The 230,686-nt window shown below is 71.1% G+C and carries 181 protein-coding genes, 7 tRNA genes and 6 pseudogenes (1 of these 194 running past the window's edge); 92 read left to right on the forward strand and 102 right to left on the reverse strand.

Annotated features, from left to right (window positions below):
• Nucleotides 1–100: 100 nt before the first annotated feature.
• The 9 genes from ACIO3P_RS04065 to ACIO3P_RS04105 form a co-directional block, all read right to left on the reverse strand.
• Nucleotides 101–173, reverse strand: a tRNA-Ala gene (locus ACIO3P_RS04065).
• Between the two features lie 150 nt (nucleotides 174–323).
• Nucleotides 324–557 carry a hypothetical protein gene (locus ACIO3P_RS04070; RefSeq protein WP_329827141.1) on the reverse strand — a complete coding sequence of 78 codons (234 nt, stop codon included), beginning with the start codon at nucleotides 555–557 and terminating at the stop codon, nucleotides 324–326.
• Nucleotides 558–829: 272 nt separating this feature from the next.
• Nucleotides 830–902, reverse strand: a tRNA-Ala gene (locus tag ACIO3P_RS04075).
• Between the two features lie 181 nt (nucleotides 903–1,083).
• Nucleotides 1,084–1,737: a histidine phosphatase family protein gene (locus ACIO3P_RS04080; RefSeq protein WP_329827434.1), complete on the reverse strand. Its 654-nt coding sequence runs from the start codon at nucleotides 1,735–1,737 to the stop codon at nucleotides 1,084–1,086.
• Nucleotides 1,734–2,186 carry a ribosome silencing factor gene (gene rsfS, locus ACIO3P_RS04085; protein ID WP_329827140.1) on the reverse strand — a complete coding sequence of 151 codons (453 nt, stop codon included), beginning with the start codon at nucleotides 2,184–2,186 and terminating at the stop codon, nucleotides 1,734–1,736. Before rsfS ends, ACIO3P_RS04080 begins: the two co-directional genes overlap by 4 nt.
• A 118-nt stretch (nucleotides 2,187–2,304) precedes the next feature.
• The gene (locus tag ACIO3P_RS04090) at nucleotides 2,305–4,128 is read right to left on the reverse strand and encodes an LCP family protein (RefSeq protein WP_401850720.1); all 1,824 of its coding nucleotides are present in this window, start codon (nucleotides 4,126–4,128) and stop codon (nucleotides 2,305–2,307) included.
• 19 nt (nucleotides 4,129–4,147) lie between these two features.
• Complete coding sequence (gene nadD / locus ACIO3P_RS04095; RefSeq protein ID WP_401788775.1) at nucleotides 4,148–4,819, reverse strand: nicotinate-nucleotide adenylyltransferase; 672 nt, start codon at nucleotides 4,817–4,819, stop codon at nucleotides 4,148–4,150.
• Between the two features lie 38 nt (nucleotides 4,820–4,857).
• Nucleotides 4,858–5,019 (reverse strand): hypothetical protein, encoded by a 162-nt coding sequence (locus ACIO3P_RS04100; RefSeq protein ID WP_329827138.1) that lies wholly within the window; start codon nucleotides 5,017–5,019, stop codon nucleotides 4,858–4,860.
• Between the two features lie 116 nt (nucleotides 5,020–5,135).
• Complete coding sequence (locus tag ACIO3P_RS04105) at nucleotides 5,136–5,288, reverse strand: hypothetical protein (RefSeq protein ID WP_401788780.1); 153 nt, start codon at nucleotides 5,286–5,288, stop codon at nucleotides 5,136–5,138.
• 158 nt (nucleotides 5,289–5,446) lie between these two features.
• On the opposite strand from ACIO3P_RS04105, the gene ACIO3P_RS04110 reads away from it, so the two are divergent.
• On the forward strand, nucleotides 5,447–6,583 hold the full coding sequence (locus ACIO3P_RS04110; RefSeq protein WP_401850722.1) for a M48 family metallopeptidase: 1,137 nt from the start codon (nucleotides 5,447–5,449) through the stop codon (nucleotides 6,581–6,583).
• A 16-nt stretch (nucleotides 6,584–6,599) separates the two neighbouring features.
• On the opposite strand, the gene ACIO3P_RS04115 is transcribed toward ACIO3P_RS04110, so the two are convergent.
• The 5 genes from ACIO3P_RS04115 to proB form a co-directional block, all read right to left on the reverse strand.
• Entirely contained in the window at nucleotides 6,600–7,712 is a 1,113-nt protein-coding gene (locus tag ACIO3P_RS04115; protein WP_329827135.1) for a hypothetical protein, read from the reverse strand.
• A gap of 188 nt (nucleotides 7,713–7,900) precedes the next feature.
• A complete protein-coding gene (locus ACIO3P_RS04120) occupies nucleotides 7,901–8,488 on the reverse strand; it encodes a hypothetical protein (RefSeq protein ID WP_329827134.1) in 588 nt (195 codons plus the stop codon).
• Between the two features lie 95 nt (nucleotides 8,489–8,583).
• The gene (locus ACIO3P_RS04125) at nucleotides 8,584–9,867 is read right to left on the reverse strand and encodes a glutamate-5-semialdehyde dehydrogenase (protein ID WP_401788792.1); all 1,284 of its coding nucleotides are present in this window, start codon (nucleotides 9,865–9,867) and stop codon (nucleotides 8,584–8,586) included.
• A gap of 125 nt (nucleotides 9,868–9,992) precedes the next feature.
• Nucleotides 9,993–10,547: a hypothetical protein gene (locus ACIO3P_RS04130; protein WP_329827132.1), complete on the reverse strand. Its 555-nt coding sequence runs from the start codon at nucleotides 10,545–10,547 to the stop codon at nucleotides 9,993–9,995.
• A gap of 144 nt (nucleotides 10,548–10,691) precedes the next feature.
• A complete protein-coding gene (gene proB / locus ACIO3P_RS04135; RefSeq protein ID WP_401850726.1) occupies nucleotides 10,692–11,840 on the reverse strand; it encodes a glutamate 5-kinase in 1,149 nt (382 codons plus the stop codon).
• Between the two features lie 447 nt (nucleotides 11,841–12,287).
• On the opposite strand from proB, the gene ACIO3P_RS04140 reads away from it, so the two are divergent.
• Both ACIO3P_RS04140 and rfbC read left to right on the forward strand, forming a co-directional pair.
• Complete coding sequence (locus tag ACIO3P_RS04140; protein WP_329827130.1) at nucleotides 12,288–14,330, forward strand: glycosyltransferase family 2 protein; 2,043 nt, start codon at nucleotides 12,288–12,290, stop codon at nucleotides 14,328–14,330.
• A 96-nt stretch (nucleotides 14,331–14,426) separates the two neighbouring features.
• Entirely contained in the window at nucleotides 14,427–15,026 is a 600-nt protein-coding gene (rfbC, locus tag ACIO3P_RS04145; RefSeq protein WP_329827129.1) for a dTDP-4-dehydrorhamnose 3,5-epimerase, read from the forward strand.
• Nucleotides 15,027–15,111: 85 nt separating this feature from the next.
• On the opposite strand, the gene ACIO3P_RS04150 is transcribed toward rfbC, so the two are convergent.
• The 24 genes from ACIO3P_RS04150 to ACIO3P_RS04265 all read right to left on the reverse strand — a co-directional run bounded on the left by ACIO3P_RS04150 (nucleotide 15,112) and on the right by ACIO3P_RS04265 (nucleotide 48,705).
• Nucleotides 15,112–15,906 carry a class I SAM-dependent methyltransferase gene (locus ACIO3P_RS04150; protein WP_329827128.1) on the reverse strand — a complete coding sequence of 265 codons (795 nt, stop codon included), beginning with the start codon at nucleotides 15,904–15,906 and terminating at the stop codon, nucleotides 15,112–15,114.
• Nucleotides 15,907–15,990: 84 nt separating this feature from the next.
• The gene (gene rfbD, locus ACIO3P_RS04155) at nucleotides 15,991–16,914 is read right to left on the reverse strand and encodes a dTDP-4-dehydrorhamnose reductase (protein WP_329827126.1); all 924 of its coding nucleotides are present in this window, start codon (nucleotides 16,912–16,914) and stop codon (nucleotides 15,991–15,993) included.
• Nucleotides 16,911–17,897 (reverse strand): dTDP-glucose 4,6-dehydratase, encoded by a 987-nt coding sequence (gene rfbB, locus ACIO3P_RS04160; RefSeq protein ID WP_329827125.1) that lies wholly within the window; start codon nucleotides 17,895–17,897, stop codon nucleotides 16,911–16,913. Before rfbB ends, rfbD begins: the two co-directional genes overlap by 4 nt.
• Nucleotides 17,894–18,961, reverse strand: coding sequence for a glucose-1-phosphate thymidylyltransferase (locus tag ACIO3P_RS04165; protein ID WP_329827124.1), 1,068 nt, complete (start codon nucleotides 18,959–18,961; stop codon nucleotides 17,894–17,896). Before ACIO3P_RS04165 ends, rfbB begins: the two co-directional genes overlap by 4 nt.
• Before the next feature lie 214 nt (nucleotides 18,962–19,175).
• A complete protein-coding gene (locus ACIO3P_RS04170) occupies nucleotides 19,176–20,405 on the reverse strand; it encodes a glycosyltransferase family 2 protein (protein WP_401850730.1) in 1,230 nt (409 codons plus the stop codon).
• Nucleotides 20,406–20,572: 167 nt separating this feature from the next.
• Nucleotides 20,573–22,684: a hypothetical protein gene (locus ACIO3P_RS04175; RefSeq protein ID WP_329827121.1), complete on the reverse strand. Its 2,112-nt coding sequence runs from the start codon at nucleotides 22,682–22,684 to the stop codon at nucleotides 20,573–20,575.
• Nucleotides 22,685–22,826: 142 nt separating this feature from the next.
• Nucleotides 22,827–24,332: a bifunctional cytidylyltransferase/SDR family oxidoreductase gene (locus ACIO3P_RS04180; protein ID WP_329827120.1), complete on the reverse strand. Its 1,506-nt coding sequence runs from the start codon at nucleotides 24,330–24,332 to the stop codon at nucleotides 22,827–22,829.
• A gap of 261 nt (nucleotides 24,333–24,593) precedes the next feature.
• On the reverse strand, nucleotides 24,594–26,030 hold the full coding sequence (gene obgE / locus ACIO3P_RS04185) for a GTPase ObgE (RefSeq protein WP_329827118.1): 1,437 nt from the start codon (nucleotides 26,028–26,030) through the stop codon (nucleotides 24,594–24,596).
• 156 nt (nucleotides 26,031–26,186) lie between these two features.
• Nucleotides 26,187–26,441, reverse strand: a complete 255-nt coding sequence (gene rpmA, locus ACIO3P_RS04190) for a 50S ribosomal protein L27 (protein ID WP_329827117.1) — start codon at nucleotides 26,439–26,441, stop codon at nucleotides 26,187–26,189.
• A 14-nt stretch (nucleotides 26,442–26,455) separates the two neighbouring features.
• The gene (gene rplU / locus ACIO3P_RS04195; protein WP_329827115.1) at nucleotides 26,456–26,776 is read right to left on the reverse strand and encodes a 50S ribosomal protein L21; all 321 of its coding nucleotides are present in this window, start codon (nucleotides 26,774–26,776) and stop codon (nucleotides 26,456–26,458) included.
• A gap of 233 nt (nucleotides 26,777–27,009) precedes the next feature.
• Nucleotides 27,010–31,200: a ribonuclease E/G gene (locus tag ACIO3P_RS04200; protein ID WP_401850734.1), complete on the reverse strand. Its 4,191-nt coding sequence runs from the start codon at nucleotides 31,198–31,200 to the stop codon at nucleotides 27,010–27,012.
• Nucleotides 31,201–31,433: 233 nt separating this feature from the next.
• Entirely contained in the window at nucleotides 31,434–32,216 is a 783-nt protein-coding gene (locus ACIO3P_RS04205) for a TIGR03936 family radical SAM-associated protein (protein ID WP_329827113.1), read from the reverse strand.
• Between the two features lie 262 nt (nucleotides 32,217–32,478).
• Nucleotides 32,479–33,012 (reverse strand): GNAT family N-acetyltransferase, encoded by a 534-nt coding sequence (locus tag ACIO3P_RS04210; RefSeq protein ID WP_329827112.1) that lies wholly within the window; start codon nucleotides 33,010–33,012, stop codon nucleotides 32,479–32,481.
• Nucleotides 33,013–33,136: 124 nt separating this feature from the next.
• On the reverse strand, nucleotides 33,137–35,062 hold the full coding sequence (locus tag ACIO3P_RS04215) for a TIGR03960 family B12-binding radical SAM protein (RefSeq protein WP_329827111.1): 1,926 nt from the start codon (nucleotides 35,060–35,062) through the stop codon (nucleotides 33,137–33,139).
• Between the two features lie 102 nt (nucleotides 35,063–35,164).
• Nucleotides 35,165–36,760, reverse strand: a complete 1,596-nt coding sequence (locus ACIO3P_RS04220) for a CHAD domain-containing protein (protein ID WP_401850737.1) — start codon at nucleotides 36,758–36,760, stop codon at nucleotides 35,165–35,167.
• A 63-nt stretch (nucleotides 36,761–36,823) separates the two neighbouring features.
• Nucleotides 36,824–38,023, reverse strand: coding sequence for a rod shape-determining protein RodA (rodA, locus tag ACIO3P_RS04225; protein WP_329827109.1), 1,200 nt, complete (start codon nucleotides 38,021–38,023; stop codon nucleotides 36,824–36,826).
• 3 nt (nucleotides 38,024–38,026) lie between these two features.
• The gene (mrdA, locus tag ACIO3P_RS04230) at nucleotides 38,027–40,201 is read right to left on the reverse strand and encodes a penicillin-binding protein 2 (protein WP_329827108.1); all 2,175 of its coding nucleotides are present in this window, start codon (nucleotides 40,199–40,201) and stop codon (nucleotides 38,027–38,029) included.
• Between the two features lie 124 nt (nucleotides 40,202–40,325).
• Entirely contained in the window at nucleotides 40,326–40,994 is a 669-nt protein-coding gene (mreD, locus tag ACIO3P_RS04235) for a rod shape-determining protein MreD (protein ID WP_329827107.1), read from the reverse strand.
• Between the two features lie 11 nt (nucleotides 40,995–41,005).
• The gene (gene mreC, locus ACIO3P_RS04240) at nucleotides 41,006–42,094 is read right to left on the reverse strand and encodes a rod shape-determining protein MreC (RefSeq protein WP_329827105.1); all 1,089 of its coding nucleotides are present in this window, start codon (nucleotides 42,092–42,094) and stop codon (nucleotides 41,006–41,008) included.
• A 104-nt stretch (nucleotides 42,095–42,198) separates the two neighbouring features.
• Nucleotides 42,199–43,218, reverse strand: coding sequence for a rod shape-determining protein (locus ACIO3P_RS04245; protein WP_329827104.1), 1,020 nt, complete (start codon nucleotides 43,216–43,218; stop codon nucleotides 42,199–42,201).
• Between the two features lie 248 nt (nucleotides 43,219–43,466).
• Nucleotides 43,467–43,880, reverse strand: coding sequence for a nucleoside-diphosphate kinase (ndk, locus tag ACIO3P_RS04250; protein ID WP_401788833.1), 414 nt, complete (start codon nucleotides 43,878–43,880; stop codon nucleotides 43,467–43,469).
• Between the two features lie 120 nt (nucleotides 43,881–44,000).
• Entirely contained in the window at nucleotides 44,001–44,354 is a 354-nt protein-coding gene (locus ACIO3P_RS04255; RefSeq protein WP_329827102.1) for a DUF4233 domain-containing protein, read from the reverse strand.
• Nucleotides 44,355–44,359: 5 nt separating this feature from the next.
• Nucleotides 44,360–45,892 carry a glutamate ligase domain-containing protein gene (locus ACIO3P_RS04260; RefSeq protein ID WP_329827100.1) on the reverse strand — a complete coding sequence of 511 codons (1,533 nt, stop codon included), beginning with the start codon at nucleotides 45,890–45,892 and terminating at the stop codon, nucleotides 44,360–44,362.
• 191 nt (nucleotides 45,893–46,083) lie between these two features.
• Nucleotides 46,084–48,705: a valine--tRNA ligase gene (locus ACIO3P_RS04265; RefSeq protein ID WP_329827099.1), complete on the reverse strand. Its 2,622-nt coding sequence runs from the start codon at nucleotides 48,703–48,705 to the stop codon at nucleotides 46,084–46,086.
• A gap of 133 nt (nucleotides 48,706–48,838) precedes the next feature.
• Here ACIO3P_RS04265 and ACIO3P_RS04270 point away from each other — a divergent pair, with 133 nt between their 5' ends.
• Both ACIO3P_RS04270 and ACIO3P_RS04275 read left to right on the forward strand, forming a co-directional pair.
• Nucleotides 48,839–49,831, forward strand: a complete 993-nt coding sequence (locus tag ACIO3P_RS04270) for a hypothetical protein (protein ID WP_329827097.1) — start codon at nucleotides 48,839–48,841, stop codon at nucleotides 49,829–49,831.
• Between the two features lie 390 nt (nucleotides 49,832–50,221).
• Entirely contained in the window at nucleotides 50,222–50,497 is a 276-nt protein-coding gene (locus ACIO3P_RS04275) for a winged helix-turn-helix domain-containing protein (RefSeq protein WP_401850743.1), read from the forward strand.
• A 929-nt stretch (nucleotides 50,498–51,426) separates the two neighbouring features.
• Here ACIO3P_RS04275 and ACIO3P_RS04280 read toward each other — a convergent pair.
• Nucleotides 51,427–51,746 (reverse strand): annotated as a pseudogene (locus ACIO3P_RS04280) (IS5/IS1182 family transposase); the annotation flags it as partial.
• 415 nt (nucleotides 51,747–52,161) lie between these two features.
• On the opposite strand from ACIO3P_RS04280, the pseudogene ACIO3P_RS04285 reads away from it, so the two are divergent.
• Nucleotides 52,162–52,755 (forward strand): annotated as a pseudogene (locus ACIO3P_RS04285) (ISAzo13 family transposase); the annotation flags it as partial.
• A 1,933-nt stretch (nucleotides 52,756–54,688) separates the two neighbouring features.
• Here ACIO3P_RS04285 and ACIO3P_RS04290 read toward each other — a convergent pair.
• The 7 genes from ACIO3P_RS04290 to ACIO3P_RS04320 all read right to left on the reverse strand — a co-directional run bounded on the left by ACIO3P_RS04290 (nucleotide 54,689) and on the right by ACIO3P_RS04320 (nucleotide 60,374).
• The gene (locus ACIO3P_RS04290; protein ID WP_329827096.1) at nucleotides 54,689–54,994 is read right to left on the reverse strand and encodes a helix-turn-helix transcriptional regulator; all 306 of its coding nucleotides are present in this window, start codon (nucleotides 54,992–54,994) and stop codon (nucleotides 54,689–54,691) included.
• Entirely contained in the window at nucleotides 54,991–55,377 is a 387-nt protein-coding gene (locus tag ACIO3P_RS04295) for a type II toxin-antitoxin system RelE/ParE family toxin (protein WP_329827094.1), read from the reverse strand. Before ACIO3P_RS04295 ends, ACIO3P_RS04290 begins: the two co-directional genes overlap by 4 nt.
• Before the next feature lie 97 nt (nucleotides 55,378–55,474).
• Nucleotides 55,475–56,767, reverse strand: a complete 1,293-nt coding sequence (gene clpX / locus ACIO3P_RS04300; protein WP_329827093.1) for an ATP-dependent Clp protease ATP-binding subunit ClpX — start codon at nucleotides 56,765–56,767, stop codon at nucleotides 55,475–55,477.
• Nucleotides 56,768–56,962: 195 nt separating this feature from the next.
• Complete coding sequence (locus ACIO3P_RS04305; RefSeq protein ID WP_329827091.1) at nucleotides 56,963–57,637, reverse strand: ATP-dependent Clp protease proteolytic subunit; 675 nt, start codon at nucleotides 57,635–57,637, stop codon at nucleotides 56,963–56,965.
• A 56-nt stretch (nucleotides 57,638–57,693) separates the two neighbouring features.
• Nucleotides 57,694–58,299 (reverse strand): ATP-dependent Clp protease proteolytic subunit, encoded by a 606-nt coding sequence (locus ACIO3P_RS04310; protein ID WP_329827430.1) that lies wholly within the window; start codon nucleotides 58,297–58,299, stop codon nucleotides 57,694–57,696.
• A gap of 396 nt (nucleotides 58,300–58,695) precedes the next feature.
• Nucleotides 58,696–60,117, reverse strand: a complete 1,422-nt coding sequence (gene tig / locus ACIO3P_RS04315) for a trigger factor (RefSeq protein ID WP_329827090.1) — start codon at nucleotides 60,115–60,117, stop codon at nucleotides 58,696–58,698.
• Nucleotides 60,118–60,297: 180 nt separating this feature from the next.
• A tRNA-Pro gene (locus ACIO3P_RS04320) sits at nucleotides 60,298–60,374 on the reverse strand.
• A 139-nt stretch (nucleotides 60,375–60,513) separates the two neighbouring features.
• Between ACIO3P_RS04320 and ACIO3P_RS04325 the strand changes: the two genes are divergently transcribed.
• A tRNA-Gly gene (locus ACIO3P_RS04325) sits at nucleotides 60,514–60,587 on the forward strand.
• 101 nt (nucleotides 60,588–60,688) lie between these two features.
• Here ACIO3P_RS04325 and ACIO3P_RS04330 read toward each other — a convergent pair.
• Nucleotides 60,689–60,883: a hypothetical protein gene (locus ACIO3P_RS04330; RefSeq protein ID WP_329827089.1), complete on the reverse strand. Its 195-nt coding sequence runs from the start codon at nucleotides 60,881–60,883 to the stop codon at nucleotides 60,689–60,691.
• Between the two features lie 342 nt (nucleotides 60,884–61,225).
• Between ACIO3P_RS04330 and ACIO3P_RS04335 the strand changes: the two genes are divergently transcribed.
• Nucleotides 61,226–62,488, forward strand: a complete 1,263-nt coding sequence (locus ACIO3P_RS04335) for a cation:proton antiporter (protein WP_329827088.1) — start codon at nucleotides 61,226–61,228, stop codon at nucleotides 62,486–62,488.
• A 69-nt stretch (nucleotides 62,489–62,557) separates the two neighbouring features.
• Here ACIO3P_RS04335 and ACIO3P_RS04340 read toward each other — a convergent pair whose 3' ends face one another.
• Nucleotides 62,558–63,745 (reverse strand): PP2C family protein-serine/threonine phosphatase, encoded by a 1,188-nt coding sequence (locus ACIO3P_RS04340; protein WP_401788847.1) that lies wholly within the window; start codon nucleotides 63,743–63,745, stop codon nucleotides 62,558–62,560.
• 106 nt (nucleotides 63,746–63,851) lie between these two features.
• Between ACIO3P_RS04340 and ACIO3P_RS04345 the strand changes: the two genes are divergently transcribed.
• A complete protein-coding gene (locus tag ACIO3P_RS04345; protein WP_329827085.1) occupies nucleotides 63,852–65,111 on the forward strand; it encodes a GNAT family N-acetyltransferase in 1,260 nt (419 codons plus the stop codon).
• A gap of 7 nt (nucleotides 65,112–65,118) precedes the next feature.
• Here ACIO3P_RS04345 and ACIO3P_RS04350 read toward each other — a convergent pair whose 3' ends face one another.
• Entirely contained in the window at nucleotides 65,119–65,997 is an 879-nt protein-coding gene (locus ACIO3P_RS04350; protein ID WP_401850747.1) for an Fpg/Nei family DNA glycosylase, read from the reverse strand.
• An 81-nt stretch (nucleotides 65,998–66,078) separates the two neighbouring features.
• The gene (locus ACIO3P_RS04355; RefSeq protein WP_401850750.1) at nucleotides 66,079–66,570 is read right to left on the reverse strand and encodes a ribose-5-phosphate isomerase; all 492 of its coding nucleotides are present in this window, start codon (nucleotides 66,568–66,570) and stop codon (nucleotides 66,079–66,081) included.
• A 198-nt stretch (nucleotides 66,571–66,768) separates the two neighbouring features.
• Here ACIO3P_RS04355 and ACIO3P_RS04360 point away from each other — a divergent pair, with 198 nt between their 5' ends.
• A complete protein-coding gene (locus ACIO3P_RS04360) occupies nucleotides 66,769–68,250 on the forward strand; it encodes an amino acid permease (RefSeq protein WP_329827082.1) in 1,482 nt (493 codons plus the stop codon).
• Between the two features lie 124 nt (nucleotides 68,251–68,374).
• Here ACIO3P_RS04360 and ACIO3P_RS04365 read toward each other — a convergent pair whose 3' ends face one another.
• Entirely contained in the window at nucleotides 68,375–68,959 is a 585-nt protein-coding gene (locus ACIO3P_RS04365) for a biotin transporter BioY (RefSeq protein ID WP_329827080.1), read from the reverse strand.
• Nucleotides 68,960–69,222: 263 nt separating this feature from the next.
• On the opposite strand from ACIO3P_RS04365, the gene ACIO3P_RS04370 reads away from it, so the two are divergent.
• The gene (locus tag ACIO3P_RS04370; RefSeq protein ID WP_401850753.1) at nucleotides 69,223–69,864 is read left to right on the forward strand and encodes a superoxide dismutase; all 642 of its coding nucleotides are present in this window, start codon (nucleotides 69,223–69,225) and stop codon (nucleotides 69,862–69,864) included.
• Between the two features lie 131 nt (nucleotides 69,865–69,995).
• Here the strand turns inward: ACIO3P_RS04370 and ACIO3P_RS04375 are convergent, their stop codons facing one another.
• Nucleotides 69,996–70,619, reverse strand: coding sequence for a DsbA family protein (locus tag ACIO3P_RS04375; protein WP_329827077.1), 624 nt, complete (start codon nucleotides 70,617–70,619; stop codon nucleotides 69,996–69,998).
• 170 nt (nucleotides 70,620–70,789) lie between these two features.
• Here ACIO3P_RS04375 and pepN (ACIO3P_RS04380) point away from each other — a divergent pair, with 170 nt between their 5' ends.
• Together pepN (ACIO3P_RS04380) and ACIO3P_RS04385 are read left to right on the forward strand one after the other, a co-directional pair.
• Nucleotides 70,790–73,369: an aminopeptidase N gene (gene pepN, locus ACIO3P_RS04380; protein WP_401850756.1), complete on the forward strand. Its 2,580-nt coding sequence runs from the start codon at nucleotides 70,790–70,792 to the stop codon at nucleotides 73,367–73,369.
• 173 nt (nucleotides 73,370–73,542) lie between these two features.
• Nucleotides 73,543–74,640: a hypothetical protein gene (locus ACIO3P_RS04385; protein ID WP_329827074.1), complete on the forward strand. Its 1,098-nt coding sequence runs from the start codon at nucleotides 73,543–73,545 to the stop codon at nucleotides 74,638–74,640.
• A gap of 94 nt (nucleotides 74,641–74,734) precedes the next feature.
• On the opposite strand, the gene ACIO3P_RS04390 is transcribed toward ACIO3P_RS04385, so the two are convergent.
• Entirely contained in the window at nucleotides 74,735–75,904 is a 1,170-nt protein-coding gene (locus ACIO3P_RS04390; protein ID WP_401850758.1) for a serine hydrolase domain-containing protein, read from the reverse strand.
• Nucleotides 75,905–75,992: 88 nt separating this feature from the next.
• Nucleotides 75,993–76,484, reverse strand: coding sequence for an NUDIX hydrolase (locus ACIO3P_RS04395; protein ID WP_329827072.1), 492 nt, complete (start codon nucleotides 76,482–76,484; stop codon nucleotides 75,993–75,995).
• A gap of 200 nt (nucleotides 76,485–76,684) precedes the next feature.
• Here ACIO3P_RS04395 and ACIO3P_RS04400 point away from each other — a divergent pair, with 200 nt between their 5' ends.
• Nucleotides 76,685–80,023, forward strand: coding sequence for a S8 family serine peptidase (locus ACIO3P_RS04400; RefSeq protein ID WP_401850761.1), 3,339 nt, complete (start codon nucleotides 76,685–76,687; stop codon nucleotides 80,021–80,023).
• A 202-nt stretch (nucleotides 80,024–80,225) separates the two neighbouring features.
• A complete protein-coding gene (locus ACIO3P_RS04405) occupies nucleotides 80,226–81,254 on the forward strand; it encodes an aspartate-semialdehyde dehydrogenase (RefSeq protein ID WP_329827070.1) in 1,029 nt (342 codons plus the stop codon).
• 55 nt (nucleotides 81,255–81,309) lie between these two features.
• On the opposite strand, the gene ACIO3P_RS04410 is transcribed toward ACIO3P_RS04405, so the two are convergent.
• Nucleotides 81,310–82,509, reverse strand: a complete 1,200-nt coding sequence (locus ACIO3P_RS04410; protein WP_401978119.1) for an MFS transporter — start codon at nucleotides 82,507–82,509, stop codon at nucleotides 81,310–81,312.
• A gap of 166 nt (nucleotides 82,510–82,675) precedes the next feature.
• Between ACIO3P_RS04410 and pepN (ACIO3P_RS04415) the strand changes: the two genes are divergently transcribed.
• From pepN (ACIO3P_RS04415) to ACIO3P_RS04425, 3 genes are all read left to right on the forward strand, one after another.
• Complete coding sequence (pepN, locus tag ACIO3P_RS04415; protein WP_329827068.1) at nucleotides 82,676–85,249, forward strand: aminopeptidase N; 2,574 nt, start codon at nucleotides 82,676–82,678, stop codon at nucleotides 85,247–85,249.
• 858 nt (nucleotides 85,250–86,107) lie between these two features.
• The gene (locus tag ACIO3P_RS04420; protein ID WP_401855273.1) at nucleotides 86,108–86,959 is read left to right on the forward strand and encodes a helix-turn-helix domain-containing protein; all 852 of its coding nucleotides are present in this window, start codon (nucleotides 86,108–86,110) and stop codon (nucleotides 86,957–86,959) included.
• Nucleotides 86,960–86,971: 12 nt separating this feature from the next.
• Nucleotides 86,972–87,220 carry a DUF397 domain-containing protein gene (locus ACIO3P_RS04425; RefSeq protein ID WP_401794088.1) on the forward strand — a complete coding sequence of 83 codons (249 nt, stop codon included), beginning with the start codon at nucleotides 86,972–86,974 and terminating at the stop codon, nucleotides 87,218–87,220.
• A gap of 36 nt (nucleotides 87,221–87,256) precedes the next feature.
• Here the strand turns inward: ACIO3P_RS04425 and ACIO3P_RS04430 are convergent, their stop codons facing one another.
• Both ACIO3P_RS04430 and ACIO3P_RS04435 read right to left on the reverse strand, forming a co-directional pair.
• Complete coding sequence (locus tag ACIO3P_RS04430; protein ID WP_401794091.1) at nucleotides 87,257–88,108, reverse strand: helix-turn-helix domain-containing protein; 852 nt, start codon at nucleotides 88,106–88,108, stop codon at nucleotides 87,257–87,259.
• Between the two features lie 3 nt (nucleotides 88,109–88,111).
• Nucleotides 88,112–88,873: a DUF6879 family protein gene (locus ACIO3P_RS04435; RefSeq protein ID WP_401794093.1), complete on the reverse strand. Its 762-nt coding sequence runs from the start codon at nucleotides 88,871–88,873 to the stop codon at nucleotides 88,112–88,114.
• A 372-nt stretch (nucleotides 88,874–89,245) separates the two neighbouring features.
• Here ACIO3P_RS04435 and ACIO3P_RS04440 point away from each other — a divergent pair, with 372 nt between their 5' ends.
• The 3 genes from ACIO3P_RS04440 (at nucleotide 89,246) to ACIO3P_RS04450 (ending at nucleotide 92,223) form a co-directional block, all read left to right on the forward strand.
• Entirely contained in the window at nucleotides 89,246–89,479 is a 234-nt protein-coding gene (locus ACIO3P_RS04440) for a hypothetical protein (RefSeq protein WP_401794096.1), read from the forward strand.
• 347 nt (nucleotides 89,480–89,826) lie between these two features.
• Nucleotides 89,827–90,531, forward strand: a complete 705-nt coding sequence (locus ACIO3P_RS04445) for a hypothetical protein (RefSeq protein WP_401854971.1) — start codon at nucleotides 89,827–89,829, stop codon at nucleotides 90,529–90,531.
• 105 nt (nucleotides 90,532–90,636) lie between these two features.
• On the forward strand, nucleotides 90,637–92,223 hold the full coding sequence (locus ACIO3P_RS04450; protein WP_401854973.1) for an RICIN domain-containing protein: 1,587 nt from the start codon (nucleotides 90,637–90,639) through the stop codon (nucleotides 92,221–92,223).
• Between the two features lie 72 nt (nucleotides 92,224–92,295).
• Here ACIO3P_RS04450 and ACIO3P_RS04455 read toward each other — a convergent pair whose 3' ends face one another.
• The 3 genes from ACIO3P_RS04455 to ACIO3P_RS04465 form a co-directional block, all read right to left on the reverse strand.
• A complete protein-coding gene (locus tag ACIO3P_RS04455; protein ID WP_329827065.1) occupies nucleotides 92,296–92,529 on the reverse strand; it encodes a hypothetical protein in 234 nt (77 codons plus the stop codon).
• 91 nt (nucleotides 92,530–92,620) lie between these two features.
• A complete protein-coding gene (gene malQ / locus ACIO3P_RS04460; protein WP_401854975.1) occupies nucleotides 92,621–94,828 on the reverse strand; it encodes a 4-alpha-glucanotransferase in 2,208 nt (735 codons plus the stop codon).
• Between the two features lie 21 nt (nucleotides 94,829–94,849).
• Nucleotides 94,850–95,083, reverse strand: a complete 234-nt coding sequence (locus tag ACIO3P_RS04465; RefSeq protein WP_329827063.1) for a hypothetical protein — start codon at nucleotides 95,081–95,083, stop codon at nucleotides 94,850–94,852.
• Between the two features lie 398 nt (nucleotides 95,084–95,481).
• Between ACIO3P_RS04465 and ACIO3P_RS04470 the strand changes: the two genes are divergently transcribed.
• Complete coding sequence (locus ACIO3P_RS04470; RefSeq protein WP_401854978.1) at nucleotides 95,482–98,514, forward strand: beta-N-acetylglucosaminidase domain-containing protein; 3,033 nt, start codon at nucleotides 95,482–95,484, stop codon at nucleotides 98,512–98,514.
• Between the two features lie 134 nt (nucleotides 98,515–98,648).
• Here the strand turns inward: ACIO3P_RS04470 and ACIO3P_RS04475 are convergent, their stop codons facing one another.
• Nucleotides 98,649–99,182, reverse strand: coding sequence for an HNH endonuclease (locus ACIO3P_RS04475; RefSeq protein ID WP_329827061.1), 534 nt, complete (start codon nucleotides 99,180–99,182; stop codon nucleotides 98,649–98,651).
• Between the two features lie 314 nt (nucleotides 99,183–99,496).
• On the opposite strand from ACIO3P_RS04475, the gene ACIO3P_RS04480 reads away from it, so the two are divergent.
• The 8 genes from ACIO3P_RS04480 (at nucleotide 99,497) to ACIO3P_RS04515 (ending at nucleotide 111,960) form a co-directional block, all read left to right on the forward strand.
• Nucleotides 99,497–100,561 (forward strand): mechanosensitive ion channel family protein, encoded by a 1,065-nt coding sequence (locus tag ACIO3P_RS04480; protein ID WP_329827060.1) that lies wholly within the window; start codon nucleotides 99,497–99,499, stop codon nucleotides 100,559–100,561.
• Nucleotides 100,562–100,886: 325 nt separating this feature from the next.
• Entirely contained in the window at nucleotides 100,887–102,293 is a 1,407-nt protein-coding gene (locus ACIO3P_RS04485) for a hypothetical protein (protein WP_401794115.1), read from the forward strand.
• A gap of 11 nt (nucleotides 102,294–102,304) precedes the next feature.
• On the forward strand, nucleotides 102,305–103,369 hold the full coding sequence (locus ACIO3P_RS04490; protein ID WP_401854981.1) for a glutamate ABC transporter substrate-binding protein: 1,065 nt from the start codon (nucleotides 102,305–102,307) through the stop codon (nucleotides 103,367–103,369).
• Nucleotides 103,370–103,438: 69 nt separating this feature from the next.
• Nucleotides 103,439–104,767 (forward strand): hypothetical protein, encoded by a 1,329-nt coding sequence (locus ACIO3P_RS04495; RefSeq protein ID WP_329827059.1) that lies wholly within the window; start codon nucleotides 103,439–103,441, stop codon nucleotides 104,765–104,767.
• Nucleotides 104,768–104,822: 55 nt separating this feature from the next.
• Nucleotides 104,823–107,645, forward strand: a complete 2,823-nt coding sequence (locus ACIO3P_RS04500) for a tetratricopeptide repeat protein (protein WP_401854983.1) — start codon at nucleotides 104,823–104,825, stop codon at nucleotides 107,643–107,645.
• 3 nt (nucleotides 107,646–107,648) lie between these two features.
• On the forward strand, nucleotides 107,649–109,058 hold the full coding sequence (locus ACIO3P_RS04505) for a protein phosphatase 2C domain-containing protein (protein WP_329827057.1): 1,410 nt from the start codon (nucleotides 107,649–107,651) through the stop codon (nucleotides 109,056–109,058).
• Nucleotides 109,059–109,220: 162 nt separating this feature from the next.
• Complete coding sequence (locus ACIO3P_RS04510; RefSeq protein ID WP_401854986.1) at nucleotides 109,221–110,579, forward strand: VWA domain-containing protein; 1,359 nt, start codon at nucleotides 109,221–109,223, stop codon at nucleotides 110,577–110,579.
• A 115-nt stretch (nucleotides 110,580–110,694) separates the two neighbouring features.
• On the forward strand, nucleotides 110,695–111,960 hold the full coding sequence (locus ACIO3P_RS04515) for an FHA domain-containing protein (RefSeq protein ID WP_401854988.1): 1,266 nt from the start codon (nucleotides 110,695–110,697) through the stop codon (nucleotides 111,958–111,960).
• On the opposite strand, the gene ACIO3P_RS04520 is transcribed toward ACIO3P_RS04515, so the two are convergent.
• Complete coding sequence (locus tag ACIO3P_RS04520) at nucleotides 111,941–112,987, reverse strand: methyltransferase domain-containing protein (protein ID WP_401854990.1); 1,047 nt, start codon at nucleotides 112,985–112,987, stop codon at nucleotides 111,941–111,943. The two genes, ACIO3P_RS04515 and ACIO3P_RS04520, sit on opposite strands and share 20 nt — an antisense overlap.
• Before the next feature lie 142 nt (nucleotides 112,988–113,129).
• On the opposite strand from ACIO3P_RS04520, the gene ACIO3P_RS04525 reads away from it, so the two are divergent.
• Nucleotides 113,130–113,534: a globin gene (locus tag ACIO3P_RS04525; protein ID WP_329827053.1), complete on the forward strand. Its 405-nt coding sequence runs from the start codon at nucleotides 113,130–113,132 to the stop codon at nucleotides 113,532–113,534.
• A 74-nt stretch (nucleotides 113,535–113,608) separates the two neighbouring features.
• On the opposite strand, the gene ACIO3P_RS04530 is transcribed toward ACIO3P_RS04525, so the two are convergent.
• From ACIO3P_RS04530 to ACIO3P_RS04560, 7 genes are all read right to left on the reverse strand, one after another.
• The gene (locus ACIO3P_RS04530) at nucleotides 113,609–114,385 is read right to left on the reverse strand and encodes a hypothetical protein (protein WP_401854993.1); all 777 of its coding nucleotides are present in this window, start codon (nucleotides 114,383–114,385) and stop codon (nucleotides 113,609–113,611) included.
• On the reverse strand, nucleotides 114,382–114,807 hold the full coding sequence (locus tag ACIO3P_RS04535; protein WP_329827051.1) for a thioesterase family protein: 426 nt from the start codon (nucleotides 114,805–114,807) through the stop codon (nucleotides 114,382–114,384). The genes ACIO3P_RS04530 and ACIO3P_RS04535 overlap by 4 nt, the downstream gene beginning before the upstream one ends.
• Nucleotide 114,808: 1 nt before the next feature.
• On the reverse strand, nucleotides 114,809–116,473 hold the full coding sequence (gene ettA / locus ACIO3P_RS04540; protein ID WP_329827050.1) for an energy-dependent translational throttle protein EttA: 1,665 nt from the start codon (nucleotides 116,471–116,473) through the stop codon (nucleotides 114,809–114,811).
• A gap of 221 nt (nucleotides 116,474–116,694) precedes the next feature.
• Entirely contained in the window at nucleotides 116,695–118,146 is a 1,452-nt protein-coding gene (locus tag ACIO3P_RS04545; RefSeq protein ID WP_329827049.1) for a thioester domain-containing protein, read from the reverse strand.
• A gap of 223 nt (nucleotides 118,147–118,369) precedes the next feature.
• Nucleotides 118,370–118,876: a single-stranded DNA-binding protein gene (locus ACIO3P_RS04550; protein ID WP_401854995.1), complete on the reverse strand. Its 507-nt coding sequence runs from the start codon at nucleotides 118,874–118,876 to the stop codon at nucleotides 118,370–118,372.
• Nucleotides 118,877–119,029: 153 nt separating this feature from the next.
• Nucleotides 119,030–120,931, reverse strand: a complete 1,902-nt coding sequence (locus tag ACIO3P_RS04555) for a GTPase (RefSeq protein ID WP_401854997.1) — start codon at nucleotides 120,929–120,931, stop codon at nucleotides 119,030–119,032.
• Complete coding sequence (locus ACIO3P_RS04560) at nucleotides 120,928–122,532, reverse strand: dynamin family protein (protein ID WP_401855275.1); 1,605 nt, start codon at nucleotides 122,530–122,532, stop codon at nucleotides 120,928–120,930. Before ACIO3P_RS04560 ends, ACIO3P_RS04555 begins: the two co-directional genes overlap by 4 nt.
• A gap of 314 nt (nucleotides 122,533–122,846) precedes the next feature.
• Between ACIO3P_RS04560 and ACIO3P_RS04565 the strand changes: the two genes are divergently transcribed.
• Both ACIO3P_RS04565 and ACIO3P_RS04570 read left to right on the forward strand, forming a co-directional pair.
• Nucleotides 122,847–122,919, forward strand: a tRNA-Arg gene (locus tag ACIO3P_RS04565).
• A 1,439-nt stretch (nucleotides 122,920–124,358) separates the two neighbouring features.
• Nucleotides 124,359–125,132, forward strand: coding sequence for an AfsR/SARP family transcriptional regulator (locus ACIO3P_RS04570; protein WP_329827046.1), 774 nt, complete (start codon nucleotides 124,359–124,361; stop codon nucleotides 125,130–125,132).
• Here the strand turns inward: ACIO3P_RS04570 and ACIO3P_RS04575 are convergent.
• Entirely contained in the window at nucleotides 125,116–126,123 is a 1,008-nt protein-coding gene (locus ACIO3P_RS04575; RefSeq protein WP_329827045.1) for a DUF2156 domain-containing protein, read from the reverse strand. The genes ACIO3P_RS04570 and ACIO3P_RS04575 overlap by 17 nt on opposite strands.
• Nucleotides 126,124–126,330: 207 nt before the next feature.
• Between ACIO3P_RS04575 and ACIO3P_RS04580 the strand changes: the two genes are divergently transcribed.
• The 7 genes from ACIO3P_RS04580 to ACIO3P_RS04610 all read left to right on the forward strand — a co-directional run bounded on the left by ACIO3P_RS04580 (nucleotide 126,331) and on the right by ACIO3P_RS04610 (nucleotide 133,191).
• Entirely contained in the window at nucleotides 126,331–128,046 is a 1,716-nt protein-coding gene (locus ACIO3P_RS04580) for an aldehyde dehydrogenase family protein (RefSeq protein WP_329827044.1), read from the forward strand.
• Between the two features lie 96 nt (nucleotides 128,047–128,142).
• Nucleotides 128,143–129,279, forward strand: a complete 1,137-nt coding sequence (locus ACIO3P_RS04585) for an acyl-CoA dehydrogenase family protein (RefSeq protein ID WP_329827043.1) — start codon at nucleotides 128,143–128,145, stop codon at nucleotides 129,277–129,279.
• Nucleotides 129,280–129,291: 12 nt separating this feature from the next.
• Nucleotides 129,292–130,620 carry an aminotransferase class III-fold pyridoxal phosphate-dependent enzyme gene (locus tag ACIO3P_RS04590; protein ID WP_329827042.1) on the forward strand — a complete coding sequence of 443 codons (1,329 nt, stop codon included), beginning with the start codon at nucleotides 129,292–129,294 and terminating at the stop codon, nucleotides 130,618–130,620.
• On the forward strand, nucleotides 130,613–131,128 hold the full coding sequence (locus tag ACIO3P_RS04595; RefSeq protein ID WP_329827041.1) for an SRPBCC family protein: 516 nt from the start codon (nucleotides 130,613–130,615) through the stop codon (nucleotides 131,126–131,128). The genes ACIO3P_RS04590 and ACIO3P_RS04595 overlap by 8 nt, the downstream gene beginning before the upstream one ends.
• Nucleotides 131,128–131,634: a hypothetical protein gene (locus tag ACIO3P_RS04600; RefSeq protein WP_329827040.1), complete on the forward strand. Its 507-nt coding sequence runs from the start codon at nucleotides 131,128–131,130 to the stop codon at nucleotides 131,632–131,634. The genes ACIO3P_RS04595 and ACIO3P_RS04600 overlap by 1 nt, the downstream gene beginning before the upstream one ends.
• A 67-nt stretch (nucleotides 131,635–131,701) precedes the next feature.
• Nucleotides 131,702–131,941 carry a phosphopantetheine-binding protein gene (locus ACIO3P_RS04605; RefSeq protein WP_329827039.1) on the forward strand — a complete coding sequence of 80 codons (240 nt, stop codon included), beginning with the start codon at nucleotides 131,702–131,704 and terminating at the stop codon, nucleotides 131,939–131,941.
• Nucleotides 131,941–133,191 (forward strand): beta-ketoacyl-[acyl-carrier-protein] synthase family protein, encoded by a 1,251-nt coding sequence (locus ACIO3P_RS04610; protein ID WP_401854999.1) that lies wholly within the window; start codon nucleotides 131,941–131,943, stop codon nucleotides 133,189–133,191. The genes ACIO3P_RS04605 and ACIO3P_RS04610 overlap by 1 nt, the downstream gene beginning before the upstream one ends.
• On the opposite strand, the gene ACIO3P_RS04615 is transcribed toward ACIO3P_RS04610, so the two are convergent.
• Complete coding sequence (locus ACIO3P_RS04615; RefSeq protein ID WP_401855001.1) at nucleotides 133,178–134,032, reverse strand: GDSL-type esterase/lipase family protein; 855 nt, start codon at nucleotides 134,030–134,032, stop codon at nucleotides 133,178–133,180. The two genes, ACIO3P_RS04610 and ACIO3P_RS04615, sit on opposite strands and share 14 nt — an antisense overlap.
• Before the next feature lie 103 nt (nucleotides 134,033–134,135).
• On the opposite strand from ACIO3P_RS04615, the gene ACIO3P_RS04620 reads away from it, so the two are divergent.
• The 9 genes from ACIO3P_RS04620 (at nucleotide 134,136) to ACIO3P_RS04660 (ending at nucleotide 143,101) form a co-directional block, all read left to right on the forward strand.
• Nucleotides 134,136–134,222, forward strand: a tRNA-OTHER gene (locus tag ACIO3P_RS04620).
• Between the two features lie 211 nt (nucleotides 134,223–134,433).
• Nucleotides 134,434–135,114 carry a methyltransferase domain-containing protein gene (locus ACIO3P_RS04625; protein ID WP_329827036.1) on the forward strand — a complete coding sequence of 227 codons (681 nt, stop codon included), beginning with the start codon at nucleotides 134,434–134,436 and terminating at the stop codon, nucleotides 135,112–135,114.
• A gap of 17 nt (nucleotides 135,115–135,131) precedes the next feature.
• Nucleotides 135,132–136,571: a cytochrome P450 gene (locus ACIO3P_RS04630; RefSeq protein WP_329827035.1), complete on the forward strand. Its 1,440-nt coding sequence runs from the start codon at nucleotides 135,132–135,134 to the stop codon at nucleotides 136,569–136,571.
• Nucleotides 136,572–136,619: 48 nt separating this feature from the next.
• Nucleotides 136,620–137,639 carry a hypothetical protein gene (locus ACIO3P_RS04635; RefSeq protein ID WP_329827034.1) on the forward strand — a complete coding sequence of 340 codons (1,020 nt, stop codon included), beginning with the start codon at nucleotides 136,620–136,622 and terminating at the stop codon, nucleotides 137,637–137,639.
• The gene (locus tag ACIO3P_RS04640) at nucleotides 137,636–140,074 is read left to right on the forward strand and encodes an MMPL family transporter (RefSeq protein ID WP_401855004.1); all 2,439 of its coding nucleotides are present in this window, start codon (nucleotides 137,636–137,638) and stop codon (nucleotides 140,072–140,074) included. The genes ACIO3P_RS04635 and ACIO3P_RS04640 overlap by 4 nt, the downstream gene beginning before the upstream one ends.
• A complete protein-coding gene (locus ACIO3P_RS04645) occupies nucleotides 140,071–140,595 on the forward strand; it encodes an SRPBCC family protein (protein WP_329827032.1) in 525 nt (174 codons plus the stop codon). Before ACIO3P_RS04640 ends, ACIO3P_RS04645 begins: the two co-directional genes overlap by 4 nt.
• Before the next feature lie 52 nt (nucleotides 140,596–140,647).
• Nucleotides 140,648–141,223, forward strand: coding sequence for a flavin reductase family protein (locus ACIO3P_RS04650; RefSeq protein ID WP_329827031.1), 576 nt, complete (start codon nucleotides 140,648–140,650; stop codon nucleotides 141,221–141,223).
• Nucleotides 141,220–142,659 carry an NAD(P)/FAD-dependent oxidoreductase gene (locus tag ACIO3P_RS04655; protein WP_401855007.1) on the forward strand — a complete coding sequence of 480 codons (1,440 nt, stop codon included), beginning with the start codon at nucleotides 141,220–141,222 and terminating at the stop codon, nucleotides 142,657–142,659. The genes ACIO3P_RS04650 and ACIO3P_RS04655 overlap by 4 nt, the downstream gene beginning before the upstream one ends.
• A gap of 34 nt (nucleotides 142,660–142,693) precedes the next feature.
• Nucleotides 142,694–143,101, forward strand: a complete 408-nt coding sequence (locus ACIO3P_RS04660; RefSeq protein WP_329827028.1) for a hypothetical protein — start codon at nucleotides 142,694–142,696, stop codon at nucleotides 143,099–143,101.
• 105 nt (nucleotides 143,102–143,206) lie between these two features.
• On the opposite strand, the gene ACIO3P_RS04665 is transcribed toward ACIO3P_RS04660, so the two are convergent.
• Nucleotides 143,207–143,293: transfer RNA gene (locus ACIO3P_RS04665), tRNA-OTHER, on the reverse strand.
• A gap of 193 nt (nucleotides 143,294–143,486) precedes the next feature.
• On the opposite strand from ACIO3P_RS04665, the gene ACIO3P_RS04670 reads away from it, so the two are divergent.
• On the forward strand, nucleotides 143,487–144,215 hold the full coding sequence (locus ACIO3P_RS04670) for a GDSL-type esterase/lipase family protein (protein ID WP_329827027.1): 729 nt from the start codon (nucleotides 143,487–143,489) through the stop codon (nucleotides 144,213–144,215).
• On the opposite strand, the gene ACIO3P_RS04675 is transcribed toward ACIO3P_RS04670, so the two are convergent.
• Entirely contained in the window at nucleotides 144,202–144,765 is a 564-nt protein-coding gene (locus ACIO3P_RS04675) for a flavoprotein (RefSeq protein WP_329827026.1), read from the reverse strand. The two genes, ACIO3P_RS04670 and ACIO3P_RS04675, sit on opposite strands and share 14 nt — an antisense overlap.
• A gap of 190 nt (nucleotides 144,766–144,955) precedes the next feature.
• On the opposite strand from ACIO3P_RS04675, the gene ACIO3P_RS04680 reads away from it, so the two are divergent.
• The 7 genes from ACIO3P_RS04680 (at nucleotide 144,956) to ACIO3P_RS04710 (ending at nucleotide 153,329) form a co-directional block, all read left to right on the forward strand.
• Nucleotides 144,956–145,456 carry a hypothetical protein gene (locus tag ACIO3P_RS04680; protein ID WP_329827024.1) on the forward strand — a complete coding sequence of 167 codons (501 nt, stop codon included), beginning with the start codon at nucleotides 144,956–144,958 and terminating at the stop codon, nucleotides 145,454–145,456.
• Nucleotides 145,457–145,681: 225 nt separating this feature from the next.
• The gene (locus tag ACIO3P_RS04685; protein WP_401855011.1) at nucleotides 145,682–147,622 is read left to right on the forward strand and encodes a WD40 repeat domain-containing protein; all 1,941 of its coding nucleotides are present in this window, start codon (nucleotides 145,682–145,684) and stop codon (nucleotides 147,620–147,622) included.
• An 88-nt stretch (nucleotides 147,623–147,710) separates the two neighbouring features.
• Nucleotides 147,711–149,756 carry a WD40 repeat domain-containing protein gene (locus tag ACIO3P_RS04690; protein WP_401855014.1) on the forward strand — a complete coding sequence of 682 codons (2,046 nt, stop codon included), beginning with the start codon at nucleotides 147,711–147,713 and terminating at the stop codon, nucleotides 149,754–149,756.
• Nucleotides 149,753–150,442 carry a GTP cyclohydrolase II RibA gene (gene ribA, locus ACIO3P_RS04695; RefSeq protein ID WP_329827019.1) on the forward strand — a complete coding sequence of 230 codons (690 nt, stop codon included), beginning with the start codon at nucleotides 149,753–149,755 and terminating at the stop codon, nucleotides 150,440–150,442. Before ACIO3P_RS04690 ends, ribA begins: the two co-directional genes overlap by 4 nt.
• The gene (locus ACIO3P_RS04700; protein ID WP_401855016.1) at nucleotides 150,439–151,527 is read left to right on the forward strand and encodes a formylglycine-generating enzyme family protein; all 1,089 of its coding nucleotides are present in this window, start codon (nucleotides 150,439–150,441) and stop codon (nucleotides 151,525–151,527) included. The genes ribA and ACIO3P_RS04700 overlap by 4 nt, the downstream gene beginning before the upstream one ends.
• A 72-nt stretch (nucleotides 151,528–151,599) precedes the next feature.
• Nucleotides 151,600–152,469, forward strand: coding sequence for a flavin reductase (locus ACIO3P_RS04705; RefSeq protein ID WP_329827017.1), 870 nt, complete (start codon nucleotides 151,600–151,602; stop codon nucleotides 152,467–152,469).
• Nucleotides 152,466–153,329: a carbon-nitrogen hydrolase family protein gene (locus tag ACIO3P_RS04710; protein ID WP_329827016.1), complete on the forward strand. Its 864-nt coding sequence runs from the start codon at nucleotides 152,466–152,468 to the stop codon at nucleotides 153,327–153,329. The genes ACIO3P_RS04705 and ACIO3P_RS04710 overlap by 4 nt, the downstream gene beginning before the upstream one ends.
• Nucleotides 153,330–153,386: 57 nt before the next feature.
• On the opposite strand, the gene ACIO3P_RS04715 is transcribed toward ACIO3P_RS04710, so the two are convergent.
• Complete coding sequence (locus ACIO3P_RS04715) at nucleotides 153,387–154,295, reverse strand: response regulator (protein WP_401855019.1); 909 nt, start codon at nucleotides 154,293–154,295, stop codon at nucleotides 153,387–153,389.
• Between the two features lie 153 nt (nucleotides 154,296–154,448).
• Nucleotides 154,449–155,429: a transposase gene (locus tag ACIO3P_RS04720; protein WP_401855021.1), complete on the reverse strand. Its 981-nt coding sequence runs from the start codon at nucleotides 155,427–155,429 to the stop codon at nucleotides 154,449–154,451.
• A gap of 127 nt (nucleotides 155,430–155,556) precedes the next feature.
• Between ACIO3P_RS04720 and ACIO3P_RS04725 the strand changes: the two genes are divergently transcribed.
• From ACIO3P_RS04725 to ACIO3P_RS04740, 4 genes are all read left to right on the forward strand, one after another.
• Nucleotides 155,557–157,026, forward strand: coding sequence for an ABC transporter substrate-binding protein (locus ACIO3P_RS04725; RefSeq protein WP_401855024.1), 1,470 nt, complete (start codon nucleotides 155,557–155,559; stop codon nucleotides 157,024–157,026).
• Nucleotides 157,027–157,083: 57 nt separating this feature from the next.
• A complete protein-coding gene (locus ACIO3P_RS04730; protein WP_401855027.1) occupies nucleotides 157,084–158,643 on the forward strand; it encodes a M14 family zinc carboxypeptidase in 1,560 nt (519 codons plus the stop codon).
• Nucleotides 158,640–159,392, forward strand: coding sequence for an ABC transporter permease (locus tag ACIO3P_RS04735; RefSeq protein WP_401855030.1), 753 nt, complete (start codon nucleotides 158,640–158,642; stop codon nucleotides 159,390–159,392). Before ACIO3P_RS04730 ends, ACIO3P_RS04735 begins: the two co-directional genes overlap by 4 nt.
• Before the next feature lie 129 nt (nucleotides 159,393–159,521).
• Nucleotides 159,522–161,027 (forward strand): amidohydrolase, encoded by a 1,506-nt coding sequence (locus tag ACIO3P_RS04740; protein WP_401855032.1) that lies wholly within the window; start codon nucleotides 159,522–159,524, stop codon nucleotides 161,025–161,027.
• Between the two features lie 64 nt (nucleotides 161,028–161,091).
• Here the strand turns inward: ACIO3P_RS04740 and ACIO3P_RS04745 are convergent, their stop codons facing one another.
• On the reverse strand, nucleotides 161,092–161,547 hold the full coding sequence (locus ACIO3P_RS04745; RefSeq protein ID WP_401855035.1) for a hypothetical protein: 456 nt from the start codon (nucleotides 161,545–161,547) through the stop codon (nucleotides 161,092–161,094).
• On the opposite strand from ACIO3P_RS04745, the gene ACIO3P_RS04750 reads away from it, so the two are divergent.
• From ACIO3P_RS04750 to ACIO3P_RS04760, 3 genes are all read left to right on the forward strand, one after another.
• Nucleotides 161,546–161,956, forward strand: coding sequence for a fasciclin domain-containing protein (locus ACIO3P_RS04750; protein WP_401855038.1), 411 nt, complete (start codon nucleotides 161,546–161,548; stop codon nucleotides 161,954–161,956). The genes ACIO3P_RS04745 and ACIO3P_RS04750 overlap by 2 nt on opposite strands.
• A gap of 87 nt (nucleotides 161,957–162,043) precedes the next feature.
• Nucleotides 162,044–162,484: a protein-tyrosine phosphatase family protein gene (locus ACIO3P_RS04755; RefSeq protein ID WP_329827006.1), complete on the forward strand. Its 441-nt coding sequence runs from the start codon at nucleotides 162,044–162,046 to the stop codon at nucleotides 162,482–162,484.
• 264 nt (nucleotides 162,485–162,748) lie between these two features.
• Nucleotides 162,749–163,420, forward strand: coding sequence for a DNA-binding response regulator (locus ACIO3P_RS04760; RefSeq protein WP_401855039.1), 672 nt, complete (start codon nucleotides 162,749–162,751; stop codon nucleotides 163,418–163,420).
• 45 nt (nucleotides 163,421–163,465) lie between these two features.
• Here the strand turns inward: ACIO3P_RS04760 and ACIO3P_RS04765 are convergent, their stop codons facing one another.
• The 7 genes from ACIO3P_RS04765 to iolD all read right to left on the reverse strand — a co-directional run bounded on the left by ACIO3P_RS04765 (nucleotide 163,466) and on the right by iolD (nucleotide 174,574).
• Nucleotides 163,466–164,323 carry an ABC transporter permease gene (locus ACIO3P_RS04765; RefSeq protein WP_329827004.1) on the reverse strand — a complete coding sequence of 286 codons (858 nt, stop codon included), beginning with the start codon at nucleotides 164,321–164,323 and terminating at the stop codon, nucleotides 163,466–163,468.
• Nucleotides 164,320–166,950, reverse strand: coding sequence for an alpha/beta fold hydrolase (locus ACIO3P_RS04770; RefSeq protein WP_329827003.1), 2,631 nt, complete (start codon nucleotides 166,948–166,950; stop codon nucleotides 164,320–164,322). Before ACIO3P_RS04770 ends, ACIO3P_RS04765 begins: the two co-directional genes overlap by 4 nt.
• 212 nt (nucleotides 166,951–167,162) lie before the next feature.
• Nucleotides 167,163–167,885: a dihydroxyacetone kinase subunit DhaL gene (gene dhaL / locus ACIO3P_RS04775; protein WP_329827002.1), complete on the reverse strand. Its 723-nt coding sequence runs from the start codon at nucleotides 167,883–167,885 to the stop codon at nucleotides 167,163–167,165.
• Between the two features lie 68 nt (nucleotides 167,886–167,953).
• Entirely contained in the window at nucleotides 167,954–168,991 is a 1,038-nt protein-coding gene (locus tag ACIO3P_RS04780) for a dihydroxyacetone kinase subunit DhaK (RefSeq protein WP_329827001.1), read from the reverse strand.
• A gap of 74 nt (nucleotides 168,992–169,065) precedes the next feature.
• On the reverse strand, nucleotides 169,066–170,907 hold the full coding sequence (gene asnB, locus ACIO3P_RS04785) for an asparagine synthase (glutamine-hydrolyzing) (protein WP_401855042.1): 1,842 nt from the start codon (nucleotides 170,905–170,907) through the stop codon (nucleotides 169,066–169,068).
• Between the two features lie 219 nt (nucleotides 170,908–171,126).
• Nucleotides 171,127–172,626 carry a CoA-acylating methylmalonate-semialdehyde dehydrogenase gene (gene mmsA / locus ACIO3P_RS04790; protein ID WP_401855045.1) on the reverse strand — a complete coding sequence of 500 codons (1,500 nt, stop codon included), beginning with the start codon at nucleotides 172,624–172,626 and terminating at the stop codon, nucleotides 171,127–171,129.
• A 13-nt stretch (nucleotides 172,627–172,639) separates the two neighbouring features.
• Complete coding sequence (gene iolD / locus ACIO3P_RS04795; RefSeq protein ID WP_401855048.1) at nucleotides 172,640–174,574, reverse strand: 3D-(3,5/4)-trihydroxycyclohexane-1,2-dione acylhydrolase (decyclizing); 1,935 nt, start codon at nucleotides 174,572–174,574, stop codon at nucleotides 172,640–172,642.
• A gap of 279 nt (nucleotides 174,575–174,853) precedes the next feature.
• Between iolD and ACIO3P_RS04800 the strand changes: the two genes are divergently transcribed.
• Nucleotides 174,854–175,765, forward strand: coding sequence for a sugar phosphate isomerase/epimerase family protein (locus ACIO3P_RS04800; protein WP_399293597.1), 912 nt, complete (start codon nucleotides 174,854–174,856; stop codon nucleotides 175,763–175,765).
• A 177-nt stretch (nucleotides 175,766–175,942) separates the two neighbouring features.
• Here ACIO3P_RS04800 and ACIO3P_RS04805 read toward each other — a convergent pair whose 3' ends face one another.
• Nucleotides 175,943–178,177, reverse strand: coding sequence for an MMPL family transporter (locus ACIO3P_RS04805; protein ID WP_401794218.1), 2,235 nt, complete (start codon nucleotides 178,175–178,177; stop codon nucleotides 175,943–175,945).
• 144 nt (nucleotides 178,178–178,321) lie between these two features.
• On the opposite strand from ACIO3P_RS04805, the gene ACIO3P_RS04810 reads away from it, so the two are divergent.
• Together ACIO3P_RS04810 and ACIO3P_RS04815 are read left to right on the forward strand one after the other, a co-directional pair.
• The gene (locus ACIO3P_RS04810) at nucleotides 178,322–179,002 is read left to right on the forward strand and encodes a TetR/AcrR family transcriptional regulator (RefSeq protein WP_329826995.1); all 681 of its coding nucleotides are present in this window, start codon (nucleotides 178,322–178,324) and stop codon (nucleotides 179,000–179,002) included.
• A gap of 98 nt (nucleotides 179,003–179,100) precedes the next feature.
• Entirely contained in the window at nucleotides 179,101–179,373 is a 273-nt protein-coding gene (locus ACIO3P_RS04815) for a heavy-metal-associated domain-containing protein (protein WP_401855278.1), read from the forward strand.
• Nucleotides 179,374–179,868: 495 nt separating this feature from the next.
• Here the strand turns inward: ACIO3P_RS04815 and ACIO3P_RS04820 are convergent, their stop codons facing one another.
• From ACIO3P_RS04820 to ACIO3P_RS04840, 5 genes are all read right to left on the reverse strand, one after another.
• Nucleotides 179,869–181,167: a citrate synthase gene (locus ACIO3P_RS04820; protein ID WP_329826993.1), complete on the reverse strand. Its 1,299-nt coding sequence runs from the start codon at nucleotides 181,165–181,167 to the stop codon at nucleotides 179,869–179,871.
• A 192-nt stretch (nucleotides 181,168–181,359) separates the two neighbouring features.
• Complete coding sequence (locus ACIO3P_RS04825) at nucleotides 181,360–183,570, reverse strand: ATP-dependent RecD-like DNA helicase (protein ID WP_401855050.1); 2,211 nt, start codon at nucleotides 183,568–183,570, stop codon at nucleotides 181,360–181,362.
• A 269-nt stretch (nucleotides 183,571–183,839) separates the two neighbouring features.
• A complete protein-coding gene (locus tag ACIO3P_RS04830) occupies nucleotides 183,840–184,697 on the reverse strand; it encodes a sugar phosphate isomerase/epimerase family protein (protein ID WP_401855280.1) in 858 nt (285 codons plus the stop codon).
• A gap of 20 nt (nucleotides 184,698–184,717) precedes the next feature.
• On the reverse strand, nucleotides 184,718–185,893 hold the full coding sequence (locus ACIO3P_RS04835; RefSeq protein ID WP_329826991.1) for a dihydrodipicolinate synthase family protein: 1,176 nt from the start codon (nucleotides 185,891–185,893) through the stop codon (nucleotides 184,718–184,720).
• Entirely contained in the window at nucleotides 185,890–187,041 is a 1,152-nt protein-coding gene (locus tag ACIO3P_RS04840) for a Gfo/Idh/MocA family oxidoreductase (protein ID WP_329826990.1), read from the reverse strand. Before ACIO3P_RS04840 ends, ACIO3P_RS04835 begins: the two co-directional genes overlap by 4 nt.
• Before the next feature lie 161 nt (nucleotides 187,042–187,202).
• Between ACIO3P_RS04840 and ACIO3P_RS04845 the strand changes: the two genes are divergently transcribed.
• The 3 genes from ACIO3P_RS04845 to ACIO3P_RS04855 all read left to right on the forward strand — a co-directional run bounded on the left by ACIO3P_RS04845 (nucleotide 187,203) and on the right by ACIO3P_RS04855 (nucleotide 190,275).
• Nucleotides 187,203–188,279, forward strand: coding sequence for a LacI family DNA-binding transcriptional regulator (locus tag ACIO3P_RS04845; protein WP_329826989.1), 1,077 nt, complete (start codon nucleotides 187,203–187,205; stop codon nucleotides 188,277–188,279).
• Nucleotides 188,280–188,494: 215 nt separating this feature from the next.
• The gene (locus tag ACIO3P_RS04850) at nucleotides 188,495–189,487 is read left to right on the forward strand and encodes a helix-turn-helix domain-containing GNAT family N-acetyltransferase (RefSeq protein WP_329826988.1); all 993 of its coding nucleotides are present in this window, start codon (nucleotides 188,495–188,497) and stop codon (nucleotides 189,485–189,487) included.
• Nucleotides 189,484–190,275: a sugar phosphate isomerase/epimerase family protein gene (locus ACIO3P_RS04855; protein WP_329826987.1), complete on the forward strand. Its 792-nt coding sequence runs from the start codon at nucleotides 189,484–189,486 to the stop codon at nucleotides 190,273–190,275. Before ACIO3P_RS04850 ends, ACIO3P_RS04855 begins: the two co-directional genes overlap by 4 nt.
• Before the next feature lie 30 nt (nucleotides 190,276–190,305).
• Here ACIO3P_RS04855 and ACIO3P_RS04860 read toward each other — a convergent pair whose 3' ends face one another.
• Nucleotides 190,306–191,352 (reverse strand): EamA family transporter, encoded by a 1,047-nt coding sequence (locus ACIO3P_RS04860; RefSeq protein WP_401855054.1) that lies wholly within the window; start codon nucleotides 191,350–191,352, stop codon nucleotides 190,306–190,308.
• Between the two features lie 175 nt (nucleotides 191,353–191,527).
• On the opposite strand from ACIO3P_RS04860, the gene ACIO3P_RS04865 reads away from it, so the two are divergent.
• Both ACIO3P_RS04865 and ACIO3P_RS04870 read left to right on the forward strand, forming a co-directional pair.
• On the forward strand, nucleotides 191,528–192,535 hold the full coding sequence (locus ACIO3P_RS04865; protein WP_401855057.1) for a LysR family transcriptional regulator: 1,008 nt from the start codon (nucleotides 191,528–191,530) through the stop codon (nucleotides 192,533–192,535).
• An 82-nt stretch (nucleotides 192,536–192,617) separates the two neighbouring features.
• Nucleotides 192,618–194,441 (forward strand): glycoside hydrolase family 3 protein, encoded by a 1,824-nt coding sequence (locus tag ACIO3P_RS04870; RefSeq protein ID WP_401855058.1) that lies wholly within the window; start codon nucleotides 192,618–192,620, stop codon nucleotides 194,439–194,441.
• Nucleotides 194,442–194,541: 100 nt separating this feature from the next.
• Here ACIO3P_RS04870 and ACIO3P_RS04875 read toward each other — a convergent pair whose 3' ends face one another.
• The 7 genes from ACIO3P_RS04875 to ACIO3P_RS04905 form a co-directional block, all read right to left on the reverse strand.
• On the reverse strand, nucleotides 194,542–196,002 hold the full coding sequence (locus tag ACIO3P_RS04875) for a S28 family serine protease (RefSeq protein WP_401855061.1): 1,461 nt from the start codon (nucleotides 196,000–196,002) through the stop codon (nucleotides 194,542–194,544).
• Nucleotides 196,003–196,135: 133 nt separating this feature from the next.
• On the reverse strand, nucleotides 196,136–196,537 hold the full coding sequence (locus tag ACIO3P_RS04880; RefSeq protein WP_401794246.1) for a hypothetical protein: 402 nt from the start codon (nucleotides 196,535–196,537) through the stop codon (nucleotides 196,136–196,138).
• Between the two features lie 98 nt (nucleotides 196,538–196,635).
• On the reverse strand, nucleotides 196,636–200,568 hold the full coding sequence (locus ACIO3P_RS04885) for an ABC transporter ATP-binding protein (protein WP_329827423.1): 3,933 nt from the start codon (nucleotides 200,566–200,568) through the stop codon (nucleotides 196,636–196,638).
• A gap of 209 nt (nucleotides 200,569–200,777) precedes the next feature.
• Nucleotides 200,778–201,806 carry a serine hydrolase gene (locus ACIO3P_RS04890; protein WP_401855063.1) on the reverse strand — a complete coding sequence of 343 codons (1,029 nt, stop codon included), beginning with the start codon at nucleotides 201,804–201,806 and terminating at the stop codon, nucleotides 200,778–200,780.
• A gap of 136 nt (nucleotides 201,807–201,942) precedes the next feature.
• A complete protein-coding gene (locus ACIO3P_RS04895) occupies nucleotides 201,943–203,625 on the reverse strand; it encodes a thiamine pyrophosphate-binding protein (RefSeq protein ID WP_401855282.1) in 1,683 nt (560 codons plus the stop codon).
• Complete coding sequence (gene speB, locus ACIO3P_RS04900; protein WP_401855066.1) at nucleotides 203,622–204,710, reverse strand: agmatinase; 1,089 nt, start codon at nucleotides 204,708–204,710, stop codon at nucleotides 203,622–203,624. Before speB ends, ACIO3P_RS04895 begins: the two co-directional genes overlap by 4 nt.
• A gap of 156 nt (nucleotides 204,711–204,866) precedes the next feature.
• Complete coding sequence (locus ACIO3P_RS04905; RefSeq protein ID WP_329826979.1) at nucleotides 204,867–206,345, reverse strand: sodium:solute symporter; 1,479 nt, start codon at nucleotides 206,343–206,345, stop codon at nucleotides 204,867–204,869.
• A gap of 176 nt (nucleotides 206,346–206,521) precedes the next feature.
• Here ACIO3P_RS04905 and ACIO3P_RS04910 point away from each other — a divergent pair, with 176 nt between their 5' ends.
• The 3 genes and pseudogenes from ACIO3P_RS04910 to ACIO3P_RS04920 form a co-directional block, all read left to right on the forward strand.
• Nucleotides 206,522–208,015 carry a PucR family transcriptional regulator gene (locus ACIO3P_RS04910; protein ID WP_401855069.1) on the forward strand — a complete coding sequence of 498 codons (1,494 nt, stop codon included), beginning with the start codon at nucleotides 206,522–206,524 and terminating at the stop codon, nucleotides 208,013–208,015.
• 270 nt (nucleotides 208,016–208,285) lie between these two features.
• Complete coding sequence (locus ACIO3P_RS04915) at nucleotides 208,286–209,893, forward strand: hypothetical protein (RefSeq protein WP_329826977.1); 1,608 nt, start codon at nucleotides 208,286–208,288, stop codon at nucleotides 209,891–209,893.
• A gap of 278 nt (nucleotides 209,894–210,171) precedes the next feature.
• Nucleotides 210,172–210,741, forward strand: a pseudogene (locus ACIO3P_RS04920) (SRPBCC family protein); the annotation flags it as partial.
• On the opposite strand, the pseudogene ACIO3P_RS04925 reads toward ACIO3P_RS04920, so the two are convergent.
• A pseudogene (locus ACIO3P_RS04925) lies at nucleotides 210,731–210,991 on the reverse strand (transposase); the annotation flags it as partial. The pseudogenes ACIO3P_RS04920 and ACIO3P_RS04925 overlap by 11 nt on opposite strands.
• A gap of 386 nt (nucleotides 210,992–211,377) precedes the next feature.
• Between ACIO3P_RS04925 and ACIO3P_RS04930 the strand changes: the two are divergent.
• The 4 genes from ACIO3P_RS04930 to ACIO3P_RS04945 all read left to right on the forward strand — a co-directional run bounded on the left by ACIO3P_RS04930 (nucleotide 211,378) and on the right by ACIO3P_RS04945 (nucleotide 214,471).
• Nucleotides 211,378–211,809 carry a hypothetical protein gene (locus ACIO3P_RS04930; RefSeq protein WP_401855071.1) on the forward strand — a complete coding sequence of 144 codons (432 nt, stop codon included), beginning with the start codon at nucleotides 211,378–211,380 and terminating at the stop codon, nucleotides 211,807–211,809.
• A 78-nt stretch (nucleotides 211,810–211,887) separates the two neighbouring features.
• Nucleotides 211,888–212,634 (forward strand): ABC transporter ATP-binding protein, encoded by a 747-nt coding sequence (locus ACIO3P_RS04935; protein WP_401855073.1) that lies wholly within the window; start codon nucleotides 211,888–211,890, stop codon nucleotides 212,632–212,634.
• Nucleotides 212,631–213,899, forward strand: coding sequence for a hypothetical protein (locus tag ACIO3P_RS04940; protein ID WP_401855075.1), 1,269 nt, complete (start codon nucleotides 212,631–212,633; stop codon nucleotides 213,897–213,899). The genes ACIO3P_RS04935 and ACIO3P_RS04940 overlap by 4 nt, the downstream gene beginning before the upstream one ends.
• Nucleotides 213,896–214,471 carry a hypothetical protein gene (locus tag ACIO3P_RS04945; protein WP_401855078.1) on the forward strand — a complete coding sequence of 192 codons (576 nt, stop codon included), beginning with the start codon at nucleotides 213,896–213,898 and terminating at the stop codon, nucleotides 214,469–214,471. Before ACIO3P_RS04940 ends, ACIO3P_RS04945 begins: the two co-directional genes overlap by 4 nt.
• On the opposite strand, the gene ACIO3P_RS04950 is transcribed toward ACIO3P_RS04945, so the two are convergent.
• Nucleotides 214,448–214,660 (reverse strand): DUF397 domain-containing protein, encoded by a 213-nt coding sequence (locus tag ACIO3P_RS04950; protein ID WP_401855285.1) that lies wholly within the window; start codon nucleotides 214,658–214,660, stop codon nucleotides 214,448–214,450. The genes ACIO3P_RS04945 and ACIO3P_RS04950 overlap by 24 nt on opposite strands.
• Before the next feature lie 86 nt (nucleotides 214,661–214,746).
• On the opposite strand from ACIO3P_RS04950, the gene ACIO3P_RS04955 reads away from it, so the two are divergent.
• From ACIO3P_RS04955 to ACIO3P_RS04965, 3 genes and pseudogenes are all read left to right on the forward strand, one after another.
• A protein-coding gene (locus ACIO3P_RS04955; RefSeq protein ID WP_401855286.1) for an IS5 family transposase occupies nucleotides 214,747–215,555 on the forward strand; the annotation gives its coding sequence in 2 pieces (ribosomal slippage) (nucleotides 214,747–215,086 and nucleotides 215,086–215,555; 810 coding nt in all).
• 8 nt (nucleotides 215,556–215,563) lie between these two features.
• Nucleotides 215,564–215,896, forward strand: a pseudogene (locus tag ACIO3P_RS04960) (Scr1 family TA system antitoxin-like transcriptional regulator); the annotation flags it as partial.
• The gene (locus ACIO3P_RS04965; RefSeq protein ID WP_401855080.1) at nucleotides 215,889–216,107 is read left to right on the forward strand and encodes a DUF397 domain-containing protein; all 219 of its coding nucleotides are present in this window, start codon (nucleotides 215,889–215,891) and stop codon (nucleotides 216,105–216,107) included. The pseudogene ACIO3P_RS04960 and the gene ACIO3P_RS04965, both read left to right, overlap by 8 nt.
• 38 nt (nucleotides 216,108–216,145) lie before the next feature.
• On the opposite strand, the gene ACIO3P_RS04970 is transcribed toward ACIO3P_RS04965, so the two are convergent.
• Nucleotides 216,146–216,712, reverse strand: coding sequence for a TetR/AcrR family transcriptional regulator (locus tag ACIO3P_RS04970; protein WP_401855082.1), 567 nt, complete (start codon nucleotides 216,710–216,712; stop codon nucleotides 216,146–216,148).
• Between the two features lie 118 nt (nucleotides 216,713–216,830).
• On the opposite strand from ACIO3P_RS04970, the gene ACIO3P_RS04975 reads away from it, so the two are divergent.
• From ACIO3P_RS04975 to tesB, 3 genes are all read left to right on the forward strand, one after another.
• On the forward strand, nucleotides 216,831–217,769 hold the full coding sequence (locus tag ACIO3P_RS04975) for an NmrA family NAD(P)-binding protein (protein ID WP_401855084.1): 939 nt from the start codon (nucleotides 216,831–216,833) through the stop codon (nucleotides 217,767–217,769).
• Between the two features lie 113 nt (nucleotides 217,770–217,882).
• Complete coding sequence (locus tag ACIO3P_RS04980) at nucleotides 217,883–219,040, forward strand: acyl-CoA dehydrogenase family protein (RefSeq protein ID WP_329826970.1); 1,158 nt, start codon at nucleotides 217,883–217,885, stop codon at nucleotides 219,038–219,040.
• A gap of 9 nt (nucleotides 219,041–219,049) precedes the next feature.
• Nucleotides 219,050–219,949 (forward strand): acyl-CoA thioesterase II, encoded by a 900-nt coding sequence (gene tesB / locus ACIO3P_RS04985; RefSeq protein WP_329826969.1) that lies wholly within the window; start codon nucleotides 219,050–219,052, stop codon nucleotides 219,947–219,949.
• Between the two features lie 33 nt (nucleotides 219,950–219,982).
• Here tesB and ACIO3P_RS04990 read toward each other — a convergent pair whose 3' ends face one another.
• Nucleotides 219,983–220,762, reverse strand: a complete 780-nt coding sequence (locus ACIO3P_RS04990) for a phosphatase (protein ID WP_401855086.1) — start codon at nucleotides 220,760–220,762, stop codon at nucleotides 219,983–219,985.
• Between the two features lie 173 nt (nucleotides 220,763–220,935).
• On the opposite strand from ACIO3P_RS04990, the gene ACIO3P_RS04995 reads away from it, so the two are divergent.
• Nucleotides 220,936–221,421, forward strand: coding sequence for a peroxiredoxin (locus ACIO3P_RS04995; RefSeq protein WP_329826967.1), 486 nt, complete (start codon nucleotides 220,936–220,938; stop codon nucleotides 221,419–221,421).
• Nucleotides 221,422–221,476: 55 nt separating this feature from the next.
• Here the strand turns inward: ACIO3P_RS04995 and ACIO3P_RS05000 are convergent.
• A pseudogene (locus tag ACIO3P_RS05000) lies at nucleotides 221,477–222,136 on the reverse strand (TetR/AcrR family transcriptional regulator); the annotation flags it as partial.
• Nucleotides 222,137–222,363: 227 nt separating this feature from the next.
• Between ACIO3P_RS05000 and ACIO3P_RS05005 the strand changes: the two are divergent.
• The 6 genes from ACIO3P_RS05005 to ACIO3P_RS05030 all read left to right on the forward strand — a co-directional run.
• The gene (locus tag ACIO3P_RS05005; protein ID WP_401855288.1) at nucleotides 222,364–223,980 is read left to right on the forward strand and encodes a carboxyl transferase domain-containing protein; all 1,617 of its coding nucleotides are present in this window, start codon (nucleotides 222,364–222,366) and stop codon (nucleotides 223,978–223,980) included.
• Between the two features lie 28 nt (nucleotides 223,981–224,008).
• Entirely contained in the window at nucleotides 224,009–226,117 is a 2,109-nt protein-coding gene (locus tag ACIO3P_RS05010; RefSeq protein ID WP_401855088.1) for a biotin carboxylase N-terminal domain-containing protein, read from the forward strand.
• The gene (locus ACIO3P_RS05015; protein WP_401855090.1) at nucleotides 226,114–227,127 is read left to right on the forward strand and encodes a hydroxymethylglutaryl-CoA lyase; all 1,014 of its coding nucleotides are present in this window, start codon (nucleotides 226,114–226,116) and stop codon (nucleotides 227,125–227,127) included. The genes ACIO3P_RS05010 and ACIO3P_RS05015 overlap by 4 nt, the downstream gene beginning before the upstream one ends.
• 4 nt (nucleotides 227,128–227,131) lie before the next feature.
• The gene (locus tag ACIO3P_RS05020; RefSeq protein ID WP_401794291.1) at nucleotides 227,132–228,292 is read left to right on the forward strand and encodes an acyl-CoA dehydrogenase family protein; all 1,161 of its coding nucleotides are present in this window, start codon (nucleotides 227,132–227,134) and stop codon (nucleotides 228,290–228,292) included.
• Between the two features lie 213 nt (nucleotides 228,293–228,505).
• Nucleotides 228,506–229,438 (forward strand): siderophore-interacting protein, encoded by a 933-nt coding sequence (locus tag ACIO3P_RS05025; RefSeq protein ID WP_401855092.1) that lies wholly within the window; start codon nucleotides 228,506–228,508, stop codon nucleotides 229,436–229,438.
• Nucleotides 229,439–229,628: 190 nt separating this feature from the next.
• A protein-coding gene (locus ACIO3P_RS05030) for an aspartate aminotransferase family protein (protein ID WP_329826961.1) crosses the window boundary here: on the forward strand, nucleotides 229,629–230,686 show its 5' portion. 385 nt of this gene lie beyond the right edge of the window; only the first 1,058 of its 1,443 coding nucleotides appear in the window; its start codon is at nucleotides 229,629–229,631; the stop codon falls past the right edge of the window.

Genomic DNA, 230,686 nt, shown 5'->3' on the forward strand with positions numbered 1-230,686 from the left:
CCGGCGGCACCCGGGGCCGGGGCCGGGGGGCCCCCCCGCCCCCCCCCGGGGGGGGGGCCGCCCCGCCCCCCCCGCTTCTCGTGATCTTCACTGCTTGCTGTGGAGCTAAGGAGAATTGAACTCCTGACCTCCTGCATGCCATGCAGGCGCTCTACCAACTGAGCTATAGCCCCTTGCGTTCCACCGCCCCGGGGTTTCCCCCTCGGCGGCATGGCCAACATTAACGGTCCCTGTGCCCCACCACCAAATCGATTCCGCGGGGGGCCGACCCGGCCCCGGCCGGAGGTCGGTCAGGCGCCGATCGGACCTCGGCCGGACGTCGGTCAGGCGGTCGCGAAGGAGTAGAACCGCTTGAGCGTGCAGTGCTCCTCCAGGAGACGGCCGTAGATCGGCTCGCCCTCCAACTCGCGGTACGTCTCGATGGGGTCGCCTTTTATGATCAGGGCCCGCGCGCACTCCTCGCACCAGTACTGGTACTCGGGGTTGAGCGGGTCCATGTCCCGAACGATCGGCGTACCGCTGCCGCACCAGTCGCACTTACGCCTGTGCGCGCCCATCAATCAGCTCCAGATGTGGCCACAGCAGGCCGTGCACACGTAGGAATGTCCGCGGTGGCCGTCGAGCGCGTGAGCCGGAGGGGACGAGTCGCCCGAGGGACAGCCGACACTGCTGGCGGACATCGCGCTCTCCCTCCCGGTCCGGTCCCTGGCCCCCATCCGGTCGTCCGATTCTGCCATGCCGAGGACTGCTGGTCAGCCTGAAACAGCGTCCGTACAGCAGAAATCCCGCCCCCCAGCAGGGGACGGGATCCGGTTCGTGACGGTGATTGTGGAGCTAAGGAGAATTGAACTCCTGACCTCCTGCATGCCATGCAGGCGCTCTACCAACTGAGCTATAGCCCCTCGTGTTCCCCGCGCCGCGCGCTGCGAACAAGAAGAACTTTAGCCTGCGACCTGCCGGAAAGCGAAATCCGGTGGCCGCCCCGGCGAACGGCCGGGCGTCAGCCGGCCGGACCCCGGACGCCCGGCCCCTGGACGCCCGGCCCCCGGGCGCGCGGCCGCCGGGCACTCGGACCCCGGACGCTCAGTCGTCGTCACCGAGGACCGGCTCCGGGAGGGTGCCCGCGTTGTGCTCCAGGAGCCGCCAGCCGCGCGCGCCCTCGCCGAGGACGGACCAGCAGCAGTTGGAGAGCCCGCCGAGCCCTTCCCAGTGGTGCGACTCCAGGCCCAGCAGCCGGCCGATGGTGGTACGGATCGTCCCGCCGTGGCTGACCACGACCAGCGTGCCCCCGTCGGGCAGCTTCTCGGCATGGCGGAGCACCACGGGCGCCGCGCGGTCCGCGACCTCGGTCTCCAGCTCGCCGCCGCCGCGCCGCACGGGCTCGCCGCGCTTCCAGGCCGCGTACTGGTCGCCGAACCGCCCCACGATCTCCTCGTGGGTCAGACCCTGCCAGGCGCCCGCGTACGTCTCGCGGAGCCCGGCGTCGTGCGCGACGTCGAGGCCGGTGACGGCGGTCAGCTCACGGGCCGTGGCAGCGGCCCGCCGCAGGTCGGAGGCGATGATCGCGGCCGGCTTGAGGGAGGCGAGCAGCCGGGCGGCCCTGCGGGCCTGTCCGACGCCCTCCTCGGTCAGCTCGATGTCCGTGGAGCCCTGGAAGCGGCGTTCCAGGTTCCAGGCCGTCTGGCCGTGGCGCCACAGGACGATACGGCGGCCGCGGCCGCCCTTCGCGCCGTTCAGCTCAGCTCACCGTCCGGGTCACCGGCGATCCCGGTGTGCTCGCCCGCCGTCTCCGCGTGCTCCTTGCCCTTGCCGCGCGTCTTGACGGCGTCCTCGGGCAGCTCCAGCTCGGGGCAGTCCTTCCAGAGCCGCTCCAGCGCGTAGAAGACGCGCTCCTCGCTGTGCTGGACGTGGATGACGATGTCGACGTAGTCGAGCAGGATCCAGCGGGCGTCACGGTCGCCCTCGCGGCGCACCGGCTTGGCGCCCAGCTCCTTCTGCAGGCGCTCCTCGATCTCGTCGACGATCGACTTCACCTGGCGGTCGTTGGGCGCCGAGGCGAGCAGGAAGGCATCGGTGATGGACAGCACATCGCTCACGTCGTACGCGATGATGTCGTGCGCGAGCCGGTCCGCGGCCGCCTGGGCGGCGGCGTTGACGAGCTCGATGGAACGATCAGTAGCGGTCACTGGCAGGCTTTCGTCGGGGGTCGTGGAGATGCCCAGGATCTCACGGACCACCGACAGCCGGCACAGCCGTTCTCCCGGGCGCGGACCGGCACCCGGGAGACACCTGACCGGACGACCCCTAGTCGACCTTGTAGTCCTGTCCGAGGACGACGGAGACATCGGCGTTCGCCGCCGCCTTGCCCTTCTCGACCGCGCTCGCCGGCAGCCCCAGCGTCTTGGCCGTCTCCTCCGCCTGTTCCTTCTTGGCCGCGTCACCGTAGGTGACACGCGAGGAGGTCACGGCGTCGGCCGTACCGGCGTCCACGAAGCTGTAGCCGCCGTTGACCAGCGCGATCCTGGCGGACTCCGCAGCGTCCTGGTTCCCGCTCGCGTTCTTCACGCCGACGCGTACGGCGTCGCCCTGCTCGGGCGCGGTCACCGAACCGCCCAGGATGTCCTTCACCACGCTCTCCGTCGACTCCTCGCTGAGCGTGCCATTCGTCTGGACGGGCAGGACCGTCGTCTTGTAGTCGCCCACCTTGGCGTGCTCGGCGAGCTTGGCCAGGGCCGCGCCCAGGTCCTTCTCGGTGAGCGACGGGTCCAGGATCTGCGCGAGGGTCTCGACGGTGACGGTGGCGGCCCCCGGGTCGTCCGAGATCTTCCGCAGGACGCCCTGGAGCACCTGGCCGAAGCGCGTGAGCTGCTTGGCCTCCTCCTCGCCGGGGGCGCGGTAGGTGGCGTAGCCGACGGCCGCCCGTCCGTTGAGGGTCTCCTTCTCGCCCTTCGGCACCAGCGGGTCGTCGCCCTTCTTGGCGGCGGGCACCTCGACGTCGGTGGTCACCTCGATACCGCCGACCAGTTCGACCAGGTTCTCCAGATAGGGCGTGTCGAGCCGCCAGGTGCCGGCGATCTTGGTGCCGAGAAGGGTGCCGATGCCCTCGCGGGTGCCGTCCGAGCCGTCCTCGTCGACGGACTTGCCGAGGGTGGTCGAGGCTCCCTCGTCGCCCGCGATGGCGAGGACGTTGGGGAGCAGGACGGTGGTGCCCTGGCCCGTCGTGGAGTTGTTGACCAGCAGCGCCGTGGAGGTGTCCTTCTGCTTGGTGCTGCGCAGGTGTACGACGATCACATCGCGCTTCTGTGTCCCCGAGGCGGTGGTCTGCGGCGCGTCCGACGAGGACATACCGGGCAGCTCGCCCGCGTACCAGAGGTAGCCGACGCCGCCGGTGACCGCCAGCGCGAGGGCGACGACGAGGGCCACCACACGGCTGCGTCCGCGGCGCTTGGCCTCCTCGCGCCGCTCGGAGCGGCTCTCGGTGAACTTGAGCCAGTCGATGACGTCCTCGGAGTCCTCGGTGGGCTCCTCTATGAACGCGAACTGCTCGGTCTTGTAGTCGCGTTCCTCACCGTCGGGACGCCGCTGCCCCGGTACGGCGGCCTGCCCCGGTACGGCGGGCTGCTCGGGCTCGGCACCGCGCGCGGGCTCGGCGGGTGCGGATGCGGGTGCCGGGGCGGGTGCGGGCTCCGGTGTCCGCGCGGCCGGCGGCCGGTCGACGGCGACCAGGGCCTCCGGCACGGCCTGCTGCTGTTGCCCCGGTGCCTGCTGGGGCTGCTGGGCCTGCTGCTGGGCCTGCTGCTGGCCGGTGTCGTACCCGTACGGGTCATAGCCGTACGCCTGTTGCTGCTGCGCCTGCTGCTGCGGCACCTGCTGCGCGTACGGGTCGTACTGCTGCGGGATCTGTTGCTGCTGCGCCTGCTGTTGCGCCTGCTGCTGGGCGTACGGGTCGTAGCCGTACCCCTGTTGCTGCTGTGTCTGCTGTTGCTGCGGCACGGGCTGCCCGTAGGCGTCGTACTGCTGCTGCGGGGACTGCTGGTACACCGGCTGCCCGTACTCGTCGTAACCGACGATCTGGGGCTGCGTGTAGTAGGGGCCGTACGGGTCGTACGGCTGCTGCTGGTCGTTCACCGGTGCCCCTCTCAGTGGCTCAGGCGCCGCGGTACAACTGCCGCTTGTCGATGTAGCGCACGACACCGTCCGGCACCAGGTACCAGACGGGATCGCCCTTCGCGACCCTCCCACGGCAGTCGGTCGACGAGATGGCCAACGCGGGAACCTCCACCAAGGAGACCCCGCCCTTGGGCAGTCCGTCGTCCGTCAGATCATGGCCCGGCCGGGTGACCCCGATGAAATGGGCGAGGGAGAACAGCTCCTCGTGGTCCCGCCAGCTCAGGATCTGCGAGAGGGCGTCGGCGCCCGTGATGAAGAAGAGGTCGGCGTCGTCGTTGAGGGACCGCAGATCCCGCAGCGTGTCGATCGTGTACGTGGCCCCGCCGCGGTCGATGTCGATCCGGCTGACCGAGAACTGCGGGTTGGAGGCGGTCGCGATGACCGTCATCAGATAGCGGTCCTCGGCCGGTGACACCGCGCGCTGGCTCTTCTGCCACGGTTCACCGGTCGGTACGAACACCACCTCGTCGAGATGGAACAGCGAGGCCACCTCGCTGGCCGCCACGAGGTGTCCGTGGTGAATCGGGTCGAAGGTGCCGCCCATGACGCCGAGTCGGCGCCTGCCGCCCTCGGATCCGGGGCCGGGCCCCTGCTCCGGTCCGCCCGGCCCTGCTGGTCCGCGACCGCTCGACGCTTGCTGGTCTCCCATACGCCCAGAGCCTACTGGCACTGGCGTACGGCCCGGTGTCAGCGGTCGCGGTTGAAGCGCGTGGTGATCCACAGCAGCAGAAGCAGCGCGAAGAGGGCGCCGCCGCCGACGAGAACCGGATTCAGGCTTTCGTGGTTGCCGCCCTTTTCGGCGCCCTCGGCGAGCATGACCAGGTGGGCGGCGGTGCCGGTGAGGCTCATCTTCTACGGGCCCTTTTCCTCGGGGGTCTGGATTCTCCGGAGAGCTGGACTCTCCTGAGGTCTGCGGAGACTTCGCCCACATCGTATGCGGGCCCCTCGGGCACGCTCACGCCGACTCAGTCGTTGTGGTCGTTGTCGCGGTATCCGCGCAGCAGGAACCAGGCGAGCAGGGCTGCTCCCACGAGCAGAACGACCAACACGATCCGCAGCGTGTTGCCCGCTCCCTGCTGATCGGGGACGGCGGCGAGCAGGGCGGCGGTTTCCGGCATGACGGTGGTGCTCCTCGGTCTCTTTCCGGCTGAGATCCGGGCACTGCCCCGGAACCCCGTCCACAGGCCCCCGCCACACGGTAGACCCAGCACCTAGGCTGGGGGCCGTCAGGGGGGACGAGCCTTGGATTCTGGACTCGTACGAACAGGGGATATCCATGACCGAAGACCGCAACGAGGCGACGGGCAGCGAGAATGTGCCGAGCCGGCAGCGTAAACGCTTCCCGGGAATCTCCTCCCGGGCGTACGAACACCCCGCGGACCGCTCGGCGCTGGTCGCCCTGCGCAAGCTCAGCGGTTTCGACACGGTGTTCAAGGCGCTCAGCGCGCTGCTGCCGGAGCGCAGCCTGAGGCTGCTCTTCCTCTCCGACTCGGTGCGGGTGGGCGACGCCCAGTTCGCCCATCTGCACACCATGCTGCGGGACGCCTGTTACATCCTGGACCTGGAGAAGGTCCCCGCGATGTACGTGACGCAGGACCCGCGGCCCAACGCGATGTGCATCGGTCTGGACGAGCCGATCATCGTGGTCACCACCGGGCTGGTGGAGCTGCTGGACGAGGAGGAGATGCGGGCGGTCGTGGGCCACGAGGTGGGCCATGCCCTCTCCGGACACGCCGTCTACCGCACGATACTGCTCTTCCTCACGAGCCTCGCCGTCAAGGTCGCCTGGATCCCGCTGGGCAATGTCGCGATCATGGCGATCGTGACGGCGCTGCGGGAGTGGTTCCGCAAGTCGGAGCTGTCGGCGGACCGGGCCGGGCTGCTGGTCGGCCAGGACACGCGGGCGTCGATGCGCGGTCTGATGAAGATCGCCGGTGGCAACCACCTGCACGAGATGAACGTGGACGCGTTCCTGGAGCAGGCCAAGGAGTACGAGGAGGGCGGCGACCTGCGGGACTCCGTCCTCAAGATCCTCAACGTGCTCCCGCGTACGCATCCCTTCACGACGGTGCGGGCCGCCGAGCTGAAGAAGTGGTCCGAGAGCCGGGACTACCAGCGGATCATGGACGGTCACTACCCGCGCCGCGAGGAGGACAAGGACACCTCGGTCACGGACTCGTTCCGGGACTCCGCCTCGCACTACGCGGACACGGTCCGCAACAGCAAGGACCCGCTGATGAAGCTGGTGGGCGACATCGCGGGCGGTGCGGGCGACCTGGGCGGCAAGCTGCGCGACCGGTTCACGGGCGGCGGCAACAGCGGCGGCAACGGCAACGGCGGCGCGTCCACGGACGGCGACGACGACGGCAGCGGCAGCGGCAGCGGCAGCGGCAAGGGGCCGGTCAAGGACTGACCCGGGACCACCTCCGTCAGGGTGACGGGCTCGGCTCCGCCGCGCGGGAGAGCGCGCCGCAGAGCGCCGGATGCGCCGGGCCCGTCGCGTACGGATCGGTCGCGGCCGGATCGTGCGGCCGGGCGCGCTCGCCCGCGAGCAGCGGGCGCAGCGTCCGCGGCGGCTCGGCCGAGCAGGACTGGGGCCCGGCCTGCACCTCACTGGTCACCACCTGCGCCTGATGCCTGGGCAGGTCCTCCACGCCGAAGCGGAAGCGCATCTCACGCCGGACGGTGAACAGCGAGGCGTCCCGTACGGGGTGGCCGACCGAGGCGGCGGGCCGCAGCGGGTAGACGAAGACATGGTCGGTGCTGACCTCCAGCGTCCCGGGGTCCGTCTCCTCGTACCGCAGCGTGCCGTGGACGCGTACCTGGTCGTCGGCGCGCGCCACCTTCGCCGGGTCGAAGCGGACCAGCCAGCCGATCGGGTCGTGGCGCCCGTCGTCGGCCGGGTCGGTGAAGCTGCGGTCGAACTGGGTGAGTTGCTCGGGGTCGAGGAGTACCCGTACGGGTCGCAGGGAGCGCCCCGCGAGGACGTCGGGGTCGAGCGAGGACGCCACGAGATAGTCCTTGACGATGCTCAGCGCGGCCATCACCTGGCCCTCCGCGAAGTCCCCGGCCGTCCGGGCGGCCGGCAGGGTGATCCCCGCCGCGCCGGAACGGAACTGCGCGGCGGGGCTGCGGGCGAGGAGGTCGGCGGGCGCGCCGCCCGGTACGGGCCCCTGGGGGGCGAGCGGGATCACGGAGGTGCGGGCCGGCTCGACGGCGCGGAGGGCGGGCGGGCGGTACGGGTTGCGCAGCCCCAGATAGATCGCGGTGCCGAAGGCCACCCCGAGGATCAGCAGGAGCAGCAGGAACTGGCGCGGGCCGTTCCTGAACCTCCGCCGGCGCCGGGGGGCGGGCGGCGGTCCCGGCGGCAGCCTGCGGACGGCGTGGGCGTGATCGCCCATGCGCTCCCGCGCGGAGTACTCCTGGAGCCGGGCCGCCCGGATGAACGACTCGTCGAAGACGACCGAGCGGTACTCGTCGTCCTCGCCTCCGGGGAGCCCCTCAGGATGCTCTCCCTCGGGTGGGTCTCCACGCCCTGCCATACCTTGAGGGTAGGTCTGCGGAGGCGAACGTAAACGCGGGGCCGACCGTCAAGTTCCGCATGACACCCGTTCGGCCGTTCGGGTAGTGACAGGCCCTCCCGCGAAGTCCGCGGCGCCCCGTCACAGCCTCGCGGCGCACCCGTCACGGCGTACGCGGCGTCCCTCTCACGGCGTGCGCGAGGTCCCTCTCACGGCGTGCGCGGCACCGCGGAGACCTCCGGCGCGCTCCGGGTCGCGGCGGCCGAGGGCCCGATCGCCCCCGGGTTGTCGATCCCGGTCCTGGCGGGCTGCGGCACCTGGTCGTCGCGGCTGCTGGAGGCGCCCCGGTAGACGGCCGTGAAGGCGAGGGCGACCATCCCGATGCCCATCAGCAGGGCGAGCAGCCAGGCGACGGGCCGGTGCCAGCGCGCGGTGCCCCGGTAGGGCCGCAGGGTGCCGCCGTAGCGGCCGTACGGGCCCGCGTACGCGTCGGGGTCGTCCGGGTCGTGCTCCCCGTAGCCGGGGTCGGGGCCGTACGCGCCGTCCCGGCCGTACAGCTCCTCGTACAGCTCGTCCCCGTCCGCTCCCCCGCCGGAGCGCGCGCGGGCCGCCTCGGCCTCGGCACGGGCCTGGGCGGCCGAGAGCAGCCGCTCGACGGCGGAGGGTTCATGGATGGTGGCGGCCTTGACGAAGTCCTCGTCGAACACCACGGAGGCGAAGTCCTGATCCGCGCCTCCGCGGTCGTCGTCGGGCTCCCAGCCGTCCGGGAACGGCCTGCCCCCCACGTCGTCCGGCACCTCTTCAGAGTAGACCTGGGACGTGGTTTTGGGCAGGCGGAGTCCGAACTATCCCGCTTCGTATTCGTCACACGCCGACCGCGCCGTTCCGGTACTCACCGGGTGTGTCCGTCCCCGGTCACGATGTACTTCGTGGAGGTCAGCTCCGGCAGCCCCATCGGCCCGCGCGCGTGCAGCTTCTGCGTGGAGATCCCGATCTCGGCGCCGAAGCCGAACTGGCCTCCGTCCGTGAACCGCGTGGACGCGTTCACGGCGACCGTCGTCGAATCGACCAACTGGGTGAACCTGCGGGCGGCGGCCTGCGAGGTGGTGACGATCGCCTCCGTGTGGCCCGAGGACCAGAGCCGGATGTGGCCGACGGCCGCGTCCAGCGAGTCCACCACCGCGGCGGCGATGTCGTACGAGAGGTACTCGGTCTCCCAGTCGTCCTCGGTGGCCGCCACGACCGTGGCCTTCGTCCCGGCCGCGTACGCCCGGACCCGCTCGTCGGCGTGGACGGTGACCCCCGCCTCGGCCAGCGCGTCCAGCGCGCGCGGCAGGAAGGCGGCGGCGACGTCCTGGTGGACGAGGAGGGTCTCGGCGGCGTTGCAGACGCTGGGGCGGCTCGCCTTGGAGTTGATGAGGATGGAGACGGCCATGTCGAGATCGGTGTCGGCGTCCACGTACACATGGCAGTTGCCGGTGCCGGTCTCGATGACGGGGACGGTGGAGCCCTCGACGACCGTACGGATCAGGGAGGCGCCGCCGCGCGGGATCAGCACGTCGACCAGGCCGCGCGCCCGCATCAGCTCCTGTACGGCGTCGCGGCCCTCGCCGGGCACGAGCTGTACGGCGTCGGCGGGCAGCCCGGCGCCGCCCACGGCGTCGCGCAGCACCCGTACGAGCGCGGTGTTGGAGGAGAGCGCCGAGGAGGAGCCCCGCAGCAGCACGGCGTTGCCCGACTTCAGGCAGAGCGCGGCGGCGTCCACGGTGACGTTGGGGCGCGCCTCGTAGATGATCCCGACGACGCCGAGCGGGACCCGTACCTGGCGCAGGTCGATGCCGTTGGGGAGGGTCGAGCCGCGGACGACCTCGCCGACCGGGTCGGGCAGCGCGGCCACGTCCCGTACGTCGGCGGCGATGGCCCGCATCCGCTCCGGGGTCAGCGTCAGCCGGTCGATGACCGACTCGGCGGTGCCGGCTTCCCTGGCGCGCGCGACGTCCTCGGCGTTGGCCGTGACGATCTCGTGCGTACGGACCTCCAGGGCGTCCGCGATCGCCAGCAGCGCGTCGTCCTTGGCCGCGCGCGGCAGTGGCGCGAGGTCGGCGGCGGCGGAGCGGGACCGGTAGGCGGCCCTGACGACCGGGGAGAGATTGTCGTACGGCGAGAGCGAGGTCATGCCCGCAGGGTAGTGCGCGCCCTGCGGGCGTTCCGCACGTATTCCGCACTGCGAGACGCCCCACGGGCCCCGGGCCACGGGACGGCCGGGTCTCGGGACGGCCGGACCTCAGAACGGCCCGGGTCTCAGAACGGATGGACGCCCACCGGTGCCGCCGGCGGCGGACCGTACCCCTCCGCGATGCGCTGGTGGTACGTCTCCCGGTCGATGACCTCCAGCCCGACGATCACCCATGGCGGGAGCTGGGCGCTCGACCGGTGCTCGCCCCAGAGCCGCAGCGCCACCGCGGCGGCGTCGTGCAGGTCCCTGGCCTCCTCCCAGTAGCGGATCTCCGCGTGGTCGGTGGCGTACCTGCTCGTCAGCAGGAAGGGATGGTCGTGCGCGAGCTGTTCCAGGCCGCGCCTGACCTCCGTCAGCGGGCTCTCGGGGCCCGAGACGCTGAGGGTGATGTGCCAGAGCTTGGAGACCTGGCGCGCGTCGGCCGTCGCCGCGGTGTCCCCCTGGCGCCGCTCCCCGGCTGCGCCGGAGCTGTCCGCCGTACCGTCGGCGCCGGCGGCGGTGTCATCGGTGGGATCCCCCACCTCGACGCTGATCAGGGCTCGTTGCCCGCCTGTGGCCCTCCGGGCGTGGGCGCTTCCCCCGGTCCCTCGGGGCACCGACCCCGGGCGCGCTCGTCTCACCAGCGGCCTCCTGTTTGCTGCGTCGTCGTGCTGTAACCCGCTCGAACCCCTGGGACAAAGTTGACCAGTCCCGGGCGGAAGATGGGGCGGTTTTGGTAAAGGTCCCAGTTCAAAGGCCGGAGTTTCAGCCGTTTCAGGGGCGGGTCAGGGATGCAGGATGACCAAATCGTCCCGGTGTACGACCTCGCGCTCGTAGGCGGGACCCAGCTCGCGGGCCAGCTCGCGGGTGGAGCGGCCGAGGAGCTGGGGGATCTCCTTGGCGTCGAAGTTGACCAGCCCGCGGGCGACCGCGCGGCCCTCGGTGTCCCGCAGCTCCACCGGGTCGCCCGCGCCGAACTCGCCCTCGACGGCGGCGATCCCGGCCGGCAGGAGCGAGGTGCGGCGCTCGACGACGGCCCGTACCGCACCGTCGTCCAGGGTGAGGGCGCCCCGCGGGGTGGAGGCGTGCGCGAGCCACAGGAGCCGGTCGGCTGAGCGGCGTCCCGTGCGGTGGAAGTACGTGCCGGTGTCGCGCCCCGCGAGCGCGTCGGCGGCGCGGCTGGCGGAGGTCAGGACGACGGGGATGCCGGCCGCTGCGGCGATCCTGGCGGCCTCGACCTTGGTGACCATGCCGCCGGTGCCGACCCCGGCCCGGCCCGTGCTGCCGATGGTGACGCCCGCCAGATCGGCGGGGCCGCGCACCTCGGCGATCCGGGAGGTGCCGGGCCTGCTGGGGTCACCGTCGTACAGACCGTCGACGTCGGAGAGCAGGACGAGCAGGTCGGCCCGTACGAGATGGGCGACGAGCGCGGCCAGCCGGTCGTTGTCGCCGAAGCGGATCTCGTCGGTGGCGACGGTGTCGTTCTCGTTGACGACGGGGAGCGCGCCCATGCCGAGGAGCTGGTCGAGGGTGCGGTACGCGTTGCGGTAGGAGGCCCGCCTGCTGGTGTCGTCCGTGGTGAGGAGCACCTGGCCGACGCGTACGCCGTAGCGGGCGAAGGAGGCGGTGTAGCGGGCGACGAGCAGCCCCTGGCCGACGCTGGCTGCGGCCTGCTGGCGGGCCAGGTCCCGGGGGCGGCGGTCGAGTCCGAGCGGGGCGAGCCCGGCGGCGATGGCGCCGCTGGAGACGAGCACGACCTCCCGGTCGCCGGTGGTGCGTACGGCGGCGAGCACGTCGGCCAGGGCGTCGACCCGGTCGGCGTCGAGCCCGCCCGCGGCGGTGGTGAGTGAGGAGGAGCCGACCTTGACGACGATTCTGCGGGCCCGCGCGACCGCGTCCTGCCGTGCCACCACTTGCTGCCGTGCCGCTGCCACGCGCTCTGCCTCTGCTCTCGCCACCGGGCTCCGGTCCCGCCACCGGTGTGTGTCCCCGCCGGTCAGCCTACGCGCGGGCCGTCCGGGGTGGCGGATCATTTCAGGGGCTGGGACACCCGGAGGTGGGGGCCGGGACACCCGGAGGTGCGCGGGCCGCGACGCCGGGAGGCGAGGGGCCACGGCCCGCGGACGAGCACGGGAGAGGCGGCGGCGATCCCGCCCGGTGACCGGGAAACACGGCGTCAATCCGCGCCGCCGGTGCAACCGGAGACACCTGACAGCAGTCTGTCAGGTGTAAGAACGGTCGGGAAACATCGTGAGCCCCCGCGGAGATAAGCTGGCAGCCCGGCGCCCGCACCCTCCGCCGCTGGCCGCGCCTCCCCCCCCACTCGCACACCACCCCGTGCACCGACAACACAGATGGGCCTTCAAGTAATGCCAGTAAAAGTGAGCGTCGTCATTCCGGTGTACAACCCGGGTAAGTACATCGATCCGTGCATCGATTCACTGCTGGCCCAGACGCTGCCGGCGGCGGACTTCGAGGTGCTCTTCGTCAACGACGGCTCGACGGACGACACCCCCGCGCGGCTCGACAAGCTGTCCGCCGAGCACCCGCACTTCCGGGTGATCCACATTCCGAACTCGGGGTGGCCGGGGAAGCCCAGAAACATCGGTGTGGCGGAGGCGAAGGGCGAGTACGTCCAGTTCGTCGACCAGGACGACCACATGGCCTCGGACGCGCTGCGACGGCTCTACGAGATGGGCCACCGCAACGGCTCGGACATCGTGATCGGCAAGGTCGCCTCGAACTTCCGCGGCGTCCCGCACGGCGTGTTCAAGTCGAACCGCGAGAAGTGCGACCTCACCAACGCGCCGCTGTACGACAGCCTCACCCCGCACAAGATGTTCCGTACGGAGTTCCTGCGCGAGAACAACATCGCGTACCCCGAGGGCAAGCGGCGCCTTGAGGACCAGCTCTACATGATGCAGACGTACTTCCCCGCCAAGGTCGTGTCGATCCTGGGGACCTACACCTGCTACTACTACTCGAAGCGGGACGACGGCCAGAACGCCGGCTCCGCCAAGCTCGTGCCGTCCGGCTACTACGGCAACCTCCGCGAGGTGCTCGACGTCGTCGTCGACAACACCGAGCCGGGCGAGTTCCGGGACCGGCTGCTGCGCCGCTTCTACCGGGTCGAGATGCTCGGCCGGCTGAGCGAGCCCTCGGTCCTCAAGTACGAGCCCGCGTACCTGGACGAGATGGTCGACGCGATCCAGCCGCTCGTCAAGGACTTCATCAACGACGGTGTGCACGACGGGCTCGGCGCGCTGGTCCGGCTCCGCTCCACCCTGCTGCGTTCCGACGACCGCCAGGGGCTGGTGAAGCTCGCCCGGTTCGCCAAGTCGGTGAAGGCCACGGCGCGCCTGGAGGAGTTCGACTGGCAGCCGGACGGCCGGGTCGCGCTCTCCGTGACCGGCCGCCTCGTGCACGGCGAGGACCAGCAGCCGCTGCGCCTGGTCCGCCGCGACAAGCGGTACTTCGTCCACCCGGAGATCACCGAGGGGCTGCTGCCCGAGGGCGAACTCCTGGACGTCACCGACGACATGGACACGTACAAGGGCGAGCTCTCCCTGCGCAACCGGGAGACCGCCGTCGAGTGGCCCTGCCCCGCCGACTTCACCTCGAAGATCGAGAAGGTCGCGCCGCCGGCCGGCGCCGCCGCGGACGCCGAGGAGACGTACGAGGTCGTGCTGCACGGCACCGGTACGGTCACCAGCGAGGCGGTCAAGGGGCGCGGCCGGGTCTCCAGGGGCTTCTGGGACATCTGGGTCCCGCTGCGCGGCCTCGGCATCGTCCGCAAGGCCCGGCTCGGCGCCGACCGCGCCCCCGGTGTGGACGCCAAGTGCCTCCCGGCGGTGCTCGGTTCGCCCGCGCGGCCGGTCATCCCGTACTTCACCGACCCGCACGGCAACCTCACGCTCGATGTCGCGGGCCGCGCCAAGAAGATGGCGACGTATCTCGCGGAGCGGCCCCCGCTGCGGATGCCCGGCTCCCACTCCGAGCTGCGCTTCGAGATCTTCACCGGTACGAAGTCCGCCTCCCTCGCCGTCGAGCTGGTGCTGACGTCCGCGGACGGTACGAAGCGCACGCACCCGGCGACGCTCCGCCCCGACCACGGCAGGGCCCATCTGGAGGTGCCCGGCAAGGTGGCCGGTCTGGCCGAGGGGCAGGCGCGTCTTTCGGTCAAGCTCGACGGCCCCAAGGGCCCCGAACTGGACATCTGCGAGGTGCCGGTGGCGGCGGGCGGCCGCATCCGGCTCGACCAGAGCGGTCTCGGTGAGGTCGACCCGCTCCTGGTGCGCGTGGTGGCGGTGAAGCGCCGCAGGGCGACGCTGCGGAAGGTGCTGCGCTCGGCCGGCGGCCCGATCGTCCGCAGGCTGCCCGCCGCGGCGCGCAAGAAGGTGCGCCGCCTCGCGGCCCGCATCTGACGGGCCTCCCCCTCCCCGCTCCGTACCCCCGACGGACTCCGGCCTCCGGAACTCCGACGCTCGGAACTCCGAACAGAACAGCAAGGACGTGATCACATGCGGCAGCTCTCCGTCGAAGGCGCCTGGGTGCATGAACCGAAGGTCTTCCCGGACAGCCGTGGCAGCTTCCACGAGTGGTTCAAGGCCCCCGACTTCGCCGAGGCGGCCGGCCACTCGCTGAACCTCGCGCAGGCCAACTGCTCGGTCTCCAGCCGGGGCACGCTGCGGGGCATCCACTTCGCCGATGTGCCGCCCAGCCAGGCCAAGTACGTGAAGTGCGTGCGCGGCGCGGTCCTCGACGTGATCGTGGACATCCGGGTGGGCTCCCCGACGTACCGCACGTGGGAGGCCGTCCGGCTGGACGACGTGGACCACCACTCGGTCTATCTCTCCGAGGGTCTGGGGCACGCCTTCATGGCGCTGACCGACGACGCCACGGTGGTCTACCTGTGCTCGGAGGGGTACGCCCCGGGCCGTGAGCACGGGCTGAACCCGCTGGACCCGGCGCTCGGCATCGAGTGGCCCGAGTCCATCACACCGCTGCTCTCCGACAAGGACGCGGCGGCCCCGACCCTCGCCGAGGCGGAGGCCCAGGGCCTGCTGCCGTCGTACGAGGAGTGCCGGGCGTACTACGCGGAGCTGGCCGCGCGCGCCTGACGGGGCGCCCTCTGAGGGGCGTACATGAAGGAAGGGCCGGAGCGATCGCTCCGGCCCTTCCTCATGCCATGTGGCGGTCAGCCGGTCAGCCGGTGACGGCCTCGATCTGCCGGCGCAGCGGCGTGAACGCCGAGCGCGGACGGCGCAGGTTACGGGCCCGGTTGAGCGCGGGCCAGAAGCCGGCCCCGAGCAGCGCCTCGGGGCGTACGGCGTTCTTGCGCACGAGGATCTCGTCCGGGACGTCCTGCGGGTCCGGGACGACGTACTCCTCGATGATCTTGTCGTACGCGTTCTTCAGCACCGTGGACTCGGGGTTGGCGCCGAAGATCGCCACCACCCCGGTCGGCTCGGTGTCGACGTCGACGACGAGCAGGTCGGGGCGGTAGCGCCGGAGCACCTGCGCCACCTTGTAGACGTCGCCCGCCCAGAACTTCGTGTGGCGGTCGCGCGCCGCCTCGTCGACGTCCCGGGGCAGCATGTCGTCCAGGACGATCACGCTGGACCAGCGGGAGTGCTTCTCGACGTTCATGAAGTCGCGCAGCGCGAACTCGAAGAGGTGCATGCCGTCGATGAACGACAGCTCCAGCTTCGGGTCCCCGCCGAGCAGGTTGACCGGGTCGCGGCGGGCCAGCGCGCGGAACGGGTTGCGGCCGTTGCGCAGGTGGATCAGCGGGTCCTTGCGGGCGAAGAAGTCGTCACTGGTCGCCCGGACCAGGTGGACGTCACAACTGATGTCCGTGACGACTCTGAAGGCCGGGTCCACGGCGACGGACGGAACCCGGGAGAGCGCCAGGCTTCGCCCGTCATTGACCCCGATCTCCAGATAGGTGCGGGGCTTGTACACACGGTGCATTTGGCGCAAGAAGCCGTGGCGATCCACGTAAGGGGCCCTTCACTGAGAATCAACAATCCATAGGTTTGATTCTCAGTGAACATAGTGGGCCTACAGTCTGCACGTAAACATCTACTGGCGAGTAACACCCGTTTGGCGCTCGGCCGCCAGCAGCGCGGGGAACGCCTCGGCGAGCGCGGCACGCCAGTCGCGGATGGGTTCGATTCCGGCTGGTTTCCACCGGTCGTGACCGAGGATGCTGTATGCGGGCCGGGGGGCCGGCCGGACGAACGCCTCGCTGGTCGTCGGGCGGACCCGCTCCGGGTCCGCGCCGAGCAGCCGGAAGATCTCCTGGGTGAATCCGAACCAGGTCGTCCCGCCGCCGCTGGTGCCGTGGTAGACGCCCGCGGGCGCCGTCCCGTCGAGCGCCGCCCCGCCGAGCGCGACCAGCCGGTCGGCGAGATCGCCGGTCCAGGTGGGCTGCCCCTGCTGGTCGTCCACCACGTCCAGGGTGTCCTTGACACCCTCCAGCTTGATCATCGTACGGACGAAGTTGGGGCCGCCCGCGCCGTACAGCCACGCGGTGCGGACCACGTAACCGCGCTCGGGAAGGGTGTCGAGAACCGCGCGCTCCCCCACCAGCTTCGTCCGCCCGTAGGCGCTGCGCGGCGCCGTGGGGGCGTCCTCCGGGTACGGCGTCCCCCCGTCACCGGCGAAGACGTAGTCCGTGGAGACCTGGAGCAGGACCGCGCCGGACTCGCGGCACGCCTCGGCGAGGACCCGGGGGCCCGTGCCGTTGACCGCGAGCGCGTCGTCCTCCTTGTACTCGGCGTCGTCCACGGCCGTCCAGGCCGCGCAGTTGACCACCACGGCCGGCGCGTGGGCCTCGAAGGCCGCGCGCACGGCCGCGGGGTCGGTGATGTCCAGCGCGCTACGGTCCAGGCCGGCCGCGGGCCGCCCGGCGGCGGCGAGCCGGGCCAGCAGGTCCTGGCCGAGCATGCCGCCGGCGCCGGTGACGAGCCAGGTGCCCGCAGGGTCGGGGGTGCCGGTGCTCACAGGGCCGCACGCTCCTTCAGCGGCTCCCACCAGGCGCGGTTCTCGCGGTACCACGCCACGGTCTCCGCGAGGCCCGTCGCGAAGTCCTTGCGGGGCTCGTACCCCAGCTCCTCGCGGATCTTGGTGCAGTCGACCGAGTAGCGGCGGTCGTGGCCCTTGCGGTCCGTGACGTACTCGACGCTGGTCTCCCAGTCCGCCCCGCACGCCTCCAGGAGCAGGCCGGTCAGCTCCTTGTTGGAGAGCTCCGTGCCGCCGCCGATGTTGTAGACCTCGCCCGCGCGGCCCTTCGTACGGACCAGCTCGATGCCCTGGACGTGGTCGTCGATGTGCAGCCAGTCGCGGATGTTGCCGCCGTCGCCGTACAGCGGCACCTTCTTGCCGTCCAGCAGGTTCGTGATGAACAGCGGGATGACCTTCTCGGGGAAGTGGTGGTGCCCGTAGTTGTTGGAGCAGCGGGTCACGCGCACGTCGAGGCCGTGGGTGCGGTGGTACGAGAGCGCGATCAGGTCGCTGGACGCCTTCGCCGAGGAGTAGGGCGAGTTGGGCTCCAGCGGGTGCGTCTCGGGCCAGGAGCCCTCGTCGATCGAGCCGTAGACCTCGTCCGTGGAGATGTGCACGAAGGTCTTGACGCCCGCGCGGTGGGCGGCGTCGATCAGCGTGTGGGTGCCCACGACGTTCGTACGGACGAACTCGGCGCCGCCGTCGATGGAACGGTCCACGTGCGACTCGGCGGCGAAGTGCACCACCTGGTCGTGCTCGGCCATCAGCTTGCCGACCAGCTCGGGGTCGCAGATGTCGCCCTGCACGAAGCGGAATCCGGGGTGCTCACGGACCGGGTCGAGATTGGCCGGATTTCCCGCGTAGGTGAGCTTGTCGAGAACCGTGATCTCGACGTCGCCGGGGCCCTGCGGGCCGAGCACCGTACGGACGTAGTGCGAGCCGATGAAACCGGCGCCGCCGGTCACGAGAATCCTGTGCGTCATGAGGAGATCTGCACCTTGCTGTGGTCACCGAGGACGAGTCGGTGGGCGGACGGGTTACGGGGCGCGGGGGTGATCTCGACGTCGCGGCCGATCAGCGACGCCTCCACGCGGCGGACGCCGGTGAGCGAGGAGCCGCGCAGCACGATGGAGTACTCGATCTCGCTGTCCTCGATCGTGCACCCCTCGGAGACCGAGGTGAAGGGACCGATGTACGCGTCGCTGATCACGGTGTCCGCGCCGATGATCACGGGGCCGAGGATACGGCTGCCGGTGACCCGCGCGCCCTTCTCGATCCTCACGCGCCCTATGATCTCGCTGCCCTCGTCGACCGTGCCCTCGCAGTGCGGCTCCACCGTCTCCAGCACCGAGCGGTTGACCTCCAGCATGTCGGTGACGTTGCCGGTGTCCTTCCAGTACCCGGAGATGGTCGTGGAGCGGACGTCGCGCTCCTGGTCGATCAGCCACTGGATGGCGTGGGTGATCTCCAGCTCGCCTCGCCAGGACGGCTCGATGGACCGTACGGCCTCGTGCACGGCCGGGGTGAAGAGGTAGACGCCGACGAGCGCGAGATCGCTCTTGGGCTTCTCCGGCTTCTCCTCCAGGGCCACCACGCGTCCCTCGCCGTCCAGTTCGGCGACGCCGAAGGAGGTCGGGTTGGGGACCCTCGTGAGCAGGATCTGCGCGGCGGGCCGCTCCTCGCGGAAGCCGTCCACCAGGCCGCTGATGCCGCCGACGATGAAGTTGTCGCCGAGGTACATCACGAAGTCGTCGTCGCCGAGGAAGTCACGGGCGATGAGGACGGCATGCGCCAGGCCGAGCGGCGCGTCCTGCTGGAGGTACGTCACCTCGATGCCGAACTGCGAGCCGTCACCGACGGCCGCGCGGATCTCGTCCGCGGTGTCGCCGACGATCACGCCGACCTCGGTGATACCCGCCTCCGCGATGGCCTCAAGGCCGTAGAAGAGCACCGGCTTGTTCGCCACAGGGACGAGCTGCTTCGCCGATGTGTGCGTAATGGGCCGCAGTCGGGTCCCTGCCCCACCGGACAGTACGAGAGCCTTCACTGTTCCTGTTTTCCCCTGCTGTGATTGCGATGCTGTCCGGGGGTCGCCCGACAGTCCGATTTTACCTACGCTTTCCGGCGCCGTCTGCTACCGGTCACCCCGGAAGGGTGAAGGGGCGCGGCGCGGGGGCGCGAAAGGGTGCGGGACGGAGCCCGTACACGCATGGGCGCGGCCCGGTACCACCGGCCGCGCCCCCGATTTCGCGCCAACTCTCCTAGGCCACGCGGTTCCTCATCGGCGCGAGGTTCCGCACCTGGGTACGCAGCCGTCGCGCCACCCTGCGCGCCAGCGATCTGCGCCGGCGGACCGCCTGGGGCGGCTCTATGGCGCGCAGGCCCGGCTTGCCCACCCAGTCCCGGGTCGTCACCTCGTACGAGGCGTCCTTCAGCCCCGTTCCGCGCTCCCCGAAGTGCGGGAGGGCGAGGTACGGCTTACGGGCGCGGCCCCGGTGGACCACCTCGGGCACCGTCTCCGCCTTGATGAACGCCAGGACGTCGGCGAGCAGATCGAGCCGCCCGAGCGCCACGCACTCCAGCCGCAGCCGCTCGGCGACCTTGATGTGGCGGGCCACGCCCGGGTTCCAGTACCGCTCCATCAGCGGGGCGACCAGTTCCAGTTTGTGGCGTCTGACCTCCTCGGAATCCTTGACGATCCCGTGCGCGAACTGCTGTATCAGCCCCACGGTGAAGGGTCTGACCATCAGCTTGTCGCGCTTGGGGCCCGCCGGTTCCAGTTCGGCGATGCGTGTCATCAGGGCCGTCACGGCGGCGAACCGGTGCGTGTAGTCACCGGACTTGGTCACGTGCTTGCCGTCGTCCCTGCCGACCAGGTAGTAGCAGGTGTAGTCGGAGATCACCGAGACGCCGTCGCCCCGGAGATATGCCTCGATGGTGAAGAGCGCGTCCTCGCCGGTACGGTACCCCTCGTCGAACCGCAGCCCCAGCCGCTCGATCAGCTCGCGGCGGAAGAGCTTCTGCGCGCTCAGTGTGTAGATGACCTGCGAGTTGTGGACGTCGACGCGGTCGGCGGTACGCCGCCACATCGAGCTGGGAGCGCCCCGGTTGACCCCCACCACCTTGCCCAGCACCACATCCGTACGAGCGCGGTCGGCCACGGCGACCATGCGCTCCAGCGCTTCCTCCCCCAGATAGTCGTCGGCGTCCAGGAAGAAGACGTAGCGCCCCCGGGCCAGGCCGAGGCCGACGTTGCGGGGGCCGCTGGGGCCGCCCGAGTTGGCCTGCCGTACCACCCTGGTCGGGATGGACGTGCGGGCCGCGAACTCTTCCAGGAATTCCCCCGTGCCGTCGGCCGAGCCGTCGTCGATGGCGACGAGCTCGATCCGGTGGGCGCCCAGGGTCTGGGCCTCCACCGATTCCAGGCAGCGGATCAGGTAGGGCATCGCTTCGTATGCCCCGACGATCACACTCACATCAGGAACTGACATTTCGTTCATCGGAATGCAAGACAGGTGGCACCGATTGTTGGTTGTCTTACCCGATCACCGGGCCCCTGTGATGCCCGTCACAGGGGCGGACCGGCCAGCGGACACGGAAAGGCCCGGCGGCGCGCTCCTCGAAAGCGCCCCGCCGGGCCTTCTGTCCGTCGCCCCGGTCAGCCCCGTACGGGCGAGTCCAGGTCGTTGTTCTCCGCGCTCGGCGCCGAGTCGTCCGGTGCCGCTGCCGCCTCGGGCTCCCCGAGCCGCTGCTCGACGCCCACGTTCCGCGCCAGGGACTTCGCGGACAGCGCCTGGGTCGCCGCCTCGAACTGCTCCATCGACGTCGGCTCGTCGGGGCCCAGCAGATACCGCTTCAGCTCCCGGCGCTCGGCCGCCAGCCGGTCGGACGCCGGGTCGGCGACCGCGGCGAGCAGGTCGTCCAGCTCGCGCGCGCTGTTGGAGAGGATGACCGCGGCCCGTACGGCGGTGTTCTGCCGCTTGAACTCCTCCACGCCCAGCTCCGCCGAGTCCGTGACCGCGTACGGCTTGCCGCTCGCGATGAAGTCGGACACCACGCTGGAGATGTCGGAGACCATGGCGTCCGACTCGTTGAAGCAGTCGTAGAGCGCGGGCTCGGAGCCGCTGATGACCCGGTGCTCCCACCAGCCGAAGGAACGCCAGTACGCGCCGTTCCACTCGCGGCGCAGCCGCGTCAGCTCCTCCTGCCTGACCGGGTCCGCCTGCGAGTCGCGCGACTGCTCCGCCTCGTCACGTCCCGTGTCCGCGGCGCCCATCAGCTCGCCGAGGCGCGCGGAGATCCGGGCCAGCTCCGCCTTGGCGGCGGTCCGGTCCGCGTTCAGCTCGGCGCTCTCCTTCGCCCAGCGGGCGTCGGTGGCCCGCTCGGCGGCGGCCTTCTCCACCAGCGCGATGATCCGCTCGTGCACGGCCTTCGCCTTGGCGCTGCGGGTCCCGGTGAAGGGGTGCGGCTTGTAGAGCACCCGGACCGGGCCGTCGGCCTTCAGGAGCCGCTTGACGATGTTCTCGCCGGCCAGCAGCAGCGAGGTGTTGCCGGGGTTGTCGTCCCAGCCCTCCCAGGTCGGCGCGTACAGCACCGTGGGGACGGGGTGGCGCTGCGCGCCGCTGTACGGCTCGATCGGGGCGAGCTGGGGCCGCCCCACCTCGACGATGTCCTCGTCACGCACCCCGACGTCGGCGAGCGCGTACCGGTCGCGTCCGGCCCGGCCCGCCGTCCACACCTCGTCGTACGCCTTGCTGTACGGGTTGACGCTGGCCAGCTTGTCGCTGTCGCCGTGGCCGATGAAGACGTGCTTCATGGTGGGCACGCGCAGCATGTGGATGTTCTTGCCGACGTTGGCCGCGTACAGCGCGACCCGGACGGTCGACAGGTCCAGGTTCATCAGGTGCACCCCGCCGGGGACGCAGAGCACCGGCACGTCCGTCGTCCCGAGCTGCTGGGCGATGGCCCGCTCCCGCAGGACGATCAGTGGACGGCCCTCCATCCGGTCCATCGTGTCCAGCCACATGTTGACCTGGTACGCGGACTCCTTGGAGCCGGAGAAGTACAGCATCACGGTCGGCCGGTACTCGGCCAGCCAGCCGTCCACCGCCGCGAGCACCTTCTCGGCCTTGGGTACGAGCCGGCTCGGCCGCAGGTAGGGCAGGAGCGCGAGGATGTAGCCGACGGCGAGGAGCAGGCTGAGGCCGAGGCCGGTGAAGCCGTAGATGTTGTCGCGGGTCTGGAGCGTGATGATCACGCCCACCATGGCGAAGATGTCGAGGTGGAGCATCTTCTCGGCGGAGCGGTTGAGCAGCCCGCGCGGCGGCGCGTCCGGGATCCGGATGGCGCCGGCGAGGTCGATGTTCCGGGTGACCACGGGCAGCCTGCGGCGCAGCCGGAGCAGGGTGACGATCGCGCCGTGCGGTGCCTGGAGCGCGTAGAACAGGAGCACCATGACGACGGTCACGTAGAAGATCCGGTCCTCACCGAGACCCGACCTGGCGACCAGCAGCACCAGCAGCATCTGCCGGATCAGGAACCGGATCGAGAGACCGGCGCGCACCTTGGCGAGCCGGTTGACCAGGTAGCTGCCGCGCTGGTGCAGGTAGGTGTCCGCGAGATAGGTCACGGCTGCGGCCGCCGCGAAGAACCAGAGGTTGGGGATTATCGCGGCGAGCATGACGCACGGGAAACTGATACCCAGAAGAAGTGCGGCTGCCAGCTCTGATCCGCTGCCCACGCGGGCCAGGCGGATAGCTGTCGAAATCACGGAAAACCTGCTCCAGACCGTGCCGGCTGTTGACCTTGCAAGGGAAGCGTGAAGACGCGACTTCGCGACTTCACGAACTGGGGCCTCCGTGGTTCGCGCATACGCGACCCACAGAGGCCCTGTCAAAGATTGTCAAGAAGTATTACACATCTCCCTGACGGTCCAGTACGGCGGCGAGAGCCTGCTCGAAGTCGGACGCCTCCGAGGCGCCGCGCGTCGGGTCCTGCTGGCGTACGTCGATCACGTGCCCGGTCAGCTCCGAGAGCAGCACGTCGAGGGAGGTCTTCGCGACCGCCTCGGAGGAGAGCAGCGAGCCCTCCGGCTCCTGGCCGAACGCCTTGGTGCGCATGGGGGTGGCGGTGCGCTCCGGGTTCACGCAGTTGACCCGGATCCCCTCGCCCGCCCACTCGTCGGAGAGCGCCTGGGTCAGATTGACCATGGCGGCCTTCGTGGACGAGTAGAGGCTGTACTCGGCGCGGCCCCGGGTGTAGCTGCTGGAGGTGTAGAGCATCAACTGGCCCTTGGTCTCCACCAGGTACTTGTACGAGGCGCGCGCGATCTGCACCGGCGCCAGGTAGTTGACGTTCAGCGCCTCCTGGATCGTGGTGTTGTCCGTCTCGGCCAGCTTGCCGATGCGCAGCACACCCGCGGTGTTGATCACGTAGTCGATCCGGCCGGTCTCGCCGTAGGCGCGGGAGAGCGCGTCGTCCACGTGCTCCGGGTTCTCCACGTGCGTACCGGTGGTGGAGCGGCCCAGCGCGTAGACCTTGGCGCCGTACGACTCGGCGAGCTGGGCGATGTCGGCGCCGATGCCGTACGAACCGCCGAAGACGACCAGCGTCTTGCCGGTGAGCAGCTCGCGGTAGGACTCCTCGGAGGGCTGCTCGGGCGCGCTCGCGGAGGCGAGCTGGAAGAGCTTGTCCGCGATGAAGACGTCGACCGGCTGGGTGACCTTCATGTTGTACTCGTCGCCCGCCACGACGTAGATCGGCACGTCCGGCAGGTACTTGAGCACGACGGAACAGTCGTCGGTGGCCTGGAAGTTGGGGTCGTCCGCCGCGACCTCGTACGCCTTGCGGACGGTGGAGAGCTTGAACGCCTGCGGGGTCTGGCCGCGGCGCAGCCGGGACCGGTCGGGGACGTCCGTGATGAACTCGCCGTCGCCGCCGTGCGTACGGGTCACGATGATGGTGTCGGCGGACGGGATGGCCACGTCCACCGCCTGGTAGCGCTCCAGCGCGTCCACGCAGTCCTTGATCACGCGCTGCGAGAGCAGCGGGCGCACCGCGTCGTGGAACAGCACGTTACGGTCCTCGCCCGGCGCCAGGCCCTCGCTCAGCGCGGCGATGGCGCGCTCGGTGGTCTCGTTGCGCGTCGTGCCGCCCTCGATGACCCGGGTGACCTTGGTCAGTCCGGCCTTCGCGACGATCTTCTCCACGTCGGGCACGTAACCGGGGGCCATCAGCACGATCACGTCGTCGATCGAGTCGCTCTGCTCGAAGATCCACAGGGTGTGCTCGATGACCGCCTTCCCCGCGATCTTCAGCAACTGCTTCGGGATCGACAGGCCCACACGCTGACCGGTACCGCCCGCCAGGACGACAGCGGTGGTGCGGGGCTTCGCGGGCGGCGCGGAAGTTGCAGACACAGGACAGACCTACCTTGCGGGCTCAGAGGATGTAGCGATGGTCCCACCCGTGGCAATCGTCGTGCAAGGTGGACCACAGCCGTGCGCCACCGGCCCGCAACCCCTGATTCACCTGGGAAGACCGGTGCGTCCGCGGTGCGTGGCCGGGAGGTGTACGTGAAGGAGACCACAAAAGATTCACGTCGGAGCACGGGGGGTCACAGATGAGAGGCGTACGGAGCGGCCGCGCGGCCCGGAGGGACCGCGCGGCCACCGGTCGGCTCAGAAGGGCTTGAAGTCCTCGTACGCCTGCTGCGCCTCGTCACGCTCGGCGTCCCGGTCCCGGCGCCGCTGCGCCGCCGGACGCGGCTCCTCAAGGCGGTGGTCCTCGCCGCGACGGCCCAGCATCTCCGCGCCGGCCATCATCGTGGGCTCCCAGTCGAAGACGACCGCGTCGTCCTCCGCGCCGATGGCGACCCCGTCGCCCGCCCGCGCGCCGGCCTTCATCAGCTCGGACTCGACGCCGAGCCGGCTCAGCCGGTCCGCGAGGTAGCCCACGGCCTCGTCGTTGCTGAAGTCGGTCTGGCGGACCCAGCGTTCGGGCTTGTCGCCGCGTACCCGGTAGATGCCGTCCTCCTCCAGGATGACGGTGAAACCGGCGTCGTCGACGGCCCTCGGGCGGATGACGATGCGGGTCGCCTCCTCCTTCGGCTTCTCGGCGCGCGCCGTGGCGATGATCTCCGCGAGCGCGAAGGAGAGCTCCTTGAGCCCCAGGTGCGCCACCGCCGACACCTCGAAGACGCGGTAGCCGCGCGCTTCGAGATCGGGCCTGATCATCTCGGCGAGGTCCTTGCCGTCCGGGATGTCGGTCTTGTTGAGGACGACGACGCGCGGCCGGTCGCCGAGACCGCCGTACTGGGCCAGCTCCTCCTCGATGACATCGAGGTCGGTGACCGGGTCGCGGTCCGACTCCAGCGTCGCCGTGTCCAGGACGTGGACGAGTACGGAGCAGCGCTCGACGTGGCGCAGGAACTCCAGGCCGAGGCCGCGGCCCTGGCTGGCGCCCGGGATCAGTCCGGGGACGTCCGCGATGGTGTAGACGGTGGAACCGGCCGTGACCACACCCAGGTTGGGGACGAGCGTGGTGAACGGGTAGTCCGCGATCTTCGGCTTGGCGGCGGAGAGCACGGAGATCAGCGAGGACTTGCCGGCGCTCGGGAAGCCGACGAGGGCGACGTCCGCGACCGTCTTCAGCTCCAGGACGATGTCGCCGCTCCGGCCGGGCTCGCCGAGCAGCGCGAAGCCGGGAGCCTTGCGGCGGGCCGAGGCCAGCGCCGCGTTGCCGAGGCCGCCGCGTCCGCCGTCGGCGGCGACGAAGGTGGTGCCCTCGCCGACCAGGTCGGCCAGGACGTTGCCCCGCTTGTCGAGGATGACGGTGCCGTCGGGCACCGGCAGGACCAGGTCCTGACCGTCCTTGCCGGAGCGGTTGCCGCCCTCGCCGGGCTTGCCGTTGGTGGCCTTGCGGTGCGGCGAGTGGTGGTAGTCGAGCAGCGTCGTCACCGACTGGTCGACGACGAGGATCACATCGCCGCCCCGGCCGCCGTTGCCGCCGTCGGGGCCGCCGAGGGGCTTGAACTTCTCACGGTGTACGGAGGCGCAGCCGTGGCCTCCGTTACCCGCGGCGACATGCAGCTCGACGCGGTCCACGAAGGTGGTCATGGGGATTGCCTCCAGTACATACGGAATTGTCTTACCTGTAACGCGCGAAAGGCGGACCCGCTTCCCGTCTCCGGGAAGTGAGGTCCGCCCTCGCGAAGAATCGTTCTACAGGCGCCCTGCCTGCCCACCGGTACCGGAAGGGGTACCGGAGGGTTACTAGGCGGCGGGAACGATGTTGACGACCTTGCGGCCACGGTGGGTACCGAACTCCACCGCGCCGGGGTTCAGCGCGAACAGCGTGTCGTCGCCGCCACGGCCGACGCCGGTGCCCGGGTGGAAGTGCGTGCCACGCTGGCGGACCAGGATCTCACCGGCGCTGACGACCTGACCGCCGAAGCGCTTCACGCCGAGCCGCTGAGCATTGGAATCGCGCCCGTTCCGAGTGGACGATGCGCCCTTCTTGTGTGCCATGTCTCCTCAGTCCCTTACTTCGCAGCCGCGGGGATGCCGGTGACCTTGATCGCCGTGTACTGCTGGCGGTGGCCCTGGCGACGGCGGTAACCCGTCTTGTTCTTGTAGCGAAGGATGTCGATCTTCGCGCCCTTGTGGTGGTCCACGATCTCGGCCTGAACCTTGATGCCGTCCAGCACCCACGGGTCGCTGGTGACCGCGTCACCGTCGACCACGAGCAGCGTCTTGAGTTCGACGGTGTCGCCGACCTTGCCGGTGGAAATCTTGTCAACCTCAACGATGTCGCCGACAGCAACCTTGTGCTGGCGGCCACCGCTGCGCACGATGGCGTACACGCGGAACTCACTCTCGCTCGGAACGGAACCTCTGAAGCCAGCCGCCCGCACGGGCCGGGGCCCGTGGCAGTCCTGACAGGACGAGCGGCCTCCCCCGGAGATCCGGGAGGTGGGGTGCTCAGAGGTGGGCGCGCATAGGAACACACCGAAGGTTTAGAGTACGGGGCCGCTGTACAGGGGGTCAAACCGGCCCCAGCGCCCCACCGCCCGTGGGCGGTGGGGCGACGAGGGGATCAGTCCTCGGTGGTGGCCGTGACGCCGGAGGGCGCCGTCTGCTCGGCCGCGGCGGTCTTCTTCGACGCCTTGACCGTGGACTTGGCGGCCTTGGTCGTCTTGGCCGTCTTCGCCGGCGCCTTCTTGGCCGCCGTCGTCGTCTTCTTCGCCACGGTCTTCTTGGCCGTCGTCTTCTTGGCGGCCGTCTTCTTCGCGGGGGCCTTCTTGGCGGCCGTCTTACGGACCGCCTTCTTGGCCGGTGCGGGCGCCTCGGACGCGTCGGACGCGTCGGACGCGTCGGCGGTGGTGTCGGCGCCGGTGGTGTCGGCGGGCGCCTCGGCCTTCGCCGGCGCCTCCACGACGACGACCGCCGCCTCCTCCGTACCCGACGGCGAACCGGCGGGGGCGGTGACCTTACGGGTCGCCCTGCGGCGCGCACGCGGCGGAGCCGCCACGGGCGCCTCCTCGGCGGCGGCCGGCTCCGCGGCCACGGGCTCGGCGACGGGCTCGGGCTCCGGGGTCACGGGCACGACCACCTCGGCCGGGGCCCCCGCCTCGGCCGCCTTCGGCGAACCGGCCGGGGCCGACGCCTTACGGGTGGCACGGCGGCGCGTACGGCCCTGGGGCGCCGCGTCCGCGACGGGTGCCTCGGGGGCCGCCACGGGCGCCTCGGCGACCGGAGCCGCCTCGGGTACCGCAGGAGCCTCGGGGGCCTCCGTACGGGCCTCCGGCTCCGCCGCCCTCGGCGAACCGGCCGGGGCCGACGCCTTGCGCGACGCACGGCGGCGCGAACGGCCCCGTACCGCCGCCTCGGCCTCCGCGACGCTGCTGAACAGTTCCTCGTCCGGCACGAAGTCGGGCTCGGAGAGCGCGACCGGGGCCGCCACCTCCGCCGCGAGCTCGGCCTCCGACTCGGTCTCGTGGTCGGCGTCGGACTCCGCCGCCGTACCCGCCACCTCGTGGTCGTGGTCGTGCTCGTGGTCCGCGCCGGCGCCACCGCGACCGCGCTTCTTGGAGCGCTTGCCGTTGCCGCCGCCACCGGACGCCACCGGCTGCTCCATGTGGACGATCACACCGCGGCCGTTGCAGTGGACACAGGTCTCGGAGAAGGACTCCAGCAGACCCTGGCCGACCCGCTTACGGGTCATCTGCACCAGGCCCAGCGAGGTGACCTCGGCGACCTGGTGCTTCGTACGGTCCCGGCCCAGGCACTCCAGCAGGCGCCGCAGCACCAGGTCCCGGTTGGACTCCAGCACCATGTCGATGAAGTCGATGACGACGATGCCGCCCAGGTCGCGCAGCCGGAGCTGGCGCACGATCTCCTCGGCCGCCTCCAGGTTGTTCCTGGTGACGGTCTCCTCAAGGTTGCCGCCCTGACCGGTGAACTTCCCGGTGTTGACGTCGACCACGATCATGGCCTCGGTCTTGTCGATGACCAGCGAACCGCCGCTCGGCAGCCAGACCTTGCGGTCCAGCGCCTTCATGAGCTGCTCGTCGATGCGGTACGTCGCGAAGACGTCCACCTCGCTGGTCCAGCGCGACAGCCGGTCGGAGAGGTCCGGCGCGACATGCGCGACGTAGCCGCTGATGGTCTGCCACGCGTCGGAGCCGCTGACGATGACCTTCGAGAAGTCCTCGTTGAAGATGTCGCGGACGACCCGGACGGTCATGTCCGGCTCGCCGTAGAGCAGCGTCGGCGCGTTGCCGCTCTTCGACTTCTTCTTGATGTCCTCCCACTGACCCTGCAACCGCTCGACGTCACGGCGCAGCTCGTCCTCGCTGGCGCCCTCGGCGGCCGTACGGACGATGACGCCCGCGTCCTCGGGGACGATCTTCTTGAGGATGGTCTTCAGCCGGGCGCGCTCGGTGTCGGGGAGCTTGCGGCTGATACCGGTCATCGAGCCCTCGGGCACGTACACGAGGTAGCGGCCGGGCAGCGAGACCTGGCTGGTCAGACGGGCGCCCTTGTGGCCGATCGGGTCCTTCGTCACCTGGACGAGCACCGACTGGCCGGACTTGAGCGCGGTCTCGATCCGGCGCGGGCCGTTGGCCATGCCCAGCGCCTCGAAGTTGACCTCACCGGCGTACAGGACGGCGTTGCGCCCCTTGCCGATGTCGACGAAGGCGGCCTCCATGGACGGCAGTACGTTCTGCACCTTGCCCAGGTAGACGTTGCCGACGTAGCTGGTCGCCTGCTCCTTGTTGACGTAGTGCTCGACCAGCACGTTGTCCTCAAGCACGCCGATCTGGGTGCGCTCGCCGTGCTGGCGCACGACCATCACGCGCTCGACGGCCTCACGGCGGGCGAGGAACTCCGCCTCCGTGATGATCGGCACCCGGCGGCGGCCCTGCTCGCGTCCCTCGCGGCGGCGCTGCTTCTTGGCCTCCAGACGGGTCGAGCCCTTGATGGACTGGACCTCGTCGGCGCCGGTGCCGGGCTCGCGCTCGGTGTCCTTGGCGCGGCGTTCGCGCGGCTCGCGGACCTTGACGACCGTACGCTCCGGGTCGTCACCGCCCCCGGGGCCCTGCTCGGTGTCGGAGCCGCCGTCGGCGCTGCGACGGCGCCTGCGGCGACGGCGCCGGCTGCTGGAGGAGCCGCCCGAGGACGCCTCCTGGTCGTCGTCCTGCTCGTCGTCGGAGGCGGCGGGGGCGTCCCGGTCGTCGTCGGCCTCGTCGGTGTGCTCGGCGGAGGAGGACTCCTCCTGCCGCTCGTCCGTGGTGTCGTCGGCGTCCGCGGACTCGCCCCGGCGGCGGCGCCTGCCACCCCGGCGGCGGCGCCGGGAGGGGCGGTCGCCGTACTCGTCGGAGTCGTCGGCGCCGTCGTCGGCGGAGCGCTCCGGCTCGTCGTCGCTCTCGTCGTGCTCGTTCGCGGGCTCCACGGCGGGCGCGCGCGGCGCCTCGACCACGGCCGGCGCGGCCTCGGCCGCCGGCTCGGCGGACTCGCCGCGGCGGCGGCGCCTGCTGCGGCGGCCGGAGGGCTCGGGCGCGGCGACGGGCTCGGGCGCCACGGCGGCCGGGGCCGTCACGGTCTCCTCGTCGTCCAGCTCGTCGGTGGCGTCGCTCCGGCCGCCCGCGGCCGCGGCGGCCGCGGCGGTCTCCGGCGTCTGGAACATCGGCTCGGTGAAGACGGGCGCCTGGAAGACGGCCACGGCGGGGCGCGCGGCGGCGCGGCGGCGCGGGGCGCGCTCGGGCTCGCGCTGCACGGGCTTCTGCGTGGCGGACTTCTGCGTGGCGGACTTCTGCGCGACGGACGTCTGCTGCGCCGCGGGCTTCTCGGCGACGGGCTCCGTGACGGGCTCGGCGGCGCGGCTCACGGCCTCGGCGGCCGGCTCGGGCGCGGTGGCCGGTGCGGTGGCCCTGCGGCGCGTACGGCCCCGGGTGGCGGCCTTCTCGGCGGCCTGGACCTCCGGCTCGTCGGCGGCGATCCGGTCGACGGTGTCCTGCGGCAGGCTCTCGCCGCCGGAGGCTCCGTCGCCGTTGCCGCTCGGGGCCTGGGTGGCCTCGGCCTCCGGCGCACCGGCGGGCGCGGTGGCCCTGCGGGTGGCGCGGCGGCGGGGCCGCGCGGCGGGCGCGGGCTCCTCGGCCGGGGTCTGGGCCACAGCGGCGACAGCGGCCTCGGCGGCGGGCGCGGGGGTCTCCTCGACGGTGGCCTCGACCGGCTCCGTGGCCGTCTCGGGCGCCGTGACCTTACGGGTGGCGCGGCGACGGGCACGCGGCGGCGCGACGGGCTCCTCCACGGGAGCCTCGTCCGGCACGGCGGCCTCGGCGACCGGCTCCGGCACGGCGGCCTCGGCGACCGGCTCTACGACCGGCTCGGGCGCGGTGGTCTTACGGGTGGCACGGCGGCGCGCACGCGGCGGCGCGGCAGGCTCCTCGGCGGGAGCCTCGTCCGCCACGACAGGCGCAGCGGCCTCCGCGACCGGCTCGGGCGCCGCCGTCTTACGGGTGGCGCGACGGCGCGCACGCGGCGGCGCGGCGGACTCCTCGGCGGGAGCGTCGGACGCCACGGACCCGGCTGCCCCCGCAGCCTCGGTGGCCTGCGGAACGGTCTCGCTGACGCTCGACGCGTCCTTGACCTCGGCCGCCGCGGTGGGCGGTCCCGCCGGGCGGGACGCTGCCCGGCGCCTGCGGCGCGGCGGCAGCGTATCGCTGGGCGAGTTGTTCTCTTCGTTGGTGTCCCCGGGGGTGCCGGGTTCGGTGGACTCAAGCATGCGGGCGGTTCTCCCGTCACGCTCCCGGGCGCCACGCCTGATTCCGGTCCGGCCGCGGCCCGCGCTGTGCGCGATTGCCGCCGTCCGGGGCGCGGGCGCCGCACGGGAGCTGTTATGTCTGGGTCGCCGGTTCCGTACGCGACGTCACGTACGGCCTGGCGAAAGTCTTCTGGTCAGTACGCCGCCCGACCCAGGTGGCTCCCGAGTCCCAGGGCTGCGCTACAACGACCGCCTTACGCGGAACCTGCACCTTCCGGCGCCGCCGCGGCGGCGAGTCCGGCGGCCTTGGGTGGGGCGGGCCGGGCTGCCTCGCGGTCGGGCGCGAGCGGGTCGGTCACCGTGCCGGACTCCTCGTCGAAGAGCCCCTGCGCCAGCCTGGTCACCGCTGCGGGGACCGGCGGCGCCAGGTCGGCCACAGCTCGGAGACCGGACAGGACGTCGTCGGGTCGCACGGCAGGTGTCACGTGCCGAACAACCAGCCGCAGTATCGCACAGGGGCCGTCCCCCGGCCTATCAGGCTGTGGACGAGCCACCTCCAGGCCGGCCACGGCGGCCCGTGCGTCGAAGGTCCGCAGACCGTTCTTCGCACGGCGTTCCACCTCGACGGTGTCGGCGGCGAGGAACGCGGAGACGGCGTGTCCCGCCTCCTCGTCGGTGATGCCGTCCAGCCGCAGCTCCCATACGGAAGCGGTCAGCCGGTCGGCGAGTCCCGAGGTACGGGCCTCGACCGCGTCGATGATGTCCAGACCCGTCGGCAGCGACTCGTCGAGCAGCTCTCGCAGCTTGTCGGGGTCGCGCGCCTCCACCAGGGCGATCTCCAGGAACTCGGCCTCGCTGCCCGTGCCGGTGGGTGCGGCATTGGCGTACGACACCTTCGGGTGCGGGGTGAACCCCGCCGAGTACGCCATGGGCACCTCGGCGCGGCGCAGCGCCCGCTCGAAGGCGCGCTGGAAGTCTCGGTGGCTGGTGAACCGGAGGCGGCCGCGCTTGGTGTAGCGCAGTCGGATGCGCTGCACCGCCGGTGCGGGCGGCGGGCCTTCGGGCTGTCGCTTGCCCAGTGGTTCTTCTCCTCGGTGCGGGCGGTACGCGGTGACGCGCCGCCCTTGGACGTATCTTCGGCGGGGATCACCCCGCGTTCCGGACCGGCCCCGCACTGTGCGGGGAGATCTCGGGTGCGGGCGCCACGCCGGGGACGATCGTTGTACTACCCAGAGTACGCGCCCGGTGCTCGGACGGTTCCACAGGCCAGGACACTCCGCCTACCCCGGCCCGGGCGCCTCAACCGGCCGTGGGGATCCAGAACCGGAGCTTTCCCCCGCGCTCGTCCTCCAGTTTCCCGCCGGCCGCCTCGATCACCTTGCGCGAGGCGGTGTTGTCGGTGTCGCACGTGACGAGGACGGAGTCGATGGCCAGGCCACGCGCGATCGGCAGCGCGGCGGCCAGCATGGCCGTCGCGTGGCCCCGGCGGCGGGCGGTGGGGCGTACGGCGTAGCCGATGTGGCCGCCGAGTTCCCGCAGGAACGGGTTGAGCCGGTGGCGGATGGCGAGGCGACCGAGAAAGGTGTCGCCGTCGGCGTACCAGAGGGTGGTGCAGGGCACCCAGCCCTGGATGCGCGGGGTCTCCTCCAGCGGTTCGGCGTTGAGCCGCTCGCAGTACGCGGCGAACACCTCGGGGCGGTGCCAGGTCGCCGCGTACTCCTCCATCTCGTGGAGGAGCAGGGAGCGTTCGACGGCGCCTTCCTCGACGAACTCCGCCATCGCGTCGAGGAAGGAGGCGTGCAGGCGGATGTCGGGGGCGATGAACTGCGGCATCGGTCCATTGTGCCGCCGTCACGCGGAACCCGGCCGGGGTTTGTCGCCCCGGCCGGGCCCGTGTCGGTCGTCGCGGTGGCCGGGCCGGTCCGTCCCGGCCCGGTACGTCACCTGGCGGTGCGGCTCACTTCACCACGGTCAGCGGCAGCAGCTTCTTGCCGGTCGGGCCGATCTGGATCTGCGTGTCCATCTGAGGGCAGACCCCGCAGTCGAAGCACGGCGTCCAGCGGCAGTCCTCGACCTCGGTCTCGTCGAGCGAGTCCTGCCAGTCCTCCCAGAGCCAGTCCTTGTCGAGACCGGAGTCGAGGTGGTCCCAGGGCAGGACCTCCTCGTACGTGCGCTCCCGTGTCGTGTACCAGTCGACGTCCACGCCGAAGTCCGGCAGCGTCTTCTCGGCGCACCGCATCCAGCGGTCGTACGAGAAGTGCTCGCGCCAGCCGTCGAACCGGCCGCCGTCCTCGTACACCGCGCGGATGACCGCGCCGACGCGGCGGTCGCCGCGGGAGAGCAGGCCCTCGACGATGCCGGGCTTGCCGTCGTGGTAGCGGAAGCCGATGGAGCGACCGTACTTCTTGTCGGCGCGGATCTTGTCGCGCAGCTTCACCAGCCGGGCGTCGGTCTCCTCGGCGCTGAGCTGCGGCGCCCACTGGAACGGGGTGTGCGGCTTGGGCACGAAGCCGCCGATGGAGACGGTGCAGCGGATGTCGTTCTGTCCGGAGACCCTGCGTCCCTCGGCGATGACCTTGACGGCCATGTCGCCGATCTGGAGGACGTCCTCGTCGGTCTCGGTGGGCAGTCCGCACATGAAGTACAGCTTCACCTGGCGCCAGCCGTTGCCGTACGCGGTGGAGACCGTACGGATCAGGTCCTCCTCCGAGACCATCTTGTTGATGACCTTGCGCAGCCGCTCGGAGCCGCCCTCGGGGGCGAAGGTCAGACCCGACCTGCGGCCGTTCCTGGTCAGCTCGTTGGCCAGGTCGACGTTGAACGCGTCGACGCGGGTGGAGGGCAGGGAGAGCCCGATCTTGTCTTCCTGGTAGCGGTCAGCGAGCCCCTTGGCGACGTCCGCGATCTCGCTGTGGTCGGCGGAGGAGAGGGAGAGCAGCCCGACCTCCTCGAAGCCGGTGGCCTTCAGCCCCTTCTCGACCATGTCGCCGATGCCGGTGATGGAGCGTTCGCGCACCGGCCGGGTGATCATCCCGGCCTGGCAGAAGCGGCAGCCGCGGGTGCAGCCGCGGAAGATCTCCACGGACATCCGCTCGTGCACGGTCTCCGCGAGCGGGACCAGCGGCTGCTTGGGGTACGGCCACTCGTCGAGGTCCATGACGGTGTGCTTGGAGACCCGCCACGGGACGCCGGACCGCTTGGGTACGACGCGGCCGATCCGGCCGTCCGGCAGGTACTCGACGTCGTAGAAGCCCGGCACGTACACGCCGCCGGTCCGCGCGAGCCGGAAGAGGAGTTCCTCGCGCCCGCCGGGGCGGTCCTCGGCCTTCCAGGCGCGGATGATCTCGGTGATCTCCAGGACCGCCTGCTCGCCGTCGCCGATGACCGCGCAGTCGATGAACTCCGCGATCGGCTCGGGGTTGAAGGCCGCGTGGCCGCCCGCGAGCACGATGGGGTGGTCGACGGTACGGTCCTTCGCGGCCAGCGGGATCCCCGCCAGGTCGAGGGCGGTGAGCATGTTGGTGTAGCCCAGCTCCGTGGAGAAGCTCAGTCCGAAGACGTCGAACGCGGAGACGGGGCGGTGCGCGTCGACGGTGAACTGCGGCACCTTGTGCTCGCGCATCAGCTCTTCGAGGTCCGGCCAGACGCTGTAGGTGCGCTCGGCGAGGACACCCTCGCGCTCGTTCAGTACCTCGTAGAGGATCATGACGCCCTGGTTGGGCAGTCCGACCTCGTACGCGTCCGGGTACATCAGCGCCCAGCGGACGTCGGTGTCGTCCCACTCCTTGACGGTGGAGTTGAGTTCACCCCCGACGTACTGGATCGGCTTCTGCACATGCGGGAGCAGAGCTTCGAGCTGTGGGAAGACCGATGTGACAGGCATCACGGGAATCTTTCGTGGACCGACAGGATGAACAGACCAGCGGGATGAACAGACAGTGGCCGACCACCCAGACTAACGCGGCCGAACGGGCCCTCCGCTCGCTCATCCGTGCGAGCGCACCCCGAGCCGGGCGCGCAGCGCCGGATCCGCCGCCTCCTCCCACACCCGCGGCAGTTCGTGCTCACGCCGCTCGGCCTGCGTCTCCTCCTGCCCGTACAGCAGCCCCCAGGTGAACGCGGATTCGCCGGCCGCATGCGCCCTGACCGCGAGATCCCGCAGCACCTCGCGGGCGACGACGCTGTCCTGGTGGTCGCCGAGGACCGTCTGGACGGCCTTGATCCGCCGCGCGAACCGCTTCGCGGGCTTCCCCAGGGCGGGGACGGCCGCCTCCGCCGCGTACCTGACCCGCTTGGCCGCCTTACGGGCCTCGTGCAGCGCCAGATCGCGTCCCGGGCCCGGCGGCATGGCGAGCGCGCCGTCGATCCGGTCCGCGAGGAGGTGGTACGCCCCCTCGATCCGCGCGGGCAGCACCTTCTCCGGCGCCTTCGCCGCGGCCGGCCGCAGGGGCGGGGCCGCGAGCAGCGCGTCGAGCGTGGCCAGCAGGGTCAGATGGCGCTCGCTGTCGAGTACGGCGACCGTCCTGGCCCGGGAGCCGGTCCGGCCGCCGGCGCTCCAGATCCGCAGCCGCGCGCGGACCGGCCCCAGCAGCAGGGTGCCGGGGACGGCGCCGACGCGGGCGGCCAGCCGCTCGCTCAGGACCTCGTGGTCGCGGTCGACGCCCAGCTCGGCGGCGAGCCACTTCAGCTCCTCGCCGACGGGGTCGGTGACCGTCCGGTCCAGGACCTTGCGGTGGGTACGGAACGTGGAGCGCAGCCGCCGGGTGGCGACACGGAGCTGGTGGACGGAGTCCGGCAGGTCCCGGCGTACGGCGGGGTCCTGGGTGACGATCGTGGCGACCTGGGCGCGCAGATAGGCCAGGACATGGTCCCCGGCGGTGACGGGCGCGGACGGCGACGCTCCCCCGGCCCGGCCGCCTGCCGATGTGCCGCCCGCCGGCCTGTCTCCCGTCGCCCGGCCGCCCGCCCCGAGTGCCCGGGCGAGCTTCGAGGCCGAGGCGGCCGGGCGCAGGCCCGCCTTGCGGAGCTTCTTCTCCACGGCGTCCAGGACCGCCGGGTCCGCGCCGTCCGCGAGCTCCACCTCGACCTCGGTCCACGCGGTGTCGGCGCGCTTGCGCCCGGTCCCGGGCAGGCGCCGCGCCCGTACGGTGTCGACGGCGACCTCGGCGAGCGGCGCGCCACGCGCGTCGAGCAGCAGGCTCACCTCACGCGAGGTCCGCAGCCGTACGACGGGGATCAGCTCGGCGTCGCGGACACGGGAGCGGACCAGTCCGGCCAGCTCGGGCGGGAGGGTGTCGGAGAGCGGCGCCCTGATCTCGTCGCGGATGCCGGTGGCGACGGGGAACTTCAGGTGCCAGCCCGCGTCCTCGCCGCCCGTCCTGCGGCGCAGGGTGAGCGTGTCGGCGTGCAGCCGCAGGGCGGGGGTGTCGTAGTAGACGGCGTCCAGCTCCTGGACGCCCCGCGCCCGGACGGCGGCGACGTTCCCGACCCCGGTGAGGTCCGGCAGTCCGGGCGTCTCGTCGGTGTCCGGGCGCTCGGGGAGTTCGTACTTCCGTTCGATCTCACGCTTGCTGTCCGCCATGTACCGAATTTAGCCGTAAGGGGTGCCTCGCGGCACCCCTACGACCTGGCCGATCCGCGCGGGTCAGGCCGTTATCGGCCGCTGGACCCGGATCGACTGGAGCAGCCCTACCGCTATCCAGACGGCGAACATGGAGGTTCCCCCGTACGACACGAAGGGCAGCGGCAGCCCGGCCACCGGCATGATGCCGAGCGTCATCCCGATGTTCTCGAACGACTGGAACGCGAACCAGGCGATGATCCCGGCGGCCACGATCGTGCCGTACAGCTCGGTCGTCTCGCGGGCGATCCGGCAGGCGCGCCAGAGGATCACCCCGAGCAGGACGAGGATCAGCCCGGCGCCGAGGAAGCCCAGCTCCTCACCGGCGACCGTGAAGACGAAGTCGGTCTGCTGCTCGGGCACGAACTGGCCGGTGGTCTGCGAGCCGTGGAAGAGCCCGGTGCCGGTCAGTCCGCCGGAGCCGATGGCGATGCGCGCCTGGTTGGTGTTGTAGCCGACGCCCGCCGGGTCGAGCTCCGGGTTGGCGAAGGCGGCGAAGCGGTTGATCTGGTACTCGTCCAGCACCCCGAGCGCGGCGACCGCGACGGCGCCGGCCACGCCCGCGCCGACCAGGCCGAGGATCCAGCGGTTGGAGGCGCCGGAGGCGAGCAGCACGCCGAGCACGATGACCGCCATGACCATCACCGAGCCGAGGTCCGGCATCATCATGACGATGACCATCGGCAGCACCGCGAGGCCGAGGGACTTCGCGACGGTGCGGTGGTCGGGATGGAGCTGGTCCCCCGCGTCCACCCGTGCCGCGAGCATCATCGCCATGCCCAGGATGATCGTGATCTTCACGAACTCGGAGGGCTGGAGGGTGAAGCCGCCGCCGATCACGATCCAGGAGTGGGCGCCGTTGATGGTCGCGCCCAGCGGGGTGAGGACCAGCACGACCAGCAGGACGGAGAACCCGTACAGCACGGGGACCGCGCCGCGCAGGGTGCGGTGCCCGAGCCAGATCGTGCCGATCATCAGGGCGAACCCGATGCCGGTGTTGAGGAGGTGACGGAAGAGGAAGTAGTAGGGGTCGCCCTGGTTGAGGTGGGTGCGGTTGCGGGTCGCCGACCAGACGAGCAGGGAGCCGAGGACCGACAGGGCGAGCGCGGAGAAGAGCAGCGGCCAGTCGAGCCGGCGCACCATCGAGTCACGGGCCGAGAGTCTGGCCCAGGTCCCGCGCTCCGGACCGTAGCCGGAGACGGAGAAGCCGCTTGTACCGGCCATGGCTCAGTCCCTCCGGCCCGGTGCGGCGGGCGGACCCGCCAGTACCTGCTCATCGGCCGGCGGTTCCTCCTCCGGCTCGTACGGCCTGACCTTCGGCGCGTCGATCGAGCCGTCCGGCTGGATCGTGGGCAGCGCGGTGCGCGGGGTGGGCATGAGCGCCTTCTTGAGGTTCTGGTCGCCCTTCGCGTTCAGCCCGTACATCGCCTCGTATATCTTGCGGACGGCCGGTCCGGAGGCCCCGGAGCCCGTACCACCCTGGGAGATCGTCATCACGATCGTGTAGTCCTTGGTGTACGAGGCGAACCACGAGGTCGTCTGCTTGCCGTAGACCTCGGCCGTACCCGTCTTGGCGTGCATCGGGATCTTGTCCTGCGGCCAGCCGCCGAACCGCCAGGCGGCGGAGCCGCGGGTGGCGACACCGGCGAGGGCCTCGTCGATCTCGTCGCGCGTCTGCTTGTTCATCGGCAGCTTGCCGTGCGACTTCGGCGCGATCTCCTCGACGTGCTTGCCGTCGGGGCTGATGACCGCCTTGCCGACGGTGGGGTTGTAGAGGGTGCCGCCGTTGGAGATGGCCGAGTAGATCGTGGCCATCTGGATCGGGGTGACGAGGGTGTCGCCCTGGCCGATCGAGTAGTTGACGGAGTCACCGGCGCGCATCAGGTTGCCTTCGAGGCAGCCTTCGTAGGCGAGCTGCTGGACGTAGGTGCCGCCCTTCTTGCCCTGCTTGCACCAGCCGGCCTTGTTGGCCTCCCAGAACTTCTGCTTCCACTGGCGGTCCGGGACGCGTCCGGTGACCTCGTTGGGGAGGTCGATGCCGGTCTCCTTGCCGAGGCCGAACTGGTGGGCGGTCTTGTAGAACCAGTCGTTGGCGCTCTTCTTCGGCTTGGTGCCGCCGTCCTTCTGCCACTCCTTGTGGGCGAGACCGTAGTACACGGTGTCGCAGGAGACCTCCAGCGCCTTGCCGATGGTGATCGAGCCGTACCCCTTGGACTCGAAGTTCTTGAACACCTGGCTGCCGACGTTGTACGAGCTGGGGCAGGGGTAGTTGCCGTCGAAGGGGTAGCCCGCGTTGACGGCGGCCGTCGACGAGATGACCTTGAAGATCGAGCCGGGGGCCGCCTGGCCCTGGATGGCGCGGTTCAGCAGCGGGAAGTTGGACTTCTTGCCGGTGAGCTTCGCGTAGTCCTTCGCGGAGATGCCGCCGACCCAGGAGTTGGGGTCGTACGTCGGCTGGGAGGCCATCGCGACGACGCGGCCGGTCTTCGCCTCCATGACGACGACGGCGCCGGAGTCCGCCTTGTAGTTCTCGTTGGTGTTGCGGTCCATCTCCTTGCGGGCGGCCTTCATCGCCTCGTTCAGCTCGTACTCGGCGACGGCCTGGACCCGGGCGTCTATCGAGGTGACGACATTGGCGCCGGGCTCGGCCTGGTCGCTCTGGGCCTGGCCGATGACCCGGCCGAGGTTGTCGACCTCGTACCGGGTGACGCCGGCCTTGCCGCGGAGCTGCTTGTCGTACGTGCGCTCCAGCCCTGAGCGGCCGACCTGGTCGGAGCGGAGGTACGGCGAGTCGGTGTCCTGCGCCTTGGTGATCTCTTCGTCGGTGACGGGCGAGAGGTAGCCGAGGACCTGGGCGGTGTTGGCGAGCCCCGGCGCGGCGTAGCGGCGTACGGCGGTGGGTTCCGCGGTGATGCCAGGGAAGTCCTCGGCGCGCTCGCGGATCTGGAGGGCCTGCTGGGTGGTGGCCTCGTCGGTGACGGGGATCGGCTGGTAGGGCGAACCGTTCCAGCAGGGCTGGGGGGTCTTCGCGTCGCAGAGCCGGACCTTGGAGATGACGTCCTGCGGCTTCATGCCGAGGACGTCGGCGAGGTTGGTCAGGACGGCCTTGCCGTTGTCGTCCATCTTCATCAGCTCGGTGCGGCTGGCGGAGACGACGAGACGGGTCTCGTTGTCGGCGAGCGGGACCCCGCGCGTGTCGAGGATCGAGCCGCGGACGGCGGGCTGGATGACCTGCTGGACGTGGTTGTTCTTGGCCTCGTCCGTGTACTCCTGGCCGTTGCGGACCTGGAGGTACCAGAGCCGGCCGCCGAGGGTGAGGAGGAGGGAGAAGACGAGGACCTGGATGACGACGAGCCGGATCTGGACCCGGGGTGTCCGTCCGGTCTCCGGGATGTTGCTCACTGCGACCCCCCACGGGCGCTACGGACGGTACGGGTGTCACGGGCGGTACGAGTGGTACGGGCGGTACCAGTGGTACGGGCGGGCGGTGCGGTCACCGGGGACGGGTTCGCGGCGGACGGTGCGGTCACAGGCGCTTGACCCCCTTGATCCGTCCGGCCCGCGCCGCGCGATTACGGGCCGCTCTGACCCGCAGTCCGCCGCGCTGGCCGCCGATCCGCAGCCCCGTACCGGAGCCGGCCCAGCCGGAGGCCATGTCGCCCGCGGAGCTGTCCCGGGACTCGGCGAGGGGGTCGTTGTCGGCGCGTCTGGCCAGGGCCATGACGAGCGGGACGACGAACGGGGCGAGCAGCAGGTCGTAGACCGCCGCGGTGAGGATCAGCCCGCCGAGGCCGACATGGCGGGCGGCGGTGTCGCCGACGAGGGCGCCGACGCCCGCGTACAGCAGGGTCGAGCAGATCGCCGCGGCGACGACCGCGGTCATCGGGGCGAGTGCCGAGCGGAGCTGGCCCTTCTCGGGCCGTACCAGCCCGGCCACGTAACCGATGACGCAGAGGACCAGGGCGTACCGTCCGGCGGCGTGGTCGGCGGGCGGCGCGAGGTCGGAGAGCAGCCCGGCGCCGAAGCCGATGAGGGCGCCGCCGACATGCCCGTACACGAAGGCCAGGGCGAGGACGACGAGGAGCATCAGGTCGGGTACGGCGCCGGGGAGCTGGAGCCGGGCGAGGACGGACACCTGGACGACGAGGGCGACCACGACCAGGGTGGTGGAGAGCAGAATCCGGTTGAAGCGCATGGGGTTCAGCCCTACTCCTGGTCGTCTGCCGCTTGGCCATTGCCGTTGCCCGCGTCGCCGGGATCGGCGTTCGCGGCGGCGTCGGGGTCGGCGTTCGGGTTCGCGTTCGGGTCCGTGCCGGTGACGGGGGCGGTGTTCCCGTTGACGTCGAGGTTGCCCTCGGCGTCGGCGTTCAGGTCGGCGTTGGCGTCCGGCGACGGGGTGACCGTCACGGTGACGGTGGGCGTCGGGACGGGCTTGGCCTTGGGCGGCAGCACCGTGTCCCTCGGGTCCTCGCGGGGCGCCTCGACGACGACCCCGACGATGTCCAGCTTGGTGAAGCCGACGAACGGCCGCACCGAGAGCGTACGGGTGAGGTCGCCGCCGGACGGGTCCACGCGGACGACCTCGCCGACCGGCACGCCGGGCACGAACGGCTTGTCCTTGCTCGACCCGAAGGTGACCAGCCGGTCGCCGTTGCGGATCTTCGCCTTGCCGTTGAGGAGCTGTACGGAGAGCGGCCGGTCGCCCTGGCCGGTGGCGAAGCCGAGTTCGTCGGAACCCTCCATCCGGGTGCCGACGGTGAAGCCGGGGTCGTTGGCGAGCAGCACGGTCGCGGTGTTCGGGCCGACGGTGGTGACCCGGCCGACCAGTCCGTCCCCGTTGAGTACGGTCATGTCGCGTGCGATGCCGTCGTCGCGGCCCATGTCGATGGTGACCGTCCAGGAGAAGCCCTGGGCCGCTCCTATGGCGATGACCTGGGCGCCCTTGATGCCGTACTGGCCGGCGCCGGCCCGCTGGAGCATCTTGTCCAGCTCGCGGACCTGGCTGCGGTTGCGGGCGTCGCTGCCGAGGCGCTGCTTGAGTTCGGCGTTCTCCCGCTCCAGGGCGGCGATGCGGGTGTGCCGCGAGCCGGAGTCCCGTACGGCCCCTATGGCGTTGCCGACCGGGTTCACCGCCGCCGCGACACCGTTCTCCACCGGGCCGAAGACCGTGGCGGCGGCCTGGCGCGCGCCGTCCACGGGGGAATCCTCACCGCCGCGGATGTCCACCGTGATCAGTGCGAACGCGATGGCGATCAGCAGCACCAAGAGCAGACGGCTCTCTCGTGTGTCCCTCACGTGCGGCGGCCGTGCCTTCCTCGTAGGAATGGGTGGTGCCTGTAATTCAACGATCCGCCGGACGGGAAGTCAGGCACCCGTTCGGCGGATCTTTGATGGTTCCGTCACCGACGAGGCTGTGCGTCCAGCACCTGCTGGAGTGCTTCGAACTCCTCGACGCACTTGCCGGATCCCAGCGCGACGGAGTCCAGCGGATCCTCCGCGATATGGATCGGCATGCCGGTCTCCCGGCGCAGCCGCTCGTCGAGACCGCGCAGCAGGGCGCCGCCGCCGGTGAGCACGATCCCGCGGTCCATCACGTCGCCGGACAGCTCGGGCGGGCACTTGTCGAGCGTCGTCTTCACGGCGTCGACGATCGCGTTGACCGGCTCCTCGATGGCCTTGCGGACCTCGGCGGCGGAGATGACGACGGTCTTCGGCAGGCCGGAGACCAGGTCACGGCCGCGGATCTCGGTGTGCTCGTCCTTGTCGAGGTCGTACGCGGAACCGATGGTGATCTTGATGCTTTCCGCGGTCCGCTCACCGAGGAGGAGCGAGTACTCCTTCTTGATGTGCTGGATGATCGCGTTGTCCAGCTCGTCGCCGGCCACGCGGATGGACTGTGCCGTCACGATGCCGCCGAGCGAGATGACGGCGACCTCGGTGGTGCCGCCACCGATGTCGACGACCATGTTGCCGGTGGCCTCGTGGACGGGGAGTCCCGAGCCGATGGCCGCGGCCATCGGCTCCTCGATGATGTGCACCTGGCGCGCGCCGGCCTGGGTGGACGCCTCGATCACGGCGCGGCGCTCGACCCCGGTGATGCCGGAGGGCACACAGACGACGACGCGCGGACGGGCGAGGTAGCGGCGCTTGTGGATCTTGAGGATGAAGTAGCGCAGCATGCGCTCGGTGATCTCGAAGTCGGCGATCACGCCGTCCTTCAGCGGCCGGACGGCAACGATGTTGCCCGGTGTCCGGCCGATCATTTTCTTGGCTTCTGAGCCGACCGCGAGAATGCCGCCTGTGTTGGTGTTGATGGCGACCACGGACGGCTCGTTGAGTACGATCCCGCGGCCCCTGACGTACACCAGCGTGTTGGCGGTCCCGAGGTCGACAGCCATGTCACGGCCGATGAACGACATGTGGTTCCCCATGAGGATGCGTCTGGCCTTCCCAAGCGTTGACGGCTTATCAGGATGGCGAGGTGGGTGCTGTGGCGTGGAGGCTTCCATCGTAGTGCCGTCGGAGCGACGGCGGCTCGCTGGCCCACCTCTGTAACGGTGACGAAGTGTCGGACCGATGCGTTCCCGGAAGTGGCCTGGATATACCCAAAGGCGACCGAATTCCTTCGGTCGCCCCAGGCGGTCAGCTCCGTTTGGCTGACATGTGGTCAGGAAAGTCCCGGGAAAAAGATCTTCAGTTCCCGAATGGCGGACTCCTCGGAGTCCGAGGCGTGGATCAGGTTCTCCCGGACGATGGTCCCGAAGTCCCCCCGGATGGACCCGGGCGCTGCGGCGATCGGGTCAGTGGGGCCGGCCAGCGCGCGGACGCCCTCGATGACCCGCTCGCCCTCGACGACGAGCGCGACGACGGGGCCCGACGCCATGAACGCGACCAGCGGCTCGTAGAAGGGCTTGCCCTGGTGCTCGCCGTAGTGCTGCTCCAGCGTGTCCTGGTCGAGCGTGCGCAGCTCCAGCGCGATCAGGGTCCAGTCCGCCTTGCGCTCGATCCGGCCGATGATCTCGCCGACGAGGTGACGGCGTACGGCGTCGGGCTTGAGCAGGACGAGCGTGCGCTGGCTCACGGTACGGGCTCCTTACTGTGGGGAATGCGGGATGCCGGAATCCGGGCCTCGGAGGCTTGGTCCGGGCCACGGAGGCTTGCTCCGGGACCACAGAGGCTACAGTGCACCCCGCATCACCGGTTACGCAGCGTCAGCCTCTGCCGATGCCTGTGCGGCCCAGCGCGCCTTCGCCTCGTCGATCACCCGGCCGTAGTGCACCGACGCCCACCACAGCGCCCCGAACAGCACCCCCAGCACGAACATCGCCGGGACCACGAAACCGCTCGCGACCAGGCCGACCTGGAGCGCCCAGCCGAGCTGGACCCCGCCGGGGCGGGTGATCATCCCGCACAGCAGCACGGAGAACAGCATGGCGACACCGCAGACCGTCCAGACCGTCCCCACCGACAGGTCGTCCGATTTCATGGCGACCAGACCGGCGAAACCGATCACGAAGAATTCACCGATCAAGGTCGACGCGCAGAGCGTTCGCACGGAATTCAGCCCCTCTTCAGCAGCAGCCGGGCCTCGCCGACCGTGATCACGGATCCGGTCACCAGCACCCCGGCACCGGCGAACTCGGACTCCTCCTCCGCGAGCGTGATCGCCGCCTCCAGCGCGTCGTCCAGCCGTGGCTCGACCTGGACGCGGTCGTCACCGAAGACCTCGACGGCGACGCCCGCCAGCTCGTCCACGTCCATCGCACGATGGCTGGAATTCCGCGTGACCACGATCTCCGTACAGATCGGCTCCAGCGCCTCCAGGACCCCGCGGACGTCCTTGCCCTCGCTCGACCCCACGACCCCGATCAGCCGGCTGAAGCCGAACGACTCCGTGACGCCCTCGGCCGCGGCGCGCGCGCCCGCCGGGTTGTGCGCCGCGTCCAGCACCACCGTCGGCGAGCGCCGTACGACTTCGAGCCGGCCCGGCGAGGACACCGAGGCGAACGCCTTGCGGACCGTGTCCATGTCGAGCCGCCGCGCGTGCTGGGCGCCGATCCCGAAGAACGCCTCCACCGCCGCCAGCGCCACCGCCGCGTTGTGCGCCTGGTGCGCCCCGTACAGCGGGAGGAAGACCTGCTCGTACTCCCCGCCGAGGCCGCGCAGCGTCAGCAACTGGCCGCCGACCGCGATCTCGCGGGCGACCACGCCGAACTCCATGCCCGAGCGGGCCACCGTCGCGTCGACGTCGACGGCCTTCTTCAGCATCACCTGGGCCGCGTCCACCGGCTGCTGCGCCAGGACGACCGTCGCGCCGTCCTTGATGATCCCGGCCTTCTCCGCGGCGATCTCGCCGGGTGTGGAACCGAGCCGGTCCGTGTGGTCCAGGTCGATGGGGGTGACGACGGCGACCGACGCGTCGATGACGTTGGTCGCGTCCCAGGTGCCGCCCATGCCGACCTCGACGACGCCGACGTCCACCGGGGCGTCCGCGAACGCCGCGTACGCCATGGCCGTCAGCACCTCGAAGAACGAGAGCCGGTACTCCTGCATGCCGTCGACCATCTCGACGTACGCCTTGATGTCCTCGTACGTCTCGATGAACCGCTCGGCGGAGATCGGGGCCCCGTCCAGACTGATCCGCTCGGTGATCGACTGGATGTGCGGGCTGGTGTAGCGGCCGGTGCGCAGGTCGAACGCGCCGAGCAGGGCCTCGATCATCCGGGCCGTGGACGTCTTGCCGTTGGTGCCGGTGATGTGGATCGTCGGGTAGGCGCGCTGGGGGTCGCCCAGCACGTTCAGCAGCGCCTCGATCCTGACGCGGGACGGGTCCAGCTTGGTCTCGCCCCAGCGTCCCGCGAGCTCCTGCTCGACGGCGCGCAGGGCCTTGTCCACCTCGGGATCCTCGGGGCGGGCCGGCACACCGTCGTCCTGCGCCGGCCCGGCCTGGGCGCGCAGCGTACGGCTGCCGGCCTCGATCACCGCGAGGTCGGGGTCTCGGTCGGTCGCGGCTGCGGTGATCTCGTCGAATTCATCGAACTCGTCGAAATCGCCGGGCTCGCCGGGCTGGTCGGAAGGACGGTGCTCGCTCACGGGACCAGTCTACGGAGGACCACCGACACCGGCTCCGGCGCGCCCCCCCCCGAGGGCGCGAATGCCTCCGTACCTCCGCCGTACCCCCTCCGTACGCCGTCCGTGCGCCGTCCGGAAAGCATCGATCCCCCCCGACCGGTGCCGGTCGGGGGGATCCATGGGCTGCTGCCGGGAACGTACGAGCGAGGGCGTCAGCCCTGCGGCAGTCCGGCCACCTGCGCGGTGAGGCGCTCGATGTCCGCCTCCGCCTTGGCGAGCCGGCCGCGGATCTTGTCGACCACGTTGTCCGGCGCCTTGGCGAGGAACGCCTCGTTGCCGAGCTTCGCGATCGCCTGCGCCTTCTCCTTCTCCGCCGCGCCGAGGTCCTTCGTCAGGCGCTTGCGCTCCGCCTCGACGTCGATCGTGCCGGACAGGTCCAGCGCGACGGTGGCCCCGGCGACCGGCAGGGTGGCGGTGGCGTGGAAGCCCTCGCCCTCCGGCTGGAGCCGCAGGAGCTGGCGGATGGCCGCCTCGTGCGCGGCGAGCGAGGTGCCCGACAGGTCGAGCCGGGCCGGGACCTTCTGGCCGGGCTGGAGGCCCTGGTCGGCACGGAACCTGCGGACCTCGGTGATCACCTGCTGGAGGTGCTCGATCTCACGCTCGGCCGCCGCGTCCCGGAACCCGCTGTCGGCCGGCCACTCGGCGACGACGACGGACTCCTTGCCGGTGAGCGTGGTCCACAGCGTCTCGGTGACGAAGGGGACGATCGGGTGCAGGAGACGCAGGGTGGTGTCCAGGACCTCGCCGAGGACGCGTCCGGAGACCTTCGCGGGCTCGCCGCCCTCGAAGAACGTCGTCTTGGACAGCTCGACGTACCAGTCGAAGACCTCGTCCCACGCGAAGTGGAAGAGGGAGTCGGAGAGCTTCGCGAACTGGTAGTCCTCGTAGTACGCGTCGACCTCGGCGACCACGGCGCCGAGCCGCGAGAGGATCCACCGGTCGGTGGCGGACATGTCGGCCGCGTCGGGCAGCGGGCCCTCGACGGTCGCGCCGTTCATCATCGCGAAGCGGGTCGCGTTCCAGACCTTGTTGGCGAAGTTGCGGGAGCCCTGGACCCAGTCCTCGCCGATCGGGACGTCGACGCCCGGGTTGGCGCCGCGCGCGAGCGTGAAACGGACCGCGTCGGAACCGTACTTGTCCATCCAGTCCAGCGGATTGACCGCGTTCCCGAAGGACTTCGACATCTTCTTGCCGAACTGGTCACGGACCATGCCGTGTAGCGCGATGGTGTGGAACGGCGGGGTGCCGTCCATCGCGTACAGGCCGAACATCATCATCCGGGCGACCCAGAAGAACAGGATGTCGTACCCGGTGATCAGGACCGAGTTCGGATAGAACTTCTCCAGGCTCTCGGTCTGTTCGGGCCAGCCCAGCGTGGAGAACGGCCACAGCCCGGACGAGAACCACGTGTCCAGGACGTCGGTGTCCTGCGTCCAGCCCTCGCCGGTCGGCGCCTCGTCGTCGGGACCGACACAGATCGTCTCGCCGTTCGGCCCGTACCAGACGGGGATGCGGTGGCCCCACCAGAGCTGGCGCGAGATGCACCAGTCGCGGAGGTTGTCGACCCACGCGAAGTAGCGCGGCTCCATCTCCTTCGGGTGGATCGCGACCTTCCCGTCGCGGACGGCGTCACCGGCGGCCTGCGCCAGCGGACCGACCTTGACCCACCACTGCATGGACAGCCGGGGCTCGACGGTCGTCTTGCAGCGCGAGCAGTGCCCGACGGAGTGGGTGTACGGGCGCTTCTCGGCGACGATCCGGCCCTCGGCCCGCAGCGCGGCGACGATGGCGCTGCGCGCCTCCATCCGGTCCAGGCCCTCGAAGGGGCCGGGGACGGTGATGACGGCGCGCTCGTCCATGACCGTGATGTTGGGCAGGTCGTGGCGGCGGCCGATCTCGAAGTCGTTCGGGTCGTGCGCCGGGGTCACCTTGACGGCGCCCGTGCCGAACTCCGGGTCGACGTGCTCGTCAGCGACGACCGGGATCGTACGGTCGGTGAGCGGCAGCCTGATCCGCCGGCCGACGAGGTGCGCGTACCGCGCGTCGTCCGGGTGGACGGCGACGGCCGTGTCCCCGAGCATCGTCTCGGCGCGGGTCGTCGCGACGACGACGGAGTCGTCCCCGTCCCCGTACTTGAGCGAGACCAGTTCGCCTTCGTCGTCCTGGTACTCGACCTCGATGTCGGAGATCGCGGTCAGACAGCGCGGGCACCAGTTGATGATGCGCTCGGCGCGGTAGATCAGCTCGTCGTCGTAGAGCTTCTTGAAGATGGTCTGGACGGCCTGGGAGAGCCCTTCGTCCATGGTGAAGCGCTCACGGGACCAGTCGACACCGTCGCCGAGGCGGCGCATCTGCCCGGAGATCTGCCCGCCGGACTCGGCCTTCCACTGCCAGACGCGCTCGACGAACGCCTCGCGCCCCAGGTCGTGCCGGGACTTGCCGTCCTTGGCCAGCTCGCGCTCGACGACGTTCTGCGTGGCGATGCCCGCGTGGTCCATGCCGGGCTGCCAGAGCGTCTCGTACCCCTGCATGCGCTTGCGGCGCGTGACGGCGTCGATGAGCGTGTGCTCGAAGGCGTGGCCCAGGTGCAGGCTGCCGGTGACGTTCGGCGGGGGGATGACGACGGTGAAGGGGGGCTTCTCGCTCTTCGCGTCCGCTTCGAAGTAACCGCGGTCCACCCAGCGCTCGTACAGCTTCCCCTCTACCTCGGCCGGCACGTACTGGGTCGGCAGTTCGGGGTTGCTGGCTGGCTGCTGCTGTGGATTCTCGGTCACGGGGCTCAGTTTAGAGGTGTCACAGCCCTGTGCAGAAACGAGATGTTGCGTAACAGTGCCACCCCCGATGCCCCGCCGCCGCGGATCCCCCGTCAGGATGTTCGGAAAACATAAGAATCGAGGGACAGCGCACATGAGCTACAACCAGCCGGGCCCGTACGGCGGGCAGCCGCAGCAGCCCGGACCGTACGGTCAGCCGGGCCCGTACGGCCAGCAGCCGCCGCAGGGACCGCCGCAGCCCGGCTACGGTTACCCGCCGGGCCCCCCGCAGGGCGTCCCGCCGCAGCAGCCCCCCGGGTACGGCTACCCGCAGCAGGGCCCCTACGGCCAGCAGCCCCAGCCGGGCCCGTACGGCCAGCAGCCCACCCCGCCCTACGGCCAGCAGCCCGCGTACGGCGGCGGCGCCTACCCGCCTCCGCCGGGTGCCCCGAAGAAGAAGACCGGACTGATCATCGGGGTGTCCGTGGTGGCGCTCGCGGTGATAGCCGGCGGGGTGTACTTCTTCACGTCGGGCGGCGGCGGGGGCGGCGGCTCGGTCGCGGACGACGGCAAGAAGTACGAGCTGACGACACCGGCGACGGTGCTGGGCGGCGAGTTCGAGAAATCCAAGGGCAGCGGATCGAGCGGTGGCAGCCTGGCCAACAGCGACGTCGCGGAAGCCGAAAAGTGGGGTGTCACGAACCCTAAGAATGTCACCGCCGACTATAAGGCTGGCGAAGGCGCCGCAGTGAAGCAGCTTCAATTCCACGGCGTCTACGGCGAGATCGACGACCCGGAGAAGGTCGTTGATGCTATGTGGGCCGAGTCGCAGAAAAAATCGAAGGAAAACAGCGATGGCAGCGGCGAGTCCGTCGAGCTCGCGGGTGATCCACAGGAGTTCACGCCCGCCGGTTTCGAGAACGGCGTCATGAAGTGCCAGGAGATCAAGTACAAATTGGGCTCAAGCTCCAGCACCGGACCCGGCGAATTCACCGTGCCAGTCTGCATCTGGGGTGACCACAGCACCGTGTCGTACGTGATCTCGACAGACGCAGCCGCCGTCCTCACCGGCAAGAGCATGTCCCTGGAGGACGCCGCCACGCAGGCTGCCAAGCTGCGTAACGATGTCCGCACAGAGATCAAGTAACCCCACGCAAGCCTCGTAGGAGTGCCTAGCAAAGTCAAACCGGTGGGGATTCCTTGTCTGTTGACAGCTACCGAGGTTGAACCTGTGGGGCTGACTGTTAATCGCCGCTGCGGTATTACCAGGGGTATGCAGTATCCACAAGAAGGCAGGCTGACTGCTGGGTCGCCAGCAGTTTCGCGAGAGGCTACAGCTCCAGGCGGCGGAGTAGTTCACCCAGGGGGAGGCGAGTACGGTGATCGCCATGGACCTGCGGGTGAGCATCCGGTCGGTGCAGCGACGGCGGCAGACGTAGAACGAGGCAGTCCGCGAGCTCTGCGATCATAAGGTCTGACGTCGCTGCTCAGGCTGAGCCAGAAGCAGTTCACGCTACTGGAGGCGGAGCTGGCCAGAGTGTCAAGCGTCCATCGCCGGAAAGACCGACGATGGACGCTTGACCGGGGCAAGTCGGTGATAGCTCAGCTCTTCCACCTGACTTATACGATCCACGTCATGCGGAAACTTCTGGTGCATAACGGCTGGACCTGCGAGGCACTTGCCCGTCGGGCCGTGGCACGGGACGACGACGCGGCGGCCGGGCGGATCAAGAAGGTGTGGCTCTGCACTGACGATTCGGGGTGGCCTGTGGGGCCTGGCCCCTCTCCGAGGACAAAGCCGGATCCTCCATGATGCCGCCGCAAGCGAAAACCTGGTCACGACGAGGCCGCGGCCCAGTCGTGCGGGTATGCGACCGGTCGCGGAGACGGATATCGATCGCGTCAGGGCGACGGCCAGCACGATGGACTCAAGAGTTTCTCCTGAAGCGACTACCGGGACCTGCCGATCGCCGCCCGCCAACAACTCGGCAGCCGAATCGTGCCCGTCTGGGACAACCATAATGCCGACGAGATCGCAGTCCTGAGCGAGTTCACCGAAGCCCGGAAGCGGCTGACCACTACCTGTCGCCCTAAGCCCCGACCTCAACCCTGCCGAAGAGATCTGAGTCGATCAATCTCTCACAACGGTGAAGAATCAGAGTTAGCCAAGACTAATCCCGACACCAAAGTGGGAAAAACCCATCCCAGGAATTTTCGATATCCTGGAACTTGGTTATCATCTGAAACTCCTGAGCGGCCGGTTGACGGTCTACCGCGATTCCCAATACGGCATCTGACGACCGCATATCGCAGTACAGAGCGTTTCCACCAACCACCCCATAGGAGTTCAGGAACGCGCCAGATCACAAGCCTGACTTGCGTGCCGAAAAGAAACCCCTATGGCAGTCAAAGTGGGGGAACAGAAAGTCCACGTAGTCCAATCTTCTCCCAAGTAACAGCCATTTGACACACCGGACCCGACCGTGTAGCCAACGTCACGCAGGTACTGCATACAGGAATACTGATCGGCTTGCGCCGGCGCAGCCGTGACGACAGGAATAACACCCGCCGCTGCCGTTACACATACTACCGCTGCCATTCGTCGAATTTTCGACATAACCCAAAACCCCCTCTTTGAAATCAACCAACGCCGCGACAAACGGCGACTGAACCAGCCAGAGTTGATCACCTAGCGCAATAGCATGTCAACAGTAAGTTAGATTCTTGGCTTGTTCTTGCCTCCCTGCACCTCTTCGAGATGCTGTCGAAGCTGGCGGACTGGCCGCCCTTGTTGCCGCGACGTGTGCGGTTGGTCCTTCGGTTCGGGGATGGTGTGCCCAATCTGGCTTCTTCGCAGGTAGCGGCGGGAGCTGTATGCCTTGTCGCTGCCTAGGTGGTCCGGCCGCGCGCAAGGGCGACGGCCCCTCGGCCGGGGAACGCGGACACGTTCGAGGACCTCGATCATCTGCGCGTCGCCCCACTGGTCGGGCGTGACGAGGAGCGCCATGGGTCGGCATCCGCCTTTCACCCGCCATGGTCAAGCTGCCCCGGGGCCGTCCGAGTCCTGACAGCCAAGTTCACGGTGATTCTGCCGTACCCCGACGAGCGGCAGCGTCGTCTGCTGAATAGGGGCGGAGGCCCGGCCGCTGGGCCACGGCGGAATCAGAGCGGTCGCCCGCGCCGCCGGTGTCGTGAGGCCACTATGTCTGTCAGAATGGGGGAACTCGGCTCCGGCCAGGTGTCGTTGAGACGCATCCGCTGGCCCGGTGGTGCCCGCAAACGCATCGTCGCCCTGAACCCACCGTTGGACGCTCTCCTCACTCTGGTCGAGCCCAACGCTAAGGTCCCCTGTCGTCGCTGCGCTGGACGACTAAAATCCACCCGCAAGCTCGCCGATCTTGACCCGGCAGAGCCACACCGAGACGCACAGTTCCACTACCGCAACGAGCGGGCCCGCAATCCGGGGACGGTGGGGCTCCGGTGATCAGGGTGACCACGAAAAGGAAACTGGTCGGCCCGTTCAAGAACAACGGCCATGAAGGGGAGCCGAGAGCCGAACCTGCGTGGGTTGGCACTCACGGCTTCCCGGACCGGGAGCTGCACAGGGCGGTGCCTTACAGCATCTACGACGACGTCGCGAACGCCGACTGGGTCAACGTGGGCACCGACCACGACAATGCCGCGTTCGCCATCGTGTCCGACCGCCGCTCGTGGAACGTATCCAGGCAGACCGCCTGTCCAACGGCCGGCCGAATACTGATCACCGCGAAGGCATACGGCTCCAACGAGTGTCGCACCCGCACCTGGAAGACCGAACTCGCCCACTTCGCCGCCAGGGCCGGACCGGATATCGCCGTCTGCCACCTGGCTCCTGGCTCCTGGCTCCTGGCTCCTGGCTCCTGGCTCCTGGCTCCTGGAACAGCAAACTTGAACCGAATCGAACACCGGCTGTTCTCCCACATCACCATGAACTGGCATAGAAGGGCCCTGGCCAGCCACAAAGCAATCGTCAAGACCATTGCCGCAACCACAACCAGACCCAGCCTGACCGTGCGCGCCGAACGACACTAATCTCTGCCCACCAGCATCCAGGTCAGTCGACTGGAACCACACTCTCCACTAGCCACGACGGCGACCAACAACACACTCAGACCAGCCCCTGGCGAACAGGCCGCATCACCTCATGCTGTGGGAGCACAGTCGGCGCATCGGCCACGCCAGCATGTCCGACATCGCATTGCAGGACCCTGAACTAACCGGTATGACCTGCCAACAGCTCAGCGAGCTCATCAACGCGCGGACTCCAGCGTTGGAGGTTCAACGCAAGCAATTGCCCCGCGCACGTCGCGGCCGCGAGCACGTGGTCCCTCGCAGCACAGGCGCCAATCCAAGCTCACCCCAGCCGATCGGGTCCTGTCCACCGTGCTCCACCTTCGCAATCTCGCCACCTTGGACCGCCTCAGCCAGCTCTTCGGCACCATCGCGATGACCAACAGTCGCGCGAAACAGTAGGTCGCCCGCTTCTGGAAGCACACGGCCCACCACATCAGCGTTTCATTATCGATTTATGATTAAGTTTGCCGCATTTATGCAACACGGCCCGCGCCGCGTACACCTAGAGATTGATCCGGAGCGTCTGGCCGAGCCCGCAGGAGCAAGAAGTCAGGGATCACTGCTACACCCTGAGCTCTTCTTCACTCGTGCCGTTTGAACCAGATACCTCTACTGAGTCATTCCCCCGAAAGACGTAGGGGCGCCCGAGCGTCATCTCTACCGAGCACCCCTACACTAGCCGAGTCCTGCCAGAGAATCAGATGACATCGAAACACGGCATTACAACCACATCGTCGCCCTCTAAAAATCACCGACAGCGACCACAGCAGCAACGACGGAGCGTTTCTTTGACAGACTTTTCAAAGCCGCTACTACGCCAATGCGCAGGCCCCATTCGCATGTGAACTTCTTACCCCGATTTCCTCAAGCCCGCTCACACAAAGAAGGTTGGGGAAGTTTGATCCTATCGGATTGATCCACGCTGCCCAATCACACGCCGCCTTCGCCTTCGGGCCCACGACATATCCAGCTCTCGCCAGGTAGTTTTCGCAGTCGATGTCCAGAGCAGGACCTACCGAAGAAACACTTACCGGCGAGGCGCTCGCCGGCGAAGCCAATACCAACGACCCAGCACCAAGCGCCGCAGCCAAACACGCAGCCGCAACCATACCCCGCACCTTAGACATTAAACCATTCCCCTTTCATTCCCGTGAGGCAATCCCTCTCTACGACGCCAATTAGACCAGACATTCATGCCCAACAACAGAGCGTTAACTCGTTTGAGCCACCACTGCCTCATTCGCGACTATCGCGAAGGATAAAATTTTTGATCAAGAAATTTGCATCAATGACTGGCAATCTCGGACAAAAAGCGCCGCCACAAACCACAAGTCCAGGTTGACCGCAGCATCGGCTGCCCACCCCGTCCTTACTCTCACGACCGATCCTTGCTCCCTCATCCACTACAGATCGGATTGCCCCGGGGCACTGTCATAAGGCGTACTCCCTCGACGTCATGGACCTGACCTGGGATCGTTCCGTCCTCACCTCCTGAGGACCATCACATCAACTCAGTCCTGGCCCCCTACGTGTTCCCCTTCATCGGGCGTGCGTTCGGGCCCGACAGCATCGCACCGACCGTAAGGGGGTACGCGTCGCGCCTGATCGTGCCGTTCAGCAAGGCGATCCGCCTGCCTCCACCTATTCGACTGCAACATCGACGGCACTGGCTTCAACGCACCGTTCGAGTACTAAAAGGGCTGACATCGCATGCGGCCGGCAGCCAAAGGGAATGGGGCCTGGTCCGATACCGATGTACCGGACCAAGCTTCTCCTCATGGTCGCATCGCTACGCAAACTCCATGTGGCGGCCGTCGCTCTTCACGATTCTCGGCTCGCACGAGACCAGCCGCCCCAAGGAGTGAGACATGCCGATCTGCCTGAACCGACCTCAGAGCCGTACCGAGACGTTCCCGACCGTGGCCAGTATGGTCAGCTCGCCGCCGATCGCCTGGAGATAGGCCGCCAGCGTCGATGTGTCCAGGCGCACGCCTCCACGCTCGATCTGACTGATTCGGCCCTGTGTCACACCCATCAGCCGAGCGACCTGGACCTGCGTCATGCCCTGGGTCTTGCGTAGGGCAGCGAGTTCATGGCCTCGCTCCGCATCGACCATCTCACGCTTGATCTCGTCGATCCGGGCGCGCTTCTCCGGCGAGATGTCACCGGTCAGGTCGGCCATATTGCCGAGCTTCATGTCGTGTTCTCCTCCTTCAGAGCTTCGAGATACGCGGCGTACTTGGTATCGGCCTCCTTGATCGCCTTTGGATACCAGGCCGCCCACTGGCGCCCGCCGGCCTTGTTGCCCGCGACCAGGAACACCGCGCGCCGTACAGGATCGAAGACGAACAGCATCCGGATGCTGACGGAATCGCCACTCCGTGGCCGGAGCTCGCGCATGTTGCGGTACCGGCTGCCCTCAACGGCCCCCACCGTCGGACGGCGCAGGGCCGGACCGCACTCCTGTAATCGCTCAAGGGCTGCGATCACGTGATCATGACTGCCGGGATCCTCCTTCGCCAGAACCTGGATCCACTCCAGTACGTCGGCGAAAAACCTCAACTCGTACGGACCATCCACTCAAGAAATATTAGCAGTGACTAATACTCCTCGCGAAAAGAGCGCCCGGCCAGTCGGGACTGGCCGGGCGCTCCTTCGTTCCGCCGCTGTACGACCGCTACGCGGACTTCTCGTGGCGCCCGTCGTTCTTCACGATCCTCGGCTCGCGCGGGACCAGTGTCGGGTTGACGTGGGAGTGGACCACGTCCTCCGTGATCACCACGCGGGCCACGTCCTTGCGGGACGGGACCTCGTACATCACCGACTGGAGGACCTCCTCCAGGATGGCGCGCAGCCCGCGCGCGCCGGTGCCGCGCAGGATCGCCTGGTCGGCGATGGCCTCCAGGGCCGGGCGGTCGAAGTCCAGCTCCACGCCGTCGAGTTCGAAGAGCCGCTGGTACTGCTTGATCAGCGCGTTGCGCGGCTCGACCAGGATCTGGAGGAGTGCGGCGCGGTCCAGGTTGTGGACCGAGGTGAGGACCGGGAGGCGGCCGATGAACTCCGGGATCATCCCGAACTTCACCAGGTCCTCCGGCATGACCTCCTGGAACTGGTCGCTCTCCTCGATCTCGCGCTTCGAACGGATCGTCGCGCCGAAGCCGATGCCCTTGGCGCCCGCGCGCGACTCGATGATCTTCTCCAGGCCGGCGAAGGCGCCGCCCACGATGAAGAGCACGTTCGTCGTGTCGATCTGGATGAATTCCTGGTGCGGGTGTTTCCGGCCGCCCTGCGGCGGAACGGAGGCGGTCGTGCCCTCCAGGATCTTCAGCAGGGCCTGCTGGACGCCCTCGCCGGAGACATCGCGGGTGATCGACGGGTTCTCGCTCTTACGGGCGACCTTGTCGATCTCGTCGATGTAGATGATCCCGGTCTCGGCCTTCTTGACGTCGTAGTCCGCCGCCTGGATCAGCTTGAGCAGGATGTTCTCGACGTCCTCGCCGACATAGCCGGCCTCCGTCAGCGCCGTCGCGTCGGCGATGGCGAACGGGACGTTCAGCATGCGGGCCAGCGTCTGCGCGAGGAGCGTCTTGCCGGAGCCCGTCGGGCCCAGCAGCAGAATGTTGGACTTCGCCAGCTCGATCGCGTCGTCGCGGCCCGACCCGCCACCGTTCTCGCCGGCCTGGACCCGCTTGTAGTGGTTGTAGACCGCCACCGAGAGGGCCTTCTTCGCGGGCTCCTGCCCGACGACGTACCCCTCAAGGAACTCGTAGATCTCGCGTGGCTTGGGCAGTTCCTCCCAGCGGACCTCGGAGGTCTCCGCGAGCTCTTCCTCGATGATCTCGTTGCAGAGGTCGATGCACTCGTCGCAGATGTACACACCGGGACCCGCGATGAGCTTCTTCACCTGCTTCTGGCTCTTCCCGCAGAACGAGCACTTGAGCAGGTCGCCACCATCACCGATGCGTGCCACGAGGTTGCTTCCCCTTCGCCTGGGAGCAGCTTGGTTCAGCGGCTCCTGTGCCTCATATCCGACGGTACCTTGCCCGGGCCCCAGTTCGGGCCCCCTTAGGGCCTGTTCCGAGTTCGGAACAGGCCCGGGCGCGGTTCACATGGTCGCGGGCAGTGGCCCGCGGCCGGTACGACCGCGCCAAGGTCGCCGGGTGTGTCAGGCGGCCGCTGCGGCCGTGGTCTTGCGGGTCGACACGATCTGGTCGACCAGACCGTACGCGAGCGCGTCGTCGGCCGTCAGGATCTTGTCGCGCTCGATGTCGTCGCGGACCTTCTCGATCGGCGTCGTCGAGTGCTTGGCCAGCATCTCTTCGAGCTGGGCGCGCATCCGGAGGATCTCGTTGGCGGCGATCTCCAGGTCGGAGAGCTGCTCCCGGCCGGTCTGGCTGGACGGCTGGTGGATCAGCACGCGCGCGTTCGGCAGGGCGAGGCGCTTGCCCGGGGTGCCGGCGGCGAGCAGCACGGCGGCGGCCGAGGCGGCCTGGCCCATGCAGACCGTCTGGATGTCCGGCTTCACGAACTGCATCGTGTCGTAGATGGCCGTCAGGGCCGTCATCGAGCCGCCGGGGCTGTTGATGTAGATCGAGATGTCGCGGTCCGGGTCCATCGACTCCAGGCACAGGAGCTGCGCCATGACGTCGTTGGCGGAGGCGTCGTCGATCTGCACGCCGAGGAAGATGACGCGCTCCTCGAAGAGCTTCGCGTACGGGTCGTACTCGCGCACGCCCTGCGAGGTGCGCTCCACGAAGCGCGGGACGACGTAGCGGTTGTCCACCTGCGGGCCGTTGTAGAGGCCGCTCGCGGGGAAGTTGTTCATGTGGGTGTTCACCATCCTGTGGCGTTCGGTGGGCTGGGCCGGGGTCGGGAGGGGCGTCAAGGCGCGTTGCCTCAGGCCCCGGTGCCGCCGCCGCCCGGAACGCCCGAGGCCGCGGTGATGATCTCGTCGATCAGGCCGTAGTCCTTGGCCTCCTGGACGGTGAACCAGCGGTCGCGGTCGCCGTCGCGGATGATCGTCTCTTCGGTCTGCCCGGAGTGGAAGGCGGTGATCTCGGCCATCCGCTTCTTCGTACGGAGCAGGTACTCCGCCTGGATCTTGATGTCCGAGGCCGTGCCGCCGATGCCGGCGGAGCCCTGGTGCATCAGGATGTCGGTGTTGGGGAGCGCGAAGCGCTTGCCCGCGGTGCCGCCGGTGAGCAGGAACTGCCCCATGGAGGCGGCCATGCCCATACCGATGGTGACCACGTCGTTGGGGATGTACTGCATCGTGTCGTACACGGCCATGCCGGCCGTCACGGAGCCACCGGGGCTGTTGATGTAAAGGAAGATGTCCTTGTCGGGTTCGGCGGCAAGGAGCAGCATCTGGGCCGTGATCTTGTTCGCGATGTCGTCGTCGACCTGCTGGCCGAGGAAGATGATCCGCTCTCCGAGCAGCCGGCTGTAGACCTGGTCGCCGAGGCCACCACCGAGGGACGGCTCACCGGCGGCGTAAGGCATCAGATTCGTCACGTATACACCTGCTCGTCTCTGACGGCTGCGGCCGTCTCAGCGTCTTCGTACCGGGGACGGGAGACTCCCCTGCCCTCGTATTCATGGACCCTAACGCGCTGGTCGGCGAGGGCCATCCCGCTTCCGTTGCTGTTCGCTGGGAGCGCAAGGTAGTTGAGGTTCCGAGGGGCCGCCACAGGGCCCTGTACGGGCCTGGGCGCCCCCGTGGCCCCTGTGGCGCCGCCCGGGGTGTGCGGGACCCCACGGGGGCGTGTACGGCCGGGGAGCGGCCTGTACGGAAGCGGGGCACCCGGCGGGCGGGGACGGAGGCGGACAGGACGGGCCCCGGGCGCGTGTCGCGTCCGGGGCCCGTTCCGTCGGTTCCGTCGGTCAGAGCGTGACCGCTCAGGCGCCGGCCTTGTCGGCCTTCTCGTCGGCGTCCGCGGCGGGGGCGGCGTCGGCGGGGGCCTCGTCCGACTCGGCGGCCTCGGCGGTGACGGCCTCGGCCGCCTCCTCCTCGTCCTCCAGGTCGACCGGGTTGCCGTTGGTGTCGGTGACCGTGGCGGCCTCGACGACCACCGCGAGCGCCTTGCCGCGGGCGACCTCGCCGACGAGCATCGGCACCTGGCCGCCTTCGACGACCGCCTGGGCGAACTGGTCGGGGGACATGCCGGAGGACTGCGCGCGCCGCATGAGGTGCTCGGTGAGCTCCTCCTGGTTGACGTTCAGCTTCTCCTTGTTGACCAGCTCGTCGAGGATGAACTGGGTCTTGATGCCCTTGACCGCCTGCTCCTTGGTCTCGGCGTCGAACTCCTCCTCGGTCTTGCCCTGGATCTCCAGGTACTTCGCGAGGTCGAGGCCCATCTGGCCGAGCTGGTGGTGCTCCAGGTTGTGCTTGCGGGTGTTGATCTCCTCCGCGAGCAGCTTCTCCGGGATCGGCACCTCGGCGAGCTTCAGCAGCTCGTCGAGGACGCGCTCCTGGGCCTGGGTGGCCTGGTCGTACTGCTTGGTGCTCTCCAGGCGCTTGCGGCTGTCGGCCTTCAGCTCCTCAAGGGTGTCGAACTCGCTCGCCATCTGCGCGAACTCGTCGTCCAGCTCGGGAAGCTCACGGGCGGCGACCTGGGTCACCTTGACGGAGACCTCGGCGGCCTGGCCCTCGGCGGTGCCGCCCTTCAGCTCGGAGGTGAAGGTGGCCTCGCCACCGGCCTCCAGGCCGGTCACGGCCTCGTCGATGCCGTCGAGGAGCTCTCCGGAGCCGATGGTGTACTGCACACCGCTCGCCACTCCGTCGGGCAGAACCTCGCCGTCGACCTTGGCCTCCAGGTCGATCGTCACGACGTCACCCTCGACGGCGGCGCGCTCGACCGGGTTGGTGGAAGCGAAGCGGTCGCGGAGCTGCTCGACCGACTTCTCGATGTCCTCGTCGCTGACCTCGACGGCGTCGACCGTGACCGCGATACCGGAGTAGTCCGGGATCTCGATGACCGGGCGGATGTCCACCTCGGCGGTGAAGGAGAGCAGTTCGCCGTCCTTCAGCTCCGTGATGTCGACATCGGGCTGACCGAGGACGTTGAGCTCACCCTCGTTGACCGCGTCGGTGTAGAACTTCGGGAGGGCGTCGTTGACGGCCTCCTCCAGCACAGCACCACGCCCGAACCGCTGGTCGATGATCCGGGCCGGGATCTTGCCCTTGCGGAAGCCCTTCACCGTGACCTGCTGGTTGATCTTCTTGTACGCCGCGTCGAGGCTGTCCTTGAGCTCCTCGAAGGGCACCTCGACAGTGAGCCGAACCCGAGTCGGGTTCAGGGTCTCCACGGCGCTCTTCACGGTTCGGTCTCCTTGGTGGCTGATTCTGGGGTTCTGCCGGGTCCGCCGCACGTGCGGCGCGGCCCAGCGGATTCGGCCCGGTTCTTCAGAGACTCTGCAGACACACGGGCACGCAGCTTGCATAGTAACCGCAAGCGGGAACAGCCCCACAATGTGACCGGGCGATGTGATCTTGAACGATGGTCGGGGTGGCCGGATTCGAACCGACGACCTTCCGCTCCCAAAGCGGACGCGCTACCAAGCTGCGCCACACCCCGTCGGTGCGACACGTAGGGTACATCCCCGCGGGGGCTCCGCCGTCATCCTTGACCGGCGCTTTACGGGTGTGCGGCGAACGCCCGGGACCCGCTACGATGTTGTCCGTGCCCGGGTCGTCCGACCCGCGGCGCGTGCTGTGCGGGCGTAGCTCAATGGTAGAGCCCTAGTCTTCCAAACTAGCTACGCGGGTTCGATTCCCGTCGCCCGCTCCACAGGCCCCGGCCCGATCAGGTGCGCTACGTCACCGGTCGGGCCGGCGGCGTTTCCGGGACCGTACGACCGGAGAGCCGCCACCGGACCGGAAGCCGCCCGGTCAGAAACTGATCTGATTGATCGTGTCGGCTATCGAGTTGAGGAACCGGTTGACCGACGGCGCCATGTTGGTGGACGCGAGGAAGAAGCCGAAGAGGATCGCGACGATCGCCGGACCCGCCTTGATCGAGCCACCGCGGATGAACACCACAAGGATGATCGCCAACAGAAGCACCACAGACAGTGAGATGGCCACAACTGATCACACCCTCGGTCGGTCCGCCTAGCCCAGCCCCTACGGGGTCGCGTACGACACCACGTACCCCGTACATCCTGCTCGGACCATCGTGCCATCAACCTTCTCGCGGGTGTGGATCGGCGCTCCATCACTTCTGGCCAATTGGTCGATAGATCCCGGTTGTTGACGGTTTCGGCGCACAACGAACCGTCCGGCGGGGAGGTTCCCGCCGTTCCCGCGCAGGCGGACGCCTCCCGTTACTCGGTAAATCGTTTGGTAAACTAATTACTGACGATTCCTTGACACGCCCTTGACCGACGGAGGAGCGATCCCATCGGACACGCAGAGACCCTCATAGCCATGGGCGGCGCCTTCCTGGCCGCCGCCGTTCTCGCCCGGCTGGGCGGCCGCATCGGTCTGCCCACGATCCCCCTGTTCATCCTGGCCGGAATCCTTCTCGGCCCGCACACGCCCGGCATCGTGCTGGTCAAGGACCCGCACGAGCTGGAGATGCTCTCCGCCCTCGGTCTTGTCCTGCTCCTCTTCTATCTCGGTCTGGAATTCCACCTCGACGACCTCAAGGCGGGTGGCCGGAAGATGGCCCTCGCCGGCGGCGCCTATCTGCTGCTGAACGTGGGCGCCGGGCTCGGCTTCGGCTTCGCGCTGGGCTGGGGCACGTCCGAGGCGCTGGTCCTCGCCGGTGTGCTCGGGATCTCGTCCTCCGCCATCGTCACCAAGGTCCTGGTCGACATGGGACGTATCGGCAACCCCGAGACGAAGCCCATCCTCGGCATCATCGTGGTCGAGGACATCTTCCTCGCCCTCTACCTCGCCGCACTCCAGCCGATCCTCTCGGGCGCCGACAGCGCCGGGGCGGCGGTCATGGACGGCGGGAAGGCGTTCGGCTTCCTGCTGCTGCTCGCCCTGGCCGCCCGGTTCGGGACGAAGGTCGTCGGCCGGCTCGTGGGCACCAGGGACGACGAACTGCTCGTCATCTCCTTCCTCGGTGCGGCGGTCCTGGTGGCCGGTGTCTCCGAGTGGTTCGGGGTCGCGGACGCCATCGGCGCCTTCATGGTCGGTCTGATGCTGGGCGCCACCACGTCGGGCGACCGGATCCGCCAGCTCGTCCACCCGTTGAGGGACGCGTTCGGCGCGATCTTCTTCTTCGCCTTCGGTCTGTCGATCAACCCCGGTGATCTGGCGACCGTCCTGTGGCCCGTCCTCGCCGCCGTCGTCGTGACGCTGGTGATGAACGTCGCCGCGGGGGTGACCGCCGCGAAGATCTTCGGCTTCGGCGCGGGACCGGCCGCCAACATCTCCACGACCCTGCTCGCCCGCGGTGAGTTCGCGCTGATCCTCGCCACGATGGCGGCGGGAGCGGGCCTCGACAGCCGGCTCGCGCCCTTCATCGCGGGGTACGTCCTGCTCCTCGCCGTCCTCGGCCCGCTGGCCGCGGGGCGCTCGCACTGGCTCGCCCGGATCCTGCCGGGCGGACGTGGCGAGGGGGGCGGTGACGGGCCCGGGAAGACCCCGGAGGCCGATGGCCCCTCCCCCGCGCGGGACGAGGGGGACGGCCTCGACAAGCGGGACGACAGAGGCGCGGAGGCAACCGTGACGAGCTGATCGACGATGCCCGCGCCATTAGCGCATGACCGTATTACCGGATATCCCTACCCGAATGTCCACACCGCATCAGGTCAGGCCCAGGAGGCCGGGCGGGCTCGACGGAGCCTGTCCGGCCTCTCGGCAGATCAGGAGCAGTGCGCGGTCGTCGTTCACGTCCTTCGCCACCGCCTCGATGAGATGCCAGGCCGCACCCTCGAAGCCCGGGACGACATAGCGGTCGGCCTCGCCGGTGAGCCGGTCCATGCCCTCGCCCAGATCGCGGCCCGGCGCCTCCACCAGGCCGTCCGTGAAGAGCATCAGGACGTCACCGGGGCGCAGGGAGCCCTTGGCCGGGTCGAACTGGGCCCCGTCGTACACACCGAGCAGCGGGCCCTCACCCGACTTCTCCTCCCAGCGCCCGCTGCCCGCGTGGAGCTGGAGCGCGGGGAGATGGCCCGCCGAGAGCAGTTCGTAGTCACCGGACTCGAGATCGAGGACGAGATGGATCGAGGTCGCGAACCCCTCGTCCCAGTCCTGGCGGAGCAGATAGCCGTTGGCGGCGGGGAGGAAGTCCCCCGGCGGGAGCGAGCCGAGAAGGCCGCCGAAGGCACCGGAGAGCAGCAGGGCGCGCGAGCCCGCGTCCATGCCCTTGCCGGAGACGTCCGTGAGGACGACCTCCAGGGTGCGTCCGCCGTTGGTACGCGCGGCCACCACGAAGTCGCCGGAGAAGGACTGGCCGCCCGCCGGGCGGAGCGCCATCTCGTGGTGCCACCCCGTCGGCAGCCAGGGCAGCGCGCTCTGGACGCGGATGCGTTCGCGCAGGTCGAAGAGCATGGTCCCGCCGCGCCGCCAGGGCACCCCGACCCGCGCCCTGAACTGGGCGATCAGCAGTCCGAAGAGTCCGCAGGCCGCCACCACCAGGACCGTGCCGGGGGTGACCGTGGCCGGTCCGTCCGGGTACGGGCCGAGGACCATCGACTCGACGATCAGCGCGGCGGCGGCCGCCGCGTACAGGCTGAGCAGGCTCGCCGGACGCAGCAGCAGGCCGCCAGCCACGATCGGCAGGACGAGCGCGGCGGGCGCGCACCAGACGGGTATCGCCATCGTGGTGAGGGCGATGGCCGGCACGGTCAGCAGGAGCCCGACGAGGGCGATCCAGTCGGAGCCGTCGCCCCGGAAATAGTCGACCCCGGATTTGCGCACACTGATCCGGACCCGGTGCAGCGTCCTGCGCATCCGGGCCGCGTACGCGTCCGCTCTCGCGACACCGGCCATTGTGGTGGACCCTACCGAGCCGCCCGGCCGCCGTGCAGAGGTACCCCCATGACATTGCGTTCGAAATCGGGTCGCCTCGCCACCGTACGGCTGGTACTGATGGCATATGACACTGGATCTGAGGGTGCTGCGCCGGTCCGAATACGACTCCTGGCACGAGGCGTTGGAGTTGGCCTTCGGAGGGGTCGAGGGGAACGTGGGGAACACCGACCTCCTGCGCGACCTGACCGAGATCGACCGTTCGATCGCGGTCTGGGACGGGGACGAGTGCGTGGGGACGACCGGGGCGTACAGCTTCCGGCTCTCGGTGCCCGGCGGCGCGCAGGTGCCCACGGCGGGCGTGACGATGGTGAGCGTGGCGGCGACGCACCGGCGGCGCGGGGTGCTCACGTCGATGATGCGGCGGCAGCTCGACGATGTCAGGTCCTGGGGCGAACCGCTCGCCGTGCTGACGGCGTCGGAGCCGGCGATCTACGGTCGGTACGGCTACGGCGTCGCGAGCCACGCGCTCTCGGCGGAGATCGACACCTCCCGGGTCCGGATCCGCATACCCGGGAACGGCGACGGGACCGGCGACGGGACCGGGGACGACATACGTCTGCGTCGGGTGAAGGCGGATGACCCGGCCGTACGGGAGGCGTGCGAGGCGCTGTACGCGGCGGATGTGGCGAAGCGCCCCGGGATGCCGGCCCGCAGGCCCGGCTGGGAGCGGCTGCCCGTGGTCGGTACGGGGGTGTCGCGGGACGGGCGCTCCGGGCTCCAGTGCGTGCTGGCGGAGCGGGACGGCGAGGTGGTGGGGTTCACGCTCTTCCACAACCGTCCGGAGTGGGACATGGCGGGCCCGAAGGGCACCGTCGAGCTGGCGGATCTGCACGCGGCCGACCCGGTGGCGTACGCCACGCTGTGGCGCTTCCTCGCCGGGATCGACCTGACGTCGTCGATACGGGTGCGCAGCCGGCCGGTGGACGACCCGTTCCGGTATCTGGTCTCCGACCCCCGGCGGTGCGAGCTGCGGGTGCGGGACGACCTGTATCTGCGGCCGGTGGAGGTGGCTCCGGCGCTGGAGGCGCGTACGTACCGGACGCCGGTGGATGTGGTGCTGGAGGTGACGGACGCCTTCTGCCCCTGGAACGAGGGGCGCTGGCGGCTCAGCGGTGACCCGAAGGGCGCGTCCTGCGCGCGGACCGCCGACGCGCCCGATCTGGTGATGTCGGTGAACGAGCTGAGCGCGGTCTATCTGGGCGGTACGTCGCTGGACGCGCTGGCGCGCGCGGGGCGGGTGCGGGAGGTGCGCGCGGGCGCGCTGGACGCGGCGTCGGTCGCGTTCGGCTCGGACATCGCGCCGTGGCTGCCGCACGGGTTCTGACCGGGGGCTACCTCCGCTGGCAGCCGGGGCACCAGAAGAGGTTGCGGGCGGCCAGCGTCGCGGTGCGGATCTCGGTGCCGCAGAGCAGGCAGGGCATCCGCGCGCGGCGGTAGACGTAGACCTCGCCGCCGTGGTCGTCGACGCGCGGCGGACGGCCCATGGCCTCGGGGGTGTGCTCGGGGCGGACGGTGTCGATGCGGTTGTGCCGTACGCCCTCGCGCATCAGGGCGACGAGGTCCGCCCAGATCGCGTCCCACTCGCGGCGGGTGAGGTCCTTGCCGGCCCGGTACGGGTCGATGCCGTGGCGGAAGAGGACCTCGGCGCGGTAGACGTTGCCGACGCCCGCGACGATCTTCTGGTCCATGAGCAGGGCGGCGACGGTCGCACGGGAGCGGGAGATCCGGGCCCACGCCTTCTCGCCGTCGGCGCCGGTGGCGGCGGCCTCGGCGCCGGTGGCGGCGTCACCGGTGGCGGCGTCGCGCACGCGCAGCGGGTCGGGGCCCAGCCGGTCGTGCACGGCCTGCTTCTCGGGGGCGGTGATCAGCGCGCAGGTGGTGGGGCCGCGCAGATCCGCGTAGTGGCCGCCGCCCTCCAGCCGCAGGCGGACGGTGTCGGTGGGCGGCGGGGCCGGCGCCGTACCGAAGCCGAGTTTGCCGAAGAGGCCGAGGTGGACATGGACCCAGCCGGTCGCCTCGGTGTCGCCGGTCCCGCCGAAGCCGAGGAAGAGGTGTTTGCCGTGCGCGTCGACGCCGGCCATCACCTGTCCGTCGAGGAGGGCCGCGCTGTCGGAGAACTTGCCCTGCGGGCTGGAGACCCGTACCGGCCGGCCGCCGAAACGGGCGAGATGGTCCTCGGCCAGGCGGTGGATCGTATGCCCCTCGGGCACGGTGTCTCCTCGTGACGGCGCGACTGCGGCGCGCGGACATGACGGTGCCGCCGGAACCGGGTTCCGGCGGCACGGCTGCTACTAGCTGTCCTGCTGCGGGTGGTGCGCCGGGATCGGCGGCAGTTCGTGGGTGGTCTCGTACTCCGTGAGCATCGCGATCCGGCGCGCGTGGCGCTCCGCGCCGGAGTACGGGGTGGCGAGGAAGACCTCGATGAACCTGGTCACCTCGTCCTGGGTGTGCATCCGGCCGCCGACGGAGATGACGTTGGCATCGTTGTGCTCACGGCCGAGCGCGGCCGTCTGCTCGCTCCAGGCGAGGACGGCCCGTACACCCTTGACCTTGTTCGCGGCGATCTGCTCGCCGTTGCCCGAGCCGCCGATCACGATGCCGAGGCTGTCGCCGTCCGCGGCCGTGCGCTCCGCGGCGCGCAGGCAGAACGGCGGGTAGTCGTCCTGGGCGTCGTAGACGTGGGGGCCGCAGTCCACCGGGTCGTGACCCTGGGCGGTCAGCCATTCCACCAGGTGGTTCTTGAGTTCGAAGCCGGCATGGTCGGAACCGAGGTACACGCGCATGGAGCGAAGTGTGGCACGCGTGGCAGGAGCCGCGCATGGGCGGGTCACGGATGGGTAGCGGTGTTCCAGATCAACGCTCCATTACGGAGCACGGCTCCCCGGTAAAGATACGGAATTGCCACTTCCATCGACGGCCGGGCGAACGCTTGAATGCGGGAACTCGTCATTCGAGCGACAAGCAGACGTAAGGATTCTCGCATGACCTCCCTGCCGTCCCCCACTAAGGAAGGCGGAAAGCCCAGCGAGCCTGGGAATCCGAACTCCTCCGACGGCCTGCAAGCCGGCCTCAAGAACCGCCACCTGTCCATGATCGCAATCGGCGGCGTCATCGGCGCCGGTCTGTTCGTCGGCTCCGCCTCAGGCATCGCCGCCGCGGGACCGGCCATTCTGCTCTCGTACGCCCTGGTCGGCGCGATGGTCGTGCTCGTCATGCGGATGCTCGGCGAGATGGCCGCGGCGCGGCCCAGCTCGGGCTCCTTCTCCGCCTACGCGGACCGTGCCCTGGGCCACTGGGCGGGCTTCTCGATCGGGTGGCTGTACTGGTTCTTCTGGGTGGTGGTGCTGGCGGTCGAGGCGACGGCGGGCGCCCAGATCCTGGAGGGCTGGATCCCGGCCGTTCCGCAGTGGGCGTGGGCGCTGATCGTGATGCTCGTGCTGACCGGGACGAACCTGGTGTCGGTCTCCTCCTTCGGTGAATTCGAGTTCTGGTTCGCCGGAATCAAGGTGGTGGCGATCACCGGGTTCGTCGTCGTCGGCCTGCTGGCCGTCTTCGGGCTGCTGCCGGGCTCGGACAACCCCGGCGCCGGCTTCGGGCACCTCACGGACGCGGGCGGGTTCTTCCCCAAGGGGCCCGGCGCGATCCTCACCGGGGTGCTGATGGTCGTGTTCTCCTTCATGGGCAGCGAGATCGTCACGCTGGCCGCCGGTGAGTCCTCGAACCCGCAGCGCGCGGTCGCCAAGGCCACCAACAGCGTGATCTGGCGGATCGCCGTCTTCTACCTGGGCTCGGTCTTCGTCGTACTGACGCTGCTGCCCTGGAACGACAAGTCGATCACCAAGGACGGCTCGTACGTCGCGGCGCTGAACTCGATCGGGATCCCGCACGCCGGGCAGGTCATGAACGTCATCGTGCTGACGGCCGTGCTCTCCTGTCTGAACTCCGGCCTGTACACGGCGTCCCGGATGGCCTTCTCGCTCGGCCGGCGCGGGGACGCGCCCGCGTCGTTCGCGCGGGTGACCGCGCGGGGCGTGCCGCAGGCGGCGATCCTGTCGTCCGTGGCCTTCGGCTTCGTCGCGGTCTTCTTCAACTACCAGTGGCCGGACACGGTCTTCGCGTTCCTGCTGAACTCGTCGGGCGCGGTGGCCCTCTTCGTCTGGCTGGTGATCTGTTTCACCCAGTTGCGGATGCGCGGGATCATCCTGCGGGAGACGCCGGAGAAGCTGGTCGTACGGATGTGGCTCTTCCCGTATCTGACCTGGGCGACGATCGCGATGATCTCGTTCGTGCTGGTCTACATGCTCACCGACGACGCGGCGCGGGAGCAGGTGCTGCTGTCGCTGCTGGTGGCGGCGCTCGTGGTGGGCATCGCGCTGGTGCGCGACGTACGCAAGCGGCGGCTCGGCGGGGAGGACGCGGCGGACGAGACGGCCCCGGCCGAGAGTCCGGCCGTCAAGAGCTGAAGTCCGGTCCGGCGCCGGGAACATGAGTGAGGCGCTTCCCACCGCAGATGTGCGGTGGGAAGCGCCTCACTCATGTCCGGCGTGCGGTGCCGTCACCCCTTGGTGCCGTCAGCCCTTGTTGCCGTCAGCCCTTGTTGCCGAGGAGCTTCCAGGCGGCGGGCAGCGCGCCCATCGCCAGGGCCGCCTTGAGCGCGTCGCCGAGCAGGAAGGGCACCAGTCCCGCCGCCACGGCGGCGCTCAGCGACATCCCGGTGGAGAGGGCGAGGTAGGGGACGCCGACCGCGTAGATCACGGCGGAGCCGATCACCATCGTCCCGGCGGTGCGCAGTACGGAGCGGTCGCCGCCGCGGCGGGCCAGCGCGCCCACCACCGTGGCGGCGAGCAGCATGCCCAGGACGTAGCCGAAGGACGCGCCGCCGGGGCCCGAGGAGCCCGCCGAGAACCACGGCATCCCGGCCATCCCGACCAGGGTGTAGACGGCGAGGGAGAGGAAGCCGCGGCGGGCGCCGAGCGCGGTGCCGACGAGCAGCGCGGCGAAGGTCTGGCCGGTGACGGGGACCGGGGAGCCGGGAACGGGCACGGCTATCTGGGCCGCGAGGCCGGTCAGCGCGGCGCCGCCGAGGACCAGGGCGATGTCCCGGGTGCGGCTGGCGGGGAGGAGGTCGGCGAGAACCGCTCCGGTACGGGGGGCTGCGGCAGCAGTGCTCATGAGGACTCCGCGATCGGGCGTGGGGGCGCCGCGGTGGGCGCCTGGGGACAGCCCGACCGTAACCCACAGGTCCCCGGCGGATCACCGTCAGCCATCCACAAAGCGGAGGTCAGCGCGTTGTCGAAGGTGTCACACGGGTGTCACGCGGAACCGCCGGCGGTGTCGCCCGCGCCGGTCGGCGGTGTCGCCCGCCCACCCGCGCCCTCTTGCTGCTAGCGTGCAGTTGCATAGAATGTGCAATAAGACAGCCGGAGGGTCCCGCCATGGCCGTGTACACGCTTCCCGAACTGCCGTACGACTACGCGGCACTCGAACCGGTCATCGATCCGCAGATCGTCGAGCTGCACCACGACAAGCACCACGCGGCCTACGTCAAAGGCGCCAACGACACCCTCGAACAGCTTGAGGAAGCGCGCGACAAGGAGGCGTGGGGAGCGATCAACGGGCTGGAGAAGAACCTCGCGTTCCATCTCTCCGGCCACATCCTCCACTCCATCTACTGGCACAACATGACGGGCGACGGCGGCGGCGAACCGCTCGCCGCCGACGGGGTCGGCGAGCTGGCCGACGCCCTCACCGCGTCCTTCGGCTCCTTCGCGGGCTTCAAGGCGCAGCTCACCAAGGCCGCCGCCACCACCCAGGGCTCGGGGTGGGGCGTGCTGGCGTACGAGCCGGTCAGCGCACGGCTGATCGTGGAGCAGATCTACGACCACCAGGGCAACGTCGGCCAGGGATCCGTGCCGATCCTGGTCTTCGACGCCTGGGAGCACGCCTTCTACCTCCAGTACAAGAACCAGAAGGTCGACTTCATCGAGGCCATGTGGGAGGTCGTGAACTGGCAGGACGTCGCCAAGCGTTACGCGTCCGCCAAGGAGCGCGCCCACAGCCTCCTGCTCGCGCCCTGACCGGGCGCCCCCCACGTCCTGCCCGTGATCGTCTTCTCACCCTTCACGTGCGGACGGAATGACGGAAGGCCCCCGCGAGGACCAGACTCGCGGGGGCCTTCCCACTCTTCTTGCCGCTGGTACGGACGCGGCTACTCGAAGCTGGGGGCCGCCGTGCGGGTGCGCTTGATCTCGTAGAAGCCCGGGATCGACGCGACCAGCAGGGTGCCGTCCCAGAGCTTCGCGGCGTCCTCGCCCTTGGGCGCGGGCGTGACCACCGGGCCGAAGAAGGCGATCTGCTCGCCGTCTGCGCCGGGGACCGCGATGACCGGGGTACCGACCTCCTGGCCGACCTTGTCGATGCCCTCCTGGTGGGAGGCGCGCAGCTCGGTGTCGTACGCGTCGGAGTCGGCGTACTGGATCAGGTCGGCGGGCAGCCCGACCTCCGCCAGCGCGGCGGCGACCGTCTCGTTCGTACGCTCCTCGGCGCGGTTGTGGAAGCGGGTGCCGATGGCGGTGTACAGCTTGCCGACGACCTCGTCGCCGTGCTTCTGCTGCGCGGCGATGACCACCCGGACCGGGCCCCACGCCTTGTCGAGCATGTCGCGGTACTCCTGCGGGATGTCCTTGTCCTCGTTGAGGACCGCCAGGCTCATCACATGCCAGCGGACCTCGATGTCGCGGACCTTCTCCACTTCGAGGACCCAGCGGGAGGTCATCCAGGCCCAGGGGCACAGCGGGTCGAACCAGAAGTCAACAGGCGTCTTCTCGGACATTTCTCTCCTCATGGCGGATGGACGCACCTCATAGGCGGCAACGCGGAGATCGGGCGGAGGCATTCCCGCGTTCCCGGCTTGCGGCGTTTCCGCTGTCAGTGGCACGTGCGAGGATCGTTGCTGTTTCGGAGAGCGAGACCCGCGACGAAGCGAGCCACAGAGGAGAGACCGTGCCCGGTGAGAACCTGTCCCGCGACGAGGCCCGTGAGCGGGCCGACCTGCTGTCCGTAGACGGGTACGAGGTGGCCCTCGACCTGCGTTCGGCGGTCGGTGAGGCGGACGGGGACGCGCCGCGGACCTTCCGCTCCGTGACCACGATCCGGTTCCGCTGCGCCGAGCCCGGCGCGGCGACCTTCGCCGATCTGATCGCGCCGAGCGTGACCTCGGTGATCCTCAACGGCCTCGACCTGGATCCGGCGGCCGTCTTCGACGGCTCGCGGATCGCCCTGGAGGACCTGCTCGCGGAGAACGAGCTGACGGTGGACGCGCAGTGCGCGTACAGCCGTACGGGTGAGGGGATGCACCGCTTCGTCGACCCGGAGGACGGCGAGGTCTACCTCTACACGCAGTACGAGCCCGCCGACGCCCGTCGAGTTTTCGCCAACTTCGAGCAGCCCGACCTGAAGGCGCCGTACCGCTTCGAGGTGACCGCGCCCGAGGGTTGGACCGTTCGGAGCAACGGTGAGGGCGTCCTGACCGACGGTACGTGGCGGTTCGCGGAGACGAAGCCGATCTCGACGTACATCACGGCCGTCCTGGCCGGCCCGTACCACGAGGTGACCGACTCCTACCGGCGCACGTTCGAGGACGGCACGGTGCTGGAGATCCCGCTGGCCGCGCTCTGCCGCAAGGGGCTCGCCCGGTACTTCGACACGGAGGACGTCTTCCTCGTCACCAAGCAGGGGCTGGACTTCTTCCACGACCACTTCGACTACCCGTACCCCTTCGGGAAGTACGACCAGGCGTTCGTGCCCGAGTACAACCTCGGCGCGATGGAGAACCCGGGGCTGGTGACCTTCCGCGAGGAGTACATCTTCCGCGGCCGGGTGACCTCCGCGTCGTACGAGCGCCGCGCCAACGTGATCCTGCACGAGATGGCGCACATGTGGTTCGGCGACCTCGTCACGATGACGTGGTGGGACGACCTGTGGCTGAAGGAGTCCTTCGCGGACTTCATGGGCTCCTTCTCGCTCGTGGAGGCGACCCGCTTCAGCAACGGCTGGATCACCTTCGCCAACAACCGCAAGTCCTGGGCCTACCGCGCCGACCAGCTCCCCTCCACGCATCCCGTCACGGCCGACATCCGTGACCTGGAGGACGCGAAGCTGAACTTCGACGGGATCACGTACGCGAAGGGCGCGTCCGTGCTGAAGCAGCTCGTCGCGTACGTGGGCCGCGACGCGTTCCTGGAGGGCGCCCGGCGCTACTTCAAGCGGCACGCGTACGGCAACACCCAACTGCGCGATCTCCTCGCCGTCCTGGAGGAGACGTCCGGGCGGGAGCTGGCGGGCTGGTCGCGGGCGTGGCTGGAGACGGCCGGGGTCAACGCCCTGACGCCGCAGCTCACCTGTGACGCCGAGGGCCGGATCACGGAGCTGGCCGTGGTGCAGGACGCCGCCCCCTCCCACCCCGAACTCCGGCCGCACCGGGTGGCCGTCGGGCTGTACCGGCGCTCGCCCTCCGGCGACCTCGTGCGGTACGCGCGCGCCGAGACGGACGTGGACGGGCCGCGTACGGTCGTCAAGCAGCTCGCCGGCGCCGAGCGGCCCGAGCTGGTCCTCGTCAACGACGACGACCTGACGTACTGCAAGATCCGCTTCGACGCGGGGTCGCTGGACACCCTGCGCGACCACCTCGGGGACCTCACGGACCCGCTGGCGCGCGCCCTGTGCTGGTCGGCGCTGTGGAACCTCACGCGGGACGCGCTCATGCCCGCCCGGGACTTCATCGGGCTGGTCTTCCGGCACGCGGGCCGCGAGTCGGACATCGGGGTGCTCCAGATGCTGCACGCGTGGGCGCGCTCCGCGCTCACCCACTACGCGGCGCCCGCCTGGCGCGCGGAGGGCGCGCTGCTGCTGGCGCAGGGCGCGCTGCGCGAGCTGCGGACGGCCGAGCCGGGCAGCCAGCACCAGCTCACCTGGGCGCGCTTCTTCGCCGCGGTCGCCGAGACGGAGGCGGACCTCCAGCTTCTGCGGGGCCTGCTGGACGGCACGGCGAAGATCGACGGGCTCAGCGTCGACCAGGAGCTGCGCTGGGCCTTCCTGGAGCCGCTGGCGGCGCACGGGCAGGCCGACGAGTCGGTCATCGACGCCGAACTGGCGCGGGACGACACGGCGTCGGGCAAGCGCCACCAGGTGCGCTGTCTGGCGGCCCGGCCCTCCGCCGCCGTCAAGGCGCAGGCGTGGGCGCAGGTCGTCGAGTCGGACTCGCTGTCGAACGCGCTGGTGGAGGCCACGATCGCGGGCTTCGCCCGGCCCGGTCAGCGCGAGCTGCTGGCGCCGTACGCGGACAAGTACTTCGAGGCGATCGAGCGGGTGTGGACGGAGCGCTCCATCCAGATCGGCATGTACGTGGTGCGGGGGCTGTTCCCGGGGCTCCAGGACGACCGTACGACGCTGGAGGCGACGGACTCCTGGCTCGCGGCGCACCGGAACGCGGCGCCCGCGCTGCGCCGGCTGGTCCTGGAGTCGGCGGACGACTTGGCGCGATCGCTGCGCGGACAGGAGTGCGACGCGGCGGCGGCGCGCTGAGCGAGGGGGCGGCCACGGCCCGGGACACCGGCGGAACCACGGGGTCCGGTATGGAAAGGCGGTCTGTCTGATCGGCAGTCGAACACCCTTACTTTAGTACGAGGTTGTCCGGTTTTGCCGACAGATTCGTCACGGCGGTTAGTCCCCCCTCCTCGCGGGGGGAGACACCCGGCATGAACAACAACACCCCGGTCTCCCCCCGCCCCTTCCCTCTCAGCCAGCTCTCCGCCGATGTGCGCACCCGCGTCCTCTCCTCGGCGCAGCTCCGTGAGTACGGCGTACCGGCCGGGCGGGTCACCGCGCGGTGCCGGGCCGGCGGCCCCTGGCAGCAACTGCTGCCGGGGGTCGTCCTGTTGCACTCCGGTCCGCCCACCGCGGAGGAGCGGCTCCAGGCGGTGCTGCTGTACGCGGGCCGGCCGACCGCCACGGGCAGCGGGGGTTTGCCCGTACAGCCGGGTCCTGACAGCCCGCCCCCGGCACCCGTCGCGGTCCCGTACAGCACGGTGATGGTCACGGGGCTCGCGGCGCTGTCGCTGTACGGGTTCTCGTCCGCTCCCCCGCTGCTCGCGCTGGAGCGGATCGACGTGCTCGTACCGCGCACCCGGCGGCTGCGCTCCACGGGGTACGCGCGGCTGATCCGCGCCCATGTGCTGCCGCTGCCCGAGCTGATCGACGGCCGGCCGGTGGCGCCCGTGGCGCGCGCGGTGGCCGACGCGGTCGCGCATCTCTCGGACGCGCCCTCCGTGGTGGAGGTGCTGACGGAGGCGGTACGGAGCGGGCACTGCGACCCGGCCACGGTCGTCAGGGAGTTGAGCCAGTCCGGGCTGCTCTCCCGGCAGCACGTGGTGGACGCCGTGGACACCCTGCTCGCGGAGGGGCGGTCGCTGGCCGAGGGGCGGCTGTACGAACTGGTGCGCTCGTACGGGCTGCCGGAGCCGGTGTGGAACGTCGATCTGCGGCTGCCCGGCGGTCCGCACCTCGGCGGGGTCGACGCCTACTGGCCGGAGCGCGCGGTCGCGATCGAGCTGGACACGCGGGCGCCACGGCCCGGCGGGCGCGCGGACGCCGGGCCCGATCTCTCGGACGACGAGCAGTGGTCGGCGACGGTCCGCAAACGCGAGCACCTGGAGCTGCTGGGCATCACCGTCGTCCATCTCACGCCGAGGAAGCTGCGGGAGTCGCTGGAGCAGCAGGCGACGGTGGTCCGTACGGCGCTGATGGCGGCGGACGACCGGGATCCGGCGGCGCGGGTGGTCGTCCTGCCGAGATGAACGCCGCCGGGGCGGGGGCCGCGTCGCACCGCCTCCCCCGCCCCGCCCCGGACCGCCCCGAACCGATGCCGGACCGCCCGGCGTGGCCCTGGGGTCAGCCGCAGAACTCCGCCTCGTTGACCTGGTCGGCGTCACCCGCCCAGTCACCGTTGAGGTTGAGGGCGAGCGCGTGCGTGCCGTCCCCGGTCGTGAGCGCGCTGGACTGCGAGCCGTGGATTCCGCCGCCGTGGCCCCAGACCTCCTTGCCGCAGGAGAGCGGCTGCCGCATCAGGCCGAGGCCGTACCCCGGCCCCGACGCGTTCGGCTTTCCGTCCACCGTCGACACGGTGTCCCGCATCTCGACGAGCTGGCGGGCGGGCAGCAGTCTCCCCTTGAACAGCGCGGTGTAGAAGGTGTTGAGATCGCCCGTGGTCGAGATCATCTCGCCGGCCGCGCCCGCGATCGAGGGGTTGAGCTCGGTGACGTCCTCGATCTTCGGCGCCGGGTCGACGGTGAGGACGGAGTAGGCGCGACCGGAGGGCCGGGGCAGCCGGGCCTCGGTGCCGGGCACGCTGGTGGCGCGCAGCCCCAGCGGGCGCAGGACGCGCCGCTCGATCTCGTCGCCGTACGGGCGCCCCGTCACCTTCTCCACGATCATCCCGGCGAGGACGTAGTTGGTGTTGGAGTACTTCCAGTCGGTGCCGGGGGCGAAGTCGGGCCGGTGCGCCAGGGCTATGTCGACCAACTGGCGTGCCGTCCAGGTGTTGTAGCGGTTCTCCAGGAACTTCTCGCTGAACACCTGGTCGCCGAAGTCCCGGTCCGCGGTGTAGTTGAAGAGGCCGCTGGTGTGGTTGAGGAGCTGGCGGACGGTGAGGGCGCGTCCGTCGTTGCCGTTGCCCCGGACGACGCCGGGCAGCCGGGATTCGACGGTGTCGTCCAGATCGATCCGGCCCTCTCCCTGGAGCTGGAGGAGGACCGTGGCGACGAACGTCTTGGTGATGGACCCGACGCGGAAGCGGTCCCGCGCCTGGCGTTCCTGGCCGGTGGCCAGGTCGCCGGTGCCCGCGACGCCGTTCCAGGTGCCGCGCCGGTCGCGGGCCTGGGCCACCACCCCGGGGACGCCCTCCCCGACGACGGCCTCGACGGCGCGCTGGGTGGCGCCGTGCCCGGGGCCGGCGCCCCGTGGTCCTGTCGTGGCCGCTGCGGGGCTCACCAGCGCGGTGCCCGCGAGGGCGGCGGCCACCAGAGTCGTCGCGCAGGCGGTACGGACCGTACGTGTCCCCATGGGAACTCCTCGTGATCGGCGTGCGGGTCGGGGGGAAGGACTCCGGTCACCGCGGACACGTTGACCGATCACCGAGGATTGACCTGTTTCAGCCGTTTTCCGGCGTACCGCTGTCCACCGGGCCGTGCTCAGGACCGGTGACCCGGCCCAGGGCCGGGCGCTCGTGCCACAGCCGTACGCCCACGTCGACGAGTTCGACGCGGTCGAGTTCCGCGAGCGCGTCCAGGGCGTGCCAGGCGGCCAGATCGGTGGAACCGCTCTCCTCGGGGCGCAGTTCGCCCCCGGTGATCCGGCCCTCGTAGATGATGCGCAGCCCCTGGAAGTCGGCGAACGCGCCGAGTGTGCGCGGGTAGCGGCGGCGGATCGAGTCCACCCCGAGGAGCGCGGTCATCTCGCTGGTGTGGCCGGTCTCCTCCTCGACCTCGCGGACGGCGGTGTCGACGGGGTCCTCCCCGTGGTCCATGCCGCCGCCGGGGAGCGTCCACCGTTTGGTGCCGTCCTTCGCCACCCAGCGCGCGAGGAGGATCTGTCCGTCGTGGACGCACACGGCGTAAGCGGCCACTCGTAGCTCCTGGTTCATCCCGTGAGCCTAGAACGTACGGCCCGTTCCTCTCGCGCCGTCCCCCTGGGCGCCTTCCCGGTGGCGCATGTGACGCGGTGGCGGATCTCCGCCATGACTGGAACGCGCCCCTGACAGCCCTCCACAAAACCCCCACTTGTACGAAAAGCTGAGCGGTCATCCGGTACCGCAATCCGGACCGCCTCTTTCATCGATCAAGGATGCTGATGACCTCCGAATCCGACAGCTCCATATCCGGGCCGAGACGCATGGCCCGGGTCACGGCGGCGGCCGGCCTGGTGGCCGCGCTGGTGGCCGCGGGTGCGGCGCCCGCGTTCTCCGCGACGGGCGCCGACGACCCGGCCGTCCCCGCGCCCGTGAAGTCGTCCGCCGGCTCCGACAAGTTGGGGGCGGCCGACGCCGATCTGCTCGCCAAGGCGAAGGCCGAGGGCGAGAAGAGCGTCACCGTGATGATCGCCACGGCTCCCGGCGCGACCGGGCAGGTCGCCGGCCAACTGGACGCCGTCGAGGGCGCCGTGGTCGGCAAGACGTACGACAAGCTCGGCTACGTCCGCGCGACGCTGCCCACCGCCAGGGCGGACGCGGCGATCAAGGCGGCCCAGAAGCTCTCGTCGGTCCACGGCATCGACCTCCAGCAGGAGATCGAGCTGGACGATCCGAGGCCGGCGGCGGACACCACGTCCACGAAGGACGCGTCGAAGCGTCAGGCCGTGAAGAAGTACCCGGCGCCGGACCGGAAGACGCCGGCGAAGAACCCGTACAACCCGTCCTTCGAGACCGGCGCGGTCGACTTCGTCAAGAAGCACCCCAAGGCCGACGGGCGCGGCGTCACCATCGGCATCCTGGACACCGGTATCGACCTGGGCCACCCGGCGCTCCGGAAGACCACCACCGGTGAGCGCAAGGTCGTCGACTGGGTGACCGCCACGGACCCGGTCTCCGACGGCGACGGCACCTGGCTGCGGATGAACGGGGCGGTCAGCGGCCCGTCGTTCACGGCGGCCGGCCGTACGTGGAAGGCACCGGCGGGCGCGTACACGTTCACCACCTTCGCCGAACGGGCCACCCTCGGCGGCGACATGGCCGGTGACCTCAACCGCGACGGCGACACCACCGACGTGTGGGGCGTGCTGTACGACCCGGCGAAGGGCACCGTACGCGTCGACCTGGACAACGACGGCGACTTCACGAACGACGCCGCGATGAAGCCGTACAAGGACGGTTTCCAGATCGGCTACTTCGGCAAGGACGACCCGGCCACCGCGGTGGCCGAGCGCATCCCGTTCACCGTCGAGATCCGCAAGGACGTCGTGTACAACGCGGCGGGCGCGACCTCCGACTACGTCAGCATCGGTGTCATCGAGGGCTCGCACGGCAGCCATGTCGCGGGCATCACCGCGGCCAACGGCCTCTTCGGCGGCGCGATGAACGGCGCGGCGCCCGGCGCCAAGCTGGTCTCCTCGCGCGCCTGCACCTGGAGCGGCGGCTGCACCAGCGTCGCGCTGACCGAGGGCATGATCGACCTCGTCGTCAACCGTGGCGTGGACATCGTCAACATGTCGATCGGCGGTCTGCCGCCGCTCAACGACGGCAACAACGCCCGCACGGAGCTGTACAACCGGCTCATCGACACGTACGGCGTCCAGCTCGTCATCTCGGCGGGCAACGACGGCCCCGGTACCAACACCATCAGCGACCCGGCCCTGGCCGACAAGGTCATCTCGGTCGCCGCGTCGATCTCCAAGGACACCTGGGCCGCCAACTACGGCTCCGGCGTGTCGAAGAAGTACGGGCTGCTGCCCTTCTCCGCCCGGGGCCCGCGCGAGGACGGCGGCTTCACGCCGACCCTCACCGCGCCCGGCGCCGCCATCAACTCCACCCAGACCTGGGCGCCCGGCGGCCCGGTCGCCGAGGCCGGGTACGCGCTGCCGCCCGGCTACTCGATGCTCCAGGGCACCTCGATGGCCTCCCCGCAGGCCGCGGGCGCGAGCGCGCTGCTGATCTCCGCCGCGAAGCAGAAGAGGATCGAACTGTCCCCGGCGAAGCTGCGCACCGCGCTCACCAGCACCGCGTCGAAGATCTCCGGTCTCCAGGCGCACGAGCAGGGCGCCGGTCTGATCGATGTCGTGGACGCGTGGAAGTCGATCGAGCGCGCCTCCGGCAAGCACGCGGTCGCGGCTCACGAGTACGGCGTGAAGGCGCCGGTCGACACCGCGCTCGACGAGTTCCTGAAGACCCCGGGCTTCGGCACCGGCGTGTACGACCGCGAGGGCGGGCTGAAGGCCGGCAAGAGCCGGACGTACGACGTCACGATCACCCGGACCACGGGGGGCAAGGGCGCGCTGGAGCACCGGCTGAAGTGGAAGTACGACGACGGTACGTTCCGGCTGCTCGGCAGTGACCGGATCAGGCTGCCGCTGAACCAGCCGGTGACCGTCACCGTGCAGGCCAAGCCCCGTACCGCCGGGGTGCACAGCGCGATCCTGGAGGTCGACGACCGCCGCACGGAGGGTGTGGACAAGCAGATCCTCGCCACCGTGGTCGTCGCCAAGGACCTGACGGGCGCCTCGAAGCCCGCGTACACCGTCACGGCGAAGGACTCGGTGCAGCGCAACAGCTCCACCTCCTACTTCGTCACCGTGCCGGAGGGCGCCAAGACGCTGGAGGTGGCGCTCGGCGGGCTCGCCAAGGACAGTCAGACCCGCTTCATCTCGCTGCACCCGTACGGCGTGGCGATGGAGAACAGCTCGACGATCTACTGCTACCCGAACTACCCGAACCCGGCCAACACCTGCCGCCCCGACGTGCGTTCGTACGCGGACCCGGCGCCCGGCGTCTGGGAGATCGAGATCGAGTCGCGCCGTACGTCGCCGCTGCTGGACAACCCGTACACCCTGGACGTGACGCTGTTGGGCGCCTCCTTCGACCCGGCGGTCACCTCGATCCCCGCCGCGAAGATCGGCACCGCGACGCCGGTCACCTGGAAGGCCACCAACGGCTTCGCCGCGATCGACGGCACGCTCGGCGGCGGCTCGCTGGGCTCGGCGAAGGTCACCCGTCCGACGATCTCGGACGGCGACCAGCAGACGACGACCGTCACCCTCGGCGCGGGCGTCGAGCGGCTCGACGTGGCCATCGGCGGCACCTCGGACAACGGCGCCGACCTGGACCTCCTGGTCTACAAGGACGGCACGCAGCTCGGCGCGTCCACGTCGGCGGGCTCGGAGGAGTCCGTGAGCCTGGCCGGCCCGGCCGCCGGTACGTACACGATCGTGGTGGACGCCTACTCGGTCCCGGCCGGGTCCACGGCGTACGACTACCGTGACGTGTACTACTCGTCGTCCCTGGGCTCGGTCACGGCCGACTCCTCGAAGCCGGTGAAGCTCGCCACCGGCGCGTCGGCGGAGGTCTCGGCGAACGTCCTGGTGAACAGCGCGGCCCCCGCGGGCCGGCAGTTCTTCGGCGAGGTCAAGCTGCTGAACGCACGCGGTACGGCCGCGGGCACCGGCAGCGTGATCATCGAGAGTGTCACTCCGTAACCCTGCGTGACAGCGAGGGAGGGCGGGCGTCCGAACGGGTGCCCGCCCTTCCCCGTATCCAGCCCTGTGTCCGGCCTGTGTCCGGCCCAATGTCCCGCTTGTCCCGTCCCGCTCCTCGGACAATGGATTGGACAAACCGACCGGGGACATACGCATCATGAGAGAACGCGTTCCCGGGACAGTCGCGAGTGAAGGAGCCCCAGTGAAGGTCGGAATCGTCGGAGCCACCGGTCAGGTCGGCACGGTCATGCGGAGCATCCTGGCCGAACGGAACTTCCCGGTCACCGAGCTGCGGCTGTTCGCGTCCGCCCGGTCCGCGGGCTCCACCATCACGTTCGGGTCCACCCCGATCACGGTCGAGGACGCGGCCACGGCCGACTACGCGGGGCTCGACATCGTGCTCTTCTCCGCGGGCGGCGCCACCTCGAAGGCGCTCGCCGAGAAGGTCGCCGGACAGGGCGCCGTCGTGATCGACAACTCCTCCGCCTGGCGCCGCGACCCCGAGGTCCCGCTGGTCGTCTCCGAGGTCAACCCGCACGCGATCGCGAACCGCCCCAAGGGCATCATCGCCAACCCGAACTGCACCACGATGGCCGCCATGCCCGTGCTGCGCCCGCTGCACGACGAGGCCGGGCTGACCGCGCTGGTCGCCACGACGTACCAGGCCGTGTCCGGCTCGGGGCTGGCCGGCGTGGCCGAGCTGCACGGCCAGGCGCAGAAGGTCGTCGCCGAGGCCGACAAGCTGACGCACGACGGCGGGGCCGTGGACTTCCCCGAGCCCGCCGTCTACCAGCGCCCCATCGCCTTCAACGTGGTACCGCTCGCGGGCGGCATCGTGGACGACGGCTCCTTCGAGACCGACGAGGAGCAGAAGCTCCGCAACGAGTCCCGCAAGATCCTGGAGATCCCGGAGCTGAAGGTCTCCGGGACCTGCGTCCGCGTACCGGTCTTCTCCGGGCACTCGCTCCAGGTCAACGCCCGCTTCACCCGTCCGCTGAGCGTGGAGCGCGCCTACGAGCTGCTGAAGGACGCGCCGGGCGTGGAGCTGTCCGAGATCCCGACGCCGCTCCAGGCGGCCGGCAAGGACGTGTCGTACGTCGGCCGTATCCGTCAGGACGAGACGGCGGAGAACGGTCTGGCGCTGTTCCTCTCCGGCGACAACCTGCGCAAGGGCGCCGCGCTGAACGCGGTCCAGATCGCGGAGCTGGTGGCGGCCGAGCTGACGGCGTAGGGCGACCCACGAGGACGCTCACCGCGGCGGGGCGGGTGCCCCGTACCACCCGGTCTCACCGGCCGGTGGTACGGGGCACCCGCCCCGCCGTCATCCCCGCCCCCAGCGCGAGGGCGAGCGCGGCCAGCGCGCCGCCGAGCCCGAACGCCCCGGCGACCTCGTGGCGGTCCACGGCCCGGCCGCCGAGGAGCGCGCCGAGCGCGATGGCCGCGTTGAACACCCCGGTGAAGAGCGCGGAGCCGGCCTCCCGGCGGTCCGGGACCACCGTCATCAGCCAGCTCTGGGCGCTGACCGGCACCCCGCCGTACGCCACGCCCCACACCAGCAGCAGCGCCACGGCGGCGACCGGCGAGCCACCGGCGGGGACGGTCAGCAGGACCGTCGCGGCCAGCAGCGCCGCGAGGCCCAGCAGCGCCCGGCGCGGGGCGCGGGCGGCGAGCCCGCCCGCCAGGAAGGTACCGGCGAGTGCGGCGGCCCCGTACCCCAGCAGCAGCCCGCTGACCGGCCCCGGGCCGATCCCCGCCACTCGTTCCAGGGCCGGGCGCACATAGGTGTACGCGGCGAAGTGCCCGGTGACCAGCAGCCCGGCCACCACCAGGACGGCCCGTACGCCCGGGACCCGGAACAGCACGGCGACCTCGCCGAGCCGGACCGCCTCCCGCGCGGGCAGCGGCGGCAGCACGGCGAGCAGCACGGCGGCCCCGACGGCGAGCACCGCCATCGCGCCGAACGCCCAGCGCCATCCGACGAGACCCCCCATCAGCGTCCCGGCCGGTACCCCGAGCACGGACGCCACCGCGGTCCCGCTGAAGATCACGGCGGTGGCCCGCCCCACGGCGGCGCCGCCGACGAGCCGCCCGGCGAGCCCGGCCGCGATCGCCCAGACGCCCCCGACACAGACCCCGACCAGGGCGCGCGCGGCCAGCAGCACCCCGAAGGCGGGCGCGAGCGCGGAGAGCACATTGGCGGCGGCGAGCAGGAGCAGCAGCGTACGGAGCACGGTCCGCCGGTCGGCACGGCGCGCGGCGACCGGCAGCAGGGGCGCGGCGAGCGCCGCGACGAGTCCGGGCAGGGTGACGGCGAGCCCGGCCGTACCGTCGGACGCCCCCAGTCCCCGTCCGAGGGGGGTGAGCAGCCCGACGGGCAGCATCTCCGTGGTGACGACACAGCAGGTGGCGGCGGCGACGGCGAGGACGGACAGGGGTAACGCGCTCTTCTCCGGGGGCTGTCCCGCGGCCCGTTCCCTCCGACGCATAGGACAAGCGTTCGCCTGACGTGGCCCCGGATCAACACCCGCGCACCCCCTGACCTCCCGGGCACGGCGTCCCGGCCGCCGAGCGGGCGGTCCTTGTGCCACCGCATCTCCCGTACCGGCCGTGGAAGGATGACTCCACACGTCACATACCGAGGAGATGAACCGGGTGCCTGGCACAAATCTGACCCGCGAAGAGGCACAGCAGCGCGCGCGCCTCCTCAGCGTTGACTCGTACGGGATCGACCTCGATCTCAGCGGCGCACAGGAGGGCGGCACCTTCCGGTCCGTGACCACCGTGCGGTTCCGCAGCGCGGAGGCCGGGGCGGAGACCTTCATCGATCTGGTGGCGCCCACCGTGCACGAGGTCGTGCTGAACGGCACCGCGCTGGACACGGCCGCCGTCTTCGCGGACTCGCGGATCGCGCTCAAGGAGCTCCACGAGGGGCCGAACGAGCTGACGGTCGTCGCGGAGTGCGCGTACACCAACACGGGCGAGGGGCTGCACCGCTTCGTCGACCCGGTCGACGAGCAGGCGTACCTCTACACGCAGTTCGAGGTGCCGGACGCGCGCCGCGTCTTCGCGTCCTTCGAGCAGCCGGACCTGAAGGCGACCTTCCAGTTCACCGTGAGGGCGCCCGAGGGCTGGACCGTCGTCTCCAACTCGCCGACGCCGGAGCCCAAGGACCACCTCTGGGTCTTCGAGCCGACGCCGCGCATCTCGACGTACATCACCGCGCTGATCGCCGGTCCGTACCACTCGGTGCACAGCTCGTACGAGAAGGACGGGCAGTCCGTGCCGCTGGGCATCTACTGCCGGCCCTCGCTCGCCGAGTACCTGGACTCCGACGCGATCTTCGAGGTCACGCGGCAGGGCTTCACCTGGTTCCAGGAGAAGTTCGACTACGCGTACCCCTTCGCCAAGTACGACCAGCTCTTCGTGCCGGAGTTCAACGCGGGCGCGATGGAGAACGCGGGCGCGGTGACCATCCGCGACCAGTACGTCTTCCGCTCGAAGGTGACGGACGCGGCGTACGAGACGCGGGCCGAGACGATCCTGCACGAGCTGGCGCACATGTGGTTCGGCGACCTGGTCACCATGGAGTGGTGGAACGACCTGTGGCTGAACGAGTCGTTCGCCACGTACACGTCGATCGCCTGCCTGGCGTACGCGCCGGACTCGCGGTGGCCGCAGTCGTGGACGACGTTCGCCAACTCCATGAAGACCTGGGCGTACCGGCAGGACCAGCTTCCCTCCACGCACCCGATCATGGCGGAGATCCGCGACCTGGACGACGTGCTCGTCAACTTCGACGGGATCACGTACGCCAAGGGCGCCTCCGTGCTGAAGCAGCTCGTCGCGTACGTCGGCCAGGACGAGTTCTTCAAGGGCGTGCAGGCGTACTTCAAGGCGCACGCCTTCGGCAACACGCGCCTCTCCGACCTGCTGGGCGCGCTGGAGGAGACCTCCGGGCGTGATCTGAAGACCTGGTCGAAGGCGTGGCTGGAGACGGCGGGCATCAACATCCTGCGCCCGGAGATCGAGCTGGACGAGGCGGGTAACGTGCTCTCGCTGGCGGTACGGCAGGAGGCCCCGGCGCTCCCGGCCGGCGCCAAGGGCGAGCCGACGTTGCGCCCGCACCGGATCGCCGTCGGCTGCTACGACCTGGACGGGGACGGCAAGCTGGTCCGTACGAGCCGGATCGAGCTGGACGTCGACGGGGAGCGTACGGAGGTGCCGTTCCCGGCGGACACCCCGCGCCCGGCCGTGATCCTGCTCAACGACGACGACCTGTCGTACGCCAAGGTCCGGCTCGACGAGGAGTCGCTGCGCGTGGTCACCGAGCACCTCGGGGACTTCACGCAGTCGCTGCCGCGCGCGCTGTGCTGGGCGTCGGCGTGGGACATGACGCGCGACGGCGAACTGGCGACCCGCGACTACCTGGCGCTGGTGCTCTCCGGCATCGCGAAGGAGTCGGACATCGGCGTCGTCCAGTCGCTGCACCGCCAGGTGAAGCTGGCCCTGGATCTGTACGCGGCGCCCGCGTGGCGCGAGGCGGGGCTGGCCCAGTGGACGGAGGCGACGCTCGCCCACCTGCGGGCGGCGGAGCCGGGCAGCGACCACCAGCTCGCGTGGGCACGGGCGTTCGCGGCGACCGCCCGTACACCGCACCAGCTCGACCTGTTGCAGGGCCTGCTGGACGGTACGGAGTCGGTCGAGGGCCTGGCCGTCGACACCGAGCTGCGCTGGGCGTTCGTCCAGCGGCTGGCGGCGGTCGGACTCCACGACGAGGAGGAGATCGCGGCGGAGTACGAGCGCGACCGCACGGCGGCCGGTGAACGCCACGCGGCCGCCGCCCGCTCGGCCCGCCCGCTGGCCGAGGCCAAGGCGGAGGCGTGGGCCTCGGTGGTGGAGAGCGACAAGCTGCCGAACTCCCTCCAGGAGGCGGTGATCGGCGGCTTCGTCCAGACCGACCAGCGCGAACTGCTGGCGCCGTACGCGGACAAGTACTTCGCGGCGGTCACGGGCGTCTGGGAGTCGCGCTCGCACGAGATGGCGCAGCAGGTCGCGATCGGCCTCTACCCGGCGATCCAGGTCTCGCAAGAGACCCTGGACGCGACGGACGCCTGGCTCGCCTCGGCGGGCCCGAACGCGGCGCTGCGCCGGCTGATCTCGGAGTCCCGCTCGGGCGTGGAACGCGCGCTGCGGGCCCAGGCGGCGGACGAGGCGGCGGGGGCGTAGCCGACCGGCGTCGGGGGCTTGTGGCCGTGAGCCGAGCCCGGTGGTCACCCTGCTGCGGGTGGCCACCGGGTGCGGGGGCCGCGTGGCGGCCGGGGGCTTGTGGTCGTGAGCTGAGCCCGGTGGCCACCTGCGGGTAGTCACCGGGCGCCCCTCCGGGGGCACGTCCGGGACTGCATGATTTACGGCGCGTGCGGGCCAATTGAAGCGTGACTGCTTGCATGCGCCACAAATCACGCTTTATGTCCCGAACATGCCCCCTGCGTGTCCCCCTTTCCCGCCCGTCACACCCCGCACGCTCCGCCGGCCGCCGTGCCGTACGGCCAGGTGCCGCCGGAAGAAGACCCGGCAGTCAACGGCCTCGCTCAACTCATCCGCATCCGTGGCCAGTCGCTCCGCCCACCACCAGTCGGCACATTCGTCGCAACCGGTGACCGGCTCGGGGGCCGGAAGAGGGGCGGACCTGTCCAGTGGAAGCCGGGCCGACTCCGTCGGCCATACATCCTCGGGCTTCACCTCCCATTCGGCTCCGCCGAGCACCGGACGCAGACGCCAGCGATCTGCCGTCCCGCCACGGAACTCGGCCAGCCTGCCCGTTGTCATGTCGAGGACCGACGAACCCACCTCGGGCGGCACCTTGTGGACCATGACTTACTCCCCTGTTCGCACACTCCCGGTGATACGCAACAGGCGTGAGGGCAGCCCTGTTTGACCGACTGCCGACTCCACCTCATGGCGTTGAGTGGACCCTAGGGAACACCACGTCGGATTCTCAACAGTGAGAAACCGCATCAGACTCGATCGAGTGGTCCCGCTATGGCACAGTGGTTGCCGAGCATCAGGGCAAGGGAGAGGAGCGTGATGGCGTCCGCACGACGGCCGACCTCACGTCAAGCACGACTGGGCGCCGAGCTGCGCAAGCTACGGGAAGCCGTGCCCATGTCCGGTGCGAAAGCGGCCTCGCACCTCGGCGGTGAACGTTCCCTGATCAGCCATGTCGAGGCCGGCCGCTGGGGAATCAAGCCCGAACGGGTTCAGTTCCTCGCTACGCACTATGGCGCGACCGACAAGAACCTCGTCGACGCGCTCGTCGCCATGGCGCGAGAACGCGGCGACGGATGGTGGGACACATTCAACGGCGTGCTTCCTCCGGCACTGTTGGAGCTGGCGGAGATCGAACATCACGCCACTTCTCTGCGCACCGCCCAAGCGCTCATCGTCCCGGGGATTTTCCAGACCGAGGAGTACGCGCACGCGGTCTTCTCCACAGCGAATCCCAACGCTTCGGATGACGAGCTGAGCGCACGGGTGCAGCACCGCCTGGCCCGGCGCGAAGTCTTCGACCGCGAGCACCCGATGCCCTACGAAGCGCTCATTCATGAGGCCGCGCTCCGGATCAACTACGGCAGCCGCGCCATCACCCGCAGGCAGTTGACCTTCCTGCTCGAATCGGCCGACCGGCCGGGCGTGTCCATCCGCGTCATCCCGTTCGCCGCTGAATCCTTCATCGGATTCGTGCCGCAGATGTTCTATGCAGGCGGGACTGTGCCTCAACTGGACACCGTCATCATTGAAAATGTTCTCGGCCTGGTGTTCATGGACGAGGAAGATCAGCTCGAAAAGTATCGATCCCTGTTTGATGCGTTCAAGGATCTCTCACTCGAAACCGATGAGTCGAAGACCATGATTGACCGCATCCTCAAGGAAGGATGAGGGGCAATCATCGTGACCGACGAGGCCACTTGGCAGAAATCATCGTTCTCCCAGGGAGCCGGCGAGTGCATAGAGATTTCCGGCGGTGCTGAAAAGATCCTGATACGCGAGAGCGACAGCCCGGAAACCATCGTGGCCACAGGCCCCGAAGGGCTCGGCGTGCTCATTCTGACCATCAAGGCTGGGGAGTTCGGGCACCTGCTCTGCCCCGCCCGTTCACCGCGCCCCCGCCCGGACCGGAATACGAAGCAGCAGCCCTGAGCAACACAACGCGTGAGGCGTGAGTGGGAGGCGGCATCAACGCGGATTCAGCCCACGCCTGGCCGCGTTGATGACGTTGTGGGCGTCGACCCCGTACACCGCCGACTCGCGGAGGGTCTTCCAGACCTTCCTGTACAGCGTGACGTTGTCGGAGTCGTCCAACCACATCTCGGCGTGCCAGTCCTCGGCGACGACGAGGCGGTCGTCAAGGACCCAGAAGCCGTTGGCAGGCACGATCTTCACGGACGCCGTGAAGGGGATGACGCCCAGCTCGACCGTGTCCATACCGATCATTCCGGTGAGACGGTCGAGTTGGGCGGCCAGCACAGAGGGAGGGCAGATCAGCGAGCGCAGCGCGGCCTCCCACATCAGCACGTGCAGCTTTCGACCGGGCCGGTACAGCCACTCCTGCCGCTGCACCCGAGACCGTACGGCGTCTTCGACATCGCCGACCCCGCCGAACAACTCCGAGTAGCGCTGGATCACGTGGCGGGCGTACTCGGGGGTCTGTAGCGGTCCAGCGATCACCGACTCTTCCCAGACCCACATTTCCGAGGTGCGCTCGATCTCCGCGCTCAGCCCCTCGTGCAGCGGCTTGAAGCCGTTCGCCAGAGCCCTGCGCCATGACCTGATGTGCGACTCGAACCCGGCCAGCCGGGCGGCAAGCTCGGGATACACGCCGGGCTGCTCGGTCGCGTCGGCCCACGCCCTCAGGTCTTCGGGGGTGGCCGTCTGCCTGCCGTTCTCCAGCTTGCTGACCTTGGAGCCTTGCCAGCCCAGCCGCTGGGCGAGCTGCTGACCGGTAAGCCGACCATCAGGGCACGAGAAACGCAGTTCGCGCAGCCGCGCCCCCAACGCCGCCCGTGCCTGCTGATAGTCGGTGCCCACTGGTCACGCGCGTTGTTCGGTCCCGGCCACCTGCACCGCGAACTGGTCGTACGGGACGGCGTGGTGCATGGCCGCGTCGCGAACGATGGCGTACCGCACGACCTCGGCCGGTTCGGTGATCAGCTCGATGTCGAGCAGGTTGTCTTCGTCGTCGAAGTGCAGCAGAGCCACCACCCGCGAGTCGAAGATCCAGAAGTCCTCGGCGGGCAGAGTGGCCCCGTCGGCGTCCTCACGCCAGAGGTAGCGGATGTCCTCGCCCACGGCCGCGTTGTGCCGGGCGTAGTCGAGCAGGAACCGTTGTTCTGTGGTGGGCGGGTTGTCGGCGATGCGGACGCGGCCGACCGTCTTACCCACGTCCGTCTGGGCACGGATGTTGACGAACCAAGGCTCGTCAGGGTCGCAGGGCGACGAGCCCGTGGCCAGGAACTGCTGAAAGTCGGGGTCCTGTCGGTCCGACGCGTAACCGCGCCGCGTCTCCAGACGCCAGGCGGTGTGCTTGAAGGTCTCGAAGAGACGCCGAAAGGTGTCCCGGTCCACGAGCTCCGGCACCCGCTCCATCTCCTTCGGTCCCCAGTTCACGAGCAGTTCGCGCGGCACGGCCACCGCCGCCTCGCCCGGCCCGAAGTGCTGGAGTTGTGCGAGGTCTCCGGGGTCGGTCACGGGCGTGCCCTGAACGATGACTTCTCCGGTGCCGTCGTCCGTGTGCAGAGCGGGGCACCCGTCGACCTTGCTGTCAGTGCCGGTAAAACGCAACTGCCGAGCCATGGACGCTCTCCCTTCCAAGGGGTCTTGATCCAACAGCATGGCCGGGCTCCCGGCTCTCCTCTATGGGGTGGGGCAGAGCCTAGGAGAAAACATCAGCAATCCGAATCGGACGACGAGCAAATTCGAGGAAACACCATATCGCGGACCAACCGCCCACTCCTAGCGTCCTGTTCATGGCAACCAAAGAGCAGCGGAACATCGCCCCCTTCTCGGCGATGGCGTCCCTGAGAGCAGCGCCCGTCGAAGTCGGGATCGTTCTCCCTTCCCTGAGCGTCGATTCCGCGTCGTCTGCGCTGCGGCTCGTTGACGGGGACACGTGCGCGCCGACGTGGCCGCCCGCCTGGCCGCACCACTCCAGCGCGGAGGCCGCGAGTGACCGCCTTTGAGAAGCCGGCCACGACACTCGGCCACGGCAGCCTGCCCTACCCAGCAGGCACGTTGGTGCGAGACACCATCTCAGAGCGCACCGGCCACCTGGTCGGCGTCCTGGAGGAGCGCACCAAAAACGGCAACAAGGTTGTCAGCCGTCAGGCGTTCATGCGCCCCGAGGGCGGCGGCGTCGAGTGGGACGTGCCCTTGGAGCGGATCAAGCCCGTGGACATGTAGCCGACATGGCCGACCCCAAGAGCGCCCCGATCTACGGTTGGGACTGGCAGGCGTGTCCGGTGGATGTGGTGTCAGGCGGGGGCTGTGTACCCGTTGTCCCGCCCCTGTGCGGTCCGGGAACGCAGATCAGGACCACAGTGCCCGTGGTGCTTCATGCCGCGGCCCGGTGGGCCGGGCGGTGCCGGGCACCCCCCTGAGCTGGGGTTGGTGCGATCCGAAGCGTTTTGATGGAACCGATTCGCTGAGACAGAACCCAGACATACGCGAGATCATTTCAGGATCGACCCGGCCCTAGTGTCATCGGTGTCAGCAGGAAACACCGCAACCGACAGTCGCTGGAGATCAAGATGCGTTCGCGTCTCGCCGTCCGTTCCACCCGCCTCGTCCTCGCCGCCGCCGCCGTAACGGCCCTCGCCGCCACGACCACCGCGTGCGGCCCCGAGGAGGACGGCGCCGCGGCCACCACGACCTCCGCATCCACCGAGTCCGCCGGCTCCGGCGGCAGCGACAGCTCCGCCACGGGCGGCTCCAGCGACTCCGACGCCGGCTCGGACTCGGGCACCGGCTCGGGCTCCAAGGACTCCGGCTCCTCCGGCTCCTCCGGCAAGGAGGCCGGCACCGACGACGGCGGGAAGAGCGGCTACGGGCAGTCCTGCGGCACCAACGACCTGAACTTCAAGGTCACCTCGGAGACCCAGGCCGGCGGCTACTACCTCGTCACCGTCTCGGCCAAGTCCGGCATCACCTGCTACCTCGACCCCAACACCCCCAGCGTGTCCTTCGGCTCCGACGCCAGCGGCGTCGCCTCCCCCGTCGGACAGGGCGGCGAAGACCCGATCAAGCTCACCGGCTCCGCCGTCGCCTACACCGGCATCAGCCCCAAGACCACCAACGACGACTCCGGTGTGGAGTTCGAGAACGTCATCATCGCCACCTCCGAGGAGGACGAGAACCCCGCTCAGCTCAAGCTCCCCGAGCCCGCCAAGGTCGACAAGCCCATCGTCACCAACTGGGACGACGAGATCTCCGGGGCCGTCCCGCAGGTCATCTGACCCGCCCACCCACGCCGAGCGGCCCACCGCCCCTTCAGGGGCGGACCGGCGATTTCCCACCGACCCAGTTCAACACCCGCGCCGGGTATGCGAGATGATCCCGCCGTGAAAAAGCTGCGTACCACTGACCCCACCCAGCTCGGCCCCCACACGATCCTCGGGCGTATCGGCGCCGGGGGCATGGGGCAGGTCTACCTCGGACGTTCGCCAGGGGGCCGACTGCTCGCGCTGAAGGTGGTCAGGGACGACTTCGCCGAGTCCGCCGACGTACTGGCCCGGTTCCGCCGGGAGGTGGAGACCGTGGGGCGGGTGCGCAGCGCGTACACGGCGGCGCTGGTCGACTGTGAGGTCGACGCGCGCCCCTACTGGCTGGCGACGGAGTACGTGCCGGGGCCCACGCTCGGAGCGGCCGTGCAGTCGCAGCAGCCGGGCGGGCTGCCGGGGCGGTTCTGTCTGCTGTTGTTCGCCGCTCTCGCCGAAGGGCTGGCCGATGTGCACGCGCGCGGGGTGAGCCACCGTGATCTGAAGCCGCAGAACATCATCCTGTCGGCCGACGGGCCCCGGCTGATCGACTTCGGTATCGCCCGTACGGCGGACCAGACCGCGCTGACCCAGCTCGGGCAGACGGTGGGCAGCCTCGGCTACACCGCGCCCGAGGTCCTCGCCGAGAACCAGGTCGGCCCGGCGGCGGACGTGTTCGCGCTCGGGGCCACCCTGGCGTACGTGGCGACCGGGCGCGCCCCCTTCGGGCCGAACGCGGCCGGGGTGGTGTACCGCACCCTCCACGGGGAGGTCGACGTCGACGGCGTCGATCCGGTGGTCGCCGAGCTGATCACCGCGTGCGTCGACGTGAAGCCCGAGCGGCGGCCGGACCCGGCGGAGATCATCCGGTGGTGCGACGTACGGTCCGCGCTCACCGACGACCCGGTCTACCGGCGGCTCGTCGCCGACGCGCAGAGCGCCACCGCGACGGTCCTGGACGGCGCGCCGGGCCGGGCGGAGGCGCCGCGCTCCCCGGACACGCCGCCGCACCCTCCGCACGAGGCCCCGACGGTCGCCGCCGCTCCCCGGACGCTGCTGGCACCGGCGCGGCCCGTCCCCGCGCCGCCCGCCGCGGGGAGCGCCGGGCGGCGGGCCGCCCTGGTGTCGGCGAGTGTCGCCGCGCTCGTCGCGCTCGTCGGGGCGGTCCTGCTCGTGGTCCAGCCCGGCTGGGGCGAGACCGACTCCGGCGACCTGGCCGGTCCCACGTCCGGGACGAGCCAGTCCCCCGTGGAACTGGCGCCGGAGGAGCCCGCGAAACCCGCGGAGCCGGAGGGCGCGGTGACCGGGATGGCGGCCAAGTGTCTCCATGTCGCCAACTCCGACACGGAGAACGGCGCCGTCCTGCAACTGTGGACCTGCAACAACACCGACGCCCAGCACTGGAAGGTGCTCGACGGGGGCCGGCTCCAGGCGCTGGGCAAGTGCATGGACGTGGAGTGGAGCGGCACGGCGAACAACACGCCCATACGGCTGTGGGACTGCAACGGGAGCGCGGCGCAGCAGTGGGAGAGCCAGGGCGACGGGACGCTCAAGAACGTGGGGTCGGGCCGGTGCCTGGACCTCACCGACGGGAACACGGAGAACGGCACGCCGCTCATCCTCTTCGACTGCCTCGCGAGCGAGAACCAGGTCTGGCGGCTCCCCGCGTAGGTTCAGGAACGCGCGAAGGCGCCGCCCGGCACCGGGTCACGGTGCCGGGCGGCGCCTTCGGAGGCGGAAGCGTCAGACGTGCTGCTTGCGGGACTTGTCGAGCACCATCACCAGGCCGGTGATCACGCCGAAGATCACCAGCGGCGCGACCACGAACAGGCCGACGGTGTCGACCACGCTCAGGCCCGGGCCGGGGTCGTCGCCGTCATCCCGGGTCAGCGCGAGGGCCGGGGACGTCATGAGCAGCATCATCAGCGTCGTACCGGCTGCCAGGGCGCCGGCGCGCAGTGTGTTCTTCTTGTCCACGGTGCAAACGTAGCGAACGCCCCCGGGCGCCGCGCGCGCGGGGTCCCGTACGGGAGCCACGGGGACGCCGTACGGGAGCCGTGCACGGGGATCAGGCGCCCCGCAGCACTTCCGCCAGCCGGTGCAGGCGCGGCGACGCGGTGAGCTCCTCCAGCGTCATCGGGCGGCCCCGCGCGTCCGCCACGGGCAGCCGCCAGTTGGGGTACTGGTCCCAGGTGCCCGGCAGGTTCTGCGGGCGGCGGTCGCCCACCGCGTCCGGCAGCCAGACCCCGACCATCCGCGCCGGGGTGCGCATCAGGAAGCGGTAGAAGGCGCGGATGTTCTCCTCCTCGTCGCCGTCGCCACCGGGCAGCAGCCCGAGCCGGGCGAGGAAGCCGAGCCACTCGGCGACCTCCGCGTGCTCCTCGGACTGCTCCTGCTCCAGCGGGCGGGTGAGCAGGCCGAGGCGGTGGCGCAGCTCCACGTGCTCGCCGGTGAGCCGGGCGGCCGTGGACGGCAGGTCGTGGGTGGTGGCGGTGGCCACGCACCCCTCGCGCCAGCTCTCGGGCGGCAGCGGGCGCCCCGTACCGTCCCAGTCGCGCTCGAACCAGAGCACCGACGTGCCGAGCACACCGCGCCGCTCCAGCGCCTCGCGTACGCCGGGTTCGACCGTGCCCAGGTCCTCCCCTATGACCACGGCGCCCGTCCGGTGCGCCTCCAGGGCGAGGACGGCGAGCATCGCCTCCGCGTCGTAGCGCACGTACGTGCCGTGCGTGGGCGGCTGCCCCTGAGGCACCCACCAGAGCCGGAACAGCCCCATGACATGGTCGATCCGCAGCGCCCCGGCGTGCCTCAGCAGGCCCTGGAGCAGTCCCCGGTACGGGGCGTAGCCGGACGCGGCCAGTACGTCCGGGCGCCACGGGGGCAGCCCCCAGTCCTGGCCGAGCGCGTTGAAGGCGTCCGGCGGGGCGCCGACGGAGATGCCGTCGGCGAAGGCGTCCCGCTGTGCCCAGGCGTCGGCGCCGTCCGGGTGCACCCCGACGGCGAGGTCGTGGACGATCCCGACGGCCATCCCGGCCTCGCGGGCGGCCTGTGAGGCGTCGGCGAGCTGTCCGTCCGTGAGCCAGGCGAGGCGGCTGTGGAAGTCGATGCGGTCGAGCAGCCGGGCCCGCGCGGCGGAGGTCTCGGCGGAGCGCGGGTCGCGCAGCCCCTCGGGCCATGCGCGCCACCGGGGGCCGTGCACCTCGGCGAGGGCGCACCAGGTGGCGTGGTCCTCCAGGGCGGGGCCCTGGGCGGCCAGGAAGTCGCAGTAGTCGGCGTGGCGGCCGGGGCCGAGCGGGACGCGGTCCAGGATCTCCAGGGCGGCGCGCTTCAGCTCCCACACGGCGTCGCGGTCGATCAGCTCGCCGTACCCGCCGCTCTGCGTACCGGCGCCCTCGCCCTTGTCGCCCTTGCCGAGGACGGCCTCGCGCAGCGCGGCAGCCTTCTCCACCAGCGCGTCCAGCCGCTCGCGGTCCGGGCCGTGCACGTACGCGTACTCCGGCACGGCCTCGATCCGCAGATGGACCGGGTCGGGGAAGCGCCGTGAGGAGGGGCGGTACGGGGAGGGGTCGGTCGGGGCACCGGGTACGGCGGCGTGCAGCGGGTTGATCTGGACGAAGCCGGCGCCGAGGGACCGGCCGGACCAGGTGGCCAGTTCGGCGAGGTCACCGAGGTCGCCCATGCCCCAGGAGCGGGTGGACAGGAGCGAGTAGAGCTGCACCAGGAAGCCGTGCGTACGGGCAGGGGGCCCCGGCACCCGGTCGGGCGCGACGACGAGCACGGCCTGTTCCGTACGGCCGTCGGGGGCCTCGGCGGAGAGCCGGTGGACGCCGAGCGGCAGCCGGGCCCACGCGGAGGGCGTGGCGGACACGCGGGTCGTGGCGAGTACGGGAGCGACGCAGGGCAGCTCGACCGTCTCGCCGCGCGCGCTCTGCCAGTACTCGACCTCCACGCGGAGCGTCGAGCCCGCCGGGAGCGCCGTCAGGGCGGCCGGCAGCGGCCGGTCCACGCCCTCTGCGGCGCCGGGGCCCTCCGTGGTGACGGGTCCGGCTCCGTCGGGCGGGCTCCAGAGCACCAGCGTCGGCGGCAGCAGACGGCTCCCGGCGGCGGACTCGGCGCTGCTCAGGGCGGCGCTCACCGCCGCGGGCGTGGACGCGTCGACGCCCAGCGCGGCGAGCACGGAGACGACCGTGGCGTCGGGTACCGGGACGTCGGTGCCCGGTGAGGGTGCGTACCCGGTGGCGACACCGTGCAGCTCGGCGAGCCTGGCCAAGCCCATACGGACTCCTTGTTCAGAAGGTCATACCCCTGGGGACTCCGTACCGCCGGCGGTGCCGGGCGCGGTCGGTTCGCTGGTCAGGGGGGCGGTGTCGGCGAGGGGCGGTTCGCTGGTGAGAGGGGCGGCGTCGGCGAGCGGGGGCTCGCTGGTGAGGGGGCCCGCGACGACGGCGGCGAGCGGAGGCTCGCTGGTCAGTGGCGCGGGCTCGGTCTGTTTGGAGAGGGCGGAGAGCAGGAGCTGTGCGGATGCGGCCATGACGGCGCCTCCCGATGATGGGGAACAGGACATTGCAGCCCTACCCAGCGGACGAGGCCGCAGACGTCCACCCCCCGTAAACGTGTGTTGAGTCACGATCTGTTCCCCGAACTCGGTGACCGGACCGGCCGTATTCCCTGCCGAGTCCGATCATGACCGCGTGCTGCGTGGACATGATTACCACAACGGGCAAATGCGACACAACGGCCGCGCGCGTTGACACCTTCACCACGGGGGTGGTGGGCTCGTTGCCGCCTGGGGCCGGGGTATGACGCGGTCTGCCCGGCGGACTCCTACAGGACGGTGACGGAACGGCGTTGGCGGACTTACGGCAGAACCTCGACCCGGCCGGGCAGTGGCACCGGCGGTACCGGGGCGCGGCAGGAGGGGAACCAGGCATGCACTTCGGGCACAGGAGGACCGCGACCGTCATGGCCGTCGCCGTGATCGGCGGCCTCCTCGGCACCGCGCCGAGTGCACCGGCCGCCCCACGGGACCCGGCGCCCCCCGCGGCCTCCGCACCCTCGCGGGCGGGCCAGGACGCACCCGGGCGGGCGGGCCGGGACGCGCTTCCCGCCGTCTGGCCCCGGCCGCAGACGATCCGGGCCGCAGGGAGGGCCGTCACCCTCGGGGACGAGGCCACCGTCGTCACGGGCCCGGGAGCCGACCCGTACGCGGTACGGGAGCTGGTGGCGCTGCTGCGCTCCGCCGGGGTCCGCACCGTACACAGCGTGCCGGAGTCCGGTACGGCCCGTGACGCCACCGGGAAGGGCCCGGTGGTCCTGGCGGGCGGCGCCGGCGCCCGCGCCGCGCTCGACGCCCTGCGCGCCCCCGAGCAGGCCGACATCCCGTCCGGCGGCTACCGACTGGCGGCGGGCACCGTCAAGGGCCGTGGCACCGTCGCCCTGGACGGCATCGGCGAGGACGGCCTCTTCCACGCCGCCCAGACCCTGCGCCGGCTCGTCACCCCCCGGCCCACGGGGCGCGGCGACGAGCGGCCCGCCGTCCCCGGGGTGGTCGTACGCGACTGGCCGGGCACGGCGGTACGCGGCACGGCCGAGGGGTTCTACGGGCGCCCCTGGAGCCACGCCCAGCGGCTCGCACAGCTCGACTTCATGGGGCGCACCAAGCAGAACCGCTACCTGTACGCGCCCGGCGACGACCCGTTCCGCCAGGCGCGCTGGCGCGATCCGTACCCCGCCGCGCAGCGGGCCCACTTCCGCGAACTGGCCGAGCGCGCCCGGCGCAACCATGTGACGCTCGCCTGGGCCGTCTCCCCCGGCCAGTCCCTGTGCATGACCTCGGAGCGGGACCTCAAGGCGCTGAACCGCAAGATCGACGCGATGTGGGCGCTGGGGGTGCGCGCCTTCCAGCTCCAGTTCCAGGACGTCAGCTACAGCGAGTGGAACTGCCGCGCGGACGCACAGGCGTTCGGTTCGGGCCCCGAGGCGGCGGCCACGGCGCAGGCGCGGGTGGCCGGTGCGGTGGCCACCCGGCTGGCGCAGCGGCACCCGGACGCCGAACGGCTCACGGTGATGCCGACCGAGTACTACCAGGACGGCACCACGGAGTACCGCACGGCGCTCGCCACAGCGCTCGACCCGCGCGTGCAGGTGGCGTGGACGGGCGTCGGGGTCGTGCCGCGCACGATCACCGGCCGCGAGCTGAAGGCCGCGCGGGCCGCCTTCAAGCACCCGATGGTCACCCTGGACAACTATCCGGTCAACGACTACGCCCAGGGCCGGCTCTTCCTCGGCCCCTACACCGGCCGGGAACCGGCGGTCGCCACCGGCTCGGCCGAGCTGCTCGCCAACGCGATGGAACAGGCGTCCGCCTCCCGCATCCCGCTGTTCACGGCCGCCGACTACGCGTGGAACCCGCGCGGCTACCGGCCCCAGGAGTCCTGGCGGGCCGCCGTGGACGACCTCGCCGACGGCGACGGCCGGGCCCGTGAGGCGCTGGGCGTGCTGGCGGGCAACGGCGCCTCGTCCCTCCTCAGTCCGTCGGAGTCCGCGTACCTGCAACCGCTGCTGACCGCGTTCCGGCACTCCCGTACGACCACGGACGCCACGGCCCGCAAGAAGGCGGCGAGCGCGCTGCGGGCCGCGTTCACCGCGATGCGCGAGGCCCCCGAGCGGCTTTCGGACACGGCCGGGGGCCTGCTCGCGGACGAGGTACGGCCCTGGCTCGACCAGCTCGCGCGGTACGGCGAGGCGGGCGAACTGGCCGTGGACCTGCTGTCCGCCCAGGACCGCGGCGACGGGGCGGGCGCCTGGCGGACCTCGGCGAAGCTGGCGCCGCTGCGCACGGCGGCGAAGGCAAGCAAGGCCACCGTCGGCCCGGGCGTGCTGGGCGCCTTCCTGGACCGGGCGGTGAACGAGTCGTCGGCCTGGACGGGCGCGGACCGCGCCAAGGACCGGTCGGTCACCGAGGACACCGCAGAGGGCGGCCGGCGAACGTACACCGCCAGCGTGGGGCGGCCCCGGCCCGTCGAGACACTGCACACGATGACGGCCCCGGGCACCGGCGCGGGCGCGACCGTCGAGGCGCATGTGCCGGGCCAGGGCTGGCGGGCGCTGGGCCCGCTCTCGCCGAGCGGCTGGACCGAGAACGGCGGCAAGGCGCTGAAGGGGCTCAAGGTCGACGCGGTACGGATCGTCTGGCCGGGCGGCCCCACCGCGGGGAGGCCACCGTCTGCGGTCGCGTTCGCCCCCTGGTTCACGGACGAACCGAAGGCCGGCCTGGTCCTGGCACGGAACGAGACGGACGCACAGATCGGCGGACGCCCCGAACGGGTGGAGGCCCGGCTGACGGCGCTGCGGCCCGGCGCCGTGAAGAGCGCGCTGAAGGCGAAGGCACCGTCCGGCATCCGGGTCAAGGTGCCGAAGGAGACGACGGTGCCGCGCGGCTCCCGTACGCACGTCCCCGTCGAGGTCAGCGTCCCGGCGGACACCCCCGCGGGCAGCTACGAGGTGCCGCTCTCCTTCGCGGGCGAGGAACGCACGCTGACCGTACGTGCCTCCCCCGCCACCGGCGGCCCGGACCTCGCCCGCACGGCCACCGCGTCGTCCTCCGGCGACGAGACCCCCGACTTCCCCGCATCAGGCGCGGTGGACGGCGACCCGACCACCCGCTGGTCCTCCCCCGTGCGCGACGACGCCTGGCTCCAACTGCACCTGGCCCGCCCGGCCCGGGTCGGCCGCGTGGTCCTGCACTGGCAGGACGCGTACGCGAGCAGGTACCGCGTCCAGGTCTCCCAGGACGGGCATACGTGGCGCACAGCCGCAACCGTGAAGGACGGCAGAGGCGGCCGGGAAGCGATCGGCCTGGACGCCGAGGACACCCGCTACCTCCGCGTCCAGGGCGAGGCCCGCGGCACGCGATTCGGCTACTCACTGTTCGCAGTGGAGGTCTTCGAGGTGCTTCCTTAAAGGCCGGGCCGAAGATTCCGGCACCGGGAAACCCCTCACCGGCCCCGGGGCTCTCCCGACCCTGGCGGCGAGTGAGCCGAGCACGGTCGACCGTCGACAGCGGCATAGAGCGCCCCGGAGGCGAACCGAGCCCCTTAAAGAACAGCATCAATGCGGGCTACCGCGTCCTCCGCTCCGTACGGTTGCAGGTACGGCATCCAGCGCGGGTCGCGGTGGCCGGTGCCGATGATGCGCCAGGCGAGGCCCGAGGGCGGGGCGGGCTGGTGGTTGAGGCGCCAGCCGAGTTCTCGCAGGTGGCGGTCTGCCTTGACGTGGTTGCAGCGGCGGCAGGCGGCCACCACGTTGTCCCACACGTGTTGTCCGCCGCGGCTGCGGGGGATGACGTGGTCGACGCTGGTTGCGACGCCACCGCAGTACATGCAGCGTCCGCCGTCGCGGGCGAAGAGGGCCCGGCGGGTCAGCGGGACGGGCCCCCGGTAGGGGACCCGCACGAAGCGCTTGAGCCGTACGACGCTGGGCGCGGGGATGACGCGGGTCTCGCTGTGCATATAGGCGCCGGATTCCTCTAGGCAGAGGGCCTTGTTCTCCAGAACGAGGACGAGCGCGCGGCGGAGCGGTACGACGCCGAGCGGCTCGTACGACGCGTTGAGGACCAGGACATGCGGCACGGATGCCTCCTTGTACGCCGGCGGCACGTGGCTCGCGCCGGGACGATCTGCTCTCAGTCTCCCCTCATGCCTGGTCGAAACGCCACCACGTCCAGGTAACGGGCTCGGAGTGTTTTCCGCCACCAAGAGGCGGCACCGGTCGCCCCGGGCCTCACAAGGGCCGTACAGCCGCACTACAGGGCCCACGTGAGGAGTGTCTCTCCGTGGCGCGGAGCGCCGGACGGGCCACGTTGCCCCGTTAGTGTGGTTGGTCCCGCCGTACATCCGCCGCGGCCGCCGCGCGTCCGTCCGGCCGTATCTGGAGGTTTTCTGTCGTGTCCTGGTCCGCCCCGCTGGCAGCCGGTTCCTCGTCCGACCCCGTCACTCTCGACGAGGCGGCGGACCGGGCGACCGACGCGGCGAGCTGGGTCGAGGAGAACTGGGCCACGTGGCTGAGCATCGGCCTGCGCATGACGCTGATCCTGGTGATCGCGCTCGTGCTGCGCCATGTGATCCGCCGGGCACTGACCAAGCTGATAGACCGGATGAACCGCAGTGTCCAGACCGTCGAGGGCACCGCCCTGGGTGGGCTGCTGGTCAACGCCGAGCGGCGCAGGCAGCGCTCGGAGGCCATCGGGTCGGTGCTGCGGTCGGTCACCTCGTTCCTGATCCTGGGCACGGCCGCGCTGATGATGCTCGGCGCGCTGAGCATCAATCTGGCTCCGCTGCTGGCGTCCGCCGGGGTCGCCGGGGTGGCGCTCGGTTTCGGCGCGCGCAACCTGGTGACCGACTTCCTGTCCGGCGTCTTCATGATCCTGGAGGACCAGTACGGCGTCGGGGACACGATCGACGCCGGGGTGGCCTCCGGTGAGGTGATCGAGGTCGGGCTGCGCGTCACGAAGCTGCGCGGCGACAACGGTGAGATCTGGTACGTGCGCAACGGTGAGGTCAAGCGGATCGGCAACCTCAGCCAGGGCTGGGCGACGGCCGCCGTCGATGTGATGGTCAGGCCATCGGAGGACCTGGAGCGGGTCCGTACGGTGATCCACCAGGTGGCCGAGAAGCTCGCCAAGGACGATCCGTGGAACGAGCGGCTGTGGGGCCCGGTGGAGGTGCTGGGCCTGGACTCGGTGCTGCTGGACTCGGTGACGGTACGGGTCTCGGCGAAGACCATGCCGGGCCAGGCGATCGGGGTGGAGCGCGAGTTGCGCTGGCGGATCAAGCTGGCCTTCGACGAGGCGGGCATCCGGATCGTCGGCGGGGTCCCGGCCGCGCTGGAGCAGGAGTCCGCGCCGGATCCGGCGGCGGGTGTCGCGGCCCCTTCGGCCCTGGCGAGCCCGACGTCCCCGCAGTCCCTGGCGGCTTCGCCGCTCGTACCGCCGGCCAACCTGGCCAAGTGAGCCGTCCCGGCCGCTGCTGAGGGCCGCTGCCGAGGGCGGCCGAAGGGGTGCCTCGCGGGGGAACGAGGGGTACCGGGGGGAGAAGTGGGGTAGCTCGGCCGGGAGTCATCCGAACGCGTACGAACTGCCGTGAAGGGGAACCGATCTCCGGGTTCCGGCGTATTCATGGTGGGGAGAGCGGGCGGCTGCGGCGGGCGCGTCATGCGTCAAGATCCAGTCAGCTCTTGCGCAGTTGTCGGTACCTGCGGCCATACTGCTGGCCGAGAGCTGTCCCCCGGCCCGCAGGGGGTGGGCCGCCGTCGTCCATGACCGAGGGGGAGGTCACGTGACATACCCGCCGAATGTGCGCACAGCGCCACCGTCGGTTCCGCAGCATGCGCCGGCGCTGCCGCCCGCGCCGCCGGGCGAGCCGGAGCCACCCGCGCGGCGGGCGGCGTGGTGGGAGACGACGGACCGGCTGCGCGCCGCGGCGACGACGGAGCCCGGACGGCTGAGGATCATCGGCGCGGCTCTGGCGCTGCTGGTGGTGGCGTTCGGGGCGGTGACGGCGTGGGAGGTCGCCGACCGGCACTCCGCCGCCGGTGACGTGGTGAGCCGCAGTCAGCCGCTGAGCGCGGACGCGGCGAACATCTACCGCTCGCTGGCCGACGCCGACACGGCGGCGGCCAGCGGTTTCCTGGCGGGCGCCCAGGAGCCGGCGACGGTGCAGAAGCGGTACCGGGAGGACATCGCGACGGCGTCCGGGCTGCTGATCAGGGCGGCGACGCACACGGACAGCGACAGCGAGTCCGGCCGGCAGATAAGAACGCTCAACGAGGGACTGCCGCGCTACACCGGGCTGGTGGAGCGGGCCCGCGCCAACAACCGGCAGGGACTGCCCCTGGGCGGCGCCTATCTGCGGTACGCGAACGAGCAGATGACCAAGGAGCTGCTGCCCGCCGCCGAGAAGCTGTACGCGGCGGAGACGGACCGGCTCGCGCGGGACAACGACGCCGCGCGGCTCTGGCCGTTCGTCTCGCTGGCGATCGGGGTCGTGGCGCTCGGTGTGCTCGTCTGGGCGCAGCGGCGCAACTACCGTCGGACGAACCGGGTCTTCAACCACGGGCTGCTCGCGGCGACCGCCGGGGCCACGGTCCTGCTGCTGTGGCTGGCCGTCGGCCAGACCGTCGCGCGTTCCGAGCTGGACAGCGCCCAGAAGCAGGGCCAGGAGTCCCTGAAGGTCCTCAACGACGCGAGGATCAACTCCCTCAAGGCGCGCGCGAACGAGAACCTGACCCTGGTCGCCCGGGGCGCGGTCCTCACGGCCGACGGCAAGCACGACAAGTACGAGACGGATTTCGCGACGGGCATGGACAAGCTCAGTACCGCTCTCGGCGAGGCCAAGAAGCTCGCCGACAACAGCGCGGGCGGCAGACCCGTGGACGAGGCGATCTCGGCGGTCGCCCAGTGGCGCGAACGTCACCGGTCGGTCAGCGAGACCGACCGATCGGGTGATTACGGCACGGCGGTGAGCAAGGTCATCGGCACCGGCGGTTCGACGGGCCAGTCGTTCGACCGGGTCGACAAGGCGCTGGGTGCGGCCGTCGAACAGGAGCAGAAGGAGTTCAAGCGGTCCGCGTCGGACGGCCGGGGCGCGCTGAGCGGGCTGGCGGTCGGCGCGGGGGTGCTGGCCCTGGTGGCGGCGGTGGGCGCGATCCTGGGTGTGGGCCGCAGGCTTTCGGAGTACCGGTGAGAGGGGGAGGGATGACTTCCAGGGACGGGCTCCGCCGGTTCCGGGGGACGCGTGGTCCCGGGCCGTTCGGCGGGCTGCGCGGCTGGGGTGGCGTCTCGGCGATGGCGGGCGCCTGTGTGCTGACGGCGTCGCTCACCCTGCTTCCGCTGTCCCACTCCGTGGCGGAGCGCCCGGAGGACGCCCCGCAGCGGACGGCCACGGCCGTGCCGGCGACGACGGCCGCGGAGTGCCAGGAGCCGGAGCGCAGCGTTCCGGCCTCGGGCGACGACGGCCCGTCCATCCGGAAGATCAAGGAGCGCGAGAACAAGAAGCTGGTCATCGGGGTGGACCAGAACAGCTACCAGTGGGGTTATCTCAACCCGGACACCAAGGAGCCGCAGGGCTTCGACATCGATCTCGCCCGTGCCATAGCCAAGGACATCGTCGGCAGCGAGAAGGACGTCATCTTCCGCGCCATCCCCACCAATCAGCGGGTCGCCGCGCTGGACAACGGCACGGTCGACCTGGTCGTCAGGACGATGACGATCACCTGTGACCGGATCAAGCAGGTCGCGTTCTCCACGGCCTACTTCCAGACGGGGCAGCAGGTGCTCGCCCCCAAGGGCTCGGCGATCACCGGGTTCAACGGGTCGCTGGCGGGCAAGCGGGTCTGCACGGCCGACGGGTCCACGGCGTACAAGGCGCTGGAACAGAAGTCCTACGGCGCGATATTCAGGGACGCCCACGACGGAACGGCCCTGGACGAGGACCGGTTGACGGTGCCCAACCAGCTCGACTGCCTGGTCAGGCTCCAGCTCGGCGAGGTCGACGCGGTGGTGACGGACAACGCACTGGCGGCCGGTCAGGCCGCCCAGGACCCGGCGGTCGAGCTGGTCGGGAAGCCGCTCGCCCCGGAGTACTACGGCGTGGCGGCCAAGCTGGGCAACGAAGATCTGGTGGCCCGGGTGAACAAGGTGCTGGACGGGTATCGCGCCGGTGGGGCGAACAGCCCCTGGATGACCGCGTACGACAAGTGGCTGAAGGCGGCGCTGCCGGGCATCACCGCGCCGCCGGAGGCCAAGTACAAGAACGGCTGACGGTCAGGAACGGCTGACGGTGGCGGGCACCACCGGACGGCATCGCACAGCGGAGCGGAGAGGTGATCGATGGGCGGCACGGGCTCCTTTCCCGACGCGACGGGAAGGCCACCGGGACCGGTGATGGACCGGGACGAGGTGGACCGTGCCCTGGCGCGCCTCGAAGCGGAGCACGAGGCCATCGAGTCCTCGCTCCTCGCCCTCCAGGACCACGCGGGACGCCGCCTCCTCGAAGGGGCCGAGCTGACCGGGGTCACGAAGGACCGCTGGGCCACCGCCGAAGGCGCGATCACGCTGCTCTGGTCGTACTTCGACAGCTACTCCGGCGCACTGACCGGCGCCCGCGAGGCGCGCGCCCGGCGGCGCTGGCCCAACCGCGACGACCTGGTGGAGCTGACGGAGACGCTGCGCGGCCGTGGTGTCACCGTCGCGGGCCCCGCCCAGCCGCTGCCCGCGCTCACCGGCCCCGCCAAGCTCTCCGAGCACTTCACGCTCGCCGAACTGGTGGCGCGGATGAACGAGTTGTACGCGAGTTCGCTGGACATGGTCGTGGCCGCGGACTCCGTCTGGTCGGCGCTGCCCGCCCGGATCGACCTGCTCTCCGCGGAGTTGCAGCGCACCCGCTCGCTGGCGTACTCCGTCGGCGTACGTCCCGGGGAGCACCCGGCGGGCGACGACCTGGAGTCGATCACCCACGAGCTGTCCACGCTGCGCGCCCAGGTGATCTCCGATCCGCTGGCCTTCTGGCGGCCCGCGTCCGGCAGTTCGGCCCCGGGCGGCGGCAGGCCCGACACCGAGCGCTACGACCGGGCGGCCCGCGCGCTGGAGGACGTACGGAGTGAGATCGAGGCGGTCCTGCGGGTGCGCCAGGACTCGGAGGAGCGGCTGATGCGGCTGCGTGACGTGCTGTCGCGGGCCGACCGTACGCTCACCGAGGCGCGCGCGGCCCGTGGTGAGGTGCTGGCGAAGATCGCCGCGTCCGAGGTGCCCGCGGTCAGCGGCCCGCCGACCGCGCTCCACGAACGGCTGTCGGCCGCAGCGGAGTACCGCAGGCACGCCCAGTGGCACCGGCTCTCGCCGCTGCTGGAGTCGCTGGAGCGCGACGCGGAGGACGAACTGCTGCGGGCCCGCGAGTCGCTGACCGCGGTCACGGCGCCGCTCGCGGTCCGCGCCGAGCTGCGCGGCCGGCTGGACGCGTACAAGGCGAAGGTCGCCCGGCACGGCATGGCGGAGGACCCGCTCCTGATCGAGCGGTACGACGCGGCGCGCCGGATGCTGTGGAGCGCGCCCTGCGATCTGCGCGTCGCCGAACAGGCCGTGCTGCGCTACCAGCGGGCCGCGGCGGACGTCCTGGTCCCGGGCCCGCCGGGCCCGGCCGACCGCGGAGGTGGGGCGTGAGGGCGCACGGCTTCACCACGGACAGCGGAACGACAGCGGGAGAGCGGGGGGACGGATGAGCGGGAACACGGCGTGCCAGCGCCCCGGTTGCGAGGGCTCGTACGAGGACATGGGCGGCGGTGAGCTGTACTGCGACACCTGCGGTCTGGCCCCCGTCGTCTCCCCCAACGGGTCGCTCGCCTCGCCGCCGACGGGCATCACGGGCGGCGGCCGGGGCGGCAGCGGTTCCGGGGGCGGCAGCGGGAAGGGCTCGGGCAGCGGGGACTCCTCGCGTTCGTCGGGGCGCCAGTCCTCCCGGGCGTCCTCGCGCTCCTCGACCTCCAGGCGGTCCGTCTCCGGGCGGCTCTCGCGCTCCCTGTCGGGCCGGGTGTCGTCCCGGTCGGTCTCGGTGCGCAGCTCCGGCTCGTCCGCCAGTTCCTCGGGGCGCAACCGGCTGGGCGCGGGCCTGGTCTCCGTACCGGACGTGCCGCGCCCCGATCCGCGCTCCGCGGTCATGGAGCGCCCGGAGGTGCCGGAGCGCAAGCGGTACTGCTCGCGCTCGGACTGCGGGGCGCCGGTGGGCCGGGCGCGGGGCGACCGGCCCGGCCGTACGGAGGGGTTCTGCACGAAGTGCGGGCACCCGTACTCGTTCGTGCCCAAGCTCCACGAGGGCAATGTGGTGCACGGGCAGTACGAGGTCGTGGGGTGTCTGGCGCACGGCGGTCTCGGCTGGGTCTATCTGGCCGTCGACCGCGCCGTGTCGGACCGCTGGGTGGTCCTCAAGGGCCTGCTGGACACGGGCGACCAGGACGCCATGGCGGCGGCGATCTCCGAGCGCCGCTTCCTCGCCGAGATCGAGCACTCCAACATCGTCCGCATCTACAACTTCGTGGAACACCTGGACCAGCGCACGGGCTCCATGGACGGCTACATAGTCATGGAGTACGTGGGCGGCAAGTCGCTCAAGGAGATCGCCAACGAGCGGCGTACGGGCGCCGGCAAGCGGGATCCGCTGCCGGTCGAGCAGGCGTGCGCGTACGGCATCGAGGCGCTGGAGGCGCTGGGCCATCTCCACAGCAGGAACCTGCTGTACTGCGACTTCAAGGTCGACAACGCGATCCAGACCGAGGACCAGCTCAAGCTGATCGACATGGGCGCCGTCCGCAGGATGGACGACGACGAGTCGGCGATCTACGGCACGGTGGGCTACCAGGCCCCCGAGGTGGCCGACGTCGGCCCGTCGGTCGCCTCCGACCTGTACACGGTGGCCCGCACCCTGGCGGTGCTGACGTTCGACTTCCAGGGCTACACCAACGTGTTCGTGGACTCGCTCCCGGACCCGGACAACATCGACGTCTTCCGTACGTACGAGTCGTTCTACCGGCTGCTGGTCCGGGCGACGGACCCCGATCCGGCCCGGCGGTTCTCCTCGGCGCAGGAGATGGCGGAGCAGCTCACGGGCGTGCTGCGGGAGGTTGTCGCACTCCAGACAGGCCGTCCGCGCCCCGCGCTGTCCACGCTGTTCGGCCCCGAACTGCGGGTCACGGACACGGATCTGTTCGCGGAGCTGACGGAGGACGTCTCACGGCTGGGGGTACGGGCGCAGCCGCAGGGCGGCCTGTTCGGCCGGCGCGCCGGAGCGGCGGCCGGGACGCGCACCGGACCCGCGGAAGGGGCGCCCGCCGCCGCGCTGTCCCCGCCCGCCGCGCCCGCGCTGCCCGCGCCGGGCGCCAGACCCGGCGCCGCCGGGTACGCCGGCCTCGATCCGGCGGTCCTGCCCGCGCCACCGGCGCACCCCCCGGCGGGCGCTCTCCCGTCGCCGCGCTCCGAAGCCGCGCCCGGCGCGGAACCCGCCTTCGGCACGCCCGTGAACGGGACGCCGGGGGCGCCCCGGCTCGCGCCGCTCGACGCGGCGGCGACCGCGCTGGCCCTGCCCGTACCGCGTGTCGACCCGAACGATCCGAACGCGGGGTTCCTCGCCGGACTGATGGCCTCCGCCCCCGCCGAGCTGATCACGGCGCTGGCCTCGGCGCCCACCGACTCCGTGGAGCGCGGGCTGCGCGAGCTGCGCGCCCGGCTGGAGATGGGCGAACCGGCCACCGCGCTCGATGCGCTGAACGTGCTGGAGGAGCGCCGCCCCGACGACTGGCGGGTCGTCTGGTACCGGGGGATCGCCTCGCTGGCCACCGGTGACCACGAGATCGCGGCGCTCTCCTTCGACGCCATCTACGACGCGTTCCCCGGCGAGCCCGCCCCGAAGCTGGCGCTCGGCGTCTGCGCCGAGGTGCTCGGTCAACTGGACAACGCGGCGGAGTACTACCGCCTGGTGTGGACGACGGACCCGAGCTATGTCAGCTCCGCGTTCGGGCTGGCCCGGGTGCAGCTCGCCGCCGGGGACAGGACCGGCGCCGTACGGACCCTGGAGTCGGTGCCCGAGTCGTCGATCCACTACACGGCCGCGCGGGTCGCGGCCGTACGGGCGCGGCTGCGGCAGCGCGGTGTCCCGGCGCCCGCCCCGGCCGCCGCCCTCGGCGCGGGTCGGATGCGAGGGCAGAGCCAGGGCCGGCGGCAGGGCTTCGTCGCGGAGCCGGCGCTGATCGACGATCTGACGGCCGCGGCGCAGCAGGTCTCCGCGCTCCAGCAGTTCGATCTGGACGCCGTACGGCGGGAGCAGTTGTCGACGGAGGTACTGGGCACCGCTCTGGACTGGGTACTCTCCGGTAGTCCGGGGGCCCGTCCCGTCCAGAGCGTGCTGCTCGGCAGCGAACTGGACGAGCGTGGTCTGCGTCTTGGACTGGAACGCTCGTACCGGGTACTCGCCCGGCTCGCTCAGCGCGGCGAGGAGAGGATCGAACTGGTGGAGCGGGCCAACCGTTTCCGCCCCCGGACGTGGGTGTGATTGATGTCCCAGATGCACCGGTCGGCCGACCAGCCGACCTGCCCGAGCTGCGAGGAGCCGCTGGAGTCCGGCGACCTGTTCTGCGGCGGGTGCGGCTACGACCTGTCGGCCGTGAAGCAGCACCCGGACGATCACCCCACGCTGGTCATGCACGGGGCGGGACAGGCGGAGCCGCGCACTCCGGTCGCTCCCGCGCCTCCCGGTGCCGCCGGCACTCCAGGCTCTCCGGGCGCTCCGGCGGCCGGGGTGGAGTGGCCCCCGGCCACCGGCGTGGACAGTTCGGGCACCCCCGTACCGGCCCATCTGCCGGAGGAGGTGCCGGGTCTCGACTCCACGGGGTCGCGGCTGCCCGAGCACCCGGGCGACTTCGAACTGCCCGCGCCCGCCCGGGCGTCCGCCGTACCCCCCGTCCCGTCCTCGCCTCCGTCACCGCCCGCGCCACCGGTCCCGTCGGCCGATCCGCGGACGTCCGCCGCCGGTGCCCCGGCGCCACCGGCCGGGGCGAAGATCTGTGTGGCCTGCCGCGCGGGCCGCGTCGACACGGACGGCTACTGCGAGAACTGCGGCCACGCCCAGCCGCGCGAGCGCGACCACATGGAGCAGGAGCTGTGCTCGGTGGCCGCGGTCAGCGACCGCGGGCTGCGCCATCACCGTAACGAGGACGCGTTCGCCGTGTCGTCCGCCGCCCTGCCGGACGGTTCGCCCGCCGTGGTGGCGGTCGTCTGCGACGGGGTGTCGTCGGCGACCCGCCCGGACGAGGCGTCGGCCGCGGCGTCGGCGTCCGCCAACGAGTCGCTGCTCGGCGCCCTGGAGCGGGGTACGCATCCGCAGCAGGCGATGCACGACGCGATCCTCGCCGCCGCCGAGGCCGTCAACGCGCTGGCCACGTCGGTCGCCCCGGCCCACGAGCACCACCACCAGAACGCGCCGGCCTGCACGATCGTCGGCGCGGTCGTCGCGAACGGGCTGCTGGTCATCGGCTGGATCGGCGACAGCAGGGCGTACTGGGTCCCCGACGACCGCGGCGGCCCGCCCGCCCGGCTCACCGAGGACGACTCGTGGGCCGCGCAGATGGTCGCGGCGGGCCTGATGAGCGAGGCGGAGGCGTACGCGGACGAGCGCGCCCACGCGATCACCGGCTGGCTCGGCGCGGACGCGTACGAACTGGAGCCGCACACCGCGTCGTTCAAGCCGGACCGCCCCGGTGTGGTGGTGGTCTGCACGGACGGGCTGTGGAACTACGCGGAGGGCGCCGACGAGATGGCCAGGGCGCTGCCCGCCGACGCGGCGCTGCGCCCGCTGCACGCGGCCCAGGTCCTGGTCGGGCACGCGCTCGACGGCGGGGGCCACGACAACGTAACAGTGGCCGTGCTGCCGTTCGCCGTACCGGCGCAAGGGGCAGGATCCGCCTGAGTGCGGCGCGGGCCCCGCGCTGCCCCGCGCCGTCGCCGCGCCCTTCCCCGACGTCTCCCACCGACTTCTCCCCCGATCTGTTCCACGACCTGTTCCACCGATCTATCTCACCGACTTCTCCCACGGGTCTCCGTCGTGCGGAGCGTCAAGGAGCCGATACAGATGGCGAACTTCTCCAAGTCGAACGTGCCGCAGTTCTCCGTCGACGTGTACCAGAACGCCTACCTGCCGGAGGGCGGGCGCGAGGTCAACGCGATCGTGACGGTCACGTCGACGGGCGGCGGGACCACCGGTGGCGTGCCGCTCGCCGGAGCCTCGCCGACGCCCTCCGCCCTCCCCGGGCACAGCCCGAACGCGGCCGTGGTGATCATGGTCGACTGCTCGGGCTCGATGGACTACCCGCCCACGAAGATGCGCAACGCGCGCGACGCCACGGCCGCCGCGATCGAGACGCTGCGCGACGGTGTCGCCTTCGCGATCGTCGCCGGTACGCATGTGGCGAAGGAGGTCTACCCCGGCGACGGGCGGCTGGCGGTCGCCGACGCGCGCACCCGCGCGGCGGCCAAGGAGGCGCTGCGCAGACTCGGCGCGGGCGGCGGTACGGCGATCGGCACCTGGCTGCGCCTCGCCGACCGGCTGCTGGCCTCGGCCGACGTCCCGATCCGGCACGGCATCCTGCTCACCGACGGCCGTAACGAGCACGAGGCGCCGGAGGATCTGCGGGCCGCGCTCGAAAGCTGTGCGGGCCGCTTCACCTGCGACGCCCGGGGTGTCGGTACGGACTGGGAGGTGAAGGAGGTCACCGCGATCGCCTCCGCGCTGCTCGGGACGGCCGACATCGTCGCGGATCCGGCGGGGCTGGCCGCGGACTTCACGCGGATGATGGAGAACGCGATGGGCAAGGAGGTCGCGGATGTCGCCCTGCGGCTGTGGACCCCCGTCGGCGTGGAGATCGTCTTCGTCAAGCAGGTGGCGCCGACGGTCGAGGAACTGACCAGCCGGCGTACGGAGTCGGGGCCGCGGGCCGGGGACTATCCGACCGGGTCGTGGGGCGACGAGTCCCGCGACTACCACGTGTGCGTACGGGTCCCGGAGGCGGGCATCGGCCAGGAGATGCTGGCCGCGCGGGTCTCGCTGATACTGCCCGCGCCGGGGGGCGGCGCCCCGGAGGTGCTGTCCCAAGGGCTGGTACGGGCGGTGTGGACGGACGACATGGCGGCCTCCACCTCCATCAACCCCCAGGTCGCCCACTACACCGGCCAGGCCGAGCTGGCCCAGGTCATCCAACAGGGGCTGGATGCCCGCAAGTCGGGTGATTTCGACGGCGCCACCGCCAAGCTGGGACGGGCCGTCCAGCTCGCCGCGTCCTCCGGAAACGCCGATACGGCGAAATTGCTTTCGAAGGTGGTGGACGTGGTCGATGCGGCGACAGGTACTGTGCGACTGAAGGCGAAAGTCGCGGATGCGGACGAGATGACCCTCGAAACGCGCTCCACCAAGACCGTTCGCGTCAAGAAATAGCCAAGAAGTACACCGTCCTACAGCCGTGCAACGGCCCGGTGGCCGGATCCGAGAGTGGCCTGCGGGCCCGATGAGAAAGCGGCCTGCGGGCCGGACGAGAGGAGGAAGCGCCGACATGCCGACCTGCCCGAACGGACACCAGTCGGGTTCCGAGGACTGGTGCGAGGTCTGCGGCCATCGCATGGCCGGCCCCGGCGCCCCGGCGGGCGCCGTTCCGCCGCCGCCTCCCCCGCCGCCCCCCGCGCCCGGCTACGGCTACCCGCCCGGACCCGACGCCACCGCGCAGGCGGAGCTCTGCCCGCAGTGCCGCACGCCTCGGGAGCCGATGGCCCCGTTCTGCGAGGAGTGCCGCTGGAACTTCCTGACGAACACGGCGACGTCGTACACCCCGCTGGCCCCGTACCAGGGCCCGAACAGCCCCGGCGGTCCTGGCGGTCCTGGCGGTCCCGGCGGTCCGGTGCCCGGGCTGAATCTGCCGCCCGGTTTCCAGGCGCAGCAGCCCACCCGGCAGCACGAGCCGTTCGAGTACCAGAGTTCGCGCCCCTCCCAGCTCAACCGGCCCGCCGAGCCCCTGTCGCCCGACCGGTCGGCGCAGCAGGCCGGTGCGCCCGCGCCGCCGCCCGCGCCGGACTACGCGCGTTCCGAGCCGGACTACGCGCGTCCGGACTACCAGCAGCAGGGCCCGCCGCCCCCGCCGCCGTACCAGCAGGGGCCGCCGTCGGCGTACCAGCAGGATGGGCCGCCCCCGCCGTCGCCGTACCAGCAGGACGGGCCGCCGCCGGCGCCGCGTCTGCCGGTATCGCCGGTCTTCCAGCAGTCCTCCGCTCCCCCGGCCCCTGCCCCGTCGCAGCCGCAGCAGAGCGGCGAGGACGACTGGATGCTGCCGCCGCCCTCGTCCTCGACCCCTCAGTCGCACGCGCCGCAGGGCCCGCAGGAGTCCCAGCGGCACGAGCCGCCGCAGCAGTACCAGCCCGCGGCGAGCTGGACGGCGGTCGTCGGTCCCGACCGTGACTACTTCATGGCGATGATGCAGCGCAGCGGCCCCGAGGCCACCGGGCTGAATCTGCCGGCGTACTCCCCCGAGCAGCGTCTGTCGCTGACCGGCAACCAGATCGCGATCGGCCGCCGCCGGCACTCCACCGGCGAGTCCCCCGACATCGATCTGTCCGTGCCGCCGGAGGACCCGGGGGTCTCGCACCAGCACGCGGTCCTGGTCCACCAGCCGGACGGAAGCTGGGCGGTCGTCGACCAGAACTCGACGAACGGCACGACGCTGAACGGCGCCGAGGACCCGATACAGCCCTTCGTCCCCGTCCCGCTCAAGGACGGCGACCGGGTGCACGTCGGTGCCTGGACGACGATCACGATCCGCCGCGACTGACCCGGCCGGACCCGGGCACGGGACCGTCGTCCTGGCCGAGCGGCCAGGCGTACGGTCCCGCCGGGTCGTCCAGCCAGGCCCACTGACCGTCCCCGGTGACGGTGACGCCGTACCGCTCCCGCGCCGGGCGCCCCTCGCGTTCCCAGAGCGAGAGCGCCTCGCGCGGGTCGAGCCGTCCCGAGGTCAGGGTCAGCAGGAAGCGGAACAGCTCGTTCTCGCTCGCGCGCCGCGGCAGCCCGCCGAGGGGGCGGTACGGTCCCGCCCGGCCGGCCGGGACGCCCCGCAGCGGTACGAAGTACGCGGCCGTGTGCAGGAAGCGCCCCTCCGCGTACCGCCCGTGCGGCGCGTCGGTGACCCGCAGCGCGATCAGCCCGGTGGCGAGCGGGGCCAGGATCCGCGCCCCTGGACTCGACTGCGCCATCCAGGCCCGGGGCACCGACGGCAGGGTGCAGGTCGCGATGATCCGGTCGAACGGCGCGCGCTCGGGGCAGCCCCGCGCCCCGTCGGTGGTGACGACGGCGGGCCGGTAGCCGGCCGCGGCGAGATGCGTACGGGCCGACTCGGTGATCTCCGGTTCCAGATCGACGGTGGTCACGTTCGCGTCGCCGAGCCGGTGGGCGAGCAGCGCCGCGTTGTAGCCGCTGCCCGCGCCGATCTCCAGGACCCGGTGCCCGTCCCGTACGTCGAGCTCCACCAGCATGCGGGCCATCAGGGAGGGCTGGCTGCTGGACGAGATCAGCTCGCCGTCGCGCACACGGGTGGCGAGCGGGGCGTCCGCGTACGCGCCCCGCAGCCAGCGCCGGCGGCGCCCGGGGTCGGGATCGCCGCACCAGAGCCGGTCCCAGCCGCCGGGCCTGCTGGTGAAGTAGTACGGGACGAAGAGATGGCGCGGCACCTCCTCGAACGCCGCCCGCCAGGCGGGATCGTCCAGCGCCCCGGTCACCGCGATCTCCCGGACCAGCCCGGCGCGCGCCTCGGCGGCGGTCGCGTCGTCGGGACGGTACGGGTCGACCGGGTGTGCGCCCATCTCTCCACTGTCCTGGCTGGGCGCCCGGGAAGCGAGCGGACCCGCGGGCCGGGTGGGGTGTGCCGGCCGGTGTGGTCGGACCGGGTGCCGGACAGGACCTAGGGCCACGGTCCTCGGTCGCCGCGTCTGAGACGATGGACGGGTGAACGATATTCCGCGCGACACGCTTCAGGAGCAGACCTTCTACGAGCAGGTCGGCGGCGAGGAGACCTTCCGGCGCCTGGTCCACCGCTTCTACCAGGGGGTCGCCGAGGACCCGCTGCTGCGGCCGATGTACCCGGAGGAGGATCTGGGTCCGGCCGAGGAGCGCTTCACGCTCTTCCTCATGCAGTACTGGGGCGGCCCGCGCACCTACAGCGACCAGCGCGGTCACCCCCGGCTGCGGATGCGGCACGCCCCGTTCGCGGTGGACAGCGCGGCGCACGACGCCTGGCTGCGGCACATGCGGGTGGCGCTGGACGAGCTGGGGCTGTCGGAGGCGCACGAACGGCAGCTCTGGGAGTACCTGACGTACGCCGCCGCCTCGATGGTGAACACCGCCGGCTGAGGATCCCGTCACACGAGCCGTCCGCCCCGTACGCGGGCCGTCCTGCTCCGCGGGCCGCTCAGGCCGGGGTGACGTCAGGCCGGGGTGACCGTCAGGCCGCCGAGTCCGGCTCGGCGCACCGCGATCGAGCCGTACGCCGTACGGAGCCGGAGCCAGCTCCCGGACTCCAGCAGCGCCGGAGGCTCCTCGGGGGCGGCGCCCGCGGGCACCAGCGCGCGGACCGGGCGCAGGAAGCCCAGCGACTGCGCGGCGTGCACGGCCCGCAGCGGCAGATGGGTGTCGCCGAGGGTGCGGGACCAGATCTCGCGGCCGATCCGGTCGCGCGCGGCGCGCGTCCGGTCGCCGGGCGCCAACTGCTCGTCCCTGGCACGGAACTCCGCGACCGCCCCGGCCAGCGCGCGCCCTATGGCCTCCGCGCCGGGGAGCCCGGGGACCTGGCGCCAGCCGCCGCGCGGCGGCAGCACCCCGGCCCACGGCGGGCCGGTGACGGCCGTCGGCACGACCGCCGTACGCGCGCTGTCCTCAACAAAGGAGTCGCCGGAGTCGGGGACGGCCGCAGCGGACGGCGCGTCGATGGAGTCGAGGAGTTCCCCGGCGGAGACGGTGACGTCCAGCGGGGCCGCCGCCCGTGGCGGGTACGGGGCGCCGAGCCGGGCCGTACGGATGGCCAGCACCTCGAAGGACGCGGGGCGGCCGAAGACGGCGAGCGCGCCGCCGCCCGCGCCCCCGCCGCCGGCCTGGAGCCGGACGGCGGCGGCGCGGTCGTAGTGGATCAGCCGGGCGAGGAAGGCGCCGAGGTCGGCGGCCTCCCGCGCGTCGGCGAATTCCAGGGTTCTGACGGACAGGGTCATGCCGCGAGCGCGTCCTCGTCGTCCAGGTACTGCAGGAGGTACGACTTCTCCTCGGCGGTGATCCGCCGGGGTCTGCCCGCTTCCAGGTCGTAGGGCACGACGACCGTCGCGGCCCGTACGTACACCTGGTCACCGTCCTTGATCTCGTACGCGATCGTCAGCGACGCCGCGTTGATCTTCGTCACCCAGGACTCGATGGTCACCGGCTGGTGCCGGTGGACCAGCGGGAGCTTGTAGTCGATCTCGTGCCGGGCGACCACGGATCCGCCGGAGAAGGACGGTGAGCCGTTCCCCGGCGCGAGCCGGAACATGAAGTCGACGCGGGCCTCTTCGAGGTAGCTGATGAAGACCGCGTTGTTGACGTGCCCGAAGGCATCCATGTCCGACCAGCGCAGGGGACAACTGTAGGTATGACGGGCCATCTCAGCCCCGCGTGAGCTTCTTGTAGGTGGCGCGGTGCGGGCGGGCGGCGTCGGCGCCGAGCCGCTCGACCTTGTTCTTCTCGTACGACTCGAAGTTGCCCTCGAACCAGAACCACTTGGAGTCGCCCTCGTACGCCAGGATGTGCGTGGCGACGCGGTCCAGGAACCACCGGTCGTGGGAGACGACCACGGCCGCGCCCGGGAACTCCAGCAGCGCGTTCTCCAGCGAGGACAGGGTCTCGACGTCGAGGTCGTTCGTCGGCTCGTCGAGGAGGAGCAGGTTGCCGCCCTGCTTGAGGGTGAGCGCCAGGTTGAGGCGGTTGCGCTCACCGCCGGAGAGCACCCCGGCGGGCTTCTGCTGGTCCGGGCCCTTGAAGCCGAAGGCCGAGACGTAGGCGCGCGAGGGCATCTCGACATGGCCGACGTTGATGTAGTCCAGCTCGTCCGAGACGACCGCCCACAGCGTCTTCTTCGGGTCGATGTTGCCGCGGCCCTGGTCGACGTAGCTGATCTTGACGGTGTCGCCGACCTTGATGGTGCCGGAGTCCGGCTCCTCGAAGCCCTGGATCATCTTGAACAGCGTGGTCTTGCCGGCGCCGTTCGGGCCGATGACCCCGACGATGCCGTTGCGCGGGAGCGTGAAGGACAGGTCGTCGATGAGGACCTTGTCGCCGAACGCCTTGGAGAGGTTCTCGACCTCGACCACGACACTGCCGAGCCGCGGGCCCGGCGGAATCTGGATCTCCTCGAAGTCCAGCTTCCGCATCTTGTCCGCCTCGGCGGCCATCTCCTCGTAACGGGCCAGCCTGGACTTGGACTTGGCCTGCCGCCCCTTCGCGTTGGAGCGGACCCACTCCAGCTCTTCCTTGAGCCGCTTCGCCCGCTTGGCGTCCTTCTGGCCCTCGACCTTGAGACGGGTCTGCTTGGTCTCCAGGTACTTGGAGTAGTTGCCCTCGTAGCCGTGGAGACGGCCGCGGTCGACCTCGCAGATCCACCCGGCGACATTGTCCAGGAAGTACCGGTCGTGGGTGACGGCGACGATGGTGCCGGGGTACTTGGCGAGGTGCTGCTCCAGCCACTGCACGGACTCGGCGTCCAGGTGGTTGGTGGGCTCGTCGAGGAGCAGCAGGTCGGGGGCTTCGAGCAGCAGCTTGCAGAGCGCGACGCGACGGCGCTCACCACCGGAGAGGTTGGTGACGGGCCAGTCGCCGGGCGGGCAGCCGAGCGCGTCCATGGCCTGTTCGAGCTGGGTGTCCAGGTCCCACGCGTTGGCGTGGTCGAGGTCCTCCTGGAGCTTGCCCATCTCCTCCATCAGCGCGTCCGAGTAGTCGGTCGCCATCAGCTCGGCCACTTCGTTGAAGCGGCGGAGCTTGCCCATGATCTCGGCGGCGCCGTCCTGGACGTTCTGCAGCACGGTCTTCGACTCGTCGAGCTCCGGCTCCTGGAGGAGCATGCCGACGGTGTACCCCGGGGACAGGAACGCGTCGCCGTTGGACGGCTGCTCCAGACCGGCCATGATCTTCAGGATGGTGGACTTGCCGGCGCCGTTGGGTCCCACCACACCGATCTTCGCGCCCGGCAAGAAGCTCTGCGTCACATCATCGAGGATGACCTTGTCGCCGTGCGCCTTACGCGTCTTGCGCATCGTGTAGATGTACTCAGCCAAGAGAAACCGTCCGGCAATCGAGAAGGGCCAATGTGCGGCTCCGCCGCGTGAGGGCAGATACACCCCATCTTGCCTGACGTCCATCCCCCGAAGGAAACCAGTACCGCTCCCCGGACAGCTCCTCCGGCGGGGTTTCCGGGGTCCCGGAGGGGTGGCCCCCACGACGTCCGCGCGTCCTGGGGGCCACCACCTGCGGCGGGTCACTCAGTGCCCGCCGGTGTTCACTCTCCGGCGGAGGGGTCGTTCTTCTTGCGGAGGAAGTAGACGGCTCCGCCGCCGACGAGGACGAGGGCGATGGCGACGCCCGCGATGACCGGGGTGGCGGCCGAGGAGCCGGTCTCGGCGAGGTCGCCCGTGGCGGTGGTGGAGCCGGTGACGCCCGCCGTTCCCATGGTGTCCGTCGAGGAGCCGCCCGCCGAGGCCGGGAGGGGCTGCCCGGAGGCCCGCTGGGTGACGATCTCCGAGTCGCCGGTGGTCACGCAGTCCAGGACGCCGTCGAAGGTCTTCGAGAACCCGCCGGATCCGGTGACGGTGATGCCGTACGTCTCGTCCTCGCCGACCGGGACGACGACCGTGGTGGTCCCGCCGGGCGTGACGGAGTGTTCCTCGCCGGCGATCTCGAAGACGAACGGCTCGTCGCCCGCGTTGACGGCGGTGACGTCGACGCCGCTCTCGGCGCAGTTCTTGCGCGCGGTGACCGCGGGTATCGGGCCCCCCGTGGCCCAGTTGGCGGTCGCCGTCGCGGAGACCGTGGAGTCGCTGGACCCGGCGAGGATCTGGGTCTGGCTCCTGGTCACCCCGGCGAAGGCGCGGCCGACGGGCACGGAGGTGGTGGCCTGCACGCCCAGGGAGGCGGTGCCGTCGGCGGCGTCCTCGGGGACGTCGAAGTACAGCTCGGTGCCGTCGGCCGCGGTGGTGACGGGCGCCCCGGCCCGGTCGGTGATCCGGATGCCGCTGGCGGCGGCGTCGGCGGGCGGTGTCACCGTGACCCCGGCGGCGTCCGTGCGTACGGTCACGGGGCCGAGCCGCTCCCCGGCCCTGCCGGAGACCACGCCGGGCTCCAGGGTGAGCGACGCCTTGGGCTCGGCGCTGTCCCGGGCGCTCTTCTCCAGCCAGTCGGCGAGCTTCTCGGCGGCGGGGTCGCTCGCGTCGACGTCGGCACCGTCCGAGTACCGCCAGATCGCGACCTGGGTGCCGGCGGCGGCGGTCTTCTCGGTCAGCGGTCCGGTGCCCGCGGTCTCGGCGAGCGCCGCGAGGTCGTCGATCTGCGGGTACGAGTGCTCCAGGATCCAGCGGATCCGGCCCGCGTCCTTGTTGGCGCCGAGCGAGGTCTCGTCCCAGGGGGTCTCGCGGTACTTCGCCTGGTCCTGTGTGGGGTTGTGTATGTCGATGCAGTACGTCTTGAGCTTGCCGCCGCCGTCGACGGTCATCTCGAACAGCCCGGCGGGCAACCGCTGGTCCTTGCCGTCCGCGTGGAGCACGGCCTCGCCGTAGGTCTTCAGGCCGTCGAGGGTCGCGGCGGCGCCCCCCTGGTGCTGGGAGCCGTCGTCGGCCACGGCGGTACCGGCACCGGTCAGCGAGGTCAGCGCGACCAGACCCGAAGCGAGAACCGCGGCGGCGAGACGGGCCGCGCCCCGCCGCCGCGCGGATGACTCAGATATCGCAGAAAACACAGAATTCCCCTTCGGGCGAGGTTCTTTCGCGTGGAACGCGTGGGGGGTTGCCTCGCCTGCAGACTCAAGTGCCCAGTGAGTACTCGCGAATCCTATGGACGACAAGAACCGCGGAAGGCCGCCCGGCCACCGGGACAACCGTTCCGCATCGGAATCGTTATCCAGTGGCCGATACACACATGGAAGGTGACCGAGAGTATCGACGAATCTCCACAACCGCCTCTCAGGAAGCGGGAGTCGGGGCGGCGACCGGGCCGGCCGGGGCCGCGGACGGCGGTCCGTGCCACAGGTCCTCCCCCTTCCCCGGCGCCTCCGGGGCCGTCTCCTTCCGCTCCGCAGCGCCACCGTGACCCACGGTCAGGGACGGGGCCGTCCTGGTCAGGCGCCTGAACGCGGAGGTCCCCCGCGTCAGGTCGTGCCCCACCGCCACCGCGTCGATCTCCACGGACGTGCGCCACTGCCCCTCCCGCTCGTCCTCCCGCACCCGCAGCCTGCCGTGCACCACCAACGGCTCACCCACCGAGACCGAGGCCGCCAGATTGGCTCCCAGAGCCCGGCGCGCCCACACCGTGTAGAAACTCGTGGGCCCGTCCGTCCAGGCGCCGCGCGCCCGGTCCCAGCGGCGCGCGGTCGCCGCGAATCGGAACCGCGCCGCCCCGCCCGTCTCCGACTCCCTGAATTCCACCCGCGTGGCGACATTCCCCACCAGCGTTACCACCGTGTCGTTCATAATCCGCCTCCCGTCCGGCCGTATTTCGACTGATCCCATGCTGGCCCGGACGGAAAGAATGTGCTGACGCCTGTGTATTACCTGTCAGTTGTGGAAAACTCCGTCACCCGATCCGGTGAGGGCCGGTCACCGCTCCGTGACCGCGCGGAGCCCTCAGCCGCCCGCCCGGGAGACCGTGACGTACTGCTCCCGCACCTCCCGGTAGCGCATCAGCTCCGCCGAGATCGGGTCGAGCACCTTCGCCCGTCCGCACCCGGCCGCCGCCTCGCGCAGCCGCCGCTCGGCGTCCTGCCCGTACCGCCGCGCGGGCCCCCGCGCCGCCGCGCCGCACGCCCACTCGACGAACGGGCCGCCCACGATCCCCGCGAGCATCACCAGCACGGGCGGCAGCAGCCCCGGTTCCAGCACGCCGATGATCTGGCCCACCAGCCAGAGCGCGCCGAAGATCTGGAGCAGGGTCATGGACGCCTGGGCCAGTACGGCCACGGGCCACCAGGCCGGGCGCGGCGGGCGGCCCGGGGGCGGCCCCGCCGTCACGGCCAGCTCGTCCAGTTCCTCGGGCAGCCCCTCCGCGCCCCGTACGGCCGCCTCGCGCACGGAGTGCGCCCACGGCTCGGGCAGCCCGGCGGACGCCTCCTCCACGACCGTGCGTACGGCCTGTTCGACGCGCTGGCGCGCCGTCAGCTCGTCCTCCACGACGGCCGGGGCCGCCGGGGTCCCGCCACCGCCCGGGGTGCGGGTCTTCTCGTACCACCGCCACAGGCGCAGCCACGGTGTGCCGCACGCGCGCCCGGCGTTCCTGTGCCACTCGCGCTCCGCCGTCTGGCCCGCGGCCACGGCGCCGACGGCCCAGGCGAGCCGGTCGGTGAACTGCTCGCGGGAGCGCTCACCGAGCCCGGCGCGCCCCTCGGCGACGTACGCGGAGCGCAGCTTCACGGCCGCGGCGTCCACGTCGGCGGTCAGCCGCAGCGCCGCGGCGCCGCGCTCCTGTACGAACCGTCCGAGCAGGTCGCGCAGTTCGCCCACGCCCTGTCCCGTCAGCGCGGAGACCGCGAGGACGGTGGCGCCGGGTTCGCCGTGTTCGCCGAGGGCCATGCCGTCCTCGTCCAGGAGGCGGCGCAGATCGTCGAGTACCTGGTCGGCGGCGTCGCCGGGGAGCCGGTCGATCTGGTTGAGGACGACGAAGGTGATCTCGGCGTGCCCGGCGAGGGGGCGCAGATAGCGCTCGTGGAGCGCGGCGTCCGCGTACTTCTCGGGGTCCACGACCCAGATGACGGCGTCGACGAGGGCGAGCACCCGGTCCACCTGGTCGCGGTGGCGTACGACGGCCGAGTCGTGGTCGGGGAGGTCGACGAGGACGAGGCCGTGGAGTTCCTCGTCGCCGTCGCCGCCCGCGAGGGGCCTGCGGCGCAGCCGTCCGGGGATGGCGAGCCGGTCGAGCAGCCCGGCCGCGCCGTCGGACCAGGTGCAGGCGATGGGGGCGGAGGTGGTGGGCCTGCGCAGTCCCGTCTCGGAGATCGGCACTTCGGCGAGCGCGTTGAACAGCGTCGACTTGCCGCTGCCCGTGGCGCCCGCGATGGCGACGACGGTGTGGCGCGAGGAGAGCCGCTGCCGCGCCGCCGCCTCGTCCAGGACGCGGCCGGCCTCGGCGAGGACGGCGCCCTCGACGCGGGTCCTGGACAGCCCGACCAGCTCGCCCAGCGCGTCGAGGCGGACCCGCAGCGGGCCGCCGTAGGCCCCGCCGATGGGCGTGTGCGCCTCGCTGTCGCCCGGGGAGGCCCCGGGCAGCTCCGCCAGGCCGTCCAGTCCGTCCAGGGCGTCCAGGCCCTCCGTGGCGCCCTTCCCGGCGGCGCGGCGGGCGATCAGGCCGTCGTCCCAGGCTCCGGCGGAGTCGGCAGGGGCCCCGGCGGCCCCGGTGGCCCCGGCGGCTCCGGCGGCTCCGGCGGGCTTCGTCCCGGCCGCGAGGGCCTCCGGGGCGGCCTCGGTCTTCGCGTCCTTCGCGTCCTTCGCGTCTTTCCCGTCCGTCGCGTCCTTCGCGTCGGTCACGTGGATCACCTTTCCCTCTGGAGTACGGACAGTGCGGCGATCAACTCGGCCTGCGGCTCCGGGCTCACCTCAAGTGCGTCGAGGGGCGCCAGCCGCCGGTCGCGCTCCCCGTGCAGTACGCGGTCGATGTACGTCGTCACCAGTTCGCCCCCCCGGTCGCGCAGCCGCAGCGCCCCCTGCGCCCCGATGCGTTCGGCGAGCCGTTCCCCGGCGAGCCGGGCCCGCCGGCCGCCGAGCAGGGCCGCAGCGAGGAGGGCGGCCACCGTCTCGGCGTCGGGCGCGGCGCCGCGCTCGTGCCGCCGTACCTCCTCCTCGGCCAGTTCCTCCAGGACGCGGCGCCAGCGGCGTACGGCCATCCCGACGCGCTCCACGGCCTCCCCGTCCGGTCCCGGCACCGGCAGCGCCCCGGCCGCCGGTTCGCGGCGCCAGGCGGTCTCCACGCGCTCGTCGGCGGCGGCGACGGCGCACTGGAGGAGCGCGCCGAGGCTCTCGACGAGCGAGTCGAGCAGTTCCCGCGAGGAGCTGTCCCTCGGATGGCCGCGCCACCGGGTCCGCGCGTCCCCGGCGAGGACGGCGCCGCGCTGGAGCTGGCGCCGTACCCGCTCCCCCTCGGCCGCGTACGCCTCCTCCACGGCGCCCGTCAGCCGTACGGAGGCGGCGTACTGCGCGGCGACCGCCCCCGCCAGCTCCGGCATGCGCGCGTTGAGCGAGTCGATCACCCCGGCCGCCGTACGGACGAGGGCCTGCTGGCGGGCGGCCGGGTCCTGCACCCGGTGGGCCAGCCAGGCGAGCAGCGGCGCGACGGCGGTGGTGGGCAGCAGCCCGCGGCCGGCGCCGGCCGACTCGGGCAGTTCGGGGATGGTGAACCGCGGTACGTCGCCGAGCCCGGCGCGCTTGAGGAGGGCCCCGTACTGCCGGGACACCTCGTCGAGCACCTGGTGGGGCACCCGGTCCAGGACGGTGACCAGGGACGCGTCGTACTCCTTCGCGGTACGCAGCAGATGCCACGGCACGGCGTCCGCGTACCGCGAGGCGGTGGTCACCATCACCCACACGTCGGCGGCGCAGATCAACTCCGCCGCGAGCAGCCGGTTCTCCACCACGAGCGAGTCGATGTCGGGCGCGTCGAGCAGGGCGAGCCCCCGGGGCAGCGCGACGGCGGTGTCGATGCGCAGCGCGTTCTGCTGCGCGCCGGGCGCGCCGTCGGCGCCCGTGCCGGTTCCGGGGTCCTCCTCCTGCTGGGGCAGCCAGACACGGGTGAGGTGCGGGAGCACCCGCATACCGGCGAACCAGTGGTGGTCCTCGGGATGACAGACGAGTACGGGGGTACGTGTGGTGGGGCGCAGCACCCCCGCTTCGCTGACCCGCCGCCCCACAAGGGAGTTGACCAGCGTGGACTTTCCGGCCCCGGTGGATCCGCCGACGACCACGAGGAGGGGCGCCTCGGGGTCCCGGAGCCGCGGCAGCAGATAGTCGTCGAGCTGCGCGAGCAGTTCGGCCCGGGTCTGCCGGGCGCGTGGTGCCCCGGTGAGGGGCAGTGGAAGACGCACGGCGGCGACACGGTCGCGCAGTGCGGAAAGTGCGTCGATCAACTGGGGCCGTACGTCCAAGGTCACCACATGCGAAGAATGCCCAATTTTGGAGCCTTTTTGAAGCGTATGGACATCTCTGCGCGCCGATTACGCTTCGGGACAGACGGGACGAGTGGGGCGCAGGCATAACGAGTGCACAACACCCGGGGCGCCGGAGCCCAAAAGCGATGCACGAATCGCACCTGCCTGCGATTATCGGTTCGCTTCACTGAACCTCCACAACGTGCCACGCACGTGAAGCAACCGGGTCAGGGTGATCGGAGCCCTATCCTTGTCCCGGCAAGGTCACGGAACCCCCCACACGGGGCTCCAGGTCACCGAGGCCACTTTCGGCCCCCGTAGCTCAGTGGATAGAGCAGGTGCCTTCTAAGCACTTGGCCGCAGGTTCGAGTCCTGCCGGGGGCGCTCTTCTACGCGCGGTGCACGGCCCTCCCGACCGGGAGGGCCTTTGCGCAGGTCGCCGCAGCCTACCGAGGGCGCTGTAGTGACGGCGTAAGGTCGACCGCCCCGCCCGGGGCTTACACGGACGGTCGGACGGTACGCGCGGGGCCGCGCCCTGGGGGGCGGTACGCGCCGGGCACGGTCACCGCCGACGACGCCCCGGCTCCCGACTCCCCCACGCCCCGCCATCACCGCCGTATGACGAGCCGGTCCGCGGCCTGGGGTTGGGGCTGGGGCGCTCCCCAGCCTTTGCCGCCATTTTCCTTTCCCGAAGGCAACTCATGAGCTTTTCCGGATGTCCCGAATCATCCGGAAAATCATGCGGAAAACGAGGGAACCTTTCCCTCCGGATCCCGGTCCTAGCCAATGACCGATGACCCGCGGGAATCCGATGCCGCGGATCCGAACCACGGGGAGGGTTCCCTCACATGCGCGCCCGCGCCTGCGTCCGCCCGGCACTCGTCGCCCCCGCCGCCTCCTCCGACGCCGCCCCCGCCCCGGCCCAGGAAGGCCGGGCCCACCAGGGCCGGCCAGGGCCACCGGCCCCGCGCGGACCTGCCTCGCGCCACCCCGCCCCGCGCCCGGGGAATTTGTCTTCGGAAACGGCGGTTGCCACGAGGAACGGGCAGCGAACGAACGGGAAACGGGCGCGAGAGGCGTTGTTCCCCCGCGTCGCCCGCGCCGCCGGACCGGATCCACCGAAATTCCTGGATTGTTCACCCATATGCTCCGCTACCGTCTCTCCGACGGCCTGCCGGCCGCGACTGGAAAACGACGGCCTGTCCAGGCCGACACGCTCGTCATGTGCATCCACCGGGATTCGCATAAACCCAGATCAACGAACACGGGCCATTTCGGTCAGCCCCGGACCGTCTTCGCGCCGGGACGGGCCGGCCGGTCCCACCTCACCCCGTATCGCCCGGTGCCGGACACACCCTCCGAGAGCTGCCCTTTCGCGCGGGCGATCGGCCGTCGGGGCGGCGCCCGTTCGGAGTCGGCCACGCCACGAGGCAAGGGATTCGGTCATCGGCGCTGTCCGGGCGGACGTTCAGCGCCTATTCGGGCGTTGCGGCAGAACATTTGCGCAACGTGGCGGACTCTCGCCCTGTGGTGGCGTGATGTCCCGCATAGAACGTCGAGAATGAGCCAAGTTCGCAGCCCAGGGATCGAAGCTTTCGCGCTGGGACGCCTTACCTACGAGTAGGGCTGCATTATCGCTGAGTACCGGAGTGATCTCATCGTGAATCCGGGCCGGCAGTGGTGTTCGTGCGTGCCGCCGCCCGCTGTGGCGGTGGCACCAGCACATGGGGGGCTGACCCGGAGGGGAGGCGTTCCGTGTGCCCACTCTTCGGTCGCATCAGGAAGGCAACGGGCGACAATTGCAGATCAATCTTCTCGGACCGATGGAAGTAATAGATGACGGGGTACAGGTCCGGATACCCGGAGAGAAGTTACGCTCGATCATGGCGGCCCTCTCCTTGTCGGTGGGCCGCTCCGTTTCGCGGAGTGAACTCATCGACGAACTATGGGGCGAAGAGCCCCCGAACAGCGCCGAAAATTCATTGCACGGCCATATCGCCCGGCTCAGACGGGTTCTGGTCGCACACGGAGGAAAGGCCGCACTGCGCAATGTCATCCAGACCTCGCCGACCGGATACGTCCTGGAGCTGGCCGAAGAGGACGTCGACGCGTCGCGGCTGCTCCACCTGGTGGCCCGCGCCGACGCGGCGAGCGCGGACAACCCCAGGGAAGCCGTCGACCTGCTGAACGAGGCGGTGTCCCTGTGGCGCGGCCCGGCCCTGATAGACGCCGGGCACGGAATGATCTGTCAAGTGGCGTACACCCAACTGGAGGAGGTCCGACTGGGAGCGTACGAAAGGCTCTTCGACATCCGTCTCCGGCTGGACCACCCCAGGGCGGTCATCCCCGGGCTGGAACAGCTCCACGCCAGGTACCCGCTGCACGAACGGTTCTGCGAGCAGCTCATCACCGCGCTCTACCTCTCGGGCCGACAGGCCGACGCGCTCAACACGTACCACCGCACCCGCGAGTACCTGTCGCAGCATTTGGGGCTGCAGCCCGGACACGGGCTGCGCGACACGTTCCAGGACATCCTCCGTCAGGCGCCCCACCTGACGAGGTCGACGTCCGGGGAAAGGGTCACACCGATTTCGTGACCCGCAGGATCTGCCAGATGGCCCCCAGCCTCGCCCGCCCGTGGAAGGCCAGGTACTCGGGGGACACGAGCTGGGGGCCCCACTTCTCCTTGTAGGCGAGCTGGCTGGCCGCGGGATAGACCTTGTCCCCGTGGTCGGCCAGCAGCCGCATGATCTTGCGGGTGGCCTTGCTCGCCCCCGCCGGATCGTGCTCCTCGGAGAGCCCGGTGAACGGGGTGAAGCCGAAGTGCAGCCACTCCGCCTCCTCCTGACGGAACATCTCCAGCGCGGTGAGGTTGATGGCCTCCATCACACCGGGCGGCGCGTCCGGGAGCCGGCGGCTGAGGTCGTGCAGCCACCCGGGGCGTGAGCCGTACGCGGGCGAGTACGAGATGTACGCGATGGGCACGCCGTCGAGCCGGCCCAGCATCAGCCGGCGCGCGTGCTGCACGGGCCCGCCCAACTCGCCCACCAGGAACTCGATCTCCTTGACGTGACGGCCCTTGCTCCGCAGCCAGGCCCCGTCGATGCCGGCGATCTCCGCCGCGCACTCCTCGTGGGAGACCTCCGTCACCTCGAGACCGCTGCGCCGGGCCCGCGAGATCTTGTTACGGAGTTTCATGAAACGGGTGCCGCGCAGGGCGAATTCCGGCAGGTGCACCGAATACGACGAACCGACCTGGTTGACCGTGAAACCACAGCGGACATAAAGGTCGACGTCCGAGGTGAGGAGCTGTACGGCCACGGCCTTGCGGCGCCGCCGGCGCGCATGGTCGAGGAACGCCTTCAGCAGCGCCTCCCGCTGCTCCGGCGGGGCGTGGACACCGCCGAACTGGATCAGGTACGAGCCCGCCTCGCGATAGGCGACGACGCCGTCCAGCGACGGGTCGGTGAAGTACGCGTTACCGGAGTTGAGCGCGAGGAAGGCGCTGGGGTTATCGCCGTCCTTGCGGAGCCTTTCCAGAACGTCGAGCACTTCTTGGTCGGATACCTCTCCGCTGCGCGTCGTCATCTCACTCCCGTTGCCTGATGCGTCGAGTTGCGGGCCCGAGTGCCCTGTGCCGTGCCCAGCAGACTGTCCGGCATCTCTCTTCCATTTCCCTGAAACGCCCGTCTCAGCGCGGTCTCAGCGGCGTCTCAGCGCCGTCTCCGGGGATTTTCAGGGGGGCATGTGATGGTCGTAACCACCACTTGGAACTGCGAACTTTCCCGTCAGCGGATGGGAAATGGAGAGCGGAGGGGCTGCGTGAGCAGCGAAATCGCGACGCCTTCGGTGTCAGGAAAAGAAGATTCCGGAGCACCTCGCCCGGAAGTCCCCACCTACCTTTCCCTCATTGACGGAAAGAACGTTCCGAGCGGGTCCTGGGTATACGTGGTCGACTCGGACGCCCTGCTCGACGACGCGTTTTCCACGCTCACCCTGAAGCGGAAGCTGGAGAGCGGGCGCATGTCCGCCGAGAACCTGCCGGCCACCATCGTCGCCCGGGTGGCGCGGGCCGACCGCCAGACCACGGACCTCGCGGTCGAGGCGGCTGCAGCGGCGGCCGGGCCCTGGTCCGCGTTCCCCCCGGAGATCCGGATCGAACGGTTCGGCGCCCTGCTGTACCGCAGGCTCGTCGAGCAGGCCGATCAGATCACCGAGGTGCTCGTACGCGAAGGGCACCCGCTCGCCCTGGCCCGCTGGCAGGTGTCCGGGGCCCTGGAGGTCTTCGGCCCCGAGTCGCTGGGCTTCTACCGGAGCCAGATGCTCCAGGAGTACCGGCACGGGGAGCGGACGATCTCCGTACGCCGCCGCCCCGACGGGGTGGTCTGCCTCAACCCGCCGCAGAACGCCCCGCTGTCCAGCGCGCTGCTCGGCGTGACCGCGATCATGGCCGGCAACGCCCTCGTCGTACGGGCGCCCCGCAGCGCCCCGCTCGGGGCGATGTACGTGCTGCAGGAGGTCGTGGCCCCGGTCCTGGCGGAACTGGGCGCCCCTCCCGGCACCCTCGGTGTGGTGTGCGGCGACCCGGCCCCGATGCTGGACGCCTGGCTGGAGAGCCCGCTCGTCGACGACATCATGTACTTCGGCAGCAGCGAGAACGGCATGCGCTTCCAGGAGCGGTGCATCGCGGCGGGCAAGAAGCCGATCCTCGAACTGGCCGGCAACGACATCGTGCTGGTGTGGAAGGACGCCGATCTGGACCTGGCGGCCGAGGCCATCACGGAGAGCTTCTACGGCTCCGGCCAGCTCTGCATGATCCCCAACCAGGTGGTGGCGCACCCGGAGATCGCCGACCACCTGATCGCCCTGCTGGCCGAGAAGGCCGGGCGGATCAGGCCGGGACGGTCGTCGCAGGAGGGTGTCCTGCTCACCCCGGTGCTGCGTAACGAGAAGTTCTTCTCGTGCCTGCGCGACGCCCTCGACCACGGCGCCGAGCTGGTGTGCGGCGGGCACGCGATGCAGGAGGACGGCAGCCGCGACACGGCCGGCATCTTCCTCGAACCCACGGTCGTGAAGGTCCAAGGACTGGCGGAGGCCCGGGAGATCCAGGCCGTCCGCGAGGAGACGTTCTTCCCGCTGCTCCCGGTGATCGTGGCCGAGCCCGCACCCGACGAGGTGCTGCTGGAGCGGTTCATCGACTTCGTCAACAGCAACGCCTACGGGCTGCGGAACTCGGCGTGGGCCCGGGACCCCGAGGTGGTCGACCGGATCGTCACCCGGATCACCCAGGGCGGGCTGCTCAAGGTGAACGACTCCCACATCGGGTTCCTGCCCTACCTGCCGACCCACGGCGGGACCGGACTCACCGGGGGTGTGTTCGGCGAGGCCAACTACCCGATCCTGCGGACCTCCCACATCCAGGGCGTGAGCGTCTCCACCGGCACGCGCCCCTCCGAAGCGGTGTTCGGCGCCTGGAAGGCCCTTCAGGCCGCCGCTGCCGCCGAGCACTGACCCGCATCCCGTTGGCGGGCCGCCGCGGTACGGGAGCCCCCGTACGCGGCCGTCCGCGCGCCCACAAGCCGTCCCGAACAGAACTGAGGAGGATCCATGCGCTCGTTGGAAGCCGCACGCGAGACGTGCGAATCATTCCTGCCCGGCCTGCTCGATCAGCTCTCCGGCACCTCGCTGGAAGAGCTCGAAGCGCCGAAGAACCCCGCCCTCGACCACTTCCGCAAGGCCGGCGGCCCCGGCCTCCTGATCCCCAAGACGTACGGCGGTGCGGGCGCCGACCCGCTCCAGGCCCTCGCCGTCACCCGGGCCCTGGCCTCGAAGGCGCCGTCCCTGGCGATCGCCACCACGATGCACCACTTCTCGGTGGCGACCCTGTTCACCCTGGCCGAGTCCATCCAGAGCAGCGGCATGGAGTGGGCGCTGCTCGAAGGCATCGCCGAGCAGCGGCTGCTGGTCGCCTCGGGCTTCGCCGAGGGCAGGCCGGGCCGGGGCATCCTCTCGCCGATGATGACGGCGACGAAGGCCGACGGCGGCTATGTGATCAACGGCGCCAAGAAGCCGTGCAGCCTGTCGCACTCGATGGACCTGCTCACCGCGAGCGTGGCGCTGCCGACCGACAGCGGCGAGCCGCGGATGTCGGTGCTGCTGATCCCCCGGCAGACCGAGGGCATCAGCGTCCACCCGTTCTGGGGAAGCCGTACCCTCGCGGGCGCCGAGAGCGACGAGGTGCGTCTCACGGACGTCTTCGTCGACGAGCAGCTCATGATGCACACCGAGCCGGGCGACGCCGGGAACCTGGACGACCTCCAGACCGTCGGGCTGATCTGGTTCGAACTGCTCATCTCCGCCTGTTACCTCGGCATGGTCAGCGGACTGGTCGAGCGGGTCGTCGACGGCAAGCGGGGCAGCGACTCCGACCGCGCCCGGGTGCTCACCCGGCTGGAGACGGCCGCCCTGCTGCTGGAGGGCACCGCCCGCATGATCAGGGACGGCGAGACCGGCAACACGGAGCTGGCCAGCACGCTCGTCGCCCGCTACGCCGCCCAGGACGCGCTGGGCGACGCGCTGAACCAGGCCGTCGAACTGCTCGGCGGCAGCGCCTTCATCTCCTCCTCCGACGTGGCCTACCTGGCCGGCGCCGCCCACGGTCTGTCCTTCCACCCGCCGTCGCGGGCGAGCTTCACCGCCCCGTACCTGGACCACGTCGCGGGCGACCCGCTGCGTCTGACCTGATGAGGGAGATCCATGACAACGACACCCACGCTTCCGTCGACCCTGCCCCCGGCCTCCCCCGCCACCCCGTCCGTCCTCGGACGTGAGGAGCTGGGGAAGCTCTACCGGGCCCGTCTGAGCAAGGGCCGGGCGACGCTCGGCGAACTGTTCGGCGGACACATCGAGGTGGCCTCTCAGGGCGCCTGGGTCACCACCTCGGAGGGCAGGACCTTCCTGAACTGCGGTGGTTACGGCGTCTTCCTGTCCGGCGCCCGGCACCCCACCGTCATCCGCCATGTCGCCGAGCAGTTGGCCACCCACCCCGTGGCCACCCGCCTCTTCCTCGAACCCCAGGTCGCCCTGGCCGCCGACGCCCTGGTGGCGGTCGCGCCGGCCGGTCTGGAGCGGGTGCACTTCGCCGGCTCGGGCGCGGAGGCCGTCGAGACGGCGATCAAGCTGGCCCGCACCCGGGGCCGCCACCGGCTGATCGCCACGGAGAACGGCTACCACGGCAAGACCATGGGCGCGCTCAGCCTCACCGGCAAGAGCGTCTTCCAGGACCCGTTCCGGCCGCTGCTTCCCGAGACCAGCCATGTCCCGTTCGGCGACGCCGCCGCCCTCGAACCGCTGCTGGCGGCGGCCCCCGGCGAGGCGTGCGTCTTCATCGAGCCGGTGCAGGGCGAGGCCGGTGTGGTGATCCCGCCGCAGGGCTATCTGCGCGCGGTGCGCGACCTGTGCGACCGGTACGGGGCCTACCTCGTCCTGGACGAGATCCAGACCGGTCTGGGCCGGCTGGGCACCTGGTGGGGCGCGGACCGTGAGGGCATCTCCCCCGACATCCTGCTCGTCGGCAAGGGGCTCAGCGGGGGCGTCGTCCCGGTGTCGGCCGTCGTCGCCACCCGGGAGGCGTTCGGCGCCTTCGACCGGGACCCGTATCTGCACACGTCCACGTTCTCCGGCGCCCCGCTGGCGATGGCCGCCGTACGCGGATCGCTCGCGGCGATGCACGAGGACGACCTCGTGGCCCGCTCCCGCGATCTGGGCGCCGAGATCCTGCCGGAGCTGGACCGTATCGTCAGGTCGCACTACGGCGCCGCCGTGCGTGAGGTGCGGGGCCAGGGGCTGCTGCTCGGGATCGAGTTCACCGATCCGGGCCCGGCGGGCGATCTGCTCATCGAGCTGATCATGAACGGCGTCATCGCCAACCACTCGCTCAACTCGCACCTCGTCCTGCGCTTCACCCCTCCCGCGGTGCTGACCAGGGCCGACCTGGACTTCTTCTACGAGGCGGTCGACCGCGCGTGCCGCGCGCAGGGCGCCCGGTACGCACCCACAGCAGAAGGCGGCAACATCCATGCGTAGCGTTCAAGTGATCATCCGTGTCCATGACGTCGACGCGGCGGCGGCGTACGAGCGGGTCGGCGCCTTCAACCGGTACGCCGAACTGTCCGAGGTCATCCGCTCCGTGACGTCCCGCCAGGTGAACGGGACGGAAGAGGTCAGCGACTGGGACGTCTACTTCCGCAACGGCATCCTGAGCTGGAGCGAGACCGACCTGTTCGACCGGGAGAACCTGACCATCACCTTCGAGCAGATCGACGGTGACTTCGCCGAGTTCGCCGGCGTGTGGCGGCTCACCGCGGACGGCCAGGACTGCCTGGTCGACTTCAGCGCCGAGTTCGACTTCGGCATCCCCAGCCTCGCGGGCATCCTGGACCCGGTCGCGGAGCGGGTCTTCAAGGAGACCATCGCCCGGGTCGTCATCAGCATCTTCGGCGGCAACGCCTCCGTGGTCGGCGACGAGGCGGTCGCCCGCGCCGTCGCCGAGGTGACGGGGGCGCCGGCCACCGCCGTGTCCGGGGCGCGCTGATGGACGGGAAGAACCTCTTCGAGACGCAGACCACGTACCGGCTGATCCGGCTGGAGTACGGGCTCGGTCTGGTCATCGCCGTGGCCTTCTTCTTCGCGAACATCGGCGAGGTCAGGTGGATCCCGGCGATCGCGCTGTTCGTCTACATCGACCTCATCGGCTACATCCCCGGGGCCATCGCGTACCACCGCTCGAAGACGAAGCGGATCCACCGGGGTTACTACGTCGCGTACAACGTGATGCACAGCCTGGCCACCCAGACGCTCGTGGTGCTCGCGTGGATCTGGCTGTGGGGCCCCGAGTGGGCGCTGCTGGTCATCCCGATCCATCTGTTCGGGGACCGCGCGCTGTTCGGCAACTTCCTGAAGCCGTTCGCGCTGGACTTCGAACCGGTGGCCCATCCCGCGTACTCCCGTTTCACCGACCAGTTCGCCGCCACGCCCGCCACGCACCCCGAACCGGCCGGCGGAGTGACCGCCGCCGCCGGGCAGCCGCAGGGAAGCTGACGGGCCCACCGGCACCGCGCCGGCACGCCGGCACACACCGACGACCGCCTGACGGAAGGAACCTCTCATGGAAGACGTCTACAAGCGCCTGGTGGAACTGCTCACCAGCACCTTCGGCCTGGACGCCGACTCCATCGCGCCGACCAGCACCCTCAGCGGCCTCGAACTCGACTCCCTCGCCCTCGTGGAGCTCTCCGTCGCCGCGCAGGAGGAGTTCGACGTACCGATCGACGACAGCGAGCTGGGCCCCGACTCGACCGTCGGACAGGCCGCAGAGATCATCTCCGGCAAACTGGCCACCGTCTGATGAGCCGCCGACCGACGACCGACCCTGCCCCGTTCGACGCGGCGATCACCGGCATCGGCATGGTCACCGCCGCCGGCGTCGGGGTGGAGCGGAGCTGGGAGCGGATCCGCGCCGGCGCCGGTACGGCGGCCTCCGACCTGCCCATGCCGGCCGGACTGCCCGCCGACTTCGGCTGCGCCGTGACCGACTTCGACCCCAGCGAGCTGATCGAGCGCAAGCAAGTGTGGCGGCTGGACCGCAGCAGCCAGCTCGCGATGGTCGCCGCCCACGAGGCCGTCGCCAACTCCGGCCTGGACCGGGACTCCTGGGACGCCACCCGGGTCGGGGTGATCCTCGGCAACGGTATCGGCGGCGCAGCGACCTGGGAGAAGCAGCACAGCGTGCTGCTGGAGAAGGGGCCCCGCAAGGTCTCCCCGCTGCTCGTCCCCATGCTGTCGCCCAACATGTGCGCCGGATACGTGTCCATGATGTTCGGCGCCCTGGGCCCCAGCCTGGTGACGGCGACGGCCTGCGCCTCGGGCACCACGGCGGTGGGCATGGCGCGTGAACTGCTGCGCAGCGGCGTCTGCGACGTGGTGATCACCGGGGGCACCGAGGCACCGCTGGTCCCCTCGCTGATCTCGGGGTTCAGCCAGATGCGCGCCCTGGCCGACCGCCGCGACGACCTGTCCACCACCTCCCGGCCCTTCGACGCCGACCGGAGCGGCTTCGTGGCCGCCGAGGGCGCCGCCGTCCTCGTCCTGGAACGGGCCGAGGACGCGCGGGCGCGGGGCGCCAGGATCCGGGCCATGGTGAGCGGTTACGGCGCCTCCGCCGACGCGTACCACGCGACCGCCCCCGACCCGAACGGCCGGGGCGCCGAACTCGCCCTGCGCGCCGCACTGCGCGACGCCGGTGTCGGCCCCGACGAGGTGGACCACGTCAACGCGCACGGCACCGCGACGCTGCTGAACGACGCCACCGAGGCCCGGACGATCCGCCGGGTGCTCGGGGAACGGCCCGCCGTCACCTCCGTCAAGGGGGTGGTGGGCCACTCGCTGGCCGCCGCGGGGGCCATCGAGGCGGTGGCGACGGCGCTCACGCTGGAGGAGGGCCACATCCCGCCGACCGCCAATCTGGAGAGCCTGGATCCGGAGCTGGAGATCGACATGGTGTTCAAGGCCGGGCGTGATCTGCGCGCCGAGGTGGCCGTCAGCAACTCGTTCGGATTCGGCGGTCAGAATGCCGTACTGCTCTTCACGGCGGCCTGACCGGTTCGCGCCCGGCCGCGGCCCCCGGCCGCGTGCCGAGGGCGCGCACCACGGCGGCGGCCAGGGCCGCGTGGCCCCGGCTGTTGGGCCGGGGCCGGTCGCGGCTCCACACGGCCGCCGCCTCGGTGCCGGGGCGGCGGGGCGGGGGTTCGACGTACAACGTGCCGTGCCGCAGGGCGACCGCCCTGGCCTGCTCGGAGACCCGGTTCTGCTGTTCGGCCACCCGTTCGCGGCGGCCGTCCGGCAGTCCGGGCCAGGCGGCCAGCGGATGGGAGCCGAGCAGCACGACATCGTGCCCTGCGTCGCGCAGCGGTGTGACGATCCGTACCAGCTCCGCCGTCAGCCCGTATCTGCCGAAGGTCTCGTCCGGTGTGTACGCGGTACCGCAGCACACCAGCGCGAGATCGCCCCGGAAGGCGAGGGCGGCCGGGAGCTGCCCGGAGCGCACCTGCGCGACGCGTGGCTCCCGCCGGCCGAGGAGGTTGAGGTACGCGACGTCCTGGGCGGCCTCGTCCAGGGCGGTCGCGACCCGGTCGTACCAGGGCCCGGGACCGTATCCCTCGACCGGCTCCGCGGCCCGTTCGACCGCGAGGTCCCCCAGCACCACCAGACGGCGCCACGGCGCTCCGGCGAGGAGGCTCCGTGCCTCGCCGGGCCGCAGGCAGTGCGGGTCGGCGGCCTCGCCGACGGGGGACGGTCGCCGTGCGGTCGGGTCGTGGATGTCGTTCCCGGTGCTGGTGCTGGTCCCAGTGCTGGTCCTGGTGCTGGTCCTGGTGCTGGTCTCGATGTCGTTGTCCTCCCTCCGGACCCTTCCTTGCTGCCCGGCCGGGATCGGATCCACTCCACCCGGCGGCCGGTCTCAGGAAGATCTCAGCGTGATCTCAGAACGCTGCGGCAGCATCGGCGGTGCAGCGGGAGCGGTGATCGATCCGCCCCCGAGGCAGGGAGAGGTACCCGAAGTGGTCCAACGGGGTTCCGGGGCAACCCGGATCGGGCGCAAGCCCCCGCAGGTTCGAATCCTGCCCTCTCCGCCGACCATCCGACGCCGTGGAGCGACGCAGCCCCCGCCCGTGCGGGGAGCTCGCCCAGGGCAGCCAGACAGCCGGGGCAACGGCGCCGCGCACCGTGCGCGCGCGTTGGCCCGTACACCCATTCCCGGAAGTTGCCGGGCCCGCCCTCCGGGGTAGTGGGCCCGTTCTGTGGCACCACCCGAGACGTTGCGAACCGCGAAGGGAAGTCCGGATGATCGACAAACTGCTCAAGGGCCCGCTGGAGTTGGTGGAGAACAACTTCAAGCAGCCGAACGGGCGCGCCGGTCGGCTGATCGGCCACGTGATGGCGAAGCAGCACCGTACGCTCACCGTGTGGGCGATCGAACACATGGAGGTACGGCGCTCGCAGCGTGTCCTGGACATCGGCTGCGGCGGCGGTATGGCCGCCAAGCTGCTGTCGGAGAAGGCGACTCAGGGCTTCGTCGCCGGAGTGGACTACTCCGAGGAGATGGTCCGTCAGTCCGTACGGCGCAATGTCGACGGTGTGGCCGCGGGGCGGGTGGAGTTCAAGCAGGGCGACGCGGGCGAACTGCCCTACGGGGACGAGTCCTTCGACCAGGTGAGCGCCATCGAGACGTTCTACTTCTGGCCCGACCCGATGCGCGGGCTCAGCGAGGCGTACCGGGTCCTCAAGCCCGGCGGGCAGGTGGCGATCACCCTGGAGATGAGCCGGGAGGCGTCCGACACCCCCACGACGAAGCAGCGTCTTCTCGGGAAGCGGTTCACCGAGCGCTCCGAGCGGGAGGGTCTGCGGATCCTCTCGGGGGCCGATCTGGTGGAGATGCTGGGCAAGGCCGGTTTCCAGGACGCCCGGTTCGTCGCGGAGCCGCTCCGCTCGTTCGGCTGGGTCTGCGCCCTGGCCCGGAAGTGAAGGGGAGGGAGCCCGCCATGACGGCAACCCACGACACCGCCGCTCCTGTCCGCACCGGAGTGGCCCCCGCCGCGCCGGAGGCGCGCAGCCTGCCCGTGCTGGGCAGCGTCCTGGACTTCCGCAAGGACATCCTGGACGCCATGCACCAGGGCTGGCGCGACCACGGGGATCTGGTCCGCTACCGGCTCGGTCCCGTCGTCGTGCACGGCGTCTCCAGCCCGGAGCTGGCCGGCGAGGTGCTGACCGACAGCGCGACGTACGGCAAGCTCGGCCCGGACAACCCGCTCCGGCTGATCCTAGGTGAGGGCCTGCTCACCAGCGACGACCACGAGAGCTGGATGCGCAACCGGCGCATGATGCAGCCGATCTACACCAAGCAGGCCATCGCCCGCATGTTCGAGTCGATGTCGGAGTCGACGGAGAACCAGGTCGCCCACATGGCCGCTTCGTACCGGAGCGGCGATGTGGTGGACGTCCACGCGGAGATGATGCGGGTCACCCTCGACATCGTCAGCCGGTGCATGTTCTCCACCGATGTCGAGCAGACGAGGGACGGCATCAGCCCGGAGGCCGTCGACGTCGCCATCAACTACGCCTTCGACCGCCTCCAGAACCCGTTCAGTCCGCCGACGGACTGGCCGACCCCCCGCAACCGCCGTTTCCAGGCGGTCATGAAGGGGATCGACGACATGACGTACGGGATCATCGAGGAGCGCCGCAAGGCCGCCGCCGACGGTGTCTCCCGCGGGGACGGCCCGCCCGACCTGCTCGACATGATGCTCGACGTACGGGACGCCGACACCGGCGAGGGCATGAGCGACCGTCAGGTGCGGGACGAGGTCATCACCACCTTCGGCGCCGGGCACGAGACCACCGCCATCACCCTCACCTGGGCCTTCTACCTGCTCTCCGGCAACCGCGCCGCGCTGCGCCGGGTGCAGGAGGAGGTGGACGAGGTCCTCGGCGACCGGATGCCCACCATGGAGGACCTGGCGGCCATGCCGTACGCCCTCCAGGTCTTCGAGGAGGCGCTGCGGCTCTACCCGTCGGCGCCGATCGTGCCCCGGCTGGTGCTCAAGGACACCGTGCTCGGGGGCCACACCGTGCCGGCCGGGTCGAGGCTGCTGGTGAACCTCTACAACATCCACCGCCACGAGCGGCACTGGGACGATCCGGAGCGCTTCGACCCCGACCGCTTCTCCGCCGAGGGCAAGAAGGGCCGCCACCGCTTCGCGCACATGCCGTTCGGCGCCGGTCCCCACCTGTGCATCGGCAAGCACTTCGCGCTGATGGAGGCACATCTCCTGCTCGCCGCCCTGGTACGGCGGTACGAGTTCCGGCACGTGCCCGCGCACCGGGTCGTCAACCAGGCGTCGATCACGCTGCGGCCCCGCTACGGAATGGACATGACCGCGCACGCGCGTACGGGAGCGGCGGGAGCACCCGGCGCCCCGTAGGACGTAACAGCAGAACCAGTACCGGTATCGGATGGGAAGACGGACCCGATGAACTACGACCCCAGCACAGCGGACGCGGAGCGCCTGAACTGGACTCAGTACCGTCCGGGCCAGGAAGCCGGCCACTACGAGAGCTTCTACCAGCGGGGCAACCACCCGACAGAGCCCAAAGCCTTCTGGATTCGGTACACGATCTTCAGTCCGGCCGGCATGCCCGACGCCGCCATCGGCGAACTGTGGGCCATCTACTTCGACGGCACGACCGGCCGTCATGTCGTGGCCAAGGAGGAGTACCCGATCTCCGACTGCCACTTCAGCACCGACTCCTTCGGCGCGCGCGTGAACGACCGCGTCCTGGAGCCGGGCAGCCTGAAGGGCGAGGCCGTAGGCACCAACGGCCGCATCGGCTGGGACCTGACGTACGAGGGCTCGGAGCCGCCGCTGCTCCTGCTGCCGCCGTCCATGTACACCACCGGATTCCCCAAGGCCAAGAGCCTGGTCGGGATCCCGCTGGCCAGCTACAGCGGCAAGCTCACGGTCGACGGCGAGACCATCGACGTCGACGGCTGGACCGGCAGCCAGAACCACAACTGGGGCAGCCGGCACACCGATCACTACGCCTTCGGCCAGGTGGCCGGGTTCGACGACCACCCGGACAGCTTCCTGGAGATCGTCACCGGTACGACGCGGCTGGTCGGCCCGGTCAAGACACCGAAGATCACCTTCCTGGTGCTCCGCCACGACGACCGCGAGTACAACCTGTCCGCCCCCCGCCAGGCGCTCAAGGCCAAGGCCGACTTCGGGTACTTCTACTGGGACTTCGCCAGCTCCGACGAGACCGTCGCCGTCCGGGGCCGCTTCACCGCCGCCCCCGAGGACTTCGTCGGCCTCAACTACTACAACCCGCCGGGCGGCATCAAGCACTGCCTGAACACCAAGATCGGCCGGTGTGAGCTGGAGATCCTCAACAAGGCGACGCGCAAGATCCAGCGGCTCACCACGAGCAACCGCGCGCTGATGGAGATCCTGACCGACGACCGCGAACACGGAATCGCGATCCGCGCATGAGTGAACGTCGCGCCCCTTCGAGCGGGCCGGTGCGTTCGTCGCGGCCCGCGGGCCGCGGCGAGTCCCGGTTACCGACCGGCCTGTCCCGTCTGACCGGCCGTCACCGGTGGCCGCTCGCCGTCCTGTGGCTGCTGCTGCTCGGCGTCGCCGGCTGGCAGGCGGCCCCGCTGCCGGGTCTGCTCAGCGGCGGCGGATGGTACGTACCGGGCTCCGGCTCCGCCGTCGCCGCCGAGCGGCTCACGGACGGCTTCGAGGGGCGCGGCGCGACCTCACTGACCCTGGTGGTCAAGGACACCCGGCACCGGGCCGGCGATCCCGCCTTCGACACCCGGGTACGGGAAGCGGCCGAGGCCGTGCTCCGTGACGAAGGACTCAGGACCACGGGCGCGTACGGCTACACCACCCTCGCCGGTGAGCGGGCGCGCTCCGCCTTCCTCGGCGAGGACGGCCGTACCGCCCTGGTCCGGGTCGGTTCCGAGTTGGACGACGGCACCGCGCGCCGGCTGCTGCCCGACATCCAGGACGGGCTCAGCCGGAGTTACGAGCCGCGGGGCCTCCAGGTCTCCCTGGTGAGCCAGGCCGCGCTGTGGGGCGAGGTGAACCATCTCAGCGAACGCGGGCTGCTCATCGCCGAACTGATCACCCTGCCGCTGATCCTGCTGGTCCTCCTGCTGCTCTTCCGCAGTGTGGCCGCCGCGCTCGCCGCCCTGCTGGTCGGCGTCACCTCGGTGGTCTTCGCCCTGGCGGTGCTCGCCCTGGTCGCCCGGCGGACCGAGCTGTCGGTGTTCGTGCAGAACGCGGCCACCATGCTCGGTCTCGGCGTGGGCGTCGACTACTCGCTCTTCATGATCATGCGGTTCAAGAGCGAACTGCGCGCCGGGGAAGGGCCGGTCTCCCGGAAGGACACCGAGCGCGCGCTCGCCCGTACGCTGCGCACCTCCGGCGAGACCGTGGTGGCCTCCGGATTCACCATCGTGGCCGCCATGTCCACGCTCTTCCTGGTGGATCTGGGCGTCATCCAGTCGATGGCCCTGGGTGCCGTGGTCGTGGTCGCCTTCTCCGTGCTGACCAGTGTGCTGCTCCTGCCCGTGCTGCTGCATCTGCTGGGCGGCCGGATCGAGTGGGGCCGCCTCGGCCGCCGTACCGGAGACTCCGGGGAGGGCGGGGGCCGTTGGGTCGCCATGACCCACGCGGTCATGCGCCGCCCGGCGCTGTTCCTGGTGGTCGGCGTCGCCGCGCTGGCCGCGCTCGCCCTGCCCGCCCTGCGCCTGGAGACCTTCACCCCGGACGCCCGGGTCGTGCCCACGGACGCGGCGGTACGCCAGGGGTACGACACGATCAGGGACGAGTTCGGGGTGGGCGGCGCCGCGCCCCTCCAGGTGGTCGTCTCGTCCCGCGTACCGCTCCAGGAGCGGCCCGACGCGGACACCGACCGTCTGCTGCGCTTCCACGACGCGATCACCGCCCTGCCCGGGGTGGTACGGACCGACTCGGCGGTCGGCACGCTCCGCCAGGCCGGCCGGGACCGGCCGTTCGCTGCCCTGGACGCGAAGGACCGGCTGCCCGGGGACGCGCGCGCCACCGTCGACTACTTCGTCTCCGGCGATGGCAGGACCGCGCTCATCGAGGTCGTGGGGGACGACACCGCCTCCTCCGACGCGGCGCAGGACCTGCTCGTCGCCGTACGCGCCGAGGCCGCGGGCTTCGTGGCCGGCGGCGCGGGGTGGACGGTCGACGTCGGCGGGGAGACCGCGGAGGGCGTCGACGCGAACAAGGTGATCGAGGACGGACTCGTCCCGGTCATCGCGACCATGCTCGCCGTCATCTACCTGCTGCTGCTCTTCACCTTCCGCTCGGTGTTCCTGCCGCTCAAGGCCATCGCGATGAACCTGCTCTCCGTGGGCGCCACCTACGGTGTGCTGGTGCTGATCTTCCAGGACGGCCTGGGCAGCGCGCTGTTCGGCTTCGACGTGGACGGCCACCTCACCAACTTCGTCCCCGTCCTGCTGGTCACCCTGCTCTTCAGCCTCAGCACGGACTACGAGGTCTTCCTGCTCAGCCGGGTCCGCGAGGACTACGTCGCCACCGGGGACGACATCGGCAGCGTGGCGCGCGGCATGTCCGCCACGATGCCGCTGATCTCCGGCGCCGCCGTCCTCATGGTCGCGGTGTTCGCGGCCTTCGCGTTCGCCGGCATCCTGCCCATCCAGCAACTGGGCCTCGGCATGGCCCTCGCGATCGCGCTCGACGCGACCGTCATCCGGCTCCTGATCGTCCCGGCGTCCATGCGTCTGATGAGCCGGGTGAACTGGTGGATGCCGGGCCGCAAACGGGTGCCGGCCGGCGGCCGGGCCGGACCCGGCGCCCTGGCCGACTCAACCGGACCCGTACACCCCGAACGTACGGACAGCATGCAAAGGACGGCCCCCAAGTGACCGACCACACCGACCGGACCGCCGCAGTGCCGGGGGAACCCGACACCCCCTCACGGATATCCGAGACCATCGTCATCCGGGTCTCCCCGGAGACCGCCTACACGGCGGTCAGCGATGTGGCACGGATGGGCGAGTGGAGCCCCGAGTGCCGCGGGGCGTGGATCATCGGACGGGGCGGCCCGGCCAGAACGGGCATGCGGTTCATCGGACGCAACCGCGCCCGCTGGCTGCCGTGGCCCACGCTGTGCCGGGTGGTCGAGGCCGATCCGGGCCGCGCCTTCACGTTCCATGTGAGCTTCCTCGGTATCCAGGTGGCCGGCTGGTCGTACCGCTTCTCGCCGCTGCCCGAGGGATGCGAGGTCACGGAGGAGTGGCGGGACCGCCGGGCCGGCCCGTTCGGCATGGCACTCACCGCCGTCACCCCGCTGGTGACCGGCGTCGTACGCCGCAGGGCCCGCAACCGGGCGACCATGCGCACGACTCTCGTCGCACTGCGCGACGCCCTGGAGTCCGGGCGGTAGATCCCGTCCCTCACGAGAGAAACCAGACACCCGGACAGGAAGGAGCCCCACCATGCCCCACGTCATCACCGGTGCGCGTACCGGCGGGCCGGAAGTCGACCGGATGCCGAAGGTGGACCAGATGCCGGAGGTGGACCGACCGTCCGTTCCCGGCGCCGAACTCTGCCTGGACTTCTACGCCAGCCTCGCCTCCGGCATAGCCGTGGTCACGGCGCCCTCGGACGACGGTCCGGTGGGGACGACCGTCTCGACCGTCACCTCGCTCTCGGCCGACCCGCCGCTGCTGCTCGTCTGCCTGTCCCACTCCTCGCGTACGCTCGCCGCGATGACGCCGGGTTCCTCCTTCGCGGTGCACCTGCTGAACGAGGACCAGGGAAGCCGGGCGCGGCTGTTCTCCACCGCCACCCCCGCCGAGCGCTTCGCCACCGAGTCGTACGAGGAGGTGCTGGGCGTCCCCGTGCTCGCGGACACCTTCGCCTGGTCGATCTGTGTGACGGAGGAGGTACGCGCGTACGGCGACCACTGTCTGGTCGTCGGGCGGGTCGCCGCCCTGCACATGGCCGAGGGGCGGCCCCTGATCTGGCACGACCGCGGATTCCACACCCTGAAGGACGGGGCGGCGCGATGACGGCCCGTGAGGTCTCGGCGGCGGCCTCGGAACGGGACTCGGATCGGGCCTCGGATCGAGATTCGGAGCGGGACTCGGTCAGGGGGGAGCCGTGCTGGGCGCCCGGTGACTCCCCGGGGGACGCCCCCGGCAGAGCCACCACGGCCGCCCCCGCCCCGCGGATCTCCGGCGGGCTCACCGCCGACGTCGCGGTGGTCGGGGCCGGTCTGGCCGGCCTGTCCACCGCCTACCACCTGATCGAACGCGATCCCTCGCTGGACATCGTCGTCGTGGACGCCCGCCATCCGGCGGCCGGCGCCAGCGGCCGGGGCACCGGCCTCCTCGGCCCCCGGGTCGGTCCGGCCATCGACCGGGCCGCCCGCACCTTCGGCCCCTCCACGGCACGGCGCATGTATCTGGCCTCCGTCGCCGCGGTGGAGCGGGTCGTCGCGCTCACCGAGGAGTTGGGCGCGCCGTGCGGGCTGCGCGCCGGGGAGCAGATCGTGGCGACCCGCGGCGCTGACGGGCTGGCCTCCCTCGCGCGGCAGGCCGAGACGTACCGGGCGCTGGGCCTGGACGTCCCCGTACTGTCGGCCGCCGCCATCCGCGAGCGCGTCGACGTCCCGTACCACGCGGGGCTGCTCTACCGCTCCGCCGCCACCCTGAACCCCGCCGCGCTGAGCGGCGCGCTGGCGGCGGCCTGCGCCGCGAAGGGCGTCCGCTTCCACGACGACAGCCCGCTGCGCGGTCTGCGTCCCGGCAGCGGGGCCGCCCCCACCGAACTGCTCTTCCCGAGCGGTACGTTGCGGGCCCGCAAGACGGTCCTGGCCGTCAACGCGGCGGCCGGGTCGCTCGGCCTGCCCGTCGGCACGGTCCTCCCCCTTCAGGTGCACGCCGTCGCCACCGACCCGCTCGGCGCCGAGGCCCGCGCGGCGCTGGGCGGCGCCACCGGCACCGCCGTCGTGAACGCCATGTCCCTGGCCCCGTACTTCCGCCTCAGCCACGACGGGCGCCTGGTGGTGGGCGGTGGCAGGGCCGTCCACCTGCCGGGGCTGAGCCCCGACCGGGCCGCGGCGCTGCGCACCGCCACCTGGAGCTGGCTGGAGGAGCGGCTGCGCCTGCTGCACCCCAGCCTCGCCGATGTCCCGGTCAGTCACCGCTGGTCGGGGCAGATCGGCATGACCCTGGACGACCTTCCGGTGGTCGGGCATGTGGGCGGCCACCCGGACATCTGGTACATCGGCGGCTGCTGCGGCCACGGCCTGGCCATGTCGGTGGCCCACGGGGCGCATGTCGCGCACTCCCTCGTCGAGGACCCCTCGGCGGCCCACGGACCGGTCAGCTACCCGTGGCACCGCGACCAGGCTCCCCGGGTCCCGCTCACGGCCCGCCCGGCCAGGGGGCTCCTGCGGGCCTATCTCAACAGCCTGGACCGGGCGGCCCGGCGTACCCCGTGAAGCGGTCCCCCATCCCTTCCCTATCCATACATCCATGAACGGACAAGACATCATGTGGACCGACCGACTCACCACCGCACTCTTCGTCGTCGTCGGTGCGATCAACCTCGTGCCCGGCTTCGTCGCGGTCGCGCCGTCGCAGATCACGACGGCGTACGGGGTGTCGATCGCCGGCGCCGACTCCGCCGATCTGACGGTGCTGCTGCGGCACCGCGCCGTGCTGCTGGGGCTCGTCGGAATCGGGCTGCTCTGCGCGGCGTTCATCCGGTCGCTCCGGGTGCCCGCGCTCACCGCCGGCGCGGTCAGCATGGGGACGTTCCTGCTGCTCGCGTACACGACGTCGGGGCTCAACGACGCGAACATGCGCGTGGCGCGTATCGACATCGCCGCGTTCGCGCTGCTGGTGGTGGCGGCGGTCCTGGTCCTGCGCAAGAAAGCCTGACACCAGGCGCGTTGTCGGTCACGCGCGTCGTCGCCGGTGCTTTTCACCGGCAGGACCGCGCCCCCGGCGGCTCCACCTCACAGGAGCCGCCGGGGGCGCGTGGTGCGGAGAGGGCAGGATTCGAACCTGCGAAGGCTTTCACCCGATCCGAGTTGCCTCGGAACCCCGTTGGGCCGCTTCGGGTACCTCTCCTCACGGTGGGAGGGGGTCTGGGACCGTCCCGCCGTGCTGATGATTCTGCTGGACCGGCCTGATATTTCGCTGAGACGGCCCTGAGATGGCGACGCGTCCCGGGAGGGGTGCGTCCCGGCCGCGCCCCGTACGCATCCGTGGACCTGTGACCTGCGGACTTGTGGACCTGTGGACCTGTGAAGAGGAGAGACCCGTGCGAAGAGACCCCGTGGTGAACCTGTCCTTAACCGCCGCCCGCGAGGCGGACGACCCCGGCTGCCTGCGGGACGGCGAGGCCGCCCGGCTGCTGAGCGGGTTGCCCTGGCGCCGGCTCGTGGTGCTCGGCGACGGCAGGGCGCCCCGGCGCGTGGAACGGGTCGACGGCTACGACCGCGCGCCCTGGTACGACCGGGTCGCTGACGCCCTGCGCGTGGTGGAGCCCCGGCTCGCCTGCCTCAGCCTGCTCGGCGGACGGGAGCAGAGCGTCGCCGCGGTCCGCTCCCGGCAGCTCCCCCGGGCGCTCGCGTTCGGCGGCGATCTGGCGGTGGTCCAGTTGGCCGGACACGATGTGCTGCACCCGGCGTTCGACGCGAACGCGCTCCGGACGGAGGTGGTCCGCGTCGTCGCTCCGCTGCGCGAACACGGCTACGACGTGGTGCTGGTGACGCCCTTCGACCTGACGCGGTCGCCCGGAGCGCGGCTGCTCGGCGAGAAGGTGCTGCGGACCCGTCAGCGCGCACAGTCGGACGCGTGCGCGACCCTGGCCCTGCGCCACGGCGCGCTGTACGTGGACCTGGCCGCCCGGCATCCGGCCGCGCGCGAAGAGATGTGGAGCGAGGACGGCCTCGTCCAGAACGGCCGCGGCCAGGCCGTCATGGCCGCCGCGGTGGTCCGTACGCTCGGGGACCACCTGAGGGCGACCCGCCCCGTCAGCGCCCCTTGACCACGGGGGCGAGCAGTTCCAGCGCCTCCTCCCAGCGGAACGTGTCCGCTGGCCCTGCTTCTTCGGCCTGCCCGGCCTGCCCGGCCTGTTCCGGCGGATGGGGCCGGTAGCCGCTGATCAGCACCCCCATCTCCCGCAACCGGTCGAGGCTGCGCCGGTACGCGGGATGCGCGGCCTGCGCCGTGTTCAGATAGGGCAGGACGGCCGTCGGGATGCCGAAGCCGTACGCCTCGCAGAGGATGCCCACGGCCAGCGTGTCGGAGATGCCGGCGGCCCACTTGTTGACGGTGTTGAAGGTCGCCGGCGCCACGGCGATCGCGTCCGGCGGCGGCAGCGGCCGGGGCTCCCCGGGCAGACGCCAGGCCGACCGGATCGGAAACCCGGTCGCGGCCTCGACCGCGCCCCGGTCCAGGAACCCGAGCGCCTGCGGGGTCGCCACCACCCCGACGTCGTACCCCTCCTCCTGCGCGGCGCCGATGAGCGTACCCGCCTCCGACGCGATCCCGGCCGCGCAGACGACGACGTACAGGAACGGCTTCCTGGCTCCCATGGGCCTCCTTCAGGGACGAGTGACGGAAGACGACCCTAGGGCCTGTCCGCGCCAGGGCCTGTCGGCGCTAGGTGAAGGCTCGGGCAGGAATCCGACAGGAGGCGGACAAGACTCGGACAACGCCCTGGTCACGGGGTTCTCGCGGCTTCTATACCGGTCGGGAGCACCCGATATGCAGGAGGTACAGGCAATGCGGAAATCCTTGGTTGCTGTGGTGGCCCTCGGTGGTCTGGCGATCGGTGGTACGGGGCTGGCCGTCGCGGGAGAGGAGGTGGCCGGAGGCGGTGGTTCCGGAAGTGCCGCGCAGAGCGGTGAGAGCCAGACCCTGTCGAGCGGGTCCCAGGACACCGGGCAGGTCTCGTCCCCTCAGGTGAAGAACGCCGCCCAGGCGGCTGACCTGGTGCTGCGGGAGGTGGGGGGCGGGCGTGTGACCGGGGTCGGACTGGAGGAGGAGGCCGGGCGCGCCGTCTGGAAGGTCGTCTTCGTCAACGGGAGCAGTACGCGGGGGGCTTCGGTGGACGCCCTGACCCGGGTGGTCCAGGAGACCGCCGCCGATCCCGCCATCGCCGGTGGCAGCACCTTCGACGACGACACGTGCACGGACGACGATGACGACGACATCGATGACGCCGACGACGATGACGATGAGGACGACGACGGCGGCCGTGAGGGCGTAGAGCCCAACAAGTAGGCCCGACACGTGGGCCTGACGCGTAGGCCCGACGCGTGGCCCGACACATAGGGCCGACACGTAGGCCCGCCGCGTAGGCCCGAAGGCAGGCAAGCGGCGTACCACCCCCGGTCGGCAGCGCTCCCCCACCGTCCGCCGGCCGGGTCCGCGCCGGCCCTCACCCTCGCCCTCCCCCCCTCACCTCACACCACCGACCGTCAGCCCCGACTCCAGGGAACCGTCATCGTGAAGCCGGCAGACCGCATCGTCAGAATCGTGCACGTGGACGGCGAGGGCCTTCTCGCCTCCGACACCCACGGGCGGGTCCATCTGCTCGACGCGCAGTTGCGGGTCGTCAGGTCGTCCCCCTTCGTCCCGCAGGGCAGGCCGCTCTACGGGCTGGCCGTCGCCGACGGCTGGGTGATCGGCAAGGACCGGATGGGCGCGCTGTTCCGCTGGCCGCTCGACACACTGGAACTGGTGGACCGGCTCGACCCCGCGAGCGTCTGCGACCCGTCCCTGCTCATCCCCAACGAGCGTCCGTCCCCCGTAAGTTCACGGGGCATCGGCATCTGGAAGGGCAAGGTCTTCGTCTCCAGCGGCTACCACCGGCAGATGCTCGTGGTGGATCTGCACACGTTCCAGGTGCTGGAGATCCGCCCCAACATCTGCGGTACGAGCCCGATGGAGTGGGCCTGCACCGAACATCCCACCCGGCACGCCGTCTCCGACAAGAAGGGGAACCTCCGGTTCGGGTCGTTCGACGGCGACGCCGACTTCCCCGACCGGGTGAAGCTGGACGACGGCAACATCCACCGGGTGCGGTACGACGCCCGTCACGACCGGTTCTGGGCCACCCAGGACTTCGGCGCGGGCGAGAACGCCGACATCGCCAACGGGGTCGTGGTCGTCAGCGCGTCGGGCGAGAAGGAGGACGAGTGCCTCTTCGCCCGCGACGACGTCGAGTTCGTCACCTTCTCCCCCGACCATCTCCGGGCGTACGCGGGCGGCTTCGACGGTGAGCTCCACATCTTCGACAACACGGAGCGCGCCCTGCGCGTCACCCGCACCGTGACCGGGTTCTCGCACCAGCTCTCCGATCTGACCGTCTCCGCGGACGACGGCCAGGTGTACGTGCTCTGCCAGGACGGCGAGATCGTCCAGCTCGACGCCGACGGAACCTTCGTACGGGCCATGGGCTTCCCCCGGCAGGCCGTGTGGGACATCCAGCCGTCGCCCGAGGACCCCGGCACCCTGTACTGCGCCACGGACACCGGCGTCACCGTCGTCCGCGTACGGGACTCGGCGGGCGGGCCGATGACGCGGGTGGAGGCGGAGCACACCACCGGTTTCGGGTTCACCCGCCGGGTGGCCCCGGTACGGTCCGCGGGGAGGTCCGGGTGGCTCGGTATCACCCGCGACCACCGTGTTTTCCGTACCGACCGCGACGGCACGGACGGCGAGGGCGACGGCGACGGACCGGGTCCCGTGCTGCGGTGGAGCGTGGAGCTGCCCGCCCTTCCCCACACGGTCGCTGTCGGTCCGGACGGCGCGCGGGCCCTGGTCGCCACCAACGCGGGCGCCGTCGAGCTGGACACCGCCGACGGGCGCGTGCTCGACACCTTCGCCGTGGACGGGCTGCCGGTCTGGGCCGCGGTCTATCTGCCGGACGGCGACCGCCTCCTGGTCACCAGGAACGGGGTGATCGTCGTACTCGACCGGGCGGACGCGTCCGTACGGTGGCGGTTCGACCAGGGCGAGTACCCCAAGCGGCTCTGGATCCAGAGCGGCCGGGCCTATCTCACCGGCGACGGCGGGGTGAAGGAACTCGTCGTCGGCGAGGGCGTCGTGGCCCGCTGGCTCAAGCTGCTCTCCAACACCGTCGAGAACGCCGTCGTCGGGGACGGCCTGGTGATCGCCAGCTCGTACGGGATGCAGCTCGCCGCCTACGACTACACCACCGGCGCGTTCCTCGGGCTCTTCGAGGACCTGCCCGACTACCCCAAGGCGCTGTCGCTGCTGCACGGCGCCGACGGCACCCCGTACCTCCTCGTCGGCTGCCGTACGGGGCTGCTGTCGCTCTACCGGATCGACCGGCGCCCGAAGAAGCTCCGGCTCGTCAAGGTGCGCGACCACTGGCTGCCCCGGCGCCCCGCCGTCCTCGACCTGCGGATCCACGACCGGTGAGGCACCGCCGACCGACCGCGCGACCGACCGCGCGGGTGACCGTACGCCCGATGCCCCCAGCGACCGACCGCCCGGAGAGGGAAGCACCATGCGCACGATAGATCTGAAGCCCGACCCGCTGGGCCACGCCGCCCCGATCACCCATGTCGCCTTCCGGCCGGACGGCAAACGCCTCGCGAGCTGCTCGTACGACGGAACCGTGCTGGTGTGGGACACCAGCGAGCCGGCCCGTCCCGTCCCGCTGACGCGGCTGCGCCACCGCCGTCTCGTGAACGCCGCCGCGTGGAGCCCGACCGCGCCCACCCTGCTGGCCACTGCGTCCGCGGACAAGACCGTCGGGGTGTGGCGGATCCCCGAGCACGGGCGGCACCGGCTCGTCACGGTCCTCGCCCGGCACACCGACGACATCAACTCCGTGGCCTGGATGCCGGACGGCCGACGCCTCATCTGTGTCTCCGAGGACGGCCGCGCCACCATGTGGGACACGCCGACCGGCGCCCTCCTCGCGGAGATCGGCTCCCACGCGGCCCACTGCATGATGGTCTCGGTGAGCTGCGAGGGGCTGGTGGCCACCGTGGGCGAGGACGGCATGGTCGCGGTCGGCGACCCCGGCCGCCCGGCCACCGCGGAGCTGCGGCACTACGCGTCGTCCGTCGAGGGGTGCGCGTGGTCGCACTCCGGGAAGCTGCTGGCCGTCGCGCGCGACGACGGGGTCGTCAATCTGCTGACGCCGGAGCTGGAGTGTCTGCGGACGATCACCGTCTCCACCTCCGCGGCACGCTCGGTCGCCTGGGCGGACGACGACTGCTCGATCGTCGTGGGCGCGTACGACGGTTCCCTGCACTGGATCGACATCAGCGGCGAGCCGGTCCGCCAGTTGCACGACGCGCGGCTCTGGCCACGGTCGGTGGCGGCGGCGCGGGGACTGGTCGCCGCGGGCAGCTTCTGGAACGCGCCGCACCTGCTGGACTTCGCGACCGGGGCGGAACTCTCCGCCCCCCGGCGGCCCGGCCACGGCGCGAACGCGCTCGCGGTCCTCGGCGACCGGGGCACCCGGGACCGGAGCGTCGGTGACCGGCTTCTCGTGGGATGCGACTCGGGGAGCGTCCTCGTCCTGGACGTGGAGGACGAGTCCCCCTCCGAGGTGCGGGTCCTGCCGGTGTCCGCGAGCCCGGTGCTGTCGCTCGCCACCGGCCCCGACGGCACCTTCTACGCCGGTACGTACGCGGGCCATGTCGTACGCCACGACGGCGAGGACATGACCGTCAGCGCCCCGCTCGGCGCGCCCGTGCCCTCGCTCTGCCTGGCCGGGGACCTGCTCGTCGCCGGTACGTACAACGGCGAGCTGATCGCCCTCGACCCGGTGACCCTCGACGAGGTGGACCGGGGCGCCCCGCACGCGGGGTCGGTGAAGTCGCTGTCCCCGTTCGACGGCGGTTTCCTGTCGGCCGCCACGGACCGTACGGTCGCGGCGGGGCCGCTGCACGACCGTGCCACGCTCTGGCAGCACGGGAACCTGGTCAACGCGGTGGCCGGGCTGGGCGACCGGGTGGTCGCCTCCGCGTCGCGGGACCACACGGTGAAGGTCGGCCTGCTGGCGCCACGCGACGCGGGCCCGGACGCGGGCCCGGACGCGGGCCGGGCCATGGGCGGGCGGCGGGCGGCGAACGTGCAGACCCTGCTCGGCCCCGACGAGTCCGTCAAGTGCGTCGGCCTGCTCGGCGATCCGGACGCGCCGGTCGTCCTCGCCGGTTCGTACGACTTCGGCCTCTACGCCTGGGAGGTCGACTGGCAGGACAGCGTGGGCACGCTCGCCTCGGGCCGGCTCGTCAGCGCGTTCCGTCAAGGGCTCTCCTGCATGACCGCGTGGGACGAGCGGCGGATGGTGGTCGCGGGCTGGGACGGGCGGCTGTCACTCGTGGGGCGGGAGCAACCGGACGTTCCGGTGGGCGAGTTGCGGTCGTGGCAGGTCGACGAACTGATCGAACGGGCCGACGGTGTCGGGACCGCCGGGATCGCCAGGATCGACGAGAACGCCGAGAACGCCGAGAACACCGAGAACACCGAGAACGCCGGGACTGCCGGGAACACTGAGAACGCCGACGCCCTCGGATACGGGCGGGTGGCGAGTTGAGTACGGCGAGCGCCGCACCCCGGGCCGACGCCGGGTCGGACGGGGCGACGGTACGGGCGCGCGTCGCGATCACCCTCGGCCGGGCCCGCGGGCTGCGCGCCGAACTCGTCACCTTCCACGGCCTGCCGGACGCCGGGGAGCACGTCGCCTGCTTCGTACCGCCCCGGGACGGGACCGTCCCGCTGGTGCGGCTGCACAGCGAGTGCCTCACCGGTGATCTCCTCGGCTCCACGCGCTGCGACTGCGGCCCCCAGCTCGACGAGGCGCTGGGGGCGCTCGCCGAACACGGCGGGGCCGTGCTCTACCTGCGCCAGGAAGGGCGCGGTATCGGCCTCTACAACAAGCTGGACGCCTATCTGCTCCAGAACGCGCGCACGGACACCTTCGAGGCCAACCGGCTCCTCGGCCGTGGCGCGGACGAGCGCGACTACGGGGTGGCCGCCGCCATGCTGCGCGCCCTCGGGCTGCGCCGGATCCGGCTGCTCACCAACAATCCGGACAAGGTACGGCAGTTGCGCGACCACGGCATCGACGTCACGGCCGCGGTGCCGACCCGGCTCCATCTCACCGACGACAACGCCGCCTATCTCACGGCCAAGGCGCGCACCACCGGGCACACGCTGGCGCTCGGCCCCCGCGCGGACGAGGCGGAGACCAGCGACGCACGGAACGGGACACGGGCATGACTCCACCGGAAACGACCACACCTCCGACTCCTCCCGCCGCATCTCCCTCTCCTCCCGCCACACCTCCCGCCCCGCACTTCGCCGCCCACGCCGAACTCGCCGACCCGGCCCTGCTCCACCCCGACCGGGACTCCGCCGAGCGGCTGCGCGCGCTCACCCCCGCCGAACTGGCCGCCGCCGTCGAGGACCCGGCCGAGCCCCTCGCCGTACGCCTCGCCGCCGGCGGGCTGCTCGCGCTCCTCGGCGACCCCCGCATCCGTACGGGCGCGGCGCCCGCCACCCGTGCCGTGGCGGGCGGCGCCGTACACATCGGTCTGCCGCCACGGGACGTCGCGGCGGTGGTCGACGCGTGGGCGCATGTGGGCGTCGAGAGGGCGTGGATCGAGAAGGAGACACCGGTGGAGCAGGTCGCGCTGGCCGACTACTGGATCAGTACCTACCCCGTCACCAACGCGGAATACCGGCACTTCCTGGCGGACACTCGCCACACGGCCCGGCCGACCACCTGGTACCTGGGTGCCTATCCGTACGACCGCGCCAACCACCCCGTCGCCGGGGTACGCCCCGAGGACGCCGACGCGTACGCGGCCTGGCTGTCGGAGCGCACGGGGCATCCGTGGCGGCTGCCCGGCGAGGCCGAGTGGGAGTACGCGGCGAAGGGGCCGCTGGGGTTCGCGTTCCCGTGGGGCGACCGGTTCGACGCGGACGCCGCCAACACGCGGGAGACCGGGGTGCACACCACGACTCCGGTGGGCGCGTTCCCGGCCGGCCGGTCGCCGTTCGGCGTGTCCGACATGGGCGGCAACGTCGAGGAGTTCGTCGCGGACGACTACCGGCCCTACTGGGGCGGCTCGTTCGTCACGGACGACCTCTCCGCCGGTACGGACGGTTCCCCCGGCCTGGACCGTCCCGCCGGTGCGGACGGTGCGTCCCGTACGGACGGGGCTCGCGTTCCGTACCGGGTCGCCCGGGGCGGCAGCTTCTCCCGCTTCGGCGATCTCGCGCGCACCCGGCGCCGGCACGGCGCGTTCCCCAGCCCGCTCTACCCCGTCGGATTCCGGCTCGCCACCGGCACCCGCCCGTGATCGCGCGTCCCCTGCCCGGCGTACCCGTCGCCATAACCAGCACCGTATCGACGTGAGGACTCCCGTAACCCCATGACGCCTGCCATTCCCGACCAGTTGTGGAAGAAACTGACGAGCACCGTGGGCCTGGTCTCCGTACGGCACGGCTCCGCCACCAACGTGATGTCGGCGGAGTGGTCCTACTTCGTCAACAAGGCGCCCCTGTACGCGGCCGTCGTCCTCGGCCCCCGCTCGGCCTCCGGGGCGCTGATCGCCGCCGCCGGTGAGTTCTCGCTGACGCTCTGCGCTGAGGACCAGGCGGAGTTGGCGGACTTCGCCGGAAGTTTCTCCGTCGCCGACATCGACAAGACCGGCAGCGAGCTGATCACGTTCGGCGAGCCGACGGCGACCGGTACGCCGTGGGTCACCGGGGGCGTGGTCGCGGTCGAGTGCGTGCTCCGCGAGACCGTCCGCTTTCCCGTGCACACGATGTACGCGGGCGAGGTCGTGGCCGCGCACCTGCCCGGGAACGCGCCGGCCGGGGCGTCCGCGCCGCTCGGCACGGTCCGGCCGCTGGTCAAGCACGGGCCGATGCACGCGCTCGGCGACCCCGTACGGCGGACGGCGATCGTCGCCGCCGCGCAGTTGCTGCCCGACGGGCTCCTGCGCATCGCCGCCACCGGACCGGTCGCCACGGGCCGGGGCGCCGCCGACGACGCCCGGTGGCGGGTGACCCTGCTGACCGCCGACGGCGGGACCGTACCGCTCGGCGAGCATCCCCCGGCCGCGTACGGCGACTTCCTCGTCGATCTGCCGGTGCCCGTGTCGCACCGACTGCCGGCCGAGCGGCTGCACGGCTGCCGTGTGCTGGTCGAACGGGACGGCGCCAAGGCCGGACACACCGACATCACCGGAGTGCCGGCCGCGCCCGGCGCCCCCAGACCCCCGGGAGCCCCCGTATGAGCGAGCCCCTGCCGCCCCTCGCCCTGCCCCTGCCCTCCGCGCCGCTCCGGCTGGCCGCCGTACAGACCGGGTCGGTCTCCGGGGACGTGGCCGCCAACGCGCGCCACGCCGCCGCCCTGACGGTGCGCGCCGCCGGTGAGGGGGCCGGGGTGGTGGTCCTGCCCGAGCTGCACCTCTGCGCGTACGACCTGCCCGCGCTCGCCGCCGCGCCCGGCCAGTACGCGGTGCGCGCGGACTCCGGCCGTACCGTCACCGATCCCCGGCTCGACCCGCTCGCCGAGGCCGCCGCCGCCCACGACGTGACCGTACTGACCGGCGCGGCCGTGCTCGGCGCCGACGGCGCCCTGACCAACTCGCTGGTGGTGTGCGGCCCTTCGGGCCCGCCGACCGTGGCGTACGACAAACAGCACCTCTGGCACGCCGACGAGCGCGCGCTCTTCTCCGCCGGGGCGCCCGGGAACCGGGGCGCGGACCTCACCGTCGACGGCTGGCGGCTGGGGCTCGGGGTCTGTTACGACATGTCCTTCCCCGAGCACGGGCGCGCGGCGGCGCTCGCGGGGGCCCATGTCTATCTCTGCCCCAGCGCGTTCGCGGCGGGCAACGAGTACCGGGCGGCCGTCTACCTCGCCGCCCGCGCGCTGGAGAACACCGTGTACGCGGTGTTCAGCAATCCGGTGGGCGGCCCGCCGCACCGCCCGTGCGGCGGCGGTACGGCCGTGCACGGGCCCGGCGGCCGGACGGTGGCCCGCGCCGCGACGGCGGGCGAGGAGACCGTCCTGGCCGATCTCGACCCGGTGGAGCTGGCGGAGGTACGGGGCCTGCTCCACATGCTGGAGGAGTGCCGTACCGCGAGCCGCTGAGGACGCGGGCGGTGAACCGGCGGGCGCTGGACCACCGGGCGCGCGACCGGCGGGCGCTCAGGACACCTTGTCCGCCCGTGCCTCGTACCCGGACGAGACCGTGAGCCGGAACCCCACGCAGCGCAGTGTCTCGATGCGGCGGGGGTCCCCGAGCTTGCGGCGCAGCGCCGCGATGTGCACGTCCAGCGTCTTGGTCGGGCCGAAGAAGTTCGGGTCCCACACGGTGCCGAGGATGTGCTGCCGTGAGCACACGGCGCCCGGGTCCTCGGCGAGGAGCGCGAGCACGTCGAACTCCTTGGGCGCGAGCGTGACGGGCCGGCCCGCCACATGGACCTGGCGGGTCCGCCGGTCGATCCGGATGTCGCCGATGATCTGCGGCGAGGCGTCGGCCGCCCTGCGGGCCCCTGGCGCCTCCGGCATCGCGGTGACGAGCGCGGGCCGGGCGGCGGGGGCTGCGGCGGTACCGACGGGAACGGTGGCATGGCGTGCGGTGCTGTGCGCGGCGCCGTACGAGGTGCCGTGCGCGGATCCATGCCCCGCGCCGTGCGCGGATCCATACCCGGCGCCGTGCCCGGCGCTCTGCCCGGCGGGGACGGCGTGGCGCGCGGGCGCCGTCATCCGCGAGCGCCGGGTCACCGCCCTGATCCGGGCCACCAGCTCGCGCAGGCTGAAGGGCTTCGCCAGGTAGTCGTCGGCGCCGAGTTCGAGCCCGACCACTCGGTCCGCCTCCGTTCCGCGCGCCGTGAGCATGATGATCGGCACGTCGGAGTCCTGCCTCAACTCGCGGCACACGTCGATGCCGTCCATGTCGGGCAGCCCCAGATCGAGCAGGACCATGTCACCGCGCGGGGCGTCCAGAGCCGCGTCGCCGGTGCAGACCCACTGCACCGTAATTCCGTACCGCGCCAACCCGTCCACCAGCGGTTCGGCGATCGAGACATCGTCCTCGACGAGCAGCACCTGCATGCGTGACCCCACCTTTCCTTCGTGCCGTCGCGCAACAACCGTCGAACGTCAGATCACACCTTCCCCATGGATACGTACGGAGCGGTCCTGGCGTTCAGCCGTTTCTCCTTCGGAGAAACCTTGGGGAAACCCGGTGAAACCTCCCCCGCTCCGTCAGCCGCCCGCCGACCGGCGGTCCTCGGCCGCCCTGACGATCTCCGCGCACCAGGCGGCCACCGATCCGTCGAGCGCGTCGGCGGCCCCGCTCACGGCGGTGAGCCAGCGCTGCCAGAGCTCCACCCTGGTCCACGCGGTGAAGCGGCGGTGCGCGGTCGCGGACGAGGTGCCGAACTGGGCGGGGAGCTGCTGCCAGCCGCATCCGGAGGTCAGGACGTAGACGACGGCGGTGAAGGCGGCGCGTTCACGCCGCTCCGCCGCCGGGCCCGTGGCCGAGCTCTCGGCGAGCAGCAGGGGTTCGGCGTACGTCCACAGCGCGTCCGGGACGAGCTGCCGGGCCAGCACCGGGCTCAGCTTCATCGACGGACGCCGCTGCTCCGGCGCCTCCTCCGGTTGGCGGTCGGCGGGCGCGTGAACGCCCCCGGCCACGCCTTCCCTCGTAACGCCACCCGCACCGCCACCCGTACCGCCATCCGTGCCGTCGTCCACGCGGGACCGCCGCTGGTACTCCCGCCAGCGGGTCAGCATGCCCTTCTGGTCGCCGCCCACCCAGCGCATGTAGTCGCGCATGTTCCGCAGCCGCCGCCGGGGCGCCTCCTCCTCCGGGCCCAGCAGCTCCATCGCCTGCTCGGCGAGCTGGTACTGCCGGTCGAGATAGCGCCGCTCGCCCGCGAGGAAGCTGCCCCACACGTCGTCGTCCACCCGGAAGTAGCGGCTGCGCTCACCGGCGACGGCGTGCCGTTTGACGAAGCCCGCCTCGACCAGCCGGCGCGTCGCCAGGGAGATGGAGCCCGCGCTGACCTTCAGCGCCTCGGCCAGCTTCCCCGACGACACGTAGGGGACGTCCGTGATCAGCAGATACGCGATGATCCGCCCGTCCATCCGGCCGCTGCCCGCCGCCTCCCAGAGCAGCCCCATCTCCTCGACGAACGCCTCGCGGTCCCAGCCGTCCTGGTGTACGGACGTGTCGGCCGGCATCGAAGTCCTCCAAGTTAAAGATTCATCTCAGTCTAAAACTTTCGCACCTTTGCGTTGACACGCTATCTCGCTCGCGGCGAGTATCCCCGGTACACCCCCCGTGCCTCCCGTCTCCCATGGAGTTGTCTTGCGCAGATCATCCATGTCGAAGACCGTTCCCGCGAGCGCCGTCGCGGCGTACCAGGTGCGGGCCCTCTTCGCGCCGCTGGTCAAGGTCGACACCGAGGGGAAGCTCAGTTACGTACAGGCGGAGTCGGTCACGTCCTCCGACGCGCGCCACTGGACCGTCAAGCTCCGCTCCGGCTGGACCTTCCACAACGGGGGGCCGGTCACCGCCCGGAGCTACGCCGGCGCGTGGAACGCCACCGCGTACGGCCCCATCGCCTGGGCGGCCAACGGCCAGTTCGCCGGCGTCGCGGGGTATGCCGCGCTCAACCCCGCGAAGGGCGAACCCGCCACGAAGAAGCTCTCCGGGGTGAAGGCCGTGGACGACACCACCCTGGAGGTGACGCTCACCGCCCCCGACAGCCAGTTCCCGTTGCAGCTCACCCCGAACCAGGTCGGCTTCTACCCGCTGCCCAAGGCCGCCTACAAGGATCTCGCCGCCTTCGACCGGCGCCCCATCGGTAACGGGCCCTTCAAGATGTCCGGTACGTGGGAGCCGAACCGGGGCGCCACCGTCACCGCCTACGCCGGCTACAAGGGTCCCAAACCCGCCTCCCCGTCCATCACCTTCCGGAGTTACACCGATCTCCAGACCGCCTACACGGACGCGCAGGCGGGCACACTCGACGTCACCGGCGTCCCCGTCAGCAAGTACGCCCAGGCCAGGACGGACTTCCCCGGGCGGGTGCACACGTACGAGGCGCCGTCGCTGGAGTTCCTGAACCTGCCGCTCCACGACCCGCGCTTCCGGAGCCCCGATCTGCGCCGGGCGCTCTCGATGTCCATCAACCGCTCCACCGTCAACAAGACGAGGTACGGCGGCCTCTACACGCCCGCGACCTCGCTCACCCCGCCCTCCGAGGTCTGCGCGAAGACGGGTGTCTGCGACGCCTGCGGCTACGACCCGGAAGGGGCCAAGGCGCTGCTGAGGAAGGCGGGCGGCTGGTCGGGCCCGATGGTGCTCACCTATCCGGGTGGTCTCGGCCTCGACGAGCTGTACAAGGCGCTCGCCAACCAGATACGGCAGAACCTCGGCCTCGCCGATGTGACCGCGCAACCCACCGCCGACTGGTCCGAGTTCAGCGAGAAGTCCATCGGGAAGAAGCTCACCGGCCCGTCCTACGGCCACTGGGGCGCCCTCTACCCGAGCATGCAGAACACCCTGCGGGGCATCTTCACCGAGGCGGGCGGCTGCATGTGCGCCCACTACAGCGAGCCCGAGGTCGACGCCCTGCTGAACCGCGCGGACAGCAGCCGCGACCCCGCCACCGCCGAACGGCTCTACAACGAGGCGCAGGAACGCGTCCTGGAGGACTTCCCCGTCGTACCGCTCTTCTACGGGACGTACGTGTACGCCGCCACCGAGCGGGTGTCCGGCGTGACCGTCGGCCCCGCCGACCTCGAACTCGACCGGATCCGCGTCACCGGCTGACCGGCACCACCCCGCGCACCCGCACCGCACCCCTCACCTCTGGAGAACCCCACCCCCATGGCTACAGCGACATCGCGGCCGTCCACCCCGTCGGCCTCGGCCTCGGCCTCGGCCACGCCCCCTCATGGCCCCCGGGTCGCCGCCCGCGACGCCGGGGAGTGGATCCGGCGCGCCACGACCGTACCCGCGACGGACACCTACCCGGGCGTGGACGAACTCCTGGCGTCCTTCCGGGCGCTGGCCGCGCTGCACCCGGACCGGATCACGGAGCGCCGGATCGGGACCTCCCGGCTGGGCGAGCCGCTGCTCTGCTTCACGGTCCGCGCCCCCGATGCCTCGGAGCCCGCCGGGGACGACGCCTCCGACGCCCCCGAGGCCCCCGAGGCCCCCAGTGCCCCGGACGGCTCCGTACCGCAGTTCGTCGTCGTCGGCGGGGTGCACCCCAACGAGCCGGTCGGCGCCGTCACCGCCCTCCACCTCGCGACCACGCTCTGCGAGGACGACGCGCTGCGCGCGCGCTTCGGCGGGGCGTGGCACATCGTGCCGTGCGTCGACCCGGACGGCGCCCGGCTCAACGAGGGCTGGTTCGCCGCCCCCACCGACAAGCGGCTGTACGGGCGCCACTTCTACCGGCCCGCCGGCGACGAACAGGTCGAGTGGACCTTCCCGTTCGCCTACCGCGACGCCTACTTCGACCGCGTACTGCCCGAAACCCTCGCCCTGATGCGGCTGCTGGACGCCACCGAGCCCCGCTTCCTCACCACCCTGCACAACTGCGAGTCGGGCGGCGCCTACTACTACGTCAACCGTCCCGCGCCCGAGCTGTACGGCCTGCTGGAGGCCGTCCCCCCGGCCGTCGGCATCCCGCTCGCCACCGGTGAGCCCGAGTCCGCGCACTCCCCCCGGTACGCCCCCTCCGTGTACGGCGTCATCGACATGCGTGACGCCTACGACTACCTCGACGGTCTCGGCATCGACGCCGCCGCCGAGATCGCGGGCGCCTCCAGCGCCGCCTACACCGAGCCGTACGGCACCTTCTACTTCGCCCCCGAGGTCCCGCACTGGGCCCACCCGGACGCGGACGACGACACCCCCGTGCCCGAGAGCTACGCCGACGTCGTACGGGAGCGGGCGGACGGGCTCCGCTCCACCGGCGAGCTGCTGGGCCGCGTCCTGGCGACCGCCGGACCGGAACTGACCATCGCGACGCCCTTCCTGCGGGCGGTGAAGAACTTCGTGCCGTCGCTGACCACGCTGGCCGACATGGAGAGCACCCGCGCCGACGGGCTGGAGGAGCGGTCGGCGACCGTGGCCGAGCGGTACGCCTGCCGGCACTCCGTGCACAGCTTCCGCATCCGCTTCGGCGGGATGCTGCTGCGCGCCCTCGGCGCCGAGGTGACGGCGGGCACCGCCACCCCCACGGTCCGCCGCTGCCACCAGGAGCTGGAGCGCGCCTACAGCGGCTGGGAGGACGAGGCCGTGCCGGCCTTCGGCGACCCGATCCCGATCGCGGCCCTCGCCGGGATCCAGTACGCGGCGCTGCTGGCCGCCGCCGACCACGCCAACCGGACGGAGCGAACCGGGACGGAGCGGAACTCGGCCGAGGAGCCGCAGTGAGCCCGTACGGCCACTACCTCGCCGGGCTCTTCCAGGGCGACCTGGGCACCGATTTCACCGGCCGGTCCGTCTCCCAGCAGATGGCCGAGCGCTGGCCCGTCACCGCCCGGCTCGCGCTCACCGCGTGGGCGATCGAGGCCGTCGCCGGTGTGGGGCTCGGGGTGCTCGCCACCGGGTGCGGCCTCGCCGTGGCCCTGGTGCTCGGCCGCCTCGCCGGGATGTCGGGCCGGATCGTGGACAGCGTGATCGCCCGGCTCACTGACGTCTTCCTCGGCTTCCCGTTCCTGCTGGGCGCGATCATCGTCCTCGACACCGTGACCACCCGGAACGTCACCACCGTCGCCGCGGTCCTCGCCCTCTTCGGCTGGCCGCCGATGGCCCGCGTCGTCCGGGCCTCGGTGCGCTCGGCGCGGGAGGCCGACCACGTGACCACGGCCCGCTCCATGGGCGCGGGCGAATGGCACATCGTGCGCCGGCACGTACTGCCCCATGTCCTCACGCCCGTCCTGGTCCCGGCGTCGATCACCGTCGGCGGGGTCGTCGTCGCGGAGGCGGGGCTGACCTTCCTCGGCGTGGGGATCCAGGCGCCCGCCCTCTCCTGGGGACTTCAGCTCGCCAGTGCCCAGAACTCCTTCGCCGCACACCCGCATCTGCTGATCTTCCCCGGGCTGTTCCTGTCCTTCACGGTGTACGCCCTGATCGCCTTCGGGGACACCGTCCGCGACGCCCTGGACCCGAGAACCCGCTGACGAAGGAAGCGGTCCGGTCGTCCCGCACCTCCCGGTGCTGACGGCGGACGGCCCCGAACCCCGGAACCACCTCGAACCCTGGAACCACCCCGAACCCGCCCGCGCCATGCGCGCCGTCAGGAGGCATTCATGACCGCAACAGCACCCGTGTCACCCGCAGCGCCGCTCACGCTGCGCCGCGTCCGGCTCGGCGCGGGCGGCCCCTTGAGCGACGTACGGATCGAGGGCGGGCGCGTCACGGAGATCCATCCGTCCCCGGGCGGCACGGACGGCGTCCCGTCCGTCGACCTCGAAGGACGGACGCTCCTGCCCGGCCTGTGGGACAGCCACGTCCACATCGTGCGCTGGGCCGTCGCCCGCCGCCGGCTCGACCTGACGGGCCTCGGCTCGGCCCGCGCCGTGGCGGCGGCCGCCCGCGAGCGCGCCGCCGCCATGCCGCCCGGCGAGACGCTGGCGGGGTACGGCTTCCGGGACGGTCTGTGGCCGGACGCGCCCCACAAGGACCTGCTGGACGCGCTGATCCCCGACCGCCCCGCCCTTCTCGTCAGCGCCGACCTCCACTCGGGCTGGGCCAACTCGCCCGCGCTGGCGCTGCTGGGCCTCGGCGACCACTCGACCGGGCTGCTGCGCGAACGCGCGTGCTTCCACGCCACCGCCCAACTGGCCTCCGTCTCCACCGAAACCGCCGACGCGTGGGTACGGGACGCCTGCGCGGCTGCGGCCCGGCTCGGGGTCACCGGCATCCTGGACTTCGAGCACGCGGACAACATCACCGACTGGACCCGCCGTACCGCCGAGGCCCCCGGCCCCCTGCCGGTACGGGTGTCCGCCGCCGTCTACCCGCCGTACCTGGACGCGGCCGTCGGCCGGGGGCTGCGTACGGGCACGGCGCCCCCGGACGTACCCGGCGGGCTGCTGGAGACCGGGCCGCTGAAGCTGATCACCGACGGTTCGCTCAACACGCGGACGGCGCTCTGCCACGACCCGTACCCCGACGCCGCCGGGCTGCCGGACACGCACGGGCTCGCCGAGATGACCCCCGAGGAGCTGACGGGCCTGATGCGCCGGGCGGCGGCGCACGGCATCGAGCCGGCGGTCCACGCCATCGGGGACCACGCCAACGAACGGGCGCTCGACGCGTTCGAGGCCGTCCGCTGCCGGGGCCGTATCGAACACGGCCAGTTGCTGCGGCCGGAGGACCTGCCGCGCTTCGCCGCCCTCGACGTCACCGTGAGCGTGCAGCCCACGCACGCCGTGGACGACCGGGACATCGCCGACCGGCACTGGCACGGCCGTACGCACCGGGCCTTCGCCTACGCGGACCTGCTGGCGGCGGGCGCCCGGCTGGAACTGGGCTCGGACGCGCCCGTCGCCACGCTCGACCCCTGGCTGTCCCTCGCCAACGCGGTGTCCCGTACGGACGATCCGCGCCCCGCCTGGCACCCGGAGCAGCGGCTCACGGTGGCGCAGGCGCTGGCCGCCTCGGCGCGCGGACGGCGCTCGGTGCGGGTCGGTGACGTGGCGGACCTGGTGATCGTGGACGCCGACCCGCTGACAGCGGACGACGCGACGCTGCGCCGGATGCCGGTGCACGGGACGCTGCTGGCGGGGCGCTGGACGCACCGCGCTGAGTGACCTGAGCCGTACCCGGCGCGGGAGTGACCGGAGCCGTACCGCCCCCGGAAGGGGTCCGAACGGCTCAAGATGCCGAACGCGGCAGGTCATGGCTACGCTTTAGCCCGGTCACCCACGACCGGTCACCCATGAGCCGAGGACTCCTCCCACAGGAAGAGAAATCGAACATGAAGCGCACCCGCAGACGCGCCACGGTGGTGGCCGCAGCACTCGCGGCGGCCCTCCCCGTCACCCTGGGACTGCAGGCGCCCCAGGCCCTCGCCGTCACCCCGTCGCCGGACACCTCGACATCGGCCGCCGAGTCCACGTCACCGTCCACCTCACCACCGACGTCGGCCTCGCCTTCGGCCTCCCCGAGCACATCCCCCTCCACCTCCGCCTCCCCGAGCACGTCCACCTCCCCCTCCGCCTCCACGTCGCCGTCGCCGAGCCGGCCGAGGACGGCGCCCGGCGTGGTCCGACCCTTCGGGCCGGCGTGCTCCTCGCTGCCGAGGCGGGGCGAGGGCAGCCTCCGGGCCATGGCGAGGGAGCGGCTGGCCATCGCCGCGTCGCACAACCCGGATCTGTCCGTGCTGGTCAGCGCGGCGCGGAAGGCCGGTCTGGTGAGAACGCTGAACAACGGCGCCCGGCTCACCCTGTTCGCGCCGACGAACGAGGCGTTCGCCAAGATCCCCAAGCCGCAGCGGGACCGGCTGCTCAACGACCGGGCGCAGCTCGAAAAGGTCCTCAAGTACCACGTGGTGAACCGCAGGATCACCCCCCGTCAGCTTCCGCACGGAACGTTCCGGACGCTGGAGGGCGCCCCGCTCACGACCTCGGGCTCCGGCAGGAACTTCAAGGTCAACGGCACGGCGAAGATCGTCTGCGGGAACATCAGGACGGCGAACGCCACGGTGTACCTCATCGACACCGTGCTGATGCCGAAGTAACCGCGGCCGGCGGACCCGCCGAGGCCCCGGACGGCGCCCCCGTCCGGGGCCCTCACCATGCGGTGTTACGGGGCTACCCTGACCCGCGTGACCACGACACCGTACAAACCCTGGGAGTCAACAGCCTCCGGAATCCTGCGTCTTCCCTCGGGACGGCTCATCCGCGGCCGGGGGCTGCGCCATCCGATGCCGGAGGGCCCGCCCCCGACCTTCGCGCTCTATCTGCTGGGGCGCAGACCGCCCAGTGTGGTCTGGGAGAACCGCTGGCTGCGCTGGCCGGACTTCCGGCTGCCGACCGACCGTGAGGCCGCGGCGGAAGCGCTCAGGGAGGCGCTGGACCGGTCCGGCGCCGAGCGCGTGGAGATCGCCTGCGGCGGCGGCAGAGGACGGACGGGCACGGCGCTCGCCTGTCTCGCCGTGCTCGACGGGGTACCGCCGGGCGAGGCGGTCGCGTACGTACGGCAGCACTACTCCCGGCACGCGGTCGAGACACCCTGGCAGCGCCGTTACGTGGCGAAGTTCGGCTGACCGGCACGGCCCGATCACCGACTGGGCAAAAAGTCGATGCCTTTTGAACCTCTGGCATGGATTCGCCACTCTCTGAACTGCACTTGTCACGGTGCGCAATGATGTGCGTACATGGAGTGGCGTACGGCTCCGAGGGGATGGCGGGGGTGGTCAGCCGTGTCGGATGTTTCTGGTTCCGTGCTCAACAGGTCGACGCTGTCGGTGGGTGCGATGCCGGAGGAATCGGACGACGCACCACACCCGCCCGGCCGGCCGATCCGTGGCGTGCGGGAGGTGACGGCCGCTCTCACCGCCCTGGTCCGCTCGGCCCGTCGTGAGCTGCTCATCTTCGACGACCCCGGGAGCTGTCTGGGCCAGTGCGTCCCGGAGGACTTCCTCGAATTCGCGGGCGCCTGCCTCCACGCGGCGGGTGACCGGAGCTGGCCGGAGGGCACCCCCGGCCGCAGAGGCCGGGGCCGCCGCCCGCCGGTCGGGGTCCGCCGGATCGTTCCCCGGCACGGGCTGGTGGGGCTGCCGTATCCCCTGCTCCACCAGCTTCCCGGCGAGGCGAGACAGACGGACTCCATCCCGTTCACGATGATCCTGGTGGACCGCAGGGTCGCGGCGGTCCCCCTCGATCTCCAACTCCACTACCACGGGCTGCTGCTGATCCGGGATCCGGTGGTCGTCCAGGCCCTGGTCCGTACGCACGAGATCTGGTGGGAGACGGGCGAGGAGCTGCCGACGGAGGCGCTCCCCACCCCCGGGGGCCTGCCGGGGTCGTTACGCCCGGTGCTGGAGGCGCTGGTCGCCGGGATGACGGACGAGACGGCGGCGACGCGCCTCGGCATGTCGAGCCGGACGTACAGCCGCCGGGTGGGCGACCTGCTCGCCGCCCTCGGCACGACGAGCCGCTTCCGGGCGGGCGCGGAAGCGGCTCGAAGGGGGTGGATCTGAACGGCGGACGCTACGACAGCTACGCCTCTACGACCTCTACGACCTCTACGACACGATGTCCTTACGGGAGAAGGTCCGGAAGGCCAGCGCGAACAGCACCACGGCATACGTGAACGAGACCGCCGCGCCCTTCGCCATACCGCCCCACTCCAACTGCGGCTGGATCGCGTCCGCCCACGCGAACTGCCAGTGCGCCGGCAGGAACTCCCGCCAGGACCCGAGCGCGGTCACGGCATCCAGCACATTGCCGACGATCGTCAGACCGACCGCGCCCCCGACCGCGCCCAGCGGGGCGTCGGTCTTGGTCGACAGCCAGAAGGCGAGCCCCGCCGTGACCAGTTGGGAGACGAAGATGAACCCGATGACCACGGCCAGCCTCGGCAGCATCTCGGTCGTCGACAGGGAGCCGCCCGTCGGCAGTTGGAGCGGGCCCCAGCCGTACGCCGCCGTACCCGCCGCCAGGGCGACCAGCGGCAGCAGCAGCATCGCCGCGGCGCTCATCCCGAGCGCCACGGTCAGCTTGCTCCACAGCAGGCGCGACCGTGGCACGGGCGCCGCGAGCAGATAGCGCAGCGACGACCAGCTCGCCTCGGACGCCACGGTGTCCCCGTGGAACAGCGCGACCGGCACGACCAGCAGAAAACCCGCCGAGACGAAGAGACAGGTCGCCGCGAAGTTGGCGCCGGAGGCGGTCGCGGTGTCCATCAGGGTCACCCGGCCGTCCCGCCCGCCGTCCGGAGTCCCCCCGACCGCGAAGGCCACGATCAGCACGAAGGGAAGGAGCCCCAGGATGAGCCCCATGGCCAGCGTGCGCCGGCGCTTGAGCTGCCGCAGCGCCTCGACCCGCAGGGGCAGGGTGCGCCCGGCCCGGTAGCCGGGGGCCGTTTCGATCAGCGCGCTCATGCGGAGCCTCCTGAGATCAGGGTGAGGAACGCGTCCTCCAGGCGGCGGTGCGGCCCGACGCCCGTCAGCGGGACGTCCAGCCGGACCAGCTCGGTGATCAGCGTCTGCGTGGACGCGCCGTCGAGCCGTACGAGCAGCCCGTCGTCCGTGCGGACGGCGGAGCCGACGCCCGCCAGCGCGGCGATCTTGTCGACGACCGGTTCCGGGACCGGCTCGGAGGTGGTGACGAGCAGGTCGTCCCCCGCTCCGGTGATCTCGGCGACGGCCCCGGCCTGGACGAGCTGCCCCCGGTGCATGACCACGAGATGGGTGCAGGACTGTTCGACCTCGGAGAGGAGATGGCTGGAGACGATGACGGTCCTGCCACCGGCCGCGTACCGGATCATCACATCGCGCATCTCGCGGATCTGGGGCGGGTCGAGCCCGTTGGTCGGCTCGTCCAGGATCAGCAGATCCGGCATACCGAGCATCGCCTGGGCGATGGCGAGGCGCTGCCGCATGCCCTGCGAGTAGGTGCGTACGGCACGGGCGAGCGCGTCCCCGAGCCCGGCGATCTCCAGGGCCTCCTCCATGTGGGAGTCCTCGGCGGGGCGGCCGGTGGCCCGCCAGTACAGCTCCAGGTTCTCCCGCCCCGACAGGTGCGGCAGGAAGCCCGCGCCCTCGACGAACGCGCCGACCCGGGAGAGCACCGGGGCGCCCGGCCGGATCGCGTGCCCGAAGACCCGGATCTCCCCGGCGTCCGGCGAGATCAGCCCCATCAGCATGCGCAGCGTGGTGGTCTTTCCGGCGCCGTTCGGCCCGAGCAGACCGAGGACCTGGCCCTTCTCGACCCCGAAGGAGAGATCACGGACCGCGTAACGGTCACTGGACTTGGAGTACCGCTTCGACAGGTCGGTGATCTGGAGCGGCACCTCGGCGAGCGCGGGGTCCGGCTCCGGCGCGCTGGTGCGGCGGCGTGCCGTGAGCAGCAGCGCGCCCGCGATCAGTACGCCGATGGCCGGGAGCCCCCAGGTCCACCACGGCAGGGCGGTGGACCCCGCGGTGAGGCCGGGCGCGGTCGGCACGGTCAGCGGGCCGTCCACGGCGACCTTGTACGTGGCCGGGGCGACGGGTGAGGCATAGCCGAGGTCGGTGGCGGCGACCACGACCCGCAGCCGGTGTCCGGGGACGATCTGATGGTCCACGGCGGGCAGCTTCAGCTCCACCGTCCGGCCCTTGGCGGCGTCCTCGACCCGTACGGGCGCGACGAGTTGCGAGGGCAGCACCTGGCTGGTGCCGTCGGGGCCCACGTCGTACACCTTGGCGAAGAGGACCGCGTCGCCGCTGGAGGAGGTGACGGTGGCCTTGACGGTCGGCGCGCCGGTGATCCGCAGCGAGCGGTCGAGCGGCGCCGAGTCGAAGCGGGCGTGCTGGCCGGGGAAGTCGAGGGCGAGTCCGACGCCGAACGAGGAGAGCTGGGAGAGACCGGCGCCCAGTCCCGGCACGGCGGAGATGGCGGGCGGGCTGCCGCCGGCCGGGTTGGCGAAGGTCTGCGCGCCACCGGTCAGCGGGACGGACGTGGTGTCGTTGGACAGGCCCGGGTAGCGGTCGCCGGTCGCGCCGCGCAGGCTGACCTGACCGTTGGCGGAGTCCACGCCGCCGGTCCGGCTGACGCGGAAGGCGGGCCCGGTGTCCGCTCCCTTGTCGTCCTTGAGATAGCGGTCGAACCAGGCGGAGACGCGGCCCTGGACCCGCTCGGCCTCCGGGTTGCCGCCGTCGTGTCCGCCGGCCATCCAGTCGACGTCGACGGGCGCGCCGTTCGCGCTGATCCGCTTCGCCATGGCGTCGGCGTGGCCGAGCGGGAAGAGGGAGTCGGTCTGGCCTTGCACGATCAGCGCGGGTACGTCGATCCGGTCCCCGACGGCGGAGGGGCTGCGCTTCGCCAGCAGTTCGCGGGCGGCGTCGTCCGGTTTCCCGGCGACGGCGACCCGCTCGTACATCTCGCACAGCTCCTTCTGGAAGCTGGAGCAGCCGCCGCCGTTGGAGATGAAGATCCCGGCCCAGAGCTTCTTGAAGACGCCGTCGGGGAAGAGGGCGTCGGCGAGGTTCCAGTAGGTGATCTGCGGGGCGATCGCGTCGACACGCTTGTCGTACCCGGCGGCGAGCAGCGAGATGGCCCCGCCGTACGAGGCCCCGGTCACGCCGACCCGGGGGTCGCCCTTCGCGTCGAGTTCGACCTCGGGGCGCCCGGCGAGCCAGTCGATCATCCGGGAGACGTCCTTGACCTCGTGGTCGGGGTCGTTGAGCCCGATGTCACCGGTGGACTTCCCGAAGCCGCGGGCCGACCAGGTCAGCACCGCGTAGCCGTCGCGGGCGAGCTTCTCGGCCTGGGCGCGTACGTCGTTCTTGCTGCCGCCGAAGCCGTGCCCGACGAGCACGGCCGGTCTGCGCCCGCTGCCGGCGGTGAAGTACGAGGTGTCGATCCGGGCGCCCGGCATGTCCAGCACCTGGTCCTCGCGGTGCACGGCCGGGGTGTCGTCCGAGGCGACGGCGGTCCAGGTACCGGCTCCGACGAGCACGGCGGCGGCGGCCAGGCCCGCGAGCCAGCGGGCACGCAGCCGGGACCGGCGGGGGGTTCGGGTCTCCATCCTTGAACCCTAAACGGCTCCTGGGGCCGTCCACGCTGACACCGGTCGGAACCCGGGACCTCCTCGGGTAGTACGCGGCGGCCCCGCCGTACAGCGGACGCGGTACCGCACACCGTCGCGAACGGGGGCGGATCGGAACGGGAGGGCCCGTCGGCGACGCCGCCGGCGATCTGTCGGCGGCCCGCCGGCGGCCCGTCTGCTCAGGCGTCGGCTCAGGCGTCGGGGAGCTGGTCCAGTGCGGTCAGCCGGCTCGATGCCGAGGCGAAGAGCAGGGCGACGGCCAGGGCTCCCGGGTCCGGGACGCCGCGGGAGTGGTCGCCCGTGTAGCTGGCGCGTCCGCGGCGGGCGCGCAGGCCGCTGGTCGCGCGGGCGCCGTGGTGCGCGGCCACCGCCGCGTGGTGGAGCGCGCGTACCGGATCGCCGCCCGTGGGGTCCGCCAGCAGCGCCCGGGTGAGCGCCTCGGCCGCGGGGACCAGCGCGTCGACCATCGTCTTGTCCCCCACCTCCGCCTCGCCCACGCGCTGGACGGCCGCCGCTCCCGCCGCCGTACCCGCCGCGAGTTCGGCGGTGCCGGGGGCCCCGTCGGCGGCGGCCACCGCGGCGGCCAGTTCCTGGAAGAGCAGGCCGAACAGCGGGCCGCTCGTACCGCCGACGTGGTCGAGGAAGACCCGTGCGGCGGTGGCGAGCGGCGCCGCCGGGGTGCGTGGCCCGCTCGTCGGCGCGGCGAGCGCGTCGCGTACGCCGTCCATGCCGGAGACGAGGTTGGCGCCGAAGTCGCCGTCCCCGGCCCGCTGGTCCAGTTCCGTCAGCTCGCCCTCGACGGCCCGGGCGGCGGCGCCGAAGCGGTGGAGCCAGCCGATGGTGTCCTCGTAGGTGAGCCCTTTCGGGGTCGGGGCGGAGGGGACTGCGGCGGGGGTCAGGTTCTGGGATGACATCGCGGAGAAGGCTCCTGCTTCTGGTCAGCGAATGGAAAGACACGGGGAGGTAGGACGGTACGGAGCGGTCAGCGCGGCCAGGACGCGGTTCTGGCCGGGGCGTCCCAGAGCCGTAGCGTCTCGTCGTCGGTCGCGAGCAGGGAGAGCGAGAAGCCGCGCATGTCGAGCGCGCTGACGAATGTGCCGGTCAGTGAGCGGTCCAGGGTGACCCCCCGGTTCCTCAGCGCCACGCCGAGCGCGTGCCGGATGCCGTACAGCTCCAGCGAGGTGACCCCGCCGAGTCCGTTGACCAGGGCCAGTACGCGGCGGCGGCCGGGCGTTCCGTGGGGCAGCGCGGCCAGCAGCCGGTCGGTCATGGTGGCGACGAGTTCGGTGAGCGGCGGGTGCGGGGTGGTTCCGCCGGCCCGTTCGCCGTGGATGCCGACGCCGAACTCCAGGACGTCCCGGGGCAGTTCGAAGGCGGGGGCGCCGGTGCCCGGTGCGGTGTGCGCGGCGGTGGCGACGGCGAGGCTGCGCGTACGTCCGGACAGATCGGCGCCCAGGGCGGCCAGTTCGTCGAGTCCGCGGCTCTCGTCGGCGGCGGCGCCGAGGATCTTCTCGACGATCAGGGTGGCGCCGGTGCCGCGGCGTCCGACGGCGATGTCCGCGGAGTCGGTCGCGAGGTCGTCGTCCACGAGGACACGGGCGCAGCGGATGTTCTCGTGGGCGAGGCGTTCGGCGGCGATCCCGAAGTTGATCCGGTCGCCCGTGTAGTTCTTGACGATGTGCAGAACGCCGTCGCTGCCCGCGACGGCGCGGCTGGCCTCGAAGATCTGCCGGTTGTGCGGGGAGGCGAAGATCTGTCCCGGGCATACGGCGTCGAGCAGACCGGCGCCGAGGAACCCGGCGTGCAGCGGTTCGTGGCCGGAGCCGCCGCCGGAGACCAGGCCGACGCGGCGGCCCGCGGCGGCCGGGATGGCCGTCGTGGGGGTCGGGGTGGCGGTGCGGCGGGTGCGGAAGTAGCCGTGCTCGGGGTGGTGCTCGACCAGGTCGGCGTGGGCGGCGGCGAACCCCTTGAGCGCGTCGGGGACGAGCGACTCCGGGGAGTCGGCGAAGTATCGGGGCATGTGAGGTCCTGAGCTCTCTGGATTAGCCTGTATATCACCCTTTCTATCGTTATTATCCTTTTCATTCAGCCATATCAGGAGAGTGTGACCTCCGGGTTGTAGAGGTCCAGCCACACCGCCAGATCCAGCGTCCGTTCCAGACCCCGCCGACTCGCCGTGGTGACCTGCGGCGTCTCCCGCTCCGCGGTGCGCCGTACCCGCTCCCTGTCCACCAGGTCGAAGACCCGGTGCGACGGATCGGCCAGCAGATCCTTGGCCTGCTCCTGGAGGGCCACCCCGTACCGGGGGTCCTGGGTGCTGGGGTACGGGCTCTTCTCCCGGTCGTACACCGACCTCGGCAGTACGTCGGCGGTCGCCTCCCGCAGCAGGCTCTTCTCCCGCCCGTCGAAGGACTTCAGCGACCAGGGCGCGTTGTACACGTACTCGACGAGCCGGTGGTCGCAGAACGGCACCCTGACCTCCAGGCCGACCGCCATGCTCGCGCGGTCCTTGCGGTCCAGCAGCATCTGCACGAAGCGCGTCAGATGCAGATGGCAGATCTTCCGCATCCGGTGGTCGAAGTCGCTCTCGCCGTCGGCGCGTTCGATGCCGGCCACGGCCGTGGCGTAACTGTCCCGGGTGAACGACGGCAGCCCGAGCGCCGCGTTGACCTCCGGGCGCAGCACGCCGGTGTCCTCCCCGAAGTGTTCGCCGAAGCGCACCAGCCACGGGAACGTCTCGGCCTTCCTGGCCTCCTCGTCGAAGAACTGGGGGTAGCCGCCGAAGACCTCGTCTGCCGACTCGCCGGAGAGCGCGACCGTCGAGCGCTCCCGGATCGCCTGGAAGAGGAGGTAGAGGGAGGAGTCCATGTCGCCGAAGCCCATGGGCAGGTCCCTGGCCCTGATCATCCGGGCCCGTACCGCCGGGTCGGCCAGGGCGAGCGAGTCGAGGACGATGTCCTGGTGCTCCGTGCGCGCCTCGCGTACGACATCGTGGACGAACGGCGTGTCGGGCGTGGTGCGGAACGCGTCGGCCACGAAGTTCTCCGTACGGCCCGTGAAGTCGACGGAGAAGCTGCGGACGACCTCCCCGGTCTCGCCGAGCTGACGCGCGGCGATCGCCGTCATGGCGGAGGAGTCGAGTCCGCCGGACAGGAGGGTGCAGCGCGGTACGTCGGCGACGAGCTGGCGGCGCACGATGTCGTCGAGGAGCGTCCGTACGCGCGCCACCGACGTGTCGCGGTCATCGGTGTGGGGACGGGTCTCCAGGGACCAGTAGACATGGCGGCGCAGCCCGCTCGCGTCCACGGTCACCACGGTGCCGGGCGCCACCTCGTACATCCCGTCCCACACGGCGTGACCAGGTGTCTTGACGAAGGCGAAGAGTTCGCGCAGTCCGTCGAGACCGACACGGGGGCGGGTGAGCGGATGGGCGAGGATCGCCTTGGGCTCGGAGCCGAACAGCACGCCGTCGGGGGTGGGGGCGTAGTAGAAGGGCTTGATGCCCATACGGTCACGGATCATCACGAGCCTGCGCCGCCGGCCGTCCCAGAGGGCGAAGGCGTACATGCCGTTGAGGCGTTCGGCCACCGCCTCGCCCCACTCCAGATAGCCGTGCAGCACGACCTCGGTGTCGGAGTCGGTGGTGAACCGGTGGCCGCGGCCGGTCAGTTCCGCGCGCAGCTCGGTGTAGTTGTACGTCTCGCCGGAGTAGACGAGGGCGATCGTGCCCCGCGGTGTCGTCAGCGTCATCGGCTGGCGCCCGCCGGGCAGGTCGATGACGGCGAGCCGGCGGTGGCCGAGGGCGGCGGGTCCTTCGATCCAGGTGCCGCGGTCGTCGGGGCCCCGGCAGGACATCGTCTCCGTCATCGCGTCCAGGGTGTCGGACGCGCCACCCGGATCGCGGTCGAAGGAGACCCAGCCGGTGATGCCACACATGGGTGTGTCCTCCTGCTCCGCGAACCGTGGAAAAGCGACTGCGGCCCGTACGGCGAGGAACGCCGTACGGGCCGCAGTCATCCAACGAAGCCGCGCGCCGACGAGTTACGGCCCGCCGCCACGGATAAGTGGGCGATAAGTGGGCGTGGATCAGCGGTTACGGATCAGCGGTTACGGATCAGTGGTTACGGATCAGTCGTACCGATCGACGGTTACGGATCAGTGGTTACGGGGGAAGCCCAGGTCCACGCCGGTCGGGGCGTCGGCCGGGTCGGGCCAGCGTGTCGTGACCACCTTGCCGCGCGTGTAGAAGTGCACGCCGTCGTTGCCGTAGATGTGGTGGTCGCCGAAGAGCGAGTCCTTCCAGCCCCCGAAGGAGTGGTACCCGACGGGCACCGGGATCGGCACGTTCACCCCGACCATGCCGGCCTCGATCTCCAACTGGAAGCGGCGGGCGGCGCCGCCGTCGCGGGTGAAGATGGCCGTGCCGTTGCCGAACGGCGAGCTGTTGATCAGGGCGACGCCCTCCTCGTACGTCTCCGTACGGAGCACGACGAGGACCGGGCCGAAGATCTCGTCGCGGTAGGCGTCCGCGTCGGTGGAGACCTTGTCCAGCAGGGACAGGCCGATCCAGTGCCCGTCCTCGTACCCGTCCACCGTGTGTCCCGTGCCGTCCAGGACGACATCGGCGCCCTGGGCCGCGGCTCCCGTCACATAGCTCGCGACCTTGTCGCGGTGGGCCTTGGTGATGAGGGGGCCCATCTCGGAGGCCGGGTCGGTGCCGGGGCCGATGACGATCTTCTCGGCGCGCTCGCGGATCTTGGCGACCAGTTCGTCGCCGATCGCGCCGACCGCGACGACCGCCGAGATCGCCATGCAGCGCTCACCGGCCGAGCCGTACGCCGCGGAGACGGCCGCGTCCGCGGCGGCGTCCAGATCGGCGTCGGGCAGGACCAGCATGTGGTTCTTGGCGCCGCCGAGCGCCTGGACGCGCTTGCCGTTGGCGGAGGCCGTGGTGTGGATGTAGCGGGCGATCGGGGTGGAACCGACGAAGGAGACCGCCGCGACGTCCGGGTGCGCGAGCAGGGAGTCCACCGCGACCTTGTCGCCGTGCACGACGTTCAGCACGCCGTCGGGCAGCCCCGCCTCCGCCGCCAGCTCCGCCAGGAGCACGGCGGCCGAGGGGTCCTTCTCGCTGGGCTTGAGGACGAAGGTGTTCCCGCAGGCGATCGCGAGCGGGAACATCCACATCGGCACCATCGCCGGGAAGTTGAAGGGGGTGATGCCCGCGACGACGCCGAGCGGCTGGCGGATGGCGGCGACGTCGACCCGGCTGGAGACCTGGGTGGAGAGTTCGCCCTTGAGCTGGGTGGTGATCCCGCAGGCCAGCTCGACGATCTCCAGCCCGCGCGCCACCTCGCCGAGCGCGTCCGAGTGCACCTTGCCGTGCTCGGCGGTGATCAGCGCGGCGATGTCGTCGCGGCGGGCGTCGAGGAGCGCGCGGTAGCGGAAGAGGATCGACGTGCGCTGGGCGAGGGAGGAGGTTCCCCAGGTGGTGTACGCGGCCTTGGCGGCGGCGACCGCGGTGTCGACCTCCTCGGCGGAGGCGAGGGCGACCTGTGTGGTGACGGCGCCGGTCGCCGGGTCCGTGACCGGGCCCCAGTTGCCGGACGCGCCCTCGACGCTCTTGCCACCGATCCAATGGCTGACGGTCTTCATGTGTTCCGCTCCTTCACAGATGGCGGCGGCGGGTCGCTGCGCGGCGGTCGTACTCCTCACGGGCCTCGACCGCGGCGATACGGGTCGCGGTCTCGGCCACCGGAACATCCCACCACGCCTGGGCCGGGGGCACACCCGCCGCGGTGTCCGCCGTTTCGGTCTCCACGTGGACACAGGTGGGGCCGTCGGCGGCGCGCGCCTCGGCCAGGGCCTCGCGCAGGTCACCCACGGTCCCGGCGCGGATCAGCCGCATACCGAGGGAGGCCGCGTTGGCCGCGAGGTCCAGGGGCAGCGGGGCGCCGGTGTACGTGGCGTCGGCGGCCCGGAAACGGTAGGCGGTGCCGAAGCGCTCCGCGCCGACCGTCTCGGAGAGGCCGCCGATGGAGGCGTAGCCGTGGTTCTGGAGGATCACGACCTTGATGGGCAGCCCTTCCTGGACCGCCGTGACCATTTCGGTGGGGCTCATCAGATAGGTGCCGTCGCCGACCATCGCCCAGACCGGCCGTCCTGGCGCGGCGAGTTGGACGCCGATGGCCGCGGGGATCTCGTATCCCATGCAGGAGTAGCCGTATTCGACGTGGTACTGGTCGCGGGAGCGGGCCCGCCACAGCTTGTGGAGGTCGCCGGGGAGCGAACCCGCCGCGTTGATGACGATGTCCTCGTCCGTGACGAGGGAGTCGAGGACCCCGAGGACCTGGGCCTGGGTGGGGCGCGCGCCGTCCTCCGCGGTGGTGAACGCGGCCTCGACGCGCCGCTCCCAGCGCTTCTTGGCCCCGCTGTACTCGGTGGCGTAGGCGGGTTCGACCCGGTGGCCGGCCAGTTCCACGGTGAGCTGCCGCACGGCGGTACGGGCGTCGGCGACCAGCGGGTGGGCGGCGAGCTTGTGGGCGTCGAAGCCGGTGACGTTGAGGTTGAGGAAGCGGACGTCGGGGTTCTGGAAGAGGGTGGCTGAGGCGGTGGAGAAGTCGGTCCAGCGGGTGCCGACACCGATCACCAGATCGGCCGCCGCCGCCAGTTCGTCGGCGGTGGCGGTGCCCGTGTGGCCGATTCCGCCGACATCGCAGGGGTGGTCGTGGCGGAGGGAGCCCTTGCCGGCCTGGGTGGAGGCGACGGGGATGCCGGTCGCGTCGGCGAACTCCTCCAGCGCCTCTTCGGCCGCGCTGTGGTGGACGCCGCCACCCGCGACGAGCAGGGGGCGGCGGGATTCCCGTACGAGCCGTACCGCGTCGGCGAGTTCGTCGGGGTCGGGCCCCTGACGGCGGACCCGCCAGACGCGCTCGGCGAAGAACTCCTCCGGCCAGTCGTACGCCTCCGCCTGTACGTCCTGGGGCAGCGCGAGGGTGACGGCGCCGGTCCCGGCCGGGTCGGTGAGCACCCGCATCGCGGCGAGGGCGGCCGGGACGAGCGCTTCGGGGCGGGTGATCCGGTCGAAGTAGACGGAGACGGGACGCAGCGCGTCGTTGACGGAGACGTCCCCGGCGGAGGGGACTTCGAGCTGCTGGAGGACGGGGTCGGCGGGGCGGGTGGCGAAGGTGTCGCCGGGGAGCAGCAGCACGGGGAGGCGGTTGACGGTGGCGAGCGCCGCGCCGGTGACGAGGTTGGTGGCGCCGGGGCCGATGGAGGTGGTCACGGCCTGGGCGGAGAGGCGGTCGCTCTGGCGCGCGTACCCCACGGCCGCGTGGACCATGGACTGTTCGTTGCGCCCCTGCAAGTACCTCATGTCCTCGGAGGACTCGACGAGGGCCTGTCCGATCCCCGCCACGTTGCCGTGCCCGAAGATGCCCCACGTGGCGCCGATCAGACGTCGCCGCTGACCGTCCCGCTCGGTGTACTGCCGGGCCAGGAAGCCGATCAGCGCCTGGGCGACGGTGCGTCTGCGGGTCCGGGCGGCGGTGCTCGTGCGGCTGCGGGCGCGACCGCTGGTACGGCCGGTCGTACGGCTGCTCATCGGGCGTCCTCCCAGGCTCCGTGCAGCGGTGGTCGGGCATCGGTCACAGTGAAGTCATACAGGGCACGGCCCGGCGAGGCGACCGGAACCTCCGGCACGGGGCCGTGACGGGCGGGGAGCTTTCGCCCGCGCCTCGCTCCTGCCAAAGCGAGGCGGGCGTCCGCGCCGGAGGCGGTCACACCAAGGTCTAACGGTCCTCCGGGACCCTGTCAACGTTTTGTCTTTACATTCGGACCAAGGGCTTGACACTCTTTCCGTACGGGCTGAAAGCTGACCGGTATGACCTCCTCCGTACCCACGTTGAGCCGCATCCGAGTCGGGTCCGCCCCCGACTCCTGGGGGGTGTGGTTTCCCGACGACCCGCAGCAGGTGCCCTGGCGGCGTTTTCTCGATGAGGTGGCCGAGGCCGGCTACGAGTGGATCGAGCTGGGCCCGTACGGATACCTCCCGTCCGATCCCGACCGGCTGAGCGAGGAGACCGCGCGGCGCGGGCTGAAGGTCTCGGCCGGGACCGTCTTCACCGGGCTGCACCACGGCCCGGCGGTCTGGGAGAAGACCTGGGCGCATGTCGCCGACATCGCCGCGCTCACCCAGGCGATGGGCGCGGACCATCTCGTGGTCATCCCGTCGTTCTGGCGGGACGACAAGACCGGTGAGGTACTGGAGGACCGGACCCTCACGCCGCAGCAGTGGCGCGATCTGACGGCCCAGACCGAGCGGCTCGGCCGCGAGGTCCAGGACCGCTACGGCCTGAAGATCGTCGTCCACCCGCACGCCGACACACACATCGACAGCGAGGAGAACGTGAGCCGTTTCCTCGACGCGACCGACCCCGCTCTGGTCTCGCTCTGTCTGGACACCGGGCACTACGCGTACTGCGGCGGCGACAGCGTCAAGCTGATCGAGACGTACGGCGAGCGGATCGGCTACCTCCATCTCAAGCAGGTGGATCCGGAGATCCTCGCGGATGTCGTCGCGAACGAGGTGCCGTTCGGACCGGCCGTCGGGCGCGGCGTGATGTGTGAGCCGCCGGCCGGGGTGCCCGCGCTGGAGCCGGTGCTGGCGGCGGCCCAGCGGCTGGACGTCGAGCTCTTCGCCATCGTCGAGCAGGACATGTATCCGTGCCCGCCCGACAAACCGCTGCCGATCGCCACGCGCACGCGCCGGTTCCTCAGGAGCTGCGGCGCCTGACCCGACCCACCCGCACGACCCGACGGTCCGACACGACCGCTTGACGGTCCGACTGCCCATGGGCCAGACGCAACCGCTTGACGCGACTGCTCGACGGGCCGACGCGATCGCTTGGCGGTCCGACGGCCGTGCCCGGGTGCCGCTCCCGGCCGGAACCGGGAGCGGCGCCCCGCCTCCTCAGACGCCCGCCGTGTCCCGGTCACGGACGGGCGGCTCCGCCGGTCCGTCGACAGCGGCCGGCCGCGACTCCCCCTCGCTCAGCCCGAACCGGTCGTGGAAGCGGCGCAGCGGTCCCGGGGCCCACCAGGTGGCCTTCCCCGTCAGCTTCATCACCGCGGGCACCAGCAGGCTGCGCACCACCATCGCGTCCATCAGTACGGCGAGCGCGAGACCGAGGCCCAGCATCTTGGTGTTGGTGACCCGCGAGGTGCCTATCGCCACCATGACCACCGCGAGGATCACGGCGGCGGCGGTGATCAGTCCTCCGGTGCGGCGCAGGCCGAACGCCACCGCGTGCTCGTGGTCCCCGCTGCGGTCGTACTCCTCCTTGATCCGGGAGAGCAGGAAGACTCCGTAGTCCATGGAGAGCCCGAAGGCGACACAGAACATCAGGACGGGCAGGCTCGTCTCGATGTCCCCGGTGGCGGTGAAGCCGAGCGGTCCTGACAGATGACCGTCCTGGAAGATCCAGACCGTGGCCCCGAACATCGCCGTGAGGCTGAGGGCGTTGAGCACGACCGCCTGGATCGGTATCAGCACACTGCCGGTGAGCAGGAAGACCAGGAGCAGGGTCACCAGCACGATGACGGCCAGGGCCCAGGGCAGCCCGTCGGCTATGGCGGCCTTGGAGTCGACCAGGACGGCGGCGGTACCGGTCACCGAGGTGTCGAACGCGGCCGGCTCGGCACGGATGTCCTTCACCAGGCGCTGGGCCACCTCCCCCACCGCTTCGCCCTTGGGCGTCACGGCGAAGTACGCGTGGTCGCCTGAGGGGGACGGGACCGGTCCGTCGACCCGTGTCACGCCGGGCAGCGCCGCGATCCGGGTGCGGTAGTCCGCGTACTCGGCGGGGGTGGCGGCGCCCTCCGTCAGTACTTCCAGGCCACCGCCGGGGCTGCCGGGGAAGCCGTTCTGTATCTCTTCCTGGACCACACGGGAGTCGGCGCCCGGCGGCAACTGACGGTGGTCGGCGGTGCCGAGCTTGACTCCCAGGAAGGGCGCTCCGAGCAGGAGCAGCCCCGCGGCCGTGGCGACGGCGAAGAACGGGGCCCGCCGCATCACCAGCGCGGCGGTCCGCCCCCAGCCGGCCCCCGGCTCCTCGCCCTTCTTCTCCGGCTTCTCCGCGCGTCCGCGGCGCAGCGCCTTCCGCAGGTCGAGCGCGTTGACCCGGTGGCCCAGCAGCATCAGGGCGGCGGGCAGCAGGATGAGGGCGGCAGCGGCGGCCAGCAGGACGACCGCGATGCCCGCGTAGGCGAAGGAGCGCAGGAAGTACTGGGGGAAGACCATCATGGCGGCCAGGGACACGGCCACGGTCAGCGCCGAGAACAGCACCGTACGTCCGGCGGTGCGCAGCGTGGTGCCCACGGCGTCCCGTACCTCGGCGCCGTCCGCCAGCTCCTCGCGGAATCTGCGGACGATGAACAGGGCGTAGTCGATGGCCAGTCCGAGCCCGAGCGCGGTGGTGAGGTTCTGGGCGAAGACCGAGACGTCGGTGAGTTCGGTGAGGCCGCGCAGCACCGCGTTCGTCCCCAGGATGGCGACGATGCCCAGGCCCAGCGGCAGCAGGGCGGCGACCGCGCTGCCGAAGACCATGACCAGCAGGACGAGCGTCACCGGCAGGGCGATCAGCTCGGCCCGCAGCAGGTCCTCCTGGATGGTGCTCTGCATCTCGCTCCGCACGGCGACGGGCCCGCCGATGGAGACCTTCAGCGCCCCCTGCTCACCGCGGAACTCCGGTGCGATCCGGTCCAGGGTCTTGAAGGCGGCCGTCTCGTCGCCCTCGATCCTCGCCGCGATCAGCCCTTCCCGGCTGTCCTCGGCGCGCAGTGTGGGCGATCCGGTCCGCCAGTAGGAGCCGACCCCGACGATTCCCTTCTCGGCTTCCAGGCGGTCGGTGAGCCGCTTGCCCTCCGCGACGACGGCGGGGTCGTCCACGCTGCGGCTCCCGCTGTCGACCAGGAGCAGGAAATTGGGCTGGGAGGCGGGGAACTCCCGCTCCAGCGCCTTGGTCGCGTACGTCGACTCCGCGTTCGGGTCCTCCCAGCCCCCGTTGCCCAACCGGTCGGCGACCCCGCTGCCGGCGAACACGGCCAGGGCGGTGATCACCAGCGCGACCAGCAGCGAGAGCCGTGGTCGCGCGGTGACGAACCGGGTCCAGCCGCCCGGACGCGGGTCAGTGTTGACTTCGGACATGGTGCGGTGTCCCCTTCACCGTGACCCGTGGCACGAGTCAGCCGTTGCCATAGAATTGGCAAACACGAGTCATCGCTCGCATTGACCAAGAATGCGAGTCACCACTCGTATTTGTCAAACGATCCAGGAAGGCTGTGGATTGCCATGCCGGAGCCGACCCCGGTCCCGAACCCCGGGCCGGACAGACCGCGCCGCCGCCAGGCCCGCGGGGAGCGCCGCGTCGCCCAGCTTCTCGACGCGGCGGCCCGCGTCTTCTGCGCCACCGGCTACACCGCGGCGAGCACCAACTCCATCGCCCGGGAGGCGGGCGTGTCGCCCGGCACGCTCTACCAGTTCTTCCCGAACAAGGAGGCCATCGCCGTCGAGCTGGGCGACCAGCTCCTGGCGCGCTGGCGCGAGACCTACGGCCAGGCGCTGATGCCGGACCACCTCGGCCTGCCGCTCGACCGGCTGATGGACGCGGTGATCGACCCGCTGATCCAGTTCAACCGCGAGAACCCGGCCTTCGCGGTCCTGATGCACGGCTCCGACGTCCCCGGCCAGGTCACCCGGGAGCACGACGCGCTGCACTCCTCGATGCTCGCCCGCGTCGAGGACATCCTCGGCGACTACCTCCCCGGCACACCGAAGGCCGACACCGCCCGGATCGCGGAGATGCTCTTCACCGTGTTCAAGGCGGGCCTGGCCCTGATCCTGGCCGCCGAGCCCGATGAACGGGACGCGTACACGACCGAGCTGAAGAGGGTCCTCTTCCGCTATCTGCGACCGCTCATCGAGGACAGCGAGCTTCCCTGCCGCACGGCCGTGCCGGCATCGGCCGACTGACCGGCCCGACCTCGCCAAGGGTTCGCTTTCATACCCCCTAGGGGTACAGTTCAGGGACGAGCCAGGGAGCCGTGCCACCCACGCACCCCCGGCCCGCCATGGACCGCCACACCCGAGCCCTCGAAGAGGAGAACGTCATGACCGCCGAGACGAAGAGCCAGGTCACCACCGTCTACCAGGTCACCGGCATGACCTGCGGACACTGCGAAGGCGCCGTCGCCGGCGAGATCTCCGGGATCGAGGGCGTCGTCTCGGCGCAGGCCACGGCCGCCACGGGACAGGTCGCCGTGGTGTCACTGGCCCCCCTGGACGAGGCCGCCGTACGCGCCGCCGTCGACGAGGCGGGTTACGAACTGACCGGTCAGGTCTGATCCGGCCGCACACCGAACCCGACCTGGGCGTACCCTCCATTTATGTGGTCGCGAGCTCTTTGCACCCAAGGTCCTTCACAGGAACCACAGGACCTTCACAAAGAGATCTAGATCACATAGATTATGGGGTAACCATCGGGCCTGCTCGCGAGTCTAAGAGGACGATGCCAGAAGAACGTCTTGGGGGACGTTCGATGGGATCGCATGGGATGTCTTGGGGGACGTCTCGTGCAAGCGATTGGCCGGGGCACGTGCACCGGGGAGCTTTGAGCGGCCCTCCCGTACGTACCCCGGTCCGACCGCCCGAGTAGCCACTGATGGTTACGTCAGACGCCCGGCCCGGATCCCGTGGGGGGAATCCGCACCGGGGATATGGAAAGCGCCCCGTTCGCCGACCCGTGGGGGGATCGGCGGCGGGGCGCTTTTCGCTCTGTCCGGCGTGGTACGGCGCCGACGCCGCGCGGCAGGCGCGCGGCGTGTGCGGGAGATCCGGTGTCAGCGGCCTTCGACCGGGACGAAGTCGCGCAGGACCTCTCCGGTGTAGATCTGCCGCGGACGGCCGATGCGCGAACCGGGCTCCTTGATCATCTCGTGCCACTGGGCGATCCAGCCGGGAAGCCGGCCGAGCGCGAAGAGCACGGTGAACATCTCGGTCGGGAAGCCCATGGCCCGGTAGATCAGACCCGTGTAGAAGTCCACGTTCGGGTAAAGCTTGCGCTCGACGAAGTACTCGTCGGCCAGCGCGTGCTCCTCCAGCTTGAGCGCGATGTCCAGCAGCTCGTCGGACTTGCCGAGCGCCGAGAGGACATCGTGCGCCGCCGCCTTGATGATCTTCGCCCGGGGGTCGAAGTTCTTGTAGACGCGGTGCCCGAAGCCCATGAGCTTCACGCCGTCTTCCTTGTTCTTCACCTTGCGGATGAAGGTGTCGACATCGCCGCCGGACGCCTGGATGCCTTCGAGCATCTCCAGCACCGACTGGTTGGCGCCACCGTGCAGCGGGCCCCAGAGGGCGCTGATGCCGGCGGAGATCGAGGCGAACATGTTCGCCTGCGAGGAGCCGACCAGTCGCACGGTGGAGGTCGAACAGTTCTGCTCGTGGTCCGCGTGCAGGATGAGCAGCTTGTCGAGCGCGGCGACCACGACGGGGTCGGGCTCGTACTCCTGCGCCGGGACCGAGAAGGTCATCCGCAGGAAGTTCTCGACGTACCCGAGGTCGTTGCGCGGGTAGACGAACGGGTGCCCGATCGACTTCTTGTACGCGTACGCCGCGATGGTCGGCAGCTTGGCGAGCAGGCGGATCGTGGAGAGATGGCGCTGCTTCTCGTCGAACGGGTTGTGACTGTCCTGGTAGAACGTCGACAGCGCGCTGACCACGGAGGACAGCATCGCCATCGGGTGGGCGTCACGCGGGAAACCGTCGTAGAACCGCTTGACGTCCTCGTGCAGCAGCGTGTGCTGGGTGATCTCGTTCTTGAACGAGGCCAGCTCGTCGACCGTCGGCAGCTCGCCGTTGATCAGCAGATACGCCACCTCGACAAAGCTGGAGCGCTCCGCCAACTGCTCGATCGGGTAACCCCGATACCGCAGAATGCCCTGTTCACCGTCGAGATAGGTGATCGCGGACTTGTAGGCGGCGGTGTTGCCGTAGCCGCTGTCCAGGGTCACCAGACCGGTCTGGGACCGAAGCTTCCCGATGTCGAAGCCCGTATCACCGACGGTGCTGTCGATCACCGGGTAGGTGTACTCGCCGTCGCCGTACCGCAGTACTACCGCGTTGTCGCGTTTCTCGCTCACGTCATCCCTCACCGACGTAGTGCCTCTTCTTCGAGGTGCCCTGACTGTCTCTACCATCCCCCATTTGGCTCAGGAGAGTGCACTCGGGGTCGACCATTGGGCCTATTGGCGGCACTCAGTGCCGCCAACCTACTCATCCTGCCCCCTTGGCCCCGGTTTCGAAAGTCCGTGACGCCCGCGTCCGCCGCACGCTCAGCCCCGTACCGTCAGCCGGTGGCCGAGGGCGGTGAAGCGCCTGCCCGCGGAGACCGTACGTACCGCCTGGCCTATGGCCTTGCGCGAGCCGACCAGGACGACCAGCTTCTTGGCCCGGGTCACCGCCGTGTACAGGAGGTTGCGCTGCAGCATCATCCAGGCACCCGTGGTGACCGGAATGACCACGGCCGGATACTCGCTGCCCTGGGAGCGGTGGATCGTCACCGCGTACGCGTGGGCCAGCTCGTCCAGCTCGTCGAAGTCGTACGGCACCTCCTCGTCCTCGTCCGTCAGCACCGTCAGCCGCTGTTCCTCCTGGTTGAGCGAGGTGACCACGCCGACCGTGCCGTTGAAGACCCCGTTCTCGCCCTTCTCGTAGTTGTTGCGGATCTGGGTGACCTTGTCACCGACGCGGAAGACCCGGCCGCCCAGCCGCTTCTCCGGCAGGTCGGGCCTGCCGGGGGTGATGGCCTGCTGGAGCAGTCCGTTCAGCGCGCCCGCGCCGGCCGGACCGCGGTGCATCGGTGCCAGGACCTGGATGTCGCGCCGCGGATCGAGCCCGAACTTCGCGGGAATCCGGCGCGCCGCCACATCGACCGTCACCCGCCCCGCGTCCTCCGTCTCCTCCTCCACGAAGAGGAAGAAGTCGGACAGCCCCTCCGTGAGGGGGTGCACCCCCGAGTTGATCCGGTGGGCGTTGGTGACGACCCCCGACTGCTGGGCCTGCCGGAAGATCCGGGTGAGCCTGACGCTCGGTACGGGGCCGCTCTCGGCGAGCAGATCGCGCAGGACCTCGCCCGCGCCGACCGACGGCAACTGGTCCACGTCCCCGACCAGCAGCAGATGCGCCCCCGGCGCCACCGCCTTGACCAGCTTGTTGGCGAGCAGCAGGTCCAGCATCGACGCCTCGTCGACCACCACCAGATCGGCGTCCAGCGGCCGGTCCCTGTCGTACGCCGCGTCCCCGCCCGGCCGCAGCTCCAGCAGCCGGTGGACCGTGGACGCCTCGGCCCCGGTCAGCTCGGCCAGCCGCTTGGCCGCCCGCCCGGTGGGCGCGGCCAGCACCACCTTGGCCTTCTTCGCCCGCGCCAGCTCCACGATCGAGCGGACCGTGAACGACTTGCCGCAGCCGGGACCGCCGGTCAGGACCGCGACCTTCTCCGTGAGCGCGAGCCGCACCGCCTGCTGCTGCTCGGGCGCCAGCTCCGCTCCCGTACGCCCGGCCAGCCAGGTCAGCGCCTTGTCCCACGCCACGTCCCGGAAGGCCGGCATCCGGTCCTTGTCCGTCCTCAGGAGCCGCAGCAACTGGGCGGACAGGGACAGCTCCGCCCGGTGGAAGGGCACCAGATAGACCGCGTTGATCTGCTCCTCCCCGCCCTCCGGCCCCGGCACCCGCTCCCGTACGACCCCCTCGTCCTCGGCCGCCAGCTCGGCGAGGCATTCGATGACCAGGCCCGTGTCGACCGTCAGCAGCTTCACCGCGTCGGAGATGAGCTGGTCCTCGGGGAGGAAGCAGTGCCCCTGGTCGGTGGATTGCGACAGCGCGTACTGGATGCCCGCCTTGACGCGCTCGGGGCTGTCGTGCGGGATCCCGACGGCCTGGGCGATCCGGTCGGCGGTGAGGAAACCGATCCCCCACACGTCGGCCGCCAGGCGGTACGGCTCGTTCCTGACGACCGAGATCGACGCGTCCGCGTACTTCTTGTAGATGCGGACGGCGATGGAGGTCGAGACGCCCACCCCCTGGAGGAAGACCATGACCTCCTTGATGGCCTTCTGCTCCTCCCAGGCCGCCGCGATCGACTTCGTCCGCTTGGGGCCGAGGCCCGGGACCTCCACGAGCCGCTTGGGCTCCGTCTCGATGATGTCCAGCGTCTCCAGCCCGAAGTGCTCGACGATCCGGTCGGCGAACACGGGGCCGATCCCCTTGATGAGGCCGGAGCCGAGATAGCGGCGGATGCCCTGGATCGTGGCAGGCAGGATCGTCGTGTAGTTCTCGCACATGAACTGCTTGCCGTACTGGGGGTGCGAGGCCCAGCGGCCCTCCATCCGCAGTGACTCGCCGGGCTGGGCGCCGAGCAGCGAACCGACCACGGTGAGGAGATCGCCGCCGCGGCCGGTGTCGACGCGGGCGACCGTGTAGCCGTTCTCCTCGTTCGCGTACGTGATCCGTTCGAGCACGGCTTCGAGCACTGCGGGTTGGGACATGATCCGACGCTACCGCCAGGCTCCGACAGCGTGGCCGCCCTGTGGACAACCGACGCCGTGGCGCACGCCGAAGCGAACCCGCCGGCGCGTCCCCCCGCGCACGGTTCCCGAGCACCGCACGAGCACTACAAGGGGGCCCGGTCCGACGGACCGGGCCCCACGCGCTCCCCCTCCGACAAGGCTTTCAATCCCCCCGGATCAACCCCCCGAAAGCCCTGTTGACGTATACGACTCACGTCACCCCGGAAGGGTTGCACGGTTCCGCAGAGTTATTTTTTCTCCAGCGCGTGCCGCACGTACCGTTCCGCGGTCTCCGTGAGGAGTTCGACGCCGTCCCGCTGCCAGAGGTCGTCGTTGAACAGCTCCACCTCGATCGGGCCCGAGTAGCCCGCCGCGTCGACCCGTTCGCGCCAGGCCCGCAGGTCGACCGCGCCGTCGCCGAGCTGGCCGCGCCCGTTCAGCACGCCGGCCGGGAGCGGTGTCGTCCAGTCGGCGAGCTGGAAGGTGAAGATCCGCTCGGCCGCGCGGGCGACCGCCGCGGGGGCCCGGTCGTCCCACCAGATGTGGTACGTGTCCACGGCCACCCCGACCTGGTCGGCGGGGAACCGTTCCGCCAGGTCGAGCGCCTGGTCGAGGGTGGAGACGACACAGCGGTCGGACGCGAACATCGGGTGCAGCGGCTCGATCGCCAGCCTGACGCCGCGCTCCGCCCCGTACGGCGCGAGCTCGCCCAGGGCGTCCGCGATGCGTTCACGCGCCGCGTGGAGGTCCTTGCCGCCCTCGGGGAGGCCGCCGGAGACCAGCACCAGGGTGTCCGTGCCCAGCGTCGCCGCCTCGTCGATGGCGGCGCGGTTGTCGGCCAGCGCCTCGGCACGCCGTGCCGGGTCGACCGCGGTGAGGAAGCCGCCCCGGCAGAGCGTGGTGACCGCGAGCCCGGCGTCCCGTACGAGCTTGGCCGCGGCCTCGACCCCGTACGCCTGGACGGGCTCGCGCCACAGTCCGACGCCCGGCACCCCGAGGCGTACGCAGGCTTCGGTCAGCTCGGGCAGGGCGAGCTGCTTGACCGTCATCTGGTTGATGCTGAAGCGCGTCAGGTCGCCCTGCGGCTCCGTCGCCGTTCCGTCCATCTGTCCGCCCACCGGTCCGCTCACTGTTCCACTCCGCCCACGTCGAGCAGGGATCTCATCCTGGAAGCGGCGAGCGCGGGATCGGGGAAGAGCCCGATCCCGTCGGCCAGTTCGTACGCCCGCGCGAGGTGCGGCAGCGAACGGGCCGACTGGAGGCCGCCGACCATCGTGAAGTGGTCCTGGTGGCCGGCCAGCCAGGCGAGGAAGACCACGCCGGTCTTGTAGAAGCGGGTCGGTGTCCGGAAAAGGTGGCGGGACAGCTCGACGGTGGGGTCGAGGAGCTCCCGGAAGCCCTTCGTGTCGCCGGTGTCCAGAACCCGTACGGCCGCCGCGGCGAGCGGCCCCAGCGGATCGAAGATGCCGAGCAGAGCGTGGCTGAAACCCTGCTCGTCGCCCGCGATCAGCTCGGGGTAGTTGAAGTCGTCGCCCGTGTAGCAGCGCACGCCCTTCGGCAGTCGGCGGCGCAGCTCGATCTCCCGCTGGGCGTCCAGCAGGGAGATCTTGATGCCGTCGACCTTGTCGGGGTGTTCGGAGATGACCTGGAGGAAGGTCTCGGTGGCCGCGTCGAGATCGGCGCTGCCCCAGTACCCGTCCAGCGCGGGGTCGAACATCGGCCCGAGCCAGTGCAGTACGACCGGTTCCGACGCCTGGCGCAGCAGGTGGGCGTAGAGGTCCAGGTAGTCGTCGGGGGTGGTCGCGGCGGCGGCGAGGGCGCGGGACGCCATCAGGATGGCCTGCGAGCCGGTCTCCTCGACGAGCGTCAACTGCTCCTCGTACGCGGCACGGACCTCGTCCAGGGAATGGGGCCCCGGTGCGAGCTGGTCGGTGCCCACGCCGCAGGCGATCATGCCGCCGGCCGACTTCGCCTCGGCGGCGGAGCGGCGGATCAGCTCGGACGCGCCCGCCCAGTCCAGGCCCATGCCGCGCTGTGCGGTGTCCATGGCCTCGGCGACCCCGAGTCCGTGCGACCAGAGGTGGCGGCGGAAGGCGAGCGTGGCGTCCCAGTCGACGGCTGCGGGCTCGTCGGGGCTGATGTCGGCGTACGGGTCGGCGACGACATGGGCGGCGGAGAAGACCCTGCGGGAGGCGAGGGCGGCCCCGCCCTCGCTGCCGGCCACTACGAAGGCGGCCGGTTCGGAGCGGGGCGTATAGGCGCGCGATCCACCGCCGGGGGAAGGAAGCCGGAGAGTGGTCACAGCGTCAGCTCCGGTACGTCGAAGCGGCGGCCCTCGGCCGAGGAGCGGAGCCCCAGCTCGGCGAGCTGCACACCGCGCGCGCCCGCGAGAAGGTCCCACTGGTAGGGCTCGTCGAGGACGACATGGCGCAGGAACAGCTCCCACTGCGCCTTGAACCCGTTGTCGAACTCGGCGTTGTCGGGCACCTCCTGCCACTGGTCGCGGAAGGACTCGGTGGCGGGGAGGTCCGGGTTCCAGACCGGCTTGGGCGTGGCGCTGCGGTGCTGGACCCGGCAGCGGCGCAGCCCGGCGACGGCCGAGCCGTGGGTACCGTCGACCTGGAACTCGACGAGTTCGTCGCGGTTGACGCGGACGGCCCAGGAGGAGTTGATCTGGGCGACGGCGCCGCTGTCCAGTTCGAAGATGCCGTACGCCGCGTCGTCGGCGGTCGCGGCGTACGGCTTGCCGTGCTCGTCCCAGCGCTGCGGGATGTGGGTGGTGATGTGCGCCTGGACGCTGGCGACGCGCCCGAACAGCTCGTGCAGGACGTACTCCCAGTGGGGGAACATGTCGACGGTGATACCGCCGCCGTCCTCGGCACGGTAGTTCCAGGAGGGGCGCTGCGCGTCCTGCCAGTCGCCTTCGAAGACCCAGTAGCCGAACTCTCCCCTGATGGAGAGGATCTCGCCGAAGAAGCCGCCGTCGATGAGGCGCTTCAGCTTGAGCAGCCCCGGCAGGAAGATCTTGTCCTGGACGACGCCGTGCTTGATCCCGGCGGTGCGGGCGAGCCTGGCCAGTTCCAGGGCGCCTTCGAGATCCGTGGCGGTCGGCTTCTCGGTGTAGATGTGCTTGCCCGCGTCGATCGCCTTCTTGATGGCCTCCACGCGGGCGGAGGTGACCTGGGCGTCGAAGTAGATGTCGATCGTCTCGTCCGCCAGGACGGCGTCGAGATCGGTCGACCACTCCGTGAGGCCGTGCTGTTCGGCGATCTCCTTGAGGGCGTGTTCCCTGCGGCCGATGAGGACGGGCTCGGGCCAGAGCGTCTCGCCGCCCCCGAGGTCGAGTCCGCCCTGTTCGCGGATGGCGAGGATGGAGCGCAGCAGGTGCTGTCGGTACCCCATCCGCCCGGTGACGCCGTTCATGGCGATCCGCACTGTCCTGCGTGTCACGAAGTTCCTCCATAGGGCCGTGGCAGCCGTGGCGAGCGATATGGCCGTATGGCCGTAGCAAGCGCTTTCTATGAGGTAAGAAGCTAGCCTGCGACAGCGGTCCGGACAAGAGCCCGGCCCGATCACCGCCCGAACTCACCCGTACCCCTCGGAGGAAAGCGATGACAGTCACCCTGGCGGATGTGGCGGCCCGCGCCCGGGTGTCACCCGCCACCGTCTCGCGCGTGCTGAACGGCAACTACCCGGTCGCCGCCGCCACCAGGGAGCGGGTGCTGCGGGCGGTGGACGACCTGGACTACGTGCTGAACGGCCCCGCCAGTTCGCTCGCCGCCGCCACCTCCGACCTGGTGGGCATCCTCGTCAACGACATCGCGGACCCGTTCTTCGGGATCATGGCGGGGGCGGCGCAGACCGAGATCGGCGGACAGGAGGGGACCGGGCGCGCGGGCGGCGAGAAGCTGGCCGTCGTCTGCAACACCGGCGGATCCCCCGAGCGCGAACTGACGTATCTGACCCTGCTCCAGCGCCAGCGCGCCGCGGCGGTCGTCCTCACCGGCGGAGCGCTCGAAGATCCCGAACACATCGCGGCGATGGCCACCAAGCTGGCGAAACTCGCGGACGCGGGGACCCGGGTGGTGCTGTGCGGACGGCCGCCCCTGCCGGGCAGCGACTCGGCCGTCGCCTCGCTGGCCTTCGACAACCGGGGCGGCGGACGGCGGCTGACAGAACATCTGCTGGCGCTCGGACACCGCAGGATCGGCTATGTCGCGGGACCGGTGGAACGGACGACGACCAGGCACCGGCTGGAGGGGCACCGGGCGGCGCTGGAGGCCGCGGGGGCCGGCGACGGCGGGGGTGACCGGCAGGATCCGCTGACGGTGCACGGCCCGTACACCCGCAGGTCGGGGTACGAGGCGACGCTGGAGCTGCTGCGGCGGGCGCCGGATCTGACGGCGGTGGTCGCGGCGAACGACACGGTGGCGCTGGGCGCCTGCGCGGCGGTGCGCGAGCGGGGGCTGCGGATCCCGGAGGACATCTCGGTGGCGGGCTTCGACGACCTGCCGTTCTCGGTGGACGCGACCCCGGCGCTGACGACCGTACGGCTGCCGCTGCACGAGGCGGGGGCGCGGGCGGGCCGGCTGGCGATGGGCACGGAGACGCCGCCGCCGGGCGGGATCGCGACGATCGCGGCCGAGCTGATGGCGCGGGCGTCCACGGCGCCGCCGCGGTCGGACTGAGGGGCGTCGGCGGGAGGCGGGTGCCGGACTCGCGAGGACGGGACGGGGCGGGGCGGGCTCGGAGTCGCGGGGCGGGCGGGGTCGATGACCCCGCCCGATCGGGGCTGGTTGGCGAGTGGACGCCAAAGTACCGAGGGGCCTTGCCGGGCATCCGCGACCCCGCATACCGTTGACTCAGTCAAAGGTAGATTCTGGCGAGCGTCCGGAGGTGGATCATGGCCGTGCAGGAAATGCGTGCGTTCAACCGCTTTTACACGAATCTGATCGGCGCGCTGGACTACGGCAAGCATCTCTACACGCCGTACACCCTCACCGAGTCGCGGGTGCTGTACGAGCTGGCCCACGCGCCGCGGACCGACGCGGCCGATCTGCGCGCGGAGTTGTCGCTCGACGCCGGATATCTGAGCCGTCTGCTGACCAAGTTCGAGCGGGACGGCCTGGTCGGCCGCGCGCCCTCCGAGCAGGACGCGCGGCGGCAGCGGATCACCCTCACCTCGCGGGGGCGCGAGGCGGCGACGCTGCTGGACGAGCGGTCGCGGGAGGCCGTGGTCTCGCTGCTCGACCGGGTCGAGCCGGAGCGCCGTCCCGAACTCGCGGACGCGTTGCGGACGGTGCGGGACATCCTCGGTACGGACGGGTCCGCGGCCCGCGGCGGGCGGGGCGCACCCGTCCTGCGCGAGCCGGCACCGGGCGAGCTGGGCTGGATCGTGCAGCGCCACGCCGCGGTGTACGCGGCGGAGTACGGGTTCAACACGGAGTTCGAAGGGCTCGTCGCCCGGATCGTCGCGGACTACGCCCAGGACCACGACCCCCGGCTGGAGCGGGTGTGGATCGCCGAGATGGACGGCATACCGGTGGGCTCGATCATGTGCGTGAGGGACGACGAGCCGGGCGTACGGGGCGACGACGACGGGCCGGTGACCGCCAGACTCCGTCTTCTCCTGGTCGAGCCCGAGGCCCGGGGCCACGGCGTGGGTGAACGCCTGATCGGCGCGGTGGTGGATTTCGCCCGCGAGGCGGGGTATGAGGAGTTGACGCTCTGGACCAATGACACACTCTCCGCCGCCCGCGTTCTCTATCAGCGTGCCGGATTCACCCTCGTGGCCGAGCAACCGCACCACTCGTACGGGGCGGACCTGATAGGCCAGGACTGGCGGCTTCTTCTCAAGGAAGAGGCCGCCGCACGCCAGAAAGGAACACCACAGTGAAGTTCGCTTTCTCCACCCTCGGAGTCCCCGGCCTGCCCATCCCCGAGGTCGTCGCCCTCGCCTCCGCGGCCGGCTACCAGGGGGTCGAGCTGCGCACGCACCCGGAGGAGCCGGTGCACCGGGGCATGGGCCGCCGCGACCGCGCCCTGGTGGTCGAGGAGTTCGAACGGGCCGGCATCGAGATAGTGGGGCTGGCCGGGTACGCCCGGGTGGCCAAGGCGGATGTGGACGAGGACCAGTTGCGCCAGGAGCTGGAGGAACTGCTCTCCCTGGCGCGGGATCTCGGCGCTCCGTTCATCCGCGTCTTCCCCGGCGGCGGCGACCAGCCGGCCGACGAGGCGGACACGCTCGCGGCGCGGCGGCTGGCCGCCGCCGCGGAGACGGCCACGGACTACGGCGTACGCATCCTGCTGGAGACCCATGACTCGCACCGCACGGGCAAGGACGCGGCCCGCGTGCTGGGCCCGGTCGGACATCAGCAGGTGGGGGCCCTCTGGGACGTGATGCACACCTGGCTGGGCGGTGAGTCCCCGATCACCACCCACGGCATCCTCGCCCCGCACCTGGGCTACGTCCAGGTGAAGGACATCGCCTCGGCCGAGGACACCACACCGCTGCCCCTGGGGGCGGGGGTGCTGCCGCTGGGCGAATGCCTGGCCCTGCTGGATGACGACGCCTGGGTCTGCTGGGAGTACGAGAAGCGCTGGTACCCGCAGGCGGCGGACCTCCCCGAGCTGCTGGCGCCGGGGCGGGCGTATCTGGAGGGGCTGATACGCGAGCACCGCTGAGGGAGCGGGAGTCCCGCCCCGTTCACCTGGTCAGCGTCTCCGGCGGGGCGTGGTCGACGTCTCCGGCGGGGCGCCGCTCCCGGGCTCGGCGGCCATCCGTCGGACCGGAGTCGGCAGGGGCGGCGCGGTGACTGGAGGGCTGACAGGAGGACTGACCGGAGGGCTGACCGGAGAGCTCTCCGGGGCGCCCTGGTCGTCGGCCTGCCCCGTCCGGCTCCCGGAGCCGCCCCGCGACAGCGACGCCAGCGCCACTCCCCCGACCAGCAGGGCCGCCGCGCACCAGCGCAACGGGCTGACGGACTCGTGGAGCAGTACGGCCGCCGAGGACATCCCGAAGACGGGTACGAGCAGCGAGAAAGGAGCGACGGACGAGGCCGGGTAGCGGCGCAGCAGACAGCCCCAGGCGCCGAAGCCGAAGACGGTCGTCACCCAGGCCACGTAGAGGACGGTGCCGGCGCCGGACCAGTCCAGCGCGCGCAGCGCGGCCAGGTCCGCGTCCGGGCCCTCGAAGAGCAGGGAGAGCCCGAGCAGCGGCAGTACGGGGACGACGGACACCCACACCATGAAGTTCAGGGCATCCGGCGGGGACGCCTTGCGCGTGAGCACGTTGGAGACGCCCCAGCAGGCCGCGGCGGCGATGACCAGCACGAAGGCGAGCACCGGCCCCGAGGTTCCCTCATCGGCCGCCGCGACCGCGATCCCGGCGAGCGCGATCCCCATCCCCAGCAGCCGCACCCGCCCCGGCCGCTCACCGAGGGCCACCGCGGCGAACAGCAGGGTGAAGACCGCCTGGATCTGGACGACGAGGGACGAGAGGCCGGCCGGCATGCCCCGGTCCATCCCCACGAAGAGCAGCCCGAACTTGGCCACGCCCAGCGCCAGACCGACCCCGATCACCCACTTCCACGCGACCTTCGGCCGGCCCACGAAGAAGACGGCGGGCAGCGCGGCGACCAGGAAGCGCAGGGCGGAGAAGAGCAGCGGCGGGAAGTGGCCGAGGCCGACCTCGATGACGACGAAGTTGACCCCCCAGACGGCGGCCACCAGGACGGCGAGGGCTTTGTGTGCAGTACGCATGCGGAGAGGATCACCGACCCTGACCATGTAGCACCAGCGAACATTTCTTCATGGTTGAATTGAGCGTTGCTTACGATTCCATGACTCTGTGTTCCGTCAGTTCCGTGAGTTCCGTCAGGTCCGTCAGGTCCGTCAGGTCCGTGATTCTGCGAATCCGCTTTCCAAGGGGGCGACCATGCTCGATCTGGCCCGGCTGCGCGCGCTGCACGCCGTCTCCGTGCACGGCTCCGTGGCGGCGGCCGCCGCCGCCCTCGGCTACACGCCCTCGGCCGTGTCGCAGCAGATCACCAAGTTGGAGCGGGAGACCCGTACGACCCTGCTGGAGCGGCGCGGGCGCGGGGTCGCGCTCACGGACGAGGCCCGGCATCTCGCCTCCACCGCCGAGGAATTGCTCGCCCTCGTCGAGCGTGCCGAGACCACGCTGGAGGAGCGCAGGGGGCAGCCGACCGGGCAGCTCGTCGTCGGCGCGTTCGCGTCCTCGGCGCGCGGGCTGCTCCCCGGCGTACTGGCGGAGCTGGCCGCACTCCACCCCGCCCTCGATGTCCGGCTGCGCGAGATCGACCCGCATCTGTCCATCGATCTGGTCGCCCGCGGCGCCCTCGACCTCGCCGTCGCCCACGACTGGGACATCGCCCCGCTGCCCGCCCCCGAGGGCGTGGAGCAGGCGGTCATCGGGGACGACCTGTGCGACGTGCTCGTCCATGTCTCGCACCCGCTGGCGGCCCGCTCCTCCGTCCGCAGGGAGGACCTGGCGGGTGAGCGCTGGATCTGCCAGCCGCCGGGCACCGTCTGCCACGACTGGCTGGTCCGTACGTTGCGCGCGGCCGGCTGCGAGCCGGATCTCGCGCACCAGGCGGAGGAGAACCACACCCAGGTCGCGCTGGTGGCGGCGGGCCTCGGCATCGCCATGATCCCCCGGCTGGGGCGCGGACCGCTGCCCGGGGAGGTACGGGCGGTCGCCCTGGAACCGGCGCCGATACGCCGGCTGTACGCCCTGTGGCGCACCGGCGCGGCCCGGCGCCCGGCCGTCACGGCGGCGGTGGACACCTTGCGCCACCACTGGCCGAAGGTCGCCACAGCCACAGCCACAGTCACGACCGGAGCCACGACCACAGCCGCCACCACGGCCACCACCCCACCCCCGGCCGACGCGGCCGACCGCCTTGGGTGGCAGATCTCTTGACCGGCAGTTACTTTCCGGATAACCGTGAACCCCTGGAAGTTTCCTTCACTTCCCTCGCAGCACACGGCCGGAAGGAGCACCCGTGCACGACCGGACCATCTCCAGACGCGCTCTCCTCACCGCAACCGCCGTAGCGGCGGCTGCCGTTACCACCTCGACCGCCGCCGCTTCCCCCGTCTCCGCCCGGACCCCCGTCGCCCTCCGCGACCGGCTCCGCCGTCTCGTCGCCCGGATGAGCCTGGAGGAGAAGGTCGGCCAGCTTTTCGTCATGCGGGTGTACGGGCACTCCGCCACCGACCCCGATCAGGCCGACGTCAACGCCAACCTGGCCGAGATCGGCGTCCGCGACGCCGCCGAGCTGATCTCCACGTACCACGTCGGCGGGATCATCTACTTCGCCTGGGCGCACAACACCCGCGATCCGCACCAGATCGCCGGGCTCTCCAACGGCATCCAGCGGGCCGGGCTGGCCCAGCGCACCCCCCTGCCCCTCCTGGTCGCCACCGACCAGGAGCACGGCATCGTCGCCCGGGTCGGCAAGCCCGCCACGCTGCTGCCGGGGGCGATGGCGCTCGGCGCGTCCCGTTCGCACCCGGGTGCCCGTGAGGCCGCCCGGATCGCCGGGGCGGAGCTGGCCGCGATGGGCATCAACCAGAACTACGCGCCGGACGCGGACGTCAACGTCAATCCGGCCAACCCGGTCATCGGCGTGCGGTCCTTCGGTGCCGATCCGGGGGCCGTGGCCGGGATGGTCGCCGCCCAGGTGACGGGGTATCAGAGCGCCGGGATCGCCACCGCGGCCAAGCACTTCCCCGGGCACGGAGACACGACCGACGACAGCCACACCTCGCTCCCCACGATCCACCACACGCGCGAACAGTGGACGGAACTGGACGCTCCGCCCTTCCGCGCGGCGATCGCCGCGGGTGTCACCTCGATCATGACCGCGCACATCGTCGTCCCGGCCCTGGACCCGAGCGGGGACCCGGCGACCCTCTCGCACCCCATCGTCACCGGCGTCCTGCGCGAACAACTCGGCTACCGGGGCGTGGTGGTCACGGACGCGCTCGGCATGGAGGGCGTCCGGCAGAAGTACGGCGACGCCCGCGTCCCGGTCCTCGCGCTCAAGGCGGGCGTGGACCAGTTGCTCAACCCGCCGGACCTCAAGCTCGCCTGGAACGCGGTCCTGACGGCGGTCAAGGACGGCGAGCTGACCGTACGGCGCATCGAGGAATCGGTTCTGCGGATCCTCGAACTCAAGGAGCGGCTCGGGCTGTTCCGCGATCCGTATGTCACCGGCCGCGATGTGGACCGTACGGTCGGCACCCGCGCCCATCTCGCCGCCGCCGACCGGATCGCCGACTCGACGACCACCCTGCTGGCCAACGCGCGCGGGCTGCTCCCGCTGAGCCGCCGCCGGGAGCGGAACCTGCTGGTCGTCGGCGCCGATCCGGCCTCGCCCTCCGGGACGACCGGGCCGCCGACCAGCGTCCTCGCCACCGCCCTGAACGAGCTCGGGTTCAGCGCCACCGCCCTGTCCACGGGTACGGCGCCGACCGCCGCCAGGATCGAGGAGGCGGTGACGGCCACGCGGGGCAAGGACGCGGTGGTCGTCGCCACGTACAACGTCTCGGCCACCAGCTCGCAGCGCACGCTGGTCAGCGCGCTGGCCGCGACCGGGGTGCCGGTCGTGACCGTCGCGATCCGCAACCCGTACGACATCGCGCGGCTGTCCGGCGTCGCCGCCTCCCTCGCCACGTACTCCTGGACGGATGTCGAGCTGCGCGCCGCGGCCCGGGTGATCGCGGGGCGGGTCCGGCCCAGGGGGCTGCTGCCCGTTCCCGTACAGCGCGCGGACGATCCGGACCGCGTGCTGTACCCGGTCGGCCACGGCCTGAGCTACTGACCTACGGAACTACTGAGCTACGGAGCTACGGAGCTACGGAGCTACGGAAAAGTGGGGTGGGGAGTCACCGGTCGGCGACTCCCCGCCCCACTTTCAGGAGTTACGGGCGCAGCGCGTGCTCCCGCTGCACCTTCTGCTGGTCGAGCTTGCTGTTGAACGGCGCCAGCGGCTTCGCCTTCGCCGCGTCCGCCTGGACCGCGGCGGGGGCGACGCCCGCCCACTCCAGGATCCTGGCCGTGGCCTTCGTCTGCTGGTCGGGCACGAGACCGGCGACGTTGGCGCCGTGGTTGGCGCCCGGCGCGACGTACACGTAGCTGTCGCGCGCGCCCTTCCCGAGGCGGAAGGGCTCGGCACCCCACGGGTCGTTCTGTCCGTACACGAACAGCATCTGCTGTGCGTGGTGGCGGACCCAACTGTCGACGGCGGGCATCGCCAGCGGGTTGAACCTCATCGGTATGGCGCGCGGTACGAAGTTCCGCGGCGCCTGGTACCCGTACCGGCTCAGCTTGCCCAGGTGCGGCAGCTTGATGGTGGGCGAGCCCAGCTCGGTGCCCGCCTGGTAGTAGTACGGCGTGTACGGCTCAAGGCCCTGGTCCGTGTAGAAGGAGAACCCGGAGATCGAGTCGATGACGTCGTAGATCTCCTGGTCGGAGGCGGTGGCCTCCGGGATGTACGCGCAGTCGGACTCCGCGCTGTACTGCCAGAAGGCCCAGACGAAGTCGAGGACCACGGCTTCGTACGCCTTGTCGAGCGAGCCGACCGTCGTGAAGGTCGCGCCCTCGGCCTGCGCCCACTCCTGGTACCGCTTCTCCAGGGGCGCGCGCCGGACGAGCGCCTCGCGCTGCACGGCGTTGAGGCGGTCGCGGCACTCCTTGGTGCCGACGCGCTCGAAGAACCGGTCGTACGCCGAGTCCTCCTTGTTCACCACGTCGTTGGGCGCGACGTACGCGACGACGCCGTCCATGTCGCGCGGGTAGAAGCGCTCGAAGTACGTGGCGGTCATGCCGCCCTTGGAACCGCCCGTGGCCAGCCACTTCTTGGCGTAGATCTTCTTCAGCGCGGTGAAGATCCGGTGCTGGTCACTGGCCGCCTGCCAGATCGTCAGCTTCGACCAGTCGGCCGGCTGCGGCCGGGACGGGGTGAAGAACCGGTACTCCAGCGAGACCTGGTTGCCGTCGACGATCCGGGTCGGCTCGCTGCGGCTCGGGTTGGTGGAGACGTTGTAGCCGCTGGTGTAGAAGACCGTGGGGCGGCTGGTGTCCTTGTGCAGCAGCGTGAGGCGCTGCTGGAAGGTGCCCTTGGACGGGTTCCGGTGATCGACCGGCTGGGTGTAGTTGAGAACGAAGTAGCGGTACCCCTCGTACGGCTTCTCCTGGATCAGACTCATCCCCGGGATGGCGAGGATTCGGTCCTTGATGTTGGCGGTGTCGGCATTATCGGCGGTGTCGGCGACCGTGCCGTTGTCCGCGGCGGTGGCCGCTCCCACCGTGGCCGCGCTTGCCGTGGTCACGGTGCCTATGACCAGTACGAGCGACAACACCCATCTCAGCGCCTTGCGCATTCACGCTCCCTGTGTTCATGACAGACGCCGTGAATTTAGCCGGATCCGCACCCGACCCGCCAGACCCGCACCCGACCCGCCGGCCCCACACCGGCCGGCCCCGCACCCGACCCGGCCGGCCCCGCACCCCCGGTCAGCAGAGGATCCAGCCCGTGGAGCCCTTCTTCCCGGAGACCACGCCGGAGGCCCGTACGCAGCGGTTCAGCGCGTGCACCGTGACCGGGCCCGCCTGGCGCGTGTAACTCCCCTTGTCCACCACCGGGTTTCCGCCGCGCGGCTGGAGACTGACCGACATGGCGCGCTTCTTGCCCGGCTTCTTGGCGACGGTGATGGCGCAGGCGTAGCCGCGCGCCTTGTAGACGCGCAGTTCACCGGTGGCGAAGGACACGGTCTTCTCCGGCCGCCCCGAGCAGACGGACGCCGCCTCGGCGCCCGGCGCCCCCGGGGCACCCACCACGAGGGCGCCGGTGGCGGTCAGGGTCGCCAGACAGTGCAGCAGGACCCTGTGCGCCCCGCCGCCGTCGAATCCGAACACGCGCCCTCCAGGAGTATGTATGTGGACGTGTGTACGACGCCTGCGGCGGTCCTGATGGTTGCGGAGCGACCAGGGTTACGGAGCGGACCCCGCCCGGCTCATGAGACGACCGCGGGCTCTTCCTCCCCGATGAAGCTCCGCCACAGCCGCGTGTACCGGCCGTCCAGCGCGAGCAGTTCCTCGTGGGTGCCGTCCTCAGCGACCCGCCCGTGGTCCATCACGACCACGCGGTCCGCGCGCGCCGCGGTGGTCAGCCGGTGCGCGACGACCAGCGTGGTACGGCGGCCCGCGAGCCGGTCGGTCGCCTGGTTGACCAGCGCCTCGCTGGCGAGGTCCAGTGCGGCGGTCGCCTCGTCCAGCAGCAGGACGTCCGGGTCGACCAGTTCGGCGCGGGCGAGCGCGATGAGCTGGCGCTGCCCCGCCGAGAGGTTACGGCCGCGCTCGGCGACCTCGTGGAGGTAGCCGCCGTCCAGCGTGGCGATCATCTCGTGGGCGCCGACCGCGCGCGCCGCGGCCTCCACCTCCGCGTCGGTAGCCTCGGGGCGCCCGTACGCGATGGCGTCCCTGACCGTACCGGCGAAGAGGTACGCCTCCTGCGGCACGACGCCGAGCCGGCGGCGGTACGCCGTCAGGTCCAGGTCGCGCAGGTCCGTACCGTCCGCCGTGACCCGGCCGCCGGTCGGGTCGTAGAACCGCGCGACCAGCTTGACGAGCGTCGACTTGCCCGCGCCCGTCTCGCCGACGAAGGCGACGGTCTGCCCGGCCGGAATGCGCAGGTTCACGCCCTTGAGCGCGGTCTCCCCCTCGACACCCGAACCGCCGTCCGAACCGCCGACCACGCCGCCGTCCGAACCGCCGTTTACGCTGCCGTCCGAACCGCCGTCCGAGCCCCCGTCCACTCCGCCGTCCGAGCCCCCGTCCACTCCGCCGTCCACGCCGGCGTCCGTCCCTCCGTACGCGAAGTCGACGTCCTCGAAGGCGATCTCACCACGCAGCGACAGCACGTCGAGAGCCTTCCTCGGCGCTGCCGTCGAGGTCGGCTCCCGCAGCAGTTCCTGGATCCGGCCGAGCGAGACGGTCGCCTGCTGGTAGCCGTCGAAGACCTGCGAGAGCTGCTGCACGGGGGCGAAGAACAGGTCGATGTAGAGGAGGTACGCGACCAGCGCGCCGGTCGTCAGCGTCCCGGCCTCCACCCGTCCCGCGCCCACGATCAGCACGGCCGCCGCTGCGACCGACGACAGGAGCTGGACGAAGGGGAAGTAGACCGATATCAGCCACTGGCCGCGCACCCGCGCCGCGCGGTAGTGGTCGCTGCGGGCGGCGAAGCGCTCGCGGCTGTCGCCCTCGCGCCGGAACGCCTGGACGATCCGCAGCCCGGACACGGACTCCTGGAGGTCGGCGTTGACGACGCTGATGCGCTCGCGCGCCAGCTCGTACGCCTGGACGCTCTTGCGGCGGAAGAAGACGGTACCGACGATCAGCACGGGCAGCGTCGCGAAGACGACGAGCGCCAGCTCCAGGTCGATCACCAGCAGGACGACGAGGATGCCGGCGAAGGTGACGACGGAGACGAACGCGGTGACCAGCCCGGTCTGCAGGAATGTCGACAGGGCGTCGACGTCCGTGGTCATCCGGGTCATGATGCGGCCGGTCAGCTCGCGCTCGTAGTAGTCGAGTCCGAGCCGCTGGAGCTGCGCGAAGATCTTCAGGCGCAGGGAGTAGAGAATCCTTTCGCCGGTGCGGCCGGTCTTGCGGGTCTCGCCGATCTGCGCCGCCCACTGGAGCAGGACGGTCAGCAGGCCGAGCGAGGCGGCCACCCAGACCGCGCCGAGCGCGAGCTGTTCGACGCCCTGGTCGATGCCGTGCCGGATGAGGACCGGCAGCAGCAGCCCCATCCCGGCGTCCACGGCGACGAGCGCCAGGCTGATCAGCAGCGCCGGCCAGAAGCCGCGCAGCAGCCTGCGCAGTCCGTACGACTCCTCGGCGGCGACGGCGCGCGCCTCGTCGACCTCGGGGACGTCGGTGGCCGGGGGCAGCGCCTCGACCTGGGCGAGCAGTTCGGGGGTGGCGCCGGGGGCCGCCGCGTCACCGGCGACGGTGTCGTCCCGTACCCAGAGGGCGGGGGTGACACCGCGCTCCGCGTCGAACTCGGCGTCGATCTCCTGCTGGACCTGCTGGAGGGCGAGGTCGTCCGCCGGGCGGCCGTCCGTCGCCGGACAGCCGTCCTCCGTACGCGACCGCGCCGCGTCGACCGCACCGCGCGCGCCCCCCGGCGAGGTGCCGCTCAGTTCGTCGGGCTCGGTCAGCAGCCGCCGGTAGAGCGCGGAGCGCCGCTGGAGCTCCTCGTGGGTGCCGACGTCGGAGAGCCGTCCGTCGTCCAGTACGGCGATACGGTCGGCCAGGCCGAGGGTGGAGCGGCGGTGGGCGATGAGCAGGGTCGTGCGCCCGGCCATCACCGCGCGCAGCGCCTCGTGGATCTCGTGTTCCACGCGGGAGTCGACGGCGGAGGTGGCGTCGTCCAGGACGAGCAGCCGGGGGTCGGTGAGGATCGCGCGGGCGAGGGCGATCCGCTGCCGCTGGCCGCCGGAGAGGGTGAGGCCCTGTTCGCCCACCGTGGTGTCGTAGCCGCCGGGCAGTTCGCTGATGAATCCGTGGGCCTGGGCGGCGCGGGTGGCCCGGACGATCTCCTCGTCGGTGGCGTCGGGTTTGCCGTACGCGATGTTGGCGCGGACGGTGTCGGAGAAGAGGAAGCTGTCCTCCGGTACGAGGCCGATCGCGGAGCGCAGCGAGTCGAGGGTGAGTTCGCGGACGTCGTGGCCGCCGACGAGGACGGCGCCGTGGGTCACGTCGTAGAAGCGGGGCAGCAGGAGCGAGAGGGTGGACTTGCCGCTGCCGGAGGCGCCGACGACGGCGACGGTCTCGCCGGGGGCCAGCTCCAGCGAGAAGCCGTCGAGGACGGGGCGGCCGTCCTGGTACGCGAAGGACACGTCGTCGAACTCGACGGACGCCTCCGCGTCGGCCGGGAGCCGCTTCGTGCCGTCCTGGAGGGTGGGCTCGGTGTCGATCAGCTCCAGTACGCGTTCGACGCCGGCGCGGGCCTGCTGGCCGACGGTCAGGACCATGGCGAGCATCCTGACGGGGCCGACGAGCTGGGCCAGATAGGTGGAGAAGGCGACGAAGGTGCCGAGGGTGATCTGCCCCCGGGTGGCCAGCCAGCCGCCGAGCGCGAGCATCGCGACCTGGCCGAGCGCGGGGACCGCCTGGAGGGCGGGGGTGTAGCGGGAGTTGAACCGTATGGTCCGCAGCCGGCCCGCGAAGAGTTTCCGCCCGGCCTCGCGGAGCTTCCCCGTCTCCTGGTCCTCCTGGCCGAAGCCCTTGACGACCCGGACCCCGGAGACCGCGCCGTCCACGACCCCGGCGACAGCTCCGGCCTGCGCCTGCGCGTACCAGGTGGCGGGGTGCAGTTTGGTACGGCTGCGGCGGGCGATGTACCAGAGGGCGGGCGCGACGGCCAGGGCTATCAGGGTCAGCGGCGGCGACAGCCACGCCATGATCACCAGGGACATCAGGAAGAGCAGGACGTTGCCGATGGTCATCGGCAGCATGAAGAGCAGCCCTTGGATGAGCTGGAGGTCGCTGGTGGCGCGGCCGATGACCTGCCCGGTGGAGAGGGTGTCCTGACGGCGTCCGTCGAGCCGGGCGATCGTGGCGTACATGTCCGTACGGAGATCGTGCTGGACGTCGAGCGCGAGGCGTCCGCCGTAGTAGCGGCGGATGTAGGTCGCCACGTAGACGACGAGCGCGGCCGCGATGAGCAGCCCCGTCCAGACGAGGAGCGAGCGGTGTCCCGCCCCGATCACATCGTCGATGACAACCTTGGTGATCAGCGGGACGAGGGCCATCACCGCCATGCCGGCGAGCGACGATCCGAGCGCGAGCACCACGTTGCGCCGGTACCGCCACGCGTACCCGGACAGCCGCCGTGCCCAGCCCTGCTCTGCCGACGCCTCCGCCACCACGTGCCTCCTGATCGTGCTCACCGTGCTGATCCGATGATCGTCGCTGATCCGATGATCGCCCTGATCCGGCCGATCGTCCTGATCTGCCGGAAGGCACCAACGCGGGCGGCAGCGGATTTCATCCCTCCGCAACAAAGACGGGTCCCCGGACCTAGGACCGGGGACCCGTGCGTTCGTTCGATTAACAGGGGGAGGGCTCAGCGCGTACCAGGGGGAAGGGCTCAGCGCGTGGCCGGGACAGCGTCCCTCGCGGCCTTCTCCGGCGTCGCCGGGACGGCCTCGTACGGCGTCTCGGGTACGGAGTGGACGGCGGCCCCGGCCATCTTCGTCGCCGGGTTGAGGTCCTTGTGGACGGCCTTCGCCACGGCCTGGATGGTGTTGACGCCGTCGTTCATCGTCTTGTTGTCGTGGGTGAGCACGCTGATCATGTAGTCGTGCCCCTTCCCGGTGAACGCGCCGACGCTGTGCACGCGCCAGCCGTGGGTGGAGCGGGAGAGCCAGCCGTTCTTGAGCTGGACGGTGGCGGTCGCCGGGGCTCCGGCGGGCACGCCCCAGCGCTGCGACGGGACGACCTTGCGCATCCGCTCCAGGAGGAAGGCGCGCGCGTTGTCGCTGAGCACGGTGTTCTTCGCGGTGGTCAGCGCCAGCAGCTTCTGCTCGTCCTGGGCGGTGATCTGGGTGAGGCCCCAGTAGCCGCCGGTGCCGGGGACCGTCTGGGTCATGCCCGCGGCCTTGATGAAGCCCTTGATCTTCGTCAGGCCGAGCTGCTTCCACAGGGTGGTGGTCGCCGCGTTGTCCGACTTGGTGATCATGGCGGTGGAGAGGTCGACCTCACGCTGCGTCAGATAGCGGTTCGTCTTCTTCGCGTCCCAGAGCAGGGTGGCGAGGACGGTCACCTTGACCACACTGGCGGAGTCGAACTTCTGTGTCGCCCGCAGGGTGCAGGTCGTCCTGGTCGTACGGTCCAGGACGGCGACGGCGGTCGTGGACTTTCTGTTCTTGAGCGCCGCGGTGATGTCCTTGGTGAGCTGGGCGGCGAGCCCCGCCTTGCCCGAGGCGCAGACGACGGCGGGTGCGGCGGCGGCCGGCGCGGCACCTGCCGCGGCACCCGGTGCGGCGGCAGCGGCGGGCGCGGCTCCCGCGACGGCCGCGACCGGGACGAGCACGCCCGCGGCGAGCGCCACGGAGAGCGCGCCCCGGGCCCGCCGGGAGGGACTCGCTATGTGCGCCGGTATCTGCTGATATGTCATGTCGGCTTCCCGCCCCTGGTATCGGTGGGTGCACCCCCGCGGCGCACCCACCCGTATGACACACAGGCATCGGGGAACGGTTGTACGGAGCTACGTCACGCTTCCGTACTAAGCCTCATCGCGTCCGTACCGGACCTCATGGCGCGTCCAGGTGCGTCGGGGCGAACATCCGCAGCAGGGCGGGGAGTACGACGACGGACGGGCCGGGCTCGGCGAGCGCCTTCGCCAGGTCCTCGCGCAGGGACTCCGGTGTCGTACGGAGCGCGGGGACGCCGAAGGACTCCGCGAGGGCGACGAAGTCCGGCCGGGACAGCTCCGTCCCCGTCGGCTCGCCGAAGGCGTCCGTCATGTACTCGCGCAGGATGCCGTAACCACCGTCGTCCACGATCAGCCAGGTGACCGGCAGGTCGTACTGGCGGGCGGTGGCCAGCTCCGCGATGGAGTACATCGCGCCGCCGTCGCCCGACACCGCCAGGACCGGTTTCGTACGGTCGGCCGCCGCGGCGCCGAGCGCGGCGGGGAAGCCGTAGCCGAGGCCGCCCGCGCCCTGGCCCGAGTGCATCGGGCCCGGCCAGGCGGACCAGGCCCAGTAGGCGAGGATCGTCATGTCCCAGAAGCTGGGGGACGCGGCGGGCAGGGCCTCGCGGACGGCGGCCAGCACCCGCCGCTCCAGCGTGAGGTCCTGGGCCGCGATCCGGTCCCGTACCTTCTCCAGGACGGTGGCGACGGACGCGGCGGCGGCCGGGTCCGTGCGGGGGCTCACCGATTCCAGCAGCGCGGACAGCGCGTTCCTGGCGTCGGCGTGGATACCGAGCGCCGGGTGGTTGGACTCCAGCTTGCCGAGGTCCGCCTCGATCTGGATCACCCGGCCGCGCGGGCGGAACGTGTGGTAGTTCGAGGACAGCTCGCCCAGCCCGGAGCCGACCACCAGCACCACGTCCGCGTCCTCCAGGAAGTCCGTGGTGTGGCGGTCCTCCATCCAGGACTGGAGGGACAGCGGGTGCTCCCAGGGGAAGGCGCCCTTGCCCCCTGCGGTCGTGACGACCGGCGCGTCCAGCTTCTCGGCGAGGGCGCGCAGCTTGCCGGAGGCGTCCGCCCGGATCACCCCGCCGCCCGCGATGATCACCGGCCGTGCCGCGTGCGACAGCGTGTGTGCCGCGACGGCGGTCAGCTCGGGGCGCGGGTGCAGCTCGCGCGGGGTGGCGTCCATCGCCGTGACGACCGGCACCGTCACCTCGGCGAGCAGCACGTCCTGCGGGATCTCCACCCAGACCGGGCCGTGCGGGGCGGTGAGCGCGGACTCCCAGGCGGCGGCGATCGCGGACGGGATCTGCGAGGGCGTACGGACGGGGTGCACGGACTTCACGATGTCGCGGAAGGACGCCTGCTGGTCGCGCAGCTCGTGCAGATACCCGTGGCGCCCGCCGCCCAGGCCCGCCGCCGGGATCTGGCTGGAGATCGCCAGTACGGGCGCCGAGGCCGCCGCCGCCTCCTGGAGCGCGGCGAGCGAGGTCAGGGCGCCGGGGCCGGTGGAGAGCAGCAGCGGGGCGACCTCGCCGGTGACCCGGCCGTACGCGTCGGCGGCGAACCCCGCGTTGTTCTCCACGCGCAGCCCGATGTACTGGAGCGAGGAGCGGCGCAGCGCGTCGAACATGCCGAGCGCGTGCTGCCCCGGCAGGCCGAAGACGGTCGTGGCGCCGAGCCCGTACAGCGTCTCGACGACGAGGTCGCCGCCGCGCCGTCCGGGCGGCGGGGTGAGCGCCGCGGCGGTCTGTCCGGGGGTGAGGCGTACGGGTTCGTGGTCGTGATCGTGCATCAGCGCACCTCCGCGGTGAAGCGCTCGGCGGCGTCAGCGCCCTCTCCGGCCTCAGCACCCTCTCGGGCCCCGGCGCCCTCTTCTCCCTCAGCACCCTCTCCGGCCCCACCACCGGCTACGGCGATCTGCCGGGACATGATCGTCGTCAGTTCGTACGCCGTGTGGGAGGCGGCGACCGAGGTGATCTCGGCGTGGTCGTAGGCGGGCGCGACCTCCACCACGTCCGCGGAGACGAGCCGGCAGGAGGCCAGCCCCCGGATGATCTCCAGGAGTTCCCGCGAGGTCAGCCCGCCCGCCTCGGGTGTGCCGGTCCCCGGCGCGTGCGCCGGGTCCAGGACGTCGATGTCGACGGAGATGTACAGCGGCCGGTCCCCGATGCGCTGCCGGAGCTGGTCGGCGATCTCGTCCACGCCCCGGCGCATCACATCGGCGGACGTGACGATCCCGAACCCCATCCTGGCGTCCTCGTCCAGGTCCCGCTTGCCGTACAGCGGGCCGCGCGTGCCGACGTGGGAGAGCGCCTCCGTGTCGAGGATGCCCTCCTCGACGGCCCGGCGGAACGGGGTGCCGTGCGTGTACTCGGCGCCGAAGTAGGTGTCCCAGGTGTCGAGATGGGCGTCGAAGTGGAGCAGCGCGACCGGTCCGTGCCGCTTGGCGACCGAGCGGAGCAGCGGGAGCGCGATCGTGTGGTCGCCGCCGAGGGTCATCAGCCGCGCGCCGGTCCCGAGCAGGTCGTCGGCCGCCGCCTCGATCGTGTCGACCGCCTCGTTGATGTCGAACGGGTTCGCCGCGATGTCCCCGGCGTCCGCGACCTGCGCGAGCGCGAACGGCGAGGCGTCCTGCGCCGGGTTGTACGGGCGCAGCAGCCGTGACGCCTCGCGTATCGCGTTGCCGCCGAAGCGGGCGCCGGGCCGGTAGGAGACCCCGGTGTCGAAGGGGACGCCGACGACGGCGACATCGGCCGTACCGACCTCGTCCAGCCGGGGCAGCCGGGCGAACGTGGCCGGTCCCGCGTACCTCGGGACACGGGACGAGTCGACGGGCCCGCGCGGGCTGTTGCGGTGTCCGTGGTGTCCGTTGCTGCTCATCGTCGGGCCTCTCCGGGTGTCGCTGTATCGCTGTGTCGCGCTGTCGCTCCGTGCGGCTCCGCACCGCGCACACGCTATGACCGTTCTGCGGGGCACTGTCCCGAGTGCCCTTCCTCAAGCGTTCTGTCTCAAGTGCTCCGCCTCAAGCGTTCTGTCTCAAGAATGGACCAGCCCACTGACAGCGGGCTCCCCGGCCTCCTCCGGCGCCTCCCCCGCGAGCCGGGCGCGCCATGCCGCGAGGACCGCCTCGTCCGTCGGCCGCGTCGCCAGGCTGACGATCACGTACGCGGCCAGCGAGGCGAGCAGGCCGTAGTAGATGGGCTGGTTGGCGAGGATTCCGTACGCCGCCATGAGCCCCACGACCGTGACCCCGCCGACGACCACGGCGGCCAGCGCGCCGTACACCGTGCCGCGCCGCCACAGCAGTCCGCCGAGGATCGGTACGAGCAGTCCGCCGACGAGCAGGTTGTACGCGACGGTCAGGGCCTCGACGACATTGTTCAGCGCGATGGCGACGGCGATCACGCCGACGCCCATGACCAGGATGAACAGCCGGTTGCCCCGCACCTCGTCGACGTCGCCGCGGTTCTCGCCGCCCCGTCCGACGGCTCCGCGCAGCCGCGCCCAGATGTCGTTGTTGGCCACGGTCGCGCAGGCGATCAGCGCGCCGGAGGAGGTCGACATCACGGCGGCGAGGGCGGCGGCCAGCACCAGTCCGCGGACGCCCATGGGCAGTTCGTCCTTGACGATGGTCGCGAACGCGTCGTCCGCGCTGGCCAGGTTCGGGTAGAGCACCTTGGCGGCCGTTCCGATGACCGCGCCGGCCAGGGCGTACAGCAGACAGTACGTACCGGCGACGGTGCCGCCCCAGCGTGCGACCTTGTCGCCGCGCGCGGTGAACACCCGCTGCCAGATGTCCTGTCCGATGAGCATGCCGAAGGTGTAGATCAGGACGTACGTGAAGATCGTCTCGGCGCCGATGCCGAACGGCGAGAAGTACGCGGAGGGCAGCCGGTCCCTCATCTCGCCGAAGCCGCCCGCCTTGACGACCGCTATGGGCAGCAGGAGCAGCAGCACCCCTATGGTCTTGACGACGAACTGCACCATGTCGGTGAGCGTGATGGACCACATGCCGCCGAGCGTCGAGTACGCGACGACGATGGCGCCGCCCAGGATGATCGCGACGGTGCGGTTCAGGTCGAAGAGGACGTCGAAGATGGTGGCGTACGCGATGGTCGAGGTGACGGCGAGCATCAGGGTGTACGCCCACATCACGATGCCGGAGATGAGCCCCGCCCGGCCGCCGTACCGCAGGTCGAGCATCTCGGAGACGGTGTAGACCTTCAGCCGGGCGATCCGCGCGGAGAAGAAGACGGAGAGGGCGAGCAGCCCGAGGCCGATGGCGAAGACCATCCAGGCGCCGGAGAGGCCGTGGCGGTAGCCGAGGCCGACGCCGCCGATGGTCGAGGCGCCGCCCAGGACGATGGCGGCCATGGTGCCGGAGTACATCCAGGGGCCGAGCCTGCGGCCCGCCACCAGGAACTCGCTCTTGGACTTGGCGCGGCGCATGCCCCACCAGCCCATGGCGAGCATGCCGGCCAGATAGACGACGATCACCGCGTAGTCGACAGCCATGGGCTTCCTCCGTCTCGTCTCACGCCTGGGGATGCTCGTGTCCCTCTCAGAGGCACGCGTACCGAGAGGCGTGCTCATAGGGGCCGAGCGTGTGGGTCATGACGGTAGGTGGCCGGTAAGCGGCGCTGAAGTGTACGTTTCATCCAATCTTTCCGCCGATGATGGATGGATCATCCATGCCGGACACCACCGCCGCTCCCTCCTCCTCCCCGCCCACTCCCCCGGTCCCGCTCGCCGATCTGCTGGCGGACCGGACGCTGGGCCTGCGCCGGATCGCGGGGCCGCCGGACGACGGTTCCCAGGTGGTGCACTGGGTGCACACCTCCGAGATGGCGGACCCGTACCCGTATCTGCTCGGCGGCGAGCTGCTGCTGACCGCGGGCGTCCAGCTCACCGACGCGTACGCGCAGGAGTACGTGGGGCGCGTGGTCGAGGCGGGCGCGGCGGCGCTGGGCTTCGGGGTGACACCGGTGTACGACACGGTGCCGCCCGCGCTGGTCGACGCCTGCGACCGGCACGGACTGCCGCTGCTGGAGGTGCCGCCCCATACCCGGTTCACGGCGGTGGCACGCGCGGTGTGGCGGCTGATGGCGGAGGCACGCCACCGCGAGCTGCGCCGGGTGACCCGGGCCCAGCAGGGCCTGGCCGCCGCGGCGGCCAGACAGGACCCGGTGCCCGCCGTACTGCATCAGCTCGCGGTGGGGCTCGGGGGCCGCGCGGTCCTGTTCGCCCCGGACGGCGCGGAGCTGCACTCCACGGGCCGCACCCCGTCCCCGGGCGCCCGTACGGCGCTCGCGCGCCTGGCCAGGGTGGTCAACCCGGCGTCGCACGGCGCCGCGCCCTCCTCGGCCACGGACACGACCCAGGGCGCCCATCTCGCGGCGTACGCGCTCGGCGGCGGCCAGGGCCTGGTCCTCGGCGTGGCGGCCGAGCGGCGGGAACCCGGCGACCACACCGTCGCGGGCGTCGCCGTCGTCCTGCTCTCCCTCCTGACCGCGCCCCACCAGGGCGCGGCGGAGGCGGGCCGCTCGGCCGCGCTGGTACGGCTGCTGCTCGGCGCCACCCCCGCCGAGACGGCGCCGCTCCTCGGCCCCGGGCCCTGGCGGGTGGTCCAGGGGCGCGGCGGGGCCACCCCCTTCGCTGCGGGCGCGCTGGCGGCGGCCCTGGGCAGCGCGCTGGCCGACACGGACGGCACCACGGTCCGCGTCCTCACCGACCGCGAGGTCACGGCCCAGCCCGGCTGGACCCTCGGCGTCAGCGCCCCGGTCCCCCCGGAGGGCCTGGCCGCCGCCGACACCCGCGCGCTGCGCGCACTGGGCCGCGCGGAGGCCACCCGTACCCCGCTCGTACGCCACGACCCGGCCGGCCCGGCGGCCGGACTCGCCGCCCTGATCCCCCCGGAGGAGGCCGCGGCTCACGCCCGCGCGCTCCTGGCCCCGCTCACGGCAGCACCGGGCGCTCCGGCCCTGACCGAGACGCTGCGCGCCTGGCTCTCCCTGCACGGAAGCTGGGACCGTACGGCGGTGGCGCTGACGGTCCACCGCAACACGGTCCGCCAGCGCATCACCCGCTGCGCGGCCCTGCTGGACAGGGACCTGGACGACCCCGACGTACGGATGGAGCTGTGGTTCGCACTACGGGAACCGCCTCAGACCGCCCCGCCCGGCTGACCCGGCGCGGCGACCACGCCCCACCAGTGTTCACCGTGCGGCAGCACCCGCTTCACCTGCGCTTTCGCCCTCCGACACCGCAGGGCCCAAGGGGCCTGGAAAGCCAGGGGAATTGGGGTCCGGCGTGGGTCCCGGGGCCCACGCCGTCGCCGTTCCGCGCTCCGTAGCGTTCGTTCAAGTCCCCACCTGTCAGGGGGGATGAGAGGCGAAGACATGCGGAGGAACGGTTTGAGACCCCCCTCATTCTCCCGGGCCCGTGGGCAGACATCCGTGGAATACCTCGGGCTGCTCGGCATCGTGGTGAGCCTGGTGCTGGCCATGACGCTCACACCGGTCGGGACGCAGGTGACCGGCGGACTTCACCGGGCGATATGCCTGTTGGTCAGCAGCGGTTCCTGCGCGTCGGGCCCGGGTTCCGACAACGGTGGGGACAGTGCGCTGCCGGACCCGGACGGATCCGGTGACGGTTCCGGGGAGGACGGGGTCACGACGCTGCCGGGTCCGGGGCCCGGGGACGACAAACCGAAGTCCGAGGATGTGGCGTTCGAGCCCGACAAGTGCATCCTGGCGTCGGAGACCGACAAACAGAAGACCGTCATGCGCATCCTCTTCATCAAGATCAGTTCCAGCAGTGAACTGAAGGTCACGCAGTGGTCCGACGGCACGGTCACCCTCGATTCCACGGGCACGGTGCAGGGCGGGGTGGAGGGCGGCATCGACTTCCCCGGGCTCAAGAAGTGGGGCGGCAGCGCCTCGCTGAGCGGCAGCTACACCAAGGGCGGCGGTGGCGGCGGGCGTTGGCTGTTCGACGGCCATCAGAGCGACGACCCGCAGAAGGACCTGGAGAGCAACTACAACGACGCCAAGCAGTTCGCGGAGTACCTGAAGGGTGCCGCGAAGTGCAACAGCGGTCCGCCCCGGGCGTACGGCACCGAGCTCGGCATGGTCTGCAACCACTCGAACAAGGACAAGCTGCCGGAGCTGAAGCCGGACCGGCAGCCCGACCTCGACATCACCAAGACCACCAGCGAGAAGTCCGGCGACGTCAAGTTCGGCAAGAGCCTCAGAACGGGCAAGGAGAACAAGAGCGTCGGCCAGGTCACGGGCAAGGGCGCCCAGGGCACCTGGATGAACGACACCCTCGTCATGCGCGGCAACGGGGAGATCACCTTCGTCTACACCATGGAGATCAACGGCCGGGTCGGCAACGGCTACCAGGGTGAAGGCAGCCATATGCAGCAGTTCTACGTGACGTACAACGCCGAGGATTACGACAAGGAGGAGAAGGAGGGCAAGGAGCACCGCCCGACCCGGCTCCGGATCTCCACGGCCGAGCGCGGCATGAGCGGCAACCCGGGCGTCGACATACGGGGATCGGTGCCCGCCGGACCGTTCAACCTGCATGTCGAGGGCGGCGGCGGAAAGACCGACACCGAGGTGCACACCGAGGTGGCGGAGCTGGACCTCAAGGACCCCAAGGACAGCGAGGCCGTCGAGAACTACCTGCGCAACGGGGAGGACGGCGAGGACAGCGGCATCAAGCAGATCCACAACGCGGGCATCCCCTCGCCGCACTCCGCGTCCGAGCCGCTGGCTCCCGACGCGACCCCGTTCGAGAAGCTCCTGCACGACAAGGCCAAGCTCAGCAGCCTCGACTACAAGGTCAACATCGACTGGTGGAAGGCCGGGTTCGCCCTCAGCCTGGGTACGTCCCTCCACAAGCTGAGCACGGGCTTCAAGCTCTTCGGCCTGGAGACCAGCCACGAGCACGAGGAGCAGAAGCTGATCGGCGACCCGACCTACGCGGGCGCGCCGCGCGAGGACGGCAACCGCCCCTGGCTCCCGTTCAAGAAGTGCAGCTCGGTCACTCCCGTCTGAGCCCCGGCACCTCCCACAACGCACGGCAACGACCTAGCGGCCTGCTCCCCCCTGACGTCAGGGGGGAGCAGGCCGCTTCTCGCGTCCCGAACGCCCGAGCACCCCGAACGCCCCGAGCACCCCGCACGCGTCATCGGCCAACGGGCCGGGATCCACCGCCCTGTTGCTCCTCCACCCCATTGCGCTATAACCTCTAACCAACGCATGAGCTTATATCTCGGTGCGGAGTGCGCGGCGTGACCGCGCAGCCGCGCACACCACCGGACGAGGGGAACACCATGTCCCCCACCCTCAGCACCCGCGCCGCCCTCTTCACCCTCCCGCTCGTCGTCGCCGGCCTCCTCGGCACCGCCGCCGCGCCCGCCGGAGCCACCCCGCACCCCGACAGGCCCCTCACCTGTCGCGGAGAAGGCGTCGACGACAAGGCCCTCGTCCGCTCCAGGACCGAGACCGTGATCCACGCACCGCTGAGCACCATCTGGAAGCTGCAGACCGACGTGAAGCGCTGGCCCACCTGGCAGACCCCGGTCGAGACGGTGGAACGCCTCGACCACGGCCCCTTCCGGAAGGGTTCGGCGTTCAGGTGGACGACTCCACTGCCACCCAACCCCGCGACCACCGCCACCAGCCTGGAGGTCACCTCGACCGTCCAGCAGCTCAAGCGCAATTCCTGCATCCGCTGGACCGGCCCGGCGATCGCCGAGGGACTGCACATCGACGGCGTCCACGTATGGAACTTCACCAAGGTCAAGGGCGGCGTCCTCGTACGCACCGAGGAGACCCACACCGCAACCAAGATCCTCCACGACGGCCTAGAAGCCTGGCTGACCGAACTGGCACTTCGTGCAGGCGGGGCCGTACGCCGGCCTCGGTCCAGTCCCGCAGGCGCCGCCAACACGTCACCCCACTACAGCCGATCATCTCGGTCGGCACGTCCGCCCAGGTCACCCCCGTGCGCAGGACATAGACGATCCCGCGCAGAGCCGCACGGTCATCCGCCGGCAGCCGGCCCGGACACCGCCGACGCCTCGGCGGTCGAGCAGGAAGCAACGGGGCGACACACTCCCACAGATCATCAGGCACAAGATCATCCGACAACTCGCAGAACTCTGCCGCCCGCCAACCCAACTGCCAAGACCCTGAGCCGAACTCATTCTGAAATGATCAGTAAGCTGCGGCTTACTCACACCGTCACTCCACGCCCAAGACACTCAAAGGACCGCTGTCCTCGGCGAGGGAGGTCTTTGGGATCGAGCCCATCGACTGGCGTGATTTCCATATTCCACTTTCTGAGAAAACGCGAAGGGAACACAGAGGCAGGCGGAATAACTCGTTCCAGATCCGAAAAAACATTTTACCACTAACGATCATGGTGATGATACATCCAATGATCGGCCGAAAATAACGCTTCCTATTGATCGCCGCTTTGCCATCTCTATACAATTTCGGCTGTCCGGAATTAAGCCAACCCAAGGGGAAGACACATGAGATCCACGCGTCTGACTGCCCTGCGTGAGCCCGGCCGCCGCATAGCCACCGTCACACTCGGTGCCGCCGTTGCGCTCGGCGTTCTCGTTACGCCCGCCCAGGCAGCGAGCTGGTCCAGCTCGCTGGCGGGCGCCGCCCCAGGCTTCGAATCCCGTCGCTGGTACGACTCCGGCGGTTCCACCAACATCAAGTTCACCGGCTGCACGGATAGTGGTAGCAACAGCGTGGTTAACGTCACCCTCCGGAAGGACACGGTTGGGCCGGACCCGTCCTACACTACGGCCGCTTTCACGAACTGCTTTAACAGCAGTTCGGCCACCTCGTCGGGTGATTGGTCCGACCACGGTTCAGGTGACTACTACTTCGCCGTCAACTACGGCGCCTCGGGCCTGCGCGTCTGGGTCAATTCGTTGACCGTAACGTACTAAACACTTCCCCTCCCGGGGGTGCACACATCGCGTGAACACCCTCGGGAGGCTCCCTTTTCCATCCATGAGGTAGCCCCCGTGCCGCTGCACTACCAGTCCTGCACCTTCCGCTACGGCCGCAGATCACGCCCGGTTCTCGACCGGCTCGACCTCGCGTTCTCGTCCGGCCACACCGTCCTTCTCGGCCCCAACGGCGCGGGCAAGAGCACCCTGCTCTCCGTCGGTGCCAGCGCCTCCCTCTCGCATGCGGGAGGCGTCCGATACGGGGACCTCGATCCGGCCAACCGCAAACAGGCGCGGGCCTACCGGACCAAGGTTTCCTGGCTTCCGCAGCGGCCCGGGTTCCTGCCGGGGCTCACATGCAGGGAGCATGTGGCGTACGTGGGCTGGCTCAAGGGCATGCGGGAGCGTGACGCCTGGCGAGCGGCACCGGAGGCGATCGAACGGGTCGGCCTCACCGAAAAGATCAACAACAAGATCAAGACCTTGTCCGGTGGCCAGCAGCAGCGGATCGCCATCGCGCAGGCGCTCGTACACGATGCCGAAGTACTGCTTCTCGACGAGCCGACCGTCGGGCTCGACCCCCATCAACGACGCCGCTTCCTGGACCTGTTGGTCTCGCTGCGCGGCAAGGTCCATGTGATCGTCTCCACGCACGACATCGGCGACCTGGACGATTCCTTCGACGAGGTCGTGGTCCTCGAATCGGGGAAACCCCGGTTCAGAGGAACAGTCGCGGAGTTCGACGGCCACGCCACCCCGGGCTGCGCGCCGGGCCGACGCCTGGAGAGCGCCTACGCGTCGCTCCTGGAGGCGGCCGAATGATCACCTGGGCCAATCTCCGCGCCTCGGCCGCCCCCTGGCTGGTGCTGCCCGTCCTGGTGTACGCCGGGCTGTACGTCAACGACGCCACCCACACCGCACCGTCGAAGTACGGAGTGCAGTCAGGTGAACTGGCCGCCTACGCCCTCGCGGTCATCGCCCCGGCGGTAGCCGGAGCCGCGGCATGGGAAGCCGGCCGCCACCGTCTGCTCGGCGCCTTGACCACCACCAGCCGACGCCGCGCCCTGCGCCGGCTCGTGCAGGCCGCCTCCCCGGTCCTGATCCTGCAAGCAGTCCTTGCCCTGGGGGCCCTCGTCATGGCCTACCAGGCCGTGGGCGTGTTGCCCGGGGGCGCCGGGTGGCTCGGTGTGGCGCACCTGATCGTGCTTCCTCTCGGCTGGCTGGTCATCGGCTGGTGCCTCGGGAGCGTCATGCCCAGGAGCATCGCGGCCCCCATTGCCGGAATCGCCTGCTGGGCGTGGCTGTCCATGCCGCACGCGATGCCCACGAACAGTTGGCTGCGTCACCTGGGCGGCTTCATCGACGGCCTCTCGTCCGTCACCGACGTACGCACCCCGGCGGTGTACCTGGTGCCGTGGGGCGTGGTCACCGGGCTGGCCCTCGCGTTCTGGATTCTGGCCCGGATGCGCCGACGCGCCTGGGCGGTGGTTCTTGCCTTCGCCGTGGCAGCGGCCACCTTCGCCACCGGGCGCACGCTGGTGGCCGACTGGGGTTTCCCACACCCGACAGAGGTACGTGACGTCGCCCTGACCTGTACCGGGCAGGAGCCCACGGTGTGCGTACCGCCGGAGTACGAGCCTTATGCCGAACAGTTGTGGCGAGACGCCCTCGCCCCGGTCAAAAGACTGAAGGCTGCGGGCATAGCCGCCCCCGACGAGCTGCGCATCACGTCGGCGAAGGTTCCGCTCAAGCCGGGCACCTGGCCGTTGCACTGGTCGCTGCCTCCACTCCGCAGCGGCCAGGACCCTGCCCAGCACGCCGCCGACTTCGCCGCCGACCTCGCGGAATCGGCGGTGACCGGGACAGCCGCACTCACCGGTGTCGACGACTGCCGACAGCCGGGTTCCCCTCCCGCAGCCTGGGCCGCCCTGGTGGCCGGAGTGGACGAACAGGCCGTACGAGCGGGAATGCCGGATACGGAATGGGCGGCACTCCAGAAGATTCGCGGGCTTCCTGCCGGGGAGCAGGCCGACTGGTTCACCAAGGCGGCCGTGAGCCAAGAGCGCTGCAACAAGGCCGTCTCATGAATCGCTACGCGCTTGTCGTACGCCGATGGTGGGCCGTCCCGGCAGCACTCGTCCTGCTCGTGGCGGTGTGCTGGACAGTCGGGGCGAGCGAGGTCCCCGTCCCGAGCCTTGCCGGCGGCATGGGCGGCGCCCAACTCGCCTACTTCACACCGGTCCTGATCGTCGTCGCCGTCATGTACTGCCTGGATCGACACCTGCACGAGGCGGAGACCACGGCGGTCCTGCACGTCCACCGGTTCGATCAGGGGGCGGTGGTCCTCGCCGTGGTCCTCGCACACGCGGCCGGACCGGTAGTGGGAATGGACGTCGCCCGCAACGTCACGCTGCTGCTGGCCCTCGCGCTTCTCACGCGCCGCATCGCCAACGAGGCCACAGCGGCAGCGGCAGGGCTGATGTTCCTGATCATCAACCTCATCCTCGGCCGCGCCTACAACCCGGACGGCCACACGACGCACACGTGGTGGGCGGTCGCCCTCTACCCGTCCAGCAGCATGGCCGCATGGCTGGCGGCGACCGCCCTGTTCGCCCTGGCGCTCCCGCTGGCATCCTCACGGGCTCGCGCCGCTCGCTGACGTCCCGAACCGGGCCTCTGGCAGGGGCAGCGTTACCGCTGCCAGAGGCCCGACCCGCGTACCCGCGACGAACTCCGCCCAGGCGGCAGCGGGGACGACGAGCGCGGGGCCGGCCTTGCGCTTGGAGTCGCGGATGCCTACATGGCCGGTGGGGGCGAGGTGGGCGACCTCGACGCAGTTGGTACCGATCTCCTGGCTGTACTAACTGATCATTTCAGAATGAGTTCGGCTCAGGGTCTTGGCAGTTGGGTTGGCGGGCGGCAGAGTTCTGCGAGTTGTCGGATGATCTTGTGCCTGATGATCTGTGGGAGCGTGTCGCCCCGCTGCTTCCTGCTCGACCGCCGAGGCGTCGGCGGTGTCCGGGCCAACTGCCGGCGGATGACCGTGCGGCTCTGCGCGGGATCGTCTATGCCCTGCGCACGGGGGTGACCTGGGCGGACGTGCCGACCGAGATGATCGGCTGTAGTGGGGTGACGTGTTGGCGGCGCCTGCGGGACTGGACCGGGGCCGGCGTACGGCCCCGCCTGCACGAAGTCCTCCTCTCGGAGCTCCGCAGGGCAGGTCTGTTGGACATGGACGACGCCGCGATCGACGGTTCGCACGTCAGAGCCCTCAAAGGGGGGCTCACGCCGGACCTTCGCCGGTCGACTGCGCACGTCCGGGCAGCAAGCACCACCTGATCACCGACCGCCACGGAGCACCTCGTGCGGTGTCATTGACCAGCGGAAACCGTCACGATGTCACCCAGTTCTTGCCCCTGCTGGACACGATCCCCCGAATCCGCGGTCTGGTGGGCCGGCCCCGTCACCGACCACGGCGGCTGTTCGCCGACCGCGGCTACGACTACGACAAGTACCGACGCCTTCTCCGCGCCCGTGGCATCACGCCAAAGACCGCCCGCAAGGGCACAGCCCACGGCTCCGGCCTCGGCAGGACCAGGTGGGTCATCGAGCGCACCTTCGCCTGCCTCCACCAGTTCAAACGCCTGCGGATCCGCTACGAGATACGAGCCGACCTCCACCTCGGACCACTCCAACTCGCCTGCAGCATCATCTGCTCGCGAAAACTCCGAACCTCATTCTGAAATGATCAGTAAGGCGACCGGTTGGCGAGCCGATGGTCATGGCGGAGCAGATCGCACACATCGTCAGCCTTGCGGAGAGCAAGCGGATCCGCGTACACGTGCTGCCGTCCGGGCTGGGCGCCTACCACCTGATGCAGGGCATGTTGACGTTGATGTGGTTCGAGGACCAGCCCCCAGTCGCCTATAGCGAAGGCGTGGGCGTCGGCAAGCTGCATGACTCTCCTGCCGTGGTCCAACGACTCCAAGGCGTCTACAGTCTCACCCTGGGCGACGCGCTACCGCTGAAGGAATCACTTGCCTTGCTGAAGGCCACAGCGAAGGATCACGAACAGCATGAATGACCACACCGTCTCGGACGCTCCCATACTGCGCGACTGGCGCAAGTCGTCCTACAGCGGCGTCGAAGCAGGCAGTTGCCTAGAAGTACTCGACAACCACCCCACCGGCGTCCCCGTCCGCGACTCCAAGACTCCCCACGCCCCCAGCCTCCTCTTCCCCCGGGCCGGCTGGTCGTCCTTCGTCGCCGCCATCAAGGACGCGGCGTCCCTCTAGGCCGACGTCCAACAGCCTCCCCCTCACCCCACCTCACCTCACCTCCCCGGGCTGACCCCCGCCACCATCACGCCGAGCAGCCGGTCCGCCTCCGCAGCCGCGTCGTGGTGGTGCTCCGTGGCCCAGGCGATGCCCGCGACCAGGGTGAGCAGGTCGGTGACGGTCAGGTCCGGTGCTGCCGCGCCGTCCTGTGCGGCGCGGCGCAGCAGGGGGGTGAGCGCTTCGGTGAACTTCGCCGCGCAGGCGCCGGCGTGTGCCGCGTCGGAGGTGAGGGGGGTGTCGGGGGCCAGTGCGGTGGCCAGGCCCCTGGCGGACGCGGCGTACGCGGTGAGGGCGCCCAGCCACTCCAGCAGCGCGGCCCGGGGGTCGGGGGCGTCGGCGAGTTCGTGGGCGCGGGTGCACAGGGCGTCGACCTGCTCGTGGAAGACCGCGTCCAGAAGTGCGCGGCGGCTGGGGAAGTGCCGGCGCACGGTGGCGGAGCCGACCCCCGCGACGCGCGCGATCCGCTCCAGGGAGGCGTCGGCGCCGCGCTCGGCGACCTCCGCCTCGGCCACGGCGAGGATGCGCGCGTAGTTGCGCCGGGCGTCCGCGCGCTGGACGGGCATGGCGTCATCTCCGAATTCGCTGAGGGGAGTTGCTAAGTGGCGGGGCCCTCCGTATCTTACCGACACAAGAAACGGCGGGCCCCGCCGTTTCGCGTCGCGCACTGCCCGAGGAGCCGCCATGCCCGCAGATGCCGTACCCACCGATCCCGCGCCCGTCCTGGTCACCGGCGCCACCGGTCGGCAGGGTGGCGCCACCGCCCGTGCCCTGCTCGCGGCGGGCGTCACCGTCCGGGCGCTGGTCCGCGATCCGGCGAGCGAGCGGGCGAAGGGCGCCGAAGCGCTCGGGGCCGAGCTGGTCACCGGCGACCTCGGTGACCGTGACTCCCTCGCCAGGGCCGCCGAAGGGGCCCGCGCCGTCTTCTCCGTACAGATGCCGGCGATGACCGGGGACGGTATCGACTACGCGGGCGAGCTGGCCCAGGCCGTCAACCTGATCGAGGCCGCCAAGGCGGTCGGCGTACCGCAGTTCGTGCAGACCACCACCTCCGGCGCCGGGCAGCACACCGAGGCTCCCGGATGGGCCGAGGGCCGCTGGGCACCGCTGGAGCCGTACTACGCGACCAAGGCGGGGATCCAGGACCGGGTGCGCGAGGCGGGGTTCGCACACTGGACGCTCATCAAGCCGGGCTTCTTCATGGACAACTTCCTGCCCGCCATGGCCTTCCTGTTCCCGCGTGGGATCGCGGGCGGCCTGGTGAGCGTCGTGAAGCCCGGGACCCACCTGTCCCTCGTCGCGGTCGGCGACATCGGCGCCACGGCCGCCGCCGCCATCGCCGCGCCGGAGCGGTTCGACAGGGTCGAGCTGGAGTTGGCGAGCGACCGTCTGACGATGACGGAGGTCGCGGCGGCCCTCTCCCGCGTCCTGGGTACGGAGCTGGCCGCGCCCGACATGACCGAGGAGGAGGCGACCGCCGCCGGGATGCCGGCGATGGGCGCCGCGCACGCGTTCATGAACGTGGCGGGCCAGCCGGCCCGCCCCGCGTGCGCGCGGGCCCTCGGTATCCCGCTCACCTCTTTCGAGGAGTGGGCACGGGATCATATGCGCGCCACCGCGTGACCGGTCCACGCCGCCTCCGCCTCTGGACACCCGAACGAACCGCCGGGTAACTTGGGCTGAGCAAGCGCTTAATCGAATGCTCCGGCCAGTCGTGAACCGCAGGAGGTTTTCCCGTGCGCCGTACCGTTTACAACGAGGACCACGAGGCGTTCCGGGAGACCATACGCGCCTTCATCGAGGCCGAGGTCGTCCCCGTGTACGACGAGTGGTACGCGGCGGGGCAGGCGCCCCGCGACTTCTACTACACCCTTGGTGAGCTGGGCATCTTCGGGATCGAGGTGCCCGAGGAGTACGGCGGCGCGGGCGAGGAGTCCTTCAAGTTCCAGTCCGTGATCACCGAGGAGTGCGCCCGCGCCGGTGTCTCCTTCGGAGGGTCGGGCGTGCACGTCGCGCTCTGTCTGCCGTATCTGAAGGCGTACGCCACCGACGAGCAGAAGAAGCGCTGGCTGCCCGACTTCGTCAGCGGCCGGACGATGTACGCGATCGCCATGACCGAGCCGGGCACCGGCTCCGACCTGGCCGGGATGAAGACCACCGCCAAGCTCTCCGAGGACGGCACGCACTACGTCCTGAACGGCGCGAAGACCTTCATCACCGGCGGCGTCCACGCGGACCGCGTCATCGTCTGCGCCCGGACCGCCGCGCCGACGCCCGAGGACCGGCGGTACGGGATCTCGCTGCTGGTCGTGGACACGAAGGCGGAGGGGTACGCGGTCGGCCGCAAGCTCGACAAGCTGGGCCTGAGGACCTCCGACACCGCCGAGCTGTCCTTCACCGACGTGAAGGTGCCGGTCGGGGATCTGCTCGGCGAGGAGAACAAGGGCTTCTCCTACCTCGGCCAGAACCTGCCGCAGGAGCGGCTCGGCATCGCGGTCGGGGCGTACGCGCAGGCCGCCGCCGCGATCCGGTTCGCGCAGGCGTACGTGCAGGACCGTACGGTCTTCGGCAAGAGCGTCGCGTCCTTCCAGAACACCAAGTTCGAACTGGCCGCCTGCAAGGCGGAGGTGGACGCGGCGGAGGCCGTCGTGGACCGCGCGCTGGAGGCGCACGACCTGGGCGAGCTGTCCGCCGCCGAGGCCGCCTCGGCGAAGCTCTTCACCACCGAGGTCGCGCACCGCGTGATCGACAAGTGCCTCCAGCTCCACGGCGGCTACGGCTACATGAACGAGTACCCGATCGCCCGCCTGTACGCGGACAACCGCGTCAACCGGATCTACGGCGGCACCAGCGAGGTCATGAAGATGATCATCGCCAAGTCGATGGGGCTGTAAGCCGCACCGATGAACGACGCCCCGGACACCGCCGACGCCCTCGGCACCCTGCTCGGTCTGCTCGACCTGGAGCGGATCGAGCGGGACATCTTCCGCGGGCGGAGTTCCTCCGCGTCCGCGGTCGTCCCGCGCGTCTTCGGCGGGCAGGTCGCCGCCCAGGCGCTGGTGGCCGCGGGCCGTACGGTCCCCGCCGACCGTACGGCCCACTCCCTGCACGCGTACTTCCTGCGGCCGGGCGACCCCGGCGCTCCGATCGTCTACACCGTCGACCGGATCAGGGACGGGCGCTCCTTCACCACGCGGCGGGTCGTCGCCGTCCAGCACGGCCGGCCGATCTTCCATCTCTCCGCCTCCTTCCAGATGTACGAGGAGGGCCTGGAGCACCAGACGGAGATGCCGGAGGCGCCGGATCCGGAGACGCTGCCGACCGGGGCTGAGCTGCTGCCCCGGTACGCCGACCGGTTCGTCGACCCGGGGGTGGTGGACCGGCTGCTGGAGGCGCGCGCGGCGGTCGATCTGCGCTATGTGGACGCGCCGCCGTACGCCGGTGTGGGGGAGCCGCGCGAGCCGCGCTCCCAGGTGTGGTTCCGTACGGCGGGAAAACTGGCCGACGATCCCCTGCTGCACGTCTGTCTGGCGACCTACGTCTCCGACATGACGCTGCTCGACTCGGTGCTGCTGGCCCACGGGCGGGGCGGCTGGACGGTCGGTGACGTGGTGGGGGCGAGCCTGGACCACGCGATGTGGTTCCACCGGCCGTTCCGGGCGGACGAGTGGCTGCTGTACGACCAGCAGTCCCCGTCGTCGTCGGGCGGGCGCGGGCTGGGGCAGGCGCGGATCTTCACCCGGGACGGCAGGCTGGCGATCTCGGTGATCCAGGAGGGCGTGATCCGGGTACCGCGCGACTGAGCCGGCCGTCCCGCTCCGGGGGCGGCGGCGCCGTCAGAGCAGCCCCGCCGCGTTGCGCAGGTACGCGGTCATCGGGTCGTAGAAGCGCGGGTCGGTGACGTGGTCGTCCAGCGGGATCGTCACGCTGAGCGTGCCCTCCGCCTCGCCGAGGAAGAGCGCGGGGTCGTTGCAGTCCGCGTACCCCATCGAATCGAGGCCGCGCTGCCCCGCGCACCCGGCCCAGCCGTGGTCCGCGACCACCAGGTCCGGCTGCGGTCTGCCGTCGCGCTCCAGACCGTCCAGGATCGCCCGCATCGGCTCCGGCGAGTGCGTGTGCCACAGCGTCGCGCCGCGCTCCAGCACCGCGACGTCGGCGAACTGGAAGACCATGCCCTCGTCCGCCGTGAGCCCGGCGGGGATCGTCACGATCTCGCAGCCCGCGGCCCGCAGGGCGTCGGCGGTCTGCCGGTGCACGTCCAGCAGCCCGCCCGGGTGGCCGGTCGCGAAGAGGACGCGCTCCTGGGCGTCGGCGGCCTTGCGCAGCCGCGCGGCCATCCGCTCCAGGCCGTCCACGGTCAGCTCGGGGTCGATGGTGTCCTGGCCGACGCGGTGCTCCGGGTCGTCGCTCACACCGCAGCGTTCGGCCATCACGGCGAGCACGTCCTGCTCGTCGGTCCAGCGGTCGCCCAGCTCCAGGCCCAGCCAGTAGTGGCGGTCGCCGTTGGCGAGCTTGCGGTAGTGGCGGAGGTTGTTGTCGCGGGGCGTGGCGACGTTGCCCGCGATGCGCGTACGGACGAGATGGTCGACGAGGGCGGGGCGGCTCGGTATCGGCATGTGCCCATTGTGCCGTCAGGCCCGCGCGGCGCGCCGGGTGTCCCGCCCCCCGGGACGAACTTCCCCGGGGGGCGGTCCGGCGGGACCCCGGTGCCGTGCGGCTCGCGGGCAGTGGTCCACTGTGCGTACGTCGGTACGTCCGACGTCCGTCCCACCTCAACCGGGAGTGTCCTGTGGCAGCTTCACCCGATCTCGGCCGTCCGCTGGAGCCGTTCGCCCTGCCGGGCGGTGTGTTCGACGGCGACACCTTCGTACGACGGGAGTACCGGCTCGAAGAACGGCAGGGGCACCCGCTGGTCATCGCCTTCTACCCCGGGGACGACACCACCGTCTGCACCAAGCAGCTCTGCTCGTACTCCAGCGGCCTGGAGACGTTCACGGAGCTGGGGGCCGAGGTCTGGGGCATCAGCCCGCAGGACGTCGACAGCCATGAGACCTTCGCGCGCAAGCACGACCTGCGGATTCCGCTGCTCGCCGACACCGACCGGTCGGTCGCGAAGGCGTTCGGGGTGGCCGCGCCCGGCATCGGGGTGCGCCGGTCGGTGTTCCTCGTCGCGCCGGACGGCTCGCTGCACTGGAAGCATGTCGCGCTGCTCGGGATGACCTTCCAGCCCGTGGAGACCCTGGCCAGGGAGTTGTCGGGGCTCAGGACCGCCTGAACCGCAGCACCGGGTCCCCGGCGCCCGCGTCGCCTTCGCCGCCCGCGTCGCCCTCGTCGCCCAGCGCGGCGAAGGCGCCGTGGGCCAGCCGGCGCAGCAGCGCCTCCGTCTTGGCGCGGCCCGGCAGGCTGCCGCCGTACGAGCCGAGGTGCGGCGTCGAGTTGAGCAGCCCGAAGACGGCGTGCACGGCGCCGCGCGCCTGCGCCTCCGGGACGCGCGGGTACAGCTCCCGTACGACCGTGACCCACAGCTCCACGTACTGCCGCTGGAGCTGACGCACCAGCTTGCGGTCGCTGTCCCTGAGCCGGTCCAGCTCGCGGTCGTGGAGGGTGATCAGCGGACGGTCGTCCAGCGCGAAGTCGATGTGCCCGTCGATCAGCGAGGACAGCAGCGCGGCCGGGTCCCTGGTCCTGCCGCCCACGCCCTGCCCCGTGAGCCCGTCCGCCTCCGTAGCCCCGTCGGCCCCTACCGCCCCGTTCGCCTCGCGGACCCGTAGCCTGCCGCCGTCCAGCAGCCGGCCGCTGATGCCGACCAGCAGCTCGGCGAGCATCGCGTCCTTGCCCGCGAAATGGCGGTACAGGCCCGGCCCGCTGATACCGACCGCCGCCCCTATCTCGTCGACGCCCACGCCGTGGAAGCCACGCTCGGCGAAGAGGCGCGCGGCCTGCTTGAGGATCTGTTCGCGGCGGGTCGGGGCGGCGGTCCGGGTGCTCATGGGAAATCATTCTAGACAGGGTCGTTAGCGATCGTTAACCTGAACGAGTGAGGTTAACGCTCACTAACGTCTGGGCAGAAACCCTTGCGGGTGGGACACACCCGGGCCGGAGCAAGGCCGGAGCAAGGGAGCTACCAGCGATGCAGCAGCCGACCAGGCAGGTGAACGGGCAGGTGAGCGGGGAGACTGCGGGTGCCACGGCGGTACGGGAGGCCGTGCGGCCGGCGGTGCAGCGGGCCCCCGTGCTGACCAGCTCCGCCGACCCGGCGTCCGCGGTCTGGAAGGCCAACGAGGTGGCCCACGGCGCGCTGGCCGACGCGCTGCGCGCCCGGCTCGGCGCGGCGCGGCTGGGCGGCGGCGAGAAGGCCCGCGCCCGGCACACCGCGCGCGGGAAGCTGCTGCCGCGCGACCGGGTGGACGCACTCCTCGACCCCGGCTCGCCCTTCCTGGAGCTGGCGCCGCTCGCGGCCGAGGGGATGTACGGAGGGGCCGCCCCGGCCGCCGGGGTGATCGCCGGGATCGGCCGGGTCAGCGGCCGTGAGGTGGTGATCGTCGCCAATGACGCGACGGTCAAGGGCGGCACGTACTACCCCATGACGGTGAAGAAGCATCTGCGCGCCCAGGAGGTGGCCCTGGAGAACCGGCTGCCGTGCCTCTATCTCGTCGACTCGGGCGGCGCCTTCCTCCCGCTCCAGGACGAGGTCTTCCCGGACCGGGAGCACTTCGGCCGGATCTTCTACAACCAGGCCAGGATGTCCGGGGCCGGCATCCCGCAGATCGCCGCCGTCCTCGGCTCCTGCACGGCGGGCGGGGCGTACGTCCCGGCGATGAGCGACGAGGCGGTGATCGTGCGCGGGCAGGGCACGATCTTCCTGGGCGGCCCGCCGCTGGTGAAGGCGGCGACGGGCGAGGTGGTCACGGCCGAGGAGCTGGGCGGCGGCGAGGTCCACTCCCGTACGTCCGGGGTGACGGACCATCTCGCGGAGGACGACGCGCACGCGCTGCGGATCGTCCGCACCATCGTCTCGACGCTGCCCGCGCGCGGGGCGCTCCCCTGGTCCGTCGAGCCGGTCGAGGAGCCCGCGGTGGACCCTGCCGGGCTGTACGGCGCGGTGCCGGTGGATTCCCGTACGCCCTACGACGTGCGGGAGGTGATCGCGCGGGTGGTGGACGGCTCGCGGTTCGCCGAGTTCAAGGCCGAGTTCGGTACGACGCTGGTGACGGGGTTCGCGCACATCCACGGCCACCCGGTCGGGATCGTCGCCAACAACGGCATCCTGTTCTCCGAGTCCGCCCAGAAGGGCGCGCACTTCATCGAGCTGTGCGACCAGCGCGGCATCCCGCTGCTCTTCCTCCAGAACATCTCGGGCTTCATGGTCGGCCGGGACTACGAGGCGGGCGGCATCGCCAAGCACGGCGCGAAGATGGTGACGGCGGTGGCCTGCGCGCGGGTGCCGAAGCTGACGGTCGTGGTCGGCGGGTCGTACGGGGCGGGCAACTACTCGATGTGCGGCCGGGCCTACTCCCCCCGCTTCCTGTGGATGTGGCCCAACGCCAAGATCTCCGTGATGGGCGGCGAGCAGGCAGCCTCCGTCCTCGCCACGGTGAAGCGGGACCAGATCGAGGCGCGCGGCGAGGAGTGGGGTGCCGAGGACGAGGAGGCGTTCAAGGACCCGATCCGCGCGCAGTACGAGACCCAGGGCAACGCCTACTACGCGACGGCGCGCCTCTGGGACGACGGCGTGATCGACCCGCTGGAGACCCGTCAGGTCGTGGGTCTCGCCCTGACCGCGTGTGCCAACGCCCCGCTGGGCGAAGCGGGCTTCGGCGTCTTCCGGATGTGAGAGGGCGATGGTGAGGGTGGGAGCGGGAATGTTCGACACGGTCCTGGTGGCCAATCGCGGCGAGATCGCGGTCCGCGTGATCCGTACGCTGCGCGCCCTCGGCGTGCGCTCGGTCGCGGTCTTCAGCGACGCGGACGCGGACGCGCGCCATGTGCGCGAGGCGGACACGGCGGTACGGATCGGCCCGGCGGCGGCGTCGGAGAGCTATCTCCGCGCCGACCGGCTGCTCGAAGCGGCGGCGCGTACGGGCGCGGAGGCGGTCCACCCGGGGTACGGCTTCCTCTCGGAGAACGCGGCGTTCGCGCGGGCCTGCGCGGACGCGGGGCTGGTCTTCATCGGGCCGCCCGCCGCCGCGATCGAGCTGATGGGCGACAAGATCCGTGCGAAGGAGACCGTACGGGCGGCGGGCGTCCCGGTGGTGCCGGGCTCCTCGGGCAGCGGGCTGACGGACGCCCAACTGACCGAGGCGGCGGCCCGGATCGGGATGCCGGTGCTGCTGAAGCCGTCGGCGGGCGGCGGCGGCAAGGGCATGCGGCTGGTGCGCGCGGAGGCGGTGCTCGCCGAGGAGATCGCGGCGGCGCGGCGCGAGGCGCGCTCCTCCTTCGGGGACGACACGCTGCTGCTGGAGCGGTGGGTGGACCGGCCGCGCCATATCGAGATCCAGGTCCTCGGCGACACGTACGGGAACGTGGTCCATCTGGGCGAGCGCGAGTGCTCGCTCCAGCGGCGCCACCAGAAGGTCGTGGAGGAGGCGCCGTCCGTCCTGCTGGACGGGGCGACGCGGGCGGCGATGGGCGAGGCGGCGGTGCGGGCGGCGCGCTCGTGCGGCTACGCGGGGGCGGGGACGGTGGAGTTCATCGTCCCGGGCGACGACCCCTCGTCGTACTTCTTCATGGAGATGAACACCCGCCTCCAGGTCGAGCATCCGGTCACGGAGCTGATCACCGGCCTCGACCTGGTGGAGTGGCAGCTCCGGGTGGCCGCCGGGGAGGAACTTCCCCTCACCCAGGACGACATCACCTTCACCGGACACGCGGTGGAGGCCCGGATCTACGCGGAGACGGTCTCCGTGAAGGAGGGCAGCCGGGGCTTCCTGCCCTCCGGGGGCACGGTGCTGGCGCTGCGCGAGCCGCAGGGCGGCGGCGTACGGACGGACTCCGGCCTGGCGGTCGGCACGGAGGTCGGCAGTACGTACGACCCGATGCTGTCGAAGGTCGTCGCCCACGGCCCGGACCGCGCCACCGCGCTGCGCACCCTGCGGGCGGCCCTCGCGGACACGGTCACGCTCGGCGTCCCGACGAACGCCGGGTTCCTGCGCCGGCTGCTGGCCCATCCGTCGGTGGTCGCGGGCGAGCTGGACACGGGGCTGGTGGAACGCGAGATGGCCGGCCTGGTGCCCGACGGGGTCCCGCCGGAGGTGTACGCGGCGGCGGCGGCCGTCCGCCAGGCGGAGCTGGAGCCGGGGGCGGCGGCGGGATCGGGAGCCGCCCCGGGGTGGGTGGATCCCTTCTCCGTGCCGAGCGGCTGGCGGCTGGGCGGCGCGCCCGCCCCTGTACGGCACGCGCTGCGTATCGCGGGACTGGAACCCGTCACTCAGGAGATCGCGCCCTCGGACGGGTTCCGGGTGGAGCCCGGTCTCGTCACCGTCACCCTGGACGGCGTGACGCACACCTTCCACCGGGCGGGGCGGTGGCTCGGCAGGGACGGCGAGAGCTGGCACGTACAGGACTTCGACCCGGTGGAGGCGGCGCTGCGCGGCGCCGGGGCGGGCGCCGGCGTGGACGCGCTGACCGCGCCGATGCCGGGGACGGTCACCGTCGTGAAGGTGGGCGTCGGGGACGCGGTCGTGGCGGGGCAGAGTCTGCTGGTCGTGGAGGCGATGAAGATGGAGCACGTCATCTCCGCCCCGCACGACGGCACGGTCGCCGAGCTGGATGTCACGCCCGGCTCCACCGTCGCCATGGACCAGGTGCTGGCCGTGGTCACCCCGGCCGAACCGCCCGCGACACGGCCGCCCCGGGAGCCGGCCCCCGAGCCGGGCGACGCCACCCCCGCACCCGCCGTACCCCTCACACCTGCCGCACCCGCCGTACCCGCGCCGTCCGGCACACAGTCCGGCACACAGGAGGAGTCATGACGGACGGACTGCCCATGGCCGTTCCCGCGCAGGGGCTGCCGCCCCGGGTCCGTATCCACGAGGTGGGGGCGCGGGACGGGCTCCAGAACGAGAAGGCCGTCGTACCGACCGAGGTGAAGGCCGAGTTCATCCACCGGCTCGCGCACGCCGGGCTGACCACCGTCGAGGCCACCAGCTTCGTCCACCCCAAGTGGGTCCCCCAACTGGCCGACGCCGAGGCGCTCTTCCCCCTGGTGGCGGATCTCCAGGGCGAGGTGGCGCTGCCGGTCCTCGTGCCGAACGGGCGCGGCCTGGACCGCGCGCTGGCGCTCGGGGCCCGCCGGGTCGCCGTGTTCGCCAGCGCCACCGAGTCCTTCGCCCGGGCCAACCTCAACCGGACCGTGGACGAATCGCTCGCCATGTTCGCGCCGGTCGTCGCCCGCGCCCGGGACGAGCGGATGCACGTCCGCGGCTACCTCTCCATGTGCTTCGGCGATCCGTGGGAGGGCCCCGTCCCGGTCCATCAGGTCGTCACCGTCGCCAAGGCGCTCATGGACCTGGGGTGCGACGAGCTGAGCCTCGGCGACACCATCGGGGTCGCCACCCCCGGCCATGTCCAGGCGCTGCTGGCCGAGTTGAACGAGGAGGGCGTGGCGACCAGCGCCCTCGGCGTGCACTTCCACGACACCTACGGCCAGGCGCTCGCCAACACCCTGGCCGCGCTCCAGCACGGCGTGACGACGGTGGACGCGTCGGCGGGCGGGCTGGGCGGCTGCCCCTTCGCGAAGAGCGCCACCGGGAATCTCGCCACCGAGGATCTCGTGTGGATGCTCGACGGCCTCGGGGTGGAGACCGGCGTCGATCTCGGCCGGCTCGCGGACACCAGCATCTGGCTGGCCGGGGAGCTGGGCCGCCCCAGCCCCTCCCGTACCGTCCGCGCGCTGTCGGGCCGGACGGCGTCCGCCCCGGCCCAGGCCCCCGCGTCCCGGCCCGCGTCCCAGCCCCCCATGGCCCAGCCTCCCAAGGAGTGACCCGATGTCCCTGGACCACCGCCTCTCCGTCGAGCACGAACAACTGCGCAGCACCGTCGAGGAGTTCGCCCGCGAGGTGGTCGCGCCCAAGATCGGCGACTTCTACGAGCGGCACGAGTTCCCGTACGAGATCGTCCGCGAGATGGGGCGGATGGGGCTGTTCGGGCTGCCGTTCCCGGAGGAGTACGGCGGCATGGGCGGCGACTATCTCGCGCTCGGGATCGCCCTGGAGGAGCTGGCGCGCGTCGACTCGTCCGTGGCGATCACCCTGGAGGCCGGGGTCTCGCTGGGCGCCATGCCCGTGTACCGGTTCGGCACGGAGGAGCAGAAGCTCGCGTGGCTGCCCCGGCTCTGCTCGGGCGAGCTGCTGGGCGCGTTCGGGCTGACCGAGCCCGACTGCGGTTCCGACGCGGGAGGTACGCGCACCACGGCCGTGCGCGACGGCGACACCTGGGTGATCAACGGCACCAAGTGCTTCATCACCAACTCGGGGACGGACATCACGGGCCTGGTGACCGTCACCGCCGTCACCGGCCGCAAGGCGGACGGGCGTCCGGAGATCTCCGCGATCATCGTCCCGTCCGGTACCCCCGGCTTCACGGTCGCCGCCCCGTACTCCAAGGTCGGGTGGAACGCCTCGGACACCCGCGAGCTGTCCTTCTCCGACGTACGGGTCCCGCTGGCGAACCTGCTCGGCGAGGAGGGCCGTGGATACGCCCAGTTCCTGCGGATCCTGGACGAGGGCAGGATCGCGATCTCCGCGCTGGCGACGGGGCTCGCCCAGGGGTGTGTGGACGAGTCGGTGAGGTACGCCCGGGAGCGGCACGCCTTCGGCCGGCCGATCGGCGCCAACCAGGCGATCCAGTTCAAGATCGCGGACATGGAGACGCGGGCGCACATGGCGCGCATCGGCTGGCGGGACGCGGCCTCGCGGCTGACGCACGGGGAGCCGTTCAAGAAGGAGGCGGCGATCGCGAAGCTGTACTCGTCGACGGTCGCCGTGGACAACGCCCGTGACGCCACCCAGATCCACGGCGGTTACGGCTTCATGAACGAGTATCCGGTGGCCCGGATGTGGCGCGACTCCAAGATCCTGGAGATCGGCGAGGGGACGAGCGAGGTCCAGCGGATGCTCATCGCGCGCGAACTGGGCCTGCCGGACTGATACAGGCGGGGGCCGGCCGACCGGCCCCCTGCTTTTCCGCGTCCGGGTGCCGGACGCACCCTGGGATACTCGGTGAGGTTAGGCTAACCTACCTTCGAATGAGCAACCCGGCCGTGACAGGCCGTACCCACCACCCAGGGATGGACACCGTCATGCCCACAGACTCCGGTCCGGCCGAGGCAACCGAAACCGCGAAGAAGGTCGGCTGACCCCATGAAGACGGCTGAGACAGCCCCGTTCCGTTTCTTCTCCCTCCAGGTCGTACGGACGCGGCGCCTCGGCCCGTCCCTGGTCCGCGTCACCTTCGGGGGCCGAGGCGGCGACGGTCTCGTCGACTTCGCCGCCGGGGGCCGCGACCAGAGCCTGTCGCTCTTCCTCCCGCACCCGGGCCAGGTCGCGCCCGTGGTGCCGGTCGAGGAGGGCGAGGGCTGGTGGAGCGCCTGGCGGGCGCTGCCCGACGACGTACGGGCCGTGATGCGCTCGTACACCCTGCGGGAGCAGCGCCGCGACCCGGACGAGGTGGACATCGACTTCGCGCTCCACCCGGACGGCGGCCCCGCGTGCCGCTGGGCGGGCCGGGCGTCGCCCGGTGACCAAGTGCTGGTGCTGGGGCCGGCCGTGGCGGACAACACGGCGGTACGGTTCCGGCCGCCGGCCGACACCGACTCCGTACTGATCTGGGCCGACGAGACGGCGCTGCCCGCCGCTTCGGCGATCCTGGAGTGGCTGCCCGCGGGCCTGCGGGCGGACGTCTGGATCGACGTGCCGCACGCCGCCGACCGGCAGCCGCTGACCACCGCCGCCGACGCCAGGATCACCTGGCTGGTGCGGGACGAGGGCGCGCCGTCCGCGCTGGAGGCCGTACGCGCCTTCGAGCAGCACGGGAGCGCCCCGTACGCGTGGATCGCCGGGGAGTCGGGCACGGTCAAGGCGCTGCGCCGCCATCTCGTGCACGAGCGGGGTGTCGACCGGCGCCGGGTGACCTTCGTCGGCTACTGGCGGCTCGGGCTGAGCGAGGAGCAACTGCGCGAGGCGGCGACCGAGTCGGCCAGGAAGGCCACCGAAGAGGCCGCCGGAGAGACCGTCAGGGAAACCGTCGGGGAAACGGTCCGGGAGAGGACCGAGGAGGCGGCGCGGGCCGCGTAACCCCGTACGCGGCCTTCAGCGCCACAGGTACGCCCTCCGCCCTGCCATCTGTGTGACGGGGCGACTCCGATGCGGGATTGAAAGATGAAGTTAGGTTAGGCTAACCTAACTAAGCCTCATCGGCCCCACCCCGTACCCGTACTTCACCCCGCACCCCACCCCGCACCCCCACATCCGGGAGGACCCCAGCATGCGTGCGCACCTGCTCAATGGCGCGACGGCGGACCGCTATCGGCGCTCCGTGACCGAAGGAGTCGAGCGGGTGGCGAACCGACTCGCCACAACGAAAAAGCCGTTCAGCGGCATCACCCCCGACGCACTGGCCCCGGTGGTCTCCGCGGTCGACCTGGACCAGCCGCTCGGAGATGCCTCGGCCGCGCTCGACGAGCTGGAGAGCGTCTATCTGCGGGACGCGGTCTACTTCCACCACCCGCGGTACCTCGCGCACCTCAACTGCCCGGTCGTCATACCCGCCGTCCTCGGCGAGGCCGTGCTCTCCGCCGTCAACTCCTCCCTGGACACCTGGGACCAGAGCGCCGGCGGCACCCTGATCGAGCGCCGGCTCATCGACTGGACCACGCGGCGCATCGGGCTCGGCGCCTCCGCCGACGGCGTCTTCACCAGCGGCGGCACCCAGTCCAACCTCCAGGCGCTGCTCTTCGCCCGCGAGGAGGCCAAAGCCGACGAGCTGACGAAACTGCGCGTCTTCGCCTCCGAGTGCAGCCACTTCAGCGTGCAGAAGTCGGCCACCCTGCTCGGGCTCGGCCCGAACGCCGTGGTCTCCATCCCCTGCGACCGCGACAAGCGCATGCAGACCGTGGCCCTCGCCGCCGAGCTGGAGCGCTGCCGCGCCGAGGGGCTGACCCCGATGGCCGTCGTCGCGACCGCGGGCACCACCGACTTCGGCTCCATCGACCCGCTGCCGGAGATCGCGGCGCTCTGCGAGCAGTACGACACCTGGATGCACGTCGACGCGGCGTACGGCTGCGGGCTGCTGGCCTCCCTCACCCGCCGTCCGCTCCTGGACGGCATCGAGCACGCCGACTCCGTCACCGTCGACTACCACAAGTCCTTCTTCCAGCCGGTGAGTTCGTCGGCCGTGCTGGTACGGGACGGGGCCACCCTGCGGCATGCCACGTACCACGCGGACTATCTGAACCCGCGCAGGACCGTCGAGGAGCGCATCCCCAACCAGGTCGACAAGTCCCTCCAGACCACGCGCCGCTTCGACGCCCTCAAACTGTGGAT

The sequence above is a fragment of the Streptomyces sp. NPDC087310 genome (assembly GCF_044744405.1).
In the GTDB taxonomy this organism is placed as follows: Bacteria; Actinomycetota; Actinomycetes; order Streptomycetales; family Streptomycetaceae; genus Streptomyces.

Excerpts from the sequence above, each read along its gene's own strand:
- ACIO3P_RS04070 (WP_329827141.1), bottom strand. The coding sequence starts at position 557 with ATGGGCGCGCACAGGCGTAAGTGCGACTGGTGCGGCAGCGGTACGCCG.
- nadD (WP_401788775.1), bottom strand. The coding sequence starts at position 4,819 with ATGGGAGACCAGCAAGCGTCGAGCGGTCGCGGACCAGCAGGGCCGGGC.
- ACIO3P_RS04100 (WP_329827138.1), bottom strand. The coding sequence starts at position 5,019 with ATGAGCCTCACCGGCACCGCCGCCCACCTGGTCATGCTCGCCGAGGGC.
- ACIO3P_RS04105 (WP_401788780.1), bottom strand. The coding sequence starts at position 5,288 with ATGCCGGAAACCGCCGCCCTGCTCGCCGCCGTCCCCGATCAGCAGGGA.
- ACIO3P_RS04110 (WP_401850722.1), top strand. The coding sequence starts at position 5,447 with ATGACCGAAGACCGCAACGAGGCGACGGGCAGCGAGAATGTGCCGAGC.
- ACIO3P_RS04115 (WP_329827135.1), bottom strand. The coding sequence starts at position 7,712 with ATGGCAGGGCGTGGAGACCCACCCGAGGGAGAGCATCCTGAGGGGCTC.
- ACIO3P_RS04125 (WP_401788792.1), bottom strand. The coding sequence starts at position 9,867 with ATGACCTCGCTCTCGCCGTACGACAATCTCTCCCCGGTCGTCAGGGCC.
- rfbC (WP_329827129.1), top strand. The coding sequence starts at position 14,427 with ATGCGGCAGCTCTCCGTCGAAGGCGCCTGGGTGCATGAACCGAAGGTC.
- rfbB (WP_329827125.1), bottom strand. The coding sequence starts at position 17,897 with ATGACGCACAGGATTCTCGTGACCGGCGGCGCCGGTTTCATCGGCTCG.
- ACIO3P_RS04170 (WP_401850730.1), bottom strand. The coding sequence starts at position 20,405 with ATGTCAGTTCCTGATGTGAGTGTGATCGTCGGGGCATACGAAGCGATG.
- obgE (WP_329827118.1), bottom strand. The coding sequence starts at position 26,030 with ATGACCACCTTCGTGGACCGCGTCGAGCTGCATGTCGCCGCGGGTAAC.
- rpmA (WP_329827117.1), bottom strand. The coding sequence starts at position 26,441 with ATGGCACACAAGAAGGGCGCATCGTCCACTCGGAACGGGCGCGATTCC.
- ACIO3P_RS04200 (WP_401850734.1), bottom strand. The coding sequence starts at position 31,200 with ATGCTTGAGTCCACCGAACCCGGCACCCCCGGGGACACCAACGAAGAG.
- ACIO3P_RS04210 (WP_329827112.1), bottom strand. The coding sequence starts at position 33,012 with ATGCCGCAGTTCATCGCCCCCGACATCCGCCTGCACGCCTCCTTCCTC.
- ACIO3P_RS04215 (WP_329827111.1), bottom strand. The coding sequence starts at position 35,062 with ATGCCTGTCACATCGGTCTTCCCACAGCTCGAAGCTCTGCTCCCGCAT.
- ACIO3P_RS04220 (WP_401850737.1), bottom strand. The coding sequence starts at position 36,760 with ATGGCGGACAGCAAGCGTGAGATCGAACGGAAGTACGAACTCCCCGAG.
- rodA (WP_329827109.1), bottom strand. The coding sequence starts at position 38,023 with ATGGCCGGTACAAGCGGCTTCTCCGTCTCCGGCTACGGTCCGGAGCGC.
- mreD (WP_329827107.1), bottom strand. The coding sequence starts at position 40,994 with ATGCGCTTCAACCGGATTCTGCTCTCCACCACCCTGGTCGTGGTCGCC.
- ACIO3P_RS04245 (WP_329827104.1), bottom strand. The coding sequence starts at position 43,218 with ATGTCGTTCATCGGCCGTGACATGGCTGTCGACCTCGGGACCGCCAAC.
- ACIO3P_RS04270 (WP_329827097.1), top strand. The coding sequence starts at position 48,839 with ATGAGCTACAACCAGCCGGGCCCGTACGGCGGGCAGCCGCAGCAGCCC.
- ACIO3P_RS04290 (WP_329827096.1), bottom strand. The coding sequence starts at position 54,994 with ATGAAGCTCGGCAATATGGCCGACCTGACCGGTGACATCTCGCCGGAG.
- ACIO3P_RS04305 (WP_329827091.1), bottom strand. The coding sequence starts at position 57,637 with ATGGTGAACACCCACATGAACAACTTCCCCGCGAGCGGCCTCTACAAC.
- ACIO3P_RS04310 (WP_329827430.1), bottom strand. The coding sequence starts at position 58,299 with ATGCCTTACGCCGCCGGTGAGCCGTCCCTCGGTGGTGGCCTCGGCGAC.
- ACIO3P_RS04335 (WP_329827088.1), top strand. The coding sequence starts at position 61,226 with ATGGGCGGCGCCTTCCTGGCCGCCGCCGTTCTCGCCCGGCTGGGCGGC.
- ACIO3P_RS04340 (WP_401788847.1), bottom strand. The coding sequence starts at position 63,745 with ATGGCCGGTGTCGCGAGAGCGGACGCGTACGCGGCCCGGATGCGCAGG.
- ACIO3P_RS04345 (WP_329827085.1), top strand. The coding sequence starts at position 63,852 with ATGACACTGGATCTGAGGGTGCTGCGCCGGTCCGAATACGACTCCTGG.
- ACIO3P_RS04355 (WP_401850750.1), bottom strand. The coding sequence starts at position 66,570 with ATGCGCGTGTACCTCGGTTCCGACCATGCCGGCTTCGAACTCAAGAAC.
- ACIO3P_RS04360 (WP_329827082.1), top strand. The coding sequence starts at position 66,769 with ATGACCTCCCTGCCGTCCCCCACTAAGGAAGGCGGAAAGCCCAGCGAG.
- ACIO3P_RS04365 (WP_329827080.1), bottom strand. The coding sequence starts at position 68,959 with ATGAGCACTGCTGCCGCAGCCCCCCGTACCGGAGCGGTTCTCGCCGAC.
- ACIO3P_RS04370 (WP_401850753.1), top strand. The coding sequence starts at position 69,223 with ATGGCCGTGTACACGCTTCCCGAACTGCCGTACGACTACGCGGCACTC.
- ACIO3P_RS04375 (WP_329827077.1), bottom strand. The coding sequence starts at position 70,619 with ATGTCCGAGAAGACGCCTGTTGACTTCTGGTTCGACCCGCTGTGCCCC.
- ACIO3P_RS04385 (WP_329827074.1), top strand. The coding sequence starts at position 73,543 with ATGAACAACAACACCCCGGTCTCCCCCCGCCCCTTCCCTCTCAGCCAG.
- ACIO3P_RS04390 (WP_401850758.1), bottom strand. The coding sequence starts at position 75,904 with ATGGGGACACGTACGGTCCGTACCGCCTGCGCGACGACTCTGGTGGCC.
- ACIO3P_RS04395 (WP_329827072.1), bottom strand. The coding sequence starts at position 76,484 with ATGAACCAGGAGCTACGAGTGGCCGCTTACGCCGTGTGCGTCCACGAC.
- ACIO3P_RS04400 (WP_401850761.1), top strand. The coding sequence starts at position 76,685 with ATGCTGATGACCTCCGAATCCGACAGCTCCATATCCGGGCCGAGACGC.
- ACIO3P_RS04410 (WP_401978119.1), bottom strand. The coding sequence starts at position 82,509 with ATGCGTCGGAGGGAACGGGCCGCGGGACAGCCCCCGGAGAAGAGCGCG.
- ACIO3P_RS04420 (WP_401855273.1), top strand. The coding sequence starts at position 86,108 with ATGGCGTCCGCACGACGGCCGACCTCACGTCAAGCACGACTGGGCGCC.
- ACIO3P_RS04435 (WP_401794093.1), bottom strand. The coding sequence starts at position 88,873 with ATGGCTCGGCAGTTGCGTTTTACCGGCACTGACAGCAAGGTCGACGGG.
- ACIO3P_RS04445 (WP_401854971.1), top strand. The coding sequence starts at position 89,827 with ATGCGTTCGCGTCTCGCCGTCCGTTCCACCCGCCTCGTCCTCGCCGCC.
- malQ (WP_401854975.1), bottom strand. The coding sequence starts at position 94,828 with ATGGGCTTGGCCAGGCTCGCCGAGCTGCACGGTGTCGCCACCGGGTAC.
- ACIO3P_RS04465 (WP_329827063.1), bottom strand. The coding sequence starts at position 95,083 with ATGGCCGCATCCGCACAGCTCCTGCTCTCCGCCCTCTCCAAACAGACC.
- ACIO3P_RS04470 (WP_401854978.1), top strand. The coding sequence starts at position 95,482 with ATGCACTTCGGGCACAGGAGGACCGCGACCGTCATGGCCGTCGCCGTG.
- ACIO3P_RS04490 (WP_401854981.1), top strand. The coding sequence starts at position 102,305 with ATGACTTCCAGGGACGGGCTCCGCCGGTTCCGGGGGACGCGTGGTCCC.
- ACIO3P_RS04495 (WP_329827059.1), top strand. The coding sequence starts at position 103,439 with ATGGGCGGCACGGGCTCCTTTCCCGACGCGACGGGAAGGCCACCGGGA.
- ACIO3P_RS04500 (WP_401854983.1), top strand. The coding sequence starts at position 104,823 with ATGAGCGGGAACACGGCGTGCCAGCGCCCCGGTTGCGAGGGCTCGTAC.
- ACIO3P_RS04505 (WP_329827057.1), top strand. The coding sequence starts at position 107,649 with ATGTCCCAGATGCACCGGTCGGCCGACCAGCCGACCTGCCCGAGCTGC.
- ACIO3P_RS04510 (WP_401854986.1), top strand. The coding sequence starts at position 109,221 with ATGGCGAACTTCTCCAAGTCGAACGTGCCGCAGTTCTCCGTCGACGTG.
- ACIO3P_RS04515 (WP_401854988.1), top strand. The coding sequence starts at position 110,695 with ATGCCGACCTGCCCGAACGGACACCAGTCGGGTTCCGAGGACTGGTGC.
- ACIO3P_RS04520 (WP_401854990.1), bottom strand. The coding sequence starts at position 112,987 with ATGGGCGCACACCCGGTCGACCCGTACCGTCCCGACGACGCGACCGCC.
- ACIO3P_RS04530 (WP_401854993.1), bottom strand. The coding sequence starts at position 114,385 with ATGACCCTGTCCGTCAGAACCCTGGAATTCGCCGACGCGCGGGAGGCC.
- ACIO3P_RS04535 (WP_329827051.1), bottom strand. The coding sequence starts at position 114,807 with ATGGCCCGTCATACCTACAGTTGTCCCCTGCGCTGGTCGGACATGGAT.
- ACIO3P_RS04550 (WP_401854995.1), bottom strand. The coding sequence starts at position 118,876 with ATGAACGACACGGTGGTAACGCTGGTGGGGAATGTCGCCACGCGGGTG.
- ACIO3P_RS04570 (WP_329827046.1), top strand. The coding sequence starts at position 124,359 with ATGGAAGTAATAGATGACGGGGTACAGGTCCGGATACCCGGAGAGAAG.
- ACIO3P_RS04575 (WP_329827045.1), bottom strand. The coding sequence starts at position 126,123 with ATGACGACGCGCAGCGGAGAGGTATCCGACCAAGAAGTGCTCGACGTT.
- ACIO3P_RS04580 (WP_329827044.1), top strand. The coding sequence starts at position 126,331 with ATGGGAAATGGAGAGCGGAGGGGCTGCGTGAGCAGCGAAATCGCGACG.
- ACIO3P_RS04585 (WP_329827043.1), top strand. The coding sequence starts at position 128,143 with ATGCGCTCGTTGGAAGCCGCACGCGAGACGTGCGAATCATTCCTGCCC.
- ACIO3P_RS04590 (WP_329827042.1), top strand. The coding sequence starts at position 129,292 with ATGACAACGACACCCACGCTTCCGTCGACCCTGCCCCCGGCCTCCCCC.
- ACIO3P_RS04595 (WP_329827041.1), top strand. The coding sequence starts at position 130,613 with ATGCGTAGCGTTCAAGTGATCATCCGTGTCCATGACGTCGACGCGGCG.
- ACIO3P_RS04600 (WP_329827040.1), top strand. The coding sequence starts at position 131,128 with ATGGACGGGAAGAACCTCTTCGAGACGCAGACCACGTACCGGCTGATC.
- ACIO3P_RS04605 (WP_329827039.1), top strand. The coding sequence starts at position 131,702 with ATGGAAGACGTCTACAAGCGCCTGGTGGAACTGCTCACCAGCACCTTC.
- ACIO3P_RS04610 (WP_401854999.1), top strand. The coding sequence starts at position 131,941 with ATGAGCCGCCGACCGACGACCGACCCTGCCCCGTTCGACGCGGCGATC.
- ACIO3P_RS04625 (WP_329827036.1), top strand. The coding sequence starts at position 134,434 with ATGATCGACAAACTGCTCAAGGGCCCGCTGGAGTTGGTGGAGAACAAC.
- ACIO3P_RS04630 (WP_329827035.1), top strand. The coding sequence starts at position 135,132 with ATGACGGCAACCCACGACACCGCCGCTCCTGTCCGCACCGGAGTGGCC.
- ACIO3P_RS04635 (WP_329827034.1), top strand. The coding sequence starts at position 136,620 with ATGAACTACGACCCCAGCACAGCGGACGCGGAGCGCCTGAACTGGACT.
- ACIO3P_RS04640 (WP_401855004.1), top strand. The coding sequence starts at position 137,636 with ATGAGTGAACGTCGCGCCCCTTCGAGCGGGCCGGTGCGTTCGTCGCGG.
- ACIO3P_RS04650 (WP_329827031.1), top strand. The coding sequence starts at position 140,648 with ATGCCCCACGTCATCACCGGTGCGCGTACCGGCGGGCCGGAAGTCGAC.
- ACIO3P_RS04655 (WP_401855007.1), top strand. The coding sequence starts at position 141,220 with ATGACGGCCCGTGAGGTCTCGGCGGCGGCCTCGGAACGGGACTCGGAT.
- ACIO3P_RS04660 (WP_329827028.1), top strand. The coding sequence starts at position 142,694 with ATGAACGGACAAGACATCATGTGGACCGACCGACTCACCACCGCACTC.
- ACIO3P_RS04675 (WP_329827026.1), bottom strand. The coding sequence starts at position 144,765 with ATGGGAGCCAGGAAGCCGTTCCTGTACGTCGTCGTCTGCGCGGCCGGG.
- ACIO3P_RS04680 (WP_329827024.1), top strand. The coding sequence starts at position 144,956 with ATGCGGAAATCCTTGGTTGCTGTGGTGGCCCTCGGTGGTCTGGCGATC.
- ACIO3P_RS04690 (WP_401855014.1), top strand. The coding sequence starts at position 147,711 with ATGCGCACGATAGATCTGAAGCCCGACCCGCTGGGCCACGCCGCCCCG.
- ACIO3P_RS04700 (WP_401855016.1), top strand. The coding sequence starts at position 150,439 with ATGACTCCACCGGAAACGACCACACCTCCGACTCCTCCCGCCGCATCT.
- ACIO3P_RS04705 (WP_329827017.1), top strand. The coding sequence starts at position 151,600 with ATGACGCCTGCCATTCCCGACCAGTTGTGGAAGAAACTGACGAGCACC.
- ACIO3P_RS04710 (WP_329827016.1), top strand. The coding sequence starts at position 152,466 with ATGAGCGAGCCCCTGCCGCCCCTCGCCCTGCCCCTGCCCTCCGCGCCG.
- ACIO3P_RS04715 (WP_401855019.1), bottom strand. The coding sequence starts at position 154,295 with ATGCAGGTGCTGCTCGTCGAGGACGATGTCTCGATCGCCGAACCGCTG.
- ACIO3P_RS04720 (WP_401855021.1), bottom strand. The coding sequence starts at position 155,429 with ATGCCGGCCGACACGTCCGTACACCAGGACGGCTGGGACCGCGAGGCG.
- ACIO3P_RS04730 (WP_401855027.1), top strand. The coding sequence starts at position 157,084 with ATGGCTACAGCGACATCGCGGCCGTCCACCCCGTCGGCCTCGGCCTCG.
- ACIO3P_RS04740 (WP_401855032.1), top strand. The coding sequence starts at position 159,522 with ATGACCGCAACAGCACCCGTGTCACCCGCAGCGCCGCTCACGCTGCGC.
- ACIO3P_RS04750 (WP_401855038.1), top strand. The coding sequence starts at position 161,546 with ATGGCGAGGGAGCGGCTGGCCATCGCCGCGTCGCACAACCCGGATCTG.
- ACIO3P_RS04745 (WP_401855035.1), bottom strand. The coding sequence starts at position 161,547 with ATGGCCCGGAGGCTGCCCTCGCCCCGCCTCGGCAGCGAGGAGCACGCC.
- ACIO3P_RS04765 (WP_329827004.1), bottom strand. The coding sequence starts at position 164,323 with ATGAGCGCGCTGATCGAAACGGCCCCCGGCTACCGGGCCGGGCGCACC.
- ACIO3P_RS04770 (WP_329827003.1), bottom strand. The coding sequence starts at position 166,950 with ATGGAGACCCGAACCCCCCGCCGGTCCCGGCTGCGTGCCCGCTGGCTC.
- dhaL (WP_329827002.1), bottom strand. The coding sequence starts at position 167,885 with ATGTCATCCCAGAACCTGACCCCCGCCGCAGTCCCCTCCGCCCCGACC.
- ACIO3P_RS04780 (WP_329827001.1), bottom strand. The coding sequence starts at position 168,991 with ATGCCCCGATACTTCGCCGACTCCCCGGAGTCGCTCGTCCCCGACGCG.
- asnB (WP_401855042.1), bottom strand. The coding sequence starts at position 170,907 with ATGTGTGGCATCACCGGCTGGGTCTCCTTCGACCGCGATCCGGGTGGC.
- mmsA (WP_401855045.1), bottom strand. The coding sequence starts at position 172,626 with ATGAAGACCGTCAGCCATTGGATCGGTGGCAAGAGCGTCGAGGGCGCG.
- iolD (WP_401855048.1), bottom strand. The coding sequence starts at position 174,574 with ATGAGCAGCCGTACGACCGGCCGTACCAGCGGTCGCGCCCGCAGCCGC.
- ACIO3P_RS04800 (WP_399293597.1), top strand. The coding sequence starts at position 174,854 with ATGACCTCCTCCGTACCCACGTTGAGCCGCATCCGAGTCGGGTCCGCC.
- ACIO3P_RS04805 (WP_401794218.1), bottom strand. The coding sequence starts at position 178,177 with ATGTCCGAAGTCAACACTGACCCGCGTCCGGGCGGCTGGACCCGGTTC.
- ACIO3P_RS04810 (WP_329826995.1), top strand. The coding sequence starts at position 178,322 with ATGCCGGAGCCGACCCCGGTCCCGAACCCCGGGCCGGACAGACCGCGC.
- ACIO3P_RS04815 (WP_401855278.1), top strand. The coding sequence starts at position 179,101 with ATGGACCGCCACACCCGAGCCCTCGAAGAGGAGAACGTCATGACCGCC.
- ACIO3P_RS04825 (WP_401855050.1), bottom strand. The coding sequence starts at position 183,570 with ATGTCCCAACCCGCAGTGCTCGAAGCCGTGCTCGAACGGATCACGTAC.
- ACIO3P_RS04830 (WP_401855280.1), bottom strand. The coding sequence starts at position 184,697 with ATGGACGGAACGGCGACGGAGCCGCAGGGCGACCTGACGCGCTTCAGC.
- ACIO3P_RS04845 (WP_329826989.1), top strand. The coding sequence starts at position 187,203 with ATGACAGTCACCCTGGCGGATGTGGCGGCCCGCGCCCGGGTGTCACCC.
- ACIO3P_RS04850 (WP_329826988.1), top strand. The coding sequence starts at position 188,495 with ATGGCCGTGCAGGAAATGCGTGCGTTCAACCGCTTTTACACGAATCTG.
- ACIO3P_RS04860 (WP_401855054.1), bottom strand. The coding sequence starts at position 191,352 with ATGCGTACTGCACACAAAGCCCTCGCCGTCCTGGTGGCCGCCGTCTGG.
- ACIO3P_RS04865 (WP_401855057.1), top strand. The coding sequence starts at position 191,528 with ATGCTCGATCTGGCCCGGCTGCGCGCGCTGCACGCCGTCTCCGTGCAC.
- ACIO3P_RS04875 (WP_401855061.1), bottom strand. The coding sequence starts at position 196,002 with ATGCGCAAGGCGCTGAGATGGGTGTTGTCGCTCGTACTGGTCATAGGC.
- ACIO3P_RS04890 (WP_401855063.1), bottom strand. The coding sequence starts at position 201,806 with ATGACATATCAGCAGATACCGGCGCACATAGCGAGTCCCTCCCGGCGG.
- speB (WP_401855066.1), bottom strand. The coding sequence starts at position 204,710 with ATGAGCAGCAACGGACACCACGGACACCGCAACAGCCCGCGCGGGCCC.
- ACIO3P_RS04905 (WP_329826979.1), bottom strand. The coding sequence starts at position 206,345 with ATGGCTGTCGACTACGCGGTGATCGTCGTCTATCTGGCCGGCATGCTC.
- ACIO3P_RS04910 (WP_401855069.1), top strand. The coding sequence starts at position 206,522 with ATGCCGGACACCACCGCCGCTCCCTCCTCCTCCCCGCCCACTCCCCCG.
- ACIO3P_RS04930 (WP_401855071.1), top strand. The coding sequence starts at position 211,378 with ATGAGATCCACGCGTCTGACTGCCCTGCGTGAGCCCGGCCGCCGCATA.
- ACIO3P_RS04940 (WP_401855075.1), top strand. The coding sequence starts at position 212,631 with ATGATCACCTGGGCCAATCTCCGCGCCTCGGCCGCCCCCTGGCTGGTG.
- ACIO3P_RS04945 (WP_401855078.1), top strand. The coding sequence starts at position 213,896 with ATGAATCGCTACGCGCTTGTCGTACGCCGATGGTGGGCCGTCCCGGCA.
- ACIO3P_RS04965 (WP_401855080.1), top strand. The coding sequence starts at position 215,889 with ATGAATGACCACACCGTCTCGGACGCTCCCATACTGCGCGACTGGCGC.
- ACIO3P_RS04970 (WP_401855082.1), bottom strand. The coding sequence starts at position 216,712 with ATGCCCGTCCAGCGCGCGGACGCCCGGCGCAACTACGCGCGCATCCTC.
- ACIO3P_RS04975 (WP_401855084.1), top strand. The coding sequence starts at position 216,831 with ATGCCCGCAGATGCCGTACCCACCGATCCCGCGCCCGTCCTGGTCACC.
- tesB (WP_329826969.1), top strand. The coding sequence starts at position 219,050 with ATGAACGACGCCCCGGACACCGCCGACGCCCTCGGCACCCTGCTCGGT.
- ACIO3P_RS04990 (WP_401855086.1), bottom strand. The coding sequence starts at position 220,762 with ATGCCGATACCGAGCCGCCCCGCCCTCGTCGACCATCTCGTCCGTACG.
- ACIO3P_RS05010 (WP_401855088.1), top strand. The coding sequence starts at position 224,009 with ATGTTCGACACGGTCCTGGTGGCCAATCGCGGCGAGATCGCGGTCCGC.
- ACIO3P_RS05015 (WP_401855090.1), top strand. The coding sequence starts at position 226,114 with ATGACGGACGGACTGCCCATGGCCGTTCCCGCGCAGGGGCTGCCGCCC.
- ACIO3P_RS05020 (WP_401794291.1), top strand. The coding sequence starts at position 227,132 with ATGTCCCTGGACCACCGCCTCTCCGTCGAGCACGAACAACTGCGCAGC.
- ACIO3P_RS05025 (WP_401855092.1), top strand. The coding sequence starts at position 228,506 with ATGAAGACGGCTGAGACAGCCCCGTTCCGTTTCTTCTCCCTCCAGGTC.